The sequence below is a fragment of the Prolixibacter sp. SD074 genome, assembly GCF_009617895.1.
GTDB lineage: Bacteria > Bacteroidota > Bacteroidia > Bacteroidales > Prolixibacteraceae > Prolixibacter.
The window spans coordinates 1,672,131-1,902,816 of the sequence record NZ_BLAW01000001.1 but is presented as its reverse complement, the minus strand read 5'-3'; the positions used below and the strand labels follow the sequence as shown (position 1 = coordinate 1,902,816).

198 protein-coding genes, 1 tRNA gene, 4 pseudogenes and 1 CRISPR repeat array (1 of these 204 running past the window's edge) are annotated in these 230,686 nt (G+C 43.2%); of the genes and pseudogenes, 76 read left to right on the top strand and 127 right to left on the bottom strand.

The window, feature by feature from the left end:
• A CRISPR array of direct repeats spans nucleotides 1-11,388; the repeat unit is 30 nt; unit sequence CTCCCAATCGTACCAAAGTGGAATTGAAAT; it reaches 3,113 nt to the left of the window's first position.
• Between the two features lie 179 nt (nucleotides 11,389-11,567).
• The 18 genes from GJU82_RS08345 (at nucleotide 11,568) to GJU82_RS08265 (ending at nucleotide 27,861) form a co-directional block, all read left to right on the top strand.
• Nucleotides 11,568-12,017 (top strand): MarR family winged helix-turn-helix transcriptional regulator, encoded by a 450-nt coding sequence (locus tag GJU82_RS08345; RefSeq protein ID WP_153631725.1) that lies wholly within the window; start codon nucleotides 11,568-11,570, stop codon nucleotides 12,015-12,017.
• 147 nt (nucleotides 12,018-12,164) lie between these two features.
• Nucleotides 12,165-13,064 (top strand): IS1595 family transposase, encoded by a 900-nt coding sequence (locus tag GJU82_RS08340; RefSeq protein ID WP_153631109.1) that lies wholly within the window; start codon nucleotides 12,165-12,167, stop codon nucleotides 13,062-13,064.
• Between the two features lie 71 nt (nucleotides 13,065-13,135).
• Entirely contained in the window at nucleotides 13,136-14,392 is a 1,257-nt protein-coding gene (locus tag GJU82_RS08335) for a TolC family protein (RefSeq protein WP_153631724.1), read from the top strand.
• A 21-nt stretch (nucleotides 14,393-14,413) separates the two neighbouring features.
• The gene (locus GJU82_RS08330; RefSeq protein WP_194831007.1) at nucleotides 14,414-15,472 is read left to right on the top strand and encodes an HlyD family secretion protein; all 1,059 of its coding nucleotides are present in this window, start codon (nucleotides 14,414-14,416) and stop codon (nucleotides 15,470-15,472) included.
• A gap of 108 nt (nucleotides 15,473-15,580) precedes the next feature.
• Nucleotides 15,581-17,086 (top strand): hypothetical protein, encoded by a 1,506-nt coding sequence (locus GJU82_RS08325; RefSeq protein ID WP_153631722.1) that lies wholly within the window; start codon nucleotides 15,581-15,583, stop codon nucleotides 17,084-17,086.
• 417 nt (nucleotides 17,087-17,503) lie between these two features.
• Nucleotides 17,504-17,773 (top strand): hypothetical protein, encoded by a 270-nt coding sequence (locus GJU82_RS17460; protein ID WP_228488631.1) that lies wholly within the window; start codon nucleotides 17,504-17,506, stop codon nucleotides 17,771-17,773.
• An 11-nt stretch (nucleotides 17,774-17,784) separates the two neighbouring features.
• Entirely contained in the window at nucleotides 17,785-17,979 is a 195-nt protein-coding gene (locus GJU82_RS17455) for a hypothetical protein (protein WP_228488630.1), read from the top strand.
• A gap of 39 nt (nucleotides 17,980-18,018) precedes the next feature.
• Nucleotides 18,019-18,531, top strand: coding sequence for a ferritin-like domain-containing protein (locus tag GJU82_RS08315; protein ID WP_153631721.1), 513 nt, complete (start codon nucleotides 18,019-18,021; stop codon nucleotides 18,529-18,531).
• 24 nt (nucleotides 18,532-18,555) lie between these two features.
• Nucleotides 18,556-19,257 (top strand): peroxiredoxin, encoded by a 702-nt coding sequence (locus GJU82_RS08310; RefSeq protein WP_153631720.1) that lies wholly within the window; start codon nucleotides 18,556-18,558, stop codon nucleotides 19,255-19,257.
• Between the two features lie 188 nt (nucleotides 19,258-19,445).
• On the top strand, nucleotides 19,446-20,660 hold the full coding sequence (locus tag GJU82_RS08305) for an NAD(P)/FAD-dependent oxidoreductase (protein WP_153631719.1): 1,215 nt from the start codon (nucleotides 19,446-19,448) through the stop codon (nucleotides 20,658-20,660).
• A gap of 343 nt (nucleotides 20,661-21,003) precedes the next feature.
• The gene (locus GJU82_RS08300) at nucleotides 21,004-22,272 is read left to right on the top strand and encodes a site-specific integrase (RefSeq protein WP_153631718.1); all 1,269 of its coding nucleotides are present in this window, start codon (nucleotides 21,004-21,006) and stop codon (nucleotides 22,270-22,272) included.
• 11 nt (nucleotides 22,273-22,283) lie between these two features.
• Nucleotides 22,284-23,339, top strand: a complete 1,056-nt coding sequence (locus GJU82_RS08295) for a hypothetical protein (RefSeq protein ID WP_153631717.1) — start codon at nucleotides 22,284-22,286, stop codon at nucleotides 23,337-23,339.
• A gap of 109 nt (nucleotides 23,340-23,448) precedes the next feature.
• Complete coding sequence (locus GJU82_RS08290; protein ID WP_153631716.1) at nucleotides 23,449-23,787, top strand: helix-turn-helix domain-containing protein; 339 nt, start codon at nucleotides 23,449-23,451, stop codon at nucleotides 23,785-23,787.
• A gap of 244 nt (nucleotides 23,788-24,031) precedes the next feature.
• Nucleotides 24,032-25,219 carry a VapE domain-containing protein gene (locus tag GJU82_RS08285; protein WP_153631715.1) on the top strand — a complete coding sequence of 396 codons (1,188 nt, stop codon included), beginning with the start codon at nucleotides 24,032-24,034 and terminating at the stop codon, nucleotides 25,217-25,219.
• Between the two features lie 223 nt (nucleotides 25,220-25,442).
• A complete protein-coding gene (locus GJU82_RS08280) occupies nucleotides 25,443-26,330 on the top strand; it encodes a toprim domain-containing protein (protein ID WP_153631714.1) in 888 nt (295 codons plus the stop codon).
• Between the two features lie 105 nt (nucleotides 26,331-26,435).
• Nucleotides 26,436-26,729, top strand: coding sequence for a mobilization protein MbpA (gene mbpA, locus GJU82_RS08275; RefSeq protein WP_153631713.1), 294 nt, complete (start codon nucleotides 26,436-26,438; stop codon nucleotides 26,727-26,729).
• Nucleotides 26,726-27,499 (top strand): relaxase/mobilization nuclease domain-containing protein, encoded by a 774-nt coding sequence (locus tag GJU82_RS08270; protein ID WP_153631712.1) that lies wholly within the window; start codon nucleotides 26,726-26,728, stop codon nucleotides 27,497-27,499. The genes mbpA and GJU82_RS08270 overlap by 4 nt, the downstream gene beginning before the upstream one ends.
• Nucleotides 27,496-27,861, top strand: coding sequence for a hypothetical protein (locus GJU82_RS08265; RefSeq protein WP_153631711.1), 366 nt, complete (start codon nucleotides 27,496-27,498; stop codon nucleotides 27,859-27,861). The genes GJU82_RS08270 and GJU82_RS08265 overlap by 4 nt, the downstream gene beginning before the upstream one ends.
• A 551-nt stretch (nucleotides 27,862-28,412) precedes the next feature.
• On the opposite strand, the gene GJU82_RS08255 is transcribed toward GJU82_RS08265, so the two are convergent.
• Both GJU82_RS08255 and GJU82_RS08250 read right to left on the bottom strand, forming a co-directional pair.
• Nucleotides 28,413-29,210 carry a TIR domain-containing protein gene (locus tag GJU82_RS08255; RefSeq protein WP_228488629.1) on the bottom strand — a complete coding sequence of 266 codons (798 nt, stop codon included), beginning with the start codon at nucleotides 29,208-29,210 and terminating at the stop codon, nucleotides 28,413-28,415.
• Between the two features lie 21 nt (nucleotides 29,211-29,231).
• Nucleotides 29,232-29,873 (bottom strand): hypothetical protein, encoded by a 642-nt coding sequence (locus GJU82_RS08250; RefSeq protein ID WP_153631709.1) that lies wholly within the window; start codon nucleotides 29,871-29,873, stop codon nucleotides 29,232-29,234.
• A 228-nt stretch (nucleotides 29,874-30,101) separates the two neighbouring features.
• Here GJU82_RS08250 and GJU82_RS08245 point away from each other — a divergent pair, with 228 nt between their 5' ends.
• From GJU82_RS08245 to GJU82_RS08220, 6 genes are all read left to right on the top strand, one after another.
• The gene (locus GJU82_RS08245) at nucleotides 30,102-30,977 is read left to right on the top strand and encodes a site-specific integrase (RefSeq protein WP_228488756.1); all 876 of its coding nucleotides are present in this window, start codon (nucleotides 30,102-30,104) and stop codon (nucleotides 30,975-30,977) included.
• The gene (locus GJU82_RS08240; protein WP_153630610.1) at nucleotides 30,962-32,170 is read left to right on the top strand and encodes an IS91 family transposase; all 1,209 of its coding nucleotides are present in this window, start codon (nucleotides 30,962-30,964) and stop codon (nucleotides 32,168-32,170) included. Before GJU82_RS08245 ends, GJU82_RS08240 begins: the two co-directional genes overlap by 16 nt.
• Before the next feature lie 440 nt (nucleotides 32,171-32,610).
• Entirely contained in the window at nucleotides 32,611-33,486 is an 876-nt protein-coding gene (locus GJU82_RS08235; protein WP_228488755.1) for a site-specific integrase, read from the top strand.
• Nucleotides 33,471-34,679 (top strand): IS91 family transposase, encoded by a 1,209-nt coding sequence (locus GJU82_RS08230; protein WP_153630599.1) that lies wholly within the window; start codon nucleotides 33,471-33,473, stop codon nucleotides 34,677-34,679. The genes GJU82_RS08235 and GJU82_RS08230 overlap by 16 nt, the downstream gene beginning before the upstream one ends.
• Nucleotides 34,680-35,119: 440 nt before the next feature.
• A complete protein-coding gene (locus GJU82_RS08225) occupies nucleotides 35,120-35,995 on the top strand; it encodes a site-specific integrase (protein WP_228488754.1) in 876 nt (291 codons plus the stop codon).
• The gene (locus tag GJU82_RS08220) at nucleotides 35,980-37,188 is read left to right on the top strand and encodes an IS91 family transposase (protein WP_153630598.1); all 1,209 of its coding nucleotides are present in this window, start codon (nucleotides 35,980-35,982) and stop codon (nucleotides 37,186-37,188) included. The genes GJU82_RS08225 and GJU82_RS08220 overlap by 16 nt, the downstream gene beginning before the upstream one ends.
• 376 nt (nucleotides 37,189-37,564) lie before the next feature.
• Here the strand turns inward: GJU82_RS08220 and GJU82_RS08215 are convergent, their stop codons facing one another.
• From GJU82_RS08215 to GJU82_RS08185, 7 genes are all read right to left on the bottom strand, one after another.
• On the bottom strand, nucleotides 37,565-40,804 hold the full coding sequence (locus GJU82_RS08215; RefSeq protein WP_153631708.1) for a hypothetical protein: 3,240 nt from the start codon (nucleotides 40,802-40,804) through the stop codon (nucleotides 37,565-37,567).
• 116 nt (nucleotides 40,805-40,920) lie between these two features.
• Entirely contained in the window at nucleotides 40,921-41,604 is a 684-nt protein-coding gene (locus tag GJU82_RS08210) for an abortive infection system antitoxin AbiGi family protein (protein ID WP_153631707.1), read from the bottom strand.
• A gap of 346 nt (nucleotides 41,605-41,950) precedes the next feature.
• Nucleotides 41,951-43,264, bottom strand: a complete 1,314-nt coding sequence (locus GJU82_RS08205) for a type II toxin-antitoxin system HipA family toxin (protein ID WP_153631706.1) — start codon at nucleotides 43,262-43,264, stop codon at nucleotides 41,951-41,953.
• Nucleotides 43,261-43,584 carry a helix-turn-helix domain-containing protein gene (locus GJU82_RS08200; RefSeq protein WP_153631705.1) on the bottom strand — a complete coding sequence of 108 codons (324 nt, stop codon included), beginning with the start codon at nucleotides 43,582-43,584 and terminating at the stop codon, nucleotides 43,261-43,263. The genes GJU82_RS08205 and GJU82_RS08200 overlap by 4 nt, the downstream gene beginning before the upstream one ends.
• Before the next feature lie 203 nt (nucleotides 43,585-43,787).
• Nucleotides 43,788-44,141 carry a type II toxin-antitoxin system HigA family antitoxin gene (locus GJU82_RS08195; RefSeq protein ID WP_153631704.1) on the bottom strand — a complete coding sequence of 118 codons (354 nt, stop codon included), beginning with the start codon at nucleotides 44,139-44,141 and terminating at the stop codon, nucleotides 43,788-43,790.
• 946 nt (nucleotides 44,142-45,087) lie between these two features.
• Nucleotides 45,088-45,357 (bottom strand): hypothetical protein, encoded by a 270-nt coding sequence (locus GJU82_RS17945; protein ID WP_373921457.1) that lies wholly within the window; start codon nucleotides 45,355-45,357, stop codon nucleotides 45,088-45,090.
• A 112-nt stretch (nucleotides 45,358-45,469) separates the two neighbouring features.
• Nucleotides 45,470-49,081: a BamA/TamA family outer membrane protein gene (locus GJU82_RS08185; RefSeq protein WP_153631702.1), complete on the bottom strand. Its 3,612-nt coding sequence runs from the start codon at nucleotides 49,079-49,081 to the stop codon at nucleotides 45,470-45,472.
• Between the two features lie 54 nt (nucleotides 49,082-49,135).
• On the opposite strand from GJU82_RS08185, the gene GJU82_RS08180 reads away from it, so the two are divergent.
• Entirely contained in the window at nucleotides 49,136-50,290 is a 1,155-nt protein-coding gene (locus GJU82_RS08180; protein WP_153631701.1) for a Pycsar system effector family protein, read from the top strand.
• A 29-nt stretch (nucleotides 50,291-50,319) separates the two neighbouring features.
• Here the strand turns inward: GJU82_RS08180 and GJU82_RS17175 are convergent, their stop codons facing one another.
• The 3 genes from GJU82_RS17175 to GJU82_RS08165 form a co-directional block, all read right to left on the bottom strand.
• Nucleotides 50,320-50,862 carry an adenylate/guanylate cyclase domain-containing protein gene (locus tag GJU82_RS17175; RefSeq protein WP_194831006.1) on the bottom strand — a complete coding sequence of 181 codons (543 nt, stop codon included), beginning with the start codon at nucleotides 50,860-50,862 and terminating at the stop codon, nucleotides 50,320-50,322.
• 660 nt (nucleotides 50,863-51,522) lie between these two features.
• Entirely contained in the window at nucleotides 51,523-51,978 is a 456-nt protein-coding gene (locus GJU82_RS08170) for a DUF2141 domain-containing protein (RefSeq protein WP_153631699.1), read from the bottom strand.
• A 14-nt stretch (nucleotides 51,979-51,992) separates the two neighbouring features.
• The gene (locus GJU82_RS08165; protein WP_153631698.1) at nucleotides 51,993-52,577 is read right to left on the bottom strand and encodes a TetR/AcrR family transcriptional regulator; all 585 of its coding nucleotides are present in this window, start codon (nucleotides 52,575-52,577) and stop codon (nucleotides 51,993-51,995) included.
• Nucleotides 52,578-53,048: 471 nt separating this feature from the next.
• Here GJU82_RS08165 and GJU82_RS08160 point away from each other — a divergent pair, with 471 nt between their 5' ends.
• Nucleotides 53,049-54,743: a nucleoside-triphosphatase gene (locus GJU82_RS08160; protein WP_153631697.1), complete on the top strand. Its 1,695-nt coding sequence runs from the start codon at nucleotides 53,049-53,051 to the stop codon at nucleotides 54,741-54,743.
• 47 nt (nucleotides 54,744-54,790) lie between these two features.
• Here the strand turns inward: GJU82_RS08160 and narI are convergent, their stop codons facing one another.
• The 12 genes from narI to GJU82_RS08100 form a co-directional block, all read right to left on the bottom strand.
• A complete protein-coding gene (gene narI / locus GJU82_RS08155) occupies nucleotides 54,791-55,468 on the bottom strand; it encodes a respiratory nitrate reductase subunit gamma (protein ID WP_153631696.1) in 678 nt (225 codons plus the stop codon).
• Nucleotides 55,469-55,480: 12 nt separating this feature from the next.
• The gene (gene narJ, locus GJU82_RS08150) at nucleotides 55,481-56,110 is read right to left on the bottom strand and encodes a nitrate reductase molybdenum cofactor assembly chaperone (RefSeq protein WP_153631695.1); all 630 of its coding nucleotides are present in this window, start codon (nucleotides 56,108-56,110) and stop codon (nucleotides 55,481-55,483) included.
• 2 nt (nucleotides 56,111-56,112) lie between these two features.
• Nucleotides 56,113-57,591, bottom strand: coding sequence for a nitrate reductase subunit beta (narH, locus tag GJU82_RS08145; RefSeq protein WP_153631694.1), 1,479 nt, complete (start codon nucleotides 57,589-57,591; stop codon nucleotides 56,113-56,115).
• Nucleotides 57,592-57,615: 24 nt separating this feature from the next.
• The gene (locus GJU82_RS08140) at nucleotides 57,616-61,344 is read right to left on the bottom strand and encodes a nitrate reductase subunit alpha (protein ID WP_153631693.1); all 3,729 of its coding nucleotides are present in this window, start codon (nucleotides 61,342-61,344) and stop codon (nucleotides 57,616-57,618) included.
• A 35-nt stretch (nucleotides 61,345-61,379) separates the two neighbouring features.
• On the bottom strand, nucleotides 61,380-62,666 hold the full coding sequence (locus GJU82_RS08135; protein WP_153631692.1) for a nitrate/nitrite transporter: 1,287 nt from the start codon (nucleotides 62,664-62,666) through the stop codon (nucleotides 61,380-61,382).
• 622 nt (nucleotides 62,667-63,288) lie between these two features.
• Complete coding sequence (locus GJU82_RS08130; protein ID WP_153631691.1) at nucleotides 63,289-64,407, bottom strand: ABC transporter permease; 1,119 nt, start codon at nucleotides 64,405-64,407, stop codon at nucleotides 63,289-63,291.
• A gap of 60 nt (nucleotides 64,408-64,467) precedes the next feature.
• Entirely contained in the window at nucleotides 64,468-65,574 is a 1,107-nt protein-coding gene (locus tag GJU82_RS08125) for an ABC transporter permease (RefSeq protein WP_153631690.1), read from the bottom strand.
• Nucleotides 65,575-65,607: 33 nt separating this feature from the next.
• Complete coding sequence (locus tag GJU82_RS08120) at nucleotides 65,608-66,345, bottom strand: ABC transporter ATP-binding protein (protein ID WP_194831005.1); 738 nt, start codon at nucleotides 66,343-66,345, stop codon at nucleotides 65,608-65,610.
• Nucleotide 66,346: 1 nt separating this feature from the next.
• A complete protein-coding gene (locus GJU82_RS08115) occupies nucleotides 66,347-67,261 on the bottom strand; it encodes an ABC transporter ATP-binding protein (RefSeq protein WP_153631688.1) in 915 nt (304 codons plus the stop codon).
• A gap of 157 nt (nucleotides 67,262-67,418) precedes the next feature.
• On the bottom strand, nucleotides 67,419-68,324 hold the full coding sequence (locus GJU82_RS08110; protein ID WP_228488628.1) for an HlyD family secretion protein: 906 nt from the start codon (nucleotides 68,322-68,324) through the stop codon (nucleotides 67,419-67,421).
• A gap of 7 nt (nucleotides 68,325-68,331) precedes the next feature.
• Complete coding sequence (locus tag GJU82_RS08105) at nucleotides 68,332-69,597, bottom strand: TolC family protein (protein ID WP_194831004.1); 1,266 nt, start codon at nucleotides 69,595-69,597, stop codon at nucleotides 68,332-68,334.
• 495 nt (nucleotides 69,598-70,092) lie between these two features.
• Nucleotides 70,093-70,704 (bottom strand): TetR/AcrR family transcriptional regulator, encoded by a 612-nt coding sequence (locus tag GJU82_RS08100; RefSeq protein WP_153631686.1) that lies wholly within the window; start codon nucleotides 70,702-70,704, stop codon nucleotides 70,093-70,095.
• A 616-nt stretch (nucleotides 70,705-71,320) separates the two neighbouring features.
• Between GJU82_RS08100 and GJU82_RS08095 the strand changes: the two genes are divergently transcribed.
• The 6 genes from GJU82_RS08095 to GJU82_RS08070 all read left to right on the top strand — a co-directional run bounded on the left by GJU82_RS08095 (nucleotide 71,321) and on the right by GJU82_RS08070 (nucleotide 77,758).
• Nucleotides 71,321-71,737 (top strand): Rrf2 family transcriptional regulator, encoded by a 417-nt coding sequence (locus GJU82_RS08095; protein WP_153631685.1) that lies wholly within the window; start codon nucleotides 71,321-71,323, stop codon nucleotides 71,735-71,737.
• Nucleotides 71,738-71,798: 61 nt separating this feature from the next.
• Nucleotides 71,799-74,024 (top strand): cbb3-type cytochrome c oxidase subunit I, encoded by a 2,226-nt coding sequence (locus tag GJU82_RS08090; protein ID WP_153631684.1) that lies wholly within the window; start codon nucleotides 71,799-71,801, stop codon nucleotides 74,022-74,024.
• Between the two features lie 63 nt (nucleotides 74,025-74,087).
• Nucleotides 74,088-75,278, top strand: a complete 1,191-nt coding sequence (locus GJU82_RS08085; RefSeq protein ID WP_153631683.1) for a PAS domain-containing protein — start codon at nucleotides 74,088-74,090, stop codon at nucleotides 75,276-75,278.
• Between the two features lie 49 nt (nucleotides 75,279-75,327).
• Complete coding sequence (locus tag GJU82_RS08080; protein WP_153631682.1) at nucleotides 75,328-75,846, top strand: hemerythrin domain-containing protein; 519 nt, start codon at nucleotides 75,328-75,330, stop codon at nucleotides 75,844-75,846.
• Between the two features lie 30 nt (nucleotides 75,847-75,876).
• Nucleotides 75,877-77,403 (top strand): PepSY-associated TM helix domain-containing protein, encoded by a 1,527-nt coding sequence (locus GJU82_RS08075; RefSeq protein WP_153631681.1) that lies wholly within the window; start codon nucleotides 75,877-75,879, stop codon nucleotides 77,401-77,403.
• 7 nt (nucleotides 77,404-77,410) lie between these two features.
• Nucleotides 77,411-77,758 (top strand): cupin domain-containing protein, encoded by a 348-nt coding sequence (locus tag GJU82_RS08070; RefSeq protein ID WP_153631680.1) that lies wholly within the window; start codon nucleotides 77,411-77,413, stop codon nucleotides 77,756-77,758.
• Between the two features lie 209 nt (nucleotides 77,759-77,967).
• Here the strand turns inward: GJU82_RS08070 and GJU82_RS08065 are convergent, their stop codons facing one another.
• Nucleotides 77,968-78,729: a hypothetical protein gene (locus GJU82_RS08065; protein WP_153631679.1), complete on the bottom strand. Its 762-nt coding sequence runs from the start codon at nucleotides 78,727-78,729 to the stop codon at nucleotides 77,968-77,970.
• 234 nt (nucleotides 78,730-78,963) lie between these two features.
• On the opposite strand from GJU82_RS08065, the gene GJU82_RS08060 reads away from it, so the two are divergent.
• Both GJU82_RS08060 and GJU82_RS08055 read left to right on the top strand, forming a co-directional pair.
• A complete protein-coding gene (locus GJU82_RS08060; protein ID WP_153631678.1) occupies nucleotides 78,964-79,206 on the top strand; it encodes a hypothetical protein in 243 nt (80 codons plus the stop codon).
• A 108-nt stretch (nucleotides 79,207-79,314) separates the two neighbouring features.
• Nucleotides 79,315-79,953, top strand: coding sequence for a hypothetical protein (locus tag GJU82_RS08055; RefSeq protein WP_153631677.1), 639 nt, complete (start codon nucleotides 79,315-79,317; stop codon nucleotides 79,951-79,953).
• Between the two features lie 161 nt (nucleotides 79,954-80,114).
• Here GJU82_RS08055 and GJU82_RS08050 read toward each other — a convergent pair.
• Nucleotides 80,115-80,189: transfer RNA gene (locus tag GJU82_RS08050), tRNA-Pro, on the bottom strand.
• Between the two features lie 266 nt (nucleotides 80,190-80,455).
• Between GJU82_RS08050 and trxB the strand changes: the two genes are divergently transcribed.
• Nucleotides 80,456-81,454: a thioredoxin-disulfide reductase gene (gene trxB, locus GJU82_RS08045; RefSeq protein WP_228488627.1), complete on the top strand. Its 999-nt coding sequence runs from the start codon at nucleotides 80,456-80,458 to the stop codon at nucleotides 81,452-81,454.
• Nucleotides 81,455-81,533: 79 nt separating this feature from the next.
• On the opposite strand, the gene GJU82_RS08040 is transcribed toward trxB, so the two are convergent.
• The gene (locus GJU82_RS08040; protein ID WP_153631676.1) at nucleotides 81,534-82,778 is read right to left on the bottom strand and encodes an aminotransferase class I/II-fold pyridoxal phosphate-dependent enzyme; all 1,245 of its coding nucleotides are present in this window, start codon (nucleotides 82,776-82,778) and stop codon (nucleotides 81,534-81,536) included.
• Nucleotides 82,779-83,076: 298 nt separating this feature from the next.
• On the opposite strand from GJU82_RS08040, the gene GJU82_RS08035 reads away from it, so the two are divergent.
• The 7 genes from GJU82_RS08035 (at nucleotide 83,077) to GJU82_RS08010 (ending at nucleotide 89,120) form a co-directional block, all read left to right on the top strand.
• Complete coding sequence (locus tag GJU82_RS08035; RefSeq protein WP_228488626.1) at nucleotides 83,077-83,904, top strand: outer membrane protein assembly factor BamD; 828 nt, start codon at nucleotides 83,077-83,079, stop codon at nucleotides 83,902-83,904.
• A gap of 1 nt (nucleotide 83,905) precedes the next feature.
• Entirely contained in the window at nucleotides 83,906-84,232 is a 327-nt protein-coding gene (locus tag GJU82_RS08030; RefSeq protein WP_153631675.1) for a DNA-directed RNA polymerase subunit omega, read from the top strand.
• 54 nt (nucleotides 84,233-84,286) lie between these two features.
• Nucleotides 84,287-84,847, top strand: coding sequence for a flavoprotein (locus GJU82_RS17450; protein ID WP_228488625.1), 561 nt, complete (start codon nucleotides 84,287-84,289; stop codon nucleotides 84,845-84,847).
• Complete coding sequence (locus GJU82_RS17445) at nucleotides 84,841-85,494, top strand: phosphopantothenoylcysteine decarboxylase (protein WP_308788840.1); 654 nt, start codon at nucleotides 84,841-84,843, stop codon at nucleotides 85,492-85,494. The genes GJU82_RS17450 and GJU82_RS17445 overlap by 7 nt, the downstream gene beginning before the upstream one ends.
• A gap of 48 nt (nucleotides 85,495-85,542) precedes the next feature.
• Complete coding sequence (locus GJU82_RS08020) at nucleotides 85,543-86,448, top strand: DUF4835 family protein (RefSeq protein WP_153631674.1); 906 nt, start codon at nucleotides 85,543-85,545, stop codon at nucleotides 86,446-86,448.
• Between the two features lie 21 nt (nucleotides 86,449-86,469).
• A complete protein-coding gene (gene recN / locus GJU82_RS08015; protein WP_153631673.1) occupies nucleotides 86,470-88,122 on the top strand; it encodes a DNA repair protein RecN in 1,653 nt (550 codons plus the stop codon).
• 146 nt (nucleotides 88,123-88,268) lie between these two features.
• Nucleotides 88,269-89,120 carry an enoyl-ACP reductase gene (locus GJU82_RS08010; RefSeq protein WP_153631672.1) on the top strand — a complete coding sequence of 284 codons (852 nt, stop codon included), beginning with the start codon at nucleotides 88,269-88,271 and terminating at the stop codon, nucleotides 89,118-89,120.
• A gap of 105 nt (nucleotides 89,121-89,225) precedes the next feature.
• On the opposite strand, the gene GJU82_RS08005 is transcribed toward GJU82_RS08010, so the two are convergent.
• Nucleotides 89,226-89,927: a phosphoadenylyl-sulfate reductase gene (locus GJU82_RS08005; RefSeq protein WP_153631671.1), complete on the bottom strand. Its 702-nt coding sequence runs from the start codon at nucleotides 89,925-89,927 to the stop codon at nucleotides 89,226-89,228.
• A gap of 222 nt (nucleotides 89,928-90,149) precedes the next feature.
• Between GJU82_RS08005 and cysD the strand changes: the two genes are divergently transcribed.
• Nucleotides 90,150-91,055 carry a sulfate adenylyltransferase subunit CysD gene (cysD, locus tag GJU82_RS08000; RefSeq protein ID WP_153631670.1) on the top strand — a complete coding sequence of 302 codons (906 nt, stop codon included), beginning with the start codon at nucleotides 90,150-90,152 and terminating at the stop codon, nucleotides 91,053-91,055.
• Between the two features lie 74 nt (nucleotides 91,056-91,129).
• Nucleotides 91,130-92,401, top strand: coding sequence for a sulfate adenylyltransferase subunit 1 (locus tag GJU82_RS07995; RefSeq protein ID WP_153631669.1), 1,272 nt, complete (start codon nucleotides 91,130-91,132; stop codon nucleotides 92,399-92,401).
• A 288-nt stretch (nucleotides 92,402-92,689) separates the two neighbouring features.
• Here the strand turns inward: GJU82_RS07995 and GJU82_RS07990 are convergent, their stop codons facing one another.
• Entirely contained in the window at nucleotides 92,690-94,234 is a 1,545-nt protein-coding gene (locus GJU82_RS07990; protein ID WP_153631668.1) for an OmpP1/FadL family transporter, read from the bottom strand.
• Between the two features lie 56 nt (nucleotides 94,235-94,290).
• The gene (locus tag GJU82_RS07985) at nucleotides 94,291-95,826 is read right to left on the bottom strand and encodes a hypothetical protein (RefSeq protein WP_153631667.1); all 1,536 of its coding nucleotides are present in this window, start codon (nucleotides 95,824-95,826) and stop codon (nucleotides 94,291-94,293) included.
• Nucleotides 95,827-95,931: 105 nt separating this feature from the next.
• Between GJU82_RS07985 and proS the strand changes: the two genes are divergently transcribed.
• The 4 genes from proS to tilS all read left to right on the top strand — a co-directional run bounded on the left by proS (nucleotide 95,932) and on the right by tilS (nucleotide 101,350).
• Nucleotides 95,932-97,407, top strand: a complete 1,476-nt coding sequence (proS, locus tag GJU82_RS07980) for a proline--tRNA ligase (protein WP_153631666.1) — start codon at nucleotides 95,932-95,934, stop codon at nucleotides 97,405-97,407.
• Nucleotides 97,408-97,587: 180 nt separating this feature from the next.
• Nucleotides 97,588-98,832, top strand: a complete 1,245-nt coding sequence (pepT, locus tag GJU82_RS07975) for a peptidase T (RefSeq protein ID WP_228488624.1) — start codon at nucleotides 97,588-97,590, stop codon at nucleotides 98,830-98,832.
• Between the two features lie 93 nt (nucleotides 98,833-98,925).
• On the top strand, nucleotides 98,926-99,921 hold the full coding sequence (locus GJU82_RS07970; RefSeq protein WP_153631665.1) for a YhdH/YhfP family quinone oxidoreductase: 996 nt from the start codon (nucleotides 98,926-98,928) through the stop codon (nucleotides 99,919-99,921).
• Nucleotides 99,922-100,021: 100 nt separating this feature from the next.
• Entirely contained in the window at nucleotides 100,022-101,350 is a 1,329-nt protein-coding gene (tilS, locus tag GJU82_RS07965) for a tRNA lysidine(34) synthetase TilS (protein WP_153631664.1), read from the top strand.
• A gap of 199 nt (nucleotides 101,351-101,549) precedes the next feature.
• On the opposite strand, the gene trxA is transcribed toward tilS, so the two are convergent.
• On the bottom strand, nucleotides 101,550-101,984 hold the full coding sequence (gene trxA, locus GJU82_RS07960) for a thioredoxin (RefSeq protein WP_228488623.1): 435 nt from the start codon (nucleotides 101,982-101,984) through the stop codon (nucleotides 101,550-101,552).
• 470 nt (nucleotides 101,985-102,454) lie between these two features.
• Between trxA and GJU82_RS07955 the strand changes: the two genes are divergently transcribed.
• A complete protein-coding gene (locus GJU82_RS07955; RefSeq protein ID WP_153631663.1) occupies nucleotides 102,455-103,612 on the top strand; it encodes an MFS transporter in 1,158 nt (385 codons plus the stop codon).
• A gap of 57 nt (nucleotides 103,613-103,669) precedes the next feature.
• On the opposite strand, the gene GJU82_RS07950 is transcribed toward GJU82_RS07955, so the two are convergent.
• The 47 genes and pseudogenes from GJU82_RS07950 to GJU82_RS07720 all read right to left on the bottom strand — a co-directional run bounded on the left by GJU82_RS07950 (nucleotide 103,670) and on the right by GJU82_RS07720 (nucleotide 145,293).
• Nucleotides 103,670-105,640, bottom strand: a complete 1,971-nt coding sequence (locus GJU82_RS07950; protein ID WP_153631662.1) for a M1 family metallopeptidase — start codon at nucleotides 105,638-105,640, stop codon at nucleotides 103,670-103,672.
• Between the two features lie 1,020 nt (nucleotides 105,641-106,660).
• Nucleotides 106,661-107,110: an IS200/IS605 family transposase gene (gene tnpA / locus GJU82_RS07945; RefSeq protein ID WP_153631661.1), complete on the bottom strand. Its 450-nt coding sequence runs from the start codon at nucleotides 107,108-107,110 to the stop codon at nucleotides 106,661-106,663.
• 222 nt (nucleotides 107,111-107,332) lie between these two features.
• Entirely contained in the window at nucleotides 107,333-108,472 is a 1,140-nt protein-coding gene (locus tag GJU82_RS07940; protein ID WP_153631660.1) for a GDP-L-fucose synthase, read from the bottom strand.
• Between the two features lie 94 nt (nucleotides 108,473-108,566).
• Nucleotides 108,567-108,944, bottom strand: a complete 378-nt coding sequence (locus tag GJU82_RS07935) for a GxxExxY protein (protein WP_153631659.1) — start codon at nucleotides 108,942-108,944, stop codon at nucleotides 108,567-108,569.
• A 69-nt stretch (nucleotides 108,945-109,013) separates the two neighbouring features.
• On the bottom strand, nucleotides 109,014-110,210 hold the full coding sequence (gene gmd, locus GJU82_RS07930) for a GDP-mannose 4,6-dehydratase (RefSeq protein WP_153631658.1): 1,197 nt from the start codon (nucleotides 110,208-110,210) through the stop codon (nucleotides 109,014-109,016).
• A gap of 775 nt (nucleotides 110,211-110,985) precedes the next feature.
• Nucleotides 110,986-111,219, bottom strand: a complete 234-nt coding sequence (locus GJU82_RS07925) for a DUF2442 domain-containing protein (RefSeq protein WP_153631657.1) — start codon at nucleotides 111,217-111,219, stop codon at nucleotides 110,986-110,988.
• Nucleotides 111,200-111,577: a DUF4160 domain-containing protein gene (locus GJU82_RS17440; RefSeq protein WP_228488622.1), complete on the bottom strand. Its 378-nt coding sequence runs from the start codon at nucleotides 111,575-111,577 to the stop codon at nucleotides 111,200-111,202. Before GJU82_RS17440 ends, GJU82_RS07925 begins: the two co-directional genes overlap by 20 nt.
• Before the next feature lie 608 nt (nucleotides 111,578-112,185).
• On the bottom strand, nucleotides 112,186-112,836 hold the full coding sequence (locus tag GJU82_RS17170; RefSeq protein WP_194831003.1) for a hypothetical protein: 651 nt from the start codon (nucleotides 112,834-112,836) through the stop codon (nucleotides 112,186-112,188).
• A gap of 186 nt (nucleotides 112,837-113,022) precedes the next feature.
• Nucleotides 113,023-113,748, bottom strand: coding sequence for a fibrobacter succinogenes major paralogous domain-containing protein (locus GJU82_RS07910; protein ID WP_153631656.1), 726 nt, complete (start codon nucleotides 113,746-113,748; stop codon nucleotides 113,023-113,025).
• A 954-nt stretch (nucleotides 113,749-114,702) separates the two neighbouring features.
• A pseudogene (locus tag GJU82_RS17940) lies at nucleotides 114,703-114,986 on the bottom strand (type II toxin-antitoxin system YafQ family toxin).
• A 1-nt stretch (nucleotide 114,987) separates the two neighbouring features.
• Nucleotides 114,988-115,197: a hypothetical protein gene (locus tag GJU82_RS07900; protein ID WP_153631655.1), complete on the bottom strand. Its 210-nt coding sequence runs from the start codon at nucleotides 115,195-115,197 to the stop codon at nucleotides 114,988-114,990.
• Nucleotides 115,198-115,488: 291 nt separating this feature from the next.
• Nucleotides 115,489-115,749 carry a type II toxin-antitoxin system RelE/ParE family toxin gene (locus GJU82_RS07895; RefSeq protein WP_153631654.1) on the bottom strand — a complete coding sequence of 87 codons (261 nt, stop codon included), beginning with the start codon at nucleotides 115,747-115,749 and terminating at the stop codon, nucleotides 115,489-115,491.
• A gap of 12 nt (nucleotides 115,750-115,761) precedes the next feature.
• Nucleotides 115,762-115,971, bottom strand: coding sequence for a hypothetical protein (locus GJU82_RS07890; protein ID WP_153631653.1), 210 nt, complete (start codon nucleotides 115,969-115,971; stop codon nucleotides 115,762-115,764).
• 367 nt (nucleotides 115,972-116,338) lie between these two features.
• A complete protein-coding gene (gene rfbB, locus GJU82_RS07885; RefSeq protein ID WP_153631652.1) occupies nucleotides 116,339-117,355 on the bottom strand; it encodes a dTDP-glucose 4,6-dehydratase in 1,017 nt (338 codons plus the stop codon).
• A 317-nt stretch (nucleotides 117,356-117,672) separates the two neighbouring features.
• The gene (locus tag GJU82_RS07880; RefSeq protein WP_153631651.1) at nucleotides 117,673-117,966 is read right to left on the bottom strand and encodes a GIY-YIG nuclease family protein; all 294 of its coding nucleotides are present in this window, start codon (nucleotides 117,964-117,966) and stop codon (nucleotides 117,673-117,675) included.
• A 156-nt stretch (nucleotides 117,967-118,122) separates the two neighbouring features.
• Nucleotides 118,123-118,998, bottom strand: a complete 876-nt coding sequence (gene rfbA / locus GJU82_RS07875; protein ID WP_153631650.1) for a glucose-1-phosphate thymidylyltransferase RfbA — start codon at nucleotides 118,996-118,998, stop codon at nucleotides 118,123-118,125.
• Nucleotides 118,999-119,073: 75 nt separating this feature from the next.
• Nucleotides 119,074-119,748, bottom strand: a complete 675-nt coding sequence (locus tag GJU82_RS07870; RefSeq protein ID WP_153631649.1) for a sugar transferase — start codon at nucleotides 119,746-119,748, stop codon at nucleotides 119,074-119,076.
• Between the two features lie 24 nt (nucleotides 119,749-119,772).
• Entirely contained in the window at nucleotides 119,773-120,993 is a 1,221-nt protein-coding gene (locus GJU82_RS07865) for a polysaccharide biosynthesis protein (protein ID WP_153631648.1), read from the bottom strand.
• Nucleotides 120,994-121,069: 76 nt separating this feature from the next.
• On the bottom strand, nucleotides 121,070-122,305 hold the full coding sequence (locus GJU82_RS07860) for a glycosyltransferase family 4 protein (protein WP_153631647.1): 1,236 nt from the start codon (nucleotides 122,303-122,305) through the stop codon (nucleotides 121,070-121,072).
• Nucleotides 122,302-123,402 (bottom strand): glycosyltransferase, encoded by a 1,101-nt coding sequence (locus GJU82_RS07855; RefSeq protein ID WP_153631646.1) that lies wholly within the window; start codon nucleotides 123,400-123,402, stop codon nucleotides 122,302-122,304. The genes GJU82_RS07860 and GJU82_RS07855 overlap by 4 nt, the downstream gene beginning before the upstream one ends.
• A gap of 2 nt (nucleotides 123,403-123,404) precedes the next feature.
• A complete protein-coding gene (locus tag GJU82_RS07850) occupies nucleotides 123,405-124,616 on the bottom strand; it encodes a DUF6337 family protein (RefSeq protein WP_153631645.1) in 1,212 nt (403 codons plus the stop codon).
• The gene (locus tag GJU82_RS07845) at nucleotides 124,613-125,644 is read right to left on the bottom strand and encodes a glycosyltransferase (RefSeq protein WP_153631644.1); all 1,032 of its coding nucleotides are present in this window, start codon (nucleotides 125,642-125,644) and stop codon (nucleotides 124,613-124,615) included. Before GJU82_RS07845 ends, GJU82_RS07850 begins: the two co-directional genes overlap by 4 nt.
• A complete protein-coding gene (locus tag GJU82_RS07840) occupies nucleotides 125,611-126,903 on the bottom strand; it encodes an oligosaccharide flippase family protein (protein ID WP_194831002.1) in 1,293 nt (430 codons plus the stop codon). Before GJU82_RS07840 ends, GJU82_RS07845 begins: the two co-directional genes overlap by 34 nt.
• A gap of 111 nt (nucleotides 126,904-127,014) precedes the next feature.
• Nucleotides 127,015-127,980 carry a Gfo/Idh/MocA family protein gene (locus tag GJU82_RS07835; protein WP_153631642.1) on the bottom strand — a complete coding sequence of 322 codons (966 nt, stop codon included), beginning with the start codon at nucleotides 127,978-127,980 and terminating at the stop codon, nucleotides 127,015-127,017.
• 27 nt (nucleotides 127,981-128,007) lie between these two features.
• Nucleotides 128,008-128,586 (bottom strand): acyltransferase, encoded by a 579-nt coding sequence (locus GJU82_RS07830; protein WP_153631641.1) that lies wholly within the window; start codon nucleotides 128,584-128,586, stop codon nucleotides 128,008-128,010.
• A gap of 2 nt (nucleotides 128,587-128,588) precedes the next feature.
• Nucleotides 128,589-129,710 carry a DegT/DnrJ/EryC1/StrS aminotransferase family protein gene (locus GJU82_RS07825; RefSeq protein ID WP_153631640.1) on the bottom strand — a complete coding sequence of 374 codons (1,122 nt, stop codon included), beginning with the start codon at nucleotides 129,708-129,710 and terminating at the stop codon, nucleotides 128,589-128,591.
• 12 nt (nucleotides 129,711-129,722) lie between these two features.
• Nucleotides 129,723-131,033, bottom strand: coding sequence for a nucleotide sugar dehydrogenase (locus tag GJU82_RS07820; RefSeq protein ID WP_153631639.1), 1,311 nt, complete (start codon nucleotides 131,031-131,033; stop codon nucleotides 129,723-129,725).
• Between the two features lie 75 nt (nucleotides 131,034-131,108).
• Nucleotides 131,109-131,495 carry a UDP binding domain-containing protein gene (locus tag GJU82_RS07815; RefSeq protein WP_228488621.1) on the bottom strand — a complete coding sequence of 129 codons (387 nt, stop codon included), beginning with the start codon at nucleotides 131,493-131,495 and terminating at the stop codon, nucleotides 131,109-131,111.
• 317 nt (nucleotides 131,496-131,812) lie between these two features.
• The gene (locus GJU82_RS07810; protein ID WP_153631637.1) at nucleotides 131,813-132,052 is read right to left on the bottom strand and encodes a winged helix-turn-helix domain-containing protein; all 240 of its coding nucleotides are present in this window, start codon (nucleotides 132,050-132,052) and stop codon (nucleotides 131,813-131,815) included.
• A gap of 121 nt (nucleotides 132,053-132,173) precedes the next feature.
• Nucleotides 132,174-132,680: a transposase gene (locus tag GJU82_RS07805; RefSeq protein ID WP_228488775.1), complete on the bottom strand. Its 507-nt coding sequence runs from the start codon at nucleotides 132,678-132,680 to the stop codon at nucleotides 132,174-132,176.
• Between the two features lie 87 nt (nucleotides 132,681-132,767).
• On the bottom strand, nucleotides 132,768-133,115 hold the full coding sequence (locus GJU82_RS07800) for a DUF5615 family PIN-like protein (RefSeq protein WP_153631635.1): 348 nt from the start codon (nucleotides 133,113-133,115) through the stop codon (nucleotides 132,768-132,770).
• Nucleotides 133,112-133,348, bottom strand: a complete 237-nt coding sequence (locus GJU82_RS07795; RefSeq protein WP_153631634.1) for a DUF433 domain-containing protein — start codon at nucleotides 133,346-133,348, stop codon at nucleotides 133,112-133,114. Before GJU82_RS07795 ends, GJU82_RS07800 begins: the two co-directional genes overlap by 4 nt.
• Nucleotides 133,349-133,695: 347 nt before the next feature.
• Entirely contained in the window at nucleotides 133,696-133,857 is a 162-nt protein-coding gene (locus GJU82_RS17935; RefSeq protein WP_373921456.1) for a winged helix-turn-helix domain-containing protein, read from the bottom strand.
• A gap of 194 nt (nucleotides 133,858-134,051) precedes the next feature.
• Nucleotides 134,052-134,588, bottom strand: a complete 537-nt coding sequence (locus GJU82_RS07785) for a hypothetical protein (RefSeq protein ID WP_153631632.1) — start codon at nucleotides 134,586-134,588, stop codon at nucleotides 134,052-134,054.
• 1 nt (nucleotide 134,589) lies between these two features.
• Entirely contained in the window at nucleotides 134,590-134,964 is a 375-nt protein-coding gene (locus tag GJU82_RS07780; protein ID WP_153631631.1) for a hypothetical protein, read from the bottom strand.
• A 6-nt stretch (nucleotides 134,965-134,970) separates the two neighbouring features.
• Complete coding sequence (locus GJU82_RS07775) at nucleotides 134,971-135,693, bottom strand: TIGR04255 family protein (RefSeq protein ID WP_153631630.1); 723 nt, start codon at nucleotides 135,691-135,693, stop codon at nucleotides 134,971-134,973.
• A 178-nt stretch (nucleotides 135,694-135,871) separates the two neighbouring features.
• Nucleotides 135,872-135,985, bottom strand: a pseudogene (locus GJU82_RS17930) (DegT/DnrJ/EryC1/StrS family aminotransferase); the annotation flags it as partial.
• 217 nt (nucleotides 135,986-136,202) lie between these two features.
• Nucleotides 136,203-136,406, bottom strand: coding sequence for a type II toxin-antitoxin system HicA family toxin (locus GJU82_RS17925; protein WP_153631629.1), 204 nt, complete (start codon nucleotides 136,404-136,406; stop codon nucleotides 136,203-136,205).
• A complete protein-coding gene (locus tag GJU82_RS07760) occupies nucleotides 136,399-136,611 on the bottom strand; it encodes a type II toxin-antitoxin system HicB family antitoxin (RefSeq protein WP_153631628.1) in 213 nt (70 codons plus the stop codon). The genes GJU82_RS17925 and GJU82_RS07760 overlap by 8 nt, the downstream gene beginning before the upstream one ends.
• 460 nt (nucleotides 136,612-137,071) lie before the next feature.
• On the bottom strand, nucleotides 137,072-138,643 hold the full coding sequence (locus tag GJU82_RS07755; protein WP_228488620.1) for a UDP-glucose 6-dehydrogenase: 1,572 nt from the start codon (nucleotides 138,641-138,643) through the stop codon (nucleotides 137,072-137,074).
• A 183-nt stretch (nucleotides 138,644-138,826) separates the two neighbouring features.
• Entirely contained in the window at nucleotides 138,827-139,333 is a 507-nt protein-coding gene (locus tag GJU82_RS07750; RefSeq protein WP_228488619.1) for a hypothetical protein, read from the bottom strand.
• A gap of 162 nt (nucleotides 139,334-139,495) precedes the next feature.
• Nucleotides 139,496-139,699, bottom strand: a complete 204-nt coding sequence (locus tag GJU82_RS17675) for a GxxExxY protein (protein ID WP_153631626.1) — start codon at nucleotides 139,697-139,699, stop codon at nucleotides 139,496-139,498.
• Nucleotides 139,692-139,886 carry a GxxExxY protein gene (locus tag GJU82_RS17670; RefSeq protein WP_153631625.1) on the bottom strand — a complete coding sequence of 65 codons (195 nt, stop codon included), beginning with the start codon at nucleotides 139,884-139,886 and terminating at the stop codon, nucleotides 139,692-139,694. Before GJU82_RS17670 ends, GJU82_RS17675 begins: the two co-directional genes overlap by 8 nt.
• 42 nt (nucleotides 139,887-139,928) lie before the next feature.
• On the bottom strand, nucleotides 139,929-141,071 hold the full coding sequence (locus GJU82_RS07735; RefSeq protein WP_153631624.1) for a Wzz/FepE/Etk N-terminal domain-containing protein: 1,143 nt from the start codon (nucleotides 141,069-141,071) through the stop codon (nucleotides 139,929-139,931).
• A 228-nt stretch (nucleotides 141,072-141,299) separates the two neighbouring features.
• A complete protein-coding gene (locus tag GJU82_RS07730; RefSeq protein WP_153631623.1) occupies nucleotides 141,300-141,677 on the bottom strand; it encodes a four helix bundle protein in 378 nt (125 codons plus the stop codon).
• Nucleotides 141,678-141,743: 66 nt separating this feature from the next.
• On the bottom strand, nucleotides 141,744-144,170 hold the full coding sequence (locus tag GJU82_RS07725; RefSeq protein ID WP_153631622.1) for an SLBB domain-containing protein: 2,427 nt from the start codon (nucleotides 144,168-144,170) through the stop codon (nucleotides 141,744-141,746).
• 520 nt (nucleotides 144,171-144,690) lie between these two features.
• Nucleotides 144,691-145,293, bottom strand: a complete 603-nt coding sequence (locus tag GJU82_RS07720; protein ID WP_194831001.1) for a UpxY family transcription antiterminator — start codon at nucleotides 145,291-145,293, stop codon at nucleotides 144,691-144,693.
• Between the two features lie 488 nt (nucleotides 145,294-145,781).
• Here GJU82_RS07720 and GJU82_RS07715 point away from each other — a divergent pair, with 488 nt between their 5' ends.
• Both GJU82_RS07715 and GJU82_RS07710 read left to right on the top strand, forming a co-directional pair.
• Nucleotides 145,782-149,027, top strand: a complete 3,246-nt coding sequence (locus GJU82_RS07715) for a TonB-dependent receptor (RefSeq protein ID WP_194831000.1) — start codon at nucleotides 145,782-145,784, stop codon at nucleotides 149,025-149,027.
• Nucleotides 149,028-149,055: 28 nt separating this feature from the next.
• On the top strand, nucleotides 149,056-150,774 hold the full coding sequence (locus tag GJU82_RS07710) for a RagB/SusD family nutrient uptake outer membrane protein (protein WP_153631619.1): 1,719 nt from the start codon (nucleotides 149,056-149,058) through the stop codon (nucleotides 150,772-150,774).
• A 197-nt stretch (nucleotides 150,775-150,971) separates the two neighbouring features.
• On the opposite strand, the gene GJU82_RS07705 is transcribed toward GJU82_RS07710, so the two are convergent.
• Nucleotides 150,972-151,733: an outer membrane beta-barrel protein gene (locus GJU82_RS07705; RefSeq protein WP_194830999.1), complete on the bottom strand. Its 762-nt coding sequence runs from the start codon at nucleotides 151,731-151,733 to the stop codon at nucleotides 150,972-150,974.
• A gap of 533 nt (nucleotides 151,734-152,266) precedes the next feature.
• Here GJU82_RS07705 and GJU82_RS07700 point away from each other — a divergent pair.
• Nucleotides 152,267-153,499, top strand: coding sequence for a nucleoside recognition domain-containing protein (locus tag GJU82_RS07700; RefSeq protein ID WP_153631617.1), 1,233 nt, complete (start codon nucleotides 152,267-152,269; stop codon nucleotides 153,497-153,499).
• 162 nt (nucleotides 153,500-153,661) lie between these two features.
• Here GJU82_RS07700 and GJU82_RS07695 read toward each other — a convergent pair whose 3' ends face one another.
• The 3 genes from GJU82_RS07695 to GJU82_RS07685 are packed head-to-tail and all read right to left on the bottom strand — an operon-like array spanning nucleotide 153,662 to nucleotide 157,173.
• Nucleotides 153,662-154,945 (bottom strand): replication-associated recombination protein A, encoded by a 1,284-nt coding sequence (locus GJU82_RS07695; RefSeq protein WP_153631616.1) that lies wholly within the window; start codon nucleotides 154,943-154,945, stop codon nucleotides 153,662-153,664.
• Nucleotides 154,942-155,175, bottom strand: a complete 234-nt coding sequence (locus GJU82_RS07690; protein ID WP_153631615.1) for a hypothetical protein — start codon at nucleotides 155,173-155,175, stop codon at nucleotides 154,942-154,944. Before GJU82_RS07690 ends, GJU82_RS07695 begins: the two co-directional genes overlap by 4 nt.
• 3 nt (nucleotides 155,176-155,178) lie before the next feature.
• Entirely contained in the window at nucleotides 155,179-157,173 is a 1,995-nt protein-coding gene (locus GJU82_RS07685; protein ID WP_153631614.1) for a tetratricopeptide repeat protein, read from the bottom strand.
• Between the two features lie 99 nt (nucleotides 157,174-157,272).
• Between GJU82_RS07685 and GJU82_RS07680 the strand changes: the two genes are divergently transcribed.
• Entirely contained in the window at nucleotides 157,273-157,839 is a 567-nt protein-coding gene (locus GJU82_RS07680) for a DNA-3-methyladenine glycosylase I (protein WP_153631613.1), read from the top strand.
• A gap of 5 nt (nucleotides 157,840-157,844) precedes the next feature.
• Here the strand turns inward: GJU82_RS07680 and GJU82_RS07675 are convergent, their stop codons facing one another.
• Together GJU82_RS07675 and GJU82_RS07670 are read right to left on the bottom strand one after the other, a co-directional pair.
• Nucleotides 157,845-158,333, bottom strand: a complete 489-nt coding sequence (locus GJU82_RS07675) for a hypothetical protein (RefSeq protein ID WP_153631612.1) — start codon at nucleotides 158,331-158,333, stop codon at nucleotides 157,845-157,847.
• Between the two features lie 251 nt (nucleotides 158,334-158,584).
• A complete protein-coding gene (locus tag GJU82_RS07670) occupies nucleotides 158,585-159,238 on the bottom strand; it encodes a carotenoid biosynthesis protein (protein WP_153631611.1) in 654 nt (217 codons plus the stop codon).
• A 519-nt stretch (nucleotides 159,239-159,757) separates the two neighbouring features.
• Here GJU82_RS07670 and GJU82_RS07665 point away from each other — a divergent pair.
• A complete protein-coding gene (locus tag GJU82_RS07665; RefSeq protein ID WP_153631610.1) occupies nucleotides 159,758-160,969 on the top strand; it encodes an aminopeptidase C in 1,212 nt (403 codons plus the stop codon).
• A 208-nt stretch (nucleotides 160,970-161,177) separates the two neighbouring features.
• Here GJU82_RS07665 and GJU82_RS07660 read toward each other — a convergent pair whose 3' ends face one another.
• From GJU82_RS07660 to GJU82_RS07630, 7 genes are all read right to left on the bottom strand, one after another.
• A complete protein-coding gene (locus GJU82_RS07660) occupies nucleotides 161,178-162,242 on the bottom strand; it encodes a mechanosensitive ion channel domain-containing protein (RefSeq protein ID WP_153631609.1) in 1,065 nt (354 codons plus the stop codon).
• 174 nt (nucleotides 162,243-162,416) lie between these two features.
• Entirely contained in the window at nucleotides 162,417-162,875 is a 459-nt protein-coding gene (locus GJU82_RS07655) for a MarR family winged helix-turn-helix transcriptional regulator (RefSeq protein WP_153631608.1), read from the bottom strand.
• Nucleotides 162,876-162,877: 2 nt separating this feature from the next.
• Nucleotides 162,878-163,234 (bottom strand): DoxX family protein, encoded by a 357-nt coding sequence (locus GJU82_RS07650; protein WP_153631607.1) that lies wholly within the window; start codon nucleotides 163,232-163,234, stop codon nucleotides 162,878-162,880.
• 132 nt (nucleotides 163,235-163,366) lie between these two features.
• On the bottom strand, nucleotides 163,367-164,179 hold the full coding sequence (locus GJU82_RS07645; protein ID WP_228488618.1) for a class III extradiol ring-cleavage dioxygenase: 813 nt from the start codon (nucleotides 164,177-164,179) through the stop codon (nucleotides 163,367-163,369).
• Nucleotides 164,180-164,189: 10 nt separating this feature from the next.
• Nucleotides 164,190-164,753, bottom strand: a complete 564-nt coding sequence (locus GJU82_RS07640; protein WP_228488617.1) for an NADPH-dependent FMN reductase — start codon at nucleotides 164,751-164,753, stop codon at nucleotides 164,190-164,192.
• Between the two features lie 7 nt (nucleotides 164,754-164,760).
• Nucleotides 164,761-164,994 carry a hypothetical protein gene (locus GJU82_RS07635; protein ID WP_153631606.1) on the bottom strand — a complete coding sequence of 78 codons (234 nt, stop codon included), beginning with the start codon at nucleotides 164,992-164,994 and terminating at the stop codon, nucleotides 164,761-164,763.
• A gap of 11 nt (nucleotides 164,995-165,005) precedes the next feature.
• Nucleotides 165,006-165,254 carry a thioredoxin family protein gene (locus GJU82_RS07630; protein WP_228488773.1) on the bottom strand — a complete coding sequence of 83 codons (249 nt, stop codon included), beginning with the start codon at nucleotides 165,252-165,254 and terminating at the stop codon, nucleotides 165,006-165,008.
• Between the two features lie 398 nt (nucleotides 165,255-165,652).
• Here GJU82_RS07630 and GJU82_RS07625 point away from each other — a divergent pair, with 398 nt between their 5' ends.
• Entirely contained in the window at nucleotides 165,653-166,414 is a 762-nt protein-coding gene (locus GJU82_RS07625) for an SDR family NAD(P)-dependent oxidoreductase (RefSeq protein WP_153631604.1), read from the top strand.
• A gap of 10 nt (nucleotides 166,415-166,424) precedes the next feature.
• Here GJU82_RS07625 and GJU82_RS07620 read toward each other — a convergent pair whose 3' ends face one another.
• Nucleotides 166,425-167,360, bottom strand: a complete 936-nt coding sequence (locus GJU82_RS07620) for an IS1595 family transposase (RefSeq protein WP_153631603.1) — start codon at nucleotides 167,358-167,360, stop codon at nucleotides 166,425-166,427.
• 261 nt (nucleotides 167,361-167,621) lie between these two features.
• On the opposite strand from GJU82_RS07620, the gene GJU82_RS07615 reads away from it, so the two are divergent.
• The 4 genes and pseudogenes from GJU82_RS07615 to GJU82_RS07600 all read left to right on the top strand — a co-directional run.
• Nucleotides 167,622-168,716 carry an ISAs1 family transposase gene (locus GJU82_RS07615; RefSeq protein WP_153631308.1) on the top strand — a complete coding sequence of 365 codons (1,095 nt, stop codon included), beginning with the start codon at nucleotides 167,622-167,624 and terminating at the stop codon, nucleotides 168,714-168,716.
• Nucleotides 168,717-168,902: 186 nt separating this feature from the next.
• Complete coding sequence (locus GJU82_RS07610) at nucleotides 168,903-169,274, top strand: transposase (protein ID WP_153631442.1); 372 nt, start codon at nucleotides 168,903-168,905, stop codon at nucleotides 169,272-169,274.
• Between the two features lie 136 nt (nucleotides 169,275-169,410).
• Complete coding sequence (locus tag GJU82_RS07605; RefSeq protein WP_228488599.1) at nucleotides 169,411-170,229, top strand: transposase; 819 nt, start codon at nucleotides 169,411-169,413, stop codon at nucleotides 170,227-170,229.
• Between the two features lie 180 nt (nucleotides 170,230-170,409).
• Nucleotides 170,410-170,916 (top strand): annotated as a pseudogene (locus GJU82_RS07600) (IS1595 family transposase); the annotation flags it as partial.
• Nucleotides 170,917-170,941: 25 nt separating this feature from the next.
• Here GJU82_RS07600 and GJU82_RS07595 read toward each other — a convergent pair.
• From GJU82_RS07595 to GJU82_RS07560, 9 genes and pseudogenes are all read right to left on the bottom strand, one after another.
• Nucleotides 170,942-171,961 (bottom strand): aldo/keto reductase, encoded by a 1,020-nt coding sequence (locus tag GJU82_RS07595; RefSeq protein ID WP_228488616.1) that lies wholly within the window; start codon nucleotides 171,959-171,961, stop codon nucleotides 170,942-170,944.
• Nucleotides 171,962-172,169: 208 nt separating this feature from the next.
• A complete protein-coding gene (locus tag GJU82_RS07590) occupies nucleotides 172,170-172,661 on the bottom strand; it encodes a cupin domain-containing protein (protein WP_153631602.1) in 492 nt (163 codons plus the stop codon).
• Nucleotides 172,662-172,688: 27 nt separating this feature from the next.
• Nucleotides 172,689-173,429 (bottom strand): carboxymuconolactone decarboxylase family protein, encoded by a 741-nt coding sequence (locus GJU82_RS07585; RefSeq protein ID WP_153631601.1) that lies wholly within the window; start codon nucleotides 173,427-173,429, stop codon nucleotides 172,689-172,691.
• A gap of 121 nt (nucleotides 173,430-173,550) precedes the next feature.
• A complete protein-coding gene (locus GJU82_RS17430) occupies nucleotides 173,551-174,351 on the bottom strand; it encodes a carboxylesterase family protein (RefSeq protein ID WP_228488615.1) in 801 nt (266 codons plus the stop codon).
• A 60-nt stretch (nucleotides 174,352-174,411) separates the two neighbouring features.
• Nucleotides 174,412-174,593: pseudogene (locus GJU82_RS17920) on the bottom strand (carboxylesterase family protein); the annotation flags it as partial.
• Nucleotides 174,594-174,887: 294 nt separating this feature from the next.
• The gene (locus tag GJU82_RS07575) at nucleotides 174,888-175,388 is read right to left on the bottom strand and encodes a nuclear transport factor 2 family protein (protein ID WP_153631600.1); all 501 of its coding nucleotides are present in this window, start codon (nucleotides 175,386-175,388) and stop codon (nucleotides 174,888-174,890) included.
• Nucleotides 175,389-175,473: 85 nt separating this feature from the next.
• A complete protein-coding gene (locus tag GJU82_RS07570) occupies nucleotides 175,474-175,659 on the bottom strand; it encodes a hypothetical protein (protein WP_153631599.1) in 186 nt (61 codons plus the stop codon).
• A gap of 19 nt (nucleotides 175,660-175,678) precedes the next feature.
• Nucleotides 175,679-176,533 carry an aldo/keto reductase gene (locus GJU82_RS07565; protein ID WP_228488613.1) on the bottom strand — a complete coding sequence of 285 codons (855 nt, stop codon included), beginning with the start codon at nucleotides 176,531-176,533 and terminating at the stop codon, nucleotides 175,679-175,681.
• Between the two features lie 16 nt (nucleotides 176,534-176,549).
• On the bottom strand, nucleotides 176,550-177,680 hold the full coding sequence (locus GJU82_RS07560) for an alpha/beta fold hydrolase (protein WP_153631598.1): 1,131 nt from the start codon (nucleotides 177,678-177,680) through the stop codon (nucleotides 176,550-176,552).
• Nucleotides 177,681-177,837: 157 nt separating this feature from the next.
• Here GJU82_RS07560 and GJU82_RS07555 point away from each other — a divergent pair, with 157 nt between their 5' ends.
• Complete coding sequence (locus tag GJU82_RS07555) at nucleotides 177,838-178,752, top strand: AraC family transcriptional regulator (RefSeq protein WP_153631597.1); 915 nt, start codon at nucleotides 177,838-177,840, stop codon at nucleotides 178,750-178,752.
• A gap of 214 nt (nucleotides 178,753-178,966) precedes the next feature.
• On the opposite strand, the gene GJU82_RS07550 is transcribed toward GJU82_RS07555, so the two are convergent.
• The 6 genes from GJU82_RS07550 to GJU82_RS07525 all read right to left on the bottom strand — a co-directional run bounded on the left by GJU82_RS07550 (nucleotide 178,967) and on the right by GJU82_RS07525 (nucleotide 186,413).
• Nucleotides 178,967-179,908: an aldo/keto reductase gene (locus tag GJU82_RS07550; protein WP_194830998.1), complete on the bottom strand. Its 942-nt coding sequence runs from the start codon at nucleotides 179,906-179,908 to the stop codon at nucleotides 178,967-178,969.
• A gap of 102 nt (nucleotides 179,909-180,010) precedes the next feature.
• A complete protein-coding gene (locus tag GJU82_RS07545) occupies nucleotides 180,011-180,274 on the bottom strand; it encodes a GHKL domain-containing protein (RefSeq protein WP_153631596.1) in 264 nt (87 codons plus the stop codon).
• Nucleotides 180,275-180,523: 249 nt separating this feature from the next.
• Nucleotides 180,524-182,734: a xanthine dehydrogenase family protein molybdopterin-binding subunit gene (locus tag GJU82_RS07540; protein WP_228488612.1), complete on the bottom strand. Its 2,211-nt coding sequence runs from the start codon at nucleotides 182,732-182,734 to the stop codon at nucleotides 180,524-180,526.
• A gap of 4 nt (nucleotides 182,735-182,738) precedes the next feature.
• Nucleotides 182,739-183,722 carry a xanthine dehydrogenase family protein subunit M gene (locus GJU82_RS07535; RefSeq protein WP_153631595.1) on the bottom strand — a complete coding sequence of 328 codons (984 nt, stop codon included), beginning with the start codon at nucleotides 183,720-183,722 and terminating at the stop codon, nucleotides 182,739-182,741.
• 23 nt (nucleotides 183,723-183,745) lie between these two features.
• The gene (locus GJU82_RS07530; protein WP_153631594.1) at nucleotides 183,746-184,348 is read right to left on the bottom strand and encodes a (2Fe-2S)-binding protein; all 603 of its coding nucleotides are present in this window, start codon (nucleotides 184,346-184,348) and stop codon (nucleotides 183,746-183,748) included.
• A 658-nt stretch (nucleotides 184,349-185,006) separates the two neighbouring features.
• Nucleotides 185,007-186,413 (bottom strand): rRNA methyltransferase, encoded by a 1,407-nt coding sequence (locus tag GJU82_RS07525; protein ID WP_153631593.1) that lies wholly within the window; start codon nucleotides 186,411-186,413, stop codon nucleotides 185,007-185,009.
• Between the two features lie 175 nt (nucleotides 186,414-186,588).
• Here GJU82_RS07525 and GJU82_RS07520 point away from each other — a divergent pair, with 175 nt between their 5' ends.
• Nucleotides 186,589-188,361 carry a family 16 glycosylhydrolase gene (locus tag GJU82_RS07520; protein ID WP_153631592.1) on the top strand — a complete coding sequence of 591 codons (1,773 nt, stop codon included), beginning with the start codon at nucleotides 186,589-186,591 and terminating at the stop codon, nucleotides 188,359-188,361.
• Nucleotides 188,362-188,397: 36 nt separating this feature from the next.
• On the opposite strand, the gene GJU82_RS07515 is transcribed toward GJU82_RS07520, so the two are convergent.
• The 5 genes from GJU82_RS07515 to GJU82_RS07495 form a co-directional block, all read right to left on the bottom strand.
• On the bottom strand, nucleotides 188,398-189,324 hold the full coding sequence (locus tag GJU82_RS07515; RefSeq protein WP_153631591.1) for a YitT family protein: 927 nt from the start codon (nucleotides 189,322-189,324) through the stop codon (nucleotides 188,398-188,400).
• Between the two features lie 229 nt (nucleotides 189,325-189,553).
• On the bottom strand, nucleotides 189,554-189,904 hold the full coding sequence (gene rplS / locus GJU82_RS07510) for a 50S ribosomal protein L19 (protein WP_153631590.1): 351 nt from the start codon (nucleotides 189,902-189,904) through the stop codon (nucleotides 189,554-189,556).
• Nucleotides 189,905-190,045: 141 nt separating this feature from the next.
• Nucleotides 190,046-191,719: a dipeptidase gene (locus GJU82_RS07505; RefSeq protein ID WP_153631589.1), complete on the bottom strand. Its 1,674-nt coding sequence runs from the start codon at nucleotides 191,717-191,719 to the stop codon at nucleotides 190,046-190,048.
• Between the two features lie 116 nt (nucleotides 191,720-191,835).
• Entirely contained in the window at nucleotides 191,836-192,888 is a 1,053-nt protein-coding gene (locus GJU82_RS07500; RefSeq protein ID WP_153631588.1) for an anhydro-N-acetylmuramic acid kinase, read from the bottom strand.
• A gap of 135 nt (nucleotides 192,889-193,023) precedes the next feature.
• Complete coding sequence (locus GJU82_RS07495) at nucleotides 193,024-194,742, bottom strand: M23 family metallopeptidase (protein WP_153631587.1); 1,719 nt, start codon at nucleotides 194,740-194,742, stop codon at nucleotides 193,024-193,026.
• Between the two features lie 123 nt (nucleotides 194,743-194,865).
• Between GJU82_RS07495 and GJU82_RS07490 the strand changes: the two genes are divergently transcribed.
• From GJU82_RS07490 to rny, 3 genes are all read left to right on the top strand, one after another.
• A complete protein-coding gene (locus GJU82_RS07490; protein WP_153631586.1) occupies nucleotides 194,866-195,159 on the top strand; it encodes a hypothetical protein in 294 nt (97 codons plus the stop codon).
• Nucleotides 195,160-195,173: 14 nt separating this feature from the next.
• Nucleotides 195,174-195,467 (top strand): cell division protein ZapA, encoded by a 294-nt coding sequence (locus tag GJU82_RS07485; protein WP_153631585.1) that lies wholly within the window; start codon nucleotides 195,174-195,176, stop codon nucleotides 195,465-195,467.
• Between the two features lie 120 nt (nucleotides 195,468-195,587).
• Nucleotides 195,588-197,144 (top strand): ribonuclease Y, encoded by a 1,557-nt coding sequence (rny, locus tag GJU82_RS07480; RefSeq protein ID WP_153631584.1) that lies wholly within the window; start codon nucleotides 195,588-195,590, stop codon nucleotides 197,142-197,144.
• 48 nt (nucleotides 197,145-197,192) lie between these two features.
• Here rny and GJU82_RS07475 read toward each other — a convergent pair whose 3' ends face one another.
• Both GJU82_RS07475 and GJU82_RS07470 read right to left on the bottom strand, forming a co-directional pair.
• Nucleotides 197,193-198,053, bottom strand: coding sequence for a transglutaminase family protein (locus GJU82_RS07475; RefSeq protein ID WP_153631583.1), 861 nt, complete (start codon nucleotides 198,051-198,053; stop codon nucleotides 197,193-197,195).
• 9 nt (nucleotides 198,054-198,062) lie between these two features.
• Nucleotides 198,063-198,938 (bottom strand): nucleoside phosphorylase, encoded by an 876-nt coding sequence (locus GJU82_RS07470; protein WP_153631582.1) that lies wholly within the window; start codon nucleotides 198,936-198,938, stop codon nucleotides 198,063-198,065.
• A 149-nt stretch (nucleotides 198,939-199,087) separates the two neighbouring features.
• Between GJU82_RS07470 and GJU82_RS07465 the strand changes: the two genes are divergently transcribed.
• Together GJU82_RS07465 and GJU82_RS07460 are read left to right on the top strand one after the other, a co-directional pair.
• A complete protein-coding gene (locus tag GJU82_RS07465) occupies nucleotides 199,088-199,900 on the top strand; it encodes a prohibitin family protein (protein ID WP_153631581.1) in 813 nt (270 codons plus the stop codon).
• A gap of 61 nt (nucleotides 199,901-199,961) precedes the next feature.
• Nucleotides 199,962-200,426: a DUF4293 domain-containing protein gene (locus GJU82_RS07460; protein ID WP_153631580.1), complete on the top strand. Its 465-nt coding sequence runs from the start codon at nucleotides 199,962-199,964 to the stop codon at nucleotides 200,424-200,426.
• A 502-nt stretch (nucleotides 200,427-200,928) separates the two neighbouring features.
• On the opposite strand, the gene GJU82_RS07455 is transcribed toward GJU82_RS07460, so the two are convergent.
• From GJU82_RS07455 to GJU82_RS07420, 8 genes are all read right to left on the bottom strand, one after another.
• Entirely contained in the window at nucleotides 200,929-201,387 is a 459-nt protein-coding gene (locus GJU82_RS07455; RefSeq protein WP_153631579.1) for a GAF domain-containing protein, read from the bottom strand.
• A gap of 60 nt (nucleotides 201,388-201,447) precedes the next feature.
• Nucleotides 201,448-201,900: an aspartate carbamoyltransferase regulatory subunit gene (gene pyrI, locus GJU82_RS07450; protein WP_153631578.1), complete on the bottom strand. Its 453-nt coding sequence runs from the start codon at nucleotides 201,898-201,900 to the stop codon at nucleotides 201,448-201,450.
• A 26-nt stretch (nucleotides 201,901-201,926) separates the two neighbouring features.
• Nucleotides 201,927-202,838 carry an aspartate carbamoyltransferase gene (pyrB, locus tag GJU82_RS07445; protein WP_153631577.1) on the bottom strand — a complete coding sequence of 304 codons (912 nt, stop codon included), beginning with the start codon at nucleotides 202,836-202,838 and terminating at the stop codon, nucleotides 201,927-201,929.
• A 305-nt stretch (nucleotides 202,839-203,143) separates the two neighbouring features.
• Nucleotides 203,144-203,758 carry a YigZ family protein gene (locus tag GJU82_RS07440; protein ID WP_153631576.1) on the bottom strand — a complete coding sequence of 205 codons (615 nt, stop codon included), beginning with the start codon at nucleotides 203,756-203,758 and terminating at the stop codon, nucleotides 203,144-203,146.
• A gap of 3 nt (nucleotides 203,759-203,761) precedes the next feature.
• A complete protein-coding gene (locus GJU82_RS07435; RefSeq protein ID WP_153631575.1) occupies nucleotides 203,762-204,622 on the bottom strand; it encodes a DMT family transporter in 861 nt (286 codons plus the stop codon).
• A 78-nt stretch (nucleotides 204,623-204,700) separates the two neighbouring features.
• Complete coding sequence (dnaA, locus tag GJU82_RS07430; RefSeq protein ID WP_153631574.1) at nucleotides 204,701-206,131, bottom strand: chromosomal replication initiator protein DnaA; 1,431 nt, start codon at nucleotides 206,129-206,131, stop codon at nucleotides 204,701-204,703.
• Nucleotides 206,132-206,482: 351 nt separating this feature from the next.
• Nucleotides 206,483-207,742: an MlaD family protein gene (locus tag GJU82_RS07425; RefSeq protein ID WP_153631573.1), complete on the bottom strand. Its 1,260-nt coding sequence runs from the start codon at nucleotides 207,740-207,742 to the stop codon at nucleotides 206,483-206,485.
• 74 nt (nucleotides 207,743-207,816) lie between these two features.
• Nucleotides 207,817-209,010 (bottom strand): N-acetylmuramoyl-L-alanine amidase, encoded by a 1,194-nt coding sequence (locus GJU82_RS07420; protein ID WP_153631572.1) that lies wholly within the window; start codon nucleotides 209,008-209,010, stop codon nucleotides 207,817-207,819.
• A 151-nt stretch (nucleotides 209,011-209,161) separates the two neighbouring features.
• Between GJU82_RS07420 and GJU82_RS07415 the strand changes: the two genes are divergently transcribed.
• Entirely contained in the window at nucleotides 209,162-211,777 is a 2,616-nt protein-coding gene (locus tag GJU82_RS07415; RefSeq protein WP_194830997.1) for a putative LPS assembly protein LptD, read from the top strand.
• Nucleotides 211,778-211,966: 189 nt separating this feature from the next.
• Nucleotides 211,967-212,440, top strand: coding sequence for a superoxide dismutase [Ni] (locus GJU82_RS07410; protein ID WP_153631570.1), 474 nt, complete (start codon nucleotides 211,967-211,969; stop codon nucleotides 212,438-212,440).
• A gap of 69 nt (nucleotides 212,441-212,509) precedes the next feature.
• Here the strand turns inward: GJU82_RS07410 and GJU82_RS07405 are convergent, their stop codons facing one another.
• A complete protein-coding gene (locus GJU82_RS07405; protein WP_153631569.1) occupies nucleotides 212,510-213,049 on the bottom strand; it encodes an HD domain-containing protein in 540 nt (179 codons plus the stop codon).
• A 102-nt stretch (nucleotides 213,050-213,151) separates the two neighbouring features.
• Nucleotides 213,152-213,556: a hypothetical protein gene (locus GJU82_RS07400; RefSeq protein WP_153631568.1), complete on the bottom strand. Its 405-nt coding sequence runs from the start codon at nucleotides 213,554-213,556 to the stop codon at nucleotides 213,152-213,154.
• An 88-nt stretch (nucleotides 213,557-213,644) separates the two neighbouring features.
• Between GJU82_RS07400 and GJU82_RS07395 the strand changes: the two genes are divergently transcribed.
• Both GJU82_RS07395 and GJU82_RS07390 read left to right on the top strand, forming a co-directional pair.
• Nucleotides 213,645-216,215 (top strand): SEL1-like repeat protein, encoded by a 2,571-nt coding sequence (locus GJU82_RS07395; protein ID WP_153631567.1) that lies wholly within the window; start codon nucleotides 213,645-213,647, stop codon nucleotides 216,213-216,215.
• A gap of 44 nt (nucleotides 216,216-216,259) precedes the next feature.
• Complete coding sequence (locus tag GJU82_RS07390) at nucleotides 216,260-217,369, top strand: cellulase family glycosylhydrolase (protein WP_153631566.1); 1,110 nt, start codon at nucleotides 216,260-216,262, stop codon at nucleotides 217,367-217,369.
• A gap of 37 nt (nucleotides 217,370-217,406) precedes the next feature.
• On the opposite strand, the gene GJU82_RS07385 is transcribed toward GJU82_RS07390, so the two are convergent.
• Nucleotides 217,407-218,285 carry an AraC family transcriptional regulator gene (locus GJU82_RS07385; RefSeq protein WP_153631565.1) on the bottom strand — a complete coding sequence of 293 codons (879 nt, stop codon included), beginning with the start codon at nucleotides 218,283-218,285 and terminating at the stop codon, nucleotides 217,407-217,409.
• A gap of 188 nt (nucleotides 218,286-218,473) precedes the next feature.
• Here GJU82_RS07385 and GJU82_RS07380 point away from each other — a divergent pair, with 188 nt between their 5' ends.
• The 5 genes from GJU82_RS07380 to GJU82_RS07360 are packed head-to-tail and all read left to right on the top strand — an operon-like array spanning nucleotide 218,474 to nucleotide 226,876.
• The gene (locus GJU82_RS07380; protein WP_153631564.1) at nucleotides 218,474-221,077 is read left to right on the top strand and encodes a TonB-dependent receptor; all 2,604 of its coding nucleotides are present in this window, start codon (nucleotides 218,474-218,476) and stop codon (nucleotides 221,075-221,077) included.
• A 59-nt stretch (nucleotides 221,078-221,136) separates the two neighbouring features.
• On the top strand, nucleotides 221,137-222,426 hold the full coding sequence (locus GJU82_RS07375) for a trehalase family glycosidase (RefSeq protein WP_153631563.1): 1,290 nt from the start codon (nucleotides 221,137-221,139) through the stop codon (nucleotides 222,424-222,426).
• Entirely contained in the window at nucleotides 222,423-224,003 is a 1,581-nt protein-coding gene (locus GJU82_RS07370; RefSeq protein ID WP_153631562.1) for a sodium:solute symporter, read from the top strand. Before GJU82_RS07375 ends, GJU82_RS07370 begins: the two co-directional genes overlap by 4 nt.
• Before the next feature lie 3 nt (nucleotides 224,004-224,006).
• On the top strand, nucleotides 224,007-225,686 hold the full coding sequence (locus tag GJU82_RS07365) for an alpha-amylase family glycosyl hydrolase (RefSeq protein WP_153631561.1): 1,680 nt from the start codon (nucleotides 224,007-224,009) through the stop codon (nucleotides 225,684-225,686).
• Between the two features lie 59 nt (nucleotides 225,687-225,745).
• A complete protein-coding gene (locus GJU82_RS07360) occupies nucleotides 225,746-226,876 on the top strand; it encodes a glycerate kinase (protein ID WP_153631560.1) in 1,131 nt (376 codons plus the stop codon).
• Here the strand turns inward: GJU82_RS07360 and GJU82_RS07355 are convergent.
• The gene (locus GJU82_RS07355; RefSeq protein ID WP_153631559.1) at nucleotides 226,873-227,898 is read right to left on the bottom strand and encodes a zinc-dependent alcohol dehydrogenase family protein; all 1,026 of its coding nucleotides are present in this window, start codon (nucleotides 227,896-227,898) and stop codon (nucleotides 226,873-226,875) included. The genes GJU82_RS07360 and GJU82_RS07355 overlap by 4 nt on opposite strands.
• Before the next feature lie 138 nt (nucleotides 227,899-228,036).
• Here GJU82_RS07355 and GJU82_RS07350 point away from each other — a divergent pair, with 138 nt between their 5' ends.
• Nucleotides 228,037-228,789 carry a DUF72 domain-containing protein gene (locus tag GJU82_RS07350; protein WP_153631558.1) on the top strand — a complete coding sequence of 251 codons (753 nt, stop codon included), beginning with the start codon at nucleotides 228,037-228,039 and terminating at the stop codon, nucleotides 228,787-228,789.
• 81 nt (nucleotides 228,790-228,870) lie between these two features.
• On the opposite strand, the gene GJU82_RS07345 is transcribed toward GJU82_RS07350, so the two are convergent.
• Nucleotides 228,871-230,427: a glycosyltransferase family 39 protein gene (locus tag GJU82_RS07345; protein ID WP_153631557.1), complete on the bottom strand. Its 1,557-nt coding sequence runs from the start codon at nucleotides 230,425-230,427 to the stop codon at nucleotides 228,871-228,873.
• Nucleotides 230,428-230,686: the final 259 nt, after the last annotated feature.

Here is a 230,686-nt window from a genome sequence, read left to right as displayed (position 1 = left end):
GAGAAATACAAGCTGGCTAAAACAGACGATGCCTCCCAATCGTACCAAAGTGGAATTGAAATAAGACAGGGTGAAAGGCATCGCGAATACATACAGCCTCCCAATCGTACCAAAGTGGAATTGAAATGCAGTTAGCGGTAATTTAGCGCTAACCTTCGCCATTCTCCCAATCGTACCAAAGTGGAATTGAAATAAAAGAATACCAGCGCGGACAGATATTTAATGGTAACTCCCAATCGTACCAAAGTGGAATTGAAATTCGTAAACATGGCGCTGGGACTATATAATGAGCCAACTCCCAATCGTACCAAAGTGGAATTGAAATTTCAGTAACCAGGTTTGCCAGAAATCATAATCAAACTCCCAATCGTACCAAAGTGGAATTGAAATTTCAGTACTTCAGTATTGCTTAACAACTGCGCTAACTCCCAATCGTACCAAAGTGGAATTGAAATAAAGAAAGGTCAGGTTTACTATATGACCAGAGGCGGCCTCCCAATCGTACCAAAGTGGAATTGAAATACGGTTTTTTTATTGAATACCAGATTAACGGAGGGACTCCCAATCGTACCAAAGTGGAATTGAAATTTCAATTGAGTTTCAGCCTTCCACGCCCAGTTTTTTACTCCCAATCGTACCAAAGTGGAATTGAAATGCCTCATGGCCGGGCCTATTCGCAAATAACAAGGTTCCTCCCAATCGTACCAAAGTGGAATTGAAATCAAGTTTAAAGGGTCAGCACATTTAACCCCCAACTTCTCCCAATCGTACCAAAGTGGAATTGAAATTAAAAAAAGTTTGCAGAGTGGATACGAATACCATCTCCCAATCGTACCAAAGTGGAATTGAAATTAATAAAAACGTTTTATAACACGCAATCATAGTGCTCTCCCAATCGTACCAAAGTGGAATTGAAATTGGTTGCGATGCAGGTCGGTCTTTCTCCTTCGTTAACTCCCAATCGTACCAAAGTGGAATTGAAATTCATCCAGTTCGAGCCAATATGGTTCCGTAATTTTCTCCCAATCGTACCAAAGTGGAATTGAAATAAGGTATATCCCAATCATTTAAGGTAGTAATTTCACTCCCAATCGTACCAAAGTGGAATTGAAATGAGCGGACGATTTCAGTATGCAATTACAAAAAATACTCCCAATCGTACCAAAGTGGAATTGAAATTCGAGACAACAATTTGGAGGTGATCCGGCTGGATCTCCCAATCGTACCAAAGTGGAATTGAAATACAATAATGGAAAGATGATTTTTAATTGCTTTGACCTCCCAATCGTACCAAAGTGGAATTGAAATGCGTTTAATTTGTTCGCTGAAAATTCAAAATTCAGACTCCCAATCGTACCAAAGTGGAATTGAAATATTGTTGCTTTAGGGATGAACTGGTCAATCACAATGCTCCCAATCGTACCAAAGTGGAATTGAAATGACGTAAAAAGAAATTTAAACATATATGTAAGAGCTCCCAATCGTACCAAAGTGGAATTGAAATGGTTATAATGCGTTTGTTTCAACCAACATCAAAAGCCTCCCAATCGTACCAAAGTGGAATTGAAATATGTTCACCGCGGCGGACATTGTCTGGGCACCAACCTCCCAATCGTACCAAAGTGGAATTGAAATTAAGGTACTTGTGTGTGGTGCATCTCCAAATTTACTCCCAATCGTACCAAAGTGGAATTGAAATGCAAGTTCATCTTGTGTAAGCCCGAGCGACTTGCCTCCCAATCGTACCAAAGTGGAATTGAAATATTGGAATGGTATTTCAAAATATCAAAAACTACCAGACTCCCAATCGTACCAAAGTGGAATTGAAATTCGTCATGGGAGCTTACTTCCCGGGCCGAACCGCCTCCCAATCGTACCAAAGTGGAATTGAAATAATTAAGTGATTTGATTAAGGGATTACTACCAGCCTCCCAATCGTACCAAAGTGGAATTGAAATGCAAGTATTGCGTTACGTTTGAACTGGCCAACACACTCCCAATCGTACCAAAGTGGAATTGAAATACCTATTTTTCAATGATTATAAAAGATCGAAACGACTCCCAATCGTACCAAAGTGGAATTGAAATGTGTGATATGTGGCTTGTGAACAATGTCCCAGACAGGCTCCCAATCGTACCAAAGTGGAATTGAAATCTCCGAGCCATAAAGCAGCCCGGCTTCGCTCATCCTCCCAATCGTACCAAAGTGGAATTGAAATATTATTAAAGATTTCCATAAGTTCGGGATCTCCAATTCTCCCAATCGTACCAAAGTGGAATTGAAATTTTGTTGCATGTGTTCACTACGTACATGCTATCTGCTCCCAATCGTACCAAAGTGGAATTGAAATTGCCTTCCTCGGTAACATCGTAATCAATCGAGCAAACTCCCAATCGTACCAAAGTGGAATTGAAATAGAATTTCAGAACTTGAACGCAGGGTTAAATACTCTCTCCCAATCGTACCAAAGTGGAATTGAAATACGGCTGGCGTTATAGAGCATTTTTACTTGAATAATCTCCCAATCGTACCAAAGTGGAATTGAAATATTATTAAAGATTTCCATAAGTTCGGGATCTCCAATTCTCCCAATCGTACCAAAGTGGAATTGAAATGCGCAAAAACCTGTTCCGCTTCTGAAACGCCTTATTCTCCCAATCGTACCAAAGTGGAATTGAAATTCACAAGGGAACCAACATCGTAGATGAAATGTTGAACTCCCAATCGTACCAAAGTGGAATTGAAATAAAAGAAAAGACACGAAGAAGCCATACCAGAACTTACTCCCAATCGTACCAAAGTGGAATTGAAATGTTTTTCGAGATTGGCGAAGTGTTGGACAGGATAAACTCCCAATCGTACCAAAGTGGAATTGAAATGATTGTTGGGGGAACAGGGGGCATAAAGAGTGGAACTCCCAATCGTACCAAAGTGGAATTGAAATATAAAAGCACAAATTACAATTTTCACGCTCTGAAAACTCCCAATCGTACCAAAGTGGAATTGAAATTATTACGATAGCCGAGATGTTCAGAAACTATTTGATCTCCCAATCGTACCAAAGTGGAATTGAAATGTGTCACTATTTTGTTGTTATGTTCAAACATGAACCTCCCAATCGTACCAAAGTGGAATTGAAATAATAATATTTTGCTAATTTCAGTGCCTTACGGCTGCTCCCAATCGTACCAAAGTGGAATTGAAATCTGACACGTACAGTTGCTGGAAAAGCTTTGAGTTCACTCCCAATCGTACCAAAGTGGAATTGAAATTTGCGCTCGATGGCCTGCCGGCCAGCTTTGTCACCTCCCAATCGTACCAAAGTGGAATTGAAATACGCCTCGTTCCCTGCTCTTTATTTGAGAAAGTTTCTCCCAATCGTACCAAAGTGGAATTGAAATGCCTTCCACAATGTTTGTCGGTTGCAATTTTGGTAACTCCCAATCGTACCAAAGTGGAATTGAAATGTGATTAGTCTCGGACGGTAGCAATTCTTTAAATAAACTCCCAATCGTACCAAAGTGGAATTGAAATAACTACCCCTCTCAGTTATCAATTACAAAATCACTCTCCCAATCGTACCAAAGTGGAATTGAAATTATGGAATTGTGGTGCCGGCAAGGTCAGAGTGATTACTCCCAATCGTACCAAAGTGGAATTGAAATGGATGCGGATCTTATGTATTTGCATCAGCTAAGGTTTGCTCCCAATCGTACCAAAGTGGAATTGAAATAAGGAAAAAAAATATGAAAACAAGTAAGTATAACGGGCTCCCAATCGTACCAAAGTGGAATTGAAATAAGGATACTATGAAGAAACAGACGAAGAACATTACACCTCCCAATCGTACCAAAGTGGAATTGAAATACCTATCAACAGTTGATTGGGCAGCAAAGAACATTACACTCCCAATCGTACCAAAGTGGAATTGAAATGCTGATTGGAATTATATTAACACGGCGGAGGAAATGCTCCCAATCGTACCAAAGTGGAATTGAAATAGCACTACAACCGCTATTGCTGTTATACATTGTTGCTCCCAATCGTACCAAAGTGGAATTGAAATATTTCCTGTTTTCGGGTTAGAATGATTGGCGGCCCTCCCAATCGTACCAAAGTGGAATTGAAATTTTATCATACCGGTTACATGGCCGAACAACTATACCCTCCCAATCGTACCAAAGTGGAATTGAAATGCGTTACTTACTTCCGGTGAAGTAGTAACTCCTCCTCCCAATCGTACCAAAGTGGAATTGAAATGATATAAGCACTCGAACTTAATCGGGTCCTTTGATTCTCCCAATCGTACCAAAGTGGAATTGAAATTTTATTTACAGCGTGTGTAAAGATCTTGGGATTGAAACTCCCAATCGTACCAAAGTGGAATTGAAATATTATTTACAGCGTGTGTAAAGATCTTGGGATTGAAACTCCCAATCGTACCAAAGTGGAATTGAAATATTATCGCTATTTGGGCATTATTTCTACTTACCGTTCTCCCAATCGTACCAAAGTGGAATTGAAATAAAGATCTTGAACAAGGCAATATAACTGAAAATGACTCCCAATCGTACCAAAGTGGAATTGAAATGGAAAGCAAAAAGAAACAGCCGAAAGGGAATGGCTCCCAATCGTACCAAAGTGGAATTGAAATACGCAAAAACCTGTTCCGCTTCTGAAACGCCTTATTCTCCCAATCGTACCAAAGTGGAATTGAAATGGATATTTTGACGGATCACATGCCGCAAGAATGAACTCCCAATCGTACCAAAGTGGAATTGAAATTAGGATTGTCTCAAGACTACATCGATGGAGATGGAACTCCCAATCGTACCAAAGTGGAATTGAAATTAGGGTCTGTTACAGGTTCAATATGCAACACAGCACTCCCAATCGTACCAAAGTGGAATTGAAATGAAATATTAGTAAATGGAAATGCAGGATTTAATAATCTCCCAATCGTACCAAAGTGGAATTGAAATACTCGGAACCCACAGGTAGCTTCTGAATCCTTTATGCTCCCAATCGTACCAAAGTGGAATTGAAATTTTTGATAGGCTGTTTATTTTCGTCAAATGCCTGTCTCCCAATCGTACCAAAGTGGAATTGAAATAAAAGAAAAGACACGAAGAAGCCATACCAGAACTTACTCCCAATCGTACCAAAGTGGAATTGAAATATAAAAGCACAAATTACAATTTTCACGCTCTGAAAACTCCCAATCGTACCAAAGTGGAATTGAAATTATTACGATAGCCGAGATGTTCAGAAACTATTTGATCTCCCAATCGTACCAAAGTGGAATTGAAATACCAGACCGCTTGTAAAAACAATTTCATTATGTCGCTCCCAATCGTACCAAAGTGGAATTGAAATCCAAACGCGCTAGTCTTCTTCTTCGCCTGCTCAATGCCTCCCAATCGTACCAAAGTGGAATTGAAATGCGTATAATCAACCTTCAAATACGACTTGACTTCCTCCCAATCGTACCAAAGTGGAATTGAAATTAACGAACCCTGCTACAAAGAAATGAGGCATTGGCTCCCAATCGTACCAAAGTGGAATTGAAATTAGATGTGGTTTGGGTTTACACCGTCTGATCCGTCTCCCAATCGTACCAAAGTGGAATTGAAATAATTCTGGTAATTCCAGCAATCGATTTAATTTTTTCTCCCAATCGTACCAAAGTGGAATTGAAATTCCTTTTTTGTTTGATAATAATAAACATTGAATGGCTCCCAATCGTACCAAAGTGGAATTGAAATCGCATGAAACCTGCGTTCGAGAGTTCGTCTCCCTGCTCCCAATCGTACCAAAGTGGAATTGAAATCAAGTTGCTCAGCATGGGGCATTCACTTCTGTTGTTCTCCCAATCGTACCAAAGTGGAATTGAAATAAGAGTAGATGGGGTAATTTGATTTATCTCATTATCTCCCAATCGTACCAAAGTGGAATTGAAATCAAAAACGTCAGCCCGGTAGTCAGCTCATTGCTGCTCCCAATCGTACCAAAGTGGAATTGAAATGCTGGATGGATAAAGCGAACGAACTTATTGAAACGTCTCCCAATCGTACCAAAGTGGAATTGAAATGATTTCAAAAGTAGCCCACCAAGCAGCTTGCTGGTCTCCCAATCGTACCAAAGTGGAATTGAAATTATGAAAAGCACGTCAGATAAAATGCGCCGGTTCCCTCCCAATCGTACCAAAGTGGAATTGAAATTCGGGCAGTTTGGGTGTTCCGGATACGCAACAAAACACTCCCAATCGTACCAAAGTGGAATTGAAATAAAATGACTACCATCCGGGCAGAGCGGAAGCGCCCGCTCCCAATCGTACCAAAGTGGAATTGAAATTCATTGCCGAGCTCGACAACTACGTCGATTGATTGCTCCCAATCGTACCAAAGTGGAATTGAAATAAAGTGTGGATGGCGATAACGTGACGATGAAGGAGCTCCCAATCGTACCAAAGTGGAATTGAAATGGACTAATCAAAGCTATTGTTGCACTACAATTCCACTCCCAATCGTACCAAAGTGGAATTGAAATTAAATTGTACTGCTTGTTGTGGTCTGCCTACAAACTCCCAATCGTACCAAAGTGGAATTGAAATGAGTGTCCTTGGTCTTTAATTATCTTTTTTGCTGTCTCCCAATCGTACCAAAGTGGAATTGAAATACTTTGACCATACTTGTAAACTTGATTATCGTTCATTCTCCCAATCGTACCAAAGTGGAATTGAAATCATCATGTTTCCTATCTGCAACAAAAGCGGGAAAGCTCCCAATCGTACCAAAGTGGAATTGAAATCAGTGAGTTTTTGTTCTATACGGTTTAAGGTTAGTCTCCCAATCGTACCAAAGTGGAATTGAAATCAGAAAGACCTTGTCAGCCGCAGCGCCTTTATGGTCTCCCAATCGTACCAAAGTGGAATTGAAATGAGGTAATACTCAACGGTCGACTCCGGCAGTGGCTCTCCCAATCGTACCAAAGTGGAATTGAAATGTTTGTAATCTCCGTCTTCAAACAATTGATTGGACCCCAATCGTACCAAAGTGGAATTGAAATATGTTACTGGATTGGGACAATTGGCGCTACTAGACTCCCAATCGTACCAAAGTGGAATTGAAATAATTTAATGAAGTCCGGACGTGGGAAAGGTCAGGACTCCCAATCGTACCAAAGTGGAATTGAAATTAAGTCCACTAAATCAACAGAAAGTTATGAAGGTGCTCCCAATCGTACCAAAGTGGAATTGAAATTTTATTAAGTCGTTGGAGAGAAATCAAGGCATAAACTCCCAATCGTACCAAAGTGGAATTGAAATAAGGGAACAATCACGGTATGTGCAATCGGAAGTGGACTCCCAATCGTACCAAAGTGGAATTGAAATTCCTGACCAGCATCTTTTTAAACTGGCTTTCAAACTCCCAATCGTACCAAAGTGGAATTGAAATTATAATAAATGAGCATCAGAAAAATCATAATAGCTCTCCCAATCGTACCAAAGTGGAATTGAAATAAGGTGATTGGATTGGCTTCTGGCTTCACAGAGCGCTCCCAATCGTACCAAAGTGGAATTGAAATTTGCGCTCGATGGCCTGCCGGCCAGCTTTGTCACCTCCCAATCGTACCAAAGTGGAATTGAAATCTGTTAACCACAATTAAAAGTCTCAAAATCTGCAATTTCTCCCAATCGTACCAAAGTGGAATTGAAATATAAATGATGAATTTCTTCTTCATTTGAAGGTCGTCTCCCAATCGTACCAAAGTGGAATTGAAATGCTTTAGGTAAAATTGGATGCACTGCAGCATGAAGCTCCCAATCGTACCAAAGTGGAATTGAAATGAAGATGCAACAGACGAACAGATAGACGCAGCAACTCCCAATCGTACCAAAGTGGAATTGAAATACACGTAAGCATTGATATTCACGACTCCTCTTTGTTCTCCCAATCGTACCAAAGTGGAATTGAAATATCCTTCGCCTTCGACATTGACTCCGATTGCCATGCTCCCAATCGTACCAAAGTGGAATTGAAATAGATTCTATTCAAAGGAATGGATGACCCGGAAAAAACTCCCAATCGTACCAAAGTGGAATTGAAATATGATAGCCGATTATTTTTATGCTAATGGATACAACTCCCAATCGTACCAAAGTGGAATTGAAATTTCGATTCAGCAACTAAAAGGTTTGCGGCAACTTCTCCCAATCGTACCAAAGTGGAATTGAAATACTTTGACCATACTTGTAAACTTGATTATCGTTCATTCTCCCAATCGTACCAAAGTGGAATTGAAATAGCGGTAATTTAATGGTAAGTGATGCAGATTTCAGCTCCCAATCGTACCAAAGTGGAATTGAAATACGTTGAGCGAGTTCCAATAAAATAAAAGCTACCTGCCTCCCAATCGTACCAAAGTGGAATTGAAATCATCATGTTTCCTATCTGCAACAAAAGCGGGAAAGCTCCCAATCGTACCAAAGTGGAATTGAAATCAGTGAGTTTTTGTTCTATACGGTTTAAGGTTAGTCTCCCAATCGTACCAAAGTGGAATTGAAATCAGAAAGACCTTGTCAGCCGCAGCGCCTTTATGGTCTCCCAATCGTACCAAAGTGGAATTGAAATGTTTATTTCACCGGGATAGAAGGTGCCGGGATTATTAACTCCCAATCGTACCAAAGTGGAATTGAAATGACATAAAGAGTGCATTGAGCTGATGCGAACTGACACTCCCAATCGTACCAAAGTGGAATTGAAATTCAATAATTCGTGAAGTTCTTCCGGACCTAATCTCCCTCCCAATCGTACCAAAGTGGAATTGAAATAAAGTAGGTGGGGTAATTTGATTTATCTCATTATCTCCCAATCGTACCAAAGTGGAATTGAAATGTGCTTGGTTTCAGCTGGTAGCAATCCTTTAATTAAACTCCCAATCGTACCAAAGTGGAATTGAAATGTGCTTGGTTTCAGCTGGTAGCAATCCTTTAATCAAACTCCCAATCGTACCAAAGTGGAATTGAAATTTAATGAACCAATGTCGGGGGATAATCCTCAACCAGACTCCCAATCGTACCAAAGTGGAATTGAAATATGCTTGGTTTCAGCTGGTAGTAATCCTTTAATTAAACTCCCAATCGTACCAAAGTGGAATTGAAATAGCTTCCCCTCCTACTCAACTACAAATCGAATCATTCTCCCAATCGTACCAAAGTGGAATTGAAATTTGTAGGGACGAAGCTGTGTAGTGAGTTTATCAACTCCCAATCGTACCAAAGTGGAATTGAAATAGAAGGGCTACGCATAAGTGAGGTTATCAACATACGCTCCCAATCGTACCAAAGTGGAATTGAAATCTCGCTTCTGGCGACATTCTACACATTTGGCTGGCACTCCCAATCGTACCAAAGTGGAATTGAAATGTGTTATCTACTTGGCACGGGGATCTTGAATTGTTCTCCCAATCGTACCAAAGTGGAATTGAAATAGTATTGATCAATCCGGTGGAATACGGGCCACATTTCTCCCAATCGTACCAAAGTGGAATTGAAATTAAAAAGATCGCTCAGGCTAAAGAGACGATTTATCAGGCTCCCAATCGTACCAAAGTGGAATTGAAATGCTTTAGGTAAAATTGGATGCACTGCAGCATGAAGCTCCCAATCGTACCAAAGTGGAATTGAAATGAAGATGCAACAGACGAACAGATAGACGCAGCAACTCCCAATCGTACCAAAGTGGAATTGAAATACACGTAAGCATTGATATTCACGACTCCTCTTTGTTCTCCCAATCGTACCAAAGTGGAATTGAAATATCCTTCGCCTTCGACATTGACTCCGATTGCCATGCTCCCAATCGTACCAAAGTGGAATTGAAATAGATTCTATTCAAAGGAATGGATGACCCGGAAAAAACTCCCAATCGTACCAAAGTGGAATTGAAATATGATAGCCGATTATTTTTATGCTAATGGATACAACTCCCAATCGTACCAAAGTGGAATTGAAATTTCGATTCAGCAACTAAAAGGTTTGCGGCAACTTCTCCCAATCGTACCAAAGTGGAATTGAAATGACGTAACCGAGACGCTTCCCAAAGGGGTGTTTCCTCCCAATCGTACCAAAGTGGAATTGAAATTAAAAAGATCGCTCAGGCTAAAGAGACGATTTATCCTCCCAATCGTACCAAAGTGGAATTGAAATAAGCTAACCGCACGGGAAAAAGCATTCAACAATCAACTCCCAATCGTACCAAAGTGGAATTGAAATATCTCATTTACTAAAATAGACACTAAACCTATTAAGCTCCCAATCGTACCAAAGTGGAATTGAAATTACGATCCTATTAAACACCTACATAACATCAATTTGCTCCCAATCGTACCAAAGTGGAATTGAAATGCCGGAAAACCCTATCACTTTCCCGCTTTTGTTGCTCCCAATCGTACCAAAGTGGAATTGAAATTACACAGAATCGCTGAATATCGCATTTCCCTGATTCTCCCAATCGTACCAAAGTGGAATTGAAATTTCGATTCGGATTGGCTAAGATAGGTGCTCAAAGTACTCCCAATCGTACCAAAGTGGAATTGAAATGAGGTATTGGCAAATGGGAATGCAGGATTTAATAATGCTCCCAATCGTACCAAAGTGGAATTGAAATGTGATAATTGCCGCTGTCGGTACGATTATTTGCGCTCCCAATCGTACCAAAGTGGAATTGAAATCAAAAACGTCAGCCCGGTAGTCAGCTCATTGCTGCCTCCCAATCGTACCAAAGTGGAATTGAAATTTGTTCGTAACTGGGCACTTGGAGTTACAAACTTATCTCCCAATCGTACCAAAGTGGAATTGAAATTCTTTCCCTTTGAAATAATAAGAGAGGCCGGGTCTACCTCCCAATCGTACCAAAGTGGAATTGAAATAATGTTGATCACCTCACTGATACGGAGCCCCTCTTGCTCCCAATCGTACCAAAGTGGAATTGAAATGAATAAATTGCAATATATGCCCCGTCTTTTGCCGTCTCCCAATCGTACCAAAGTGGAATTGAAATTATTTTGAGCACGGCGCATTCCCCTCTGGCACCTCTCCCAATCGTACCAAAGTGGAATTGAAATATATCAGGGAAACCCGGCACCCCTGACAAAAACAATCTCCCAATCGTACCAAAGTGGAATTGAAATTCCAAAGAAGAAAAAGTTGCACTTTTCGATTACGCTCCCAATCGTACCAAAGTGGAATTGAAATTCAATCAGGAACTTCGTCATTCAAATTATGAACACTCCCAATCGTACCAAAGTGGAATTGAAATTGTACAGAGCATGTCGAAAGAACAGCGCGATAAGGGCTCCCAATCGTACCAAAGTGGAATTGAAATAGCGTTGAATCGTCTTTCTATTAGTCAAGTTCTGGGCAAGAAAAAAAATGAACCTCTTAATAAAACACAATTATGAATGGGGAAAAACTATGATTTATTAATTTCCTTGTAGATCACAGAGAAAAGAAAAACCCGTCTCAAAAACTTGTTTTGAGACGGCCGCTTGCTATATTTGCAAAATGGAAGATCAAGAATTAGTAAAAACTATTCACCTCTTTTTCAAAGCTATATTAAGGCTTCGACAAAATATGCGACAGCGAATTAATAAGAAATTAAAAGAGCATGGGTATAGTGATATTACCCTGGAGATGACACAAGTAATGTATTATTTGCGTTATAGGGCCTATGAAGGGCATGCCAGCCAGCAAGAGATTGCTGATCGAATTGGCAAAAACAAATCAAGCCTTACATCATTAATTAACAATCTTGTGAAACGTAATATGGTCGAGCGCCGACCCGATCTGACAAATAGGCGAAACAATGTTATATCTTTAAGCCCCAAAGGGAAAGAATTTATGTATAAACTGTATCCAACAGTGTACAAAACATACGACATTGCTAAGTTGTCGTTATCCTTAGATGATATTCAAAGAATGACAGAAACGATGAACCGCATTATAGAGAGCTAATTTTTTTGCAAATATAGTTTGAATTCAAACTGTTTGAGGTGCTACTATGAGATACAAAAACACATTGATATTATGTCTGCTACTTATTAGTTTTTAGGTATAGGCGTTTAGACCGCTCAATAAATTAATAATGGCTACTTTTGTAGCATGAATGAAAGAAATCAATTTAAAGGAGTGAACTCAATTAAATTCAATAAAACATTTTCGACAGATGAAGATTGTTATCGGTACTTGGCAGGGATCAAGTGGAACGAAACAGAATTCCATTGTAAAAAATGTGGCCATACAAAATACTGCAAAGGCGTTAAGCCATTTTCAAGACGATGTATGAAATGTAAATATGATGAAAGTCCAACAGCCGGGACTCAGTTTGATAAATGTAAATTCCCATTACTACTGGCTTTTCACATAGCATTCAAAATAAGTACAAAGAAGAAAGGAATGTCTTCGTTGGAATTATCTCGAGAGTTTGAACTTCGTCAGAAGACTTGTTGGGAATTCAAATGGAAAATCCAACAAGCTATGCAAAGCAGTAAATTGCATCCTATCAACGGGATAGTTCATGTAGATGAATTCTATATCGGCGGACCAGAAGAAGGAAAACCAGGCCGGAGTAAAGGGGATAAAAAGCTTGTCATTGTTGCCTTAGAAATAGTCAAAGGCGGGGTTGGACGTGCTTACGCCCAAGTTATCAGCGATGCTTCGAATACTTCGTTTAAACCATTTTTTGAAACATACATTAGCAAGGATGCAAAAATCGTCACTGATGTATGGAAAGGATATATTCCTCTAAAAAAAGATTACCCAAATATGGAACAAATGAAATCAGAGAAGGGCAAAAATTTTCCAGATCTCCATTTTCACATTATGAATATAAAGGGATGGCTAAGAGGAATTCACCAACATTGCAGTGAAGAACGACTTCAAGGATACCTTGATGAGTTTCATTTTAGGCACAATAGACGATCAAATATGGAGACAATCTTCGATGTACTCATAAGAAGGATGGTTTATTCTAAGCCTATTCGCTTACAATCAGTTGATTAACCTGGGATGTCTAAACGCCTATACCTATTAGTTTTTTTACAAAGCTAAGCGCTCAACAAAGACATATTTTATTGACATTGGATTCCCTTTGGCAGAAATCAGAAAACTATAACACGCAGCTTGAAGTATCACGGCAGAAAGTATATATCAGTAAAACCGAGACGGAAGCATTGAAACGAGACTTGTACACGCCGCAATTTGAAGTAACCGCAGGATTAGGCTATATTAGCGATGCCCATGTTTGGAACAATCGCTTTCAGGATGGGATGACCGTGGATATGCCCCACAAAACAATGGACTTTGCAATTAATGCCGGTTACTTATTGTATGGTGCCGGTAAGGTGAAAAACACTGTAGAACAGGCAACCATTAGGAATCAAATTGCTAAACTGAGCTATTCGAAGGATAAAGAGGATATTCAATTCCTGCTACTGGCCCAGTATCTTGATTTGTTTACTCTATACAACCAGCAACGGATTTATAAGCAAAATATTAAACTGACCCAACAACGCCTGAGAAATATCGAACAGCGGGTCGAAGAGGGAATGTTGACGCACAATGATATTGTACGTAGTAAGTTGCAATTGACCAACCAGCAGATACAGCTTAACCGTGTTAATAACAATATACTTGTTGTGAACCATGATTTGTGTGTTAAGCTTGGATTAAATGCCAACACCATTATCGATGTCGACACGCTGCTTTACCACCAGTTTTTTAATAGAACCAAGTCTCAAAACTACAATGACAGTAGTTATACAAATGCTCTCGACATTGCTCTATCTCGAAAGAATATCGAACTTGCAAAGCGACAGGTAAACATTGCCCATTCTCAGCAGTTCCCTACACTTTCTCTATATGTATCAGGGGCGTTAGACCGGCCCTCGCTGAATTCTAATCCTCCTGTAGATATTTACACGGACATTTTTCAGGTAGGGCTAAAGTTAAAGTATAACATTGGCTCGTTATATACTGCAAAAAAACATATTGAAAAATCAGAAATGGACTACAATATGGCACAAACCCAGCAACAATGGACTGAACAGTCGGTAGAAATGGCGAGCCATCAAGCTTATATTCGAATTCATGATGCGTGGGACAAGTATCATTCATTGGAAGAAAGTTTTGCCCTGGCACAGGATAACTACCAGGTAGTGGAGCAGAAATATTTAAATAAGTTTTCGACGATTACCGACGTACTTGATGCAGCAACAGCGCTGCTTTCGTCGGAACTGGATATGAATAATGCCAAAGTCGACATTATTTATCAGTGGTTTAGCTTTATGAAAATTACAGGGAATTGGGAAAATAGGGAATCAGAATTTTAAGACGGGGTCACAAATATGTCAATGAAAGAACACTTAAAACAGAAACAACAAGCCAAGGGCTTACGAATATTTTATAATACAGTTTCATTAGTTATTATACTGGTCGCTTTGGGATGGGGGGTAACTCGCTATTTTCATTTGTATGATAAAGAATACACCAATGACGCACAGGTTGAAGAATACATCAGTCCAATCAATACACGCATTTCGGGATATATAAAAGCTATTAACTTCGAAGAACATCAGCAAGTAAAAAAAGGGGATACGTTGGTAGTAATAGATGACCGCGAATACAAAATACGGCTGGAACAGGCACAGGCCCAATTGGAAGATGCTAAGGCAGGAAAAGAAATTGTGTTGTCTGACCGCAAGATTGCAGAGAATAGTACGGATATTTCCGTAGCCAACATGAATGCCTTGAAAGCCCAGTTGGATAATCAGGAAAACAATCTTCAGCGGTATAAAAACCTACTCAAAAAAGATGTTATCCCTCAATATCAATACGATGAGGAGCAAACAAAATATGAAGAATTGCAGGCCAAATACAACTCATTGCTGCACCAGCAAAAAGCAACAACCCTCAATACCAAATCGGTATCGGCAAAACTCCACTCGTCAGAGGCGCGCATACTTAATGCACAAGCACAGGTTGATATGGCAAGGCTCAACTTGTCGTATTGTTATATAACTGCCCCTTTCGATGGGATAGTGGGCCGGCGTAAAATTACCATCGGTCAATTACTTCAACCAGGGCAATTGCTCGTGAGTATCGTTCAGGCCAATAGCAAATGGGTAACAGCCAACTATACCGAATCTCAAATTGGGCATATCTATGTGGGTCAACTGATGCGTATATCGGTCGATGCCATCAAGGATGTTACTTTCGAAGGCAAGGTAGTTGCTATTTCGGGGGCAACTGGAAGTAAATATTCAGTTGTTCCGGTTGATAATTCAACAGGCAACTTTATTAAAGTACAACAACGTATTCCGGTCAAGATTGTTTTCACTGACAATAATAAACAGGAATACCTCAATAAAATAAAGGCAGGTATGAATGTCCAGCTTACAGCTCAACATTAGTTGCAACCGAGCACTTTATACATTAAAGATACTATGCGCGAAAGATTGTTTTATAATTGGGTAAGCCCCAGGCTTGACATATGGATTTTAATATTCATGGGAATATGTATGAGCTTTACCTCAGGTGCATCAATAGCCCTTAGCTACATGATTCCAGATTTAGCCATCGATCCCACGATCTCAACGATGATCATCTATTCCTACACTGCAGGAATTGCAATGTCTTATGCTGTTTTTTCAAAACTTAGAAGCTACCTCAATATCAAAGAGATGCTTATTGGAATTAGCATTCTATTAATCTGTTTCAACTATATTTTATCGAAAACGGATAGCCCTGCAGTCATCGTTTCAATGAGTTTTATTATAGGATGCGTCAGGCTGTTAGGCTCCATGATAATCATAATCAATCTGATGCCGATATTAATGCCTCAAGGGCAGCGATATCAACTATATGCAGTATATTATCCCATCAGTTTTGCAACGAGTCCCCTTTCTAATTATACGCAAACAATTCTTGCCAGTAAATTTGGGTGGCACCAATCATTACATATTGCCAATATTTTGCTTTTTCTCATTCTTTTCATCGTCATCCTGCTCATCCCCTATAAATCAAGACACCGACGTATTCCAATGTGGAAATTCGATTGGTTTGGTTTTTTAATGATGGCAGGATGGATGCTCTCTTTTGTATATGTGCTAACCTATGGAAAAACCCTGGCATGGTTTCACTCGCCACGCATAATAATAGCCCTCATCGCACTGGTTTTTTGTTTGTCTGCCTTAATGTTGCAACACATCATTTTGGATCCTAAAATAAGATTATTGAACTTCCCCATTCTCAAAGAGCGTAATGTCCGTGTTGGGCTAATCATTATTTTTGTTTTTGGTATTTTTTATTCGATGAGTACACCACTTAGCGCATGGGAGAATATTGCCTTTCAAAACAATCCGATAGAGCGTGCTCATGTGAATACTTATTCGATTTATGGTTACGTTATGGGGGCCCTTATTTGCTTCCTGTATTATCGAAAATATAATAATTTCAAGAATATGCTTATTTTGGCCATACTCTGCTATCTAAGTGCTGCCTATAGGTTTTATTCGATTATCGATCAGCAAACTTCTGTCTCAATGATGTTTGCACCTATGGTGCTGAGAGCAATAGCAATTATGGTGTCATACATAACGGTAGGTTTATATCTGGCAATGAGCCTGAAAGAACATTATAGAACCATTATCCTTATTTTTATTTTTGTGCGCAGTTTTTTTACCTCAGTGGTTTTTGGAAGCCTCTATTCCAATTGGATGTATTATCGTCCTACACAGTTAATGGCCCGCCTCGCTTCGTGGACAGATGGTAGTGACGCCTTGTTTATCTCGAACTTACGCGATGCCCACGTTTCGGGCAACGATACAATGGCTGCCTATAAATTGTTTAAAACACAGGCGACGCTTGCAGCAACAAAAGAATTGTTGGGCTTAATTTGCATAGCAGCTGTTATTGTGCTTATCGTCCTCTTGTATCTACCAATATATAAAAAACTCACCAGGCACATGTTTACCTGGAAGAATCATGATGGCGATGATGATGTGGCTGAAACTGTAGTGGTATAAAATTAAAGAATCCACCCTCAAAAAAGGTGGACTTTAAATAGGCCCCTATAAGCGGTTAAAGTTGAACCGCTATTGCTTTTCGAGACATTCTTGCTCGTCTTGATATTTCACTTGATTTCCACTCCAGTAACATTGGGGTGTCGTTCAGAAGCCATTCCCTGACCAGGCCTTCAAGAACGCGATATCTATATTTTGGTTTCGTTCAATACGCGGATATAAAACATTGGAGCGAAATGGTTATTCAAACATTCTACCACGTATCAAGTTCATTGTACCTTGATAGTAAAGTATCTCCGCAATCCCAAACGGTTTCATGCCGCCGGCCGTTAGCGTTCATGCTAAACAAAAATAAGACGACCGATTTCACAACAAAATGAAAGGTATTGGAAAACGAAATAATTGACTTATTCGAAGAGAATGATTATCTTAAGAGAGAATTTATTTATAGAAAATAATTCAGAAAAAGGAAAATGCCCTGTAATGCATGGGGCAAACACAGAATCAGAAAATTCTGTAATGAGTTGGTGGCCAAATGCGCTGAATTTAGACATTCTGCACCAACAGGTTACCAAAACCAATCATAGAGAAACAAAACACGGTGTTTTTACCGAAAGAGAAGGAGTTTTTAAGCAACGACTTTTTTGTAAATCTTACCGACATGAGTTACATCGGGGAACCTGTTTCTGAAAATCTATACAATGATGAGAGAAAAGAAAACCGGGAAAGTTAAATGGACAGCCACGGGAGTCGATTTAGTTTTTGGTCCTAATTCAATATTACGCGCTTATGCCGAAGTTTACGCACAAGACGACAACAAAGAAAAATTTGTGAAAGATTTTGTAAACACTTGGGTTAAAGTAAGGAATGCAGGCCGTTTTGATATAAACCAATAAATAAACTTAAGTAGAATTTAAATTAAAGGAGGAAAAATTATGGGAAAACAAGGAATTAAAATCTCGTCTGTTGATGTGGATGAACTTATTAAGATGCTGAACGCAGCACTTTCGGAAGAATGGCTTGCATATTACCAATATTGGATGGGTGCAAGGTTAATGGAAGGTCCAATGCGAAGCGAAGTAGAGCCGGAACTATTACTTCATGCAGATCAGGAATTAGGTCATGCTGTGTTAGTTGTTAACAGGATTATTCAATTAGGTGGTACACCTGTAATAAATCCTAACGAATGGACAAAACTAGCCCGTTGCTCTTATGATGAGCCGTCTGACCCGTACATCGAAGTGATTTTGGAACAAAACTTAAAAGGTGAAAGATGTGCAATTCAAAGGTATCAGGAAATTGCAGATTTCACAGAAGGTAAAGACCATTCAACGTATCAAATGGCTGTTCAGGTTCTTAACGAGGAGCTTGAACACGAAAATGACATCGAAGACTGGATTAACGACATTGCCCGAATGAAAGAAGAATGGAAAAAAATCAGAATGTAAATTTAAATTAAAGGAGGACAAATTATGGGATGTGCTAATGGCGTTAAACCAAGAAAAAAGGTTGTAGAAATCAATGAATTATTAAATCAAGCACAACAGGAGGGAAAAATTATGGGTTCAACAATGGTAAGGCAAGAAATGCCAAAATTTACAATGGATGCGTATGACGCAAAAACAGGTCATTTTAAAGAAGTTTCAAGTGACGATTATAAAGGGAAATGGGCGGTAATCTGTTTCTACCCTGCTGACTTTACATTTGTTTGCCCGACCGAAATTGCAGCAATGAATGCAAAATATGATGAGTTTCAGAAATTAAATACTGAAATACTTGCAGTTTCGGTTGATTCAAAATTTTCACACAAAAGATTTGCAGAAACCGAACCACTACTAAAAGGATTGAAATTAACAATGGGTGCTGATTCAAACCAAGAAGTAAGCCGCGCATTTGGAGTATTGGTTGAAGAAGAAGGCGTGGCATTAAGAGGTAGATTTCTTTTTAATCCTGACGGAATTTGTGTAGCTCAGGAAGTTCAGGCTGATTCAGTTGGAAGAAATGTAAATGAGTTTTTAAGACAAGTGCAAGCTTGGCAACATGCCTCTAAAACCGGAGAGGTTTGTCCCGCAGGCTGGAGACCTGGTAAAAAAACGCTTCCGGTTCAAACCGATGCAGAAAAAATGGCTGGTCATGTTGGCGATTATATTACAATTGAAGAAATTCTGAGTTAATCAGTGACAATAATTCCTGAGTGACATTTATAGCGCTCAGGAATTTTAAAGTAGTATTTAAAAACCAATTATTAAAGGTCTTGAATAATTGATGAAAACAAAGCACGAAACGCCAAACGTTTCATATACGTAGCCGTTGTAGCCAATAAAAATTAAAAAATAAGTAGCACACAAAAGGAAAACTTAAAATGAAAAAAAGAATTATCATTATCGGTGGTGGTTTTGGAGGAATTACCGCTATGCATGCGCTAAAAAAGCAGTTGGGTCACGAAGTTGAGGTAATTCTAATTGACTATCGGGCAAACACCTTAAACAAGCCACGACTTCCTGATGTGGCTATAAAAGGCGAATCGATAGAACATGCCCGGTTTTTAATGAAAAAAGCTGTTAAACAAGATGGTTATAATCTCATTCAGGAAACAGTAAAAAAAATTGATGCTAAAAATCAAAAAGTATTTTTGAGCGAAGGCGGAATTGAAGAATATGATTATTTGATTTTGGCGACTGGGGTTGAAAAGCATTATTCCGGCATTGAAGGATTTACTGAATTTGGTTACTCCGTATGCGATGATGTTCAAGCACCACGCTTGTACAGGCGGTTGCAAAAGTTTAAAGGCGGACCTGTTTTTATCGGCTCCATGCCCTACAAATCAGGGACCCGTATTGATGCTCCCAAATTATTAGCTCCTTGCGAAGGCCCGGTAGGCGAAGTAATGTTTATGCTACAGGAATTTTTGACGAAAAAAGGCTTAGTCGAATCTAGTCCGATAACCGCATTTAGCCCGGCAAAAATATTTTTTGAAGATGTAGGAGATGCCGTGCGAAATGATGTAGGGGCTATTATGAAAAAAGAAGGGATTGGTTTGATGACCGGGAAAATTGTTTCAAAAATTGATGAAAAACGTATCTATTTTGAAGACGGCACCAGCGAATTGTGCGCATTGCCAATCATCCTCCCTCAATACAAACCCTATGCATTTCTTGAAGAATCAGGTTTAACCGATGATGCTGGCTTTATCCCTACAGACAAACAAATGCGGCACCTGGATTTCAATAATATTTTTGCCGCAGGCGATGCCACTGCTTTGTCCGTCCCAAAGCTTGGCCATATAGCCGTTATCCAGGCAGAAATTGCTGCAAAAACCATAGCTGCTGATTTGGGAAAGAAAGTAGAAATACCTGCTTTTGATCCTGCTATATTATGTGTTATGGAACGCTCCAATTTGCAGGCTACGATGATTTATTCAAATGTATTGTACGGAGGGAAACGTGACGAAACCCTCAATGGCATGATAGCTTTTATGATGAAATGGGGTTTCGATTTTTACTACAATTTTACAAGGGGACATATGCCTCCTGAATTTGCTGAAAAACGGCTGGTACAATATTTATCAAAAAAATAACCTATCACATTTTACGCTATTTTGAATTGATATGACAAAAAACAAGAAAGCCTGATAACCATATGACTAACAGGCTTTTGATGGTGTTTGAACCTTGCATTGTCGGGGTGACAAGATTTGAACTTGCGACCCCTCGCCCCCCAGGTGTGTTCTTTTCATTTGTATCTGTCTGTAATCTCTTAATTTTGTTTATATTTGGATTTCTCTGTATATCCCGAAATAAATGCTTTTTTATATGCTTTTTTAATAAAAACGGCAGGAAAACGGCAGGCGTAAAAATGTCCTGAAAAGCGGCAGGATTGCTTAAAATTGGCGGCAGGGATTAAGATATGACAAAATTCAAATGAAAAAAAGCTATTCCATAAAATTGATTGGTGGCGAGAAAAGCAAGCTGAAAGATGGCTCTTCGCCAATCGGTCTTGTGATTCGTAAACAAGGAAAACGCAAGATCATGTTTTTGGGAATTTCGGCTCTTCCTGAGCAATGGAATAGTGATTTTCAACTTTATATTGTCGACTCCAGGAAGAAGAACCTGCATCCAGATCGCGAACAAAACAATAAGTGGCTTGCCGAAGTGAAGAAGCGGTCTGATAAGATCCTGGAAGAGTTTGAAGAGAATCGAATTGACTGGACCTTGAATCAATTCGAACAGCGCTTCTTGAATAAGTCTAAACACACTGGTGTTGAAGGTTATTTCCAGGATTACATTGATAAGTTGGATCGTTCCGGGAAGATTGGGAACAAGAAAGCTTACGAGAACACACTTGGCATACTGAAGCTTTTCGATTCTAAATTCAGTCGATTATCGTTCAATGATATTGATCTAAAATACATCAACAAATTTGATGAATTTTTAAGAGTGGAGCGGGGCCTCACTAACGCTACAATCCAATATTACATTAAGACTTTCAGAGCATTACTCAACAAGGCTATAAAGGAGGGTGAAGCATCATCTGTGAGTTATCCTTTTGGAAAGACAGGCTACAGTGTTTCAGCCTTAGAGCAAGAATCTGAGAAGCGTTACCTTCCAAATGACTACATAGAAAAACTTAAAACAGCAGAACTGAAAAGTTATACACTGCGATGGGTCCGAAATTTATTCCTGTTCTCCTATTATTGCCAGGGAATGAGTTTTGCTGATGTTGCAGCACTGAAAACTGATAATATTCTTGTTTTCGAAGGTGGCCGGTACATTGCGTACAGGCGGCAGAAGACTGAAGGAAAAGATTCAAAGATCATCCGAATCAAAATTTCGGACAATATTCAGCAGCTCCTAGACTGGTTTAAGAGCAATACTCAGCTTGTTGAGAACTACCTGACACCCTGTGTGTCGATTGCAGGATACGAAGGTGAGAAGCTTTATGATCACATTCGAGGACGGTACCGTAGATATAATAGACACTTGAAGACATTGGGTGAGGAATTGAATTTTGAAGGAATAAGGCTCTCTTCATACATGAGCCGGCATAGCTATGCTATGAGATTGAAGAACAGTGGCGTCCCGGAGGACGTCATTTCTGAAGCATTAGGACATAAGAATCTGGCTACAACTAAGGTTTATCTTGATTCATTTCAGAAAGATGAGATAGCTAAAGCAAATGAATTATTGTGAACGTTAGATACATGGAAGACATAGAAGCAGGCTTTAAATTCTACTTTTTCCCGACTACTGAGTCAATTTTTCAGAAACACATTGAAGGACTCAAAGCGATCGATGTTAATAATGCAGAAATAGAAGAAGTGGGTGGATACACTTGTTTCATCGATTCGAGTGGAATAACTAACCGTTGGAATAAGTTTATTGGTGAGGTTATTCAAATTCATGTGGATCAAATATCTATTAAGTATGGAGAATTGTGGATTCTTTATAATCAATTTAATGAAATTAAGGAAACTCTAGATCAAAAGATGCAGTCTAACAAGGGAGATTTTGTTAAATCTAGATTAGGATGGATTCCAAGTACAAATGAATTGATTTATCAGATTGTCACTTCATTTGATAATGAGAGGGATTATTCAAAGAACTTTCGCACGGTCTATGATTATGCCAATAAAGAGATTGATGATAAAAAGTATTTCGAGCTGTGCCAAAAAGCAGATGCTTGGATGACGGACATATGGAATGGCAATAGCGATGAGCATTTTATTCCAAATAATTTGATGCAGGAGTTTGTGAATATCTATCCGACAATAAAGGAATATGATGACAAGCTGAAAGAAGAGAGGGATTTATATAGCTCTTTGTATCTGGAAACAGCGAGTAGGATTACCGATGAAGGAGAAGGCTTGGTTTGTAGTGTGGAAGAAGAATATGAAGCTTCAAAAGACAATGGTCAAGTAGTTAAAAATCTATCCAGGCCTGTGTTTAATGAAGAAATAAGGGAGGACGTAATAAACAGTTTGGGTGAATACTTCACGCCAAGAAATGAATTTTCTAATCTTGTTAACGGTGCTCCAATAAATTGTAAAATTGATTTTAATGGTGCCCAAGCAAAATTGGCCGGCATTTTCATTCAATTAAGGCGTGATAGGGATATTGATACTGGGACTCATAAAGAAACTTATGAGTTTATTAAAAACACTTTTACGTATAAAGGGCAGGATATAGTTAGTAAGCAGATCTTTATCTATCTAAAAGACCCTGGTAAGATCAATGAGAAAAATATGCTAAGAATCTAGGCGCTTTAAAAATGGGGTGTAAAATGGGGATAACAATAGGTATCCCCATTTTTTATATGTTTTGTTGACGATAGTTTTGGTGCCGAAATCAAAACAAAACAAATTGATTATGGACAACGAAAATGTAAGAATTACCGATGACACCCCATTGTCATTTTTGACTGTAGGCCAGTTTAAGCGTCTGATGAGTTACCCCGCCAAGAAAGAGATTCCTAAGCAAGAAATCCCTGAAGTATTTGGAACGAAGCTGGCCGCAAAGATATCAGGGTATTCTGTAGCTACCATTTACTCAAAGACGTCAAAGAAGGAGATCCCATTTTTTAAAAGGGATAATCTTGTCCTATTCAGAAAGGATTTGTTTTTTGATTGGCTAACCGAAAACAGAGTAGAAACCTCGTACGAATACTCAAAGAGGATGGATCAACACCTGGTAGATAGAAAGCGCTAATTACTTGCAACTGGTGCCTGTTGTAAATTACTGCAGGGAGTGTCAAATTGATATAGTGGGAGTTTTTTCAGTAGAAAATTCAAACGCGTGTTGATAGACAACGATGCTGCGGAACCCAGAGTCCTCAAAGTTTACAAAAAGAAAAAAGCGTAAAGCCCCACTTTACGCCCAATTACCAATTTATTTTCTCACTTAGAAAATTATACTGCAAAGATATGATTTTCTGTTTAAATCATTTGCACAAATGAATACAAATGAAAAGGATTTGTACGTCGTTAAGAATCCGAAAAAGCAAACAGTTTATGACGATGTTGCAGAGTATTTATTCGAAAAATACGACATCCAATACAACGAAATATCCCATGATTTCCAGATCTCGTTGAAAGATGAAAGAAACTGGCGCAACCTAAATACAAGCTCTCTGCTCATAGAGCTAGCAAAGGTCGGAATAGACATTAGTCCAAGAAAACTAGAGATTTTTATCCAGTCAGGGTTCATTAAGAAATACAATCCAATTCAGGAATATTTCAGCTCCCTTCCCGAATGGGACGGAACTGACTATATAGCTAAATACTGCTCTTACGTACCGACATTCGAGGATGAAGCATTTCTGTATCATTTCAGGAAATGGCTTGTTCGAGCTGTCAAATGTGCTTTGGAGCCAGAATATTTTAACAAGCAGGCATTTATTATTAGCCATAAGGGCCAAAGTTCCGGAAAATCGACCTGGTGCCGGTTTCTTTGCCCTCCCAAGCTTTCTGCATACATAGCTGAGGATATTGGTAATGATAAGGATGCCCGGATTCAGCTTTCTCGCAATTTTCTGATGAATCTCGATGAGCTATCTGTTCTGTCCAAAAAAGACGTGAATGCCTTGAAAGCGTATTTCTCAAAGACATTTATCAACGAAAGGCTACCGTACGACCGAAAAAATACCAATCTACCCAGGACCTGTTCATTTATTGGCTCCACGAACATGAGTTCCTTTTTAAACGATGAAACCGGTTCAGTTAGATGGCTGTGTTTTGAACTTCGGGATAGAATAAACTTTGCCTATTCCAAAGAGACAAATATTGATAATCTCTGGGGGCAAGCATATTACTATGCCTATAAATCCGATGATTTTAATCCGGAACTGACAATGAAAGATATCAAAGAGAATGAAGACCGGAACTCCAAGTATACCCGCTTGACAACAGAACAGGAGTTAGTTGCCCAATATTACGAGAAATCGCAGAGTATGGATGATTTTATTACTGCTACTGAAGTAATAGCAGCCTTGAATTTTCTTAATCTCCGATTGAACCACATCAACATTGGCAGGGCTCTTTCCGGCTTCAATTTTCAACGCGTTAAACATCCGAAAAAGCAAGTTTGGGGCTACCTGGCAAAGTCCAATATTATCAATCAAGAAAGAAATCATACAAAATAGTGAATTTAACCTACCTACTTACCTAAGAGCAAAATTGAAATTGATAATCAGTGCTTTGCTTAGGTAAGATCAGTCGTATTTAAGTTGCCTGGAACCTACCTAAGTTACCTATTAGGTAAGATAGGTAAGATGAAAAATCGACTTACCTGTGGTTTATGTTTCTGATATTCAATGTTTAGGTAAGTAGGTAGGAGAAAAACAGAAAAATGAAAAAAAATAGCCGATGAAAAGAGAAATAAAACTACAGTGCGACACAGCTCGAAATTTATCAATATTTGACTTTTTACGTTCTGTTGGAATGACTCCCCGGAGGGAAAATTCGAGGGAAGCTTGGTATGCCAGTCCGTTTAGATCGGAAGCAATACCTTCTTTTAAAGTGTCGAAGGTGTTGAATCGTTGGTTTGACCATGGTGCCGGTATCGGTGGCAATATTATTGACCTGGTTATCGCTTTAAACAGCGATTGTTCCGTTCAGGATGCTTTGGCAATTTTGGAGAAGGGCACTTCTCTTTCTTTTCATGAGCAAATTGATTCGGACTCAATGCCGGAAAGAAACCGAATTGAAATACTTCGTGTTACTCCAATTCAGCACCCAGGACTGAAAAGATATTATTCCTCCAGTGCAATTCCCGATCTGGTGATATCCAGATATGCGTACGAGGTACATTATTCATTAAACGAAAATAGTTATTTCGCTATCGGAATGAAGAATGTATCCGGAGGTTGGGAATTGAGAAATCAGTATTACAAAAATTCGAGCTCGCCGAAAGACTATACTTTAATCCGAAATTCGAACTCGATACTTTCAATTACAGAAGGCATGTTCGATTTTTTCACGCTCGTCTCGGAAGAGCCGGAATTAGCAAAAACGTCTGATTTTGTAATTCTAAACTCCCTTTCTTTTTTGGATCGGGTGACTGCAATACTCCCGTTCTATAAACACGTCGATCTTTACCTGGATAACGATTCATCCGGGAAGCAGGCAGCAAAAAAGCTGTGTTCCTTATACAACGTTTGTAATGATTTATCGAGCCGGTATTCGGCATATAAGGATCTCAATGAGTGGGCAAATAGCGCAAATTTTGGATGTACGCGAAAAATGTCGCGATAGCTTATTTCAAGATGTGTCATTGTCATGACAATCTTGCTTTGTTCCCCGTGGTCACAAAGGGAGTTCACCATCGTTCCAATGGTTCACTAAAAACTAAAAAACAGTATGAAAAGAAGGAAAATAGAATTTCGTTGTAGTTCACTTGAAAAAGCGATCATTCAAAAGAAGGCAGAGAATGCCGGTTTAAAAATCAGTGAATTTTGCCGTGCAACTGCTCTGGGGCAGCGTGTCACTTTTCGAATGACGGATGAAGAGCTCTCCGTTTATAAGATGCTTGTAACCTACAGCAATAATTTCACACGGATCGGCAATCTTTTCAGAGACAAGGATAGCAAATTTGCCCAGGAGATTCGTCAAACTTCGGACGAAATAAAAAAGCATTTAAGGAGACTGCAATGATTGGCAAGGCAAAGAGTATAGCACATACAGCCAATGCTGTTGACTATGCCGTAAAAAAAAACGGTGCTGAAATAATTGACAAAAGGATGGTCGTTGGGGAAAGCGGTGTTGAGATTGCTGCTGAATTTAGGGTCTTTCAGGATTTAAATCATTCGACCAAAAATAAATCAATTAGTATGGTCTTGTCTCCGGAGCCTGAAGATGGTCGAAAGTTGGAAAATACGGAATTTCGGAATATTGCAAATGAGTTTTTGTCCGGGATGGGACTTGAGGAGCACCAGGCTATTGTAGTAAAACACACAGACCGGAATCACGCGCATTTGCATATCATATGTAATAGAATTGATTCTTCTGGAGGAACATACAAAGACAAATTTATTGGTAAGAAGGCACAAAGAATCGCTGATGTTGTCGCCGGCAGTCTCGGTTTGATTAGAGCGAGAGTAGTTCAGGATTTAAAAAAGAAAAGTTCTTTGCAGTTGAGAAATGAGATCTATCGGTTGCATAAAGAAGCCATGGACAGCATGCCGATGGACTTCACTCAGTATGTTGACCTGATGATTTCGAAAGGCGTAGAGATTGAACCCGCTGTAAATAAGAAAGGGAAACTTCAGGGTTTTCGTGTGAGATATCAGGACCAGAGCTTCAAAGCATCGGAAGTTAATCGGAATATGAGTTTGTCGAAACTGACTTTCACCCACAATACTAAAATTGGATCTACCCCAACCATTCGTAGAATGCCGGGAAGACAGAACGGATTATCGTTATGACTAATAAAAGACACAATATTGAAACCATTGCAGAGGTGTTGATTGATCGGCTTAATGCAATGGAAAAAACAGCGATGCGCATTGAAATTGCTGCAGCAAAAGAATTGAAGGTCGATACAACCGATTTGGATCGCAAAATCAAACATCTGACAGTTCTAACGGATGATTACATTCGGAAGATTGAGCAGAATAAGACGAGGAGGCTTTCGTTACCCAAATGGTTGGTCATCGGTTTTATTTGTTTGTGCATTCTTTTCTCTGGAAGTGTTACTTTAAATATTTATCAAAAGTTCGAGTATGACAAGGTGCATGAAGCAGCTGTTGTATGGTATAAAAAGGCACATAATGAGAACGATAATTAGAGTGAAAGAGTAAGCTCTATTTGCAGGGATTTGTAGATTTTGAGGCATAATGGTAAATTTTACCATTATGCCTCTATTGCTAATATTTTATTGGTATCAGGAAGTGTTAATACTGGATGAAGCAGTAGAAATGTTGTGCTCGATTATGTATTTTTAAGGTAAAAAATGATGATGAATGCAAGTATTGAAAAGAATAAAAATGTATTGACAGTCAGTCTCCCTGATGATGTTGACTTGTCTGATTTGTCAATGGTCGAAGTCGTCTCAAAGGATTCATCCGCTGTTTTTAAAAGGAATACTTCCAACTACGCTTTAAATGACCTTCTCGAAAAAATAACTCCAGACAATCTTCATCGCGAGATATTTTGATCTGGAGCTAGCAAGAGCATAACTGCTGTCAGAAACTATTGCAGTGAATTTTCATAACTGCAAATTTTGCAGTTATGCTTCTATATGTTGATAATTAGTATAGAAGAGGCTTTATTAATGATTTCATTTGGTATTTATCCGTTTCAGTTCGCATCGCTTATGAGCCTGTTTGGCTTAGTTTTTTATTCATATAGTTTGTTTGCATCAATCTTATATCCAAGAGATTTTAGTTCAAGGACTAATTGATTTTTCCATCCACTGTTATACGGTACATATACAACTCCATCAAAGTCTCCCGGATCCTCAATCTTTTCATTTTCAATTAGCGGGAAGACTTTTTCTATTCCCAATTTCGCAATAAAATAACCTAACTCAAATACTACATTTTGCCTTGGCCTTAATTTTTTATTACTCTCTCCATCTTTTTTGGAATATCCATAATCATCAGCAGAAATTATTACTATTGCAAAATCTACATTTGAATAGTCAGTAAACTTGTTGATTAAAGTCCTTCCTAAATTAGGTTTCTCATGCAGGATTATTGGTTCTAAATCTAATTTCTCCAATGTTCTGGCGACATCGAGTTTAATTTCATTGTTATGACCATGCACTATAAAAATTCTATTTAAATCAATGTCTGTAGTATGTAAAAGGTTTTCTTTTACACTTGAATCTATTTGATTGTCGATTTCAATATCTTTCAAAATCGTCTGAATTAATGAAACCATCTCCTGTTTGCCTTGATTGAAAATCCTTCTGTATGTTATTGAAGCATCTTCAAATCCTGGAACATTGTGAGCAACCATACTTGGAACAAATTTAATCTGAGCTATCTCAGATTTATATTTATCATTGCCCATAATTTTCTCAACAACCATTGTAACATGTCTTTTTATTACATCCGGTTTGTCTTGCTCTTGGTAATTACTTACGAAGTTTTTTAAACCTTCAAGTAATTCTATTTTATTGGAGTATTCCATATATTTCTTTAGGTTGTAAGATTAAGCACCGGTGAACAACTGATAAAGTAAACTTCCAATAGAACCAATTTGCGAACCATATTGCAATATTCCTTTCATGATTTTCTCAGGTAATTTTCCTGATTTATTAACTTCCATTTTTGCGTTTTGGAAATCGGAAATTGCATTTGCCTTTAATTCTTCGTCAATCGAATTGTCAGATTTTATCGTTTCAATTATTTTTTCAATTTTCTTTGAGAACTCAGGTCTGTTGTCGATTGTAACATTGTTTGATTCAATCACAAATGTATTGTTTGCTCCGCTTCCAGATACGTTGATATTGTATTTTCCTTTTTCCTGCATTTCGAGTTCCTCTTTTAAATATTTTGAACCTTTAAAAGTGATTTTTGCCTTGTATTCATTTTCTGGTATTTCTCTGTTTAGCTTATTAAATGGGCTTTCAGTTATTTTTGATTCTCCAGTCAAAATGTTTTGCTCGAAAATGTACGAGTCATATCGAGGTTCTCTCCCTGCCAATACGATGAAATTTTCATCCACGAGTTCTTTAAAAATGTTTCCTTTTTCACTTGTTGTCAAGTCAGGGAATAACTGTTCAATTGGATGCATTTTCCCGTCACCCTCAAACTGTTTTAAATGAAGAAGCAATTTCAAATAGTTATTCATAGTCGATTTTCTTTTAAACTTGGCGTTAAAGGTGTTGGTATCAGGTCGTGGCGGTCAGACGAAAGTCTGATTGTCCGACCGAAACTAAGGTTGGGACGAGATTCGACTTGTCGAATCCGCACAAACCCAGCCATGACTTATACCACGTGTTGAACTTAACCTCACTGGCGTTCGGTGGTTTTACAGGCCACCGAAAACCAGTATCTTTGAGGCATTTAATCATTTAAAATTAATTATTATGACAAATTTAAAAAAAGATTTGAACAGGAAGCGGTTTTACGCAATCTAAGTGAAAGGACCCGTAAAAGTTACTGGTGGCACATTGCCGATTACAGTAACTTTTGCAAAAAAGACCCGGAACACACGGGAGTAGAAGAACTCAGGGCCTATTTTCAAAGTATGCTCACCGATGGGAACCACAAACCGGGCAGTGTAAAAATGGGCTACTACGCCCTTCGGTTCCTCTTTACAAATATTTACCATAAGGAGTGGGCAAAAGAATACCTTCCAACGCCAAAGGTTGCCAAAACACTCCCGCTGGTTTTATCAAAAGACGAAGTGAGCGATGTACTCGGGGCTATTGACAACTTCAAGCACCGCGCTATCATCATGCTCATTTATTCCACCGGGGCCAGGGTATCAGAGAGTGTAAACATCAAACTTACCGACATTGACAGCCGACGGATGCAGGTAAACATCCAGGAAGGCAAAGGGCTGAAACAACGTAAAGTGCCGCTATCGCCGGTTTTACTTTCTGTTTTAAGGGATTATTACAAAAAGTACAAGCCGCAGCATTACCTTTTTGAAGGCGCGGGAGGAAAAGGTACCCACCTGGGCATTACAGCAGTACGGACTATTTGTATTAATGCACGGCACCGCACGCCACAGGTTAAAAAGCCTTACACGCCACACACTTTCCGGCATTGTTTTGCCACGCACCACCTCGAACAGGGCACCAACATTCTGGTTATACAGCGCCTGATGGGGCATTCCGATTTAAGCAACACGCTCAAATACCTCCACGTGCAGCAACTCAACACAAGCCAGGTGGTAAACCCGCTGGACACGCTGGAAGGACTGGAGGGGCTATGCAGGAACAAATAACTGTAGGAAGTTTACTGCGTGAATACGGGGGAAACTACATCAGCCAAAACAAGGTAACAAAAGGGCAGCAGAGCTTAATCCACCTGCTGTCGGCGTGCCGCACCGGGGGCCTTGGAAGCCATTTCGAGAAATGCGACCATTGCAGCTATACAGAGAAATCTTATAACTCCTGCCGCAACCGCCACTGCCCTGTGTGCCAGCAAAAAGAAAAACTGGAATGGCTGGACAAACGGATGAAAGAACTTCTCCCGGTGGGGTATTACCATTTGGTGTTCACCCTGCCGCATGAGTTAAACCCGCTATGCCTGCAAAACAGGAAAGTGATGTATGGCTTGTTGTTCAAAGCTGTTTCACAAACCCTGCTCGAACTTACCCGTGACGTAAAGCACCTGGGCGCTGATATTGGCCTGGTTACCGTACTCCATACCTGGGGGCAGAACATGAAGGAACACCCACACCTGCATTGCATCATGCCCGCAGGGGGCCTGGGCTTCGACCGCGAACACTGGGTGCATGTACCGGCCAAAAACAACTTTTTCATCGCAGGCAAGATATTGGCAAAAAAGTTCAGGGGAAAGTTTCTGTATTTGCTAAAACAAGCCAAAGAAAAAGGGGAACTCGATTTTCACGGCAAACTGGCAGGCATAAAAGGGCCTGTGCAGTTTAACCGCTTCCTCACGCCTTTATACAAAAAGGACTGGGTGGTGAATGTGCAGGCACCCATGGGCAATCCTGAAAAAATACTGGAATACCTTTCGCGTTACGTGTTTCGTATTGCCATTACCGACCGGCGGATTTTGGAAGTGAAGAATGGCAAAGTGCGATTTTCGTGGAAAGATTACCGTACAGGCAGGTTCCGGGAAATGAAACTGGATGTGGATGAGTTTATCCGCCGGTTTTTGTTGCACATTTTGCCAAAGGGCTTTTTTAAAGTGCGGTACTATGGAATTTTATCGAGCCGTTACCGTAAACAAAACATCCTGGCGGCAAAACAACTGCTGGCACAAGAGGTCGAAAACCGGAAAGAAGAGGCACTGGAAGATGGCGGCCAGGTTTGGGAAAAACAGGATACGGTGTGGACTGAAATCCTGGAATGTATCCAAAACTTCCGGCAGCCTAACTGCCCGGTATGTAAAAAAGGGAGGTTGCGTTTTGCCGGTTTGGTGAAAGATGTTCCGTGGGAACCCGGATAGTGCCTACCCTGCAAATCGTTCTTTGAAAAATTGCACAACCGGTTTACCGGCTAAAACTTTTGGTTTTTGGCTGAACGGGAAAAGTATGTCCGGTGTGGAAACGAAAAACGTGCCCAATATCCGGGTCCCGGCCCCAAAACAGGTAAAATAGCAAAACCGGCGGCAGAAAAACAACGGAAAGGATGCAGAAAAACCATTCAATCCCCATAGTGTATAGCTTTGAACAGCAACGGTTAAGCCCAACACGAATTAAAACACAATTGGGCGTGCATTTTGAGCGCAGTTACCCAAAAAAAAGGCAGTAAGTATGCAAACCTACTGCCTTTTTTCAGGGCCCAACTGTGCCTTAATTCCTAAAATGTTGAACTTAACCTCACTGGCGTTCGGTGGTTTTACAGGCCACCGAAAACCAGTATCTTTGAGGCATTTAATCATTTAAAATTAATTATTATGACAAATTTAAAAAAAGATTTGAACAGGAAGCGGTTTTACGGAATCTAAGTGAAAGGACCCGTAAAAGTTACTGGTGGCACATTGCCGATTACAGTAACTTTTGCAAAAAAGACCCGGAACACACGGGAGTAGAAGAACTCAGGGCCTATTTTCAAAGTATGCTCACCGATGGGAACCACAAACCGGGCAGTGTAAAAATGGGCTACTACGCCCTTCGGTTCCTCTTTACAAATATTTACCATAAGGAGTGGGCAAAAGAATACCTTCCAACGCCAAAGGTTGCCAAAACACTCCCGCTGGTTTTATCAAAAGACGAAGTGAGCGATGTACTCGGGGCTATTGACAACTTCAAGCACCGCGCTATCATCATGCTCATTTATTCCACCGGGGCCAGGGTATCAGAGAGTGTAAACATCAAACTTACCGACATTGACAGCCGACGGATGCAGGTAAACATCCAGGAAGGCAAAGGGCTGAAACAACGTAAAGTGCCGCTATCGCCGGTTTTACTTTCTGTTTTAAGGGATTATTACAAAAAGTACAAGCCGCAGCATTACCTTTTTGAAGGCGCGGGAGGAAAAGGTACCCACCTGGGCATTACAGCAGTACGGACTATTTGTATTAATGCACGGCACCGCACGCCACAGGTTAAAAAGCCTTACACGCCACACACTTTCCGGCATTGTTTTGCCACGCACCACCTCGAACAGGGCACCAACATTCTGGCCATACAGCGCCTGATGGGGCATTCCGATTTAAGCAACACGCTCAAATACCTCCACGTGCAGCAACTCAACACAAGCCAGGTGGTAAACCCGCTGGACACGCTGGAAGGACTGGAGGGGCTATGCAGGAACAAATAACTGTAGGAAGTTTACTGCGTGAATACGGGGGAAACTACATCAGCCAAAACAAGGTAACAAAAGGGCAGCAGAGCTTAATCCACCTGCTGTCGGCGTGCCGCACCGGGGGCCTTGGAAGCCATTTCGAGAAATGCGACCATTGCAGCTATACAGAGAAATCTTATAACTCCTGCCGCAACCGCCACTGCCCTGTGTGCCAGCAAAAAGAAAAACTGGAATGGCTGGACAAACGGATGAAAGAACTTCTCCCGGTGGGGTATTATCATTTGGTGTTCACCCTTCCGCATGAGTTAAACCCGCTATGCCTGCAAAATAAGAAGGCGATGTATGGTTTATTATTTAAAGCCGTTTCACAAACTATGCTTGAACTTACGCGCGATGTAAAGCACCTGGGTGCTGATATTGGCCTGGTTACCGTACTCCATACCTGGGGGCAGAACATGAAGGAACACCCACACCTGCATTGCATCATGCCCGCAGGGGGCCTGGGCTTCGACCGCGAACACTGGGTGCATGTACCGGCCAAAAACAACTTTTTCATCGCAGGCAAGATATTGGCAAAAAAGTTCAGGGGAAAGTTTCTGTATTTGCTAAAACAAGCCAAAGAAAAAGGGGAACTCGATTTTCACGGCAAACTGGCAGGCATAAAAGGGCCTGTGCAGTTTAACCGCTTCCTCACGCCTTTATACAAAAAGGACTGGGTGGTGAATGTGCAGGCACCCATGGGCAATCCTGAAAAAATACTGGAATACCTTTCGCGTTACGTGTTTCGTATTGCCATTACCGACCGGCGGATTTTGGAAGTGAAGAATGGCAAAGTGCGATTTTCGTGGAAAGATTACCGTACAGGCAGGTTCAGGGAAATGAAACTGGATGTGGATGAGTTTATCCGCCGGTTTTTGTTGCACATTTTGCCAAAGGGCTTTTTTAAAGTGCGGTACTATGGAATTTTATCGAGCCGTTACCGTAAACAAAACATCCTGGCGGCAAAACAACTGCTGGCACAAGAGGTCGAAAACCGGAAAGAAGAGGCACTGGAAGATGGCGGCCAGGTTTGGGAAAAACAGGATACGGTGTGGACTGAAATCCTGGAATGTATCCAAAACTTCCGGCAGCCTAACTGCCCGGTATGTAAAAAAGGGAGGTTGCGTTTTGCCGGTTTGGTGAAAGATGTTCCGTGGGAACCCGGATAGTGCCTACCCTGCAAATCGTTCTTTGAAAAATTGCACAACCGGTTTACCGGCTAAAACTTTTGGTTTTTGGCTGAACGGGAAAAGTATGTCCGGTGTGGAAACGAAAAACGTGCCCAATATCCGGGTCCCGGCCCCAAAACAGGTAAAATAGCAAAACCGGCGGCAGAAAAACAACGGAAAGGATGCAGAAAAACCATTCAATCCCCATAGTGTATAGCTTTGAACAGCAACGGTTAAGCCCAACACGAATTAAAACACAATTGGGCGTGCATTTTGAGCGCTGTTACCCTAAAAAAAGGCAGTAAGTATGCAAACCTACTGCCTTTTTTCAGGGCCCAACTGTGCCTTAATTCCTAAAATGTTGAACTTAACCTCACTGGCGTTCGGTGGTTTTACAGGCCACCGAAAACCAGTATCTTTGAGGCATTTAATCATTTAAAATTAATTATTATGACAAATTTAAAAAAAGCTTTGAACAGGAAGCGGTTTTACGCAATTTAAGTGAAAGGACCCGTAAAAGTTACTGGTGGCACATTGCCGATTACAGTAACTTTTGCAAAAAAGACCCGGAACACACGGGAGTAGAAGAACTCAGGGCCTATTTTCAAAGTATGCTCACCGATGGGAACCACAAACCGGGCAGTGTAAAAATGGGCTACTACGCCCTTCGGTTCCTCTTTACAAATATTTACCATAAGGAGTGGGCAAAAGAATACCTTCCAACGCCAAAGGTTGCCAAAACACTCCCGCTGGTTTTATCAAAAGACGAAGTGAGCGATGTACTTGGGGCTATTGACAACTTCAAGCACCGCGCTATCATCATGCTCATTTATTCCACCGGGGCCAGGGTATCAGAGAGTGTAAACATCAAACTTACCGACATTGACAGCCGGCGGATGCAGGTAAACATCCAGGAAGGCAAAGGGCTGAAACAACGTAAAGTGCCGCTATCGCCGGTTTTACTTTCTGTTTTAAGGGATTATTACAAAAAGTACAAGCCGCAGCATTACCTTTTTGAAGGCGCGGGAGGAAAAGGTACCCACCTGGGCATTACAGCAGTACGGACTATTTGTATTAATGCACGGCACCGCACGCCACAGGTTAAAAAGCCTTACACGCCACACACTTTCCGGCATTGTTTTGCCACGCACCACCTCGAACAGGGCACCAACATCCTGGCCATACAGCGCCTGATGGGGCATTCCGATTTAAGCAACACGCTCAAATACCTCCACGTGCAGCAACTCAACACAAGCCAGGTGGTAAACCCGCTGGACACGCTGGAAGGACTGGAGGGGCTATGCAGGAACAAATAACTGTAGGAAGTTTACTGCGTGAATACGGGGGAAACTACATCAGCCAAAACAAGGTAACAAAAGGGCAGCAGAGCTTAATCCACCTGCTGTCGGCGTGCCGCACCGGGGGCCTTGGAAGCCATTTCGAGAAATGCGACCATTGCAGCTATACAGAGAAATCTTATAACTCCTGCCGCAACCGCCACTGCCCTGTGTGCCAGCAAAAAGAAAAACTGGAATGGCTGGACAAACGGATGAAAGAACTTCTCCCGGTGGGGTATTACCATTTGGTGTTCACCCTGCCGCATGAGTTAAACCCGCTTTGCCTGCAAAATAAGAAGGCGATGTATGGTTTATTATTTAAAGCTGTTTCACAAACCCTGCTCGAACTTACCCGTGACGTAAAGCACCTGGGCGCTGATATTGGCCTGGTTACCGTACTCCATACCTGGGGGCAGAACATGAAGGAACACCCACACCTGCATTGTATTATGCCGGCGGGCGGCCTCAGCTTCGACCGCGAACACTGGGTGCATGTACCGGCCAAAAACAACTTTTTCATCGCAGGCAAGATATTGGCAAAAAAGTTCAGGGGAAAGTTTCTGTATTTGCTAAAACAAGCCAAAGAAAAAGGGGAACTCGATTTTCACGGCAAACTGGCAGGCATAAAAGGGCCTGTGCAGTTTAACCGCTTCCTCACGCCTTTATACAAAAAGGACTGGGTGGTGAATGTGCAGGCACCCATGGGCAATCCTGAAAAAATACTGGAATACCTTTCGCGTTACGTGTTTCGTATTGCCATTACCGACCGGCGTATTATTGAAGTGAAAGACGGGAAAGTGCGTTTTTCGTGGAAAGATTACCGTACAGGCAGGTTCAGGGAAATGAAACTGGATGTGGATGAGTTTATCCGCCGGTTTTTGTTGCACATTTTGCCAAAGGGCTTTTTTAAAGTGCGGTACTATGGAATTTTATCGAGCCGTTACCGTAAACAAAACATCCTGGCGGCAAAACAACTGCTGGCACAAGAGGTCGAAAACCGGAAAGAAGAGGCACTGGAAGATGGCGGCCAGGTTTGGGAAAGACAGGATACGGTGTGGACTGAAATCCTGGAATGTATCCAAAACTTCCGGCAGCCCAACTGCCCGGTATGTAAAAAAGGAAGGCTGCGTTTTGCCGGTTTGGTGAAAGATGTTCCGTGGGAACCCGGATAGTGATACTCTGCAAATCGTTCTTTGAAAAATTGCACAACCGGTTTACCGGCTAAAAATTCCCTGTTTTTGGCTGAACGGGAAAAGTATGTCCGGTGTGGAAACGAAAAACGTGCCCAATATCCGGGTCCCGGCCCCAAAACAGGTAAAATAGCAAAACCGGCGGCAGAAAAACAACGGAAAGGATGCAGAAAAACCATTCAATCCCCATAGTGTATAGCTTTGAACAGCAACGGTTAAGCCCAACACGAATTAAAACACAATTGGGCGTGCATTTTGAGCGCAGTTACCCAAAAAAAAGGCAGTAAGTATGCAAACCTACTGCCTTTTTTCAGGGCCCAACTGTGCCTTAATTCCTAAAATGTTACCATTTCGTGCTTTATTTATTTTTTCTCTTTTTTAAAATCTCTAACACAGGAGCATCATTCACTCCGCTAGGTATAATTGGATTATCGTCATTTAGTATGGCTACACCTGCTGGGTCATTTAATCCAAGTTCCCATGCATTTTTGATATCTATTTTTAATTTGACAATTCCCTTGTCAAAGAAAGGTTCAATATCTCTGCCGTCTGGGGTCATCTGGGCAGGGCAAAACAGAATCTTTTGTCCACTTTTAATTATTTGCTCAATTCTGTGCATGTTTTCCGGATTATTGGGTGTCATTAAATGAAAACGTGCTGTAACATTAAAAAACCTTTCTTTAGAATCTGAAGCAAGAGCTACCATATTTGCTGTAATATGGACTTTATACCAATAAGGATTTTCTTTATTTACTCCTTTGATAATAGTTACTTTAATAATATCCTTAGTGTCTTCTTTTCCAAATCGAGTTATCCAATTTTCGAATATAGATTTAGCAGGATTGCCATTTACAAATGATAGGAAAATTCCATAGCCAATACCAGGTGCATAAAATGGACCAAATCCGTTCCATTTTGCTTCGTCCCATAATTTATCTTGGATTATCGAAATAACCTTATTTTCGTCATGCCTAGTTGGATTATATCCCTGAAAACCTTCTTTAGGAACTTTTTTTTGTTTTTCTTTCTTTTTCTCTTTTATTTCAAAGTTTATAAGTTTGCCCTCTTTTTTCTTATAATCTTTTGCTCCTTTTGTCCATGCCTCGAAGAATAATTTTGGATTATCCCCTAAAATATTTGTTGTAAAATTTCTATGCTCATAAACAAAAGCTAATCTTTCGTTGAGTTCTTCGTTTTTATATAAATTTTCTAAATAACCTTTAATGTCATCAGTCATAAAATTATTTGCCAAAATCCTACTAGTTAATTCAACCATCTTTAATTGGACGTCATTGAAAGATTCTTTAGGAAAACTGAATTTGTCGATTTCAAAATCGAATTTGGAACCTGATTCATCAATTGTGAATTTGAATAATTTCAATTCCTTCTTTCTTCTCAATCGTATTTCAATCTCTTCTGTTTTAGCCGCTAATTTTGTTAAGGAAGTAGATAAATAGTTTTCGAAAAAAGCGGCAAGTGTTTCAGCGGCTAACAACAATTCTATGTCATTTTGCATTACATATTTAAATGTACAACCAAGAATTTTTGATTTAATTACCACCTCCTTTTCAGACAAAAAATCAGTGTCATAAATTAATTGATTACGTAAGGGTTGATTAGCTGTTAATTCGAAATAGCTTTGTAATTCTGATTCTGAGTTAATATTTAAGTTTTTGTATTCTTCAATAATTAAATCAGAGTGACCCAACCTAAAAAGTACAATATTTTGAGAGAGCCATAATGCCATTCTTTCTAATATGTCCGGCAATAATGAGAGACTATTATGCAAATCATTTGTATTTGCCAATCTTACAGACAAATAAGCATCAAGCATTTCTAAAATCGGAATTTCGTCTTTAGATTCATCAACATCTATTTGTCCTTTTATTACTTGTAATAATTCGTACCAAGTTAAAAAAGCAGGGATTCTCCCCAGTAATAGTTCGTTGGTTGCGAGTTGTTTGGTACATTCAAAAGTACGCTTATCTAATTTACTTTGCTGATACCATAACTTAAAAGCAATGAAGTTTGCTGATATAAAACAATTGTTTGATGCCCAATACAATCCTAATTCCCAAAATGCATGACCTAAACTGCGAAGAGCAAATCCTAACTCGTATTGAGTTTCATCTTTAGCTAGTTTAATTACAGCTTTTCCATAAAAAACTATACTCTCTTTGTAAAGTTTTTTAGTATGTTTTTGTACACCTCTTTGTAAGAATACTCTACCCGCTGCTAATTCAGAAGAACGTTTTTCTGAAATAGATGCAATCAAATCGATTAGTTTATCATATTCAACACTAGTGGGAAATAAGTCACCCATCTCTTCAAACATTTGATGGTAACTTTCAAAAGGGAACTCTATCATTCCGTCTGTTTTTTCCAAACTAGAATGAAGTTTAAGAATTATTGGGGCTGGATTTTCTCTTTTTGCAGGAGTATCCATTAATTGTTGAAAATAAAAATCAATTTCGGCTTTTAATGAAGTATATGGTCTAGTTTCATCTTTAGAGACTTCTTCTAAAAGAGAATAAATCGCTTTTTTTTCATTTTCTAAATTAATATTGAAATCCTCAAGATTGCAATTGAATGCACAAATCCCTCTTAAGGAATTAAATAAGTTTACATATAATTCTAGTTCATCAGCGGTTGAACTAGGTGAAATATATTGCTTAATTTGTTTGTATTCTTCTATAAATGCAGAATAGTCGTTATAATAATATAAATATGTCCATGCCTTTTGGTAATGTATTCTAATCCAAAGCCTATTAAAGTTTAGTTTTTTACAAAACCGAACAACCCTATCAAACTTTCCTTCTACTTCTTCTCTTGGTTTTTCCAGCTTTCTTGCTAAAATGGCTGCTTCTAGTGCGTCTTCAACTTTTTGAAAATCGTACTCAGAATAACGATTAGGATTTTGAATTTTCTCTTCTAGTTCTTCAAGTAATTTATTCCTTTCAACATCATTTGCCCCATGTAAAACTTTTGTGTATTTATATACACTTGATAGACTTAATGAATCTACCGTTATATCAATAAAATTATTTTTAAATACTTCTTCCAATAACCAAGTTCCATCTAAAATAACAACGTCAATCCCGTATTTTTCAATAAACTTATCTTGAGCATCTTTTCGTTTTTTACTTGAAATAGTCTGGTTAGATATAAAATAGATTCGTGTGTATTCTCTTTTAGTAGAAAGAATATTCTTGATGTCGCTTTCAGCTTTAGTTTTCCATTCTTTTTTCGCACTTATGGCAAAGGCCCATTTTTCATCTTTGTTCCAACCATTTTCAGGTATAAACCATCTATCAGATATTTCCTCTGAAACGGGATAGGTCTCTGCGTCAGTTTTTCCATCACCACCTCCAGTTGGTCCAGTTTGTGGTATCAAATTAGGTGCAATAACTTTTTCTACGAGTCGTCTACAAAAACCTTCAAATAAATCTTGCTTTTGATTAGTTGAAATCTTTTCAAGTTCTAATGCAAGAACCTCCTTTGTCAATACAACGTCAGAACTCACTTTCGAATCCGAAAAGTATTCTGGTCGTCTCATTCGATAATATTCGGAAGGTGTTTTTATTTCAAGATTTTTCATCTTACATGTGTAATTAGGTTTCTTCTCTTTTCAGCAGGAAAGTGGGCGTAAGGTCTGACTTGTCCGACCGCTAAAACCCCGGCCTGCCATATACTATTTGTTGTGTGTTCGCCTTTTTACTTTGTCTGCCAATTGCTTAATTTTACTTTTTGTTTATCAATCTGAAGCAATTTTATTATCTCACTCAACTGCTCATTCGATTCTACAAAAATCCATTCAATGTCTTTAATCCTGAATTTCAACGAATATGGCTCAAGTTTTTTGTTGTAATAATCCTGCTTGACTATATATTTACTTCTGTCTTGAGATATTAACCCTCCACCGATTTGCTTTTTGGTTGGAACATATCGCCACTCATTTTCCTTCCTAAAATCAAAATTTGGGCGATTAAAGTAACTGTTAAACCCTTTTGCATTTTTTGTAAAACATTTGATTGTCATTATTGATAATCTAACATGAGGTGCAAGTTGAGTTTTTGCATTTTTTCGTCTGGCTTTTAATAAGTCAGCAAGTGAGTTTGCTAAAATTGAGTTTTTATCAATGTAAAGCACAGGGTGAATTCTATGTTTTTCTACCCAAGATTGAGATAAGGCAATGCCAAATCTACCATAAGTTATTTTCTCATCGTTAATAGTTGAAATTTCATATTCGCTGAATGATATCATTGGATGAGCTGCGCTTGAAATTTTTTTATCTCCTAAATAAAACTCCTCTTTACAATAGTTAAGTTTAAGTGATTGACTGACTATTATACTTTTTAATTTCTCAAAGTCTGATGTAAAGTGAATAATCTGTTTCATTCCAAGTCTATATTTAGGCTGCTTAATTCAAGTTGACAAACAACTAGAGTGTATCAATATTATTGTTATTTCTCCAATGTCAGTTAAGGGCTGCTGTTATACACCCATATAGGGATGTATTGGGTAATTATTATGTTCCATCAAGAAATATTCTTTGTTGATTTGGTTTCATTGTCTGCTTTTATACAATTTATTCACCGGTTTGTCTCCATTGAAAGTAACGTTTTTTATTGTCAAACAAAAACTGGGGCATGGAAGTACATCTGCAACTATTGCGGTGAAGGGTGAATCTAAACAGACCTGTTCGGCTGCCCCCTCTTTCTCCAGGAGTTTACCGGATTTATTACTATGACAAGGAGACTAAATTTTTGTTTCCTGTGTTGTGCCCTTTTACAAAAAGCCTGTGCGTACTTTTAATTTGGTCAATCTGTTGGGGGAGGACATTAGCCTGTTTCGCAAATACTTCCCATTTACTTACAGCGTCAATAACCTGTTGAATTATTGCTTTTCTCGAACTAATGTTATTTTCCTCTCCAATTTTGAGCAGGTCATTGATTTCGAAATTATCCCTTTTCCCATTTATCGACAGCTGGTGTTGGCTGGTCCATATCCCCGCAGGGTTGTAACTATAGGACACATCATAAGCCGGGGAAAGGGCCCAATGACCGTTTTTGTGCATCAAAAAGGAGATATTTTTTGCGTGGTCGTCCTGGTTCCGGGCCACTACATTGAACACCATTCTCCGGAATTGCTCAACAAAATCGTTATGTAGTAACCGCATTTTTCTAAGGACAGTGAAAACCTGTTCATATGAATAAGAGCCTGGGAGTCTGTAATCAAAACCAGCCAGGCCACTTAAGGTTTGCATATGCACTTTTTCACCATCGGTGCGGTCAAAACGCCTGGTAATGAAATGAGCGCGGTTGCCTTCCGTTAACAGCTTCGACTCAGACATGTTTATACCAGCATCATTGGCCATTTTGTAGTAAGCATATTCGATACGTCCGTATCCTTCCGGGTCCCCATGTATATCATTTGTTACCCCGTCAAGTTTGATAAGCCAATCGGAATGGTCCGGCCCGTGTAGGATGTCCCCTGGTTTATATTCCTGGTTAATTTCATCGAGGGCCAGTATGGCTTTTGCCCTGGCTCCACCTGCAGAGGTTCCGGTTCTCAAGATTTTATCAAGTAAACTGTCTTCACGGTCCGAATAACTTTGCTGACCTTCTGAGGTGAACACTTTGCGGGTAATTTCAACAAGTTCAGAAATATCAATGTTGGTTGGTTTAAAATCCGCCCCAGCCAAAACAGGTTCATATTCGAGCGCTCCCATACCTCTTTTCCCGACGTAGCCGAGTCTTTCAAGCGGGGCGAGTTTTTCTATAGTCTTTCCCTGTTTGACCAGCCAGGCTTTCAGAATGTAATTTCCGAAGTCATCAGGTAAGGAGTCTGCAATCATAGGAGGGAGGCCCTTAAAGGTATCAAAAGGAAGAGTACGGAACTCATAACTTTCTCCTTCTATGAGAGGCATTAAAAGAGGTGCAAGCTCCGGACCGTTTTTAACAAAATTGGGGCTGTATTCAAAAACAGCAACTCTGCGCTTGTCATTCCAGGTTAACGCACCAACTAACTGGTCCCATATACGAACTTTAATATTCATCGTTTATTCTTTTTTGAAGCACGTCTACATTTTTTTTCCTCGATTTTCATTAGCTGAATAGGACTTATTCCGGGAGGTTCGAGAATTTTATCCAGGTATTCAAGTTTATTAAGGGCTCTCAAAATTCTCAAAAAGGTAATCATCGTGAAAGCTTTCCCGTTTTCTATCCTGGAGATTTCATCAGGTCCTTTTCCGACCATATCTCCAAGTTCCTGTTGTGTAATATTCTGGTTCAGGCGGAAACCTTTCAGCCGTTTTCCTATCTCAGCAATAATCTGCTTTTCGGACAATTCATACCAAGGGTGGAAATTGACACGCATAATTAAGGAATTAAATATGTGTAAATATACAAATTAAAACCAGTTAAGACCATTATATTGTATATATACACAATTACTGTGGACAGGCGCTCAGCTACAGCTGAGACATGGTAGAACTTTTGTCCTCACTTTCCCAGGCGAAAAAATAACCATCCAATCGGCCGGGTATATGAAAACGTGTATTAAGATGATCGAGAGATCAATTATTGAAGAATGATATCAGCATCGATATCAAGTTTTTTGTGAATCTTTTTTGCAACATCTAAAGTAATATCACTGCATCCATTCAGATATTGTGAAATTAGTGTGGCTGATACTTCAAGTAAATTTGCCAGGTCCTTCTGTTTTAGATTCATTTCGAACATGCGGAGTTTAATAACATCAACTAAAGAAGGTAACTCGATGGGGTAGTATTCTTTTTCGTATGCTTCAACAATGTCAGTATGAAATTCCAGCTGTACCTTTTCATCATCTGACAGAGAGTCAAGACTTCTCCCGACCAGCAATTGATCTACTACACGCAGTGATTTTTCGTACTTTTCTTTTGAGACAATCATAATCGAGTTTTAACAAATTTAATATAAAGCAATTTAATTTTAAAAATGTCGACAAAACAAATGCCTGAAAATCTTCAGCAGCTGACACCTGGTTCAACTTTTATCGACAAAAAGAGACCTACAGGAAATCGGAACCGGCGCCTGTAGAAAATCAAGATAAAATGTTGATTAAAAAACTACAGTTGTTTTAAGAATATAGTTATTTGCCGCGTAATCGAATCAGACCGTTTTATTAGTGTTTCAGAGCGAAAAATAGGACGCAATGAAGGTGAAAATAGTACACTTTAAATGTCAAGTAGTATAAGTTAGTATAGATTAAATGCCAAATAATATAAAATAGGACACGATGAAGACGAAAATAGGAAACTTTGAAGGTGTAAAATAGGACACATTGAAGGCGTGAAATGTAAAAACTTTGACAGCACTCCAATAGAACCGGGCATTACAGAATACATTTCATATAGAATTAAAAAAAATAGGACATATTGAAGGCGAAAATAGGACACTTTGAAGATGTAAAAACCTTATTGCAAAGTTATTCAATGTGTTACAGTATTTAAAAGAAATAATCAGGTGAATAAATAATTAGTATATTTGAATATGCTAACAAGAAGAAAATCAACTATATAAGTACTATGTCTCTGGTGGTTTTCAAATTATCTATCAATTACATGAACCAAGCGTAGACCTTCAAAGTGTCCTATTTAATTTCACTTCCTGACCTCAGTGGTGATTCGGTTGACAAATTCCATGTCAGTGAGTCCTTTAAACATTCCATTCAATTCCTTTTCTGTTGACACAAGTCTTTCCAGGCCATAGATCCGAAAAACACCATAAAGAATATTTTTGGTTTCATCTGTGAGCTTGTATTTCTTAGTCATTTCGGCAAGAAATACTTGCGCCTCAGAATGGTCAAAATCAGAAAGTTGTTGTGGTTCCCGGTCGTTCAGGGTATAGAATAGAACACGAAAGTGATTTTAACTGGCTTAATACCCCTTCCCTCGGGCTTTGCTTCGTTAAAACCTCTTTCTGTTCCGTTGGAATAATGAATTTTCCAGTTAAAAGACTTTTCGCTTAACTTATTCAATTCATCCCGGACCGGGTGAAGTATGCGTTTTTCAATCTTGGAAATATTGTAGTCCTTGGGAATTTCAAAATCTTCAATGAATTTGTCAAAAGACAAGGACGTGACTTTTTTGTCGAACCAGTGAGACACGAAAGAGTAAAACTGCGGAGAGAAAACGTTTGTGAAAACGAATACTGTTTCCGCCAGGTATTGATTCACATAAAGAAGAAAAGAATAATATAGTTACAAACAAAGTAGCCAATCAGAATTTAAAGTTGAAAGAAAATTGTAACATTTGGTCCTCCTTGCTCAAGTTATAGGTAGTTGTAAGAATTGTCTTTTCAAATGGCGATAACCAAAAGCCACCCCCATATCCCTTATGCCAACGGTCTGAATCTTCATTTTCGAGCCATACTCGTCCCGTATCGTAAAAAGCCAGGATCCCAAGTTCACCGTTTAAAAGATATGAGGCGAAATTAAATAACTTGAATCTGAACTCTGAATTCTGATAAATTGCCTGGTCCCCGTAGAAACGATCAGCCAAATACCCTCTCAGGTTAGTTTTTCCACCCAGTTTTGCAGCCTCTAAGAAAGTATAATCTCCAAATATCTTCGTTCCCCCCAACCGCAAAGCCAATACACTTCTAGGATCTTTTGTAAAACTAATATATGTGCGTAGGTCTGCAACAAGACGAAAGAAGTGAGTTGAGCTGTTATCTAGCTGAAAGAATTGATACCCTTCTCCTCTAAAAGCATATCCTCTTTTGGGGGTTATTTCATTGTCGAGATTGGAATATGTATACCTGCCAAAAAAACCCACAAAATTTTGTTTCTCCAAATCCTCAGGAGTTAAGCCATTATGGGCTAAATCAGAAATAAAATGACCAGGACTTTCTTCGACTTGCGAACGCCTTAAGAATCCTCCAATTCGCAGTTCACTTTCGTTAATTTTTCCGTTTGGAGATTTTCGAATTGCCGTTCTGCCCCATCTCTTCCCTGCAGCGTAACTCATCATTATTTGATTGACACGGAGACGGTAATAACGGTCATCAAACAAGTTATTACTTGTGCTCTCATTACCCATTCCGAAATAATTCATTGCATAATTGGGAGCCTTTAACTCAAAATCGACATGATGATCTATACCGATATTTGTGCTTTTTGAGTCGAAATTATACCTAAAGTTAAAAGCACCTGTTTTTATGGCATAATTTGCCATCAAGGTATGCACGTCAGAACGACGAAATCTATAAACATTGAAAATAGGTCCACCACCGATGAAAAGGCCATCATCCTGATTATATCCTCCAAATATTCCAGGACTTACTACATTGTAATGGAAAGCCATACGATCGTACTGGTTTATATCTTTGTTGTGCGACAAATGTTCTTTGGTATCTTTGTTTAAAAGCAATTTGGTATCATCTTTCAAATCATAGACGATAGTCTGCTTTCCCTGTGATTCTACCAGCGATTTATTTGTGATAGTATCCAGACCGGCTCCCCCGATGATTCGAATTTTAATGCCGTCCGAAACATCACCGATTAGATGAAAATAATCACCACCACCTAAGCCATACAGTCTTACTTCTTCAGTTTCATTGGTGAGAAAGACTCGGTGATAATAAGCTTGTTCCTGTTGCCCATCTTTTGGAAATCTATATACAGAAACTTCTGTCTGCAAATCATTTTTACGTTTTACCTCAAATAAATCCCTCAGATCGGTTCCGACCACATCAACATTTTTGGCGAGAATGAGGTAATGTTGACGAGCCATACTTAAGAGATTATCCCTTCTTTTTTCCAAAATCTCAATTGTTTCCTTAGCGCACAGAGGCTGTACCTCTCTTGGGAATGCATTTACCGCATTTTTTATTTGTTCATTAGTTAATCGGGCTTGAAGGGAATCAATGGTTAATTCCCATGTTCTCCAGTTTGGTTCCGAGAGAAAAGTTCGGTCAAAATATCGAGCATTAGATACCAACCCTTCCATGTTTGGTGTTCGTGGTGAAAAACCTTGTATTTTAGGCATTAACCATTTTCGGGCGGCAATCCAGGGAAGAATGCCTTCGTTTACGTAGAAAGCTTGGTCACGGTCTCTTGGAATCGGCCGATAAACTGTGCTTCCGTTTTCTTTAAAGGCAGCCCAACGCCATTGATCGTCATGACGATCCCAGTCATTAATGAAGGTGTCGAAAAGACGAGCTGTAAGCACTGCCTGCTGATCTATTTGACAATTTGATTTTTCTTTTATTTTATCAAGTAGATCGACGGTTCCTATGATTTCGTGTGATGAACCGAAAATTTCAGTATCAGACCAGTCTCCAGAAGGATGTTCCTCGTACAGAAATAGCTGATTGGCTACGTCTTCTTTATATTCATTCAAACGGTTGTCCTCTGGAACATAAACAATTTTTGGATTGGTATGCAAAATTCCTGCAACTTCTGATAACTTCGAAACGACTAAAGCAGCATAAGGATTCGATGCAGAAATATTATCCTGAACTACGTCAATTGCAAGTGTATTGTGAACCTCGTCAGGCAAAGCACCCTCAACGTATTTTTCCAAAGAGCGCAGAGAATATTGATGGTCAAGAGAATCTGCTAAACGGATAGAGTGAGTTTGCTGTCCTCCGCCACGTCTTAGGATTTTCAGTCCGCCATGTTCTTTCTGAATATCAAAGACTGGCACCTGAACAGGTTTGGCCCAAAGTTCTCGGTAGTTCTTTCCCATCCACTTCCACGTTCCGGAAGAAACAATATACTGTTCGCTTGCTGATTGGATAGCACTGTCAGGCAGTGACGTTCCCGGAAATCTTAAAGACGGCGGTGTGCCAGTAACCTTATAAGTATATAAGATAGTACTAAATAAATGCTTATTCGGACTGTCAAGAGGAAAGAACAGCAACTCTACGCGTCCATCCTGATGAAAATCAAGTCTGGTGTAACCGGCTTTTCTACTTCCGCATTCCAGGCTCTTTTCCTTGATATATTTTCCTCCGACTAAAGACCCTCCGATGATATAGTGCACATTTCTTCTTTTTATATATTGAAAATTTCTTTCATGAGAGGAAGCATAAATTACATTCGGGAATTCGTCAAAAATTGACTCAAGTTTCTTGCGGAAAGCCTTATAGTCAGGATGAGATAGATCCACCCGGGTGCCAAGTAGTTTTCGGTAGAGAGTAATAGGAAAGGCAAATATTCTTTTTGCAAGTGGAAAATATCCACCGTATTCGCCAAACGATATAATGGGATGATAACCGGCTACCACTACTTGTTTACCCTGGTTTCGGCGGAGGGCATCTCGCAAATTGGACCAGGCATTTGGTGTATCATCGAGGTCACATTTCCCCATGCGGGTGTCAAATGGATGTAGCCACCATTGCGTATCCAGCAACAAAATAGTCAGTGAATCGTTTATGTGTACCTCCACCGGTCCCGGACAGCCCCAGTCAGGCATATGGATCTCTTTATTATTTAGATACTCACGATACGTCTTATACTCCCATTTTACCATTTTTTTACCTGTTGGAGTACCATACGACCAATCGGCCCAACCAGGCACTAAGCAGATTGGTCCTACAAATTTGTTTAACGTATCCAGCTGTGAACCAATTGTTTTATTTTTACTATTTTCAGTCAACAGATCAGAGAGATTAGGAAACTGATTATTCCCTAATAAGAGAATACCTTTCTGGTTTTTGTTATAATTCAAAACTGATTCAGGCAGCCTTTTGTATTCCGGTACTGTTGCATTAAACTTCCCGGTATTACCGATCATGAACAAGCTAAAACTTATCGCATCGTTGGTTTGTGAATAGCAGGAGAAGACAAATAGAAAGTGTATGAAAATAAGAAGTAATTTTTTCATATTTTAATGAATTAAAAGTCAATTTACTATTTTCAATTAAGAAAAGCCTTCTATATGGATATTACAGAAAAAGCAAAGTCGTTTGTTATTGATTTTTTTGGGAGAGAAGTTAATCCCAAATTGTCCTTTCACAATCTCACACACACAATTGACGTAGTAAGGCAGTCGGAACTTATTGGCGAAGAAGAGCAATTAAGCAATGCTGAAATGAAGGCTGTATTGATAGCCGCATGGTTTCACGATGTGGGTTATATGACTCAACCCGATAATCACGAAGAAGCAAGCATTACTATCGTTTGTTCTTTTTTTGAAGATAATCCAGTCAATGTAGAAATACAGAATCTGACCCAAAGATGCATCGCGGCAACTAAAAGAGACGCAATGCCTGAAAGTTTGCCAGAAAAAGTCATTCGAGACGCTGATTCATCCCATATAGGCTCGGAACATTTTCTTTCTCTGTCAAAAAAGCTCCGAAAGGAACTTATCTCCTGTAACAATGTTGATATTTCAGCACTTGAATATTGGATGAAAACTCTTGATTTCCTGGAAAATCATCAATTTTATACGCGTTATGCAAAACGACAGTTTCAATCGATGAAAGAGATCAATATTGCGAAGGTACGAGAGCTGACTTCCAAACTTCGTCAGAAAGAGGTGAAAGAGGATACAATAAAAGAAAGAACGACCACGAAAGGTATTGAAACCATGTTCAGGATAACCGCCAATAACCAGATGCGTTTGACTGCAATTGCTGACAAAAAGGCCAATATCTTAATATCAATCAATTCCATATTGGTATCTGTCTCTGCCTTAGTTGCTTCCAAGCAGTCTTTCCTAGGTGGAGTATTAACCTTTCCTGTAATTATTCTTTTTATTTTCAGTTTACTATCAATGATTTTTGCCATCCTTTCATGCCGACCGAAACTAAGCTCGCCGAAGTACAACGAAACGAGCTTGAAGCAGAGGGAAGTAAATCTGCTTTTCTTCGGTAACTTTTCACAGCTCACTTTTGCCAGTTACGATAAGTCCGTGAAAGAGATGATGCATGATTATGACTACCTCTACTCTTCGATGATTAAAGATCAGTATTATCTTGGAAAATCTTTGTTTCGCAAGTACAAATTACTGCGCATCGCCTACAATGTTTTTATGTATGGTTTTATACTTGCGGCCATAACCTTTCTCATAGTTAATTTAACATTCAAATAAGATATTTCGATACACCTTCTATCTATCATTTATTTAGGTTCAATGGCATAAATCTCCACCGGGTTCTTTTTACCTATGAGCCTGTCGTTGGCAACCCATTCTATTCTATAATCCGATGCATCTGTTTTAAATGCCTCAACAAACGAACGAGTGACCAAAAGCTTTCTGTTGTAATTTTTACACTGCTTCTGAATTCTGGCTGCCGTATTCAAAATATCACCATGAAATGCAATTTCGCTCTTAATGGTTCCCACTTCTGCTACCATTATTTTACCGGAATTAATTGAAGCGCTAAATTGGGGAATGATTCCAAAATCCTGTGAAAAAAGAGCAGAGAGTTTGAGTAATTCAAATATAAACTCGTAATAAAAATCTACTGCATTCCGATAGTTCTTTAATTTATTTGCCGACCAACTCAACACCACTTCATCACCTACTATCTGGTACTGCATTGCTTGATATTTTATTTCTAACATACCCAGTAGACTAAAACATTTCTGCAAGAACGCACTATATTTACGGTGGCCGAGCATTTCGGCATATTTTGTAGATGAGATTAAATCAATAAACATAATAATTCGACTTTCCTCTCTTGGAGTCCGGTAGTACCCAGAAACGATTCGGAGAAATACCTTGTATCCCACATTTTGTCGGATAGTCTTTAACGTATTGATCATTGTTGAGATGAAGATACCGGTCGAGAATAGATAGATGGTTCCATTATTAAAAAAGTACGATTTAAATAAGTAAATATGGTCTACCGTATTGTTAGAAAGATTTATCTGATAATGAAAAACCGATATAGTAAGAAATATGAGTAACATTAATACAACTACTGAAACAATCCTTATAAGGAACAGTACCCCGAGGCTCAATTTAGAAAAGTATCTGTAAAACAGAACATCTTCGATTAACCATGTTCCAAAGGCTATAATCGACGCCATCCCTAACATCACAAGACTACTCTGATACATCAGTTGAAAGATTTTTGCCCCCTTGTTCAGAATACCTGGCGCCGCTAAAAAAGTCAAAAAAATAAATATACAGAAGAATAAGTTCCAAGCGACTAGATTCACTAATAGTTTGTTCAATAACCAAAACAGGTAAGGTCTTAGAAATCGTTTTTGGATATTGATTTCCTTCTGATTATTTTTCTTACTTATCATCGTGCTTAAAAGAAACTACAATAAATATTACTTTCAAAGTATATTCTATACAACTATAGTTCCAGCTTACTTCATATATATCATTTTTATATGAATGCAGGTATCTTTACTTATTCGGAAGGAAGCTCTGCTGAATTGCGGTCTATTCGTTAAACCTATTGATTGGTAATTTGAGAATCCGATTCCTTCTTTAGGCAACAGAAAACCTTTATTAAAACTCTGATCGTCATTTTCATCATGAACGACAGTTACCGCATAAACCCCTGGAGGAATATTGCTAAAAAAAGCGATGGCACTATCTTTCTTAATAACACCTGTTTCTTTTTTGAAACTATTTCTTAACTCTTTATCCGGGAATGAAGCTCCCTTCTTATATAGTAAGAAAATTACATCACCCTTATCGTTCCGTAAATTACTGACTTCTACTTTTAGTGAACTGTATGTTACTACTGGTACAGAGAACTCTGATAAACCAGTAAAAAAGAGAGTCAGAATAAAATAAGCGCTAATCATTCGTATCATCTCGTCAATGTATTTTATTGCTTAGTTGGATTTTCACCTTGTACTTTGTCTTCTTTCTCGTCATCTATTCGCATAGATTCCTTGGTCATTTTATTCATAAGTCTTTGTTCGTTCATTTGCAAACGAAAACCGCCCAAAATTATATTTACTAAGGATCGGTTCTTTCGTCTTGACTTGAATATGCTTCTTCTTTTCCCCTTTTCAATAATCTCTTGCAAATAATCTCTTGCAGACTTCTTAATGCGATGTAAAACATCTCGCGCACTAAAATTATCTTCTAATAATTCATCGGAAAAAATTATTGTTAAGTAGTATGGTTTCCGACTGAATAATTTGTTCAACTCCTTAAACAAATATTCAAGTTCAGCGTCCGGCGCATCATTTTGAAGTTTACTTCGAATGATTAATTGGTTTATATCAGATTCCAGTTTTAGGAATAATGAAAACAGAATATCATCATCATTCTTGAATAGTGAAGAAAGGGAGTCTTTCCCTACATTCAGTTTTCGAGCTAAGTTGTCGACCGACAAAGAATATATACCAGATTCATAGATGATTCTTCCCGCTGTATCAATAATATTGTTATTGTCGATTTCCATTTCCAGCGAATTTTGATTTTACAATTTAATATTACCAAAGATTTACTCAGATCCACTTATATAGTGCTATTTGCCATCATTACACCTAAGTATGTTCTGCTCGAACAAAGTTAGTGAATATTAACTAACAGGCAAAAGAATTGAAATTCAAAAAATCTTCATTCGCGAAATATTATTCCCAAAATAGTTTCTTGTAAAAAACTTAAGTGAATACGCCATGGCCATTGCAGAAGTTAAGTCTGATAGATGAGAAATATTTAAGAACGCTAAGGAAATTTTAGTTTTTAGTGAATCTAATATTATCTACCAAATAGTATATTCGGATTCCAGTTGCAAGATTGAAACTGTTAGAAAATTATGTTGTGAAGAATAAGGTATTGGTAAGTGATTTTTTATCTTAACGCCAACTATTCTCTGATGATTCTCTTCTATTTATATACCTGATGGCAAAACATTTAAACACATAAGAACTTGAGAAACCACGATAAATGGATAAAGGCCTCAGTGATTGGGACCATTTGGGCTTCGTTCGAGATTGTATTTGGTAGTTTTCTGCATAACCTGCGAATTCCTTTTAGTGGAACGCTACTTACCGGAATTGGATTGATTGTATTGATTTCGGTGAGCTATCTATGGAATGAAAAGGGTTTGTTTTGGCGGGCCGGTTTGATAACGGCCATTTTGAAGACTTTATCACCAAGTGCTGTTATTTTTGGGCCGATGATCGCCATTTTTGCCGAATCAGTACTACTTGAGTTTTCCACGTTGCTTTTGGGACGCACCATAGCCGGATATTTGGCCGGTGCGGTACTGGCTGTTTTATGGAATCTGATTCAGCGCATCATCAACCTCATCATCTTTTATGGTTTTCATATCGTTGAGCTTTACACTCATCTCGTCCAGATGGCTGAAAAAGAAATGCAGATCCATTTCCAAACGATTTGGATGCCTGTGTTAATTTTCTCTGGTGTATATATTCTTCTCGGAATATTTTATGGTTTTTTGGGAATAAAAATTGGACGGAAGCTACGGAATGAACAAGACTTGTACCGACCCGGAAGAAGCTCTTCTACGTTATCTTCCGGGCAAAACCAGCAACGAGGCAACTTTGATTATTCGCTCATCTGGCTGTTTGTAGATCTTATTCTCCTGGTTGGTTCCTTTCTTCTGCTCAGTTTTTCCCCTTGGCAAATATGGAGTATCGCAATTATTCTCATTGGAACGATCTGGTCCATTCGATATAAAAGGGCCTTCAGACAGATAGCCAGCCCCAAATTCTGGGTATATTTTGTTTTGATCACCATGCTTGTTGCATTAGTTTTTAACGGTGATTCCAGCATAGGTGAGAGACTGCTTATCGGCTTACAAATGAATTTCAGAGCGGTGGTCATCATCATGGGATTTTCGGTACTGGGAACGGAATTATATCATCCTAAAATTCGGGCGTTTTTCAAAAGAAGGTCTTTTGAGAAACTGTCGATGGCCCTGGAGCTTTCCTTTGAAAGTTTGCCTTCGGCGGTGGCTAATTTGCCCAATGTTCAGTCTTTCTTTCGTAAACCGATGACTTTTTTCGTTCAACTCCTTTCCGGGATTGAAGGCCGTTTAGCCGAAATGAAGAAGCAAAAGCTTGTTCATCCCCAAATATTCATTTTAAGTGGAGAACGGGGACAAGGAAAAACCGGATATGCCCGTGAAATCATTAACCTGCTTCGGCAGAAAGGAGTTTCTGTCAATGGTATCTATTCTGATAGAGTATTGAATGATGATGAAACGATTGGCTATGATATCGTAGACATCAAAAGCGGAGAACGTGAAATTTTTCTTCGATTAACCGGAGAACCTCAATTTGAACAAATTGGCCGGTATTACATTCATCCGAATGGACTACGTATGGGAACAAACAGTTTGCTAACAGACGGTTCTGAATGCGACCTTGTTGTTATTGATGAAGTTGGTCAATTGGAGCTGAAAGACAGCGGGTGGTCTGATAGCCTAAATCAATTGGTTCAAAAGAATCAGTGTCATCTTTTATTGACGACAAGAACGCGATATGCGGACGAATTTATCAGCAGGTTAAACGGAGCGGATATATCTGTTTATGACCTTTCGGCATACAGACCGGAAGCCATCGGGCATTCGATTTTAAGTCATATTCGTAACGAGTGAATCCACCGGAAGTTGTTTGTTTAACAACAGTTCTATTTACCCGTTTCTCATCTTCTTCGCACCAACTGGTATCCTGAACGAAAGAAGTAGGCTACAGGTAAAACCATTATGTGCATTAATTTAGTGTAAGGAAATATGATGAAGATGAATAGCCCGACTACAATGTGTAGTTTGTAAATTAAGCTATGGCCGGCAATGACCGCGCCGGCATCAGGCTGAAAGGTGATAATTTTTTGTGCCCATTCGCCCAGCGCCGCATAATTTTCCACCGAAGAGGTGGCAGTAGTAGCCATGGAAGCCAGGCCTAATCCCACTTCTACCAACAGCAGAAAAATAATAAAATAGTCTTGCGGGTTGCTGTTTAGCCGAATTCGTTCATTCCGAAACCGTCTGATGATTAGGATGATGATTCCAATGAAAGTAAGGGTTCCAAAAACAGCCCCTAGAGATACGGCCAAGACTCGCTTGGTAGCGGTCGTCATGACCAGATGGTACAACTTTTCGGGGGTGAAGAGGCCTGTAAAATGACCGATGAACACCAGGACAATGCCATAATGAAAAAGGTTGCTGCCCCATTTTAATCCATCTCCGGCCAGGAATTGGCTTGACTTAGCCTGAATAGTCCGGGATGTTTTCACAATGCGTGTGATGAGACCAAACCAGAAGACGGCCATTGCAATATGTGGCAGGTAAGTAAATAGAAAGTTATTGATGTAATTTTCCATGATCCAAATGTTTTAATGACAGGTTGAGCAACCATTATCTCCGCCAAAACGGATGGGGTCTTCACTGTATTCTTTATCCAAATCCATCGGCTTTTCCGCCTCTGTGAGGGAACTGATCTTGTCCATTTCCGGTTGTTTGGCGGAGAGTGAAATAATAGCGCTGAAAATATATTGATAAGTATTCTCCTTTTCCTGCAGTTTTTGGTAAACCTTGCCGATGATGGTGATCGGTTCAGAGAGAATTTCAGCGGCCACCTGTGTTGAAGAGGAAAGCGAAATGAATTCCAGGAATGCGGGCAGGTAATCGGGCAATTCGTTTGTTTTCCATTCCAGGCCTGCCTCCTCGTAAAAACGTATCAAATCCACCATCGCCTGTCCACGGTCTCTCGAGTCACCATGGACATGTTCAAAAAGATGCAGGGAAACCGACCGGGAATAATCGAAAAGCTGAACATAGTGTGCCTGCCATTTCGTTAATTCCTCGTTCGAAAAGACATCGATAAAATTCTGTATGCCTTTCATCTGTTCATCCCTCAATAATTCCTCCTGTCTGAGGAGCATCAGGCAATCCGGCAGGAAATTCTTCAACTCCTTTTGAGGATATGAGAGTAGCAGAGATAGTATTTTATAAGTTTTTATCATGGCTATATTCCTCCGAATAAGTTGGTTCGCGGACGGTTTGAATTATTTGCATCAAATCCTTTTTCGGCTTTCTCCCGGTAGGCATCTTCATTTGGTTTAACCATACGGGTTGGAAGAACATAACGGTCTTTATAGTCCGCTAGTGCCAGATAACGGTACATTTCACTGACTTGTGTTTCAGAGAGGCCAGCTACCGGCAGAATATCTGGGTTGGGAGAATCTTCCAATGATTTGGCCCGCATCCATGCTCTCATGGCCAACATCTTCTTCAGTACGGTGGTAACCGGTTTTTCTTTACCGCCTGTAAAAAGATTGGCCAGGTATTTAACCGGAATACGGAGGGACTCAACATCGGGTAAAATTCCGTTAATCCCCAGTTCTCCGCTGTCAACGGCTGTTTGAACGGGTGACAAAGGAGGTATATACCAGACCATGGGTAAGGTGCGGAATTCAGGGTGTAGAGGTAGCGCTATTTTCCAATCCATCACCATTTTATACACGGGCGATGCAGCAGCTGCTTTTAGATAGTTTTCTGTCATCCCCTGTTTCCTGGCCTCTTTGATAACTTCGGGGTCGTGTGGGTCAAGAAAGATTTTTAACTGGGCTTCATATAAATCTTCTGCATCAGGGGTGGAAGCCAGCGCTTTGATTTGGTCCTGATCGTAAAGCATAACGCCCAGATACCTTATTCTCCCGACACAGGATTCGGAACAGATTGTTGGTTCGCCATTTTCTATTTTTGGAAAGCAGAGTGTGCATTTTTCCGATTTCTTACTCTGCCAGTTGAAATAGACTTTCTTATATGGACAGGCACTGACACATTCGCGCCAACCACGACAGGCATCCTGGTCGATCAGAACTATCCCGTCCTCTTCCCGTTTGTATATAGCCCCTGATGGACAGGCAGCTACGCAGGTAGGATTCAGGCAGTGCTCACAAAGACGAGGAAGATAGAGCATGAATGCATTTTCAAATTCCCTGAGAATTTCTTTTTGTACCTGTTCGAAATTCCGGTCCTGGCTGCGTTTGGCAAAAGTTCCACCCAGGTTATCCTCCCAATTGGGGCCCTTCTCAATCTTATCCATCAACTTACCGGTTATCATCGAATATGGCCGAGCCGACGGAGGTGTTTTGAATTTGGCCTGTTTGTGCAGGACGGAGTAGTTAAACGTAAAAGGTTCGTAATAATCGTCAATTTGCGGCAGATGAGGATTAGCAAATATTCCTTTCATAATCCCTGCTTTGGTACCCATCCGGGGACGCAGCGCACCTTTATCCAGCTTCCATCCACCCTGGTAGTGATCCTGATTTTCCCAATCGGTCGGGTAGCCTGTTCCAGGTTTGGTTTCCACATTATTGAACCAGGCATATTCCATTCCCTGGCGAGTGGTCCATATGTTTTTGCAAGTAACGGAGCACGTGTGGCAACCGATACATTTGTCCAGGTTTAACACCATTCCTATCTGAGCACGAATTCTCATAATCAGTAATTTACTTTGTTATTATCAGCCGGTTTCCTCATCTTTCCATTCTACCTTCTCCAATTTACGTATTACCACAATTTCATCGCGGTTCGAACCGATGGTTCCGTAATAATTAAAACCATAAGCCAGTTGTGCATATCCGCCTATCATGTGGGTTGGCTTTAGGCTCAACCGTTCGAGGGAATTGTGTACACCACCGCGGTTGCCAGTTTCCTGACTGACCGGCATGTTGACGGTCCGCTCCTGGTTATGGTAATAGACCAGAGCCCCCTCCGGAATGCGTTGTGATACAATCACTCTCGTTACCGACGCACCATTCTGGTTGAAGATTTCCACCCAGTCGTTATCTACAAGCTTAATTTTTTCGGCGTCCTTCTCACTCATCCATACCACCGGACCACCTCTCCCCAAGGTAAGCATCAGGAGGTTATCAGACCATGAGGAGTGGATCGTCCATTTGTTGTGAGGGGTCATCATGTTAATGACCAGGTAATTTCCGTCTGATGGTAGTTTTTGAAGGATTCTTTCCACCGATTTCGTCTGAATGGGTGGTTTATAGCAAACCAGGTTTTCACCGTAGGCTCTCATCCACGGGTGGTCCTGATAAAGCGTTTGCCTACCTGTAAGGGTACGCCACGGAATCAGCTCATGGACATTGGTGTAGCCAGCATTGTAAGAAACCTCCTCCGAATCGATTCCGCTCCAAATTGGGGAAGTGATGATCTTCCGGGGTTGAGCCAGGATATCATGATACCTTATTTTTTCGTCGGCGCGGCTTGCAGCCAATGCGTGGTGATTTCGGCCAGTTACTTTTTCCAATGCTTTCCACGCTTTTACAGCAACGTTGCCATTGGTCTCCGGTGCCAGGCTCAGAATTACTTCTGCAGCCTGAATATCCGTCCTGATTTGTGGCAACCCTTGAGCACCCGTCTCCTCTGAAACAGTGTGATTCAATTGTTTCAAAAACTCAACTTCCTCTTCCGTATTCCAGCTAATACCTTTCGCCCCGTTTCCGGCACTCTTCATGAGTGGACCCAAAGAGGTAAAGCGATTGTATGTTTCCGGATAGTTGCGTTCTACGGTGATGATTTTGGGCATATTAAGCCCGGGTTTTGGCTCTTTCCCGTCATGTTTCCAATCGCTGGCGTCTGTCGTTTCGGACATTTCCATGGGAGAATCATGTTGCAACGGCAAGAGAACTACATCTTTTTCGTTACCCAAATGACCGATGGAAAGTTCGGAGAACTTTTTAGCCAGTCCCTTGTATATATCCCAATCTGAACGCGATTCCCATACCGGATCAACGGCCTGATGAAAAGGATGAATGAAAGGATGCATATCAGACGTACTCAGATCGTTCTTTTCGTACCAGGAGGCAGCTGACAGCAAAATATCGGAATGAAGAGCAGTTGTGGACATGCGGAAATCGGCTGTAACGAGCAAATCCAGTTTACCTTCGGGCGCCTGATCGTGCCAGTTTACTTCGGATGGTAACGGTTGCCCGGTGGCCTTCAGATCCTTTCCTAAAACACCGTTTTGGGCACCCAGCAGGTGTTTCATGAAATACTCCATTCCTTTGGCACTTGAGCCCAGCAGGTTGGAGCGCCAAACAAACAGGTTACGGGGAAAGTTAACCGGATTATCCGGGTCCTCCGAAGCAAAATGTATTTCACCACTTTTTAGTTTCTCCAGGGCATAATCTTCCGGCTTCTTCCCGGCTTTTTCCGCTTCACCAGCCAGTTTTACCGGATTAGCATTTAGCTGCGGTGAAGAAGGTAACCATCCCATTCGTTCGGCCTTCACGTTACAGTCTACCATGGTTAGGTTTTTCCAAAGCTTTTGGTCAGCCAGGGGAGAGAGTAATTCATCCAGCTGCACTTTTTCGTAACGCCACTGGTCGCTGTGAAGATAAAAATAGGAGGTTGTATTCATATGGCGGGGAGGCCGGTTCCAGTCGAGACCGAAAGCCAGCGGTAACCAACCGGTTTGCGGCCTTAACTTCTCTTGTCCAACATAGTGCGACCAACCACCACCAGATTGCCCCACACATCCACAGAAGACGAGCATATTGATAGCGCTCCGGTAGATCATATCGGTATGGAACCAGTGGTTGACACCTGCTCCGATGATGATCATCGACCGTCCTCTAGTTTTTGCTGCATTTTCGGCAAACTGGCGGGCGACAGTAATCACCTGTTCTTTGGGAACGCCGGTTATTTGCTCCTGCCATAATGGTGTATACGGAAGATTCTCGTCGTAGCTTTTCGCTGCATTGTGGTCATTCAATCCACGGTCGAGGCCATAATTGGCCACCATCAGATCGAAGACGGTGCAACACCAGGATTCTCCCTCATTGGTGTGGATTCTTTGTACCGGAATTTTGTGCGAAATAATATCGTCATGCTCCGATGCATTGAAGTGTTGATGTTTATAGGTTGGCCCGCCAAAGTATGGAAATGCCACATCAATTATTTCGTCATGTTTCTCTAATACAGAGAGGAGCGGCTGAATATCCTTCCCGGTGCGGGCATCCTTCATTTCCAGGTTCCATTTCTGGCTCTTATCCCATCGCGAACCGATGGTTCCATTCGGTACCGATAATTCACCGGAACTTTCATCCCGAAGTACCGGTTTCCATTCAGGAGATTTATCGACATTCAGCTTATCGGCAAAGTCGGAGGCCCGTAGCAATGCGCCGGCGACATAACCCTTTTCGTGCTTCTCCAGTTTTACCAGAAAGGGGAGGTCGGAATATTGTCGCACATACTCATCAAAATAGGCTGTTTTTTGCTCCAGAAAGAATTCCTTGAGTATTACATGCCCCATAGCCATTCCCAGGGCCGCATCCGTTCCCTGTTTTGGTTTCATCCACAGGTCGGAAAACTTGGCTGCGTCGTTGAAGTCAGGAGCAATCACCACCGTTTTGGTCCCTTTATAACGTACCTGGGTAAAAAACGGAGAATCGGGTGTCCGGGTCACGGGCACGTTGGAGCCCCAGAGCATGAGGAAAGATGAGTTGTACCAGTCGGCACTTTCCGGTACGTCGGTTTGTTCACCCCACGTTTGCGGTGATGCGGGGGGCAAATCGCAATAAAAGTCGTAGAAGCTCAAAACGGAACCACCGATAAGGCTCAGGTACCGGGTACCAGCAGCATAAGAAACCATCGACATGGCCGGGATGGGTGAGAATCCTGCTATCCTGTCGGGGCCAAATTTTTTGATGGTGTAAATATTAGCGGCAGCGATGATTTCATTGACCTCTTCCCAGCCTGCTCTGACAAATCCACCAAGGCCACGTTCGGCCTTGTATTTTTTCGAGATAACTGCGTCTTCCATTACGGTTTGCCAGGCTTCGACCGGGTCACTGCAGTTCTGTTTGGCTTTCCGGTAAGCATCGATTAGCGTCCCGCGCACCATAGGGTGTTTTACGCGGTTGGCACTGTAGAGGTACCATGAATAGCTGGCTCCCCGCGGGCAACCGCGCGGTTCGTGGTTCGGAAGGTCGGGACGGGTTTCGGGGTAATCGGTTTGCTGGATTTCCCAAGTCACCAAACCGTTCTTTACAAATACCTTCCATGAACAGGAGCCTGTGCAGTTCACTCCGTGAGTGGAACGGACAATCTTGTCGTACTGCCATCTGTTCCGGTAGAATTGTTCGCTGTCGCGGTTTCGTTCTGTTGTAACGATGTGTCGGTCCGTGGTTTTTTCTGCCACCCTGCTAAAATAGAAAAGCCGGTTTAATAAACTCATGCCAATGATTTTCAGGTTTGAAAATAGTCTTCATTCTAACTTTCCGCAACGGGTTTACTTTTTAGCAACCTGTAAATAATAAACATATTGATGGCAGCTAAAAGAACAAAAACAAAGAAACCGCGTGCATAACCAATTTTTCCATAGCTATCCGCTATAGCTCCCATGACCGGAGGAATTACAAATCCGCCAAAAGCGCCGAGGCCACCAACCCAACCGGCAGCACCCCCTACCGATTTAGGGACATAATGAGGAACCAGTTTAAAAACAGCAGCATTGTTGAAACCCATACCGGCAGCTAATACTATAGCTGCGAGTATTCCGATGACTGAACTTTGCGTGATTGAAAGTACGATAGCAGAGAGCAAAACCAGGACCATGGCCAGCAGGCTCATTCGTTCACCACCGGTCTTATCGGCAAATGAACCACCCGGTACCCTGAGCAGGGAAGCCAGCAACGAAAAAATAGCGGTAAACAGACCAGCTTTCACTCCACTGAATCCCTGAAACTGGTTCCAATACGTGGGAAACCAGGCCGTGAGGGCAATAAATCCGCCGAAGGTGGTAAAATAGAGCACGACTAGTGCCCAGGTATTTTTCACTTTTGCAGAATTAATCAAGCTGTCTTTGACTCCTCCGGAGGGAAAAATTTCCTGTCCGAGCTTTTTGGCTTCCTCCTTACTTTCGACAACACTCATTTTGGCATCACGAAACTGAAAATAATAGGCATTTACGCCCAGCTTAGCATAAATCAAAAGACCAATAAAAAGGAAAATAAACCAGGCAAAGTAAGCCGATATGAAACCATAGTGCGCAAGGTATAACGGCAGGATGAGCGAGAAAATACCAGGTGCCAGGTTTCCTAAACCGGCATAAGTGCCTAACGCTTTACCTTGTTTCTTCTGAGGATACCAATAGGAGGTTTGTCCAATTCCTACCGAAAAGGTGGCAATACCACAACCGCTAAGGAATCCAAAGAATAAAATCAGGCCATACATACCCTGCATATGGTTTGGATAGCTAAAGTGCAGCAACAGGGTGACTCCTCCCAAACCGATGACTGATAACAAGAGGAGGATAAAAAATGGCTTCTTTCCTCCTGTTGTATCAACCCACGCCCCGAAAGGAATGCGCAGTAACGAACCGGAAAGTGAAGGAATTGCTACCAGCAGTCCCAGGAGTGTGGAGCTGATTCCCATTGCTTCTTTAAAATTGACGGCGGTAGGACCATAGAGCGATACGGCTGCGAAGCCGAAGAAGAAACCCAGGGTGGTCCCGAGTAAGCCCCGTTTAGGCGTGCCTTTTACCTGAAAAGTATCCATAATCGTTAATTGATTTTGTTAACCAGAAACAGCTGTGAATTCCTTATTGTTTCATATGTGTGCTCATAACATAATGCAAGACTGTAATTTATATTTAGATTAACTAAATGAAAGGTAGAGTTATGTAGGTTATAAACTGAGCTTTGAGAACTACACCCAATGGGACTCCGTTAAAGAAAGCGGAGAATAAAGCTGCCTAAAACTAGTTCCTTAATTAATTAAACAACCACCTAATGATCTCCGCTTTCCTAATAAATTACAAGAACTTAACAGACTACCTAACAGTTACCGGTCACAAACTTAGGTACAATTCTTAATTTGAAAGCTTCGAGAAAAAAATGACAAAAAGAATATGTAACCTTATCGGCTTGAACAACGGTTTTCCATACTTTAACAATTGATTCAACTGAGATTTGGTTTAACTATTATAGTTATTTGATTTATGTATGTTGTTAAGAAAGTTAAGAATCTGATGTAATGTAGACAATTCGCGACAAGGTGAAATACTTTGTTTGCTAACTTTTCTTTGACTACTAAATCAAAAAAAACCTTCCGGGAACAAACCACTGAAGCAACTCATCCGCCGGAAGGCGTTCGAAACATATGAAGGTATAGTATTTATTTACACTGTTTTCCTGTACCGCATTACTGCCAGTGAAAACATCACTACGCCATAACCCAGCATGGAAAGAAATTCGTACTTCAAGTCAAAGAATCCAGAGCCTTTCAACACCACATTCCGGATAACTTTCATCATGTAATACATAGGATTCAGATGGTCCAGCCATTGCGCCCAATTTGGCATACTTTCCACTGGGGTAAATAATCCACTCATTAGAATGAAGATGAGGAGGAAGAAATAACTCACAAAAAACACCTGTTGCTGCGTCTCTGAAACTACTGAAATAAATAATCCTAATCCCAGTACGCCTAACAAAAATACCGTGGTGAATCCGTAAAGCACCAGTAAATTTCCCTCAAATGGCATGTTAAATACAATCTTAGCAATTAGCAGGCCAAACGAGAGGTCCAGCAATGCGATTGCTAAAAAAGGAATCATTTTGGCTGCAATGAATTGATATTTCCTGATGGGAGTCACATTGAGTTGTTCCATCGTTCCAATTTCCTTTTCCCGGACCAGATTAACTGCCGCCAGAAACATTCCAACTAGAGTAACAAGAATAACTAATACTCCGGGTGCCATAAAGAAGGAATAGACTAAACTCGGATTATACCAGTATCTCTGCGAAACTTCTATTTTCTGAGGCGGATCAAACCTGGAGATTCCCAACCACGACGTCCTTATTTGATTATTAAAGTCGACAATCACCGAGTTCATGTATGACCATGTCAATTCTGCGGCCAATCCATTTATAGCATCCACACGTAGCTGCAGTGATGCTCGATTATTACGTCTCAGGTCCTTTTCAAAATTCTGAGGAATATCAAGAACTACTCCCGCCTTTCCATTTAACAACTGTTGGTCGGCAGCATGGTCACTATTCGTCATTGACGTTATTTGGAAAAACGGATTTCCTTTCAGTTCGTCCACCAGCTGCCGCGAAGCGTCGCTCATATCCTGATCGACCACATACACATCCGACTTCTTTAATTCCAGCGTGGCTGCATTCACCAATATAACCATCTGAATAATCGGCATTAAAAAGATGATTGGCCACATCGTTTTATTTCGTATGATCTGAATGAATTCCTTTTGAAGAAGATATCTTAATATTTTCATACGTTTTGTGTTACAAATTTCATGTTTATTCTATCTTCCTTTCTCTTTAAATTCAGTTTCTTACTCCAGCCGTAGTTTGAATTTCTTCATGCTGATAACAAGAAAAACTGCTGTCATTCCTGTCATTATCAGCAACTGCTTCCATATATAGCCAGCTCCAACACCTTTCAGCATCACCGCCTTTACAGCCTCAATAAACCAACGAGCGGGCATGATATTTGAAAATACCTGTAGAGCGACTGGCATATTATCAATAGGATAAATAAACCCTGACAATAATATTGTAGGTAACATTAGTATCATTACTGAAACAAACATAGCCTTTACCTGACTGTCAGACATGGTAGATATTAGGATTCCCAAGGAAAGAGCTAAGAGAATATATATAATTACCACGAACATGAGTAAGACGAGACCTCCTCTTACCGGGACTCCGAAAATAAGGTAACCCATGCCGATAATAATTAGCGCATTTAATATGGATAGTACCAGATACGGCGCTACCTTACCTATTATGATATGGTGTGATTTTAATGGAGACACCAGCAGTATCTCCATTGTCCCCATTTCCTTTTCGCGCACGATGGTAATTGATGTCATCATGGCAGAAATTAGAATTAAAATCAGCGCCATCGTTCCAGGAACGTATGTAAAAGCACCCATCAAACTTTCGTTGAATAGCATCCGCACCTGAGACTTGACCTCATAAGGAATATGGTAATTAATAAACTTTTTTTGCAGATAGTCCTGCATAATGGCGTTGGTATAGTTGGAAAGCAACTGTGCCGTATTTGGATCCGATGCATCCGCAATCACTTGGACATCCGCCTGCCCGTCACGTTCGAGCTTTTTCCCGAAATTTTGCTCAAATACCACCACCTCCTTGATGTTTCCTTGTCGGAAGATATTATCAATCTGTCCTTCATTATCCAGCATCGCATCAAGCTTGAAGTAGCCTGACGACAGTAATTTGTGCGTGATTTCGCGAGTCACTTCATCGTTCGATTTATCCAGTATCGCAATTCGCGCATCTTTGATCTCGGTGGTAATTACATAACCGAACAACAGAAGCTGTACAATTGGGATACCAAATAAAATTAGCATTGTACGTGAATCGCGAAAAATATGATGGAACTCTTTTCGTATAAATCCGCGTAATTGTTTCATGTCTTTTGTGTCTTACAATTTATGAATCAAAATTTATTCATTCGAGCGGGCCAGTTTCAGGAATACACCGTCCATGTTAGTGGCATCCCATTCCTTTTTCAGCGCCTCCGGCGTATCGAGCGCAACGATTTTTCCAGCCGACATGATGGCTACCCGGTCGCAATATTCAGCTTCATCCATGTAGTGAGTCGTCACAAATACAGTGATCCCTTCGTGCGCTGCTTCGTAAATCAAATCCCAGAAGCGGCGGCGGGTCACCGGGTCAACACCTCCGGAAGGTTCATCTAGAAAGACAATGGATGGATCATGTATGATGGCTAACGAAAAAGCCAGTTTCTGCTTCCAGCCCAGTGGTAAATCACGCACCAGTTTCCTGCGTGCTGAGCCGAGTTCCAGCTTTTCCAGCAATTCTTCTGTTTTTTCCTTTCGGACACGGGTTGGAATGCCGTAAATTCCGGCAAACAGCCGGATATTTTCATTCACTGTCAAATCTTCGTACAGAGAAAACTTCTGGGACATGTAACCGATCCTGCGTTTAATTTCCTCTCGCTGCTTGAAACCATCCAAACCTGCGACGGTCAACTCTCCTGATGTAGGCTCTAACAGTCCGCACAACATTCGGATAGCCGTGGTTTTACCAGCACCGTTGGCTCCCAGAAAGCCAAAGATTTCGCCTTTGTAGACATCGAAACTCAGGTGATCATCAGCCACAAACTGTCCGAACTTTTTCACCAAATCGCGTACCCGAATGACTGTATTATTTTGTTCCATATCAGCTATCATGTTTTTGCATCAGGTCCATAAATACATCCTCGATACCTGGTTTTATCGGGTTAACAACAATATTTGTGTGACAGCGCTGTTCTAGATATTCTTCCAACGCAGTAGGAGAAATCGCCATATCTTTAAGTGTAACATGGAGGAACTCTCCAAATCCAAAAACCGATTTTATACCAGGATGCCTTTTCAGATCACGAATACATAAATACATATTGTTAGTACGGACCGCCCAAATAATGCTTTCATTATTCTGCGTTACTCTATCCGGTGTATCGATAGTCAGAATATTGCCGTCCTGTATCAGTGCTACCCGGTCGCATAAATTGGCTTCGTCCATGTAGGGCGTTGAAACCAGAATGGTGATGCCCATTTTCTGCAACCGTTTCAGCATTTCCCAGAACTCCTTCCGGGAAACTGCGTCTACTCCAGTCGTAGGTTCATCAAGTATCAACACCTTTGGGGCATGAATTAAAGCGCAGGATAGCGCCAGTTTCTGCTTCATTCCGCCGGACAACCTTCCCGCTAACCGATCCTTGAAGGGTTCGATTTGTTGGTAAATGTCCTTCACCAGGTGGTAGTTCTCCTCGATGGTTGTCCCAAAAACCGTTGCAAAAAAGGTCATGTTCTCCTCAACGGATAAATCGGGATACAGTGAGAAACGCCCCGGCATATAGCCGATCTCCTTTCTCAGTTTTCTGAAATCGTCCACCACATCGAGTTGATTTACCGTCGCACTTCCCGTATCGGGTTTCAGCAAAGTGACCAATATCCGTATCAGCGATGTTTTTCCGGCACCGTCCGGACCAATCAAGCCAAACAGCTCTCCTTCATTCACATCGAGAGAAACGCCATGTAGCGCTTTTACCTCACCGTAGCTCTTTTCGATGTTTTTGACTGATATCATCATTTTTTCAGTCTTTAATGATTTGTAACTCCCGGACAGCCTAGGTAACCTTTGCTTTTATTTGAGGGAAGTTGGTTGTCACCAACTTCCCTTTCTCATGGTTATTTTGAGAATATGATAAAGACCTGCAGGCTCGTGGATACTTCCGGTTTTTCTTTTTTTAGTTCGTCTGGTTGAATCGGACCTCGCCAGGCATACCGACCTTCAGACTGCCATCGTTCGGCACCTTCACTTTCACAGCATAGACCAGTTTTACCCGTTCTTCCTTGGTTTGAATAATTTTGGGAGTAAACTCGGCTTCCGATGAAATCCAGGTTATGATTCCGGTCAATTTTGTATCAGATGTTTTCGAATTGTCGATAAGCACGGTCACTTTTTGTCCCAACTTTATATGTGTCAACTGGGCTCCGCTGATATAAATTTTGAGATTCAGGTATGATAGATCAGCAATCTTGAAGAGCGATTGTCCGGGTGTTACCAGCTCACCCATCTCCTTATATTTCTCCAGTACAGTTCCAGAAATTGGTGCGGTGATATGACATTTACCCAATTGATCTTCTACTTGAGCAATCTGTGCATTCACCACATCAATTTCCTTACTCAAAGAAACTTTCTGTGTACGAACGTTAGTAATCTGCTTATCGAATACATCAATTTGTCCGTTGATATCATCCATCTGCTTTTGCGTCGCAGCGCTGTCAGCAAGCATTCTGGCTACCCGGTTCTTATCAACTTCTACATTGGCACGTTGTTGTTTAATGACGGCAATTTGAGTTTGAATGCTGGCCATCTTCGATTGAATGGAAGTTTTTTGTGCTTCAAGTTGCTCTTTTTTAAGATAGAGTTGGGTGGTGTCCACCAGACCAACCTGAACTCCGGTATTCAATTGATCGCCTTCGCTCAAATTGAACTGAAGCAGTTTTCCACTTACCTCGGATGAGACGATCACATCATCCACTTCAAAGTTTCCGTAGGCATCTGACATTTTGTTATTTCGGTTACATCCCATCAGCATCAGGCCGGCAGCAAAAGCAAAAAGATATTTTCGTTTCATTATACTTTTCATGACGTTATCAGTTATTTGAAAGATTTCCAGTTAATGTATTATAGTTGACAACTGCTTGTAGATATTGAACTTTTCGCGACTCCAGATTGATACGTGCCTGAATTTCAGCATTCAAATCGGTGACATAATCTGCAGAAGTAATCACTCCGTTTTCAAGCTGTGAGGCTGATTGGGCAGCTACTTTGTCGCGAATGCTGACCAATTGCTCATCGGTGCTAATCAATGACTCCAGTTTTTGAATATTTTGGGAAGACTGTACCAAAGCCATGTTAACATTTTGCTTAAAGGTTTCCCGGGAGGAATTAATCATCTGCTTTTGAATGTCCAGCACTTCGCGTTTCCGGCGACTCTGTTTCCAGTCAAAGACGTTCCACTTAACTCCCACACCAACGTAGTAGTAAGAATTGAATTCCGATTGAAGCATGTTTAATCCTGGCTTACCGTAACCCACCTGGCCAAAACCAAAAACTTTCGGATTCCGTGTTTTAGCAATCAAGTCGGCACTTTTATCAATGCCATTTTCCATTTGGTTATAGAGCTTCAGTTCTGGTCGTTGCCAGTCTTTATTTTCCTGTACAATGGCTGGAGCCTGGAATTTTGTATTACCATCAACTGGTAATCCGGTCAATACAGCCAATGATTTGACCGCAGCCACCCGGTTTGCATCGACTTCTTCAATTTGCTGGTCGGTAAGAATTTTTTCGGCGCGCAACGTTTCTACATTTCTTGCCTGTACAACACCGTTTTTAAATCCCGATTCGAGTACCCGTAGACGCTCGGTAATGCTATTTTTCTTCAATTCCAACACCTGATGACTTTTCTGCATCAGGATAATACCGAAATATAGTTGGTTCACCCGGTCATTCAGCGAGTACATTTCCACTTCCAGTTTTTGCTTATCGGTAGCCAGATTTGCCGCATCCACCTCTTTTTGGGCTTTGGTCAATCCTCCATCGTAGATATTCTGATGCAAGTCAATATATACCTTGTATTGGTCCTTCGAGGGAGCAGAAATGTTGACTCCCGGAATGGATACCGGTACGCTGGTCACATCACTTTGATAAGTAGCCTGACCATTCAGATTCACCGTCGGTAACCAGTTTGCATTCAGGTTTTTTACCTTTAGATGATTCATCTGCCGCTCCCTATCCAAATCACTCAGCTTCGGATAATTCTCACGAGCCTGCTTGTAGCACTCTTCAAGGGTAACCTGCCCGGTCTGGCCAAAAGCCATCTGAACCGGTAAAATGAGTAAGATTAATAATCGTTTCATATGATAATGTTTGTCCATTTATTGTCAACACACAACTATATTAGCTCCGAACCTTTTCAGATTCTTCCCTGCACTCCAATCTTTCAATCAGGATTCGTTATTCCCGGTATGGATTGCCTGCTCGCGGCATGAAAGGAAATGGCCGATTCCTTTTTTGCCATAGGCAAATCAAAAAGTATATTTGTCTCTCGGACTATTCATCTTCCACACCCACCGCCTCAGTAGTAACAATTTCCACTTCAACCACCACCGCCATTCAAACCAGCGGTCATGCTCATCGCACGTTTTCCCACACCGATGACAATATTCATCTTCGCTGGAACAAGCTTTGATAGGATCAAAATCGTGGCCGAACAAGGTACAAACCAGATGATTCCCTTTTTTCGAACTGGAATTTTGTTTTGCGTCTCTCATTTAAACATGTTTTTGATTTTTTCCTGTATCGTTTATGCTCGCTTAAGCGGAGTAATGAGGGCGACAGATTATGACAACTACTTATTTTGGGTTCTTGGTTAAAGCCTGCTTAATAAAAGAGGTGAGTGTTTTCCGTCTTTCTTCCAGATATACATCATATTGCTTGCTGTCACCATTGAAAAAAATCGTCTGAAACAGTGGACGCCCGGCAAAAGGCATGATGACCATACCAATCATATTGGGAAACAGATCTGCAGCTTTAATCGGATTGATATTTCCGGCTTCCACCTCTTTGTCAATCGTCTTCTGTAGCCATCTTGGATCGATTCCACTTTCTCTGATTATCTTCACAAATTTGTCCGGATCGCGATTGATTTCGCCAATTAAGAACTGAGGCAAAAAAGGATTGCCACCAATCACGGTAATATACCGGTCGACAATCCGATCAATCTTATCCAGCAAAGGGCCTTCTTCCTTGAATATCTTCATCAACTCCGGAATTAAAAGCCCAAATGCTTCTTGAAAAATGGCCTCAAACAACTTTTGTTTCGAACGAAAGTAATAATGAAGCAATGACTTATTAATCCCTGCTTCATCTGCTATTTCCTGCATTCTGGCGCCATCCATTCCCTTTCTAACGAAAACGTCCCGAGCAGCATCCAGTATTTTTTTTTCTGTTGATTCGCTTGTCATGATTCTTTACTATTTGATTTAACTGTATGGTCAAAAGTAGATTATTTTTTTTACATACCAAATACTTTGACTAAAAAAATAAACCATTTAATTAAATTTAGTAGTTGACAAGAAATAAAACACTACATAACAGAGTATCTTTTGATTCAAATAGTTGATAAGAAATTAGATAAGTCTACCAAAAATTTTGCAGTACAGAAGGAACACTCAAGTGTTTAACGGGATCCAATAAAAAAAACTCAGAGAATCTTGCTAATAAGTTTACACATCATCGGGTTCCACAAGTTCTCTTTATATAAATCCGTTCTTTTTAGAGTAAGTTCTGATGGATGGTTATTTAATAAAATGCTTTGAGGATCATTTTATTATAGAGATTAAGTATTGTCATTTACTTGACTGAATGCAAGGAAGCAAGGAGGTATCATATATATTTTAAAGTTTTCAGGTGGAGAATTAAGCTGTAGAATATTGTTGATAGGGTATGATATACGATGTATATTGACAACAAAACTTTGAAGTTTGAGATGCCAATTAATTAAAATACTACATACATGTAGTATTTGTCAGTAGAATATTTATATTTGTCCCATCGTGAAAATGATGAATTTTTATTTGTATGAATTTAACCAGCACATCACGTTATTCCATCCGCATTCTTAGTTACATGGCTTTACAGGATGAACGGTTGATTTCGGCCAAACACTTGGTTGAACAACTACACATCTCAGACAAGTATCTGCGGGGATTGATGACAAAGCTGGTCAAGCGGGGACTGGTGAAGTCGATTCAGGGGCGAGAAGGGGGTTATGAAATCGATAAACCATATAAAGATTTGTATCTGTTTGAAATAATTAGCGCTGTCGAAGATATCAGTAAGTACACCGGATGTGTGTTGGGGTTTGAAGAGTGTTCCAACGAAAACCCCTGTGCTTTACATGATAGGTGGAACGATATTAAAACGGATACAGTTCAATTTCTAAAGACAACCACCCTGGCGGATATCGTGAAAGATAAGCACATCATGAAGTTTTGATTTTTTTTAATTTAAAATACTATATGGAAGTAGTATTAAAATCTAACTTAATTTTCTCATAATGAAAGAAACACTACTGGACAAATTCATGAGTCGGAAAGGGCTGTACACTGCTTTCTGGATCATTGCCCTGGTTATGGTAACGATGTTGATTTACTTTACGGCCAACCTGCAAAAGGAGATTCCTCCGATTCCACAACAAGTGAAGTCAGAAAACGGAGAAGTACTTTACACGTATGATGATGTGGTAGCCGGAAAAGGTTACTTTCAGGAGTTTGACCTCACCGATTGGGGAACCTTACTGGGGATGGGAGCTTATATGGGGCCCGATTTCTCGACCGATTTTTTACATTTCCGCACCGAATTTCTCTACAATTATTATGCGCATGAGCTGTATGGAAAATCGAGTAAGGAACTAACTGCGATTGAAAAAGGAGCTGTTAAAGAGCGGGTGAAGCAGGATGTAAAGGGACAAACCCATTTACACAAAGACATCACGACCTACACCGATGCATCTGCCATGGCCTTTAAAGCCAATGTGAAGTATCTGACAACGCTGCTGGTGAAAGGAGACTCCAGCCGGGCATTTACCGGTGGTGTTATCAGGGAGGATGAAGCGGAAAAGATCGCCGATTTCGTTGACTGGACGCAGCTGGTCGCCAGCTCTCTTCGCCCGGGTACGGAACGAACCTGGTCGAATAACTGGCCACCGGAACCTTTGCTGGATCAGGATACAGATTTTAATTCACACAAAGTGTCTTTATGGGAATTTCTGATTCTTTGGTCGCTGACCATTGTTGTGATTTTCTTGTCCTATGAATATCTCTTCAAAAAAGATCACCCGGAAGATCTTCAGTCGGCGATTAAGATTAAGCACCTCTTTAAGTCACAACGAAAATTATTGAAATACATACCAATTGTGGCTGGTCTGTTTGTCATTCAGATGGTTATCGGCGGTTACCTGGCTCACCTGTATACCGAGCCAACAAAAGATTTTCTCATTCCGCAAAGCATATTGCCTTTTAATGTTTTACGCTCGATACATACCCAATTAGCAATCCTGTGGGTGGCGGTAGGATGGTTAGTCGGGGGTTTACTGATTGCACCCTGGGTGGCGAACAAGGATCATAAATATCCCTGGCTGGTTGATGTGCTTTGGGCAGCTTTGCTGATTGTCACAGTGGGGAGTGTGATTGGTTTGTACATGGGAGCAACCGGGCAGATGCGGGATAGCTGGTTCTGGCTCGGCAACGAAGGGCGGGAACTGATTAACCTGGCCCGTGTTTGGGATATTGGATTGGTGGTTGGTTTGGTTTTCTGGTTTTTGCTGATTGTCTCGTTGATCCGGAAAGCAGCTACCAATAACCCGATTGTCAGCACCATTATCTGGGCTTCATTTGCCATTGCCACCCTGTACATAGCCGGAATGATGCCGGTACATAAAATCATCCCCAACTATACGGTTGACGATTATTACCGTTGGTGGGTGATTCACCTGTGGGTGGAGTTAACCTTCGAACTTTTTGCTGCGGGAGTTATTGCCTTTTTCACGGTTTCGTTGGGCTTGATTGCGCAAAAGACAGCTGTGAAAGTGATGTTCTTCGAATTGTTCCTCATCAGTCTAAGCGGCACGCTGGGAGTAGGTCACCACTATTTTTGGCAGGGCCTTGACGAGTACTGGATCGCCATTGGTGGTATCTTCTCAGCGCTGGAGCCACTACCCCTGGCATTGATGATTGTAGAAGCGATGAAGAACTACCGGGAAAAGCGGTTGAGTGGAGAGAAGAATGATTTTTCAATCCCGTTCATGTGGATCGCTGGTTCGGCCATTCTGAACTGGATTGGTGCCGGATTCCTGGGGATGGTTATCAATACGCCCACGATTAGTTACTATTCACATGGAACCTATCTTATCATGCCTCACGCCCATGTGGCCCTGTTGGGGGCATTCGGATACATTTCCATTGCCTTCCTGTATATGACATCAAGGGCCAATTCACTGGCCAACGGGTTGGAATGGAATGAAAAAACGAGCCGGTACGGCTTTTGGATTTTGACCATTGGAGCGCTGCTCTTTGCACTACCAACCTATATTATCGGTATGGAGCAGACCCGTATCGCGCATGACCTGGGATATTTTTATACCCGTCTGCACAGCGCTGTCGAACCGCTGAAGGACTGGATGTGGTTCCGTACTTTACCCGATGGTTTAATGATATTAGGAGGCCTGATCATCTTTTATGATCTGGTACATAAAACCTACTTCGCTAAGAAATTGGCAGATTGAACAGGTAGTATTTAGAAACAACCCCCTGCCTTAGGCGGGGGCTGTTTTCAAAAATCAAAATGCATGTCAGAGTTTACAAAGAAATCGGAAAAGCGAATTAGTGCTTTAACAGCTTACCTGCTCGGGTTACTCGACAGGGAGAAAGGCAGGGACCTCGTAGAAAAGTATGAAATACTGACTACCCAATTTACACCTGCCGATATTCTAGTGGTATTCGACAGGGTATTTCAGCAGCAACCTGATATGGATAACTTGAAAATGGCTTCTAACAAGTTGTTCAATATTTTGTACAAAATGCTTTGCGAATACCCTGCCGTCACTCCGCAGCCTAATTCGTTTGTTGACTACCTGGTGCGAAATAACCAGGGTGTAAGCCGCTTGTTGCAAGAAACGAAACCATTGATCAAATTGGTCAACAGTGACGTTTCGACAAAGACTATTTCGGCTTTGCGAATCCGGTTCGAAGAACTTCAGCGGTTCATGACGCATTACGTTGTCAAGGAAAATGTCCTGTTTCCCTACATCGAGCAGAAATGGAGCCACCATGCCTGCCTGAAACTAATGTGGAGTTTTCATGATGATATCCGCAGAAACGTCAGGGAGGTCCTCGGATTATTGGGAGAGGAACCTTTTGACGTCATCCGTTTCAACAAGATCAGCAGTTTACTTTACTTCAACATCGGTACCATCATATTCCGGGAAGAGAAAATTCTGTATCCTCTTTTACTGGAGAAGACTGATACAGAAGATTTGAATGATATGCTGGCTCAGACCGCCGGGATTGGATTGTCTTTCGTTGAAATGGAAGTACCCTCACAGGCAAAGAAGCAAAGCAAGAAAAATGATCAGCCTATTCAGTTTAAAACCGGGAGACTGACGGTAGAGCAGACTGAGTTGATGCTGAATCACCTTCCGGTGGATATCACTTTTGTAGATGAAGCCGATACCGTTGCTTACTTCTCTTCTCCAAAACACCGGATCTTCCCGCGGGCGACCGGAATTATAGGTCGTAAGGTACAAAACTGTCATCCTGCTGAAAGCGTCGATGTGGTGAACCGTATTGTGGATTCTTTCCGAAACGGAGAAAAAGATGAAGCCTCTTTCTGGATTCATATGGGTGAAAAATACGTACTCATCCGGTACTATGCAGTGCGGGATGAGAAAGAAACTTTCAAAGGTACACTGGAGGTAACGCAGGAGATATCCGGAATTCAAAAAATTGAGGGAGACAGACGCTTGCTGGATTGGGACTGAGGTCAGCCTTGTTGGGGGAAGCTCTAAAAACCACTTAAATCATAAAGAGATGAAAAACGTAACAGAACAATTAACAGCGGAACATCGAAACATTTTACGGGTGATAGACGAGGTGCTGGAGGAGTGCCAGCGGCTGGAATGCGGAGGGACTCTGAATCCGGAGTTTATTGAACACACTATCGATTTTATCCGGAATTATGCCGATAGATACCATCATGCCAAGGAGGAAAAGATTCTCTTTGAAGCGATGCTGGAGAACCAGGATTGCCTGCATTGCAATCCGATCCCGGTGATGCTGCATGAACATGAGGAAAGCCGCAGTTTTGTGCGGAATATGGAGAAGGCCCTTCAAGAGAAGGATGTACCCGCCGTGATAGCCAATGCGCATAATTATTGCCGGTTATTGCAGGGACACATCTACAAGGAAGACCATATTCTTTATCCCATGGCAGAGGAGGCACTGGATGATAGCCAAAAAGAGACGGTACTGCAGCGTTACCGGGAAGCCGATTCCAAAACGTTGACCGTTGAGACGGTGAAAGGGTATGAAACGTTGTTCGCGAACTAAATGACCGGCTGGTAAGAAGGATTTGGAGTGATGGGAGCAGTCAGATCGCGTTGGAAGAAACTACACCGGTGGCCGGGAGTAATCGTGTCGTTTTTGTTACTGTACTATGGTATTACCGGCATATTTATGAATCATCGGCAGTTTTTTTCCGGTCTGGATGTAGATCGAAGTAATTTGCCGGACAACTTTCAATATCATCATTGGAACAACAGTGCTTTGAAGGGGAATTTAATTATCCACCCGGATAGCATCATGGTATACGGAAATATCGGCATCTGGGTGACCGATTCCACATTCGAAAACTATCGGTCGCTCAATGCCGGTTTTCCCTATGGTGCTGACAACCGGAAGATATTTGATCTCCACCGGACGGCTGACGGCCATCTTTATGCTGCCACCCAGTTTGGGTTATACGCTTTTAATACGGCCGAAAAGCAATGGGTGAAATTTCCACTCGATGTACAGATCAACCGGTTTGTTGCTGTTCAAAGTATCAACGATACCATTTATGCAATCAACCGTTCCTGGCTCTTTAAGGGAAAATCGGCTGGCATTCATACCCGGTTTAAAAAGATTGAACTGAATGGACCTATCGATTACCGAAAGACTGTTCCTTTGTTTTTAACCATTTGGCAGATTCATTCGGGGGAGATCTTTGGATTACCGGGCCAGCTTTTTGTCGACTTTCTGGGATTGGTGACGGTCTTTCTTTCAGTTACCGGCCTGATCTATTTCTTTTTCCCGGGATGGCTCAGGAGGAGGAAAAGGAGAAAGAAGAAAATAAAGTATCAGGTGAGCATGAGCCGATGGTCGCTCAAATGGCATAACAAAGTCGGGGCCTGGTTATTTATCTTTCTTTTCATCCTTTTCTTTACCGGGATGTTTCTCCGGCCCCCGGCTCTGATTGCAGTGGCAAAAGCGAAAATCGCTCCCTTAAAGTATTCGAAGATGGATCAGTCCAACCTCTGGTATGATAAGTTACGGGATCTCCATTTCGACGTGTGCGAAAACCGTTGGATGTTATCGACCTCTGAAGGAATGTTTTATATGAAGCCCGGGTCACTTACACCAGTGCCTTTCCATGTACAACCACCGGTAAGCGTCATGGGGATTAACGCACTGGAATGTAACGGTGACAGTGCTTTTCTGGTCGGATCTTTCACTGGGTTATTTCGTTGGCAACCAGGTCATCACGACATTTATGATTATACCAATGGGAAGCTCTACAAGGTAAATCCGTCGGGGCGTCCCATCGGGAACTACAAAGTGACAGGTATGATTACCAAACCCAATGGAGACCAGTATCTGGTTGATTATGACCGAGGCATGATTCCCCTGCACCATGCAGCACCGTTTCCTGATATGCCGAGTCAAATTATCAGGGAATCCCGTATGTCGCTGTGGAGTCTGTGCCTCGAAATCCATACCGGACGCTTCTTCCAATTTTTGCTGGGAGACTTTTATATCCTGCTGGTACCCCTTATCAGTTTAACATCTGCGATGATAGTGATAAGTGGTTACATGGTTTACCGTAAAAAATTCAAACACAAAAAATAACATGACAATGATTGCAAGAACTATTCATTCAACTCCTAAAAAGGAAAACCCACATGGCGTGGAAGTTCACAAAATGTATGATGATCCAACTGCACAGATCATGCACATGACACTTCAACCGGGAGAGGGACTAAAACCTCATACTACCCCGGTCGATGTTACCTTTTATGTACTGGAAGGAAGACCGACGGTGCTGATAGGTGAAGAAACAAAGCATTTTGAGGAGGATACGTTAATTGAAAGTCCGGCACATATTGTCCATTCACTACTGAATGAATCCGAACAGGTCGCTCGTGTTCTGGTCATCAAGGCACCCCGTCCGTCTGGCCCAGGAAAAATGGTGCCTTCAAAATAACGGTCGTACCGGGGAAAAAAAGTAAGTGTCATTCAATTACTCGAAAGATATCCTGTCTTTTTCCTGTTAATGATAGTTCATAAACCACGCATTTAAGGTGGCACTGTATCTGAAAATCATCATATTCACATTCAAACTGCCAAAATTTAGCAAGGTAGTACTGGCGGTTTGTTCCGTGCCACTAACGAAAATACTGCGGTTTGAGTCGGCTACTGTAACATTCCATTTTTTGTACTTATCTCAAGATGTTGGCCATCCTTAGGACTGGACGGAAGATATACGGTATAGGTTGGGCCCCCACTAAACGCTCCGGCACAGAATACTAGTTCATCCGACGAGGTTAATGTGGTTGTGGCAGTAACCTCTTTGATGGTCGGTCCCGATGAACCTCCCGAAGAGCTAATCACGTAGGGACTGGCGCTGGTACCGCTCCCGGTAACTGTTACATTACTGTCGGCATTAATCTTTGTTTCGGAGCCGTCTGTAGTGGATTTATTATTCAGGTCGTTGTAGCTTCCGCTGGAGGCAACTGTCGCCAAAGCCGGCTTGTTGCTTAAGTCGTTGTAATCGTTACTTGTTGCCACGGCAGCCAATGTCGGGGTACCGGTCAGGTCGGAATACTTACCAGTGGTAGCAACTGTCGCCAAGCTACTACTTTCCACCTTATTGTGCCAGCGGGTTGTATCGGCAGCTGTGATGTTGGCAGCGACTGATGCGCTGTAATTTGGGTCGGTTTCCGTTTTAATAAAATAGGGCCCATTGGCCCAGTCAATCGATGATAAGTCGTTATTGGTAACGCCTGTTCCTATAACCAGGGGCGCTAATCCGTTCGTATTGGTGGTGGGAGTTTGCAATTCGGAATAAACGATTTTACCGTCTATCGTACCCTGAATGATGCTAATCCGCATACCAACCTGTTGATTGCGTATAAGGTTGCCTTTGCTGTCACGGATAATTGCCTGGTAACTCATTTTCTCAGGACTTTGTGCCCATCCCGTGTTTGTTAAATGTGCTAAAGATTCAAGGAAACATATTGTACTGGTAACAAGAGATACTGACTTTGGCGCAAAATATGATAACGAATCGTTTTTAAATGATTGGCTTGCAAAGAGTTTAAAGAACGAATAAGCGCAAAAAGAAAGCTTCTACTTACCGACAGGCTAAGTGTTGCATTTAAAGCTGTTTAGATTCCCGTAACTCAGGAAATGATTGATGAAGAAGATGAGGTTATTAACTATTTTACTCCGGTCAAAGTCGCTGAATTACTCAGTCAAATTTCCAGTGGAAATGGTGTTCTTGATGAATTACACTCTTCTTCCTTTTTTAATACGCCTTTTAGCAGAAACAAAAAATCACCTGTAGGTACCGGATTCAGGTCAGATCCTAGTGGTGCTCTTAGAGAGGTTGCAAGAATAATAGGGCAATCTAAAAAAAGTAATGGGCAGTAAGCTAGTGCCTTTTGTCTTTGATATTTTAGTACCACCCTACTCCCTGAAATAGTCTTTTGGTTTTTCAGTAAAATAATTTCTTTTGTTAAACTGCTAAATTTTATTGGCATGTATCAGATATCACATGAAATTTTTGAAGAATTAAAGAATGATGTACTAAACAGTTGGGCGGTTTGGAATGAAGACGGGAATAACACACTTGATTTCTTTCAATCTAAGTTAGATATTTTGAATTCCAGGTTCGTGTTTCTGGGGTTGAATCGGTCAAATGGCGCCGAGAGAAATGAGCATACTCCATTCCGAAACTTTCATGCAGGTCGTCACGTTGGAGATAATCGATTAAAGAAAATTATTCAGGATGAGGTATTGGAGAATTTGATCGGTAGTTTTATGACTGACTTGACGATAGAGGTTCAAACGGATTCTACCAAGGTGAAAGTCAATGAAGAGACTACCGTTAATAAGCTTATCGAGAAACTTTCATTTATGCGTTGTCCGCAAAGATCCATTATTTGCTTTGGAGAAAAGGTATTTGAGTCTATTTGCAGCGGATTGAAAGTGGAAAGGGGTAAGATTATTGAGTTGCCTGAATTCCATCTAAAAAAAGCAACGGTTCACGTTGCAGGCGAACAATGGACTATTTACCGTGTCTGGCATTACAGCAATTATGGGAGATTTCTTCATAAATCGGAAGAAGAGTTGCCGAAGCAATTGCAGTACATCAATACACATGAAGCAAATGAATGATCTCCCTGCCATCACTTAGTCGGGGTAGCGATGGCAGGGAGTTGCAGCAGACTATATGCGTTTTTTTGCAAGTGTTTATTTTAAGAAAGCGGCAGGAAAACGGCAGGAAGCATAAAAAAAGAGTTATGAATTTATTTCATAACTCTTTGATTTTTAATCTGTCGGGGTGACAAGATTTGAACTTGCGACCCCTCGCCCCCCAGACGAGTACTCTAACCAAGCTGAGCTACACCCCGATTTGCTTATGCGGATGCAAATGTAGGTCCCTTTTTCAATTATACAAAATTTTCAACTCAAAAAATCCTGTCTATTGTAGTGTTTTCGCTTATAGTACTGGTTTTCACCCGTACGGAATTTCATGGAAGGAACAAGCGTGATGCCCTCATAGGTTTTGTTTATGTTCAGATAACAAGAATCAATTGATATTCTTCGGAACAAAACGCTTTGATGTGTAACTTTGTCACCAAATAAGAAAAGAATTAAAAACGAAAAAATTATAGAGATGTTTAAATCCATGAATCTGGGGGATAGTCAATCGAAAAAGACTGGACCTGCAGGAGAAGTTGAAAAAGTAAAATGCCTGATCATCGGCTCAGGACCTGCCGGATACACAGCAGCCATTTATGCCGCCCGTGCCAATCTGAGTCCGGTAATGTACGAAGGCTTGCAGCCCGGGGGACAGCTGACGACCACCACCGAAGTTGAAAATTTTCCCGGTTACCCGGAAGGAATTACCGGCCCGGTGATGATGGAAGACCTGAAAGCACAGGCTAAACGCTTTGGAACCGATGTCCGCTGGGGCCTGGCAACAAAAGCTGAAATGGATGGTCCCCCTCACCGCATTACCATCGACAATAAGAAGATAATTGAGGCCGATACAGTAATTATTGCTACCGGAGCAGAGGCCAAGTACCTTGGTCTGGAAGATGAGAAGAAATATGCTGGTTCGGGGGTTTCAGCTTGCGCTACCTGCGATGGTTTCTTCTACCGCGGTAAAGATGTAGCGGTTGTTGGAGGTGGTGATACCGCAGCAGAAGAAGCATTGTATTTGGCTGGATTATGTAGCAAAGTTTACTTGATTGTCCGTCGCGATGAGCTGCGTGCTTCGAAAGTAATGCAGGAGCGCGTATTCAAAACCAGGAATATTGAGATTCTTTGGAAACATCAGACCAAAGGTTTGTTTGGAGATGGGGTAGTAGAAGGAGCTACGCTATGGAAGAACAAAGGGGAAGCCAATGAGGAAGAGGTTCAGATTAAAATTGACGGATTCTTCCTGGCCATCGGTCATAAACCGAATTCCGACATCTTCAAAGATTACGTGAAAACAGATGATGTAGGATACATTCATACCATTGGCAATAGTTCCAGGACTGATGCCGAAGGTGTATTTGCCTGTGGCGACGTGATGGACAGTACCTATCGTCAGGCGGTTACTGCCGCCGGTTCGGGGTGTAAAGCAGCTATCGACGCTGAGCGTTACCTGTCGGAAAAGAATAGCTAATATTTACCTCTCATTGATTTTGACAAATAAAAAAGCCTTCCAAACGGGAGGCTTTTCTTTTGAACGCTTTATTATATCGTTACGATATTTGAGCCATTTTCGTCGTGGAGTATTTCCCTGATTCCAGTTTTTTCCTTACTTCCGAAAATGCTTTGATGGTATATTCCACATCTTCGATGGTGTGGCTGGCCGTCGGGATAAGACGTAACAGCAGCTGACCTTTCGGGATAACAGGATACACAACGATAGAGCAGAAAATGTTGTAATTCTCACGCAAATCCATTACCACGTTGGTTCCTTCGGCAACACTTCCCGACAGGTAAACGGGAGTAACCGGTGAGTTGGTGACACCCAAATCAAAGTTTTCCTCTTTTAAGCCATTCTGTAATGCGTTGACAATGGTCCATAGTTGTTCACGAAGTTCCGGTTGGGTGCGGAGCAGTTCAAGGCGCTTCAGCGCTCCAATCACCATTGGCATCGGCAACGATTTGGCAAAGGTTTGCGAACGCATATTGTAGCGCAGGTAATCGCAAACTTCTTCTGTACAGGCAATGAAGGCGCCAATTCCGGCCATCGATTTAGCGAAGGTCCCGAAATACATATCAATTTCATCCTGGACACCGAGCTCTTCACCGCTACCGGCACCAGTTTTACCCATGGTCCCGAAACCGTGTGCGTCATCTACCAGAAGACGGAAGCTGTGCTCTTTTTTCAGCGCAACAATATCATCGAGACGTCCCATATCACCCGACATCCCGAAAACACCTTCGGTGATAACCAGGATACCTCCACCTGTTTTTTGTGCCAGGCTGGTAGCATGTTCCAGTTGCTTACGCAAACTGTCCATATCGTTATGCAGGTATACAAAACGTTTACCCATATGGAGACGAACTCCGTCCAGAATGCAGGCATGTGACTCGGCGTCATAAACAACAACGTCATTTCTTCCGACAATGGCATCGATGGTGGAAACCATTCCCTGGTAACCATAGTTCAGCAGAAACGCATCAGGTTTACCGACAAAATCTGCCAGCTCTTTCTCAAGTTCTTCGTGCTTGCTGGTTTGTCCTGACATCATTCTGGCCCCCATAGGGTAAGCCATACCATATTGGGCTGCAGCTTCAGCATCAGCCTTACGTACTTCCGGATGGTTTGCCAATCCGATGTAATTGTTCAGGCTCCAGTTCAGTACCTCTTTCCCGCGAAATTTCATTTTCGGGCCGATCTCTCCTTCGAGTTTCGGAAAAGAAAAATAGCCATGAGCTTCTTTCTTGTACTGGCCGATATTCCCCTTGTTGGTTTTTATTTTCTCAAAAATATCCACGATTCATGCGGTTTTGATTAAAACAATGCAAAAGTAAACTTTTTTGATTTTATACCAAACACCCCCTACCTGCTGAACATGAGGTATAAACAGCGATAGAGTAGCATTGGTAAGGTTTGGGATTACTGCTGCAAGCCCCAATTTCTCAGGACTTTTTGCAACCTTTATTCCCCGTTTTTTATCTAAGTTAAATTAGGTTGTAAAACAGTTAAAAGTTTAAAAGGAAAGGTTTGAAGCACCTCCCTTTAATTCTGAGATTTTGATGTTTTGAATTGTTGAAAAAAATTATCTTTGCAAAATGATTCGCAAACTGAGGTTTATTTTCATGTTCGCCTTACTGGCAACTATTGCTGCATCGTGTAGCAACTATCAGAAAATTCTTAAAAGTACCGATTACGAATTTAAATTTAAGAAGGCCAAAGAGTATTATGACAATGGTGACTTCAGCCGTGCCACAACCCTTTACCAGGAGCTGGTAAATATTTACAGGGGAACAAGTCGCGCGGACCAGGTTTATTATTATTTGGCAAAGAGTTATTTCGGTCAGAAGGATTATTTGCTTGCCGGGCACTATTTCAGGCAACTGCTGAAAGAGTTTCCCCGGAGTGATTACTCTGAGGAAGCACAATACATGATCGGTTATTGTTATTACAAGAATTCACCGAATACACGGCTGGATCAGGAAATAACCCACAAGGGAATCGATGCATTGCAGCTTTACATTAATCTTTATCCGAATGGAAAAGATGTAAAGGAGGCAACCAAGTTGATTGATGAACTTCGCGAAAAGCTGGTTTACAAATCATATTTGAGTGGGCGTTTGTATTACGATTTGGGTGACTACAGGGCAGCTGTTGTTTCACTGTCAAACAGTCTGAAGGATTTCCCGGATTCCCAATATCGTGAAGAACTGATGTTTTTGTTACTGAAATCGAAGTATCTGTTAGCGGAAAACAGTATTCCGGAGAAAAAAGAAGATCGATTGAATGCGACCCTCGATGAATATTATACCTTTATAGATGATTACCCAAATAGTGATCATCGGAAAGAAGTTGACAAATACTTTAACAATACAAAGAAGTTGTTGAATATTACGGATGAAGATTTAAAAATCGATAGTAAATAGTATGGATTACAAGAAGACCAAAGCCCCTGGCTCAACAGTCCCGCGAGACTTGCATGAACTGGAAAAAGGCACAGGAAATATCTATGAGTCGATCATGATCCTGTCCAAACGCGCCAATCAGATTAGCGCTGAGTTGAAAGAGGAGCTGAATCAGAAATTGCAGGAATTTGCTTCGTACACCGATAATTTAGAAGAGGTTTTTGAAAACCGTGAGCAGATTGAAATCTCACGTTTTTATGAGCGTCTGCCGAAACCGACACTTATCGCTTACGAAGAGATGAAAGACGATCAGATTTATTTCCGCAATCCGGCTAAAGACCGGAAATAAGATTATTGCCGACGCTCGCTGAGTGGTTGGGTTGCGGTAGCAAATTAGGAATAGATGAAACTCCAGGGAAAAAAAATTATACTTGGCGTAACCGGAAGCATAGCAGCCTACAAGGCTGCTTATCTTTTAAGGGGGCTGGTGAAAGAAGGGGCCGAAGTACAGGTGGTGATGACCCCTTCGGCGAAGGAGTTTATTACTCCGCTGACTCTTTCGGCCCTGAGCGGAAAGCCGGTGGTAAGTGAGTTTTTTTCCAGTGAAGACGGAACGTGGCACAGTCATGTTGATATGGGAATATGGGCCGATCTGATGTTGGTCGCCCCGGCAACCGCTTCTACCATGGGGAAGATGGCCCATGGAATAGCCGATACCTTGCTGGTGACTACCTACATGTCGGCCAAGTGCCCGGTAATGCTCGCTCCGGCGATGGATCTGGACATGTTCCAACATCCATCGAATCAACAAAGCATCGGAATTATCAAATCTTACGGCAATATCGTTATCGATCCGGGGTCCGGCGAATTGGCCAGTGGTTTGGTTGGCAAGGGCCGGATGGAAGAACCGGAAGTCATTGTTGAAAAGGTTATTTCCTTCTTCAACGAAAAAAAAAACTGCTGAATAAAACCTTCCTCGTTACAGCAGGCCCCACACACGAAAAAATTGATCCGGTCCGGTTTATCGGAAATTACTCTTCCGGTAAAATGGGCTATGCCATTGCCACTTGTCTGGCCGATAGTGGGGCAGAGGTTATTCTGGTTTCCGGCCCAACTGCACTGGGCATTTCTCACCCCAACATTCGGAAAATTGATGTGACATCGGCTGACGAGATGTACCAGGCATCACTGTCTGCATTTCCTGCTTGCGACGGTGCAGTTATGTCGGCTGCCGTGTCCGACTATGCGCCGGTGAAAAAGGAACAGCAAAAGGTAAAGCGTGCTAAGGGCAACTACACCATCGAGTTGAAACCCAACCCGGATATTGCTGCCAGTTTGGGTGAAATAAAAAAAGAAGGACAGCTGTTGGTCGGGTTTGCGCTGGAGACCCACGACGAAGAAAATAACGCACGAATAAAACTGGAAAAGAAGAATCTCGATTTCATTGTATTGAATTCCCTTCAGGATAAAGGAGCGGGCTTTCAGCACGATACCAATCGGATTACCATCATCGAACGCAACGGAACAAAGCACAACTTTGGATTGAAGCCAAAAACAGAAGTGGCTGCCGATATTGTAAATGCGATGTTGGATATGATGGAAAGGAAGTAGGCTTTCTGTTCCTTTTTGCTAAATTTAGGCAGACAAACGGATAAAGGTATGCAGAAAACAATCCTCGTTATTTTATTGGTTTTCTTTTCGGTAGCTGGGTTTGGACAAGAGTTACGGTGTAATGTGAGTGTGTCCAGTTCACGGATCGAAGGGACCAATAAGCAGATTTTCCAGTCGATGCAAAAGGATATTTACGAGTTCGTGAATAACCGCAAATGGACCGACAACGTGTTTTCGCAGGACGAACGGATCGAATGCAATATTTTTATCCAGATAACCCAGCAGGTGGCGGCCGACGAATTCAAGGGAACGATTCAGGTACAATCGAGACGTCCGGTTTTCAACTCGTCGTATGAATCAACTCTTCTGAATATTAAGGACAATGATTTTCACGTTCGGTATGTGGAGTTTCAACCACTGGAGTTTGACGAAACTTCCAATACGGATGCACTGACGAACGTTTTGGCGTATTACGCGTACATGATAATTGGTTTCGACTATGATACTTTCTCGCCGCAAGGCGGAACTCCCTATTTCCAAAAAGCGCAGGACATTGTAAATCGGTCGCAGAACGCGAGAGAGAAGGGATGGAAAGCTTATGAGGGCGACTACAATCGCTATTGGTTGGCCGAGAACTTACTGAACCGGTCATACTCTTCTTTTCACGATTTGCTGTACCGCTATTACCGGAAGGGACTGGATGTCATGGCTGATAAACCCGATGCAGGCCGGGCCGAAATTGCCGGTGCATTATCGGATATGCAGCGAATTTACCGGACGAAACCGGATACCTATATCAACCGTATTTTCTTCGATGCCAAATCAGATGAGTTAGTTAATATTTTTGAAAAAGGCACACCGGATGAAAAGCGAAGGGTGATGATTGTGGTCTCGGAGTGCGACCCGTCTAACTCGGGGAAATACGAAAAAATTCAAAAATCAAACGGGATTTAAACGCCACTAACAAAGAATACTATGTTAAAACGGCTAAAGATTCGTAATTATGCGTTAATTCGGGAACTTGATGTGGAATTCCAACCTGGTTTTACCATTATTACCGGTGAAACCGGTGCTGGAAAGTCGATTCTTTTGGGCGCCTTATCCCTAATCCTGGGGCAACGTGCCGATACGACCGCATTGAAGGATACTGACAGGAAATGCGTGGTGGAAGGCGTTTTTAACGTCAATGCTTATGGATTGAAAGAGTTGTTCGGACAATATGATCTCGATTATGACGATCAAGCCATTTTTCGGCGGGAAATAAGCCCATCCGGAAAATCCAGGGCCTTTATTAACGATACGCCGGTGAACCTGAAAGCCATGCGCGATTTGGGACTGCGTTTGGTGGATATCCATTCGCAACACCAGAATCTCGAACTTAATAATCAGCATTTTCAGCTTACCGTAGTTGATTTGTATGCCGGTCACAACGATTTACTGGAAACCTACCGGGAAAAATTCCGGATCTACCGGAAAACGGTTCAGTCTCTAAATGTACTCCTTGAAAAAGCCGGGCAATCAAAAGCTGATTTGGATTACTTCCGGTTCCAGTTCGGGCAGCTCGAAAGCGCCTCTTTGGCCGATGGCGAGCAGGAAGAGATGGAAAAGGAGCTGGAAACACTCAACCATACCGAAGAAATTAAAGGAAACCTGACACAACTTTTCGAACTCCTAAATGGTGACGGACCTTCGGTTGTTCGCGGTAGCAAGGACGGCATAAGCCTGTTAAGCAAGGTGGAGGGTTTCTTCCCGGAAGGGGAAAGTTTACGGCAGCGCCTGGAGAGTACTTACCTCGAATTGAAAGATATTGCTGACGAGGCCGAACGGGCAGCCGAAAGTGTTGAGTACGACCCGGGACGTATTGAGTTTTTGAATGACCGTTTGGATCTGATATATACGTTACAGCAAAAGCACCGGGTGGAAACGGTGGCTGAACTGATTGCCATCCGGGATTCGCTCGATGCGAAAATTTCGGATATCGATTCGTATGACCTGGAAATTGAAAAACTGGAAAAACAAAGAGATGCTGCCGAAGCGGAAGTGAAAAAACTGGCTGAGCAGTTATCGGAGCAACGGAAAGAGGTCCTGCCGGCTATTGAAGAACGCGTAAACGGCCTTTTGTTGCAACTGGGCATGCCCAATTCCCGGTTCCGGGTTGACCTGAATTCTAACGGAACACCTGCCTCCAGTGGAACCGATGAGGTAAGTTTTATGTTTTCGGCCAATAAAAACACCGAATTATGCGAAATCTCCAAAGTGGCCTCCGGAGGAGAAATGTCTCGTTTAATGCTTTCGCTGAAATCATTAATTTCAAAATCGAAGGCATTGCCAACGATCATATTTGATGAAATTGATTCGGGTATTTCCGGTGAAATTGCCGGAAAGATGGGGAGTATCCTAAAAGATATGTCTGCCGGGATGCAAGTCATCAACATTACCCATCTTCCGCAGGTGGCAGCAAAGGGCGATTACCACTTCTGGGTATACAAACAGGACACTGAACACGAGACGGTTACCCATCTTAAGCTTCTTTCGGAGAAAGAGCGTGTGGAGGAGTTGGCCAAGATGTTGAGTGGCGAAAATATCTCCGATGCGGCATTACAGAATGCACAGGAACTGCTCCGGTAACGGAGCTTTTTTTGCTTCCCTGTGAACAATTTTAAGTATTATGGGTTGGAAAGGTGTTGTTTAATAATCTGGTGAAAAAGGTTTATTATAACTTTTATATTTTTGCCGCCTTTGGAAAAGAGATCAAGTTTTAAATATCTATGATTATGGCTTATAATTTACTAAAGGGTAAGCGGGGTATTATTTTTGGCGCTTTGGACAGCAATTCCATTGCCTGGAAGGTTGCCGAAAAAGCATACGAAGAAGGAGCTACCTTTACATTGACCAACGTACCGGTTGCACTCCGGATGGGAGAGACGCCGAAGTTGGCTGAAAAATGCAACACGGAAGTAATTCCTGCTGATGCAACAAATGTTGAGGATCTGGAAAAACTAATTGTCCGGTCGATGGAAGTTTTGGGTGGAAAGCTTGACTTTATTCTGCATTCCATCGGAATGTCACCCAATATCCGTAAAGGTAAACATTACAGTGACCTGGATTATGGTTTCCTTGACAAAACACTGGATGTGTCGGCACTCTCTTTTCACAAAGTGATGCAGACGGCCAAAAAACTGGACGCCATCAACGAGTGGGGCTCAGTACTCGCATTGTCTTATGTGGCTGCACAGCGTACCTTCTATGGTTACAACGACATGGCTGATGCCAAATCGTTGCTCGAATCCATTGCCCGTAGCTTTGGTTACATCTACGGACGTGAAAAAAATGTGAGGGTTAATACCATATCACAGTCGCCCACGCCCACAACCGCAGGAAGCGGCGTAAAAGGTTTCGACCGGTTGCTCGACTTCTCCGAGCGGATGTCTCCGCTGGGAAATGCGACAGCTGATGATTGTGCCGAATACTGTATTGTGATGTTCTCCGATTTGACCCGAAAGGTCACCATGCAGAACCTGTTCAACGACGGAGGTTTCTCTGCAATGGGCATGAGCTTGCAGGCGATGGAGCAATACAACAAGGGATTTCAGCTTAGCGATGATCCCAAACACAAGTACGATTAATATCGTTTCTGAAAATAGCGAACATAAAAAAAGCGCCCGGTTACCGGGCGCTTTTTCCTTTTTCCATAATTACGGGACCAGGTCCCAATTCCCAATTCAACTATTTTATCGTTTGTGAAGGCCACATTCTTTGGTGTCGGGGTTTTCCCACCACCAGCGCCCGGCACGAACATCTTCTCCTTCCATAATGGCCCGGGTACAAGGCTGACAGCCAATACTCGGAAAACCTTTATCATGTAACGGGTTATACGGAATCTTGTTTTCGTTAATGTAATCCCATACATCTTTTTCCGTCCAGTCGATAAGCGGATTGAGTTTAATCAGCCCGTTGGCTTCATCCCATTCCACCAGTTTCATGTCCCGACGCGTAACCGATTGCTCGCGGCGTAAACCACAAATCCATACATCCAATCCTTTAAAAGCCCGTTTCAAAGGCTCGATTTTCCGGATATGGCAACATTGCTTCCGGTTCTCAATACTTTCGTAGAAAAGGTTAATTCCCTTCTCATTCACCATTTCCTCTACCCGTGAAGCTTCCGGAAAGAAAACTTTGATTTTAATGCCATACCTGGTATTGGTACGGTGGATTAAGTCATAGGTTTCCGGGAAAAGCCGGCCGGTATCTAATGTGAAAATAGTCGCCCCTTTATCAATCCCGGTAACCATTTCGGTAAGCACTTGGTCCTCTGCCCCAAGGCTGCTCGATAGAGCTATCTTTCCCTTAAATTCTTTTAAGAACCAGGAAAGCACTTCGCCAACACTTGCCTCCTGAAATTTTTCATTCAGGTCATTAATTCTTTCTTTCATACCCGATAGGTTTGGGATTTATCAATACGTGAATGCAAAAATAACGGTATTTTTCAAATCCGAAAGAGTGAATACGGATTGAGTTGATTAATTGTTTGCTTAACAGGGCTGTTTTTTTTGTAGAATATATATTTTTGTGCCCTGTTCGGGTACTTGTCTGTAAACAGAGAATAATTATGTAATATCCGCACAACGGATCAGATTTAGGAAAATCAAACGTCTATGGGAAAATATACCATAAATCATTTACGGGAACTGGAAGCCGAATCAGTCTTCATTCTACGGGAAGTGGCTGCACAATTCGAAAATCCCGTTATGCTATTCTCGGGTGGAAAAGACTCCATCGTCATGTTTTACCTGGCGCGTAAGGCCTTTTTTCCGGCCAGGGTGCCGTTTCCTCTGATGCATATCGATACCGGGCATAACTTCGACGAAACCATCAAATTTCGCGATGAGTTGGCTGAATCGTCCGGAACACGGTTGATCGTTAAGTATGTCCAGGATTCAATCAATTCCGGACGGGCTGTGGAAGAGAAAGGGCCGAATGCCAGTCGTAATATGCTGCAAACGGTTACGCTGCTGGATGCCATCGAGGATGAAAAATTTGATTGCGCAATGGGCGGCGGACGCCGCGATGAGGAGAAGGCCCGTGCCAAGGAACGTTTCTTTTCACACCGCGATGAATTTGGCCAGTGGGATCCCAAAAATCAGCGCCCCGAGCTTTGGAACCTGTTCAACGGGAAAAAGAATGTAGGCGAGCACTTCAGGGTTTTCCCGATCAGTAACTGGACTGAAATGGATGTATGGCAATACATTCTTCTCGAAAATATTGAAATGCCTAACCTGTATTTTACGCACGAGCGCGAAGTTTTCCAACGCGATGGCGTATGGTTGGCGAAAGCACCTTTTATGGAATTGAAACCGGGTGAAAAAGTTGAAAAACGGAAAGTGCGTTGCCGGACTATCGGTGACATTACCTGTACCGGTTTAACACTGTCAACAGCAAATTCACTGGAAGACATTATCCAGGAAGTAGCCATCAGCCGGGTAACCGAAAGGGGAGGCCGTGCCGATGACAAACGCTCGGAGGCGGCCATGGAAGACCGTAAACGGGGAGGATACTTTTAACAGAACCTGCATAACGCAATTAGATAACCCGACAGGAACGCTTGCTGTTTCTGCATTTTAATTAAAACTGAAATATGTCTGGAAAAGAAAGCGGATATCTCGATATGGAGCTTTTACGTTTCACCACTGCCGGAAGCGTGGACGACGGAAAAAGTACGCTTATCGGACGACTATTATACGACAGTAAAGCCATTTTTGAGGATCAAATGGAGGCCATTGAGCGGGCCAGTTTTGGCAAGGGGGGCGAAGAAGTTAACCTTGCACTGTTGACCGATGGTTTGCGGGCCGAACGTGAGCAGGGAATTACCATCGATGTGGCTTACCGTTACTTTGCAACACCGAAGCGGAAATTCATCATTGCCGATACTCCCGGACACGTGCAGTATACACGGAATATGGTTACCGGCGCGTCGACAGCTAATGCAGCCGTTATCCTGGTCGATGCCCGGAACGGCGTTATTGAGCAAACCCGCCGTCATGCATACATCGCTGCGTTACTGAAAATTCCGCACGTAATTGTTTGTGTAAACAAAATGGATCTGGTTGATTTTAGCCGGGAACGCTTCGAAGAAATAAAAGCCGATTTCACTCAGGTGGCCGATCGGCTCGGAAATAAAGATGTTCATTATCTGCCCATCAGTGCCAAATTGGGTGACAATGTTGTAGACAGATCAACCAACACCGACTGGTACGATGGTCCCACTTTCATCGGATTATTGGAAAATATCCCGATTGAACACGATGAGGATTTGTCGGACCCCCGCTTCCCGGTGCAGTACGTTATTCGCCCGCAGGCAGATGAATACCACGATTATCGCGGTTATGCCGGACGTGTAGCCGGCGGCGTTTTTAAAGTGGGCCAGGAAGTGGCCGTTTTCCCTTCCGGGATGAAATCGAAAATTGCTGCTATCGACTTTGGTGGCGAGGAAAAACAGGAAGCTTTCCCCCCGCAAAGTGTTGTCATCAGGCTGGAAGACGATATCGATATTAGTCGTGGTTCCATGATTGCCGATGCTGAAAATCAACCCCGGCAAGGTCAGGAAATAGAATTAATGGTAAGCTGGCTGAGCGAAACGCCCATGGCACTTCGCAAAAAGTACACTTTACTTCATACATCAAACGAAGCACGCTGTATGGTAACCGAAGTGCACCACAAGGTAAATATCAATACACTGGAAGAGATTGTGGATGACAAAACCGTTGGATTGAATGATATCGCGCGCATCCGCATTAAAACGACCAGGCCGCTTTTCTTTGACTCCTATAAACGTAACCGGAATACCGGAAGCCTTATCCTGATTGATGAAGCAACCAACAACACGGTGGGCGCGGGAATGATAATCTGAGATTGGTAGTAATAGATACTCATACAATCAAACTAATCCCTGTCTCTCCTAGGTGAGGCGGGGATTTTTTTTTGTGGCGAATCTTCCGGTACCCCCGGTCAATACCAGCTGCGGCTCCGGGCATTCGCCCGAAGTTCAGGTTAATACCGTCAACTCGTTTAGACAATCATCCGGTGTGCTTTTTAATGTCCCCAGCCATTTAGGTAGTCATCCGGCATTCCGGAAGGCCGTGTTGGGGCACAAAAAAAGGAGGCCGGAGCCTCCTTCGTTTTTCGTTGGTAATTTATTTTAGAAACGGTATGCCATGGTAAACATTACATCGTGTACCAGGGTATGATACTTAATGGGTTTTACAATCTGATCACCTGTTGTGGCATCATAAACCTTAAACGGATAATTGTAGCGTGTCAAATCAGTTAAGCCGTAAGCGATGTCGAGATTGGCGTTGCCAAACCGGAAACCAAGGCCGCCATTATAAGTCACATGCTGGTAATTTGAATTGGGTTGCGAAACACCATCGACAGTTGATTTATAGGGGCTTCCGTAGTATTCATAACCGCCGCGCAAACTAACCGCCGGCGTTACCCTATATTCACCACCTACCCGGATATTCCCGATAGATTGGTAGTAATTGTTGATATCCTGATTTTCTGAATAGAAATCATATCCATCGCTACCGTGGCGCAGTTTGATGTTGTTGTAATTAACATACTCATAGTCGACCGAAAGCAAGCCTTTCTTTCCGAACTGGTAGGCAATGCTACCAATAGCACGGAGAGGCGTTTCCAAATCGTATTTGTAATCGCCGTAAGGTGTTTCTTCCCGGTGACTTCCGGCTCCGGCGCCCACATTGGCATCAAGATTGGAAGATATCCAGGAATGGTAATTTTCCTTCAGGTTGAAAAACGTTGGGGTATGGATGGCTGCACCCAATCGCAATTGAGGGATGGGGCGGTAAATCATACCGAACTTTAAATTGAACCCGACGCCGGTTGTTCTTAGGTAATTGTAGTAATCGAAATTGCCGAAACCGTTGGAACCGCCGTCTTCACCGTAGGTCGAACGTTCCCGATAATACAAATCATCAATACCAACCGTGGCTCCAATGTAAAATTTGTTACTGAAATTGGCCCCCAGCGAAAACACATATTCATTAATGTAGCCTTCTCGTTGAATGGCATAATGCTGATTAACGGTTTCGCCCTGGTACAGAATCGAATTGTACTGATTGTCTCCTGCACCGGGATTGGCTACATCAATCAGGTAGTTTTCCCAGGCCATTTTACTTTCCCACGGAATACCGTTATAATAGGGATCGTAACTGTCGGTTGTCACTAAGTCGTTGTAGTTAATACCGTTGGTATTCTGGGCGAAAGCATCCATCCGCGAATAAGGCGAATTCATAGCCTCTGACAGTGAATTCTGATGGAAGTTGCGCAACCGGTTAAATCCGAGCCCAAAATTGACAGATACCAATCCGCTTTCGGTATCGCCGGGATGATAGATCCCAACATATCCGATGTTGGCGATGTTAAAATTATATTTCGAGTCATCAGCCGTGATTCCCTGGTTGGTCGCCTCCGTTCTGTTGTAATGAAAAACATCGGGAGTAAATGAAAATTCGTTAGCGCGATAAACCGCTATTCCGGCCGGGTTAATACTGAGGGATGAAAAGTCACCTCCCAGCGCGCCAAAGGCGCTACCCATTGCTTTCGAACGGGCTGTAACTCCATAACTCTGTTGCGAGAGCACAAGCGCCTGGTCAACATACTGAGCTGAAGCATATAGTGTCAGCGCCAGCAGGGTGCTGATGGTCATTATTATTCTTTTCATTGTCAAAAGGAATTTAAGTTCTTCATTATTCTTTTGCTGGAACTCGTCACAACAATTTACCTTCTTCTACCGGAATAACTTCCGCCGCTACTACGGCTTCCTCCACCGGATGAAGGTGCGCTGTATGATCTTCCGCTACTGGAAGAGCTTCCGGATGAACGGTAGCTATTACCTGATGAACGGTAACTTCTCGTCGAGCTGCCCGAACGGTAGTTCGATGAACTGCTCGAACCACGACGGTATGAACTGCTGCTTGAACGAACTGCCGAACTGCGGGTTCCGGAGGTACTACTCGGCTTACTGTAACGACTGTAGCTCGATTTGGTAGACGTACTGCTGGGCCGTGTATATTGTCTGGTCGTTGACTTGTTATAAGTGGCCCGGGTATTCATTCTCGGTTTCGAGTAACTCGGCGTATATCTTCTGGTAGTCGTTGTTGTCTGCACAGAAGAACGGCTCCGGGTAGTTTGCTGAGTTTGAACTCTTGGACGGCTCATGACCGTACCTGAGCTTGAGCGAACGGATGAAGAAGTTCCCCGACGGAGACTGGTCTGCACCTGGTTATTTCTTCCCGGTGCGCCGGAATATGTTCCGGATTGACGGGTTGATGTAGCTGTACGCGTTGTTGTCGGTGTTCCCCGGTTAATCGTACCCGATTTGTTGGATGTAGTTCCGGGGCGTGTACCCTGAAGACGGGTTCCGGTAGCGCCGGCACCACCAATCGTTCTTCTTTCGGAGGATGTAGATGAAGAAGCATTTTTTACAGCGCCCGAAGCAGATGATCTGGAAGAACCAACCGGGACCGACCGGCCTAAAGCCTCACCATGATTGATACTACTGCCACCGTAATTGATGGCATTGGAACCTCCACGGCGACCGGTATAATTGCGTTTCCCGTGATAACGATCTACGGAATTTCCGACAACCGGATATCCGCCCCAACCGTAGTATGGGTAACCACCCCAGCCACCATAGTAGGAATTGTATGGGTAACCCCAACCACCGTAATACCAGGGACTGTAATAGCCACCCCAGCTGTAGTAGGAGTATGGATAACCCCAACCACCATAATACCATGGATTGCTCCATCCGAAGCCCCAGCTGATGCTCCATGACGGTCCGTAGTAATACGGGTCCCACATGTAACTATCCCAGTATGGATCATAGAAATAAGGATCCTGGAAACGGCGGATCCGTGAGCTGTAGCTTATGTTATCACTGGGTTCGTAGTAATTGTTGATTACATATTTAACCGAATCATCATCATTGTAATAGGTGGTATCGGCATAATCGGGCTGATCGTTATAGTAGTACTCGTCGATATTTCCATACGAATTTGAACTACCATCCTTCAGTACGTAGTTGTCAACGGTTTTTCCACCGGACGATTCCTTTATATTGGAAACAACCTGTTCCCGTTGAGGAGTGGTTTGTTTTGGTTGTGAAACACCGGCATGTGCCACAACGGGGGGCGGAGTATCGCCAGGCGAGTAATAAATGTCGTCGACATACCCGCTCGTTACCATTGAACCGGTGGAACATCCACCCAGGAAAAGTGCAATGACGGTAAGCAGTTTTAGTCTTGGTTTCATGATTATGTCCTCCCAAAAGTATTTAATATTCTTAGAGAATTTCTTTACTTTGTAAGCTTGAAAATTCACTATACATAAAGCAAATTCCATACCAAAAGATAGAAGATGGCGAAGGAACTAACATCAAAAGAAGAAAATTATTCACAATGGTACAATGATTTGGTTGTGAAGGCCGATTTAGCGGAGAACTCAGCTGTTCGTGGTTGCATGGTAATCAAGCCATACGGTTACGCTATCTGGGAAAAAATGCAGGCTGAACTGGATCGCATGTTTAAGGAAACCGGACACGAAAATGCCTATTTCCCGTTGTTCATTCCTAAATCATTCTTCTCGAAAGAGGCCGATCACGTTGAAGGGTTCGCCAAAGAGTGTGCCGTAGTAACTCATTACCGGTTAAAAAATGATCCGGATGGCAATGGCATAGTGGTCGACCCGGATGCGAAGCTGGAAGAAGAGCTGATTGTACGGCCTACTTCGGAGACCATTATCTGGAATACCTATAAAAACTGGATTCAATCATACCGCGATCTTCCGTTGTTGATAAACCAATGGGCAAACGTTGTGCGTTGGGAAATGCGTACCCGTATGTTCCTTCGTACCTCTGAATTCCTTTGGCAGGAAGGCCATACAGCTCATGCTACGAGGCAGGAGGCCATGGAAGAAACGGAACGCATGATTAATGTGTATGCTGACTTTGCCGAAAACTATATGGCGGTTCCGGTCATCAAGGGAGCAAAATCGGCTAATGAACGTTTTGCCGGAGCGTTGGAAACTTACACCATTGAAGCATTGATGCAGGATGGAAAGGCCCTTCAATCAGGAACGTCGCACTTCCTTGGCCAGAATTTCGCCAAGGCATTCGATGTGCAGTTCACCAATAAGGAAGGGAAACTGGATTATGTTTGGGCGACTTCGTGGGGCGTTTCTACTCGTTTGGTAGGTGCACTGATTATGGCCCATTCCGATAATAACGGCCTGGTGCTGCCTCCGCGCCTGGCGCCTTATGAGGTCGTGATTGTTCCGATTTACAAAAAGGCGGAACAACTGGCGGAAGTGTCAGCCAAAGTGAAGGAAATTATGGCCAAGCTTAGGAAAAGAGGCATTACGGTTAGATACGACGATCGTGACTCACAGCGCCCCGGATGGAAGTTTGCCGAGTATGAAATGAAAGGCGTACCTGTCCGTCTGGCTATGGGGCCACGTGACATGGAAAACGGAACCGTTGAGGTGGCTCGTCGTGACACGTTGGAAAAATCGGTTCAGTCACTCGAAAACATCGATCAGTATGTGGAAGATCTGCTGATTGAAATTCAAAATAACATCTACCGAAAGGCATGGAATTTTCGCAAGGAAAATACCGTGAAGGTGGATACCTATGATGAATTTAAAGAAGTGCTGAATACTAAGGGCGGATTTATTCTGGCCCACTGGGACGGTACTTCCGAAACAGAAACCCGCATCAAGGAGGAAACCAAGGCCACCATTCGCTGTATTCCTTTTGAGGGGGAGGAAGAGGAAGGGACTTGTATGGTAACTGGTAAACCGTCAAAGAGAAGAGTCATATTTGCGCTGGCTTATTAAGTTGGTTGCATTATCATAACTTAAAAAGGGAGTTGTTTCAGTGACTCCTTTTTTTGTACACGATTTTCCCATTCGATTGACAAATAATGAGATTCGTCAGTTTCACTACTTTACAGCGATTTTTTGTACTTCTCTCTCGGCTAAATTTGCTATATTCGGACTCTTAAATCTGCAAATTTGATGATAAAAATGGAAAACCAGGTTGTCGACCGTTTTATCGGTTATGTAAAGATAAACACCCAGTCCGACCCCAAAACGGGGCTTACGCCTAGTACACCGGGCCAGATTACTTTCGCACAAGGACTTACCGAAGAGTTGAAGCGCATCGGACTCGAAGATGTGGAGCTGGATGATAATGGCTATGTGATGGCGACGCTTCCGTCGAATATTGATAAGGAAGTTCCCACGGTTGGATTTATTGCTCACATGGATACCAGTCCGGATTTTTCGGGTAAGAACGTGAATCCGCAGTTCGTTGAGAACTATGACGGAGGCAATGTTGTCCTGAACCAGGAAGAGGGAATTGTATTATCCCCGGAAAAATTCCCTGATATAAAGAAATATACCGGTCAGCGATTAATCGTGACAAATGGTTTGACCTTGCTTGGCGCTGATGATAAAGCCGGATTGGCTGAAATTGTGACTTCCATGGAGTACCTGGCCAGTCATCCCGGGATCAAACATGGGAAGGTACGTGTTGGATTTACTCCTGATGAAGAGATTGGGCAGGGAGCCGATTATTTCAATGTGGAAAAATTTGGAGCTGACTTTGCTTATACCATGGACGGCGGCGAAATAGGTGAACTGCAGTACGAGAACTTCAATGCCGCTTTTGCCCGTGTGATTGTGCATGGAATTAGCGTACATCCCGGTTCGGCTAAGCACAAGATGAAAAACTCGATGCGCATTGCCAGCCAGTTTGTGAGCATGCTTCCGCGACACGAAACACCTGAGCATACCGACGGTTACGAAGGTTTCTACCACTTGCTATCGATTGACGGAAACGTCGAACGTACCGAGTTGGAGTATATCATTCGTGATTTCAGAAAGGACCGTTTTGAAGATCGCAAGACGGAAATGGAGCATATCGTACGCAAAGTAAATGCTGAATTCGGCGAAGGGACAGTAGAACTGGAAATGAAAGATCAGTATTACAACATGCGGGAGAAGGTAGAGCCAGCTCTTTATATCATTGACATGGCGGAAGAAGCAATGAAAGAAGTTGGAGTGGAACCGAAGATTGAACCGATTCGCGGTGGAACCGATGGAGCACGTCTTTCATTTATGGGGTTACCTTGCCCTAACATCTTTGGGGGCGGACATAACTTTCACGGTAAGTTCGAATTCATTCCGACCAAATCGATGGAAAAAGCATGCCACGTTATCCTGAAGATCGTCGAGAAAGTTTCGGCGATGGAAAAGTAAAATAACGTTGCAAATAAAATATATAAGCAGCCTCTGAACGGGCTGCTTTCTTTTTTGTTAGCATGATAGAGAGAATAAAGAAAGGACGTTAAAATGACAGGTACGACATTCAGGGCTTATCGGGTATTTGAAGTGGACGGAACGTTTGTCCGTAAGCTGGTGAAGCGTTCCGTCAGCGAATTACCGGAAGGCGAAGTGCTTATTCGGGTAAAATACGCCGGATTGAATTATAAGGATGCACTTTCGGCCTCGGGCAACCGCGGAGTAACGAGAAATTATCCGCATACGCCGGGAATTGATGCCGCGGGAATCGTGGAAGATAGCTCATCGCCTTTATTCAATCCGGGCGATGAGGTAGCTGTAACGTCATACGATTTGGGCATGAATACCGATGGCGCTTTCGCGGAATACATTCGTGTACCGGCCAACTGGATTGTTCCGTTGCCAAAAGGGCTAACACTTGCCGAAAGTATGGTGCTGGGAACTTCCGGGTTAACGGCGGCCCTTTCAGTGAAAAGGCTGTTGGATGCCGGGCAGAAACCATCGCAGGGACCGGTTGTTGTAACCGGAGCTGCCGGCGGAGTGGGTAGCCTGGCCGTAAAAATCCTGCTAAAAGAAGGCTTTGAAGTAATTGCTGCCACCTCCAATCTCGACGACAGCCGGGAGGTGATTGAGAAGCTCGGAGCTCATCTGCACATCGATAAATCGGAAACCGATGACCAGTCGGGACGGCCGTTGATTCGTCCGAAATGGGCCGGTGCCGTTGATGTGGTGGGAGGTAACACACTGGCTACGTTGCTTAAGGCCTGCAAATACGGTGGAAATGTAACCACTTGTGGAAATATTGGTTCCGGCGAATTGAATACCACTGTTTATCCGTTCATTCTGAATAACATTTCGCTTTTGGGTGTCGATTCACAGAAAACGCCGCTGGAGGAGCGAAAAGCGGTTTGGGAAAAACTGGCCGGTGCCTGGAAACCTGATGGACTTGATGATTTGGCAACATTTATTTCGCTTGACGAACTGGAGACTTATATTCAGCGACTGCTGAATAAGAAGAACCGGGGACAGGTAGTTTTAGAGTTGTAATTGAATTTCCCAAAATCATATCAACCGGAGAATGGCTGAAATCGTTCCCCGGTTTTCTTTTGGTTAGCCGGATTATCGTATTTTTGAATAAAACGAAGTGATGATAAACGAACTGGTCAGCTATATTCAACGTCACAACCTGTTTACTTCGGGTGATACGATCCTGGTCGCCGTGAGTGGCGGAATGGATTCGGTCGTATTGCTCGATCTATTGGAAAAGGCAGGTTATGCATTGGGCATCGCGCACTGCAATTTTCATCTGCGCGGCGAAGAGTCGGATGGTGACGAAGCACTGGTAGCCAGGCTGGCCGAGAAATATGGCCGGCGTTACTATCATCAGTCGTTCGATACAGGGCAATATGCCGATGAGCACGGCTATTCCATCGAGATGGCTGCACGCGAGTTACGTTATGACTGGTTCGAGAAAATCCGGGCCGAAAATCACTATGATGTGATTGCCGTAGCCCATCACCGCGACGACTTGCTGGAGACCTTTTTCCTGAATCTTTCCCGGGGAACCGGGTTGAAAGGAATGACGGGTATTAAACCGAAAAATGGTCGGCTGGTCCGTCCGCTGTTGTTTGCCACACGCACAGAGATTGCCGATTGGTGTATTGAGCATGAGCTGGAATACCGCGATGATTCATCCAATGCCACCCTCGATTACCAGCGGAATAAAATCCGGCATCAACTATTGCCTTTAATGGAAGAACTCAATCCCTCTTTCCGCGAAAGCTTGCAGAAAACCATTCATTACCTGAAGGATGTTTCGACGATTTACTTCCAGGAAATTCAGCAATGCTGGGAACGGGTTGCCATCAGGAAGGGGAGGGAGTACCATATCTCCATTAGTGAATTGAAGTTACTGGAACCGCTCAATACTTACCTGTTTGAGTTTTTGAAGCCATTTCATTTCAATAGCGAAGTGGTTGCCCGGATTGAGGAAACACTGGATGGAGAACCAGGAAAACAATTTTTTTCTCCGACCCATCGCGTCGTTCGGGACAGGGAATATCTCATCATTACCCGGCTTCCCGATAAGGAAAAACCGGTGTATTACATCGATGAAGGCCTGAAAGATTTAACCCAACCACTGCCGTTACAAATACGGAAGGTGGAACGAGACCAGCATTTTCGGATTCCACGCTCAGCCAAAGTGGGTTGTATCGATTTGGATAAAATTCAGTTTCCATTGAAAATCCGGAAATGGGAGCCCGGCGATTATTTTCGTCCGTTGGGAATGACCGGTTTTAAAAAACTGAGCGATTTCTTTATCGATGAGAAGATGAGCCTTCCCGAGAAGGAAAATACCTGGCTGGTAACCAATGGCGAACAGGTTGTATGGATTATCGGTAAACGGATTGACGACCGCTACAAAATTACTGATGAAACGGCCCGGGTGCTGGAAATGGTGATGGGTGGGAAATAAAATCCCCCTGCCTTGACGGCAGAGGGACACAATGAACTTATATTGTTCCTGTTTACTTTTCCAGGCAAATTGTAAGTCTCAATTTTGTAAAATGTTTTTGGAATTTACTACGGACTGTCTGAAAAAAGCGGGAAGGAAGGCCGGCGGCCGGGTGGCCACCGATCCTTTTTCCCTAACCAAACCTAAATCATAACCAATATCAGCTGTTCTGTTGAATAATTGATTTCAACTGGTCGGCTTGCATTACGCCGACACCCTGCCATTTGATTTGTCCGTTGCGAAACAGGAGCATGGTAGGTATATTTCGTATGCCATATTGCATGGCTGCTTTTCTGTTGTTGTCCACATTAACTTTTATCACCCTGACCGCACCCTGCATCTCTTTTGAGAGTTGCCCGAGTATTGGCGCCATCATTTTGCATGGGGCACACCAATCAGCGTAAAAATCAACGAGTACGGGAGTATCCCCGTTTATTATTTCAGTGAACTTGCTCATATCCTTCACGATCACCAAATTCTTCTCATTACCTTTGTCTGCCATTTTTGACTGGTTGCCATTTCCTGCCTGCTTGCACGAAACCAACAGGGAAAGGAAGATGGCCATCAGTACGGATATCTGGCCAGTTTGTAGCATTCGTTTCGTTCTGTTTTTTCATTCTGAAGGAATCGCCGAGCAACCAGCCAGGCAAAATACCGTAACCACTGCCCGAATACCGGTTCGCAGTAATCGGACAAGTGCCGGGGGCACATCCGATTTGGGACCAGCAAAGGTACCCGGCAATTCCTCCCAGAATGATAAAGAGAATTCTTAATCGACAGCTTTAAAAAAAACTATCATGTATGTAACCTTGAATGACGCTACAAAGAAAGGTTTGTGAATGCCTTCCTTCAGTAACTTTAGTCACACAACATAAAAATTTTAAAAGGTCAATAGATTCTGGTAGTGTAGTTGTAAAAATACCAGTGAGTTATAACTGTTTTTTTTGACCAGGTCAGACCGATTTTAAGTAAGTCTTATGGAGTCTTTTTTAGTGTTGATATAAAATCAACCTGACAGGAACCTCATTTTATTACTTTTGTCGTCTTAATCTAACTGAGAAAGGAATGAATACATACCGAACGTACCGTGAAAACCCGATGTATCGCTACCTCCTTTTGCTGGTGGTTGCATCGGCCATTGGCTTTCAGGGATGGAGAACGCTGTTCAATAATTATGCGGTCGATGTGGTTGGTGTGAATGGTTTTCAGATTGGCGTTATTCAATCTGTTCGGGAAATCCCGGGTTTTCTGACCTTCTTCGTCATTTATCTGTTGTTGGTCATCAAAGAGCATCGGTTTGCAGCACTTTCCATTGTCATGCTTGGAGGAGGTGTTTTCATGGCAGGTATTTTTCCGTCGTTTGGCGGACTAATTTTTACCACAGTAGTGATGTCGGTTGGATTTCATTTCTTCGAAACGACCAATCAGTCGCTCAGTCTTCAGTATTTCGATCACACGCGCATACCCCGGGTGCTGGCCAGCTTTAAGAGTTACGGAGCGCTCACCAACATTACGGTAGGAGCGGTCATTTGGGTGATTAGCCGTTACCTTCCAATGCAGGATCTGTTTTTCCTTTTTGGCGGGATTCTCGTATTGGTCGGTTTGTTTGCCCTTACGCGCGATCCCGTCGATAAGGCCAAGCCTCCGCAGCAGCGCAAACTGGTTCTCCGGAGAAAGTACTGGTTATTTTATACCCTGAATTTTTTGGCGGGTGCCCGTCGGCAAATATTTGTGGTATTTGCCATCTTCCTATTGGTGGAGAAGTATGGGTTTTCGGTCCGACATATCACCATTTTATTTGTTTTGAACAACATCATGACTTTCTTTCTCAGTCCGCAGGTGGCTAAAGCCATTCACCGCTTTGGTGAACGAACCATGCTGACCGTTGAATATGCCAGCCTGTTTCTGGTATTTCTGGGATATGGATTGATTGAAGATAAGAATGTGGCAACAGCCATGTATTTGGTCGATAACTTGTTTTTCAGTTTCTCTATTGCCATTAATACCTATTTCCAGAAGAAGGCCGATCCGAAAGACATTGCACCCTCTATGGCCGTTGGGTTTACCATCAATCATATCATGGCGGTGATTATTCCTGTATTTGGCGGATTGCTATGGATGTATAACTGGCGGATTCCGTTCATTGCCGGAGCTGGTATAGCCTTAACATCGCTGATATTTGCACAATTTGTCCGTACACCGAAGCCGCATCTGATAGCGTAGACCTCTTGTTTTAGTGGGGAAAAGAACTTTCGGATGTTTGTGATACTATTTCTTTGACTAGTTGCTTTCGTTTGCCCAGGTATTGTTGGATGGTTTGACATCGGGCAATTCCTTGTCCGGATCAACAACCACCGAGTCGATGGGTGAGGTGGAGGCATACTTCATCAGGTAGGTGCCGCCCCTCTGCCATATTTCTACCGGGAGTTTTACTTCGCCGGTTTTTCCGTTGCTTTCTACCACTTTTACCGTTGTCGGCATGACCATCTGGTTGTTGTTGACGAGGGTTATCAGTGAACCTTTTTCCGGCCGTCCGTTGGCATAGTGTACTCCGGTTACCGCCTGGTCCAATGTCCAGGTTTGATAGAACCACTCATTCCAGAACCATCCCAAATCTTCACCGGCCGCATCGTCGATGGTCCGGAAGAAATCTTTGGGGGTGGGATGCTTGTAAGCCCACCGGTCGATATAGGTCCGGAAAGCATAATCGAAACGGTTGTGCCCCAGAATGTACTCACGGAGTATTACCAACCCTAACGAGGTTTTGTAGTAATTCAGCATGTGGCTGTTTTTCTGCAGCATCACATCCGAATAGTTCATAATCGCTTCGGTATTCTGTCCGGTCATGAACGGAACAATATCCCTCGCCGGATTTTTCCCTTCCGGATCAAATTCCCCGTCACGTTTGGGGCCGAACTCGCCATGATTGAACTTCTCGTGTGCGTAAACATCGATGAAGGTATTCAGGCCTTCGTCCATGAAACCAAAACGGCGTTCATCCGAACCCACCAGCATGGGGAACCAGTTGTGACCTATTTCGTGAGCGGTTACAAAGTACATTACCTTCGGTTTGTCGATGCTCCAGTGGCAAAAAATAATTCCGGGGTATTCCATGCCACCTACCGGACCGCCCACATTGGTCGCTACGGTGTAAGGATACGGGTACCAGTCGGCCGAGAATGACTCGATGCTGTGCTTCAGGTATTCGGTGGAACGGCCCCAGGCGTTTTCGCCCATACTTTCTTCCGGGTAGACTGACATGGTCAGCGCCGTTTTGCCTTCCGGCAGGTTCGCTTTGGCGGCGTCCCAAATAAAAGCTTTTGAAGCGGCCCACGATACGTCGCGGCTGGTGTCCATCTTGAAATGCCAGGTTAACATGCCCTTTTGTTTCGGGCGCGTTTCGGGTTTTCCCACTTCGTCCGGCTTGATAATGTAGGTTGTTTCGTCATTCTGACGGGCTTTGTTGAGTCGTTTGATTTCCGTTTTCGTTAATACTTCTTCCGGGTTTTGCAGTACGCCGGCGCCGGCAACAATCATGTTCGCCGGAACGGTTACTTTATAATCGAAATCGCCGTACTCACAATAAAACTCGCCGGCTCCCTGGTAGGGAAGGGTATTCCAGCCCCGCACATCGTCGTACACGCACATGCGCGGATACCATTGGCCGACATCATAAATGGACCCGTTTCTCGAATCCATCATCGCCAGGCGGAACTGGTTCTTCGTGATGTGAAATGCATATTTGACGGTTACTGTTATCTTCCCGCCATCGGGTTTCACCGGCTGATGTAAACGGACTTGCATCCGGGTGTCGGTAATCACATGATTGGCAGCGTAGCTTTTTCCATCCTGTGTGACCTCTACCGATTGGATATCGATACCGCCAGCTGTTGTGGGGACATTACCGGAAAAACTCCCCCGCGAACCTTCCCTGAAAAGGTTTAGTCCTACTTGCAACCAAAGGTAATGCAGGGCGTCGGGACTGTTGTTGGTATAATGAATTTCCGAGGTTCCGGTAATCAGGTGTTGCGCGGTATCCAGCGTAGCGTCGAGGTTGTAGTCGGCCCGGTTTTGCCAGTATAATGGCCCGGGAGCGCCGCTGCCGCTGCGGAAAGCCGTCCCCGGTTGGCTCATAAACGTGGGGCCGAATGCTTTGTGCTGGTCATAATTCGATGTTGGCTGTGCCTGCGCCTGACCGGCCAGGACAAGGAATAAAAACATCCCTTTCATGACAGATTGTAGTCGATTCATCGCTATTCGTTAGAGAAAGGTTATTGTTACTGACTAATTCACGAAAAACGTTTTCCAAGATGCAATATTTTTTTCGGATTGCCTAAATCAACCCCTGTTTTGGTGGGGCAGGTAATGGAGAATTAAAGAAAATGAAGATCAGGGTAGGTGCCAGCCCTACAGGCTGGGTGTGCTATTCGTAGGTTTGTTCTCTTGGGGCGATGCCCCAAGTTATGGAATGTGAGCCCTTCAGGCTCTTTGGTGGGGAGCAGTCTGCGAGGCCCTTGCATCGATTGATTTTTCTTACCTTTCAGGTTTCTACTCATATTCGATGTTATTCAACTGTATATCATCGTTCCAGCCCTACAGGCTGGGTGTGCTATTCGTAGGTTTGTTCTCTTGGGGCGATGCCCCAAGTTCTGGAATGTGAGCCCTTCAGGCTCTTTGGTCCGAATCTGTTTGCAGGGGCTTTATATTGATTGATTTTTCGTCCCCTTTCAGGCTTCCACTCATATTCGATGTTATTCAACTGTATATCATCGTGCCAGCCCTACAGGCTGGGTGTTCCATCGATACGTTATTTCTTGGGGCGATGCCCCAAGTTCTGGAATGTGAGCCTTTCAGGCTCTTTGGTGTAAATCTGTTTGCAAGGGCTTCACATGGATTGATTTTTCGTCCCTTTCAGGCTTTCCACTCATATTCGATGTTATTCAACTGTATATCATCGTGCCAGCCCTTCAGGCTGGGTGTTCCATTCATAGGTCTGTTCCCTTGGGGCGTTGCCCCAAGTTATGGAATGTGAGCCTTTCAGGCTCTTTGGTCCGAATCTGTTTGCAGGGGCTTCACATGGATTGATTTTTCGTCCCCTTTCAGGCTTTGGTATTTCTGAATTGGGCCTGTATTGAATTTCCCATGTTTTCCGCCGAAATAGTGTATATCCCAAACAGGCTGAAAGCCTGAGATTCTAAAACTAGGGGCAACGCCCCTAGACAAAGAACGGTAAGAGGCGAATGAAGCCTGAAGGGCTTCCACTTCCACCGTTCACGCCCAAAAATAACTCCCGTCATATTCCGAAATCCGGTAATGCCCCATGAATGTCTCGATCTCCTCCTGGAAACTGATTCTTCGGTGGTGCTCCTGTTGATTTTGGATATACCTTTTCACGGAATCTAATTTCGAACTACTAACTGAAAATGCCGCGTACCCGATTTGCCACACGAATTTCCGGACTCCTTTTTCTTTCATCCATTTAGATGAACTTTTCTTGACTTCCTCTACTATTTTCGCCAGGGCATGGTTTTTAGAAAGACGGAACAGGATGTGAACATGGTCAGGATTGGCATAAACAATAATCGTCGGGCTGTTTAGATTCTTAAATATACCTGTGATATATGCTTCGAATGCGGGTTTTATCTCTGTTGAAACGAACGGGTAACGCTCTTTGGTTCCAAAGATAAGGTGAACATACAATTGTGCGAGTGATTGGCCCATAAATAGAGTTTTTGCAGGTTAATATGGATTCGTTTGCTTTTTCAGGTTTGTTCCAGCCCTACAGGCTGGGTGTTCCATCGATACGTTATTTCTTGGGGCGATGCCCCAAGTTATGGAATTGGGGCCTTTCAGGCTCTTTGGTGTAAATCTGTTTGCAAGGTTTTTGCATTGATTGATTTTTCGACCCCTTTCAGGCATTCGACGTGTAACTTTCGCACCCTCTCACCTTCTCTGATTCACTTCCCCAAGGTACCAGCGGTACATTTGCCCGATGCCGTCTTCGATTTCCACGTTGTGTTGCCAGCCCAGCTGGTGGAGTTTGGAGGGGTCGGTAAGTTTGCGCAGTGTGCCGTCGGGTTTTTCGGTGTTGAAGACCAAATTGCCTTTGAACCCGACTTTCTCTTTGATAAGCTCTGCCAGCTCTTTGATGGATACCTCTTTGCCCGTGCCAATGTTGATGTGGGTGTTTCGAACTTCGTTCGCACGCGAATTATCACGAATGGAAGACGAATTGACACGGATTAGGTCCTCAAAGTCGGTTTGTTCCATAAGGTATACACATGCATCGGCCATATCTTCCGACCAGAGGAATTCACGCATGGGCTTACCGGAACCCCAAATCTCGATCGACACGGAATTCACGGATTTAGACGGATTAACACGGATTCCGTATTTGGCGAGGATATCGAGAATGGCTTCTTCGGTTGCCTGTCCATTGACTCCTTCTACCGGGTTTTTATCCAGATCGGCGCGGAGGGCAGCCCAGTTGCGTTCTTCCAGGCATTTTCCGAGGTGGGTTTTGCGGAGCAGCGCAGGGAGCACGTGCGATTTCTCCAGGTCGAAGTTGTCGTTGGGACCGTAGAGGTTGGTGGGCATCACCGAGATGTAGTTGGTGCCGTATTGCAGGTTGTAACTCTCACACAGCTTGATGCCGGCAATCTTGGCGATGGCATATGGCTCGTTGGTGTATTCCAGCGGAGAGGTGAGGAGCGAGCCCTCGGGCATGGGCTGTGGCGCTTCCCGCGGATAGATACAGGTACTGCCCAGGAACATCAGCTTTTTGACGTTGTTCCGGTAAGCGGCATCAATGACATTGTTCTGGATCATCAGGTTCTCGTAGATGAACTGTCCGCGGTAGGTGTTGTTGGCCACAATGCCGCCCACTTTGGCTGCCGCCAGGAAGACGTATTCGGGTTTCTCAGTAGCGAAAAAATCGTTAACGGCTTGCTGACTGGTTAAATCCAGCTCGCTGTGTGTGCGTAACACGAAATTGGTGTAGCCTTTCTCTTTCAGATTTTTCAGAATAGCCGAGCCAACAAGTCCGCGGTGGCCGGCGATGTATATTTTGCTGTTCTTTTCCATCACTTTTTCTCGCAAAAAACGCAAAAGACGTTAACCTTTTGCAGATTTTACATCAACTTTTATCGTTCTATTGTTATTTAATACGCAAAAAGCGCTAAAGATTATTCACTAAGCGGTGAATACCTTCCTTGAAGTACTTTGTATTGAAGTTAATGAGCAGTCCTAATTTCAAGTCTGATAATTTCAAATAGGTTAACGTTTGCGCAAAATGCACCGGTGCAAGCGAATCGACCGACTTTATTTCCACAATAACTTTATTCTCGACCAAAAGGTCCAGACGATAACCAACATCCAATTTTACGTCTTTATATATGAAAGGCATTGGATGTTGTTGCAAAACGTTTAGACCTTTTTCCTGCAGATCGAAAGCCAGCGCATTTTCATAAGCTGATTCCAATAACCCCGGACCAATATGCTTATGAATGGCATGAGCCGTGTCGACAATGATTTTTGCTACCTCGTTTTCGTGCATGTCTTTTTGATTTTGCGTGTTTTGCGAATGCACTTTGCGCTTTTTGCGTGAAACTTTTGGTAGAATAATCTACTCAAAGTAATTCATCACTCGGTATCCTCCTTCTTTCAGCCAGGCATCTTTTTGCATGAGCTTGATGTCGGATTGCATCATGTCTTTGATGAGGCCGTCGAGGTCGTATTTGGGCGTCCAACCTAATACGGTATTTGATTTGGTCGGGTCGCCAATGAGTAGGTCCACTTCCGTTGGACGGAAATAAGCCGGGTCAACCGCCACGAGTGGGGAAGATGGGTCCCGGTGGTTGTCGGGAGTGGGAGCGTGAGAAGGTGAGATGCGTGCTTTGATGCCTTCGAGGTATTGCTCTCCGACTTTCTCAACGAAAACTTTCTCGTCTACAGCTGTCAAATAACCTTTTTCATCGACGCCTTCGCCCTGGAAGGTGATTTCCATTCCCGCTTCGGTTGCTGCTTTTTTGATGAAATCGCGGATGGTAGTGGTGATACCGGTGGCAATCACGTAATCGTCCGGTTTATCCTGTTGCAGGATGAGGTACATGGCACGGACATAATCCTTGGCATGGCCCCAGTCGCGTTTGCTGGAGAGGTTTCCCATGAAGACCTTGTCCTGCATGCCCAGCGCGATACGGCTCAATGCACGGGTTACTTTCCGGGTGACGAAGGTTTCGCCGCGAATGGGTGATTCGTGATTGAACAGGATTCCGTTACTGGCGTGCATCTTGTAGGCTTCACGGTAGTTGACCGTAATCCAGTAGGCGTACAGTTTGGCTACGGCATAGGGAGAGCGTGGGTAGAATGGTGTTTTCTCGCTTTGCGGCACTTCCTGTACCATGCCGTACAGCTCTGAAGTGGATGCCTGGTAGATGCGGGTTTTTTCGGTGAGCCCTAAGAGACGAACCGCTTCGAGGATACGCAGGGTTCCCAGTCCGTCGGCATTGCCCACATATTCGGGTGTTTCGAAACTCACGGCTACGTGGCTCATGGCTGCCAGGTTATATATCTCGTCGGGTTGTACTTCCTGGATGATGCGGGTGAGGTTCATCGAGTCGGTGAGGTCGCCGTAGTGGAGGATGAAGTTGCGGTGCTCCACGTGCGGGTCCTGGTACAGGTGATCGATGCGGTCGGTATTGAACAATGAGGAACGGCGCTTGAGGCCATGTACGATGTATCCTTTTTTCAGCAGGTACTCACTGAGGTAGGCGCCGTCCTGGCCGGTGATACCGGTAATTAAAGCTACTTTTTGTGACATGTTATTAAGGTAATTTTATTGTTGATTTATATTTTGAAAGTCAAAAGTGCAAATATTTATAACGATAACAAAGATTACACGAATTGAAGCGAATTATGCTAATAAATCTTAGCTCTTAACAATTTTTTTTAAAACGTTCCACGCAGAGGGCGCAAAGGTATTCGCGGAGGGCGCAGAGGATTTGAAACTTTGGAAAAGGTGATAAAGTTAAGAAAGGCCCGGGCACAGGCGAAGGAGAATGGGGGAATTTTGTTCTGCTTAACACTTTTTTTAAACGTTCCACGCAGAGGGCGCAAAGGTATTCGCGGAGGGCGCAGAGGATTTGAAACTTTGGAAAAGGTGATAAAGTTAAGAAAGGCCCGGGCACAGGCGAAGGAGAATGGGAGGTGGGGGGATTTGAAATGTTGAATGTTGAATGTTGAATTGAAAGGGGCGTACGGATTATGTGAGATGGGGGGAGTGGGGGAATTTTGTTCCACTTAACACTTAACTCTTTTTTTAAAACGTTCCACGCAGAGGGCGCAGAGGTATTCGCGGAGGGCGCAAAGGATTTGAAACTTTGGAAAAGGTGATAAAGTTAAGAAAGGCCCGGGCACAGGCGAAGGAGAATGGGAGGTGGGGGGATTTGAAATGTTGAATGTTGAATTGAAAGGGGCGTACGGATTATGTGAGATGGGGGGAGTGGGGGGATTTTGTTCTGCTTAACTCTTTTTTTAAAACGTTCCACGCAGAGGGCGCAAAGGTATTCCGGGACCATTTATTTGAGAGTTGTTTGTTATAAAAGGCCTTCTACTAAAATATCTTCATCCAAATCATTCCAGTGAATGCCTTCACCGTCACCAATAAACCTCCAGTTATTTCTTTGCCCAGGTGTTGCATCACGGAGTGAGGGGAACCAGTTTATTGGAACTGAGAGTTCCCTCCCGTCATCTAAAACGAGGTACATTTTTATTTCGTCGAACCAAATATTTACTGCATTTGTTGATTTACTAATTTGTAAAATGCTCATCCCATTGTGTTTTAAAAAGTTCGATATTTTCCAGAATAATCTTTCTAATTTCGCTTATTTCACTTGCGTTAAACCTTTTTGACTTACCCAGTTCTGCATTTTTTAACAGGAACTTTGCGGTACTTCTTTCTTTTTCAACATGTATATGCGGAGGGTGATGGCCGTTTATATAAAAGAAAAACCGATATCCTCTTGTTCGCAAAATTGTTGGCATATTTTTTATCCAAAGGTAATGAATTTTTCTTTGAGGGATAGGCTGCCTGAAACACGCTGACGTGGTGTAACCCGTCCATGAAAGCCCTTTTGGATTACATATTTTGACTAATTTGGTTGCCTGGCCCGGTGTTAATTTTCCCATCGTATATCAACGTGATGCCTCTGTATTCTTAACTCTTTTTTTTAAAACGTTCCACGCAGAGGGCGCAGAGGTATTCGCAGAGGGCGCAAAGGATTTGAAACTTTGGAAAAGGTGATAAAGTTAAGAAAGGCCCGGGCACAGGCGAAGGAGAATGGGAGATGGGGGGATTTGAAATGTTGAATTTTGAATGTTGAATTGAAAGGGGCGTACGGATTATGTGAGATGGGGGGAGTGGGGGAATTTTGTTCTGCTTAAAACTTTTTTTAAAACGTTCCACGCAGAGGGCGCAGAGGTATTCGCGGAGGGCGCAAAGGATTTGAAACTTTGGAAAAGGTGATAAAGTTAAGAAAGGCCCGGGCACAGGCGAAGGAGAATGGGAGGTGGGGGGATTTGAAATGTTGAATGTTGAATGTTGAATTGAAAGGGGCGTACGGATTATGTGAGATGGGGGGAATGGGAGAATTTTGTTCCACTTAACACTTAACTCTTTTTTTAAAACGTTCCACGCAGAGGGCGCAGAGGTATTCGCTGAGGGCGCAGAGGATTTGAAATGTTGAATTATGGAGAAAACCTTTTCCAAAGTTTGAAACTTTGGAAAAGGTGAATAATTATGAACGGACGAGGATGCCGAGTTTCTCGAGGAGCTGGGCATCGTCTTCGAATTCGATTTTGGATAGTTCGGTGAGCTGGTTGCACCATTTTTTGAGCTGGCTGTGGAGTTTCCACTTGGTTTGCGTGGACTGCTGTGCTTCACCCATCTCGCGTTGCTGTGCCTGCTGCAGCGATTTCAAACTATCTACTTCCTGCTGTTGGGCTGTAAGTTTTTCATTGGTGTAGCTGTAAGTTTGCATGGTTTCGGCCCACTGGGTGTTGCCGAGCAGGTTGGCGTAAAATTTTTCGGCATCGTTCAGCCAGTCTTCGAACCGGTAGATGTTGAGTTCATCAAGGTTAAGGGCGTTGAATGCTTCTTTGTTGCCATCGAATGCCACGCGGGCTATTTTTTTTGCGCGTTTTAAATCATCTTCGGCTTTTTCGCGGGTTTCGTTTAAGGAGTTGGTGGCGGTGGTTTGTTCGTTTAGCTCTTTTGACTGTTGTTTGCCTGCCTGGTCGGTTTGTTGCCAAAGGGCTTTGCCCTGGTCGAATTTTTCGGGGGTGTAGCCGTAGTTTTCGAGGCGCGATTGAATTTCGGCGTCATCGGCAGCGTTCCAGATGAGGATGCGCCAGGATTCCATTTGTTCGTTAAATGTTTTGTAGCTCATAGTTTGTACGTTTAAATTATCAAAATAATTTTGCACCACTCCCGACAAAAAGTGCCTTTTATAGGCTGCTTCGGAAATGAGCGGTTTGAAAACCTTTACATTGCCGAATCTCCTTTTTTCGAGATATCTTTTACTTTCAAGATTTTTAAAGGAGGTATGCTCTCTCTTTTGTAAATAACCAAATAATCAATTATCCCGGAGACAGCGGACGGAGTACCCGTACTTCTTATTGGAGGGGGAGCGGGCCACACTCCCGAATTCATAACTCATGGACCTGGTCCAAGCATACGTCGCATCGGTCTCGGTACTACTCCACCAGTCGCCGAGGTTACCCACATCGAAGAAGGTACCGTCGAAGGTACCAACGAAGTAGAGGCGGTAGCCACCCGGAAGGGCAGAGAAGCCGTACTCATCGTTTGCAGCGATGTTTGGGCTTTCCCAGCGGGGGTGGGCATCGGGTGCCGTGCGGGTGCTTTTAAGCTCGCCACCGGCAGCGATTTTTCCACCTGCATAATCTATTAGTGTTTCCCACTCCGCATTTGTGGGTACGTGCCAGCCTGTGGGACAGAGTTTACCCGTGTTTACAGCGTACCAGTTGTACAATGCGCCGTACGCATTTTTGTACGTAGCCTCATCATTTTCGTACCAGGCGTATGCACCTGTTGTAAGGCTGGCCCAATCGGTGTCACTTAGAACATTAGGTATGGGTGTGCCGTCGTTGTACCTGGTGGTTTTTAGGTTCTCGGCGAACCATTTCTGATCACCGATAACTACGGTTGAATAAACATTGCCATCAGCATCAACAGCACCTGTAACTTCTTCATCATCGCCTTTTTCGAAGCTGCTAAAAAGCATAAACGTTGCTCCAGCAAGGGCAAATGCATAGTACAAAAATTTCTTGGATGTGGTCATAATCAATTGTTTTTGTGTTAGTAAAATTGTTGAGTCCGCTCCGAAAAGTCAAAAACCCCTATTCTGAAGTATCGGAACCCTGAAGGGGACCTTGAAGAGTTCATTGATTTTCAACTTCTTTACCCCTGACCCCTAAAGGTGAACTCGCTGAAAATCAATAAACTCTGACTTTTCGGAGCAGGCTCATTGTTTGAATTTATTCATATATTTGATGAATTTTTGTTTGCTATTTTGTTTCGCTGGTTTGTTATTTCTGCGTAATGGTTTATGATTTCTAACTGCTGGTCTGTCATTTCTGCGCTGTGAAACATGATTTTAACCTGCCGGTTTGTCATTTCTGCGAATTAAAAACTGGTTTTAACTTGTTGGTTTATCATTTTTGTAGGGCCGAAACTCATTTTTGATGTTTTGAATGCCGTTTTTGTTTCCCGGTTTAGGGTTTTTGAACGGGTAGGTTATTCATTTTGTTAAAGAACTTATGAAAAGCAAGATAAAACTATTGGACGAATTATACAATTAATTCTTTACCTGCTGGTTTAATCAACCACCTGCTCAATTGTGCTTTGGCCAATCTGCTTGTTTGTTGAGCTGGTGACTTGGGTGAAACCCAAAAAGCCGTTGGGGGGTTGTGGAGCAAGGCGATACAATCGGGTAGCAGCGGGGTTTATTTAAACCTTGAAGGTTTTGAAAACGCTTCAAGGTTTGTGTGTACTTTATAGTTGGGTGTCATTGAAGCGCCGCAATTACCAGCGTTGATTTAGTTACCCGTTATTCCGATTCGAAGGTGATGCCATCTTTTTGTTTTTTTGAGGGGCAACGCGATACCCTGTGGGGATCGCGTTGCGGAAATCGTGTAGCAGCGGGGAATAGTGGGGCAAGGGAACCGGTCTGTGAGGAAAAGACCGGTTCCTTCGGTATTACCAGGATTTATTTGATTCACCACCAGTACCAATCTTATCTAAATAAGTCAGAATGTGTCCCTGTTCTCACTAAAATGATGGTCTTTTCTGTGTCATTTTGTAACCAAACTATCAACAAATCATTTAGAACATGACATTCCAATGCCTTGAATGCTTTCCGGTCAATTTATGTGGTTTATGTTTTTGATCAATTCCCTGATGCCCGGTTTTTTGAAGTTCCTTAATAAAGCTACGCAAAATCTCAAAGTTCAATGTTGAACGTTTCCTGAGTGTTTTTAAATCTTTTTTGAAACTACCCGAAAATCCTATTTTATACATATCAAATTGAATTGAACAGTTCATCAACACTGTCAACCATTGTCACCTGACCAGCTTCCGCTTCTTTCATGGCCTTTAAAGTTTCGGAATTAGGTTCATTCTCAGTCTCAATAAGTATATCCTTATCTGATTTGGCCAACTCCTTTAACAAGGCAAGAAGATGTTTCCCTTTGCCTGTTCTTTCGTTTATGGTAAGCTTTATTGTTGTCATGTTATTTTTTTTAATATAAAACCTGATTGCCGACCCATTTTTTTCAAAGGTATCAAAAGAATTTGCTTACTCAAAATGATTGAACAGCGCTTACTTGAAACTTGAATTTTGTAGTTAGTTTTTTCTCCTGATTTACCCCTGCTCTAAGGGGTGAGAGAAGCCCCCTCCGGGTTCCCCGAAGGGGAGAGAAGAAGCCTCCTCTAATTCTTCGCCAGCTGGCAGAGGAGGCCTGGGATACAATCGGGTAGCAGCGGGGTATCACTATGTGACATTCTGGCGCCAGCGGGGATATTATGGAAAATATTTATAAATATCAGAATGATGGTCGAATGCTGCCAGTATCACTTTTTTATCCTGCACAGCAATTCCAATTCGATAATCTCCAACTCTTATACGAAAGAAGTTTTTATGCCCTTTCAATTTTTTCAGATTTTTGATTTCGGTGAGTTTTTGGGCACTCTGAATATTAATATATAGTCTTTGACAGATTGCTGCGTATGGTTTTATCGCGGCATTTGTCAACCTGCTTGCCAAACTTTTTAGTAAACTCAATTTGCATGGTTTTTACTCATCTTCAAGTGATGAAATAAACCTGTTTTTTTCTTCTTCAACCATCAGGCCTGAATCCAAACCTTCTTTGATGGAATAAAACAAACCAATTTCTTCGGCTTCTTCTGCAGAGATTTTTTTTGCTGAGAAATTTAATTTCCTGGCAAGTTCCTGAAGCAGTTTAGCATTCGATTTTGAATTTCCTCTTAATATAATCGTTTCCATTTTTTATTTTCAATAATACACTTTTATGACATTGAATCAAAAAGCCATTGAAAATTATTCCGATTCGAAGGTGATGCCGTCTTTTTGTTTTTTCGGTTGTTCCAAAAGAGGCACGGGATACAATCTCGCGCCAGCGGGGGCTGCTTATTGAGCGCAAACCTTTTCCAAAGTTCCAAACTTTGGAAAAAGGTGATTCTACCGGCCACTGACAGGGTGGGAAAGGCATAAAAAAGCCGGCTGAGTTGGTTATTCAGCCGGCGATATTATTGTGTGTTTTTTTGCCCCCTCCCCGATGTGCATCGCGGTCCCCACCCGGGGGACTTTTGGGCCGGAGTCTTTATTACAGGACACTCAGTCTTTCATCGGGCTACTTGTTGTATTTTTCCAGGTACCAATCGACCGTTTTGATGATGCCTGATTCGAAGTTTTCGTCGGCTTGCCAGCCGAGTTGGGTTTCGAGCTTGGTGGCATCGATGGCATAGCGGCGGTCGTGGCCAGCACGGTCGGTGACGAAAGTGATGAGGTCAGCATACTTTTTCCCGTCTTTACGCGGCGCCCGTTCATCGAGTAACTGGCAAATATGGTTCACGATAAACAGGTTGTCGCGTTCGTTGCGGCCACCAATGTTATAGGTTTCACCGGATTTTCCTTTCTGTTCCACCAGATCGATTCCCTTACAATGATCAAGTACATATAACCAGTCGCGGATATTTTTACCGTCCCCGTAGATGGGAATGGGCTGTTCCGAAAATGCTTTCCGGATGATGGTTGGAATGAGCTTCTCATCATGTTGCTTGGGACCATAGTTATTGGAGCAATTGCTGGTGGTCACATTCATTCCGTAGGTATGGAAATAAGCCCGGACAATCAGATCGGAACTGGCCTTGGACGCCGAATAGGGACTGTTGGGCGCATAGGGAGTGGTTTCTTCGAATAGGCCCTCGGCACCCAGCGTTCCGTACACCTCATCGGTAGATATGTGGTGGAAACGGCAAGCTTCGTAACCCGGTTTCACCGTGAAGGGCTTTTCCATCCACTGTTTGTAAGCTACATCCAGCAGATTGAAGGTTCCGTTTACATTGGTGCGGATGAAGACTTCCGGTCCGGTGATGGAGTTGTCGACGTGCGACTCGGCGGCAAAATGGAAAACGCTCCGGATATCGTATTTGGCAAACAGGTATTCCACCAGTTCGCGGTTGCCAATATCGCCTTTGACCAGTTCGTAGCGATCGTGGTTCTCCAGTTCGGAGAGGTTGTTCAGGTCTCCTGCATAGGTCAGTTTGTCGAGGTTGATGATGAAAGCGTCCGGATGGGCTTCCAGGTAATAAGGGATGAAGTTGGCGCCGATAAAGCCGGCACCGCCGGTAACGAGGATGTGTTTCATTGTCTATTGCTTTGTTTTGTTTGTGGGTTTATCGGGGGATTGCTTCGGCTCGTGCCTCGCCTCGCAATGACGGGGTTTATCGGGGGATTGCTTCGTCACTCCTTCGTCGTTCCTCGCAATGACACAACATAGGAACTGTCATTGCGAGGAGGAACGACGAAGCAATCTGTTGCTTCAAAGCATTCATTGTCCCTTTGTTCAGGTTTTTCTTGCGGAGCGTTCATCGGGAGATTGCTTCGGCTCGTGCCTCGCCTCGCAATGACAGGGTTTATCGGGGGATTGCTTCGTCACTCCTTCGTCGTTCCTCGCAATGACAGTTATAGCTTCTCGTATAAGTCTTTCCATTCCGGATTCATTGCATTGATTAAGTCCATTTTCTTTTGCCTGCTCCCAGCCTTGAGCTGTTTTTCCCGTGCAATGGCTTCTCCTATGTCGAAGAATTGTTCGAACCAGACCAAGATGTCTACGTTGTAACGGGCAGTGAAGGATTTTGGGTAGGCTTTTCGTTTGTGTTGTTCTACCCGTTGCTTCAGGTTGGACGTTACTCCTGTGTACAGAACCGTGTGATGTTTGTTGGTCAGGATGTAGGTTTGGTAGGTGCGGTATTGCATGGTTGTCCTTTATTGTGCTGTCATTGCGAGGAGGAACGACGAAGCAATCTGTTGGGCTCAAAGCATTCATTGTTCCTTTGTTCAGATTTTTCTTGCGGAGCATTTATCGGGGGATTGCTTCGGTCGCTCCTTTGTCGCTCCCTCGCAATGACGGGGTTATTCAGCTACCAGCCTTAACAGGTACTGTCCGTAACCGTTTTTCTTCAGTGGTTCGGCGAGTTTGCGGACCTGGGTGGCATTGATGTAGCCCATTGTATAGGCGATTTCTTCGATGCAGGCGATCTTGAGGCCCTGGCGGGTTTCGACGGTCTGGATGAACTGGCTGGCATCGAGGAACGATTCGTGTGTGCCGGTATCGAGCCAGGCGTAGCCACGTCCCATGAGTTCTACTTTCAGGCGGCCTTCGTCCAGGTAGTGCTGGTTGACGGTGGTAATTTCGTATTCTCCTCGGGCGGAGGGCTGAATGTTTTTGGCAACCTCCACCACATCGTTGGTGTAGAAATAGAGCCCTACTACGGCATAGTTGGAAGCAGGTTTCTCCGGTTTCTCTTCGATGGAGGTGACGTTACCCTCCTTATCGAATGTGGCCACACCGTAACGCTCCGGGTCGTTCACGTAATAACCAAAAACGGTGGGTTTGCCCTCTTCTTCCACGTTACGACGAGCCTGTTTCAGCAAATCAACGAGGCCGTGGCCGTAAAAGATGTTATCGCCCAACACCATGCAGACGCTGTCGTTTCCGATGAATTCTTCCCCGAGGGTGAATGCCTGGGCCAAACCGTCCGGACTGGGCTGTTCTTTGTAACTAAATTGCATACCCAGATCTTCACCGCTTCCCAGCAGTTTTTCAAATCCGGGCAGATCTTCCGGCGTGGAAATGATGAGTACTTCCCGGATGCCTGCAAGCATAAGTACCGACAACGGGTAATAAATCATAGGCTTGTCAAAGATTGGTAGCAATTGCTTGGAAATCCCTTTGGTGATGGGATAGAGGCGTGTGCCGGAGCCGCCAGCAAGGATAATACCTTTCATGATATTTAGCTATTATATTTTCAGATGAAGAAATTTTTGACGGATAAAGGTCAAAACGAATTCATGGCCTAGGAGCTATTTTAGTTCTTCTGGCCTTTCCGGCAATCCTTTAAAAATCTTAAATGGTAGCTCGCTTTTCGTAAAAATAATTACCCAAGCTGTGCAAAATACCAGTTTTACATCTGTAATAAAACTAAGGTTTTTTTGATACCAAAGTTCCAGCTCTCCTTTGTAGGGGGAAATGTGTTTTGCATAAAATTCTTTCGGTTCCATTTTTGTTTCTGAAAGAAGTCTTTCTTCATCGCGAAAAATAATAGAACCTATTCCCGTTAAACCAGGTTTTACGTTGTAAATATTATCCTGAACGTGTTGTGGATAAGGAGTGAATGTTTTATCAACTAATGGACGCGGCCCGATTATACTCATATCTCCTTTGAAGATATTAATAAGTTGGGGCAGTTCATTTATTTTTGTTTTTCTTAAGAATGCTCCAAATGGCAATACTCTTGGGTCGTTGCGTGTAGTATGGAAACCGCCTTTCATATTTTCGCTATTTTTCAACATGGTAGCATGTTTCCATATATAGAACGGTTTATTCTTAAAACCAATTCGTTCCTGAAAATAAAAGACTTCATGCTCGCCTGTTAATAAAAGGATAACGCAAATTGGAATCCAAATGGGTAAAAGGATTATGATTGCTGTAAGCGACAAAATAATGTCGATTAGTCGTTTGAAAAAATGCCGATACATAGGATAGTTTTTTAAGGCTGGAAATTACATTTTTGAATCGAGACCTTTTCCTGTTTCGATATGAGCAAAGTTGGGCAGATATGATTTGAGAATATCTACTATTTTGCTTTTTGTCACTTCTTTATTTTCGAATAAGTCGTTGAGCTTATCAAAAATGGAATCGATCTCTTTAATATCTCTTTTTACTGAATTTTTGATCACTCCGAGATTGATGAAGGATTCTGTGTCCAATTCTTCTTTTTCGGTATAGAATTCCTCAAATGTTTTTTCACCAGAAGTATCAGACCCAAAAAAGTAAATGGGATAGGTTGTTGAGTTTTCATCAAGCATTAATGCTTTTCGTCGTGCTTCTTCTTCTGTTTTACAAATATCAGGTTTTAAACCCAGGTTATTCAAAAGGTCAATTGCAATTTGGTCGAAAGGGATCATGTCTTTTTCTTCATCCAACTTCGGATAGAATATATCACCGGATTCACCCATGATAGAAGCCATGAGACATAATTCTCCGGATTCCTGCGGTGATACAAAAAAGCGACGGATTCCAAGCGGACAAGCCCAGGGTTGTTGTTTGTTAAGCCTATCTAAGAATCCTAAAGGCAAACTACCATTTGAAAAAGCAACATTGGCAAACCTTGCAGTTTTTATCGGTAATCTGTCAGAATATGCCATTATCAATTCTTCCATCAATTTTTTACTGGCCCCCATTATATTTACGGGATTCGCTGCTTTATCAGTGGAAACACAGAAGAAATGCTCCGGTGGAAATTCCAGTAATAGATCCAATAATTTACGGGCACGCAGGACATTATTCTCCACCATTGCTTCAATAGAGAAGATGTCTTTTTCACTGCGAACATGCTTGTGAGCAGCGAAATTTGCGACAATATCGAATGGCCCATGAAAGCGAAATAGTTTTTCAAAAACGCGGTCACCAAAATTGACAGGATAGGTGATGAAGTTATCCGGAATATTGTATCCTGTTGAACTTCTAAGGTCACGCACCAATTCAGTTAATCCGTTTTCGTTGATATCAACAACCACCAGTTTGGTGATCTTGAATTTCAGAATGGCTTTGATGTATGATGAGCCGATGGTGCCGGCACCACCAATGACTAATACTTTTTTATTATTGATCCGATTGTTGAGCTCTGATTGATATTTTTGAAAGTCGGATTTCAATAAGCTTTCATCTCGTTGCGTAACATATGTTTGGATGAATTGATTGAGGTTGAAATTTGTTTGCATAACTGTTTTAACTGTTGGAACGTTTTTCGTTTAATGTGAACTTAATAATTTATGTAATTCGAATTTGTGAGATAATTCAACAATTAGTTAGAGCTGTTATAAATTGGTTTGCCAAAGAGGAATAAGTCAATTTATTAATTGCGTATTCATGTCCCTTTTTTCCCATCTCCTCTCGTTCTTTTTCGGGCATTTCTATCAGTAGTTTAATGGTTTCTGTTAGTTCGCTATTATTTTCAGCAGAAATCTGAAAGCCACAACCGACCTTCTCAACCAGGCTATTTGGTTCATCTACAGCAAATATAATAGGCTTTCCTGCCAGCATGTAATCTGTGATTTTGTTAAAGGACGTGCCGTAGCTATGTAGAATACTACTTACGCCACCTGCATATAAAATATCGAACTTATCTAATAAGTTAGGAATCGAAGTTTTATTTATGGCAGGAAGGAAAAACACATTTTTTTGCTCATTTTTATTCGCTAATTCAACTATTGCTTCCTTCTGTGGACCATTGCCAACTAGAAGAAATGCTACTTTATCTGACGTTGAAAAAGATTTTATGGCTTGTACATAGCTTAACAATGCGTTCGAAGGAGCGTGTCCACCAGCATAACCAACAATGGTATACTTCTCTTTTCTCAATCTACTAATTAGTTGTTCATGCTCTTTAGGTATTGATGTAGAATTATTTTTATACTCTTCTAAGTCATATCCGTTGGGGATATGAACGAAATTTTCTTCTTTTAATCCGTGTTCGACTAAATAGTCTTTTGCATTTCCTAATAAGGATATGTATAAATCACTTTTTTTACAGGCGAAATTTTCAGCAAGTTGCATCGCTATTATAAATGGATGAAATTTGGAATATCCCCCAATTACCATAGGAGATAATGGCCACATGTCGTGTAATTCAAAAACCAGTTTTGCTTTATTTTTTCTTGCAATATAATACGCAGGATAGATATCTAATGGATAGGTGGAAGATGCAATAACTACATCCGGATTCGTTTGTTTATAAATTCTACTACGATACTTTAATAACTTCAAAACGAAGGTTACAATATTAAATATTCGTCTTATTCCAGACGATGAATATCTGGGAGTTTTGATCCACAGGTAATTAATATCCTCAATTTTTTCTGTTGTCAGATCCTTTTGGATGTTTGGTTGAATATTTCGCAGGTGTGAATTGTCCGCACCGACGATAGTAACTTCATGTCCTAATTTTACCCATTCCTTTGCTAAGTAATAAGGCCTAAAAGCCATACCATAGTTAGGCGAACCTGCATAGTGATTAATGTAGAGAATTTTCATTTTTTTAATAAAAGTGTTTTTTTGTATATATTGATCATATTATCTACATTCTCCTCCCAATTATATAATTGAAGCACTCTCTCTCTTCCCTTTTTTCCCATTCTTGCTCTAAGAGTTGAGTCATCAAGTAATTTCTGTATTGCGTCTGCAGTAGCTTCTATATCCTTCTTTGGAGCAATATACCCCGTTTCAGTATCTTTAACAACTTCAGAAAACCCGTCAGCATCTGAAACTACCACAGGACATTCGCATGCCATAGCCTCGATTGCTACTACACCAAAACTTTCTGAAATAGATGGAGAAACTGTTAATGCGAATTTGTTATAATAGAGAGGGAGCTCTGAATTGTCAATTTTTCCCAGGAAATCGACATATTCTTCAATATTCAGTGAACGCGCTAAGGTTTGTAAGTTTTCTTTTTCGGGACCCTCTCCGATAATTTGTAATCTTAAATTTTGAGTAGGATTTTTTTTCAAAATTTGATTGAATGATCTAATAAGGATATCAATACCATAGATGGGAGCCAATGATTTGACATTCCCAATAATTAACTCATCTCTTTCAACATTAGGTAATTTCTTGAACCTATTGACATCTACCCCAAATGGTGTAATCTCAATGTCTTTATTTATATATTTTTTTGTTTCATTAGCCATCGAATGGCTGGTTGAGAGGATTACTTTTGCATTATTTAAGTTGAACTTTAAAAGTTTGCGATGAAGTATCGAGATTTTTGGAAATATATACACATCACTTCCCCATACAGAAGTTATTAACGGCTGAAATCCGGTTAAAGCTCCTAGTAATCCGTAGCTTGAAGCATAGTGCGCGTGAACTATATCTGGCTTAAAAGACTTGATTGTTCTTTTTAGTTTGGGTAGATATGATATAATTCTCAACTTGGATGTTTGCCCTGGTCCCTTTTTGCTATTCTTATAATTATTATCGACTATTTGTATGTTATTGTGTTTGTATTGTTCTTTGTCAGAGTTTTTTTCGAACGAAAACAATAAAATTTCTACGTCTTTTTCAGCTAAAGACGTTACCCATCGCTTCGTATGTATTGAGTTGGCATCCGCTAAGAAGAGTATCTTCATTGTTAGATTTTTAATTTAGAAAGGAAATGGAGAAAAATTGCAATAAATGGAACCTCATAGAATTGTAAGTGAATTATGTAGCAATCAAACCATCCCATAAATAGCAGTCCCATCATAAATGAATATAAAGTCACTATTAGTGGTGCAATATTTATTTTAATAGAATAGATAAATATTAATAGGTATATATAAAAAATAAAACCTAAAGTAAATGATGTTATTACGTACTTAATACCGCTATATACATAAAGAGTACCAAAAAATGTTTTTACGTTGGTGCTAAAATCAGTAGGAATATAGACAACATAACTGGAAATTACATCAATAGGTGGCTTTCCAAATATAAAATTAAAAATATTAATAATTGGGGTAAAAGCATAAGATGGATTTGTTCCGATAGGAAGGTTTTGGTTGAGGTGTTCTGAAAAACCAATAGGTCCAGCAATCAGGTAATCTGACATGTGTTTTATAATGAACTTGTTGCTGTCAGGATTCATCCCAAGGGATATCTGGTAAATCAACCAAAATAAAATCAATGGTATGATTAAAAATAGCAAATGTTTTAATTTGGGTTTTGTTTTATTCGTTATTAATCTACCAATGAAACCCGATACAAGAAGTATGATAACCCATGATTTGACTCCATAAAGAATAGAGAACACTAAGGTTATAAGTATAACTATGATTTGATGGAGCTTGTATTTGTTCTGATTGAAAAATATTAATAATGTTATGCTTATTACAGTAAGTATTAGGATTGAATGTCCTAAAATACCAGCACCTAGATTTTTTTGAAAATTTTCATCAGCTAAGTTATATCGAGAGAGTAGTAGTTTAATTTTGTATCCAACTAAAAGTATTAACGGGTATGCTACATATATGAGAGCCTTTAAACTGGATGTTTTTAACTGAATACTATTTGCAATTGCGTAGTCTTTTTGTGTGTAAAGTCTCATTTTTCTGAATACTGCTTTCAATACCAGTCCTGCCAACCAAAAAGATATGGCACCTCCAGTCCAGATTGGTATGACACGATCATTAAGCTCAAAATGAGATAATTCAAATTTTAGAAAAATATAGCTTGCAGTTAATAAAAATAAAAATGGCCAGAGTAAGATTGTCACTGGGGTGTAATAGGTGCCCCATAAAATTTTATCAATCCTCGTAATAACGATTGCCAGAACAAAAAATATAAATAATTGAGATATTATCATTTATTTTTTAGTATTCTGTTGAATTCATTCGCGTCGACTTTATTATGTTTATTAACATATTTATTAATCGACATAATTAGAGCGAAAGCTTTCGAAGGATTAATATTATTCTTAATGAGAAGTACCGGCAAATATAAATAAGCAAATATTTTTGTTATGTGCCAGCGGGGGCTGGAATAATAATTCCGAACATCAATAAGCCTATTAATGTAATACAAGTAGGTTGAATTGAGGGTGTTGTTGTTTTTCTTGATTGTCGATCCTACTTTATGATAGATTATTGAGCCATAAAGACAAGTCATTTTTAGATTCTTCATTTTTAACCGAAGAGAGAATTCATAGTCTTCTTCACCAAAAAAGAAATCCTCAGTTAATACCCCAGTTTCCTTATATCTAAAAAGTAAAGCACAACCTGTGACAAAGGTTATGTCTGAAGCATTTTTTGCTGATGGTATTGACGTATAGTGTTCTCCTGCATAGTAGTACTTTCGACTACCAAAGTAAGTCAATTCTCCACCACAGTTCCATATTTTTTCTTTGTCATGAAAAAACCTTATTTGTGGCGTAACAGCATAGATATTCTCGTTGTTATTGATATGACTTTCTAATTTGTCTAGGGCATCTGGCTCTACTTCTGTGTCATTATTCAATAACATCACCCAGTTAGAGTTTAAATGTTTTGCAATCTCTATCCCAATATTGTTCCCCTTAGCAAAGCCGAGGTTCTCATTGTTTTCGATGAATATTAGTAAGTCATTTTGTTTTTCAACGTTTTTTATAATTTCACTCTTTGAATTATTAATTGCATCTCTAGGTATGTATAATATATTGCGATATAGTTGATTGCATTCGTTTTTTAGAGTTGCTAAAGATTCAATTTTTGAACCATTATCAACAATTACTGGAATAAAAGATTCTGTTTTTGTTTGTTTTATAGAGCGAAGGCAACTTATTGTATCTTTTTCTCCGTTCCAGTTTAGGATTATTATTGGTATTAAACCTCGATTCTCGTCTTTTTCTTTATCCATGGACTTATTTTTCTGAAAATTAAAGAGAGTAATATTAACTCGCTAATACTCATCGTTATTGCGGCGCCAGCTGCACCGATGCTACTTGAAAGCAAATAACATAACGTAACACTTAATATTCCCGTAATAAATACAGCTTTTGTGAAATATTTATTCAATCCTAAATTTATCAATCCAATAATGCCAAAATAGTAGTTTAGTCCACCAAATAAAACCACAGGAATCATGATTTGAAATAAGACGATTGCAGATTCAAAAGATTTACCCAGGTACCAAATAAGAAGTTTAGGTCCGAATAAATAAAGTAGAGAGAGTATTATTACGAGTATTAATGTGAAGATTTTTCCAAACTTCACATATGATGAATTAGATTCATTTGGTTCGTTTAGTTTTCTGCCAAAGAATGGGAACAATGCTTTTGATAATGGATCCATAAAGGATTGTATTGCCTTAATAATCTTTTCTATTGCTGCATATTGACCTACTATTTCATAGTTTGTTGTGATTCCTAATATGATAACATTTGCTTCCCTGTAGAAGCTCATAGACAGTGTAGATAGGAATATTTGCCAAGAGTCTGCTATGTAAAATGAGATATTTCGAAGGGTTGGTTTTACTATTTTTAATTTCAAATGTTTCACTATGAGAATTACACTAGCTATACCACTTGATAGATAACCAATAGATTGGAACAAGTTTACCAAATAAAAATCAGAGGGTTTATGTATGAAAATAAAAATTAATAGAGTGGAGATGATTCTTGTTATTAAATTTATTATCGTAATGTACCCCATCTTTTCAATGCCTTGGAAGAGCCATAAAGGCGTGATGGCTTGTCCCAATAAAATACCGAACCCATATATATATAGTAGATTGTTGTCTGTTAAGGTTGGCATTAAAGATATTACAAGATATATTGCTGAGCTCGATATTATTGCGAATAATAATCTTGCCACGGTAACATTCGTAACTATTTGGGCTATCTTTGTTTTGTTATCTCTATTTAACGAGATAAGCTTTGTAGCTGAGTAGTCGAATCCAAAATTTACAAGTAACAGACCATACTGAAAGATGCTAAAAGATAATACATACTGTCCATAATGCCTCAAACCTAGGTTGGAGGTTAAATAAGGAATTAGAATTAGTGGAAAAATGAATTTTAAAACATTAAAGGTTGAAAGAGACAGAAAATTCTTTACGACAGTTTTAATTTCTTTATCACCGAGTTTTTTGCGTAAAATTAATAAGAGCCTGTTCAACTGGCGAATTTTATTAGTGAATACTGATTTTTTTAGAGACGGTCAATAGCTTAGAGAATCATGAAAATGGGTTATAATTCATGACTCTCTGCGGTTTTTTATATTTTGCAACTACTTAGCAAATGGATGTTTTAGTAAAGGCAGCTTTGCTAAGGGGTGAAATTCTCCCTTCAAACCGACTGGATTTGTATGTCTGATTGTATAAACCGTATTTATCGCTTTAGTTGTTTCTCCAATCCTGAAACCATTTCCATTCAATATATGCTCATAGCTTTTTGTATGCAATTCGGTGAATCCACCACTGAATTCAAATTCTTCTCCGTTTACTGTGATGGACCGGAACGTCCTCATACCTTTTGCCTTTATCTCATCAGGTATTGTATCATAATTGATACTTAAGAACCATCGCACTCTTGCTTTTTCCAGTTGCAAAAAACCTGCAGCCCTATCATGTTCATGGAGGTGTACAATGTTCTCCTTTATATCTCCAAAAATCCAGGTGAGCATATCAAAGAAATGTACGCCAATGTTCGTTGCTACTCCACCTGATTTGTGTACATCTCCCTTCCAGCTTGTATAATACCAGTGACCCCGTGATGTGATGTAGCTCAGATCGACATCATAAATTTTGTTTGGGTCTCCATTATCTACTTTATTCTTGAGTTCTATTACACTTGGATGGAGGCGTAATTGTAAAATGTTATAAATATTTTTACCGGTCTCCTTTTCTATTTCCTTTAGGGCTTCCACGTTCCATGGATTCAACACAATCGGTTTTTCACAGATAACGTCGGAGCCATTACGTAATCCGAAACGAATGTGTGAATCGTGTAGAAAATTTGGCGAGCAAATGCTTACGTAATCTACGTTGGTTCCTTTGCGTTTGAGTTTATCGATGTGGCGGTCGAATCGTTCAAATTCGGTGAAGAAGTCTGCGTCAGGGAAATGACTATCCATAATGCCCACGCCATCATAAGGGTCTAAGGCTGCTACCAGATTATTTCCAGTATCTTTAATCGCTTTCATGTGGCGAGGTGCAATATAACCTGCAGCGCCTATAAGGATAAAGTTTTTCATTCGTTCAAATTCTTGTAATTAAGTTATTTATTTCTTTTCAACCTGGTTGTCTACTAACATATATATCTCTTTGCTTTCCGGGCAAACAGCTGTATTTTCGTCGTTGAACTTTAATCTGTGTCCATATTCACTAACCCAGCCGCTTTGACGTGCGGGATTACCTATAACCAACGCATAAGCCGGAACATCTTTGGTTACAACGGCGCCTGCTCCAATTAGTGCATATTGCCCGATGTTGTTACCACATACAATTGTTGCGTTGGCTCCAATTGAAGCACCTTTTCCTACATGGGTTTTAGCATATTGGTTTTTTCGATTAATGGCTGAACGTGGATTTATGACATTGGTAAAAACCATTGAAGGTCCCAGGAAGACATCGTCTTCACAAGTAACTCCTGTATATATCGATACATTGTTTTGCACCTTCACGTTTTCACCCAGCACAACTTCCGGTGAAATCACCACGTTTTGTCCGATATTGCAGTTTTTCCCAATGATACAGTTCGTCATGATATGACTGAAATGCCAAATCTTGCTTCCCGTTCCAATTTGGCTGCCTTCGTCGATAATCGCTGTTTCGTGGGCAAAATATTCTTTAGTTGCCATTCTCAATTAAAATTTCTAATTGATTCAATTACTTTATCTTGTATTTCCTCTGTTAGTTCCGTATGCATAGGAATTGAAAGAACCGACTTGCAAAGTATTTCTGTATTTTCAAGTTGGAAGCCATTCGGGCTGAATTGCTTAAAGGCTGGTTGTGCGTACAAAGGGAAAGGATAATAAATGATGGATGGTATGCCTTGTTCTTTTAGAAAAGCCTGGAGTTTGTCTCTGTTATTATTTTGAACCTTTAACGTGAATTGGTTGAAGGTATGGTTGGCATAAGCTGCTTTGTTTGGCAGTACGAGCCCTTCCAACCCATCCAGATTTTGGAAATAATATTCGGCTGACTTCTTTCTGGCGAAAATGTATTCATCCAGGTATTTCAACTTAACATTTAAGATGCCTGCCTGGATCGTATCTAACCTTGAATTGCACCCTATAGTTTCATGATAGTACTTCTTCTGTTGACCGTGACTGGCAATCATTTGACAGCGTTTGGCGAGTTCCGAATCGTTGGTCGATAGTGCGCCACCGTCACCAAAACAACCCAGATTTTTGGTTGGGAAAAATGAATAGCAACCAATGTGTCCGATGGTCCCAGTTTTCTTTTTTGTGCCGTTTGAGAAGATATATTCAGCGCCAAGCGACTGGGCATTGTCTTCAATGACAAATATGCCGTATTTATCAGCCAGCATCATAATTGATTCCATATCGGCACTTTGGCCGTAGAGGTGAACCGGAACAATTGCCTTGGTTTTTGGCGTGATTGCTTTTTCTAAACTGTCAATTGAAATATTGAACGTATCGCTATCGACATCGACCATGACCGGTTTTAGTTTCAATAAGGCAATGGCTTCAGCAGTTGCCACATAGGTGAACGCCGGAACAATCACCTCATCTTCCGGTTTCAAATCCAAAGCCATTAGTGCGATTTGAAGTGCATCAGTCCCATTACCACACGAAATGACATGATCGGTGTTTAGATACTTTGCCAGGCCATCTTCAAATTGTTTGACTTCATTACCTTTTATGTAATTCGCAGATTCAGCGCAGGAGAGTAATGCTGTATCAATCTCCGGTTTTATTTTCTGATATTGACCTTTGAGGTCAACCATTTGAATACTCATCGTTTACTATCGTTATAGTTTGTAAACTTTGTCATTTCCTTCTTTCACCATGTTTCGCATATCGACAATTAGCTGAGCATTCTTTTGGATAAGATCCATGTCAAATGCATCATGATTGGTTGTCAAAACAACACAGTCGGCTTGCTGCAATGTTTCTTTTGTCAATTCTACCGATTCAAATATATGCCCCTCATTTGTCTTTACTTTAGAAATAAAAGGATCATGGTAGGTTACTTCACCTCCTTTGTGTTTTGCGATGTCCATAATTTCCAACGCCGGAGATTCTCGTTCATCGTCAATATTGGGCTTATAGGCAACTCCCAGAAACAGAATCTTACTACCATTGATTGCTTTTTTATGACGATTCAGCGCTGTAGCAATTTTGATATTCATGTAATGAGGCATGCGCATGTTGATGTGCCCGGCGGTATGTATCATGCTGAGGTCGAAATCGAACTTCTTGGCAATATGCTCGAGGTAGAAGGGGTCCAGCGGGATGCAATGACCACCAATTCCCGGACCAGGATAGAACGCCTGGAAACCGAAAGGTTTGGTTTTGGCCGCTTCAATTACTTCCCAAATATTGATATCCATTTTACCCGACAACAATGCCAATTCATTGATCAGGCTGATGTTGATTAGTCGATAGGTGTTTTCCAGTATTTTGACCATCTCAGCCACGCGGGGAGAACTAACCGAATGAACATGATCGATGGCCTTTTTATAAATTGCCTGCCCTATTTTCAACCCATCAGATGTCATCGCTCCCAGTACTTTGGGGGTGTTTCGGGTATGGAAGCTTTTGTTTCCCGGATCGACTCTTTCGGGACTATACGCCAGCCAAAAGTCTTCTCCGTGTTTCATTCCACTTTCGTTTTCAATGATGGGGAGCATAAAATCTTCTGTGGTAGTGGGGTAGGTGGTGCTCTCGAGGCTGATAAATGTGCCGGACTTCATATATCGACCAATTTCGGTACACGCACTTTCGATGTAGCTCATATCGGGTTTTTTGAACCGATCGAGCGGTGTAGGAACAGCAATAATCAGTGCATCACATTCTGCCATCCGGGTGAAATCTGTTGTCGCCGAAAGGGTAACTTTATCAACGACTTCTCTTAGTACTGCATCGCGAATGTCTTTGATATAGTTGCTTCCACTGTTGATTTTATCCACTTTTTCCTGGTTCTTGTCGAAGCCGATGACTTTTATACCTGCTTCTGCAAAATTAACCGCCAGGGGTAATCCAACATAGCCGAGTCCGACGACTCCAATAATTTCCTTATTTGAATGAATCTTTTCCAGAATTTGTTGAGTGTTGTTCATGATAATATTGTTGATGATTGAGTTGATTACTCGTAATTAATAAGTGAATAGTGTATTGTTTGGACGTTTTGATTTTTATCCTTTCCCAATTCCTTTTAACTCAAATCCAATCCTTTTCAATTCTTCGCGGTCCAGGATATTCCTTCCATCGAAGACAAAAGCCGGTTTTCGCATGGCTTCGTAGATGTTGCGCCAGTCGTAGGAGCGGAATTCGTCCCATTCAGTTAAGATCGCGACGGCATGGGCGTTCTCCATGGCAGCGTAAGGTGTTTTGTGAACATGGACCAGTTGCCGAATCTCATCGGAACGGAGGGCTGTTGGAGCGTCAGATTGCTTCGCTCCGCTTGCCATGACAGCTTGCGGGCGACGGTGTGCTTGCAGGTACTCTAAATCGGCAAAAATTCTTTCTTCTGTCACCTTGGGGTCGTAGAAGTGGATTTCGGCGTGGTCCTGAAGGAACATAAGCGGGGGCGTATTTCTATTTTGTTTATTGCCCCCCCTATTCCGAAGTCCCGGAACCCCAAACGGGGGAGGACCCGGCCAGTGGTTGTCTTTATGGGTTTGGTGCATGGTGTTTGACGTATTTGTTTGTTGCCGGCCAGGCTCCTGAGAGTGGGGGGCTGTTGGAGCGTCAGATTGCTTCGCTCCGCTCGCAATGACAGCTTGCGGGCGACGATGCGACTGCAGGTATCGGGATCGGCGTAAATGCGTTCGGCGTGGTCCCGGAGGAGCATAAGCGGGGGCGTATTTCTTGTTTCATGGTGTGCCTGGGGCTTTATTCACGATTGGTTGATAATTTCCCAATGGCCGCCTTTAGGGGGGCCAACGCGTTGGATGATTCCAGATTTTTTTAACTTATTCATGTTGTTTTCAATGGCAGTCTGGCTGATTCCTATTTCTTTGCTAAGTTGAGACAAACTAATTTCCGGATTATCCATAATCGCTTTTAATAACCGTTTTTGATTATCACCCAACTTATCACCCAACTTATTCGGTGAACCGGAATATACGGTTACCATAAATCCGTCAGAAATATTCTTAAACTCCGGTGCCGGCAGATGGGATTCATTAAAGGAATTGATTACCCCACCCTGGGCGTAGTTTGCAACCCCACCCTGGGCGTAGTTTGCAACTACGCCCTCATATTAAATCAATTTCAATTAACGATTCCATTTCAGCATAATTTCTTGCACTGCTGTATAAATAATCTTCAGCTTCTGCAACAATACCTGCCCTGACAGGATTTTCATGTATGTAATTCAGCCGCGTTTCGATTAAACTGTTAGTGCTTAATTCTACGGCATGGTTCTCATGTGTCCAAAACTGTTCTTCACCGGATCGCTTATTATATTTTGCATGATAACGAAAAATCATTTCCAGCCATTCTTTCCGGCTTTCCTTTGGATTTATTTTTATTTCATTTAATATTTGCTTTGACGTGAATTTCTTTATATCCCTTACTAAACCCGACAGCTCCCCTTTTTTACTTCTCATGATCGCATGAACATGATTTGTCATTATCACGTAAGCAAACAACTCAAGGCCTTTGTTTTTTCTGCTATACTCAAAGCTTTCCAGTATGATGTCCTTGTATAGCTGACGACTAAATACATCTGCCCAGCCAGAGATATTCGGGTGTAGTTGCAAACTACACCCAGACAATGGTCATCTTTGTTACGGAGAGTTTTTTTTGCCAGTTGTGTCATTGTAATTTGATTATTTTCCTGAATCAATCTAATCCATAATCCTTATCCTGGTTTTTTCGAGTATCACAAAGGAGTGGTTTTCCATTATTGCTATAATTTTGTTGCCGTTCTTTTGAAAATAATTTTTCAAATCCGACAATCTCATATTACCGAACTTAACCAAAACCAATTTATAAGGTTCCCGGCTGGCAATGTATGAATAATAAAAATCGGTGTCTTTTGTTATAACTATTCTTTTTTCTTTGATGGAAAGCTTATTAATAAACGAATCTTTTGTAAGATTTCCTTTTTCAGGTTGTTTTGTATGAATACAGTCACAACCTTTGAAACACTCACAAATTGAATCCGGTAAATGAGCATCAATTAATAGCTTCATGCTGCAGGGAATTCAATATCCTTAAAATGGATCGATTTTGCAGCAAATGCAAGACAAGCAAGGATATCTTCTTTTTCCAGTTCAGTAAATTCGTTCAAAATATCGTCAGTAGAGTCACCTCCTGCCAAATATTCCAAAATCCCTTCTACCAAATGCCTGGTATTCCGGATGGTGGGTTTTCCATGGCATATTTCCGGGTTGATGGTTATTCTTTTCAATAAATTATTTTCCATGATATTTCAACTTATTATTCCAAGTATGTACAAAAATACAAAATTTATCTTTGCCAGAGTGAATTTGAAGGAGCCTGCCCCCGTTGGCGCAGATTTGCCGCCATTGCTGAATTTGTATTTTCGGCTCATTGCTTTACTTTTTAGCCCTGCGGCTATGGCACGGATTACAAATCCGCACCAACGTGGGGTTGCCAGTTGGCCAGATTGCTTCGCTCCGCTGGCAATGACAGCTTGCGGGCGACGATGCGACTGCAGGCATCGGGCTCGGCGTAAATGCGTTCGGCGTGGTCCCGGAGGAGCATAAGCGGGGGCGTATTTCTTGTTTCATGGTGTGCCTGGGGCTTTATTCACGATTGGTTGATAATTTCCCAATGGCCGCCTTTAGGGGGGCCAACGCGTTGGATTAGGCCCAATTCTCTAAGCTTGCCTATATTCGTTTCGGTTTTTCGCCTTGAAATTCCTAATTTTTCTGCTAATGAAGTTGCTGAAATGTAAGGATCCGTTTTCATCCATTTTACTATTATTTTCTGATTTTCTGTCAATTTTTCACCGACCTTTTCACCGACCTTGTCGGAGATGTCAGCGGCATCTTTTGTGACATCTGCTTTTTCTTTGAATAGAACAACGCGAAAGCCATTAAAGACTTCTTCGAATTTAGGTTGTTTAACGCCATGATTTTAGTCGTCATTTAATAGTCATTTGCTTAGTAGCCTTCTATGGCGATGTCTTGCGGGAGGCCTACACGCATAAAGTAGCGGGCAAATGCCTGGGAGAGGTGTTCGCGGTATGGCGGCAGCAGGCGTATTCTTTTATCCATGTTTTTTATAATTTCTTCTAAAGTTGTCCGATGTATCCCATAAACATTTTTAAAATCAACTATTAGGTAATCCTCGAAAATTCCTTCTTGCTTGTTTAATAAATGATAAGAAACCAGATGCCCTTTTTTCAAATTGGCTACAAGGCTTTTTCTTCTTTTGGCATTTAAAGTTTCATTTTTCTGTATTTCGTTAAAAAAATCGGTTAAACTAAAATAACGGCAAACCAATATATTGTCGATGTTTTTACTCACCAAATCGCATGATTGGGTTAAAATAACAGCATCCATTTTTTTTACATCAACATCTGGGATGTCATCTATACTTAAAGCAGCAGGTGGAATAATTACCGGGCAGTTGATTATAAAATCGCCTTGTTGTATATCATTTTCTTGTTCTACTAATGAGTACCAGGGATAATCCATATTAAAATAGTTGATCTAATTCATCAGTATCGATAAAAACTTTAGGCTGAAGCCTGGAAATACTTTTGATTTTTACTTTTACCTTAAAAGTTTCCTTAAAAGGAACTTTTGCAACAATGTCGTAATCGTCGTTGAAGTATCCGATTTCAGAATCATCGTCTTCGGTTTCGGGTAGTGCAATGGGGTTGTTTGTATAAATAGTTGTACCAATCACTTCTTTTTTAATAAAAGGTGAATCTTGCAAAACATCCAAGTCCCACATTAAATATTTTAATGGTGTGTGATAAAAAACCGAAGAAATCTGAACTTCTTGCTCAGGCCATTGGGTTTGTATTTGGCTTGCCGTATTTTTTTCTTCAATAAAAAGTGTTTCCATCGTTTTTTATTTAAATGATTCGTACAACTCGCCTTCAGTTAACTGTTTAAAAAGATTACTTGAGAGCGAGTGTGCTTCTTTTAGCCAGTTGTTAATAATTTCGATATTAGGCTTATCCGGGTTGCCGTTTATTCGGGTTTGTAATAAAATTCCTTCGGTGCCGTTGTTTTTACCTTTCTGAAAGTTCACGCGCAAGTCACCCACATCCATGTTGTAAGCAAACCCCATGTTGAAATCAGCAGGCAATTTTTTGGTTTTGAGAAACGACTGGCCGAAAGTAATATTGAATTTCCGGTTTATGAACTCGTGCACGTTATTTTCATGAAAATCAAACGGGAAAAAATCGATATATAAGAGGGCCGGTGTAATTTTATTTTTTACCGGATGAACATTAAAAAAAGTCTGAATTAATTCTTTGGCATCTTCAAAAAAAGTTTCCCAGTAATATTTATCATCAATGGTGTTCAGCGTAATAATTCCAGGTCCGACTTGCAAAAGGGGATATCCTCCTCCCTTTTCGGCCCTGAAACGGTGAACAGGTCTATTTATTGTCATTTCTATTGGCACCTCAACCGGAAGAATACTTTCGCGAAAGGGGTATTTTTGTTTCAACTCGTTATACAAGTCGCCGTAAAGGTATTGCACACCGGCTAATTCTTCTTTGCTGGTTATTTCCCATCTTAACTCAGTAACCACTTCTACCAGAGGTGCTTTTGGTAATTTGCTCATTTTATTCAACCGGTTTATTCATTCGAAATTAAGCCTTTTAACAGATGTAAACAATAACGATTGAGGAAGTTTTAGAAATTTTAACCGTAAATTTTTTCAGATGTCATTTGCTTCGCGTCATTTAATAGTCATTGAGCCTACGACTGTCATTTGTTATCAATTGCGTTAAAGCGCGTCATTAGTTGTCATAAAAGTTGTTGATGCAATTTATCACAAATTTTTGTTCTTCATTGGTTAGTGTTGGGTACATGGGTAAACTGATGTACCGGCTGTAATATTGTTCTGCTACCGGAAAGCCCCCTCTAACTCCCCCAAACGGGGGAGGACTTTTGGCCGGTGGCTGTTTTTATGGGTTTGGTGCATGGTGATTGACGTATTTGTTTGTTGCCGGCGTGGCTCCTGAGGAGTGGGGCTATCACAGTGGACTGGACGCACCCGCATTGGGTGAATGGTTGTCGTTGTTGCTCAGGGGTACGGGATTCTCAGCGACCGAAAGAATCAAGAAAATATTATTTAAAATCATCCTGATTAAGTCCTGATTGCCTGATTATTGAACGGAACGTACCCATCGGAATTTCTTTCTTTGGGGAGGGAACAATTACAATTTTATTCCCCTTTTTAAATTTTACATGGCTACCTCTTTGGGAAACAAAAACAAAACCATTCTTTTTGAGAGCCTTAATTATTTGTTTAGATGAAGACAGCTTAGACATTAACCGAGGTTTCTCCTAAAAGGGTTTCGTTAATAATAGGTAAATCAGTATCTGAACCTGGTTCCTCAAAATAAAGTGTAAGCGCTTCATTCAAGTTGTCGATGGCTTCCTGAATGGTATTCCCAAAACTTGAAACATCGACATTCAAACATTGTGAAACGTAATATCTGTCTTCTTTGTAAACGATATATTTTAACGTCTTCATTTTCTTCTTTTTAAAAATTGCATTACTCAGGACAAAGGTAGTTTTTACTCACTTAATTTTAAAATAGCCTCTGCTACCGCACGATTGATTGCCGGATAGTGATCGTCTTCGCTGCCGCACTTGCATGGTGTTTGACGTTGTTGTTTGTTGCCAGCGTGGCTCCTGAGGAGTGGGGCTATTAATGACCGTCGCATTATCGTATCAGCGTGTGATCTATTGGGTTGAATGATTAACGTAACGTTTGTTGTTTTTAGTTGTCCCTTTGTTGGCGCAGATTTGCAATCTGAGCCATTGCTGAATTTGTATTTTCGGCTCATTGCTTTACTTTTTAGCCCTGCGGCTATGGCACGGATTACAAATCCGCACCAACGTGGGGTTGCCAGTGGGCCAGATTGCTTCGCTCCGCTGGCAATGACAGCTTGCGGGCTATAAGGCACGGGAACCAATGCGTTCCAGTTCTTTATTTCCCTATGGCATGTAGTTTAAACCCGATACTTTCCAATAATTCCCGGTCCAGGATATTCCTTCCATCAAACACGAAAGCCGGTTTGTACATGTTGTCATAGACTTTTTGCCAGTTGTAGGTGCGGAATTCGTCCCATTCAGTTAATACAGCGATCGCGTGAGCCTGTTCCATAGCAGCGTAGGGTGTTTTGTGCACGTGGACGAGTCGCCGAACCTCTTCTGAACTGAGTGTTTCCGGCGGGTCAGATTGCTTCGCTCCGCTCGCAATGACAGCTTGCGGGCGACGATGCTGCTGTAAGTATTCCAGGTCGGCGTAAATGCGTTCGGTCGGCACTTTGGGGTCGTATATGTGGATTTCGGCCCGATCCTGGAGGAGTTCGTCGGCCACGTAGATGGCGGCGGACTCGCGGGTATCGTTGGTATCCTTTTTGAACGCCCAGCCCAGGAAGGCGATTTTTTTCCCGGAAACGGTATTGAAGAGGGTATCGATGATTTGCTTGGCAAAGCGGTGTTTCTGGTAATCGTTGAGCTTTACTACCTGCTCCCAGTAGTCGGCCACTTCGGGCAGATTAAAGTGGCGGCAGAGGTACACCAGGTTGAGGATGTCCTTTTGGAAGCAACTTCCGCCATATCCTACCGAGGCTTTCAGGAACTTCGGACCAATACGGGAATCTGTCCCGATGGCGCGGGCTACCTCGTCCACGTCGGCGCCTGTTTTTTCGCATAGGGCGGACAGGGCGTTGATGGAGGAGATGCGCTGTGCCAGGAAGGCATTGGCCGTGAGTTTTGATAGTTCGGACGACCAGATGCGGGTGGTGAGGATGCGTTCGCGGGGCACCCAGTTGGCATACACCGCTGCCAGGGCTTCCATGGCGCGTTGTCCGTCCTCGTCTTCTTCACCTCCGATGAGCACGCGGTCGGGATTGTGCAAATCCTTCACGGCAGTGCCTTCGGCGAGGAATTCAGGATTGGATAATACCGAAAATTTCGGTGAATGGGCGAGAGGGCGATCCGGCGACGCATCCAATATGGTGCGGATAGCCTGGGCGGTGCGGACGGGCAGGGTAGATTTTTCGACAACGATTTTGTCCTCGGTGGCAACTTCGGCAATTTGCCGGGCACAGAGCTCCACGTATTTCAGGTCGGCGGCCATGCCTTTGCCCACGCCGTAGGTTTTGGTGGGGGTGTTGACGGAGATGAAGATCATCTGCGCTTCCCGGATGGCCCCTTCCACATCGGTGGAGAAAAAGAGGTTGCGGTCGCGGGCTTCGGCTACCACCTTGTCGAGGCCGGGTTCGTACACCGGCAGCTTCGAGAGGTCGGCGCCGTTCCAGTCGGCGATACGTTGTTCGTTAATATCTACTACGGTGACTTTGATGTGGGGGCACTTCTGCGCGATGACGGCCATGGTGGGCCCTCCCACGTATCCGGCGCCTATGCAGGCGATATTTCTAATGTTGTTCGGGATCATATTTTCGTTGTTGTTGCGGGTTGTATATTGATTAATTAATTGAATTTCACGAATTAGGGGAGAGGCTGGGAGAGGGGTAATAGCAGCAGCCTTCATATAACGTTTGCGTGTGCGGCACAGGGAAATTTCCGTTTCAAATGTGGTTGAAATGTGCGCCTCTTTTCCCTGTGGGGCGTTCTACCCGGGGCGATAAGCATATCGCCCCTAGCTTTCCCATAACCTCGAAGCGCAATTCAACATTCAACATTCAACATTTTTCGCTCCCATTCTCAACTTCTTCTACTCTCCGCTTCTCTCTTCATCTGCTTCCCAGAGGAGCAGGGCGTTTTTTTCGCTTTTCAGGTATTCCGGTTCTTCTTCCGGCGTGATGCAGAGGGTACGTATTTTGCGATCAGTTACTTTTTCGGCGCTGGCGGTGAGGCGTCCGAGGTAGTTGCGGTCGATGTTTTTGCCTATCAGGATGATGTCGATGATGTGGCTGTCGCGGCCGGCGGCCATCTCGCCGGTGAGCCAGGCGCGGGACAGATGCCCCAGCTTACTTATCAAATCGTTGATCACCCGGTCGATCCCCACGTGTTTCATGAGGATGTTGTGGATATCACGGAACAGTGGATGAGCCGTGTTCGCCGTGAACATTTTCTTGTTGCCGTCGAAGCTTGATGTGAGCAGGCCGGCCTGTTCAAAACGGTTCAACTCCACCCGGATGGCATTGGACGACTCGTTGAACTCATCGGCCAGTCCACGCAGGTAGGAAGAGGTACTGCTGTTGAGGAAGAACTTCAGCAACAGTTTAATTCTTGTTTGAGATGTAATGAGGGATTCCAGCACGATTGATCCTATGATTGGTTATTTGGTTTTTAATGTTATTTGGTGGGTGTTGTTATTGTCTTTCTTCTAAAGGCAGTTGGATTTCACGAATTATGGCGAATTACGCTAATTGAACTTTGTTCAGCTGATTGCTTTTGAATTGGCAAACCGTTTCCACCGGAGGCTTTTTTCACCGAAATTGACCAGAAGTCCGACAGGAAGATCGGCCGCTTTTATGTAGTTGATGGTCTGCTGTTCGTCAATTTTTAGTAAAAACGTTTTACTCTTGATTTCCAGGATGATTTTGTCGAAGCAAAGAAAGTCGGCCTTGAAGAATTTATTCATCGGCTTTCCTTCGTATTGTTACCTCCAGTTTGGTTTCACGACGATATGGAATGTTACTGGTCGTTAATTCTTTCTCTAATGCTTCGGCATAAACACTTTCGAGGAATTCCGGGCCTAATGTTCTGTGAACTTTCATGCAGGCTCCAATGATCGAGAATACTTCGTCTTTGAGTAAAAGCTCTGACATCAATTCGCGGAATTAGCTATAATTAGCGTAATTAGTTCGTTCTTAGCTTTCAGTTGATAAACCATCCACCTTCTCCTCAGCGTTCCAACGTTCGCGGAACTGTTGCAGGTATTCTCTTCCAAAGACCATCCCGGTGCCGATGATGCCACCGAGGAAGATCCAGATGATGAGGATCATCGCCCGTTTGGGTTTCGATTTTTCCAGTGGGACGGATACCGGTTCGATGATGGTGAAGACCGGCGTATCTTCTTTTACCTGGATTTTGGCTTGTTCGAGCTGTTTGGCCAACTCCGTATAGACCCCGTAAATGAGGTTGTAATTGCTGCTGAGGCGATCGAGCTCGGTTTGCGCCATGGCGGTAGACACGTTTTTATTCCGGTCGCGGAAGCGGGCCAGTCCGTTCTGCGCCTTTTCAAATTGCTTTTTTGTTTCGTCGTAGCGTTGCTGTACAAATTCGAGGCTGGCTTTGGCTTTTTTTACCTTGAAATCGGTGATGTATTGCTGCAGCATTTTCTGCGTGTGCTGTGCCAATTGTGCGGCGGGCAGTGCTTCCGGCATGTTACAGGTGAGGGTGACATAGCCGTCCTTGTCGTTGTAGTCGATGGAGACCAAATCGGCCAGTTTCTTTTGTACTTCTTTCTGATCTTCGGACAACCGGATGGGGCCTTTGTAGCCGGTCGAAGCTCCTTCTTCCGGTTTTCCCCTGATGGCTTTCAGGATGACGCCCGGCAACCCGATGGTAAATTTTTTTATGTAACCGAATACCGTTGGTTTGCTGTATTCGGTGTAATAATCGAAAAGCGATACCGGATGGCCGATGCCTTTGAAGGTAAGCTTCGTATTCATCAACTCCAGTTGAAAGGGCACGCTGGAGATGATTTGCGGATACACCGCCGGGGTGATGTCGGAAGCTCCGCCTAGATTGAGGTTGAAGCTCGCCATGGCGGCCAGGCCCGAAAGGCTTCCCAGTTTAGACTGGCCGTCGGCGCCCTGCGGCACCATGGTGGTGGCAGCGGTGTACTGCTTAGCGCTGAAGAGGGCCACCAGTAAACCCAGTACGGCAAAGATGGCTACCGTTTTGATGATGGTTTTCCGTCCTTCCCAGAAGGTTTTCGCTAACTGGATGAGGTCGATTTCGTCGTCAGCGACTTCGGGAGATGGAGTATGTTGTGATTCTGTTGTCATTGCAATAATTTATTTAAGTCAAAAGGGAAAAGTCAAAAGTCAAAAAGCAGAAGTCAAAAGTCAAAAGGGAAAAGTCAAAAGTCAAAAAGCAGAAGTCAAAAGGCAAAAGGCAAAAGGCAAAAGTCAAAAAGCAGAAGTCAAAAGGCAAAAGGCAAAAGGCAGAAGTCAAAAGGCAAAAGGCAAAAGTCAAAAAGCAGAAGTCAAAAGTCAAAAGGAAAAAGTAAGAAGTTAGCTCTTGCGGTTGCTTTTTGCTTTTATGATGATACTCGCTAAAATCAATTTTAATTCCGTTGATTCATTTAACAAAGTCTTTAGCTCATTGGCAAATTCCTCGTCGCGACGGTTGGTTGTTGCCTGAATGATTCTTAACCAATAATTGCTTTCGCGCATTTCCCGATAGGCAATTTCAACTTTATATATAAAGTCAGCAGTCGATGAAGCAGCTTGAGCCTCTTCATAATTGGCACCTGATGAGGTGGATGATTTTGACAGTTGGTATCGAATAACCTTGAATTCTGTCGATTCGGGCAATTTCCGAAGAAACTTTATGGCTTTTACCGCAAAGTTGAATAGTCTGTCAGACAGTTCGTTTTCTTTACTTTTCACTTCTTCCTTTTGCTTTTTGCCTTAAAAACTGTTAGACCTTACACCTTAAATCCAAATACCTGATTTTTACAGTCTCTGTACCAGTGTGACGATGGTCAACGACAGGGCGCTGAGGGCGCTGGAGATGCTAATCCACTGACCGGCGGACATGCCTTCTTTGTCCGGGCGGGCCGGGACGATGATCTCGCTGCCGGGCGTCACCTTTGGGTAGTTCCGGGCGAAGAAGAGGAACGAATGGGTGGTGGCCGTTGTACCGTTGGGGTAGATGACATACACCTTGCCGCGCCGTGCACGCGGGACAAAACCTCCGGCCTTGTTGATGTAACTTCTCAGTGATTTCCGCTGTTCGTAGGTTTGTGCTACCGGGTTCATTACACCGCCGGATACCTTGATGGTTTGCATCTCTTTCGGGATGTGGATCTCATCGCCGGGTATCAGCATCAGGTCGATATCACTGCCGGGGTTGGCCATGATTTTTTGCAGATCAATTCCGACCAGTTGTTTGGGCGTGATGTCCAGCTTCAGCGTGGTATCTTTTTCCATTAAGGCTTTGCGGGCATCGATTTCTTCCTGGGTTAAACCGGTACTGCGGATCAGGGTAGCGCCTTTGAGGTATGCATCCTGTGTAAATCCGCCGGACCGGTTGATGATATCGGAAATGCGCTCGTTCTTGTGGGCAATGCTGTAACTACCGGCATAGACCACTTCGCCGGTAACCGATACACTTCCCTGGTCGCGGTAACCAGGAGCCCTGCGAACATATACCTGGTCGAAAGGCTGCAGGAGGAAGCCGGCATCTTTCGGATTCAGCTTCAGGTTCCGGGGTACCTGGAAGGTGAAAATGTGCGACAGCTGGTTGGTGGTTTCTGATGCTTCGGAATGGCTGAGGCGGCGCGCCACTTCGATGAAGGCCACATCGGCATTTTCCTTGAAGCCACCGGCCCGGAAGATCAGATCTTCCAGCGTCATTTTGTCGTTGTAAGGAAATTTGCCGGGATTGAGCACTTCACCCGTAATGTCCACCATTTGGTTTTCGCGCATCTCGAAGATGGAGCGAATGGTGATTACATCGTTGGGCCGAAGGTCCATGTCGAACGCACCTTTCTCGACATCGCCGAGGTTGAAGGCCTGATTTTCCCATTCCCAGTTGGCTTTGCGGCGGGAGAGGATGGCGCGGTTACGGAAAGCTTCTTCGCGGGGACCATCGGCTTTTTTCAGCAGGCCGGAGAGTTTCATGCCCTCTTTCCACTCATAGGAGCCGGGGCGGAAAACCGCTCCGTTGATGGTAACCCGGTTGGTGTAGCGGTCGAGCAAGGTGTCTGCTTTTACCATATCGCCGTTTTGCATGGCAAATTGGCCGAACTGTGCATGGTCGACATCCTGGATGCTCTTTTCCCGTTTGGTATTCCGGGTAACCGAAAGATTTTGTGTATAAGCGTTTTCGGCAAAACCACCGGCATATTTAATCAGGTTGGCCAGTGTTTCCCCTTTTTTCACTTCGAAGAGGCCGTTGCGTTTGAACGCGCCCCCCACTTCGACGCGGTTTTCGTAGGTCGGCACCAATAAAATATCCTGATCGCGCAACTGCACATTGGCTTTGGGGTTGCCGTTGACCAGAAAATCGTAAACGTCGATGGTGTTTACTACTTTGCCTCCCCGAATCACCTGTATATCACGGAAGGAACCATTTTCGGTAGGGCCGCCCGATAGATACAGGGCGTTGAATGCCGATGCGGTAGCCGGCAGGGTATAGGTTCCCGGTGCGTTTACGTCGCCAATTACATTGACCTTGATACTTCGCACCGTGCCCATGCTGACTTCGGCGTAGGTATTGGGATTGGCGCCTGAAAGTCCGCTGTAGATACTGATGAGCCGTTTTTGAATCTGCTTGCCGGCCTCTTCGAACGTACGGCCTGCGACATATACCGGACCGATATCGGGGATGTTAACGGCTCCGTTTTGGTCGATGGTCAGCTGGTAGGTAGCTTGCGAAGCGCCCCATATGGTGATGACTATTTCGTCGCCGATTCCCAGCACATAGCTTTTGGGGGTTGGGATATTGACCGACGGTTCGAAGGTGAGATTCTTCGAATTGAATAATTTGAAACCGAAAACCTTTTCATTCTCTGGCGTAGGTAATATGGGTGGCTTTACGGATAAGGAGTCGGTTTGTTCCGGCGGCATCTTTGTTGAAGTGTCTCCCTGAGCGGGTTGTTCTAATCCTGTGCCATTTTGCAATTCCTGAATTCGGGTCATTAACTGGTCAACCTGGGCCTGCGATGCACCCCGTGCTTTGGCCAGTGCAATGGCTTGTTCCTGCGTTAAACCGCGGTCCTGTATCTCCTTCATGATTTTCCGGACCTGGGCGTCGCTCAGTTTGCTTACGTCCACCTGCGACGGATTGATATTGCTTTGGGCCTGCGCCATCCCCTGCGATACCGCCAGGGTCAGCGACAGAACTAACAGGGTGAAAATGGTTTTCAACTTCAACATATTCAGATTATATGGTTATTTGTAGATATTGAACAAATCAAGTAAAAAGTAAAAAGTAAAAAGTAAGAAGGCAAAAGGCAAAAGGTAAAAAGTAAGAAGGCAAAAGGCAAAAGGTAAAAAGTAAGAAGGCAAAAGGCACCCTTTATAATTAGTAATTAGTAATGAACAGTGAAAAGTCGAAAGTTTTGCTTCTGGTGCCTGTCTTCTTTCTTTTCACAGCTTCGCCTCCTCAGTCCCACAAAGTAAGGGTGAGCCGGGTGAATATTTGGCGCACGGTTAAAACCGAACTATAAATCTTGTTCGTTATTAACCATCAATGTGCCAGCGATTCATCTATTTTAGTCTTTGTTCTTTTGCTGTAATCCTGCCGGGGCACGATTAGACGGTCAAATATAATGAATAAAAATACTACTCAAAATCGGAAACGTAAGGAAATTGTTAAAATTGTGGTGAATGGTCAAAAATCGATGCCGAACGTATCAAATGATGTGGCGGGCGCGCAAAAATTTTTGATGAACAGTTATCGGATAATGGCCAATTCAGAGATGGGGACTTCGACCATGACAGTATATCCAACTGGTTGAATGCGGATGCCTACTTTGTTTTTCCCCTTGATCTGGATCAGTTCGCCTTTCATCCCCACTAACGGGCCGGAGAGAATCTCGACCTGTTCGCCCGGAGCCAGGTCTTCGCGTGTCAGTTCCACCTTCACCTTATCCTGCCGGAGCATGTGTTTCAACGATTCGATGTCTTCGTCACGAACCGGTGCGGCTTTGCCTCCGAAGGTAATGTAACAAACGACATGGTCGGTTTGCAGCACCCGATCATAATCCTTCCAGGTAATGTGAACGAAGACGTAGCCGGGCATCAGGGGCATTTCCACCAGTTTTTTCCGGTCGCTCCACTGGCGAAGTTTTTTATAAATGGGAAGGTAGGCATCGATACCTTTTTCGGTGAGTGTTTGCAGGACCTTTTTTTCAGAGCGGCTTTTCACATAAATAGCATACCAACGTGCCGAAAGTTCTTTTGAGGCTTCCATCCCGGGGAAATTAAGTTGGGTTTTGTTTTTTGATTTCAGAACTGCCCGAATGTTTTCATCTGATGGTTCTTTTTCATGATGCATTACCATGAATTTATATACAGTTGTCGACTATTTTATCGTTCAGGTTCATTTTGTATGCAAAACTAAAAAATCCATTGAAAGAGCAGGGGGATTACGAGCGAATTTTTCGCGGTGGTCAAAACGGAAAGTAGAGATTTTGATTGCTGTAGTGTTTTATCCTGGTCTTGCGTTGGGGATCCACTGAAGGGGAAGTTTTTTTGGAATAAATTAAATTTTGTGAAAAAATGTTTAAATTGCCACTGCTAAAAAACTAACGAAGCTAACTGAACCAAATATTATGAAGTACAATGAAACGCTGCAAAGACGTGGCCCATTGTGGTTACGCACATTGGAACTAACTGTAACTTACCCTGATCCGTTCCGGGATCGCTTCTTCAGTTTGAAATTTGAAATGAACTAGTCGTTGTTGAATGGCTTTGTGCTGTTCGATGAAACTGACAGATACACGCAACAAGTATCCATTTTTTACTAATCTAAATCTATTATCTATGAAAAAATGTAATCTGAGTTCTGTTCCGGATGGAAATTGGACAAGGAAACTCCTTACCATGCTCCTTCTGTTTGTTTTTATGGCAGGATCAGTCTTTGCACAAACAAAGACCTTAAGAGGTACAGTAACCGGTGAGGACGGAGCACCCATCCCGGGTGTCACTGTCATGGTAAAAGGAACAGCAGTCGGTACCGTTACCGATCCCGACGGTAAATACAACCTGACGGGTATCCCCGCTGATGCACAAACATTAGTGGTTTCCTACATTGGTATGAAAACGCAGGAAATCGAAATAGGGAACCAGACTGTCATTAATGCCACATTGGCCCCTGATGTTGTGGGAGTAGATGAAGTGGTGGTTGTGGGTTATGGTACCCAACAGAAAAAATCGTTAACCGGTTCGGTAGCTTCCGTTTCGGCGGATGAGCTTCGTGCTGTTCCTGTTGCGAACGCTGCTTCCCGTCTGCAAGGACGTGTTGCCGGTGTAACCATTACCAACGACAACTCTCCTGGAGGTGATGCTACCGTGCGTATTCGTGGTTACGGTACCATTAACAACAACGATCCGTTGTTTGTAATTGACGGAGTACCTACTACCGGTGGTTTGAGCCGCATTAACCCGAACGATATTGAGTCGATGACTGTATTGAAAGATGCTTCTTCGGCTGCTATTTACGGGGTACGCGCTGCAAATGGTGTTGTCATTATCACGACCAAACGTGGTAAAGCCGGTAAGCCGAAAGTAAGTTTCGATGCCCGTTATGGTGTGCAGCGTACGACCAATAAACTCGACCTGTTGAATACACAGGAATATGGTGATTTGGTTTGGCAGGTGGCTGCCAACGACAGTTATCTCACAGGCGCTACTGTAGTACCCAACCATCCACAGTATGGAACCGGTGTTTCTCCGCAAATTCCGGATTACATCATCCCTACCTTTTCATTCGAAGGTGATCCGAACACAGACCCGTCCACTTACAATAATGATGATACAGCCGGGCTGCTCAATTTGATTACCCGGGCGAACAAGCAGGGAACTGACTGGTACGATGAAATTTTCGATCCGGCTCCTATCCAGGAGTATAACCTGGGTATATCGGGTGGAACAGATAAAGCTACCTATGCCATTAGTATGGGCTATCTGAACCAGAAGGGTGTTGTTATTCACACGGGTTTTGAGCGTTATTCCATGCGTTCGAATGTGGATGCTCAAATGACCGATTGGTTGAAGATTGGTCAGAGCCTGGGGGTTAGTTACACCAAACGTACGGGTTCATATGGGGCCAACAACGATGAAGGTAACGCCGTATCGCAAGCATACCGCATGCAGCCGATTGTTCCTGTTTATGACATCATGGGGAATTTTGCCGGTACCAAAGCAAACGGAACCGGTAACGGCGCCAACCCGGTTGCTAACCTGACCCGTGACAAGGATGACTGGGGAACTGATTTACGTATTCTGGCCAATGCCTATATGGAAGTGAAATTGATGAAGGACTTAACTTTCAAGACACTGGGTGGTGTAGACCTGAACAATGGCCGTAGCAAAGATTACACGATTCGTAACATTGAATTTGCTGAAGCGATTGCTACCAACAGCTTGTCTGAATATCATGGGTACACGCTGCAATGGAACTGGGCCAACACCCTGAATTACAACAAAACCATCAATAATACGCATTACATCAATGTACTGGTAGGTTCTGAGTCCGTTTCCAATAAGTATGAAGAGTTCACTGCAGGACGTAGTCAATTCTTCTCCAATGACGTGGATTACCGTTACCTGAATGCAGGTGAAACTAACCAGGTTAACAGTGGATATGCTACTGACTGGAAAACGTTCTCTTACTTTGGTCGTTTGAATTACGACTACATGCACAAGTACCTGCTGGAAGCGGTTGTTCGCCGTGATGGATCATCGCGTTTCGGCGCTGCTAACCGTTGGGGTACTTTCCCGGCATTCTCTGCCGGATGGCGGATTTCGGAAGAAAGCTTTATGGGTGACGTTCCCTGGCTGGATGACCTGAAACTGCGTGCTGGTTGGGGGCAAAGTGGTAATGACCAGATTGGTAACTACGATACTTACGCCATATATAGCGCCACAAATTGGATGTCCTTTTATTCAATTTCAGGAGATAATACATCGTCAGCAGCTGGTTTTAACAACACTTCACTGGCCAACGCGGATGTGAAATGGGAAACGACTGCCACTACGGACATTGGTTTGGATATGACCGTTTTGGACAACCGGTTGGAGATCAATCTTGACTGGTATCATAAGAAAACCACTGACATGCTCTATCCGGTACAGTTGCCTGCTACTTATGGTAATGCAACCCGTCCTTCTGTGAACATCGGCGACATGAAGAACACCGGTTATGATGTGATGCTTACCTATCACGGAAAAGTTGGCAAAGACTTCCTGTTTAATGTCAGGGCCAATGCATCACATTATAAGAACGAGGTTATTAAGTTGAATGACAATACAGGTGAGGTTCTTTGGGGGGCCAATTTGCGTCAACGTACCTATACCCGTTCAGAGGCCGGGCATCCGATTTCTTCTTTCTACGGTTATGAGGTTGTTGGAATTTTCAACAGTTGGGATGAGGCCAATGCCTGGCCAGCCTTCGGTGATTACAACAAGCCCGGTCGCTTTAAGTACAAAGATCAGAATGGTGACGGTGTCATTGACGCGGATCATGACCGTACTTATATTGGAAGCCCGCACCCCGACCTGACTTATGGTTTGAATCTCGATTTGACATACAAGAACTGGGATATGACCATGTTCTTCCAGGGATCACTTGGAAACGACGTTATCAATTACGTAAACCGCTGGATTGACTTTAACAACTTTGCCGGTAACCGTAGTAAAAAACGTTTGTATGAATCATGGACTGTCGAGCGTTATGCCAATGGTGAAAAGATTTCGTTGCCGATTGCTGAATCAAATGACGAAGCCAGTCAGGATCCGAACAGTTTCTTTGTTGAGAACGGTTCTTACTTCCGTATGAAGGATCTTCAGGTAGGCTATACGCTGCCTAAACGCCTTTCCAATCGCTGGGGAATCGATCGCCTGCGTGTTTATTTCCAGGCTACCAATCTATTTACGATAACTGACTATAGCGGATTGGATCCGGAAATCCGGGATACTGCTGGCAATGCAGATCAACGTCTGGGTGTTGATGAAGGTGTTTATCCGACAGCACAAACTTTCATGTTTGGTGTGAACCTGAACTTGTAATAAAAAGGAACTTAAAAAGAAATTGATTATGAAAAAGATAATTTTCCTAACCTTATTGGCTGTTGTCGGAACGTTTTACTCTTGCTCCGACAGCTGGTTTGAATTGAAACCAAAAGGTTCAGCATCGGTTTCCCAATTCTACAATGAAAAGGGGATTAACGCTCTGTTGATTGGAGCATATGCGGCGCTTGATGGCGAGGGTACTGATGCCGGATGGGCTGGGACCTATGCCTGGGCTGGTTCGGTATCGAACTGGGTTTGGGGTTCAGTTGCTTCTGATGATGCTTACAAAGGTTCAGAAGCAGGTGACCAGTCAACCATTAACCCGATTGAGCGTTTTGAAGTTACCTCAACCAATGGTTATGTATCTGATAAATGGCATGCCTTGTATGATGGAATCGCTCGTTGTAACGAGGTGTTGAGGGCTATCGCTGCAACTCCGGATGACGTGTTAGCGGCAGACAAAAAAGCCTGGTATGCTGCCCAGGCCCGTTTCCTGCGTGCACATTTTTATTTTGATATGACCCGCACTTACAAGCAGGTACCTTATATCGATGAGAATACCGAAGCGCCTGAATCAGTCCCGAACGACCATATGTTATGGCCGGAGATTGAAGCGGACTTCCAGTATGCCGTACAAAACCTGAACGAAACAGAGGCCAATGTAGGTTTTGCGACCAAGTGGGCTGCTGAAACGGCCTTGGCACGGGTATATATGTTTGAGGCAAAATACACCGAAGCAAAACCCTTGCTGGATGATGTCATCAACAATGGTCCGTTTGTTTTGATGGACGATTTTAAGCAGAACTACCTGATAGCGTATAACAACAACGCAGAGTCGATTTTTGAGGTTCAGTATTCGGTGAATGATGGTGCTCCTGAATCCTTCAACGGAGGTTATGGTGATGCACTGAACTTCCCTTATGCCCCTGATATTGGTGTATGTTGCGGATTCCACCAGCCCACGCAGAACCTTGTGAATGCATATAAGGTTGATGCCAATGGTCTTCCATTGTTTGACACCTTTAACGATTCGGATATCCCAAGTCTCGATGCCAATGGAGATCCGATTGGCGATACCTATACTGGTACCGTTGATCCACGTCTGGATTTCACTGTTGGCCGTCCCGGCCTACCTTATCTTGACTGGGGTGTTCAAGGCGGAAAAACATGGGTTCGCGATGTTGGTAATGGCGGTCCCTACCTGTATAAGAAAAATATGTTCCTGAAATCCGAAAGAGGAACGTTGTCGACAACTTCTGGTTGGGCAACCGGTGTGAATGCCAACAACTACCGTATGTACCGTTTGGCTCATGTTATTCTGTGGCGTGCTGAAGTAGCTGCCCAGGAGAACGATCTGCCTACTGCTTTGAAGCTGGTAAATGAGATTCGTAACCGTGCAAAGAGTAGCGCTGTTATTACGTTTGATGATGGTACACCTGCTGCCAACTATGATGTTGAGCCGTATACTTCATTTCCTGATAAGGACTACGCATTGCGTGCCGTACAGTGGGAAATGCGTCTTGAATTTGCCATGGAAGGAATGCGTTTCTTTGACCTGGTACGATGGGGGATTGCTTCTGATGTAATGAATGCTTATCTGACGGAAGAGGCTACTAAGCGTACTCACCTGGCCGGTACTAGTTTTGCGGCCGGTAAGAACGAATATTTCCCGATTCCTCAGACGCAGATGGACCTATCAGTGGTTGATGGCCAAAGTGTATTAACTCAAAATCCCGGATATTAACAGAACTGGGAATACATAAATAAAAGAGGGATGGTTTTGCCACCCCTCTTTTATTTGCTTAAAAATATGATTTGTTCTTGTTGGATAAAGCTTAATGAAATTGAATCAGTGTTACATCGAACTCGTTTCAGGTTTGTTTTTGCATGTGTTACAGAAACGAAGGGCGATTCTGTTAATACAAAACTGACTCATAATAACTATTCAAGATAATAAACAAAACCAATGGTTGCATTCAGTGTCGAAAGGGTGTAGTGATTGTCTTCATTTCCAATAAAAGTTCTCGTTGAATTTGTAATCGTCCCTTTTTCTACCTCTTTTTCTTCACGTGAGATTTTGGCCGAAGACTGAAAGTAACTAAGGCCAAGCTGTAAATTTGTTCGTGGCGATACGGCAAAGCGCAAAGCTGTCCCGGCTTTCCAGGCAAACGCCAGGTTATTCCGGTTGGTGGCATGATTGATATAATACCAGTCGTTGTTGGGGTTATCGTATGTGAGTTGCTGATTAGGCAGAAAATTGACATTCACGCCCCCCAACACCTGAAAATCCCAGCTGAAGGTGTTAAAATTGATGCTGTATCGCGGCCCTGCCAGAATGCTTCCCCACAGCCATGAATTCGCGTTCAGTTTCAGGTTATCGCGCTCGATTGGAGTGATGCTGTAATTTTCGTTGAACATATTTTCCAGCCTGGTGCCGACACCATCCCGGTTGACCGGGTTATTGCCAAAATTAAGCATGCCGGTAAGCGACAGGTTATCCTCCTGTAACGCATAGTTTGATTCAAGTGCCATGTTAAAGCCTTGCTTGGCATGAGCGGCTTTTATATTGTCGGGGTTATTGTCATTGAACGAGCTTAATGGCCACGCCGCGCCCATCGATAGCGAAAATGACCAGTTTTCAGTTTGTGCTGAAGCGCTTAAACCAACGAATAAAAACAGCAAAAGGACTGATAAATATTTCATGCGTTTGTTATTTGTTTTTAATTGCCGCATAGATCGCGCAATCATATTTCTCTGTGTGTCAGAAGTTTTTGTCTTCGCTCGCTTCATGTGTCTGTAATTTATTTTTTCTGTTGTCCTGATATCAATGCAGTGATTAAGCTTTTGTTTGCTGTTGTGGCTATTGGGTTCATTATGACAAAGTATATTTTTTATTTGTATTAATCAGAGTGAATATTGAATTTCTTCTGAACACGATACATCTAACTTGACGGGAGAAAATCACATAACGTTTCGTTGCTGATGCTTAACAAAAGACAACTTTCTTTAAATTGCCTGGATACCAGTGTTTTTTGCTCCGAAGAGATTTGTAGCCCTTCTTTCTGCTTTTGTCATATTTTTCAATACGGACCATATATCCGGAATTAAATATGAAACCGACCGGGTTACGGTAAAGATATGCTCCCGGATTTTTTTAAATTTACGCCTGGTTCGCCCTCGGTAGTGACAATTTGTTATCTTCTCCGGGCCCATCCTGAAATTATAAAGCGCTTTTTATGGCATTGAATTACATTTGGATTTTCTTCTTTTTTACAGCATTTGTTTTTGGCCTGGTTAAGCTCATTTTCTTCGGCGACACCTCGGTTTTTACTGAAATGGTGGCCTCAACTTTCGATATGGCAAAAACAGGATTCCAAATTTCACTGGGACTGACCGGCGTTTTAACTTTGTGGATGGGTATTATGCGCATAGGCGAAAAAGGGGGGGTCGTGAGGATTTTTTCCCGCCTGATAGGGCCTTTTTTCAATAAGTTGTTTCCCGATCTGGGGAAAGATCACCCGGCTTATGGTTCAATCATGATGAACCTGGCAGCCAACATGCTTGGGCTTGATAATGCTGCTACACCGATGGGGTTGCAAGCGATGAAGGAGATGCAGGAGACGAACCCATCAAAAAAGACGGCATCGAATCCGCAAATCATGTTCCTGGTATTGAATACATCGGGATTAACCATTATCCCCATCTCGGTGATGGTGTACCGGGCGCAGATGGGGGCGGCCGATCCGGCAGATATTTTTATTCCCATATTGCTGGCAACTTTCTTTTCTACGCTGGTAGGCGTCATTAGCGTTTCCATTTACCAAAAAATAAAGCTTTTCGATAAAGTTATTCTGGCTTATCTGGGAGGTTTGTCCCTTTTCATTATCGGTATTATTGCCTGGATGTCTACCTTGTCGAAGGATCAGGTTACACTTTATTCACAGGTTGCCAGTAATTTGATTCTCTTTTCTACCATTATATCTTTCATAGCGCTCGGTGTTATCAGGAAGATTAACGTGTATCAGACGTTTATTGAAGGGGCAAAAGACGGCTTTTCTACCGCCATCAAGATCATTCCGTACCTGGTGGCTATTTTGGTTGCGATTGGCGTTTTCCGGGCTTCGGGCGCTTTAGACTTTCTTACCGATGGAATTGCCTGGGTTTTTCGTTCGCTGGGGGTGAACACCGATTTTGTCGATGCATTGCCAACGGCTTTGATGAAACCACTTAGTGGTAGCGGTGCGCGGGGTATGATGGTGGATGCGATGAAGAATTACGGTCCCGACTCGTTTGTTGGTCATGTGGCTTCAACTGTCCAGGGGGCGACCGACACGACTTTCTATATCCTGGCCGTGTATTTTGGTTCCGTTGGTATCCGGAATACCAAGTACGCGGTAACTTGCGGACTAATTGCCGATTTTACGGGTATCGTTGCTGCTATTTTGCTTTCCTACATGTTCTTCCATTAAACGAAAAAGCAGGGAAGGGAATTCCGTTATAAACACCGTTTTTACTACCCCGGAGTCAGACATTTGTATGCCTGGAAACGAGACTGCAATGGTAGTGAAAAGCCGTTGAGTTTTTTTGAATTCCGGCTGTTTTCATAAAGGGAATACATACCTGTTGGTGAGTTATTTGGTAAAACGTTGTTTCCACCACAGTTTCAACCGTTCCAGAATTTTCTGTTCTGTCGGATTGTTTTGTGGGTGATAGAAGCGTTTCGAATGCAGTTTTTCCGGGAGGAAATCCTGTTCGGTAAAATTACCATCGTATGAGTGAGCGTATTTGTAACCTTGTTGGTAGCCCAGGTCTTTCATTAGTTTGGTCGGTGCATTCCTTAAGTGGAGCGGTACGGGCTGATGTCCGGAGTTTCGCACTTCGGCGAGGGCACTGTCGATGGCCTCGTACGCCGAATTACTTTTGGGCGAAGTGGCCAGGTAAATGGTGCATTCAGAAAGAATTATCCGGGCCTCGGGCATTCCAACTTTGTGCACAGCGTCGAATGTGCTTTGGCTCAAGAGCAATGCATTGGGATTAGCCAGTCCGATATCTTCAGCTGCCAGGATAACTAATCTCCGGGCAATGAATTTAACGTCTTCGCCACCTTCCAGCATACGGGCAAGATAGTAAACGGCGGCATCGGGGTCGCTGCCACGAACGGATTTGATGAAAGCTGAAATCACATCGTAGTGCATTTCACCTTTCTTATCGTACATGGCCAGGTTTTCCTGTAGCCGGTTGGTGACTTTTTCGTTGTTCAAAACGATTTCTTCACTTTCTTCTTCCGAATTAAGAACCACTTCCAGGATATTCAGCAGTTTCCGTGCATCGCCGCCGGAATACCGCAATAGCGATTCATTTTCTTCTACCGTGATTTTCTTTTTCGATAGTTCCGAATCTTTCGTCAAAGCCCGGTTGAGGAGTTCTAGTAAATCATCTGTTTCCAGTGACTTTAAGACATACACCTGGCAACGGCTAAGGAGCGGGGAGATGACCTCGAACGAAGGATTTTCCGTGGTAGCGCCAATCAACGTGACAATTCCCTGTTCGACCGCTCCCAGCAACGAATCCTGTTGCGCTTTACTGAATCGGTGAATTTCATCGATAAAGAGAATCGGGTTGGGAGAGGAAAAGAACTGTTGCTTCTGCGCTTTATCAATCACCTCACGCACATCTTTCACTCCCGAGTTAATGGCGCTCAGTATATAAAATGGCCGATGTAGCGTGTTGGCAATGATTTTTGCCAGTGTGGTTTTTCCCACACCGGGAGGTCCCCACAAAATGATGGAGGAGATGTTGCCCGATTCGATCATTTTGCGCAGGACAGCATTTTCGCCTACCAGGTGTTTCTGCCCGATATAATCATGCAAGGTTTTCGGGCGCAGACGTTCAGCAAGGGGTTGGTTGCTGCTCATAATTCTCCTTTTCTTCTTCGGTATTCTTTGTAATATTTGTTCGAACGCAGGACAAAAGGCGTTAGCGGAAAGACCAGCGCAATTAGCAGGACACTGCTTCGACCGGTTGCCAACAGAAATACCTGAAGTGCCAGGATTAAGCCAACTGCTGACCAAATGAGTACACGCAGTTGATTTATTCGTCGCTTTAGTTCACTATTTGAAAGGTTTCTTAGCCGATAATCATCCATACATCAATTGCAATATTGTTTGATAATGCTGTACGCTTCATCAATTCCCAGTTCGCCTGCCTTACTCAAATCCAACGCGCCTCCATCGATATCGTCCAGGTAAATTCGGGTTAAGCCCCGGTTAAAATATGCTTCCGCAAAATCGGGTTCCAGTTCAATGGCTTTTGAATAATCATCCAATGCACCGTAATAATCCCGTTCTTTCACTTTGGTATTGCCCATGTTGAACCACGCAAAAATGAATTTCGGATTCATGTAAATAACCGTTTCATAATCCTTGATTACCTTTTCGTAGTCGAGTACCTGTGCGTGCGTTTTCTGCGTATCGTCCTGACCGGCCTTTTTACCGCCGATGTTAATGGTTTCCGGCTCTGGCAACGTGTTCAGCGATTGTATGTAATCAGTCATTAGCAAGCGGGCTGTCGCCCTTCCGAAATAAGCCAGCAGGTTGTGCGGATCAAGAGAAATGACCTGGTCATAGTCCTGGATCGACTCATTGAACTTGTTATCGAGGGCATAATAAATCGCCCGGTTCAGGTAGGCTCGTTCGTCTTTTGGATCGGTTTTTAAGATGGCCGTTTCTACAGCTATCCGGTCACGGTACTGTTGCATCCGCCAGCTATTGTCCCTCGCCGGTTTATTGGTGATGACCAGGAACGGATCGTTGTGATTCTTCTGGTTCAATGCGTCGATGACCATGCTGTAATATTGCAACTTGTCGTAATCAACCGAGTCTTTGTGGAACATGGAAATGGAAAAGTCCGGCTCCAATTTGATGATGACGTTCCGGTTCTGTATCCGGCCATCGGTTACTTCTGTCTCTTTCACCTGTCCTTCTTCGTCCACTACGATGAGACGGCGACGGCGTTTCCGTGTATAAGGTCCGGCTGTTTTCGATTTGTTGCTGGTCGAGTCAGCTGCCGCGATGGCGTTTCCGGCATGCGCCGAAGTTTTCGTAACTGTAGAATCAGTTTTAGCCGTTGTTTTTTGAGGTTGAGCGGCTCCTGACTGCTGCCCCTTTTGCTGACTTCCTTTTTGCGGGGTGGAGGCGCCGGCCGAAGCATAATATTGCTGTTGCTGACGACGCTGTTCCTCCTGGTATCTCTTTTCCTGTTCAGCAAAACGCGGATCAAGCTGTTTCGCCATTTCGTAATCCTGCCTGGCTCCCGGTCTTTCCAGTGTTTCCCGGGCAATTCCACGGTTTAGCCAGGCTACCGCGATATTCGGATTCAGCTTGATGGCCATGTCGTAATCGATAATCGCTCCTTCGGCATCGCCCAACTTGTGTTTGACGATTCCCCGGTTGACAAATGCCTGGGCCATTTTGGAATCGAGCCGAATACAGATGTCGTAATCTTTCAATGCACCCGCATAGTCTTCCTTCTCGAATTTTGCAATTCCACGCATCAGGTAGGCGCTGGCAAAGTGGGGGCGTAGATGTATAGCTTTGTTACAGTCGGCTATGGCACCGTCCAAATCGTCTTTCATCTGTTTTGCCGAGCTCCGGTTCAGGTATGCGTTGGCCATGGTCGGATCGAGCTCAATGGCTTTGGTATAATCAGCTATACCCGAATCAATGCTGTCCATCGTTACCCTGGCAATTCCGCGGTTGTTGTAAATGGCTGCATTGTCATTATCGAGCTGAATGGCTTTATCGTAATCGGCAACGGCGGCTTTTAAATCGCCCAGTTCGTGATTGGCCATCCCCCGTTCCATGTAGGCTTCCGGATAGAAAGGTTTAATGGAAATGGCTTTGTCCAAATCTTCTTTGGCCCCGCGAAAATCTTCGAGGTAATATTTGGCAACAGCCCGGTAGAAATAGGGCTCCGGCAAATAGGGTTTCAGCTTAATAACAATATTGAAATTTTCGATAGCGCCTGCGTAATTGCCAAAATAGATTCGGCTCTTGCCGACATAAAAATAGTGGTCGGTGTTGAGCTGGGCCATGGCCGGCAACACGCTCATAACAAGAAATAATAGTGAAATCAGTCTTTTCATCGGCAAGATTCCGGGATTATGTAATGAACAAAAATAACATTTTATAGGTGTTTCGTACCTGATGGTTTTTTAATTTTACCCTGTAACAAAAAATGAGCCATGATGCAACGATGTTCCTGGAGTACTAACGAGGATATTTATATCCGTTACCACGATGAAGAATGGGGCGTTCCTGTCCATGATGACCGAAAGCTGTTTGAATTCCTGATTTTGGAAGGCGCGCAGGCTGGTTTAAGCTGGATAACCATTCTGAAGCGACGTGAAGCCTACCGGGATGCGTTCGACCAGTTCGACCCCGGGGAAGTAGCTCGTTACGACGAAGCCAAAATCGGGGAACTGCTGCAACGGTCCGATTTAATCCGGAATAAATTGAAAATTCGCTCAGCAGTTACCAATGCACAGGCTTTTATGAAAGTGCAGGATGAATTCGGCTCGTTCGACCAATACATCTGGAGCTTTGTTGACGGCAAGCCGATTCAGAACAGATGGGAAAAACTGAGTGAAATACCTGCCCAAACCCCGCTTTCGTTAAAGATTTCCAAGGATTTGAGAAAGCGTGGATTTAACTTTGTGGGGCCAACCATCGTTTATGCGCATATGCAAGCGACCGGCATGGTGAATGATCACCTGGTTGATTGCTTCCGGCACAGCGAAGTCGCAGAGTAATTTTTTCACAAATAGCGTTTTTTCAGAAAGTTGGCCCGCGAAGCGTCAAATAACCGGTAGTGCGGATGATAAAGTGTTTCGTACTCCCGGCTATGATGGCCAACATAATTCCCTTTTTGCAGTTGCTCTTCTATCGCTTTTTCATCTTCAGCAAAACCGGTCAGTGCCGGTGTTATTTCCCGTATGACTTCAAGAATGTTGTCCCACTCAGCTCTCCATTTGCTAATTTCAGGTGGATTGACCGACTGGGCACTTTCCAGGAAAAGCGGAAAGAATATCTCTATCGGTATAATTTCTTCTTTTAGCAATCTCAGGTTTATCCTGAAGAATTGTTGGTGGTAACCCAATGGAAGTAAATCGGGAACATCGAAATGTTCCACCTCTTTGACTTCCTTTTCAAGATAGTTGTATGCGCGGTCTGTATTTTCGACGAGGTGTCCTGGGCCATACCGGTCCTGAAAGAAGTTTTTATATAAGTGTGTTAATGCTGCCAACTACAATGGATGATAATACAGGTTGATCCAAACAGGATGCCTGCTGTGTAAGGAGATGACTATCCGTAATAAAATAACCCGACCAACGGCAAAGGAAGAAGACAGATCAAAATTTGGTTCATTAGCGGATGGGTAGGTTTTTCACCAGTTGAATACATGATTTGCCATGGAAGTCCGGACATATAACAGAGAATAAAGAAGATGAGCAGCCCAGAAAAAGATGATAATGATGGCCAGCAAAGTTCCCGTTGTTACAACAAAATTCCGAGAAAAAGAAAAAAGATCAGCTGTATCGCCATCAGTGGCAGGGCCATGTGATTCTTCGTTTTCAAACGAAACAGGTGGAACAGGTCAAGCATCACAATCGATGAGATAAACCAGGCCAGGTAATTTTGGAACGGAACGTCACCATTGCTCCAGTTCCACATACCGGTTTTAACGGCAGCCGGTTCCAGTATCAAATCGAATACAACCAATACCACGGCTCCAATTAGCGCTTTCAGCCAAAGTGGAAACGAAAATGGCTCAAAAATGGTGTAAACACAGTAGATTTGTATAAGCCATAAAATCCCAATGGTCAGTGGCGTTTCAAAAAGCCTGGGGCCCAGTGTTGCGCCATATTCGTACACTCCGAAAACGTGTCCGGTTTTTACGCCCATTACTTCAACGAAGAAACCGATGGCAAAAACCAGGAACGATGCAATCCATAAGCCGGGAGTAGGGTTCTCCTCGAAAAGATAAAGCAAAATGACGGTGCCAATCAAAAAGATGGGCGTGATGGCCTGGAAAAATGGTCGTGAATGAGGAAAAACCAATCCGATGAGGCCAACGGCGTAAAATAGCATCAACACTCTGCGTAAGGTAACCTGAGAAACGTTTTGTAATGATTTTCGAAGGTTTTTCATGGTTGTTATTTTTTGGTGTCATGTTGGAAACAATTTTTGCCGAAGCCAGGCAAAGAGGAGTGCCCCCGCCCGGATACACACTTCCCCCGGTAAAACACAGTCCTTTCAGTTGTTTAGTGAAATTAGGATGCCGCATGAAAGCGGAGAAAATATTGTTGGAGCTGAATCCGTACAAGGGCCCGGCGCCAGGGCTGGTACGGCGCTCGATATCTCTTTGGGTTAAACGTTTTTCAACTACAATATGTTTTTCGATCTCCATGTAGGGTGGCTACTCCGGTTTGGCAATAATATGCCGGCGGGTCCGCTTGCCGGGGTTGTCCCGGTTTTGTCTGTTGTCAGCCGGTGGATTCACCATAACAAACCCGTTTTCCTTTCCGGGAGGTGTGTCGCTTGTTAATTTCCCGTTAAGCAATTGTGATCATAATCGTTTGTTACCGTGAATTATTTTTATATTTTCGTTGCCTGTGAGTTAATTGTGATTAACATATAAATTAAAAATTAATAAATTAAATATCTCTAATGAATCGTTTTAAGTTTTTTATACTCCTGGCTGGATTACTTGCATTTACATGGAATGTATCGGCGCAGGACAAGGAGAAAAGTAGCAAGGAAGAAGGTTATCATTTTACTGCCGTTAAAGAATTACCTCATACTTCGGTTAAAAATCAATATCGTTCGGGAACTTGTTGGGCGTTTAGCGGCCTCTCTTTTCTCGAGTCGGAAATGCTGCGAATGGACAAACCGGAGGTCGATCTTTCTGAAATGTTTGTTGTCTATCAATGCTATATCGATAAGGCCATCAAAACCGTTCGTTTACACGGAAATTTGAATTTCGGTCCCGGTGGTGCGTTCCACGATGTGACCTACGTGCTGAAAAACTACGGTATTGTTCCGGATTCAGTATATACGGGACTCAATTATGGAGAAACGAAACATGTTCACGGTGAAATGGATGACGTGTTGAAGGGCATCGTAGATGCAGTTGTTGAGAACAAAAATAAAAAGCTTTCAACTGCGTGGGAAGAATCAGTGACCGGGACACTGGATGCTTATCTTGGAGAGTTGCCGGCTAAATTTGATTACAAAGGGAAAACTTATTCTCCCAAAACCTTTGCTACCGATTATTGCAGATTGAATCCTGATGATTATGTAGAAATTACTTCCTTTACGCATCATCCTTTCTACTCTAAGTTTAAGCTCGAGGTGCCCGATAACTGGGAGTGGGGCGAAGTGTACAATGTTCCGCTGGACGAGATGATGAAAATTATCGACAATTCATTGAACAGTGGATATACCGTTGCCTGGGCTGCCGATGTGAGCGAGAAAGGATTTTCTACCTCGAAAAAAGGTGTGGCAGTTGTTCCGGATGCAGACGTGAAGGAAATGACAGGCTCGGAGCTTTCTAAGTGGGAGAAACTGACTGCAAAGGAGAAAAACGAGCAACTCTTCAAACTGGATAAACCCGGAAAAGAGAAGCATATTACCCAGGAAATGCGGCAGGAAGCATTCGACGATTGGCAAACAACCGACGATCACGGAATGCACATTATCGGTTTGGCCAAAGATCAGAATGGTACCATGTACTACAAAGTGAAAAATTCGTGGGGTGATTATAATGCATGGGACGGATATTTCTATGCATCAAAACCCTATGTTCGCTACAAAACCACTTGTATCATGGTAAATAAACATGCTATTCCAAAAGCAATTAGGGAAAAGCTAGGATTTTAAGAAGAAGCCCTGAAAAATATATTGGCGAGGTTGCGGGTTTTATGTCTGCAACCTCTTCTATTTGTGCGCCCGGGATGGGTGATAATTATAGGGTGCAAGTCCCGGGCGCACCATTGTTTTTATCCAATAAGCTAAACGAACTGTTCCCTGCAAAACTTTAGCAATTTTAATCCAAACTTAAAAGAGGCCCATGCCCGAAGGGAAACGGTTATTTTGCAGAATCTTTATCCTTTTCAATTTGTTCTTTAATACTTTTCTCAATCCGCTCTTTCATTTCATTATTTCGATTAATTGTAGATTTTATTTTTTCAATCTCTTTATCATCCTTCAAATCCTTAAGCTTTTCTTTTAAAGCCACTTGTTTTTTATCAATCTCTTTAAGATAATCTTTTTTTGTCTCAAGTTTTTCTGATTTGATTGCTTCATCAAATATTAAATCCTCCGGTGATTTTTCATCAACTGGTTCTGTTTTTCTAACTACTTGTTTTGGGATAAATTCTTTTTCATCGACACGTCGTTGGTTCATGAACGTTGGTGATACAATTTCTATTTTCTCAGCATGAAGTTTATCCATGACTTTAGCATTAAGCAGTGAGCTAGTACTGAAATATTTACCACTCTCCTCTAAAAATCCATGAATTTTGTAAACTACTGAGAAATCACCCAGGCTTGTTATATACACATAAGGGTCAGATAATCCAGTTTCATTGGCTGCTTCTCTTAAAGCTTCCTCTATTTTTTCACGAGATATGTCATATCCTAATGAAACTGAAGTGGAAATGACGGTATTCGTCTTGCGTGTCAATTTAACGGGGTTATTAGCTATGTAGAGATTTGGAATTGTAACAAAATTGCTGTCTTCCAGTTGGATTTCTGTGTGAAAAATACTTTTTCTAATTACCCTTCCGTGAAAGTCCTTAATCTTTATCAGGTCTCCATTTCTAAAACGGTTCATGGAATTATTCATAATACCTGCTATCATGTTACCTAGAACAGTGGTTGAACTTAAAGCAATCCCTGCACTAATAATAATTGCAAGAAAGCTTAATATTTGTCCTTTTAGCGCTTTATCAATTGGTAAAACTAAAATAAATGCCAATACACCAATAAGAACAATAAAAAACGAAATCGCTCCTTTGGTAATATTCCCATTTGATGTTGTTGATTTAATTTTCTTAAAAATCCACGAATTTAAAATCAGTAGGATTATCAAAAAAAATAATACAACTGCAGGTTCAATTAATGTTTCGAATATTTTGTATACGCTTTCCATCGTTTACAATGCTTTAGTAGAGTAGATCCTGACTCCCGCCCAATAATTATTACTCGTAAATGTACAAATTACGAGGTGACTGTCAGCGCCCCTGCATCAGTTCTCCGAAACGGGTGTAAAAACCATCCAAAGAAAGGGTCGGCACTACCGGCTGACCCCATCATTTATGCCGTATTATTCTTTCTTCTCTCTTATTTTATCAATCAAGTAGTTCAATTGTTTAACTTCGTCCATCGATAAATTTTTCAATAAAGTATCTACTTTCTGTTCACAAATGAACATCTTATCCAATAATTCCAGGCCCTTTGTTGTAATTTTGACAGATTTTTGACGCCTGTCGTCCGGATTTTCCTTCCGGCTAAGCAAACCTTTTTCAAAAAGTCTGTCAATAATTCGGCTTACATCGGAATTTTTATCCAGCATTCGCTGTTTTATAAAACTAATAGAAAGAGGTGCCCGGGAACGAAAACCACGAAGGATCCTTAAAACGTTGTACTGCTGTTCGGTAAGTCCATGTGCTTTAAGGAATTTATGAAACTCATAACTTAACAATTTGACCGTATAGGTCAAATTGATAAAACCTTTGTGGTATTCATTCCGAAACCTCCCCTTAATTTCTTCATCGATAGACATTTTTATTTTAGCTTAAAAAATTCAGGATTTCTTAAATAGAAACCTACCCATACAAGAAGAAGAACAACCACGGGCAGTGCAAGGCTTATACCACCTGTCATGTGAAGGATAATAGCGCCTCCCATGAAAGAACTCAATAGCAAAGTTCCAAATTTATTTGTCTTTGGAAACAAGTACAATAAGGCAGATACAATTTCACCAAGGGCAATAATAATTCGCCAGTCGGCTAAGTGCATTTGTTCCATTTGTTCGGGATGAAGGAATAATTTTCCACTTGCACTATATAAATATAGCGCTGTTAATAAGCCTGCAATTACCCATGCGGCTATCTTTCTTGTTTTTGAAATTTCTGTTGTCATTGTGTTAAAATTTAAAGATTATTATTTGAAATTTAATTAGGCATTATTTTCGGCATCAAAGAAATTATTCGGATAATCCGCTTTTTCAACCAAAATCAGTTTGTGCATATCTTTTATTCCACATTTCCTTCGTCATGTTCCAAATTTATATCCTGATATATTTACCCCCATTAATTTTCCCGAAAAGTCGTGGCTTCCTTTATCTTTTCCGGCTGCTCCGGCTATTACAAAAAGCGGCACCAAATGTTCGCTGCGAGGGTGACTATCTAAAGCACCCGGTGCAGCCCTCCAATCTATTAATAATTGATTTCTTTTTTCAGCATCTGCTGTCGATATTGTGGTTGAAAGCCAATTATCAAATTGCATAGAAATTTTTGAGGCCTCTCCACTTCCCGACATGAAACCACGCATATTATGATAGCTCATTCCCGAACCAATAATCAGTACATCCTGTTCGCGTAATGGTTCGAGCGCTTTACCCATTGCCAAATGTGTTGCCGGGTCAAGCGAATGAACCAAAGATAGTTGTACAATAGGAATTTTGGCTTCCGGAAAGGCAATCATTAATGGAACAAAGGTTCCATGGTCAAAACCACGATGGTGTTCGCGCTTTGTTTTAAATCCGGAATTATTCAAAAGAGTTTCCACTTTTTCTGCCAATTGCGGATGCCCCGGTGCATTCCATTTCAATTGGTAGGTAAACTCCGGGAAGCCGTAATAATCATAATACATCGGAGGATTTTGTCCGAAATGTATGGTGGGCACATTTTCTTCCCAGTGCGCTGAAATAACAAGTATGGCTTTAATTTTCGGACGATACTTCTGCCCCAATTCCGTAAGATACGTTCTTAAATATCCATATCCCACCGGGTCACCCATAGCATGATCCATCACATGCCATGGGCCACCACCGTGAGAAATAAAATATACAGGCAATTTTTTCACTAATTTGTAGTTATTTTCTTAGTGTTTTCAAAGCATTTCCCCAGCTAATCAACTGGTCTAACATTGCATTTAAGTTGTCAGAATGTAATGGTGCAGGTTTAAAAACACTAAAGTTTTCGAAATCGGTAAACAACGACAGCAATACCTGAGTGCGAACATGAGCTACTTGTAATTCACTCAAAACCAGCCGAAGGTGCTCCACAGCCCTTGCACCACCTGCAGAACCATAGCTGACAAAGCTGGCCGCTTTATTGTTCCATTCGGCATACAAATAGTCCAATGCATTTTTTAAGGCACCGGGTATCGAGTGGTTATATTCTCCGTTTACAAATATAAAAGCATCGAGCGATTTAATTTTTTCTGCCCAGGCTTTTGTATGTTCATTCGAATATTGGCCAAAGGAAGCCGGATAAGCTTCATCAAGCAAAGGTAAATTGTAATCTTTAAGGTCAACTAATTCATATTCTGCATCGTTTCGTTTTGATGCAAAATCATATACCCATTTAGCAACTTGTTCAGCGTTGCGTCCCGGTCGGGTACTACCAATGATAATTCCAATTTTTAGCATAGTCATATCTCCTTTATTTATTTGTTTTTAAGTTATTTTCTAATTCATCCAATCGGTCGTTGGCCATGTGAACCATCATCGTTACCCGCACAAATGGCAGTGCTAGCAATAAGAGCGCAAAGGAGGTTATTAACTCAAACCAATTGAAGTCTATAATATTAACAACTACTCCAATTAAGCCAATCAAGGCAGCAATGATTCCACCCGGGATACCAAGCGGACATCTTAGTTTTTTCTTTTCTTCCATATTTCCATAATTTAATGATTTATTAAACTATTTAAGGTATTAATTAATTCTTCCTTTTTGGGGACACTTCGAAAAGTTATTTTATTATCAATGAGAAGGGTCGGAACTGAATGGATTCCTAATTTCATTGTTCTAACCATTCCCCTGGGCGAATTGGCAAGGCTTCTTTTTAATTGAAACTTGTCACCATATTGGGGCAGTACTTCATCCAACATTCTTTTCAATATTTTGCAATTTGGACAAGTCAGCGTATAAAACATTTCTATAGTAACAGTGCTTTTATCATTCATACACATTCAATTTATAATTCCGTACAAATATATGTTGGATCATTTAACGTGGCAACACATATATGTTAAAATTTTCAAAAAAGTTCAAATCAACGGATTGTCATAACCTAAAATTAACGAAAAAACACTCACTTAATTTGCTGTTTGTGCAATTCAGATGGTGCTGTAGTTTGCATAGGCCGAACTAAAGGGTGACTTCGCGCTGCATAAAATGGTCAAATGAATATTGATTACTTCATTCTTTTGATTTTCACGCCAATAAATATCCGTTTTTTTTGTGATGAACCTAAAAAAGGGCATTTGAATTAAACAAAAAAAAATAAATAGTTGTTTAGCAGTGTATAAAAATAAACTAAAATTAATGTAATATGAACAGATTGGAAAATAAAGTAGTATTAATTACGGGTGGTTCTGGTAATATTGGAGCTACTGCAGCAAAAATGTTCGTAAACGAAGGTGCCAAAGTAATGCTTGTTGACATTAACGAAGATGCACTAAAAGAAACGGTCAAGGATATCGGTAAAGAAACATCAGCCTATGTAGTTGCTGATGTTTCCGATGAGCAACAAGCAAAAAAATACGTTGATGAAACCATTAAAAAATTTGGCACCATTGATGTTTTTCTGGACAATGCAGGTATTGAGGGAAAAGTATCTCCGTTGGATGAATATCCACTGGATGAATTTAACAGGGTTATTGATATAAATGTAAAGGGAATCTATTATGGCCTACGCCATGTTTTTCCACACATGAAGAAGAATGGTGGTAGCATTGTCATTACTTCATCGGTAGCCGGACTTCAAGGAACTCCTAATATATTACCTTATGTAACCAGCAAACATGCGGTTATCGGCATGATGAAATCTGCGGCATTAGAAGGAGCTCCTCACAAAATCCGGGTTAACACAATTAACCCTTCGCCGGTAGATAACCGAATGATGCGTTCATTAGAGGAAGGTTTTGCTCCGGGAAAAGCTAATAATGCGAAAACAAGTTTCGAGCAATCCATTCCGCTTGGCCGCTATGCCACCAACGAAGAAGTAGCTAAATTAATGCTGTTTCTGGCCGGTGATGATAGTGAGTTTATAACCGGAACCGTTAATCCAATTGATGGAGGAATGACTGTTTAAAAAAATATGATTATCCGTATTTGCACCTAAACTCATTTTTATAACTCACGCATGCTACAAGCAATCTGTTAAACAGGGCTTCCCCGTAATATCGCCGGTTAAATTTATAGCAGAACTCATCGAGGTAGTTTTGCAGGAATTCGGGCTTGATGTCATGGAATGTGTTTATCAATTGCCTCTTGGCGTTGCTTATCGCTATATGTACCCATGGCAATACTTCACCCACTTTTTCTTTTGGTATGACTTGGGAATTGTGCCTGGGGATATACCGTTTCAAATTCACATAAGATGTTGAGCCGTCGGTGTCAACTTCTTCTGCACCGGAAGCCATGCCTTTGACAATTTCATCGATTGTTTCGCTTTTGAGATCTTCGATGGCCCTCATTTTCAAATAACCTATCCGGCGTGGTTTCTGGCCTTTCTTTGGCGATTCCACCATTGTGCTTTCTGCCATTACGAGCACTTTCGATTTTTTCTGGCTGCCCCTGCCACGTTTTAGCAGTCGGTTTTTTTCCTCTTCAGGCACTTCCGTGGAAAAATACCCCTCATCCAATTCGATCCTGCCTGCCAGGACATACTCCCCATCCCGTTTTCCCATTGAGCTGCGGAGCTTGTGCACCATGTGCCAAATTGGGTGATAGCGCTTATGCCCAAGTTGCCGTTGTATCTCTTTTGCCGAAAAACTCTTTTTTGTAGAGGTTAGAAGGTGCATCGCTATGAACCAGTAACGGAATGGGAGTTTCGATTTATGCATGACCGTCCCACTTTTTAGCGTGATCCTTGTTTTGCAATTCTTGCACTCGTACTGTTCTTTGTCCCTCTTCCAGTAGTGGTCTTTGCCCTTGCACCTGGGACAAACAACACCTACTTGATCGCGGTATTCCTTGAACTTTTGCTTGCAGCTTGCTTCGCCCGGGAACTGTTCGATGAAATTGATTAACGACATGGCAATTAATCTTTCTCAAAGATAATCAAATTAGGTAAATATGCGGGTATCCATACAGGGCCAACGCATGACTTTTTGAAAAAGCCAGGTTTTGAATGGGTTTGTTCACGGGTTATCAACATGGGCCCGGGCTTAAATCCTGAAACTTGAATCTTTTTGAATGATTGTTGATATGTTCATCTTTGAATGTCAATAACTTGTACTGGCCGTGGTACAGCATTCAGCCGGGAGTTTCCCAGTTTTGGTTGAAAACAAGGCACTATGGAAACCTCATTGCACAAACACTTTTCAGGATTGAACGATCCAAGGATCAAACGGAACAAGAAGCACCTGTTGTTGGATATTGTTATCCTGGCCATCATTGCAGTCCTATGTGGGGCGGAGTCGTGGAACTCGATCGAGCTGTTCGGGAAAACCAAGATTGGTTTCCTAAAAAGCTTCCTGAAACTGCCCAACGGCATCCCCTCGCACGATACGATCAACCGGGTCTTTTCGATGCTCAATCCCGGAAAATTCGAAAAGCTGTTTGCCCAATGGGCCGCTTCGCTGAAGGATAAAGATATTGACCTGGAGTTGATTGCCATTGACGGGAAAACGGCAAGGGGATCAAAAGACACTTTTCATGACCGGTCCCCGATCCACCTGGTCAATGCCTGGGCCGGCCACAACGGACTGGTGCTTGGGCAATGCAGGTCGGAGGGAAAATCCAACGAAATCACCACCATCCCCTTATTGCTGGAGATTCTGGATATCGAAGGCTGCATTGTAACCATTGACGCCATGGGCACCCAAACCAAAATAGCTGAAGCCATTGTGAAGGGAGAAGGTGACTACGTGCTGGCCTTAAAAGGGAACCAAAAAGAATTAAGGGAGGAAACCGAAAGCATTTTCCGGGTGCAGCAACCTGCCTCAACCCACGAAGTGACCGAAAAAGGGCACGGACGGATAGAAACACGCAAGTGCGAAGTGATCAACGACCTGGGGTTTTTGCACGGGAAGGAAAAATGGGAAGGGCTGTCAAGTATTGTAAGAATCACCACCGAACGGGTTGTCCGTGACAAAACGGAACATGAGGCCCGTTACTACATCAGTAGTTTGGACACCTCGGCTGACCGGTTCAACCAATATATCAGGATGCACTGGGGCGTGGAAAACTCACTGCACTGGACACTGGACATGACTTTTGGGGAGGACGGCCAAAGAAAGAGGAACGGGATGGCAGCCCAAAACTTTGCCCTTGTCAACAAAATTGCCCTTAATATATTGAAAAAGGACAGTTCCAAGGGAAGCCTCAAGTCCAAAAGGCTCAGGGCCGGCTGGGACAACAAGTTCCTGCTGAAATTAATCACAAATTAAATGCGTTGGCCCTGGGTATCCATAAAAACCTTTTACTTTGTGCTGCTATAGGTGCAATCCCCACAGCAACTACAGGCAGCTTGTTCACGAATTTCGAGAACAAGTTGAATTATTCGACGAGTTGCGTATCATTAAACGGCTCACTTCAATATTAGGGTGGGCAACAAAAAATTCTACTTTTATGTCATGGAAATAGAAAGCTTACTACGTTACTTATTGCCCCAGGAAATATTTGAATACTTTGATTTGATTGATTTCAAGGAAGTAGAAGGTGGACAATTAGAGCTACATTTAAATGAAAAGTCAATTAAGCCCTTGGAGCACGCTGATAAAGAGCTGGTTTCAAATGGATTCGACGAGCCTGTCCGTATCCAAGATTTTCCGTTAAGGGACAAGACAGTCTATTTTGTCGTCAGGCGACGAAAATGGAAGGACAAGCACACAGGAAAGATCTATAGTTCCCGATGGGATTTAATAGCCAAAGGCACCAGCTACACCAAAGAGTTTGCTGCTTTTTTAAAAGGGTTACTTGGACAAATACCCGATAAGTTCGAATAGCTTAGAGAAACATTATTATATCAACGGAGATTATTTTGGGCAACAATACAAGGATCATTTGAGCGATTTTCATGAATGGGAACAGAAGTCCCATTCAAAGGATTGGATCCTTTTTCCAGGGAATATAGGGACACGATTGAGTATCGATGAAACAGCACTTACCAATGGAGAACTTTACACCGTGGTGACCAATAAGGCAGGGAAAGGGAAAAAGGGCTCTTTAGTGGCCATGATAGAAGGGACAGAGGCAGGGAAAGTTATTGAAGTTTTAGATAAGATATCAGAAGAAGAAAGAAATGCAGTTGAAGAGGTAACACTGGATATGGCCAGTTCCATGCGAAAAATAGTAAAAAGTTGTTTTCCAAAAGCCAGCCGGGTTATTGACCGCTTTCATGTCCAGAAACTGGCCTATGATGCATTGCAGGAGATACGTATCAAACACCGTTGGGATGCCATTAATGAAGAAACCAATGCAATTGAAAATGCAAAAGCTGATGGCGTAAAATATATCCCTGAAGTTTTAAGCAATGGAGACACTAAAAAACAACTTCTGGCCCGTAGCCGGTATTTATTGTTTAAATCAGGGGATAAATGGACTGACAAGCAAAAGAAAAGAGCTGCTGTATTGTTTGAGCTTTATCCCGACATTAAAGAAGCATATTCCCTGACACATTCATTAAGAATGATATTTTTGAAAAACACGGACAAGAAAGTAGCTTATACTAAAATGGCCAGGTGGTTCAACGATGTTACTGAATCCGGTTTTAAATCTTTCAATACCATATCTGCTACATTCTATGCGCATTATCCTGAAATATTAAACTTCTTTGACAACCGAAGCACTAATGCTTCTGCTGAATCATTTAATGCCAAACTTAAAGCTTTCCGTGCAACTCAAAGAGGAGTTGTCGATATTGAATTTTTCCTTTTCAGAGTGGCTAAGATTTATGCGTAATCTAAAAAATCCACCCCAATTATGAATTGATCCCATTAAACTCGACGAATGGGGAGGGATACCGATGGAGCAACAGGGAACCTGCGAATCATATCTGATGGAAAATCTGATTCGGCCCTTGAATATTCCTGAAGCCCGATACATCAGCTTTTACAGTAATCCCCAAGATGGCGATGGACGGGCTATTTCACCATTGAGTCTTCTGAAGTGGAAAAGGTCAAAGGGAAACGTGGCCGTGGTGCGGCCGGGAAGTCGAATGTGGCGATCATGGCGGAATCGGCCCAGCTTCAAGACATAAAGACAGGGAATAAAACCAGCCAGTGCAGGTATTTTAAGGCAAAAGTGTTGGGTTCGCACCATGCCGGGGCGATAAACGCAACGGTAAAGGAACCCTTTGAGGAAAAGAGCATTGTCCTTACCGACGACAGTACTTCCTATGTAGACATTTCCGACGATGTTGAGCTGCATATTTCTGAGAAATCCAGTGACCGGCTCACCAAAGAAATGCTGCGCTGGGTATATATCACCATCGGCAATGCAACGCGGGACCTGTTGGGCAATTACCACAAGGTCAAAGGCAAATACCTCCAATTGTATTTGAATGCGTTCGTTTACAAACTAAACCGAAGATACTTTTGGGAGAAACTTTTTGACAGGCCCATTATAGCCAATATTACTGGATTATGATACTTTGCGGAATTAACCAGTGGCATTACCTGTCAATCAGTTTTTGAGCACCTTCAGCGTACCTGCCCCCCTGTGTTTTTATTTTGGAAGCTTCGACCTGGATTTCGTTGAGTTCATCCGGGGTGAATTCGATGGAAGCAGCACCAATGTTTTCTTCTAACCGATGCAGTTTGGTTGTGCCCGGGATGGGGACAATCCAGGGTTTTTGAGCCAGTAACCACGCCAGTACTATTTGTGCCGGGGTAGCGTTTTTCTTTTCAGCGATTTGACGGATAAAATCAACAAAAGCGAGATTGGCCTTGATATTCTCCGGCGATAGGCGGGGAACCGAACTACGGAAGTCTTTGTCGCCAAAGGTGGTGTTCTCGTCTATCTTTCCCGTCAGGAAACCTTTTCCCAGCGGACTGTAGGGAACGAGGCCGATGCCCAGTTCTTCCAGCGTGGGAATGATTTCGTCTTCCGGCTCTCTCCACCAAAGCGAATATTCGCTTTGTAAAGCCGTCACCGGTTGTACTGCGTGGGCACGGCGGATGTTTTTGACACTGGCTTCGGACAAACCAAAGTGTTTCACTTTCCCTTCCTTAATTAAATCACCCACCGTTCCGGCCACATCTTCGATGGGGACATTCGGGTCAACGCGGTGCTGGTAGAACAAATCAATAGCTTCTACTTTCAGGCGTTTCAGCGAAGCTTCCGCCACCTGGCGAATGTTCCCGGGGCGGCTGTTGAGGGGGGGTAAATCTTTGGCTTCTTTTGAACTGTTTTGTTGCGGGATATTGAAACCAAACTTGGTGGCAATAACTACTTTGTCACGATACGGTTCCAGCGCTTTACCCACCAGCTCCTCATTGATAAAAGGTCCGTACACTTCGGCGGTATCGAAGAAGGTGACGCCTTTTTCGACCGCAACATGTATCAGTTTAATCATTTCCTTTTCATTAGCAACCATCCCGTATCCAAAGCTCATACCCATGCAGCCAAGTCCAATGGCTGATACTTCCATGTTACTGTTTCCCAGTTTCCGTTTTTGCATTTTTGTTTTCATTATCTGTTGTATTTAATTATTGTGATAAAGGTCGCCACATCTGAGCGGAATAACTAACGGAATCGTACAATGCATTTTACACTTCCGCGAAGTAGCACGCTCGTTTGTGTACTTGTTTCTGTTGTTAAAGAGTTACAGGTTTTAGGTTGACAAATTGACCACATCTGAATAATATTGACCTAGTTTGCTGCTTATGCAGGGTATTGCCTTATTGCATTATACTGCTATCATATTCTTCATCGGTAACAGGTCCCAGCCAAACCGCACCTCCCTCATCGGCATTCAGGCTGATGGCAATGTGTGCAAATTCACTGTCGGGTGCTGCTCCATGCCAGTGTACCACGTTTCGTGGGATTTCCACAACATCGCCTTTGTGTAATAATCGGGCAGGCTGGCCTTTTGCCTGGTAATATCCTTTGCCTTCTGTAATGAAGAGGATTTGCCCGCCCGGATGTGAATGCCAGTTTGTACTTGCTTTTGGTGCAAAAGTTACATTGCCAAACCGGGCATGCAAAGTACTATCCCTGGCCCCCATCATGTACAGCCACACCGTTCCGGTGAAGTTCTTGCTGTTAAGTTCTTCTCCTTTTGGAAAAAGTGTTTCCGCTTGGCGGATTGATTCGTCTGTTTTTTTCTTCGTGTTGCAAGCGGCAACCAGAAGTATCAGAAAGAGTAAGCTGTATGTAAGATGGTATTTCATCGTTCGGTCTTTTTCATTTGTTTATCGTTATTGCGATTGCCGGTTTTTGAGCACCTCATTCAGAACCGCCTGAGCAGCTTTGGCTTTCTTTTTACCAACAGTTGATTTTATGATTCCGGTAAATTCAGTTAGCTGTCCGGGAGTGAAGCCCACATTCAGACAAATTGATAAATGGGAACGCAGCATCGGTTCGACACCGCTTATAGAGCTGAGTACTGAAATGGTCACCAGTTCCCTTTCTGCAAACGTTAAAATGTCCCGATCAAAAATATCAGCGAACAGATGTTCCTTCAGGAATATTTCTAAGACCGGAGCAAAAGCGGCATAACCTCTTTGCGGTCCGGTTAATGGCATCCCTATCAGTTTTTCCAGATTCGCTTTTCCGCGTTCATATTTGCTGCGTCCGTCATTTACCGGTGATGCTTCGGGCCCCATTTCGTCGCTGATTCCCTTCGCTTTTCTTTCATCGAGTACTTCCATGAACGTCTGCAATCCGCGGATGCTGCGTGGAAATCCGCAATAGGCATACAGATGTACCAAAGCCTCTTTTATTTCATTGATGGTTAACCCGGCATCCAAGCCCTCGTTCAGTGCCGGTTTCAGATGCTGAAGGTCTCCTATCGCCGTATAGGCTGCAATGGGGACAATAGTTTGTTGCTTTACTGTTAATGAATTTTCCGGTTCAGTCATGTTTTGCGCTTGAAGGGCTACGATTGGGCAGAAAATAATAGTCAATCCAATGAAGATTCTCACTCTCAACTTTTTCATCTGGTTATTTTTTAATTATCAGTTGCCTGCTCACAAATCTTTGGTGTGGTGCTACCGGTTTTATTTTAACGATTAAATTCCTCCCCGTAATTGAATACGATCCCTAAACCTGAAAGCCTTTTTAATCACATCCAGTCTTGCTTTCCCGGGGGCCGGGCTTTCCAACTATATTGCCATCGGGCTGGATATCGAGAATCTCTTCATTTTTCGTGTTATAAACAGGCCATTTGGGCAGTCCCGGGCCATTGGGATTGCCGGTTTTGGCGAAGTTTGCCCAGTAGGTGTTCAACATTTGTGCTATCTTTTGATCTTCAGGCGTTGTCTCGGGTGCTCCCCAGCGGGCATTCAGGTTGTCAAATACGTAGGCAACTTCCGATCCGTGCCCGGCACCATAGCGCATTCTTTCCTTCATTGGAGCAGGGACGTATCCGAACAGGTACATATAGGCAGGTTCTCCATTAGCCACAAAAACCCTTGCTACAAACCGGGCGGGTTCAGCCCATACCCAGTCGGTATTAAACTTTGTTTGTACCTCTGCGAATTCTTTATTTCCATCAGGATCATAGGCCGCTTTTGCTTCCCCCTCCAGTGTGCCGAAAAGTGAAAACAGTTCGTCCTTTGACTTGCTGGCATTCACAAAGCCTCCGCCTATCTCTGCACTGCAATTCCCGATGATGAGCGGAACTTTTGCCTGCCTGCCTGCTTTGTATGCACTCTCAGCCGTTTCAACCACCAGTTTACCATCGAGAATCGGGCCTGAATAGATTCGTGGACCTCCCTGGCCATCCGTTTCCTGGCCACCGTCAACAATCTCCTCTACACCCAGGGCGCGCAACCTGGCCAATGCGGTTGCATCCGTTCCTTCAATGCCATGTTTGTGGGCAAAATTTACTCCGATCGTTTCGGCTGAAACGGGGTACAAAGCATCGGCAGGTTTCCACAAATTAAGGTAGAGGCAATCTTCTGATGAACCTTCCTGAATTGTTCCGGGAGCGGCTCCCCATCCGCCTTGCGCACAATTAGGGCCAAACTCTTTTGCCTCACGAATCCCCTCCCATGGGTTACGGGTTGTGGCGGGCGCCAGCGATATCCGCCAACCGGCGGTGCAGCAAAGGGAATCCCCTTAAAGATGGAAGCATCTCCTTCTGTTACACCTTGCACCATTCCGGATGCCGTACGAATAGTTGGTGGCGTGTTTCGCTCAGTATTTTCTACTGTGTGTTGAGCATTTACGGAAAATGCGACAATGCATAATATCAATCCGGATAATAGCTTTTTCATGTGTCAGGTTTTGAATTTTCCATTTTACAGCGTATTTCAATGAAGGACCTTACCGATCGCCAGGGGCCATCAATCGTGTAAACGAAAGAGAACTTGTTGTCGTAACCATGGCTATCAGAATAAGGCTTCTGGGTTTACTTTTCATTTTTAGTTGTTACTGACAGCTAATTCAGCAAACTAGTGTGACTCCTCGTTTGGGGCTGTGCCAGGGGCGGGAGGTGTAAGCAGATGTGAGAAGGATAAGGAGCCCATCTTCCAACTGCCGTTCTGTTTAATGTAAACTTCGGTGACCATAAAAGGATTGCTGACTTCACGGCTGCCCACCTCAGCTAACAACGTAATCCTGTTTAACAGAATAGCTGTATTGCCAAAAATATTAACCGTTAGATCATGGATATCTGCTTTCTTGTACCAAATAAAACCGTTTTTAATCACATTGAGTTCCTGTTCTTTGCCCCAGGAACCTCCCATGTGCACGAACATTGCTTTTGGTTCAAAGAGCGAATCTAATTTGTCCACATTCTTATCTGCCATCCACTGCCATTTTTCTTTGGAGAGTTTAATAACCTCTTGTTCTTCAGCTGTAAATGCCCTGTTGGTTGGATTTAGTCCATGTTGTGCAAAGGACCATTGCGCACATATGATGATGAGAAACAGTCCGAGAATTGATTTTTTCATGGTGTTGTTTTTTATGTAGTTTGTCATTGGAATATTTTTTACAAGAATTTGCCAAAGAATTCGTTGAGTTTGTTCATAGCCTGGTTCACATATACAGGCCATGCAGTTTGGAGGTTACCGGATGAATATTCACCTTGCCAGCTACATTTTCTGTAATGGCATTCCTGTAAACCAGGCCAAAAGGATTATTTGGCTTGGTTTGAGCGGAAGAGATTGTGCTGGTTGGCACAAGCATCGCTACTAAAAAAAGGTATCTTATTCTTCTTTTCATGTTTCGTTTCCTCCAAAAATTATAAATCGAGCTTGCGACTTCCCATCCATTTTACAATTTCCGGGTCACGGTGATCGAAAAAGCTACTGACTTTCCTGTCAAGCGTTGCAATGGCTTCCATATCTTCCGTATTCAGTTCAAAATCGAAAATGTTGAAGTTTTCCTTCATTCTTTCCTTTTTGACCGTTTTGGGAATTACCACAACGCCTCGTTGCGTCAGCCAGCGAAGCACAACCTGTGCAACCGATTTATTGTATTTACCTCCGATAGCCGTTAGGACTTCGTTTTGAAAAAGATTATTCCGGCCTTCGGTCAAAGGTCCCCACGATTCAATCTGTACGTTATTTTCGGTTAAGAATTTTTGGGCCTCTGTTTGTTGCTGAAAAGGGTGTGTTTCGATCTGGTTGACCGTGGGAATAACTTCGTTAAAGGCAATGATATCCATTACCCGGTCGGGTTGGAAATTACTTATACCAATGGCCTTCACCTTTCCGGCTTTGTATAACTCTTCCATCGCTCTCCATGCTCCATGCACATCGCCATACGGCTGATGAATCAGGTACAAATCCAGGTAATCAAGTTGCAGTTTGTTTAATGATTTTTCAAAAGCCTTTTTCGTGTTTTCGTAGCCTGTATCCTGCACCCATAATTTTGTTGTGATAAACAAATCTTCTCTAGCTACACCACTTTTTGTAAGGGCATTCCCAACCGCTGTTTCATTCTGGTACGATGCTGCCGTATCAATCAATCGGTAACCTGCTTCAATGGCATCAATTACACTATTCTCACATTCACTTTGATCTGTTATCTGAAAAACTCCAAACCCCAGAATCGGCATTTCAATGCCATTGTTCAATTTTACTGTTTGCATCATGTTCTTACTGTGTATTTTATTTGTCCAGTCCTTTTTCCTTCAACCATTCCGACATTAAGTCGGCTATTTGTATATTATTCAAATCGGAAAACGGAAAATGCGTGTTGCCTTTGATACCGATTTCGGGGAGATGTACGACTGTTACATCACCTCTATGCCGGTTGACGGCATCTCTCCACAACCGGGCCATTTCAAGTCGTACCCGCCAACCATCCTGACCCGGATTGACATTTGGCTTATCGGGAATATTATCGCCATAGTAGATTACGATGGGAATTTTGGTGAGCTGCATAAAATCCTGCATGGGAATTCCAACAGCTTCGAGTGTACCGCCCGAGCTCGACATGGGCGCAGGTACTTCACCTTCCGGGAAAAGAAAACCGCTTCCCGGCTCATATGAAACGATAGCTTTAACGTTCCGGTTACGGACAGCGGTAAGCCAACCCATTCCACCGGAGTGTGAATGTGTAACCAGGACTGCCGGGCCTGTTTTATCGAACAGGGCAGAAACTGCTGCTGCATTTACATGTACATTGACTGTCCCGATGCTGGGCGTCATCTGACGAAAGTATTGATCCAGTGTGGCTGAATCACGCGCAAACTGAACACCATCGAAATAGTTGGGCCATATGCCAATCCGAAACGTGTCGAACCACTGCTGTTCATCAGGTGTTGGTTCTATGTTCGCGGCAACGGTACTGCGACCGGCATCACCTCTGCGCGGCTGGTCAATCAAATAAACCGGGAAGCGCCGGCGTAAAAAGATGTTCTGAAATCCCTCCCGGCCGTCGGGTGTGGTTTCCCAGGTTTTGGAAAACTGCCCAAAGCCATGCCACATTACTAAGGGGTATTTTCGGGCTTTCACCGGAACCTGGTAGAAAACGTAGGCATGGTCGCCACGAAACGTTTGTCCTGCCGGGGTGGGGTGATACGGGTCGAAGGTCCCGGGATTGGTTATTACGGTGCCGCCAACGGCAAAACTACCTTGCTCGCGAACCATCAATGGCTTCTTTCGTGTTTGGGCATGAGCCGACAGGCTGATGACCGTCAAAAACAACAAGAGGGCAAGCATCAGGCTACGCCTTGTACTACCGCCTGAAGCACCATTGAACGTTACAGGCTTTCCATTTTTATTTTCACTTCTCATGGTACGATATTTTTTCACCTTCTAAAGGTAGGGAGATGTCGAAAAGATATTGGTATACAGACTACTGTATTGTCTACCATTTTTACTGATTGGACCGATGGAGTACTTACTGCTTTACAGGAATGCGTACATTTGTTTTATATCAAACCGTACTGAGATGAGCCTGATATTCAAATTTGACACCGTACACGAATATAATACCCTGAATAATCACGAAACACTGCACCCTTTGGTTAGCGTTATCGATTTTTCAAGAGCGAATCCAAGATCATGGGACGGAGAAAAGACTGTGCGCATCAATTATGGTATGTATTGTATTTTTCTGAAAGATGTAAAATGCGGCGATTTACGATATGGTCGTAATTACTATGACTACCAGGAAGGGACCATGGTTTTCGTTGCTCCGGGACAGGTAATGGAAATTGAAACCGACGGTAAAGTGTATCAACCCAAGGGATATGCTGTGGTTTTTCATCCCGACCTGCTCCATGGTACTTCACTTGCCAAAAGCATCAGTAGTGACTATAGCTTTTTCAGTTACAAGGCAAACGAAGCCTTGCATTTATCGGAACGCGAGCGGGAGATTGTGATGGATTGCTTTTCCAAAATAGATGCTGAACTTCAACAGCCTGTCGATAAGCACAGTAAGAAACTGATTGTTTCGAAACTTGACTTGTTGCTGAATCATTGCGAACGTTTTTACGATCGTCAGTTTATTACAAGAGATAGCGTTAACAGGGGAATCCTGGAAAAGTTTGAGGAACTACTAAATAGCTATTTTTCGTCGGATAAGCCTCAGAACATCGGCTTACCATCGGTTGCTTATTTTGCTGAAGAACTTCATCTATCGGCCAACTATTTTGGCGATTTGATAAAAAAGGAAACAGGAAAATCGGCCAAGGAATATATCCAGAACAAGATTATAGATGTGGCCAAGCAGAAGACATTTGATGCGGATAAAACGGTGAATGAAATTGCCTCTGAATTGGGTTTTAAATATCCCCAACACTTCACCCGGTTGTTTAAAAACGTAACGGGGTATACGCCTAACGAGTACCGCACGTTGAATTAGTCAATGCTCACCACTTGCCCGGCTTGTACCTGTTACACATGATTTTTTGCCGGGCACAGTTCAACCGATTACTGTGGCTTTTTTGGGGAGGTAAGTTCATGTGCTTTTTTCAGCTTATTATTTCGTTGAAAACCCGTTGTGTGAAACTCAAGGCCTTCATGATTTTTCTTGATTAAGAGTCGTTTCACACAACGGTTTATCGAATTCTATTTTTTTAGCTCCACTCCGGGAATTGCGTTTTGTTCAGGTCGAGTGCGGCAATGGTCCGCATATCGGATTCCGTCAACTCAAAATCGAAAATGTTGAGGTTTTCTATCCTGTGTGCATTCTGCGACGAGCGCGGAATGGCGATGATGCCCCGTTGGTAATGCCAACGTAAACTTATCTGCGCATTGCTTTTGTTGTACTTTTTGCCAATAGCCGCCAGTGTTTCATTGGTGAAGAGTCCGTTGCGGCCTTCGGCCAGAGGAGCCCAGGCTTCCATTTGTATCTTGTGTGGTTTCATATAGGCATGGGCTTTGTTCTGCTGGAAGAAGGCATGCGATTCGATTTGATTAACCGCCGGCGTGACGTCGAAACTGGCCATCAAATCATCCAGTTGTTGCGGTTCGAAATTACTCACCCCGATGGCCCTGATTTTGCCTTCCTTATACAGCTCTTCCATTGCCTTCCACGAACCTTTTACATCGCCCCGTGGCCGGTGAATGAGATAGAGATCCAAATAGTCGGTTCCCAGTTTTTCGAGCGAGGTTTCAAAGGCTAATTTCGCCTTTTCATAACCCGAATCATCGACCCACACTTTGGAGGTAATGAACAGTTCTTCCCGTTTAATGCCGCTTTGTTTGATGCCGGCGCCCACGAACTCTTCGTTCCGGTAAACGGTTGCTGTATCGAGCAAACGGTAGCCGAGCGAAATCGCATCGGCAACGGATTGTTGGCACACCTCACCATTTAATCCGTAGGTTCCAAATCCGAGAATGGGCATTTTCACACCATTGTTCAGCGTGACATTTTCAATGGAGGTTCCTGTCGGGCCGCTTGCGCCGAATAATTTTGATGTTCCCATTCCCATGAACATGGCTGTTCCGGCAAACGCAGCGCTGGTCTTCAAAAAGTCGCGGCGTTTGATTCCTTTGTTGTGATTCTTCTGGTTCATCTTCGTCTTGTTAGTTTGATTTTGGCTCAAATTAGCAATTTTTTCATTAAAAACTGAAGGACGGAGTTCAGGTGGGACGCGCTTATTTCCCACTCAGCCTTTTCAGTAAGTCGTCTTTGTAGTTGGCTCTACCGGGATGAGCTGGTCGGTAATTTTCACCTGATGGTTACCGGGATAGGTCATTTCGAGCCGTTTCCGCACATTGGCCAGTCCAATTCCTTTGTATTCCTTTTTCTCCACATCGTCGGTAATGCCCTTGTTATTCTCAACGGTTAAAGTTACGAACTCATCAGTCATTTGTAGCTTGATGAAAATAAACGATTGGCTGGTGGCACCTTTGATGCCGTGTTTAAATACTGTTTTCAATCAACGGGAAAAAAAGTAACGGGGCTATCCGGATGTTTTCCGGGTCACCGGTTATTTTAAAGGTAATGGTTGCCCGGAATCGGCCCTCCAGGCTGTTGTTTTGTTTGCGTAATGTTCCATTCTTTGTGCTCCTTGTGGTAAATCTTCTCAGTAGCGCATTCTTCATTATTATCTCAATGGTATTTTAACTGACTTTCAAAGAAAAAGGCCGACAATTCCTGGCCGGCCTCTTTATCAGTTCAAATCTAGTTATGCATTGAAAAACCGCTCGACCGTGATGGGTAAATCGCGTACCCGTTTCCCGGTGGCGTTGAAAACGGCGTTGGCAATCGCCGGTGCGGCCCCGATGATACCTACTTCGCCCAGGCCTTTCGCTCCGGATGGATTGATGTTTGGGTCGGGCTTGCCGATAAACGAAACTTCGATGAGCGGCACATCGGCATTGACGGCAAAGTGATAACCCGCCAAATCGTTACCAATTAACCGCCCGGTTTTGAAATCAATTAGTTGTTCTTCCAGCAATCCCATGCCAATGCCTCCGGCTCCGGCACCAATGACCTGGTTAGCGGCTGCCTTCGGATTGATGATCCGTCCGGCATCAACAACAATCACCATCCGGTCGACTTTGATTTTACCAGTTCTCTCGTGCACTTTCACTTTATAGAAATGCGCGGCAGAAGAGCAGAAGCCGTACTTTTTGCGCTCTTCACCCGGCCCGGCAAATTCCTCTACCTTGAGGTCATTGAGATTGTTCTTGCCAAAAATATCGGCATAAGAAACAAAAGTATCCTGGTTGCCCTGATAGATAATGCCATTGTCGGATAGTGAGATATTATCCACATTCAAGGCGTTGGCATCTTTCTCGGGCCAGGCGTAACCGGCCAGTTTTCGTTTCAGGGCCAGACTAGCGGCATAAACTGCACTACTGACCGAAGCCATACCCCGGCTGCCGCCCTGACTGGGAGCTTTGGGAAAGTCGGAGTTTCCCAGTTCGATTTTGATTTTATTTTTGGGAATACCGGTAACCGTATGGGCAACGTTTTGCATACCGGTTCCTGTTCCTGTCCCGATGTCGGTCATCGCTGTGCGGACCGTAATTACTCCGTCTTTTTTCATGTCGATGGAGGCTCCGGTGTAGGAACGGCCCGAGCTCCACATCCCCACGGCAACGCCGTAGCCGATTTTGTAGCCGCCTTCTTTCAGTGAACCGGGAACAGGGTTGCGGTTTTTCCAGCCAATCAGCTCTGCGCCTTTTTCCAGGCACTCATTCAGGTAATTGGTCGACCATGGCAAGCCGGTTTCCATTTCATAGGGAGCGATATTTTTCAGGCGAACCTCCACCGGGTCCAGTTTGAGCTCGTGGCACAATTCATCGATGGCGCTTTCCACACCAAAACAGCCGGTCGTATCACCAGGACCGCGGTTCCATGTTGGCATGGGGACGTTGAGGCCGACGATGGCTTCCTCTGTTTTGACATTTTTAAACCCGTAGATTTTGCGGGTAACGCGTGTAATGCCATCGGAGAAACCCTGGATTTTAGAGCTGTCGTTTTTTGCCTGGTGGATGATTCCCTTAAAATTACCGTCTTTATCGGCTCCCAGTTTCACCCGTTGCCACGATTCAGGCCGGTAGCCTACCATGGTAAACATCTGCGGACGCGTGAGCACCACTTTCACCGGACGCTTGACCTGTTGGGCTGCCATTACTGCAGCGATGGTATGCGGCCATACCCGTAAGCCGCTGCCAAAGCCGCCTCCGACAAATTCGCTGATCACATGAATGTTGTCTGTCGGAATGTCGAACAAACTGCTGATGACCGATTGCACCCGGTTCACGCCCTGGTTTTTGTCGTACAATAGCAGTTTATCGTTCGATTTCCACTGCGCAATGGTGGCGTGCATTTCCATTGGATTGTGAACTTCCATCGCAATGGTATATTCCTGATCTACCTGGTGCGGTGCATCTTCCCATGCTCCAACACTGCCCCGGTCATTTTCAGTCTCTTTTAGCGGAACCTCCCTGGTTTTCTTTGCAAAATCTGTTTCCGGTATTGCTTCCTCGTATTCAGCTTTGACCAACGGCGCTGCAAACATGGCATCCTCGATTGTTTCTGCTACTACCATCGCAATGGGCTGGTCGTTGTAATAAATCTTGTCGGTATAAAATATGGGTAATCCGAAGCGATTGTCCGGCATCTCTTTCATACCGGAGAAACCGGATACATAAGGTTTATTTTCGTGCGAAAGAATATCAATGACGCCGGGGGCCTTCATCGCTTCTTCAACCTGCATCTTCAGGATTCTTCCGGAGGCAATGGTACTTCCGACCACCACTCCGTAAGCCACGTTGGAAATTTCATATTCTGCTGAATATTTTGCCTTGCCGGTTACCTTCGCTATCCCTTCCACACGGCCTTTCGGCATTTGTTCCGTGTTCTTCGAGTCAAAAAAGTAGCTCATAACCTTATGCTTTATTTGTGAGACAAGTGAGTAATGCGGTTTCTATCGCGCCTTTCAGTAACGGAACTTTGAAGGCATTATCCGATAGTGGAGAGGTATCTTCGGCAGCAATTTTTGCTGCTTCGGCAAAGTTTTCGGACGTTGCCTGTTTTCCCTTTAGGAAGTTTTCTGCTTTGGTCCAGCGCCAGGGTTTATGCGCTACGCCGCCGGAAGCTAACCGGGCTTCCCTGATTTGATTCCCGTCCAAATCCAACGCTGCTGCTACCGAAACCAAGGCAAAAGCATATGATTCGCGGTCACGCAGTTTCAGGTATTCGAAGTGTTTACTGAAATTATTTTTTGGGACGAAAATGGATGTAATCAAAGCATTTTCCGGAAGGTTGTTATCCTTCTCTGGATTATTTCCGGGCAACCGGTGAAAATCCAGGAAGTTCATTGTATCTTCTGAACCATCAGCTTTCCGGATATTGACTTTGGCATCCAGCGCGGCGAGTGCCACACACATGTCCGACGGGTACACGGCTACACAGGCATCGGAATAGCCAATGATGGCGCCCATCCGGTTGTTACCTTTTATGGCACCGCAGCCGGAGCCATTCTTTCGCTTGTTGCACGGAAGTGTCAGGTCGTAAAAGTACGGACAGCGGGTGCGTTGTAACAGGTTTCCTCCTGCCGAGGCCATGTTGCGAATCTGGGGAGAGGCTCCCTTCAAAATGGCTTTGGAGAGTAACGGCCAGCTTTCCATGATGGCTTTGTTTACAGCGATGGCTGTATTTCGTACCATTGCCCCGATGACAACTCCGTTGTCTTTTACTTCGATGGTGTTGGGCAAGGTGTCAGTAATGTCGAGCAACTTATCCGGCTCATCGATTTGTTTCTTCATTAGGTCCACCAGGTTCGTACCGCCAGCAATGTATTGCGAATGACTGTTTGCCGATGATAAAGCTTCCCGGACTGTTTTGGGTTTCGTATATTCGAAAGGTTTCATCTGGTTATTTTTTCATGGACGTTTCATTTGGCTACTTGCCGGATGGCTTCTGTGATGCCGTTGTAAGCGCCACACCGGCAGAGGTTACCGCTCATGTATTCTTTGATTTCCTCTACGGACCTGGTGTGTCCTTCGTTGACACAGGCTACCGCTGACATGATTTGCCCGGAGGTGCAATAGCCACACTGGAAGCCATCTTGTTCAATAAAAGCTTCCTGCATTGGGTGCAGCTGATCTCCGTCGGCCAGTCCTTCGATGGTGGTGATTGCTTTCCCCCGGGCCATGACAGCCAGGGTCAAACAACTCAGGGCGCGTTCACCATTCAGATGAACGGTACAGGCACCACATTGACCGTGGTCGCAGCCTTTTTTGCTGCCGGTCAGATTCAGTTCTTCCCTCAGTACATCCAGTAGTGTTGCCCGGCTGTCAACGGTCAGCGAATACTGCTCCTGGTTGATTTCCAGCTTGATGGGAATCATCTGCTTTTTGACAAAAAGCTTCTCTTTGAGGTCCTCGTAAAAAGCTTTTAAGCTGTTGGGAATAAATGATAATGCCGCCAATACTGAAGTGGATTGCAAAAAGAACCGGCGGCTCATGGAGGTGGCATTAGAATGAGAATGTTTCATCGTTAGCAATTTATTTGGTTAACGCCTTAGCAGGTCTCTCAATCAAATTTATGAAATTTAAATCAGTACGGCGGCATTGATTTTTGAAATATTACCCCGATGAATCTGGTTGACTATCTTATGTTTAAAAAGGTTCTGAAATTGAAACATGACAGATTAAGGAAAGGAAATTAAACCTGGTTTTTACATTTTCCTAACCTGAATAGCTGATAGATGTGACGTGAATACTAGATAAATAACAGGACAATCGCAATTACCACTCCAGAACCAGCGACTATCATTCCTCTCTTGAAACTTTTGCTTTGGGTTTGAACATCCAAAATGAGGAGACGGCTAAGAAGAGCAGCAATATTCCAAAAAATGTGGCAAACAGGTGCAATGAGTTTTGACTCGCTGACTTATGGAGTGAGTTCGTTTTCGCGATGAAAGTGGGTAGTGCTTTGACCGTATAACTGGCTGTCCCGGTAGCCATATTGTACGTTCCGTTAGCAAATAGACCATTTTACCATCTGTTTTGAGGATTTTGAACCCTCTAATACGGAGTTCATTTCCCAATGTTGTCTCATCGAGGTTGGCAGGTAATATTCTTTCGACGGTGGTTTTCCTTGTCATAAAATCAGCATCCCGGTGCTATTGTCTGGCGTCTTGTTTTTATTGTCTACCCTAACGGAAATTTTGCTTTTTCCGCTTCCAGCTTGCCGGCCAGGTATTCTGTAATGTCCATCCGGATACGCCACTCTTTGGGATAGGCACTGTTGAACCGGTTGCCGAGGTTTTTGACCCATCCTATCGGCACATCCCGGTAGGTGAGCAGGTGCCAGCCACGTTCTTTAGCTTTGGGACGGATATCGTCGCGGTGGAGGAAACGGACGGATTCTTCCAGTGATAGTCCGATTTCCGGGAACTTGCCCCGGTTGATGATGGGAGAGAGCGCCAGTTCATGCGCTGGTATCACTTCTTTTTGTTTCAATTCACCGGTTTTAATACCGGCATGCACAATGCGCAAACTTTGTTGCAGCCAGGTTAATTCGGCGGTATACCTACCGGGAAAGGAGAGCAGCGTCCCGTTCAGGTTGAGGAGTTCAAGGTCATCGTTGGCTAGCCAACCTTCAATCAGCGCCTTCTCGTTGCGCGAAGCAGTAGTAAAAGCTGCACCCTTTATTTTCTTGGGCATACGTGCGGTTTCTCCGTCAAGTTTACGGACAACCGCCATGAAAAAACCCTCGCCTTTGGTTTTGTGCGGATAGAAGCGGTATCCCGACAGGCGGGCGGCCTCGGTTTGGGTAATGCCCCATTCCTCTTTCACCGGTAGGGAAATGTTTTCCACTTCGGCAAATTCGTTGAGCCATTTCAGGTTTTCCTCATTCTCTCCCGGATTATAGGTGCAGGTACTGTAAATGAGCACCCCTCCGGGCTTCAATGCCGGCCAAACGTTGGCCAGGATGCGTTGTTGACGTTGGGCACAAAGTTGTGTGTTCTCGGGCGACCATTCGGCAATGGCATTTTCATCGCGCCGGAAGAGGCCTTCGCCGGAACAAGGCGCATCCACCACCAGCACATCGAAAAGGCCTTTAAAGGCTGCAAAATCCTTCGGGTCATTATTGGTGACTACCACATTCGGGTTTCCCCATTTCTTCAGATTTTCCGAAAGAATAACTGCCCGGCTGCGAATGACTTCGTTGGATACCAACAAACTATTTTCCGGCAGGAGAGAGGCGATGTGCGTGGATTTACCTCCGGGCGAGCCACACAAATCGAGCACCTTTATTGGTTCATTTGGCATCTGGCGAAAAGCCTGTTCGAGAAACATGGAACTGGCTTCCTGCACGTAATAAACGCCGGCATGCAGAAACGGGTCGAGTGTATAGGACGGCCGCTTGTCGAGGTAGAAACCGGTTTTGCACCAAGTGACCTGATTCCCGTTAAAGGAACCAGAAAACTTAGTTGCGTTAACCCGAACCGAACTAACGGCTGCTTCCGAAAGCGATTGTTGAAATGCTTCGAATTCGTTCCCCAACTGTGCTTGCATACGTTGGGTGAAATTTTCGGGAAGAAGTGTTGCCATGGCTGTTCGGTTTCCTTTTAAAATTAAGCAAAATTAGCTTTTTAAATCAGAGGGAAGTTCTAAATTGTGGCCCCGAAACGAAATATTTGGATTGTTTTCCCGTTAGCTATTTGACAACATAAACGAATTTAGGATGCCGGATTTTCCGGTTACACGCTCGAAATCAGTATAAAATATGTCAGGTTTTAGTTTGAAATATCAGCTGGGACTTATTCCTGGGACAGCAAAAATTGATGCAAAGTGGAATAAGTTGCTGGGCATGCGCGATGAGCTGCAGGAATTGGAGCAATCGGACGAACTGGCCCGTTATCGGGAGTTGGACGCTGAACTGAAATCTGCCGAGTTCAGGGCCCGGAAAAAGGAGCTGGCCCAACTGAAGTTTGAAGGGAGTTATGAGCAGAAGATGCTCAGTGAGATGGAACACCTGAACCGTTCCAAATCGATGAAACAGTATTTCAAAACATTGAGTTCTGAAAAACTGGCCCGTTTCAGGAATATTGGAAAAGGAGACAAGCTTGCCCGGCTTAATGAACTCGACAAAATTGTGACAACGCCTGAGTTCGCGAAACGCAGGAAGGACATGGAGAAACTTCATTACAATGGATCTCCTGAAGCTGTGAAACGGAAAGAATTTGAGTCGCTAAAGAACGATAAACGGCTGAAACGGTATTATAATACGCTTGCTTCTGACAATTATCGTTTGCACATGAAAGTGGAGGAGAGCGGGGAGGAACCGTCGGGTAAGGATGAATTGAAGCGCTACGAAAAGTTCCTTCAGTCGAAAGGTTACAGTAACCTGAAAGTGGTTGAAAAACAGAACCTGACCAAGCGATTCGAAGAGCTGCGCGGTGAAGTTCAGTCGGATGAATTCCTGGAAAGAGAGAAATTTTTGAAAAACAGAAAACGTTACCAGACTACCGATGACTATCGTTTGGTGGCTGAATATGATAAGCTGAGTAAAGATCCGGATATCAGGTTTTTCCATAAATTCAGTAAATCGGACGAATACCTCAATTACCAACGGGTACACGATTCGAAAGAGCTGGAGCGGTTGAATGAGCTGGAAGATTTGGTGAAGGACGAAGGATTCCGGGAGCGTGTTGCTTTTCTGAAGGATAAAAAACGCTACGAAAAATCGGAAGACTTTAAGTTGGAGCAAGAGTTTAGTAAACTGGAGAATAGTACAGCCATTAAGAAGTATTTTGAGTTGCATACAGCCAAAGAGCTTAATTTCTTCGATAAATGGAAAGTTGCCTTTGATGACGAGTTTGCCCGTGACGGGATCAATTACGAGCGCTGGAATTCTGGTATTTTTCCTGGTAAAGATGTTTTCGGGAACAACTATTCTCAGGCTAACGAGTTGCAATGCCTGAATGGCGAAGAGAACCTGCAGGTCCACGGTGGCATTTTGTCGATTGTGACCCGAAAGGAACCGACTGAAGGGATGAGATGGAATCCGCTACTTGGCTTGATTCCTGCTAAATTTGATTATACTTCGTCGATGTTGAATACCGGAAATAGCTTCCGGATGGCACAAGGCATCATTGAGGCGAAGATACGCGTGAACCCGTGTGCTGAGATTGTCTCGGCTTTTTCTTTAAAAGGAAACGGAGCCTTACCGCAGATTGATATTTTGCGCAGCGGCAAAAATGAGGTAAGCATGGGGGTCATTCGCGAACTGAAAGGGGAACCGGTTTGGCAACATCAAACCATCACCGGACTGAACTTTAAGAAATTTCATGTGTATCGACTCGAGTGGGACGGGCAGGCGCTGACCTGGAAAATCAATGGTACAGTGGTTCATCATACCCGCGTGGATGCTTCGTTCGATGACATGTTTTTGAACTTGCTTTCGAGTGTGCACGAAGAAGTGCACCACCAGAATCTGCCACATTACTTTGAGGTGGATTGGGTACGGTGCCTGGTTCCACAGGCCGGCAATAATTAAAACACCGGTCTGGCACCTGTTGTTACACTGAAGATATTACTTGTCGCTCATTTTCGTGCGCAGGGAACGGAAACCTTCTCCGAGGATTTCACTGGCATCCATAATTGTAATGAAGGCATCCGGATCCATCATGTTGATGTGCTCTTCGAGGATGGCTACTTCACGACGGCTTACCACTGTGAAGATGATGTTTTTCTCGTCGTTGGTGTACATGCCAACACCCTTAAGATATGTCCCGCCACGTTCCAGATTGACCAATATTTTATCTTTTATCTCGTCATGTTTATCGGAAACGATGATAAGCGCCTTATTGTAATTGGCGCCTGCCATGGTCTGGTCGATGGCTTTACCGGTTATGTAAATCACCAGCCAGCTGTAAAGCGGAATCTGCCAGTCTTTAAAAGCAAGCAACGCCATCAGGACAATGGTCGAGTCGACATAAATCATCAGTTGCCCGAGTGGCATGTTGGTGTACTTGGCGATGATCATGGCAATGATATCGGATCCGCCTGAGGTGGCTTTTGACTTAAAAATCAAGCCCAATCCAAATCCGATGAGTACCCCGCCAAAAATACAGGAGAGTAACACATCGTGAACCAACGGGGCATCGCCATCGACACGGAGGTAGGTGATACCATCCATGAAAACGGATGACAGGATAAATCCCACAATTGTTTTTACGCCAAAACGAGGGCCCAGTATTCTTATCCCGGCATAGGTAAGCGGTATATTCAGGATTAATCCGAAAAGACCTATCGGGATTCCTTCAGGCCAGAATGAGAAAATCCCGTGTGTGAGGTAGTGCACAATAATGGCGATACCATACACTCCGCCCGGCACAATCTTGTGGGGAGAGATGAAATAGACAAAACCAACGGCCAAAATAAAAGAGCCGACAATGATGTACATGTAGTCGATAAACCAGCGCAGCGAAAAGACCTGCTCTTTCGGTAGGAATGCCATAAGTCTCTATGTTAATTTTGGGAGTAAAAGTAGATATTTTAACCAGTATTTAACACGATAAAATCTGATCCTTTTCTTAAACATTTTAGCCGCTATGAGCTGATGGAATCTTGTTTATATAAGACTTTTATAAAAGTTGGCCATTGGCTTAACAATCGTAATTCAATAAATTATTTCTGTAAAAAAAAGGCTTCCCGAAAGAGAAGCCTTTTTAATAACACCAGTAATCTTAGAATCTTTTCTCTTTGATCCGGGCTTTTTTACCAGTCCGGCTACGCAGGTAAAACAAGCGGGCACGACGTACACTACCTCTCCTGTTGACATCAATCCGGTCGATGAAAGGAGAGTTAGCCGGGAAAATTCTTTCCACGCCTACGTTACCCGACATTTTGCGAACAGTAAAGGTTTTGGTCAAACCAGAACCGTTGATCTGAAGAACCGTACCACGGTAGTTCTGAACTCTCTCTTTGTTACCCTCACGGATTTTGTAGTGAACCGTGATGGTATCGCCGGGCCCGAACTTAGGAAGTTCTTTCTGTTCTCCTAAAAATGCGTTTTCTGCTACTTTAATGAGATCCATCGTATTTATTTTAAGTATTTGACGAACGCAATATTAACAGGTCGTCTGCCAGAGATTACGTACGGAAATTTCGCGGCAAAAGTATGGATTTTTTTCTGAATCAGAAAATAATAACTCATAAAATCTACTCTTGCAGTTTGTTTATTTTTCTTTTAAATGGTCGCCCGTTTGTTTGGCCACATTGCGGTACCACCATTCCGGGTAACCGGGCTGATCGGGCATGGCCGGAAGTTTACCGCTCTCGTTGCGTTCGAACTTACCGTCTTTTTCCTTCATGATATTGCCATCCTTGTACTTGATAATGAGGTAATGTTCCAGTTGTTTCCAACGGTTTACCGTGAGGTTAACCTGTTTGTCGGAATATTCTGTCAGGAATTTACGGGCCATATTGTGCTGGCCTTTGTTCCATAAATCCATGGCAGCTTCATCAACAGCTGGTGTAAACTCAACGAATTTGGTTTCAAGCTCACTCTGTACCTTTTGGATGTCTTCAATCATGTAGTCGTAGCGCAGGTAAGCAAGGTTCGATACGGTGTTGAATATCCAAAAGGCAGAGTTGTCTGACCAGGTGAGCATATCGCCGTTGCCAACACGAATCGGTTCCGGTACTTTCTGAATACCGCAGTAGACCGGCATATAGCAGGTCGAATAGGTATCATCTACGCCAAACCACATAATTCCACCAATTGGATCGGGGTAGTCGGAGCGCATTTGAGCGATGAAGGAGAAACCGGTTTGTTGGGTGGAGATAGCACGCTCGTTGACGTAAGTCGTCGAGTCAGCTTTCCAGGTTAGCGGACGCCAGCGATAAGGGAGTTTAAACGGACCGGCACCTGGATCTTTGGTCATGTCCAGGGCAGTTCCTTCGAAGTGGTCGCGCATCATGCCCATCACATCTTTAACACTTAACAGTGTATCGGGTTTTACCCAAAGCGGAATCCGGTTGGTTGCATAGCCATTGGCTCCTTTTTTGATTTTACCGATGGCATAGTCCTGATACTGGTCCATGTTACTGGTTACCTTACGGAAACCTGCCCAAACGCGTGCATCGCAGAAACGGGCGCCTTCGAAATTGACCGGAGCGTAAGTTCCTGCAAAGCTAAAGTCTTTATTTTTTCCATCGAACCATCCTTTTTCACGGGCGAATGAGATAACATCGCTTGAATAGAGGCAATTGTCCGGTTCGTTTAACGGGAAGGTAGTAATACGGGCCTGGTTGGCATGTCCTGAAATGTAACCGTCAGGAATGCGGCGGGCTACCCAAACGGCACCTTTTCCCGCTTCGCCTTTACCAATCATTTCCAGAATCCATACTTCATCCGGATCGGCAATCGAGAATGATTCACCTTCGCTGGCATACCCGTATTTAGCAACCAGGTCGGTCATTACCTTAATGGCTTCGCGCGCAGTTTTGGCGCGTTGGAGGGCCAGGTAAATCAGACTGCCATAATCGACAATGGCGCCGGGTTGGCGCTGTAACTCTTCACGGCCTCCAAAAGTGGTTTCTCCAATGGCTACCTGGTGTTCGTTCATGTTTCCGGTTACCTGGTAGGTGTGCGGAATCTGTGGAATTGTACCCAGAAATTTGCCAGTGTCCCATTCCGTGACATCGACCATTTCACCCGGCTTATGATCGGCTGCCGGCCAGAAATACATTTCTCCGTATAGCGTATGTGAATCAGCTGCATAGGTAATCATGGTTGAGCCGTCAACAGTTGCACCTTTGGTGATTAAAAAGTTGGTGCAGGCATCAGCTACGCGAACCTGCAGGGCCAGCCAAAGAAGGCCGGTCAGTAAGAGCGTTTTCTTCAACATAGTAAAAAGGAATTTTTTCGTTTCTCACAAAAATAGGAAAATAAATGAATGCTATACTGTTGCAAATACCTACAACATAACCTTTTTATATGATATTTGTTAGGTTTCTGTCTGGTTTATGATAAGTGGATGGTCCCGCCGGTATTGTCCCGCGATGCTCCGGTTACAGCAGCAAGGCAGTTGATTTGGCGTTGGTTGGCCAACACACCCAGAAATGCAAATATGAGCGCTTCCTTAAAGTCTATGATCTTATTTTCGGGAATGATGACTTCTGCTTTAGAACATGCCGTAATACGTTCCATCAGCAATGGATTGTGAGCTCCTCCGCCGGTCACCAACATTGTGCCTGAATTGTGGATGACTTCACCTATCTGGATGGCAATGTGCTCGTAAAGCGTCCTCATTTGGTCCGGGAGTGGGAGGGAACTCTTCTTCAGCATCGGAACCAATTCACTGTCAAGCCACTCTTTCCCTAACGATTTGGGCGGTTTTTCGTTGTAAAAGGGCAAATCGTTCAACTCTTTCAGCAAGGTATCATCCACCTTTCCGCTTTGCGCGATAAGGCTGTCACGGTCGTATTCTTTGCCAACCTGTTGAGCCAGATAATTGAGGACAATGTTGGCCGGATCAACATCGAAAGCAATACGCTGCCCGTCTTCCTCGTAAGAGATATTCGAAAAGCCGCCCAGGTTGAGGCAGTAGTCATATTTACTGAATAGCAGTCGATCGCCTATTGGCACCAATGGAGCACCCTGGCCACCCAGCGCTACATCCATGTTCCGAAAGTCGGCAATGGTTTTAATGCCGGTTTCAGCCGCGATGAAGGTTCCGTTTCCCAACTGAAACGTAAAGTGTTTCTGCGGTTGGTGGAAAATGGTGTGTCCGTGCGAGGCAATAAGCCCGGGTTTTGTTTTACCGTTCAGAAAGCGATTGATAACTTCTCCGGTATACCGCGCATATTCGTTGTGAAGTAACAAGATATCCCGGGCCGAACTGTTTTCCGCTTCGCGTAGTTTTCTTTTCCATTCGGCAGAGTAAGGAACGGTTTCGGAGGCTTCAATCCTAAACGACCAGCCCGATTTTTTATTGTTGAAGCTGCACAAAGCCAAATCAATGCCATCGAGCGATGTGCCAGACATCAGGCCTAATGCGGTAATGCTTTTTTTCATACGTTCTAAAATTTATAATTAGGATCCATAATTTAATTCTAAATTTGAGAACGTATGGAACCGCTTCGCTCTCACATAAACTTTTTTTAATCATTGCCTTTGGCGAACTTTTGATTAAAAAAGTTCATGTTCGTTTCATTTGTAAAAGGTTGCTGTGTATACCGATTGATTGCCTTTAGCGTCAGTAATTGTCAGCTTCAATTGATGTATTTTCCCGAGTTCCAATCGCGAAGGATCAAGGGTATAGGTTAGTAAGTCATATTTTGGGTCGTAGACAAACAGCGCCCATTTTCCATCGATTTCGCCACGGTATTTGTCAATTCCCGATAGGTTGTCTTTTATTTTGAACCGTATATGCTTCGGGTTCATCAAATGCTTGTGTTCATTGATGCTGAGGGAATGAATCGTAGGAGGAACGGTATCGACGGCTACACTGAAATCTCCGAAATAGCGTGGATAACCAACGACCCAACCATCTTTATATTCACCTCCGGCACTCCATTTTTGCCCATCCGGGCCGACCATAACGAGCAGGGCCTTATTTTGAAGTGAGCCGGGAAGACTGTCCGGCCTGATGGCAACTCGCATGGCCTTTTGCAGTGGCGTATATTTATCCTGAATTTTTTGCAACGGCGCATAGCATCCTTCCGGCGTTTCTTCTTCCTCGAAATGAAATGGTAGATCATCATAGAGCGCGCCGGCCGGAACTCTCAGCTTCAGGTTGTCGGCCTGGAAATAATTGTCTTTTTGGTATGAAAATATCCGCGCACCGTTATCGTGTCGTTGAGTACTGTCGGGTGGTGTACTTTTTACCTGAAACTCAAGGGTGGATTGGTTACCGTAAGCGTCGGCTGTAGTCACCTTAACATGGTGTGTTTTATTGTCGGTAAAATTGATGACACCATTGTTTTTATCGGCAGTATAGATATCGAGTTTGTTTCCCGGTTGGCGAAAAAGCCGGTGAACCCAACGGCCATATCGTTCGCGCTCGGCATAATCGGCCAGACTGTTTACGTAGCGTGTTTCGGCAAATGAAATATCGCTTATCCGGAATCCAAAAATAGTGTCCTGATCGACAATCAACTGTGCACTGTAGATACCGCATTTGCTCCAGCTGGCGTTGAGGTAATCGACTGCCTGGATGCCGAAAGCTGTGGGGCCGCTAACTTTCAATACCGGATTGCCTTTGAGGTGGTAAGCTGACGAGTAGTACACGGTAGGGTACCGCTTATGTTCGTAGACACCGGTTGAAGGGAATGTATACGCATAAAGCGAAATCATTTTGGGCGGTATGTTATCGGTAATCGGGAAGTGCCACTTTAAAACGTTCTGTGGACGTTGGGCCTGTGTGTCACGGATTTCGAAATGCAGATGCGGGCCACCTGAACTCCCGGCATTTCCCGACCAGGCAATGACATCTCCTTGTTTTACTAAAAACGAATCGCGGGGAATTGTCAGGTTTACCGCAAATTGCTCCCGGTGATATTGAATTCGCCTTACGTATCTTTCCAATCGTGGCATCAGCCGTTTCAGATGGCCATAAACAGTCGTGATTCCATTCGGGTGATTAATGTAAACAGCACGTCCATAACCTGTGGGGGAGATGGAAACGCGTGTGACATAACCCTCTGCGACAGCATGAACGGGAAGGCCTGTATGGCCTCCTGTTCGCATATCCAGTCCCGAATGAAAGTGATTGGGGCGTAGTTCTCCAAAATTACCTGCCAGGGAAATAGGCGGATCGATGGGGGGAATTAGTTTTCGGGGTTTGTCGGGTGGTGGAGGGGCTTGTTGACCGTAAACCTGAAATGACCATATCCAAAGCAGCACAAAAAGCGGGGTAAATAGCTTCATTCTTTTTCCCTTTAGGTTTATCTCACGAAAATAAAAACTTTAAAGCGACCATACCAGCATTATGTGTGACGAAATTTTTTCGATTTGATTTAAATATTAACTTTGTGCAGGAAATCCTGAAGTATGACAGAGCGTGAAACTGTTTTATTAGGAGAGTTTAAGGAAAAAATCGATAAGCTTATTCGGCGTTGTGAAACGTTGAAAAGTGAAAATTATCGTCTTCTTGAAGAACAGGTTCAGCTACAGGATCAAATTAGGTTGTTGAGCAGCCGTAACGAAGAGCTGCTGGAAAAAAACGAACAACTGAAATTTGCCAAATCATTACTGGCATCGGATGGTCAATCGCACGATGCCCGTATTAAGATTAACAGAATAGTGCGGGAAATAGATAAGTGTATTGCGATGTTAAATAAGTAATACCACCTGCTGAAATGGAAGATAAACTTTCAATCAATATTAATATAGCCGACCGGCGGTATCCGTTGCGCATCGATCGCAACGATGAGGAGAAGATACGGAAGGCGGCGAAAATTATTAACGACAAGGTTCTGCAGTACAAGCAGCGCTATGCCAATAAGGATAGCCAGGATTGTCTGTCGATGGCCACGTTGCAGTTTGTTATTCAGATGCTTGACGTTGAAAAGCGAAATGATATTTCGCCGTTGGTTGAAGAACTGGAAGAACTAAACGATTTTTTAGCAGAATATCTGGAAAAGGAAAGTTAATTAAGTCAGTTTAATTAATGATATTTGCCCGCATTTTGTCTTCTTTCAATTAGGGAAACTTGATTGGGAGAAGTTGAAATTGCGGGTTTTTGTTAAAATTGAATTATAAATAATTGTGACATGACAATGATAATCATAGCAGGTGTCGTTGGCTTAATCTTAGGAGGGGTGATTTCCTACTTTGTTTGGGACAAGGCGCTGAAGAAGAAGAAAGACAAACTCATCGGCGAGGCAGAAGCCAGGGCCGAGATGCTGAAGGAGAAAAAAATACTCCAGGCAAAAGAAAAATTCATCCAGCTGAAATCGGAACACGAGAAGTATATCAACGAAAAGAATCAGCGGATTACAAGCAATGAGAATAAACTCAAACAGCGCGAAACAAACTTCCTGCAACGAAAAGAAGAGTTGCAGCATAAGGTAAGGGAATTTGAAACGACCCGGAAGGAAGTTGAAGTGATTCGGGAAAATCTTACGGCGCAGCTGGAAGTGGTTGAACAGAAGAGCGAAGAACTGGACAAAATGCACAAGCTGCAGGTGGAACAACTGGAATCAATCTCTGGTTTGTCGGCTAACGAGGCGAAAGCCCAGTTGACTGATTCACTGAAAAATGAAGCGAAAACCGAGGCGATGTCGTACATCCAGGAAATTATGGATGAAGCCAAAATGACCGCTAACAAGGAGGCCAAAAAGATTGTTATCAAATCGATTCAGCGAGTTGCTACCGAAACCGCTGTGGAGAACTCTGTTACTATCTTCCACATTGAGAACGACGAAATAAAAGGCCGCATTATCGGTCGTGAAGGACGTAACATTCGTGCACTTGAAGCTGCTACCGGAGTCGAGATTATTGTCGACGATACGCCCGAAGCCATCGTTCTTTCAGCATTCGATCCGGTACGTCGTGAAATTGCCCGTTTGGCATTGCACCAACTGGTAACCGACGGACGTATCCACCCGGCCCGTATTGAAGAGGTGGTGAACAAGGTCAAGAAACAGATTGAAGAAGAGATCATCGAAACCGGTAAACGGACCTGTATCGATCTCGGAATTCACGGAATGCATCCAGAACTGATTCGTTTGATTGGTAAAATGAAATACCGTTCTTCTTACGGACAGAACCTGTTGCAACATTCGCGCGAAACAGCTAATCTTTGTGCTATCATGGCTTCCGAATTGGGTTTGAACCCGAAACAGGCCAAACGTGCCGGACTGTTGCACGATATCGGTAAGGTGCCGGATGACGAGCCGGAATTGCCACACGCAATCCTGGGTATGAAGCTGGCTGAAAAATACAAAGAGAAGCCGGTTGTAACCAATGCGGTTGGAGCGCACCACGATGAGATTGAAATGACCAGCTTGCTGGCGCCTATCGTTCAGGTTTGTGACGCTATTTCAGGCGCCCGTCCGGGTGCCCGTCGCGAAGCAGTTGAATCATACATCAAGCGACTGAAAGATTTGGAGGCAATGGCGCTTTCTTATCCAGGTGTTATGAAGACCTATGCTATTCAGGCAGGTCGCGAATTGCGCGTGATTGTGGGAAGTGATAGGCTGACCGATAAGGAGGCGGAAGAACTTTCGTACGATATCGCCAAGAAAATTCAGGATGAGATGACTTATCCCGGGCAGGTGAAAATTACAGTTATTCGGGAAACCCGGGCGGTTAATTATGCCAAATAGGTAGTAGGATACCTGCAAAAAGAGCTTCGAAATTTTCGAAGCTCTTTTTTAGGTGGTAATTATTTCTTTCAGTACATCCAGTTGCTCCACCTTTTCCGTTTCCCCTGTCGCCCGATAGGCATCCTGCATAATTTCGATGAGGCCCTTCAAACAAAACCGATCGTCCATAATAATGTCCGAGCCCATTTCGATTTGTTGGCGGCTTAGGTAATAGTCCATCTCCTTGTGACCAATGATGGCTCCTTTGTTTGCCGGATTGATGTAAAAGAGGATGGGAGACGATGTTGTGCCGAATGCTTCCTTCGACATCTCTGGATCATAATAAGCCAAAAACAGTACCCGCTTCAGGTTTAGGTGGTAAATGGGCAGGTTCAGCTTCCTGGCTACCAGGCAATAGAGTAGCGTTAGGGTTGAAGGATTTCCCTTCCGGGATGAAAGGATATCGTTGATAAAGCAGTTTTGCAGCGCTCCAAAATTTGCCACGTTCAGGTCAAAATGATACAATTCGAAAAGAATGTGATTCAGGATGGTGGTTTTTTCAAGTGATGTCAACGATTCATTCATTTCCAGCCACGCATCTGTTACAATTTGCTGTATCTGTATCTCAACATCTTTCGGCTCCAGGTCAGGGTACTGAATTTGACTCAAAATGATCCATCCGTCGAGGAAGGAGGGAAGTTCCGGTTCATTCCAGCTTTTTAACCGGTCGGCCACCTTGCGGAACCGGAGGTGCGAAATCACTTTCTCCAGGCGATTTTGTTGCAGCAGGGTATCAGCATTCTCCCACGCTGCTTCCAATTTAGGAATCAGGGAAGGATCGGCATCCATTAATTCCTGCTGTACTGCTTCGTAAACCCTTTTTTCCGGGTCTTCGAGCAACGAAATCATGGCTTGTAACTGTTTATCCATTGCTCAGGTTTACATAACAATTCGTTCAAGTACGGTCTGAACCAGATTTGTAATTGCTGGTTTATAGTTTTCATTGGCTTCGCGGGTTACGCGGTTGGCAATGATGGCACAAATTGTCAGGGCATGGTGGCCCAATAGATGGCTCAAGCCATAAATAGCAGAGCACTCCATTTCGTAATTGGTTATTTTCATCCCGTTAAAACGGAAGGTTTCAATTTTATCGTTCAAACTGGGATCAGCCGTTGGTAAACGAAGTTCGCGACCTTGCGGGCCATAAAAGCCCGGGGCCGAAATGGTGACGCCTGAAACCATATCGTTACCTACAATCTTATTAAAGAGTGCAGGATCACTTTCCACGACATATGGTGAAGTCAACAAAGGATTCCATCCGGTATGCTCTTTGAACGATTTTTCGAAATCGACATCGGCAAATTTTTCGCGGCCAGCGTAAAAGTTCAATAAACCATCAAAACCAATGGCCCGTTTCGAAGCAACGTAACTGTTTACCGGAATATCGGCCTGAAGTGCCCCGGAAGTACCAATGCGGACAATATTCAGCGCTGTATGCTCTTCCTTAATCGTGCGGGTTTCCAAATCGATGTTGACCAGTGCATCCAGTTCGTTCACGACAATATCGATATTGTCGGTTCCAATACCGGTGGATAATGCGGTAATCCGCTTGCCGCGAAAGGTACCGGTTGCCGAAACAAACTCCCGGTTTTCGGAAGTGGTTTCGATATTGTCGAAAAAAGAAGAAACCAGTTGCACACGTCCCGGATCTCCGACCAGAATTATGTTTTTTGCAAGATTTTCAGGTTTGAGATGCAAATGGAAAATGGTGCCATCCGGATTGATAATAAGCTCAGATGCTTTTATTTTTTTCATAGATTTGTCTGAAGTTGTTGTATATTCAAAACTATCGAAAAATAATCATAATTTCAAAACTACGGATTACCTGCTTTTTCAGTATTTTCGAAGTACAGGGCTTTTATTTCTGCGATAGAATTTTTGAACTAATCAATTAAAATAATCTTATGAATTTTAAACGATCCTACATTGTCCTTGCCGTTATTGCCATTATTGTTTTGGTGGTATTTAGCAGCAGTATTTTTTTCACTATTCAGCCGGGCGAACGTGCCGTTATCTTCCGGCAATTTACCAACGGCCTGGATAAAGAACATGTCTATCTTCCCGGTTTTCACATGATTGCTCCATGGAATAAATTGTATGTTTACGATGTGAAGGAGAAAAAACGTGAAGAGACCATGGACGTGCTTGATAAAAGTGGATTGTCCATCAAAATGGATGTATCTATTCGTTTCAATCCGGTTCATAATCGAATTGGCTATCTGCACGAAACCTTCGGGAAAGATTATATCGACCAGCTGATTATCCCCGAAATTCGTTCAACGGTCAGACGAGTAGCGGGGCGCTATACGGCGGAGGAAATTTACTCAACCAAACGGTCGGAAGTGGAGGCGGCGATTATTGACGAAGCCCGCAAGGTGATGGAGCAGAATAACATTGATTTACGTGCGCTACTGATTCGTTCGATCAATCTGCCTAATGAAATTAAAATGGCCATCGAAAGTAAGTTGAAACAGGAACAGGAAGCGTTGGCTTACCAATTCCGGCTGGATAAAGAGAAGAGTGAAGCCGAGCGGAAACGGATCCAGGCTGAAGGAATTGCTGCTTATAACGACATTATCAATAAATCGTTGACGGATAAAATTTTGAAACAGCGGGGAATTGAAGCGACGCTGGAACTGGCTAATTCCCAGAATTCGAAAGTGATTGTGATTGGTGCCGGGGATAATGGCCTGCCATTGATTTTGAACAATAACTAATTGGCATATTTCTGTTGATGCTTACCGGCGAAAGTTTAATTTTGCAGGAAAAAGAACAACGATGTTACAACGAATACAATCCATTTATCTGTTGGGCGCGCTGCTGTTGATAGCAGCCCTGTTTTTCGTTCCCTTTGCTGAGATAATCGGCGGTGACGGCGCTATTTATGTTTTCGACAGAGCGGGCGTTTACCTGCAGGAAGCCAGGAACCCGGAAATCATCTATAGTGGACTTCCCATTCAGATCTTACTGGGAATTATTGTGCTGGTGAACCTGGTCACAATTTTTTCGTTCAAGAAGAGGATTCGTCAGATCCGATTGTCTGTTTTCAATATCTTGCTGATGATTGGCCTGTCGGGCGTTATCTTTTATTTTACCTCGCGCAGCGCCAGTTTACTGAATGGTAAGTACAGCTTTGAACCCAGTTTGGTGATGCCATTAATTGCGGTGGTTTTAACTTATCTGGCCATCCGGAATATCGGCCGTGACGAAGCGCTGGTTCGTTCCATTGATCGCATCCGGTAACCGGAAATTCAGTTTTCCGGACGACCAGAACGGCTGTTTCAATTTCCGAACGGATTGAGGCAGCCGTTTTTGTTGCGAAAATGCGGACCGGAATCGTTCAAACAGAGCCGGGAAATGCCGGGCGAACGTGTTTTGCTTTTCGCCTAACCAGGCGAATGGCGGTGCGAACGTGTTTTGCTCTTCGCCTAACCAGGCGAATGGCGGGCGAACGTGTTTTGTTCTTCGCCTAACCAGGCGAATGGCGGGCGAACGTGTTTTGCTCTTCGCCTAACCAGGCGAATGCCGGGCGAACGTGTTTTGCTCTTCGCCTAACCAAGCGAATGGCTTTGCGGATTTGTTCGGTATGAATTTAGTTCCCGTTTCAGCTTTGCCCTTGCGTGAGGGGTGTTTTGCGTTTTTGCCTTCCGGCGAAAGAGAATTGAGTTTTCAGTACAAAAAAAGGAGGCAACAGCCTCCTTTGATATAACAGGAATATTCTTTTCGGGTTGAAACCCGGAGCATGTCAGAACCGTCCGGCCACCATTTCGCAAATGGCCCCGAGAAACTGCTCGTCTTCTTCGGTAAACGGTCCGGCCGAGTGCGAATCGATATCGATTTCGGCTACAAATTTTCCGTTTTTCATTACCGGCACCACAATTTCGCTCTGCACATCGATGCTACAAGCGATGTAGTTATTTTCTTCACTGACATCCTGAACAACTTTGGTCAGGCCACTTTCGGCAACTTGTCCGCAAACGCCTTTTCCTACCGGGATATGCGTATGTTCGGTTGGTTTTCCAACAGAGGGGCCCAATACCAGTTGGTTGGTGCTTTCATCAAGCAGATAAAAACCGATCCAGTCGTAATGGTAAACCTTTTCTTTCAATGTTGCACAAATGCCGGCCAGCAGCTGTTCGCGGCTCTTACCGTCATCAAACAACGGTTTTATGCCGTTCAGGATATTTTGAAAATCAGTTTGCATGATATCTGAGAATTAGCATTTCTGTTTCCGGGTTGGACCGGAAGCCCAAATATGATAATTCTATTTGATTTCCATCTGATCCTGATGCGTGATTTTTTCACAGTAACGACATTTCAGCGCCACCGGCGATTTCGAAATCACCTCAAAATAGGTGTCAATGTTTTCGTGGTTGGTGATGCATTTGGGATTGAAGCAACGCGCGATATCCTGTATTTCATCCGGAATTTCCACTACGTATTTTCCAACCACTTCATAATCTTTGATGGTGTTGAGCTTGGCGTGTGGTGCCACCAGCGCAATTTTGTTAATCTCTTTGTCCTTAAAGAACCGGTTTTCCACTTTGATGATGGCTTTCCCATCCATCACCTTGCTGTCGAGGTTATTTCCAAAAGTCACCATGTCCTTGCAGTGGTCAAGTTTCAGTATGGAAATGACTTTAAAAAGAGCAGTGGAGGGGATATGATCGATAACGGTACCTTGCTTAATGGCACTTACGTTTAATTGTTTTTTCATTGTTTTGCTTGTTTTGAGATTCGGAATTATTTCAGGTTCAACAGATGGGCGATGATAGCCATACGGGTATAAACACCGTTTCGGGCCTGATCGAAATAGTAAGCTTTAGGGTTGCTGTCCACATCGGTGTGGATTTCATTAACCCGTGGGAGTGGGTGCAGAATCCGCATGTTGTCCTTGGTGTGCTTCAACATCTTGTTGCGCAGAATATAAACGTTTTTTACCTTCTCGTAATCGACCGGGTCGGGGAAGCGCTCTTTCTGAACCCGTGTCATGTAAATAATGTCTGCCTCGTTGATGATATCAGTAAACTCGGTGTGTTCGAAATAGCGCATGCCTTTCGACCGGAGGTACAGCTTGTATTCGTTGGGCATGGCCAGTTCAGGCGGTGCGATAAAGTTGAAAATTGGATTTTCGAAATGCGACATGGCCATGAGCAAACTGTGAACGGTCCGGCCGTACTTCAGGTCTCCTACCATGAAAAGGTTAATGTCGTTGAGGCTACCCTGTGTTTTTACGATAGAATACAGGTCCAGGAGCGTTTGCGTTGGATGCTGATTGGCGCCGTCGCCGGCATTTATCACCGGCACATTCGATACTTCGGATGCATAACGGGCACTCCCTTCGAGCGGATGCCGCATGACGATCAGGTCGGCGTAGTTGCTCACCATTTTGATGGTATCATGCAGTGTTTCCCCTTTGGTTACACTGGAGGAAGACGAATCGGTAAAACCAATGATTTCTCCACCCAAACGGTTAATGGCCGTTTCGAAACTCAGGCGTGTGCGGGTGGATGGTTCAAAGAAAAGGGTGGCTACCACTTTTCCGTCAAGAAGACGCTGATCGGGATTGGCTTCAAAATCGGCGGCCAAATCCATGATGCGCAGGTATTCTTCTTTCGAAAAGTCAGTAATTGAAATCAGATTTTTTGCGTTCATTGGAGCTGCTTTTACAAGTTATTGAATGGTATTTTAAAATTGCGGACAAAAAAAAACCAACAGTTCCAATTGAAAATGGCCCTGTTGGTTGCTTTTGAAAGAAATATTTTTAGTCGAAACGATCGATGCATGAACTGGTGGAGGGAATGCCCCGCCCATCGCCTGAATTTATTTCGAAAGCGAAAAGATCCGTACAACCGAATGTTTTCAATCGCTAATGGCTGTTCATTCTTCATTAGCGACAAAGATAAGCAAAGTGGTTTTGAAATATTTCAATTTCAATTCAAAATTTATTCACAATTTGCTTATCGGATGCCAACGCGTTCGACTTTAGTTTGCTCCAGTGATGACAACTTTTCGGTGATGGTTTCAGTTACCGACTGACGGATGGCCAGCACGATCCGGCACGAAAGTTCAAATTGAGTTTCGAGTTGCTCCAGGTTATCGTCCTTGATAATTTTCATGACATTGTTCATGGCCGGGTATTCAAATTTCACTTCGACCAAATCTTCGATGATCCTTTTGGTGATTTGTGCTTGCCCCAGTGCATCGGCGGCAGCTGTTCCGTAAGCTTTAATGAGGCCACTCACGCCTAATAGTGTTCCGCCAAAATACCGGACGACCACAATGAGAATATTGGTCAGCCCCTTCGAGCGAATTTGCCCGAGGATTGGCCGGCCGGCAGTTCCCGAAGGTTCACCGTCGTCATTGGCCCGATAGCGCTCCATATCGGCTCCCAATCGCCAGGCATAGCAATGGTGCCGTGCATTGTGGTGATTCTTCTTAATCTCGCTCAGAATTTCCTTGATTTCGTCTTCTGTGAAAACGGGATAAGCATAAGCGATGAATTTACTACCCTTATCCTTGTAGAGTCCTTCGGATGGGTCGGCAATGGTCAGGTATGTATCGGTTGCTTCCATAAATCAGATGTAAACGAGGATAAAGATACTGATGAATGAGAGAATAATCCCGGTCCAGTTAACGGTACTCAGCTTTTCGCGGAAGAAGAGCATGCCGAGGATGGTGGAGAAGGCGACGATGCACATATTGTTCAGGCCGAAAACTACCGAGCTTGCCAGTCCACTATATGAAAGGGCGTGCATCATGAAATAGAGCGAACCAAAGTTGGCGGCCCCCAGGAAAATTCCTCCGGCAATAACCGGCACTCGGAAAAATTCTTTCCATCGGGGGCGCTTGAACAGCATCACCAGTAATCCGATAATTCCTGCAGTGGCAAACAACACGGTTGTGAAAACAGCTGTGGTAGTTCCTCGCACGTATACTTGTTGTACATATTTTACCATCGAGTCAACCGCTCCGGTACCCAGAAAAATGATGACCGGAAGTAAGATGGCACTCCGGCTGGTTTTGCCGTTTCGTTTATAAATTGCCAAGAGTACGGCAAGAATGGCTGTGGCAATTCCCAGTATCCGGAAGATAGTTACCCGTTCGCCAAAGAACAGAATGGAGTAGAGTATGGGCGCCACCATTGAAAGTTTGGCCGCCAATGCTGTGATGGTAATACCCGCTTTTTGTGAAGACCGGGCAATAAGGAAAAAGATGGCAATGAATAAAATGCCGATGAGCAGCGCGTATGGCAACCAGCCGGCTTTTATTATCTTAGTTAGCGTTGGTAGGTGAGGGACCAACTGGAAACCGAGTATCGACGCGGTAATGTAATTTAGCAGGATAACCAGGAACAGATCGGCTTTGTACTTTTCCAGAAATTTGAATATGAAAAAGATAAGCGTCGACGACAGGATACTTAACAGCAGGTAGTGCATGGATTTGCGATGTTTTACGGACACGAAAATATAAAAAAGCAGGCCTGGAGGCCTGCTTTTTCGTCACTTAACGAAGCATTACATCTTCAGCTTGCGTTCAATTTCGTCGATGTATACCCTGAAATTTTTGTCCGTATCTTTCAGGTTACTAACCGTTTTACAGGCGTGTAATACGGTTGCATGGTCTTTCCCGCCAATTTGCGAACCGATAGATGCCAGCGACGATTTGGTCATGTTCTTTGAAAAGAACATGGCAATCTGCCGGGCTTGTACAACTTCACGTTTCCGCGTTTTTTCCTGTAAGTTTTCGGCCGGCATTCCAAAGTAATCGCAGACTACCTTTGTAATAAAGTCGATGGAGATTTCGCGCCGGGTGTTTTTTACCAGCTTGTTGACCATCTTGATGGCGAGGTCGAGTGTAATCTCCTTTTTGTTCAGGGTTGCCTGGGCGAGGAGCGAAATTAGTGCTCCCTCCAGTTCACGGACATTGGTATTGATATGCGAAGCGACGTATTCGAGCACCTCTTCGGGTATTTCAATACCGTCCTTATAGATTTTCTTCCGCAAGATATTCATGCGGGTCTCAAAATCGGGGATTTGTAAATCAGCAGTTAATCCCCATTTGAAGCGCGACAAAAGACGCTGTTCCAGTCCTTTCAGTTCAATCGGTGGCTTATCCGATGTTAGAATAAGCTGTTTCCCGGTTTGATGCAGATGGTTAAAGATGTGGAAAAATGTTTCCTGTGTCTTTTCCTTGCCGGCGAATTCCTGCACGTCATCAATAATCAATACGTCAATCATTTGATAAAAGTGCAGGAAATCGTTACGGTTATTGTTCCGGGTCGCTTCGGCGAACTGTGTCTGGAATTTGTTGGCATTTACATATAATACGATCTTTTCAGGATAATGCTCTTTTACTTCAATCCCGATAGCTTGCGCCAAATGGGTTTTCCCTAGTCCCGAGTTTCCGTAAATCATCAGGGGATTGAAGGCTGTTCCTCCCGGATTTTGTGCGACCGCAAAACCGGCGCTTCTTGCCAGTCGGTTGCATTCTCCTTCCACGAAATTTTCAAAGGTATTATCCATTTTAAGTTGCGGATCGATGTGCAACTTCTGGATACCAGGAATCACAAACGGATTTTTGATTGATTTTTCTTCCTGAGTGAGGGGAGCTGAAAGTGGCCGGTTCTTAATGCTTTTGTTATTGTTAGTCGGTAACTTAACAGTGTAGGGTTTGCTGTCAACAGTGTTGTTGTTATCAACCACAACGCTGTATTCCAGTTTTGCACCCGGCCCTAATTCTTTTCGCAGTGTCTTACGTAAAATGTCAATGTATTGTTCTTCCAGGTACTCGTAAAAAAACGGACTCGGTACCTGAATCGTCAATACATTCTCTTCCAGTTTAACCGGAACAATAGGTTCAAACCATGTCCGAAAACTAATGGCAGGAACGTTGTCCTTTACAATCCTGAGGCAATTTTCCCAGGCTTTTTCATGGTCGTTGTTCATTTAGGCAGCAGGCTTAAAAGAAGTTCAACTTTGTTATTATTTCCATTTCCCAAGACAAAGGTTGTAAAAAATTATCCTGAAAAAAATTTCAATGACGCTTGCATTTTAGTATCGGTTTAGGCATCAGTTTATTAAAAATGTAAAAAAAATAAAATTAATTAACAGGCTGGCAGCCAAGTAGTTGTGTTTTAGCGTGAGACACAAAATCTTGTAATGTAGATTTTTGTATACTCGGTCGCTAAGCTGTTTTCTGGAATCTTCCCGGTATTGATGCGGCAGGCTCGGTTACCAGGGGGCATTTCCGATTATATTCAGCTATCGAATTTAAGAAAAATGAAATTGGAATGAAATTTATTTGTTAACCTTTTTTAACGCTCTCTCTAATCTGATTTTTTTCCCGTTTTTGAATGCTACGATCGAAGCGTCGGGAAAGACATTTTGTGCTTTATTTAGAATGCTTCTAATTTTTTCAATAGACGAATCGTTTCCGGTAAAGTACGTAAAATACTTACCTGATTTCACTTCTTCTACATCTTTAAATGGCTTAAACAGAGATGATTCTAGTGGGATTGCTGAAGTGCTGCTCACTAAGAGAACCCTAAATTTCACATCCTCATTGGGTTGCGAAGTATGCTTTGGGGTAAGATAAATTTCCTTACCCAAATCGAAGGCCGAAAAGTGAATAAAGCGTTTCGGATTTTGACGCAAATCGATTAATAAGCGATTCAGGTTTTGACTAATCCGGTTCAAGTTATTGTAAAGTAGAGGATCATTTACCAAAAGTCCCAAACTGCCTTCCCGGTTGTTCACTTTGGCCATAATTGAGTCGAGGTTGGTTAACATATCATTGAAACGGTTTAAAGATGCCTGTAGCTGCAAGGCTGAAAGTGTGTCGCTAACATTTGACAGGTTCTTCATGATATTATCAATGTTATCGGCGTTGTTATTCAAGGTCTCACTTATTTTCCGTATGTTGGCTATGATAGCCGATATATTTTCCTTTTGTTCGGCCACCAACATATTCAGGTTTTTCGATGTTTGTTCGAGGTTGAGAATCGTATTATTGGTGTGTGCAAAACTTTCCCTGAGATTTTCGCGTGTGCGTTCATTAAACACATAGGTAACTACGGTAATGGCTGAGTCGAGTGATGCCAGCAGGTTTTCGGCTTTCGCCTTTATGGGAGCCAACTCGTCACTTACCTGTTGTTTTAAATCGGCTTCAACCGATGTGCGCAGGGTATCGTATGACTGATAATATTCGTTGCTTTTTCCCAGGGTTAATTGTACTGATCGTGAGCCTAAAATGTCTGTGCTGACGATCTCCGCAACTGTTCCTTTGGGAATTTCAAAGTGCTTGTTGATGGCCAGTTTGACCATTAGGTTACCTGAGTGGTCTTCCTTGAAATAGATGTCTCTTACATATCCCACTTTAAATCCATTCAGGCGTACATCTGAAGACGCTTCGAGGCCGCCAACATTGCGGTATTGGGCATAGAATATGGTTTCGGATTTGAAGATATCTCGCCCTTTCAGGAAGTTGACCCCCCAGATGAGTATGGCAAGGCTTCCCAACGTGAGTAAGCCGATTTTTGCGGTCTTATTAATTTTCATGTATGGTTAAGATTGATATAGAGTCTAAACAAAAGTAATGAGGAAAATCCTGATATAAAAAGCACTATTCTACTTTAGTGTTTCGCCGCGGCTTTTTTGCGGGCTTTTTGTATTGAGACAGGATGGCCATTTTCATAAGCTACTACATAGGCATCGGGGAACTTCTTTTGAACCTCTTTTAGTTCATCCTGAACCTCATCTTCTTTTTCCGAGGCGCAGGTGAGGTATCTGTAAATATCGTCCGTCTTAATTCGATAGAGGTCGTTGACTCCCTTGAAATTATTAGATTCTGGTTTTAGTTCCCGTTTCGAAGCAGCAATCTGAATGGCAAATACTAATCCTTTATATAAATCAAGGGTATCACGAGTTGAAACAACAACCGGGTCAATGGTTGGCTTCAGCCCCTCTTTTTTGTTTTCTGCAACCTGTGTGTGATAGTTGCTGCGGGCCTCGATGGTTTTTCGGTAATTTCGGAATGCACGGAATATTGCTGATGCTATCAGGGCCCTTCCATTGTCGCTTTCCAGGTAATTCAGCTCCTTTTTGTTGCTCATATAACCCGTCTCAATCAAAACACTGGGCATCGAGGTTTCCCGAAGCACAAGAAATCCTGCCTGACGGACTCCCCTGTCATGTCTGGCAGCTCTTGTTCTGAACTGATTCTGTACATCGGAAGCAAACATCAGGCTTTGATCCAGAAATTCATTTTGAACCAATTCGAACATAATATATGATTCGGAGGAATTAGGGTCAAAACCTTCGTACCGTGTCGTATGATCCTTCTCCAGCAAGATAACGCTGTTCTCTTTCTTGGCTACCTCCAGGTTGTCCTCCGTTCGGTGTAGTCCCAGTGCATAACTTTCGGTACCGTGGATGGACGGACTGCCACAAATATTAACATGCACAGAAATGAATAAGTCCGCCTTTATTTTATTGGCAATTTCTGCCCGTTTATATAATGGGACAAAGTAATCGCTATCGCGTGTGTACACCACCTTCACATTGGGTAGGTATTCCTTTATATAATGTCCAAGTTTTAATACAATGTCGAGCGCGATGTCCTTTTCCATTAATTTTCCTACCATGGCACCGGGGTCGCGCCCACCGTGCCCCGCATCCAATACAACCGTCTTTAGTTTATATGCAGGCTCGTTTTCTGGTTGTGAATACGCCGGACAGGAAAAAAGAATAACCATTCCCAATAACCGAGAAATGGTTCTCAGCGGCCTTCGTGTTTTTCGAAAGTGGAAGAGATTTATAATGTACATTTCGTCACTTGCTTTATCATAACTACTACAAAAATAGAAAGATTAAATAATTTTTAGCGAGACCCTAATTCTAAAGGAGGTTTTTTTACTTTTGCACTACATCATTTTATCGCATATTCGGTAGGTTAAACGTATTTGAATAGACACGATTTTGGGTAAAAATCATCGATTATATCTTCTCTTTGTCATCCTGTTGTTTAATTCTTTGATGGCTTATGCTCAGGAACCAGTTGAACGGAAAATACCTCAGTTGCGGCCAGTAACTGAAATCCCTTCAATGCCCGATTCATTGAGTAATAATGCACAGAAAGAGCAGAAACCTTCTCAACAAGTACAATCAATTGATGCAGAAATTACCTACACGGCTTCCGATTCGCTGGACTTTTCCATTACCGGGAAGAAAGTATACATGTATGGCGATGCTCAGGTCGATTATAAAGATATTGAATTAAAAGCTGATTACATTGAATTAAATCTCGATAGTAGTGAAGTATACGCTGTCGGGCTGCCCGATTCAACAGGAACAATTCAGGGGAAACCAAACTTCAAGCAAGGTTCGGAAGAATTTCAGGCAGATAAAATCCGGTATAATTTCAAAACCAAAAAGGGAATTGTATTTGGTGTAACTACCGAACAACAGGGAGGATATGTACAAGCAGAAAGAACCAAGTTGGTCAACGATTCGACTTACTGTTTGAAAAACGGGAAATACACGACCTGTGATGCCGAACATCCACACTTCTACCTGGAGATGACCAAAGCTAAGGTGATTTCCAATAAGAAGATTATCACCGGCCCGGCTTACCTGGTTGTCGAAGATTTGCCACTGTATTTCGCCATTATTCCCTTCGGATTTTTCCCGAATTCGCCCAAATACTCTTCTGGTTTTCTGATACCTTCCTATGGTGAAGAGAAAAACCGTGGTTTTTTCCTGCGCGATTTTGGTTATTACTGGGCGGCCAGCGATTACTTTGATGTGGCACTTCGGGGCGATATCTATTCGAAAGGCTCACGGGGATTAAAATTTCACACCAACTATAAACTTCGCTACAAATTCAGCGGGAGCTTTGACATGAAATATTACAAGAACGTATTTGGTGACAAAGGCCTTCCTGGTTATTATACACAAAATGATTTCGCGATGACCTGGAGTCACCGGATGGACCCGAAAGCAAGCCCCAACCAGACGTTTAGCGCCAGTGTCAATTTCTCGACCAGCTCGTATGACCAAAATAATTCTTATTCGACACAGAATTACCTGACCAATACGAAACAATCGAGTATTTCTTACACGAAGCGTTGGGAAAATTCGCCATTCTCCATGTCGGTCAACCTGCGGCATTCGCAGAACAGTCGCGATACAACGATTAACTTAACGCTGCCGCAGATGACGGTAAATATGAACCGAATTTATCCTTTCAAATCAAAGCAGAGCATCGGGAAGCAGAAGTGGTACGAAAAGATTGGTATTACTTATACAGCCGATATTCAGAATAAAACCAAGTCCGGAATGAAAGAGTACGATTTGCTTAATTCATCATTTGTCTCCGACTGGGAAAACGGAGTTAAGCAGACCATTCCTGTCAGTACTTCGTTCAAAGCATTGAAATTCTTAACGATCAGTCCTTCGTTTAATTATACCGAACGATGGTATACTAAGCAGATACGGAAAGATTATAACTACGATACCAATCAGTTGCAGGTGACCGATACGATTTACGGATTTACCCGCGATTACGATTATTCATTCAGCGTGGGGGCGTCTACCAAATTGTACGGTATGTATGTTCCCCGGAATCCTAATAGCAAAATCAAAGGTATCCGCCACGTGATGACGCCCAGTATCAGCTTCAGCACGCGACCTGATTTCAGTGACCCGCGTTATGGTATGTACGGAACAGTCGCTGTTTACGACTCCCTCGGAAGACCGGAATATATTCGGTATCCATATCATCAGAACGCCCTTTATGGTACAGCAGGGCAGGGACGTTCGGGTTCTATCGGCTTTAGCCTGAACAACACCCTGGAAATGAAAAAGCTGAAGTCGGAGAAAGACACAACCAGCAAGGATGCTTACAAGAAAATAAAACTCCTCGACCAGCTTTCGCTGAGTGGTTCGTATAATCTGGCGGCCGATTCGCTGAACCTTTCGAATATTAGTCTGCGGGGACGAACCAAAGTTGGCGGTACCAACATTAACTTTGGCGCTATTTTCGATCCGTACGCTATGGTTGATGGACGACGGATCAATACCTTTGAGGTTAACCAAACAGGTAAGCTGGCTCGCCTGACCTCGGCAAACCTTTCTTTTGGCTTGTCATTTAAGTCGAAGAAAAACGATGATAAGAACGGAAAAACACCGGGAGAGGAAGCTGTGGATGATGGGCAGGGAAAGCTATTACCCGGTGAGTATCCCGAATACGAAGATTTCAATTTGCCGTGGGATGTTCGCCTCGATTACAGCTTCCGTTACAGTAAACCGAGGCCGGATTTGAGTGCTAATATTACTTCCACGGTTGATTTCTCGGGTAATGTGAACCTGACGAAGAAGTGGAAAATTGGTTTTTCATCGGGCTATGATATTGGTAATAGCCAGGTAACCTTTACCCAGTTTAATGTATTCCGTGATTTGCATTGCTGGCAAATGTCATTGAATCTCATCCCGTTTGGTTATCGGCAAAGCTACAGCTTTACCATCCGTGCGACTTCAGCACTGCTAAAGGACTTGAAACTAGACAAACGTCAAAGTTTCTACGACAACAATTAGGACTTTCATTAGAACTTAATGCCTGATGTTTGGAAGAAGATATCAAGTAATTGATAAAGTTCGGGAATATTGATGCGGTGGAGAACCAAGTTCACCCTGCCGTACTACAATGATTCTTTCTTGTTGAACATTGAGCGGTTTACTGTGTTAATAATACGCAAATTAACTAATGATTAAAAACCTGATATTATGAAAAAATTGGTATTTATTACACTTTTTGTACTCCTGGCTATGCTTTCAGGTGAAGCCAAAGCTCATTGCGAGATCCCCTGTGGAATTTATGGCGATTCACTTCGTATTCAACTATTAAAAGAAGATATCCACACAGTGGAAAAAAGTATGCAGATGGTAACCCAGTTATCGGGTGAAACGCCTGTTAATTATAACCAGTTGGTCCGGTGGGTGACCAATAAAGATGCGCATGCTACGAAGATTCAGGATGTTGCTACGCAATATTTTATGTTTCAACGTATCAAGTTGAGTGACGATCCGGAGCAACAAAAGAAAAACGCCAAAATGCTGGGCTTATTGCACGAATTATGCGTGTACGCCATGAAAGCGAAACAAACAACCGATTTGAAATACATTGGACTGATGAATGATGTAGTAGATAAATTTGCCGCTCTATACTTCGGAGAGTCAGAGCATAATCATAGTCACTGATGAAAAGTTTAGGTAAGGAAGAAAGGCGTGGATTTTCCCGCCTTTTATTTTGTTGTCGTCTTTTGGGTTTTACAGAAATAGTTTGCACCACTCATCGAAACGGGTAATGTTTTTTTGACCAAACCGCCCTATCGAGTTCCGTATTTCAGTTAGCGATTTTTCTTTTTTCAGGTTCTTACTTTTGGAATAAAACTTATCGGCAAAACAAATAATTTGCTCTTCAACTGATTCCGGAACGAAATCACGCTCGGGCAGAGGGAGTTTATTCCTAATCACATCTTCAGCGGTTATTCCAACACCGGTGTGACGTTCGCATACCAATGCGTGCTCATTTAGTCCTTCGGTCTCCAGCATTTCGCGCCCCAAATAGCCATGACACAAATATGGCAACTCGCCAAAGCACCCCAGGTCGGGAGCGTGTGTTTTTATAATGCCAATATCATGCAACATGCCGGCTTCTTCAATAAACTCCGGATCGGGATTCAATTCGGGGTGGCGTTGTGCGATCCACAATGCTTTGTCAGTTACCAACTGGCTGTGGGTAACGAGAATATTGTACGCTTTTGAGTCCCTTTTGTAATAGCGGTGTATAATTTCCAGTGGTTTCATGGTCCCGGTGTTTGAGGTAAAATTAGTCGGTTGTTTGAAATATTTGCAATACTGCGGCCAATATCTTTTGTCATCCGGACGGTTTTCCACACCACATAGCGGTCAAGCTATTTTAGGGGAGGTCACCCCACCACTCAGCGGAGTCTGCCCACCATATAGCGAACGATCCCCACCACTCAGCGGACAGTGCCCACCAGTTAGCGGAGTCTGCCCACCACTCAGCGGACAGTGCCCACCAGTTAGCGGAGTCTGCCCACCACTCAGCGGACAGTGCCCACCAGTTAGCGGAGTCTGCCCACCTCTTAGCGGACGATCCCCACCGGTGGTTACACCCGGGTGTGGGCCGGCCACCAACGCCATGGTACCGGTTGGTGTTGTGAAAGTATGGTTCATTGTTGTAAGCTGTATTGGATTGATGGGATTGGGATACTGGCAACGAATCTTCCAATGATCCGGCAGGAAAACAAACTTAAATTGCCGGAACGATGGTGAACGAAGAGGCAGCATATCAAAAAAATATTACAGAATTTCAGTTGAACAGTTTCATTCTGTTAACTGGTTAAGCTATTTTTAGAGTCTGTTAAATTGATAAGCAATGACTGAAAATATATTCCCTGAAAACAAGCTATTTCTGAAAGGTCTGGAACTGCTGAAGAAAGAAAAAGTAGAAAAAGGCCTCAAACGGATTCAAAAAGCTTTTGATTCTGGTTATAAGCCTGCCATGATATTCCTGGATTTTTATGAACAGGAGCGTTCGTGGGATAAAGCGAACAAAGCCTTTGAAGAGGTGATGGCTGAAGGGTTCGAAGAGGCTGCTTTGACTATCGGGAAATGGTATTATACCGGTGAAAACCGGCAGAAAGATGCAAGCAAGTCGGTGCGCTGGTTCCTTGAATCTGCCCGGGCCGGAGGAGTGGAGAGCTGCAACTACATCGGTGAGATGCGGGAAACGGGTATTGGACTGGAGGAAAACGATGAAAAAGCCTTCGAGTGGTACGGGCGTGGAGCCGAAAGAGGTGATATAGTAGCCAAATACAACTTTGGACGTTTGGTCCGTGTTGGTAAAGGTGGTCGCCGCGATTTGGAAGAAGCGGTTGATAACTGGTACGAATCGGCGAAAGCCGGTTACGCCCCGGCCATGTATAAAATAGGTGAAGTATTTGAAGAGGGATTGTCGGTGCCGGTTAAGCTTTCCAAAGCGTTCGATTGGTATCTGAAAGCAGCTGAGCTTAATTACCCGGAAGCTTATGTCAAAGTTGGCCGGTTTTATTATGAAGGACGCGGAACGGAGCAGGATTACTCACAGGCTTATCACTGGTTTTCGAAAATAGGCGGACCGCACCCGGCCAATATTGCCATGAAAATGGGCAAAATGCTTTTTGAAGGCCTGGGTGTTGAGAAGGATATTGAACTGGCAAAGAACTATCTGCAACAGGCTGCCGATGCTAATTTTATGGAGGCCATGTTCCTGCTCGGACGCTTATTGGACGAATTGGGAGAATCGCACGAATGGTATCAGCTAGCTGCAGACAAAGGTTATGCACCGGCACAGGAAATTATTGCCAATCAATACCTTGAAAAAGCGGAATCGGAAGGGGCCGAATGGCTCGAGAAGGCCGCGTTGGGAGGCAATGCGGAGGCGATGCTCCGCTTATCTTACCTGTACGAGACCGGTGAAAATGTTGAGCAAAATATAAAGAAGGCGGTTGATTATGCCAAACGAGCTGCCGACAAAGGCGTCGTTGAAGCACAATACCGCTACGCGAGTCTTTGCCTGGCAGGCGAAATTACCGATAAAGATGAGCATGCTGCTGCCGATTATTTCAGTCGTGCTGCCGAGGCCGGCCACCCGCGTGCTGCTTACCTGGTTGGCATCATGCACGAAAAAGGGCTGAGTTATTGGTCCGATAAAGAAAAGTCGTTTCAGTGGTTCATGGATGCGGCAGAGAAAGGTGTTCCTGGCGGGATGTTCCGGGTTGGCGTTTACTACGAGAATGGTATAACGGTAGAAAAGAACCCGGGAAAGGCATTTACCTGGTACCGGAAGGCGGCCGACGAAGGATACGCCCGTGCGCTTTTTAATTTGGGCGTAATGTATGAAGCCGGACGGGGAACAGAATTCAATATTGAGAAGGCTGTGGAGATGTATCGCCTTGCGGCAGGAAAAGGTGTTCCGGAAGCGATGAATAACCTGGGAAACGCTTATCACAAGGGAAAAGGCATCGAAGCGAATCTTGAAGAAGCAGCCAAATGGTATCGGAAAGCTGCTGAGTGTGGTTTTGCCTTGGGCGAATACAACCTTGGCGTGCTTTATTATCTGGGAGAAGGCCTGGAAAAAGATTATTCAAGGGCATTTGAATTATTCGAGAAGGCTGCTGAGAAAGGTTCGGCGGAAGCAAAATACAACCTGGCGGGAATGTACTTTTACGGCGAAGGCATTCCGAAAGAGCGGGAAAAGGCTTTTGCGCTTTACCGCGAAGCAGCTGAAAATGGTTTCTCCGAAGCATGGCGAACGCTTGGAGAGCTGTATCTTGAAGGAGACGGAATTGAAGCCGATCCGGCAAAGGCAGCCGAGTGTTTTGCAAAAGGCGGCTACGGCGGCGATAACGAGTCGCGCTTTATGCTGGGACGGCTCTACTCCGGGGAAGATGAGAAGGCCGATTACCCGAAGGCGGTTTCATTTTTGGAGCCTGCTGCCAAAGACGGGTTTTTGCCAGCGGCTAATCTGTTGGCCATATTATTGATTTCACCTGAATTGGAAAAACGCAATCCGGCGGAAGCCTTGAAATGGCTTAACCAGGCTGCTGGAGGTGGATTGCGTGCAGCCAAATTGAATAAAGCCACTTTCATGAAAAGAGGAGAATTGAACGGGCCAGATTTTAAAACTTGTATGGAACAGTTGACAGAACTGGCTGACGGCGGTGATGAAATGGCCCGGTTTAACCAGGCTTTGCTATATCTCGCCGGTTTGGGCGTTCGTAAGGATCTGGAGAAAGCTAAGGAACTGCTTGAAGATGCTTCGGCAGGCGGTTGGCTTACAGCGGCTGAGCTGTTGCACATGGATAAACTTCCCGAAGGTCCTGCTGCGTTGGAATATTGGATGCCTTATCTCGTAACCGATGCCGAGGGGAATATTTTGAAAGGAAATCTGAGTCAGGCTAAATAAAAGAAGATTTCCGGATAAGCTGAACGAACAAACCTAACCATACGATGGAAAGACGTGACTTTTTGAAACGAACCGGTCTGGCGGCAGCCGGAACATTGCTCACCTCAGGAGGTGTGCTGGCTTTGGATAAAGCAAAGGAAATTCGGCCGGGGAACATTCCCCGCTGGTATGGGTTTAATTTGTTGGCCAAGTTTTCGGGAAATCAGCCCAACCGTAAATACGATGAGGAAGATTTTGCACTGATGCAGGAATTGGGATTCAATTTTGTCCGGCTGCCCATGTCGTACTGGAATTGGTCGAAACCGGATGTAAAAAAGTGGATGGATATCGATGAGAAGGTATTCCTTGATGTCGATCAGGCAGTTAATTTTGGACATCAGTACAATGTGCACATTAACATGAACCTTCACCGGATTCCAGGCTATTGCATTAACGGTCGGGGCCTGGAACCCATCGATTTGTTTTACGGGCCCGGGAAGGACAAGGCTCTTGAGGCGGCCATTTATCACTGGCGGTATATAGCGCGTCGTTACAAAGGCATTCCGAACGGGCGGCTGAGTTTCGACCTGCTCAATGAACCTCCTGTCATACCCAATGAAAGCTACGCCCGTGTGGTTAGAGCGCTGGTGGAAGCTATCCGGGAAGAAGATCCGAAACGACTGATTTTTGCTGACGGCATTAACGTGGGACGCGATCCGGTCCCGGAAATTGCGGATTTAGGCCTGGTACAGAGTTGTCGCGGTTACGACCCGATGCAGGTTTCACACTACCGGGCGAGTTGGGTCCCGGGATATACTCCCGATAGCTGGCCGAAACCTTCCTGGCCTTTTACTGATAAAAACGGAAAAACATGGAACAAGGAGGTGCTCCGAAAAGAGAAAATCGATCCCTGGCGCCCGCTGATGATGAAAGGTGTGAATGTGCATGTGGGCGAATGGGGATGTTATAAATATACGCCACACGAAATTTGCCTGAGCTGGATGGAGGATTTTCTTTCGCTGTGGCGTGAAATGGGCTGGGGCTGGAGCCTCTGGAACCTGAAAGGAGATTTTGGTATCTTCAATTCAGGCCGGAAGGATGTGAATTACGAAAATTTCCGTGGTAACCAGCTCGACCGAAAAATGCTGGAGCTGTTGCAGAAGTACCGGACGTAATAGTGGATTGCTTGTTATTAAAAATTCTGCAGTAATTTTAGTCCTCTTTCTTCGAACTCCGGTAAATATTTCGATACTCTTTGGGAGTTATATTCATGATTTTTTTGAAAGAGCGATTGAAATTGGACAGGTTGTTAAAGCCACAGGCAAAGCAAATCTCCGAAATGTACATGTCGCTCACTGCTAGTAGTTTGCAGGCTTCGCTGATCCGCGTTTCAATTACAATTTCTGAGAAAGTCTTCTTGGTTACCTTTTTCACAAATTTGCACACCGAGCTTTTATTCATGTTCAATTTCCGGCTCAGTTCTGTAAATGAAATGGTATTGTTTTGGTAATTCTCTAAGATGTATGAGTAGATACGCTCAATGCGGTTCGAGGCTTTTAAGCTGTCTTTTACCTCGTGATGATAAGAAGTAATTTCCTCCTGGTTTTTTGCGTTGGCCAACAGATCAAGCAGTTTGAAAAAATGCAGAAGCCGATTGAACCCACTCTCACGTTCAATTGAAAACAACAACGGTAGCGCCTGCGATGAGATTTGCGGATTGAAGTAAATGCCTTGCTGACTCTTTTCTAACAGCTCCTCAATTTTCTTCATCTCGGGTGCATCCCAAAACGAATCACCAAACATATCTTTCTTAAAATTGACGACAATCTGTTCGGTGTATTGATTCGTAATCCATGAGTGGGGAAGGTTTGTGCCAATCAAAACAAAATCGCTTTCGGTATAATCCGAAATGTTGTACCCGACAAAACGCTTTCCTGAACTTTTCAGTGTGTAGGTAATTTCGAAATCGGGATGATAATGCCATACACCTTCGTTGCGGATGTCGGGACGTTTGGCCCTTACAATCCTTCGGCAAAGGATGGATTGTCCCGGATCCTCAGTTAGCATCTCAATGGTTGGTCTTCCAGTCATCTATTTAGAACAATTCTAACTTTATGTTATTAAAATGGCAGTGTATTGACGATAAAGTTAGTCATTAAATAAAGAAAGGCAAATAAAGTATCATGAATGGAAAATAAGAGTCAGGAGTCCGGAATTTATAGTTCATAGTTTTACCATTAGAAAATTCAATCCAAGTCCTATTAAAAAATAGTAAACCTATGAAAACTAACATTTTTTTAGTTCATTTTCTTGCCCTGATGATGTTGTCATTGACGTCAATGGCGCAGGGAACAGGTGCCTTGTCAGGAAAGGTTACCGAAAGTGATAATGGTAATCCGTTACCTGGGGCACAGGTATATGTCGACGGAACAACCAATGGTACTATTACCGATGGAAATGGGCGCTATTCACTGAGCCTTCCTGCCGGAACGTACACGGTGAGTGTTTCTTTTGTTGGTTATACAAAGCAAACTGCAAAAGTGACCATTCAGGAAGGCAAAACACTTAACAAGGATTTTGCCCTTTCTGCCGACTTGTTTAACCTGAACGATGTGGTTGTGACTGCAACGTTTAGTAAACGGACGCAATTCGATTCTCCGTTGTCGATGACGGCGATGGACAGCAAAGAGCTGGATAAGCTGACATCTAACAGCCAGGCTGATATTCTTCGGGTAGTTCCGGGTATAACAGCCGAAGGTGGAGGTGGCGAGGTCGCTTCCAACATTTTTGTCAGGGGATTGCCATCGGGTGGGCAATATCAGTTTACACCGATTCAGATTGATGGTATTCCTGTATTGAGCGCATTTGGTTTGAACTCTTCAGCACATGACGTGTATTTCCGTAACGATTTGGGTTTCCGGAATATGGAATTCGTGAAAGGTGGAGTTTCAACTTTGTTTGGCGCTGGTTCGGTTGCCGGTATTATCAACTATTCCAGTATTACAGGCTCAGCTATTCCGGAAAACAAAATTCAGCTCGAATGGGCTGATGGCGGTCGTGCAAGGGCTGATGTCCTCTCTTCAGGACAGATTAATAAAACGACTTTCTATGCCTTTTCTGGTTTCCTCCGGTATGACGAAGGGCCACTGAAAACAGGTCTGAAAACGGTTGGTGGACAGTTCCGTGGGAATATCAAAAAGATGTTGAATGACGGTAAAGGTGCTTTTACCCTTTATGGACAGTACATTGATGACAAAGTAGTATTCTATTTGCCCTATCCCTTGAAAAACGACAACGGAAACTATTCCCGCCCGAAAGGGAATGACGGGAAAACGGTTTATACGACACTGACAGGTGAAGCAACTGATTTCTCATTCGATACGCCTTATGGAGTGCACAAATCGCAAATCAGCAACGGTGCGATGACCAAAGGTGGTTACCTGATGGCTGATTTCAACTACAATTTTGATAATGACTGGGTGTTGAAGGTTAAAACAAAATATGCCAGCTATCAGCACCAGTTCAACCTGTTTTTAGATGGTGACGGCGTACATAATGTTCCGGAACTGCAGTCTGATTATCTTGCTGCAAGGGGTTTACCTGCCAATGCTACGTTCACGTATGTTTCTACAGGACAGCCTCTAAAGTCAACGGATTTGCTTTTTCAGAACCGTATTTTGGATCGCAATCGCCCAATGCAGGAACTGGTTGGTGAGTTTAACCTCTCGAAGAATTTCGATTGGGGAAGCGGTAACCACAACATTACCATTGGAACATTCAATTCCTATACCACAGCCCGTGACGATGAATATATCTACAGCTACCTGGGCGATTTCCGGGACCAACCTAAAATGGTGGATGTAACTTACCAGGAAAATGGAAGTACGGTGAATTATACTGAAGGCGGTTACATTGTCGGGTCCGGTTCGCAGACGTCTAATAAAGTGAATGCGATGCAGAAATCGGCCGGTTATCTGGCTGACGAAATTAAGTGGGCACGATTCAACCTGGATGTGGGAGTCCGTTACGAGCATGCCAAAGGATTTATTACCAGTGAAACCGGGATTGGCTCCAATACTTTCGATAAAGGAACCGTACAAACCAATGGTTTTGCACTGGCGGTGGCGGGCCTGTATAAATTGTCGCATCAAGCCAATTTGTATGCAAACTTCTCGAAAGGTTATTTCTTCCCCGAAATTCGTTCGGTGAAATTTATCAGTCCCGGTGTGACACAGTCATATAAACCTGAAAAGATTTATCAGGCGGAAGCCGGCGCTAAATTTGGATTCAAGAATTTTGTAGCCAATCTTGGTACTTACTATGTGACATTAGGCGACCGCCGCTCAGTTGACTTTGTGAATGATGGTGCCGGCGGAGTTACCGAACAGGTAAGCGTGCAAAGTACACGGACCATTGGTTTGGAGGCGTATGCAAGTTATTACCTGACCAAGAAGCTGAATTTCTACGGTAACTTAACTTATCAGAATCACGAGTATACCAAAGTAGAAGGAAATCCGGAGCAGGTAGGGAACTGGCTGAGGAGGCAACCCCGCGTGATGGGAATGTTGGGCGTTTCTTATGATGATGGTGTTTTTGATGCCGGTTTGTCCAATAACTTCATCGGTAAACGTTTTGCGAACGATGCTAACACAGTTAAATTGGATGCTTATAGCATTATGCGTCTGGATGCAGGTTATACTACCATGTTGGGTAAGGCACAATCTTTGCGCTTAGGCGTTTCGGTTTTCAATCTGGCTGATTCACATGGTATTACCGAAGGTTCTCCCCGTCAGGGAAATTCTCAAATTAGCGGTGGCGACTTTTTCGTCGGCCGTCCTATTCTGCCGCGAAGAGTATATGTGAGAGCAACCTTTAGTTTCTAATCAAATTTTCAGTAAGTCGGTTATTCTAATTATGGAATAACCGGCTTTTTCTTCTTAATATGGGACTTGCTGAACAGTGTATAGAGGTATTGGATAAAAACTGGAAAGGTCGATTTACCATTCCGTCGCCCCGTTTGTATCCATTTCAATGGAACTGGGATTCGGGATTCATTGTGCTGGGAAACCTGCACCACAAACCTGAAAGGGCGCTTACCGAGATGGAGGCGCTTTTTTCCGGCCAATGGAAAAATGGATTTTTGCCGCATATTATTTTTCATGAAGCGGAGAAATACTCTTCCTATTTTCCTTCTGCCGATTACTGGAATTCCGGGGTGTCTGAAGATGCACCTGCTGATTTGAAAACATCGGGAATTACTCAGCCGCCTGTTCACGGTTTTATCCTTGAAGAACTCTATAAGGCCGGGCTGGATATTGGGCGTATTAGTGAACTGTTTGATAAAATCAGTGCCTATCACCAATGGCTCTATCGGTACCGGGAGTACAAATCTACCGGGTTGGTGGCCATCTGGCACAATTGGGAGTCCGGTATGGATAACTCACCGTGGTGGGATATTCCGCTGGAGCGGATTACCCTGGATAAACTCGAATACATTCAGCTCGAACGCAAAGATGTTCACGAGGTGAAAGAGAGCGGATCAACCCGTCCGAAGGATATTGATTACAAAAGATATCTTTATCTGGTTGATACGCTTAGAGAACACAAATATTCAGAAATTCCTGATGATTTTCCATTCCATGTACTCGATCCGGTTTTTAACAGCATTCTGCTCGAATCGACCAGGAGTCTTATTCGTCTTGGAAAAGTATTGAATAAAGAGACTGACTGGCTTTTGCAGAAATTGAATCAGGGATTTGAAAGCTTCGATGTCTACTTTCTGGATGATGGGCAGGACCTCTATTTTCCTTACGACCTGGTTGGAAGAGAACAACTAAAGCAACCTTGTTCAGGTTCTTATATTCCCATATTTGCCGGGATTCCTTCATCAGCCCGTGTTCAAAGGATGTTGAAGCCTTACAAAAAACAATCGCAAATTCGCCCGGTTCCGTCATGTCATCCGAAGGGAAGCGGGTTTGAGCCAAAAAACTATTGGCGCGGACCGGTCTGGGTAAATATGAACTGGTTGATTTGGAAAGGTTTGCTAAATTATCATCTTCCCGACGAAGCTGAGTTGGTTAAGAATCAAACCCTTGAAATGGTGAAGAAATACGGGATTTATGAATATTTTAATCCCTTTACCGATAACCAGTCGGGAACGGGCTACGGAGGATTCGATTTTTCCTGGACAGCTGCACTGGTGTTGGACATGATTAAAAAAGCGACAACATGAATTGGATAGACTATATCATCGTGGTAGTTTATGCCGGTGGATTTTTGATGCTGGGAAAACTATTCAGCAAGAAAAGCGCACGGCAGGACTACTACCTCGGAGGAAAATCATTTGGCTGGTTCCCATTGAGCCTGTCGGTGATGGCTACGCAGCTTTCGGCCATTAGCTTCATCTCAGCACCTGCTTTCGTGGGGATTCGCCATGGAGGTGGATTGCAGTGGCTCAGCTACGAATTCGGTTTGCCACTGGCCATGATATTCCTCGGAGTATTTTTGGTTCCTAAGTTATATAAAGCCGGCATTGTCAGTATTTACGAGTATCTCGAGAACCGGTTCAACCGCTCGACGCGCGTTCTGATTAGCATTGTTTTTCAGATAAGCCGTGCCTTTGGAACAGGAGTCATGGTTTATGCCGTTGCGCTTATCCTGATGAGTGTGTTGGGTATTCCGTTTTATCAAACCATTTTGGTCATTGGCGTCATTACACTTATCTATTCCTATCAGGGGGGAATGAGCGCAGTTGTGTATGGAGATATGATTCAGATGATTATTCTGGTCGGTGGAATTGTAGTTTCATTATTTGTTGGCCTTGATTACCTGGGTGGGGTCCATAATTTTCTGGCCCACTTGGATACCTCACGTTTAAACGCGGTTAATTTTAAAGATTTTGGAATCGGCGAGGGAAGCGGAAGCGCTTTTGGATTTTTACCGATGGTCGTTGGCGGGTTTTTTCTGTATGCATCCTATTACGGAACAGACCAATCGCAAATGCAGCGTTTATTGTCGGCAAAAAACATTAAAACGGCCCGAAACACGTTGTTGGTAAACGGTTTGCTGCGATTCCCGATTACGTTGCTGTATAGCATTATGGGGCTGGTGGTTGGGACGTTTGCGTTAATGACCCCGGCTTTCTCCAGCCTGGTTCCGGCTGACAAGCCCGACCTGTTAATCCCGGTTTTTATCCGTGATTATTTGCCGCACGGGCTAGTGGGGCTGTTAATTGTGGCTATTCTTTCAGCAGCCATGTCATCGCTTAGCTCGACCATCAATTCGTTAAGTGCGGTTACCACTGAAGATTTGCTGGTTGCGGGTAAAAAAGTTTCTGATAAAACATACTTCAAATATTCAAAGTTTACCTCAGTTTTCTGGGGAGTTGTCACGATTATTCTTGCTTTTTTTACCGGGAATATTGCCGAGACGGTTATCGAAGCGATAAACAAAGTCGGGTCTGTTTTTTACGGTCCAATCCTGGCCACATTTATGGTAGCCAGTATGGTCCGCTGGGTACATTCGAGGGCAATGAATATCGGATTGGTTACCGGCGTTTTGGTCAATGTGTTTCTTTGGCTGGTCGTAGGTGATTATCTTTTCTGGTTCTGGTGGAACTTCATTGGTGCAGTGGTTACCTTCGCGGTAGCATTATTCATTCAGAAGTTGGCACAAAAGGAAAAAGTGTTAGCTGAAAAACAAGCCGTGGATGAGGAACACTATCATTTCTGGTCAAGGAATACTGTTATTTTAATTGTACAGTTTGTTGTAATTGTACTGATAAGTCTTTCACTGAAATATCTATTGTAATTTATGGAATATATTAAGGAACTCCTGTCAGGTATTTACATGCCTGAAGAGGTTACTTTACTCTTGGATGGAATTGATAAACTTTGGAGCAAGTACCATTTTCTTGCGGAAGCAGAAAATAAAGTGCTTACGCAGAAAGATGTCGTTTTAATTACTTATGGCGACCAGGTTTATCAGGAAGGGGAAGATAACCTGGTGACACTTAGCCGGTTTATGAATCGTTATTTGAGCCGTCAGGTTTCTGTAGTACATATTCTTCCTTTTTATCCTTATACGTCTGACGATGGTTTTTCGGTAACCGATTATTATTCTGTTAATCCTAAATTGGGAAATTGGGAGGAAGTGGAGAAGCTATCGGGAAGTTTTAAGTTATTGTTCGATGCTGTCATTAATCATAACTCCACTCAATCCGGGTGGTTTAAAGGTTACCTGGATGGTGATGGGCGATATCGGGATTTTTATATTGACCTCGAAAATACCGATGGTTGCGAGAAAGTCATTCGGCCGCGAACTTCTCCGTTGGTGCATACTTTTAAGGGGAAAGATCGCGAGTATCAAATCTGGACCACCTTTAGCCGCGATCAGGTCGATCTGAATTTCGCCAATCCGAAGTTGCTGCTCGAAGTGCTTGATCTGTTGCTGTTCTATGTGTCGAAAGGTGCTTCGATTATTCGCCTGGATGCCGTTGGTTTTATTTGGAAGGAAAAACATACGACCTGTATGCATCTTCCACAGGCGCATAAACTGGTTAAGCTGATGCGGTGCGTTATTGAGCATTTGAATCCTTCAGTAATGCTGTTGACCGAGACCAATGTGCCGCACCCGGACAATATCGCTTATTTCGGCGATGGCGACGAAGCGCACATGGTGTACAATTTTACGCTACCGCCTTTGCTGGCTTTTAGCCTGTTAAATGAAACAACGGAGCGTTTTAGTGACTGGGTTTCGAATCTGGTGGTTCCGCACAAAAGCGTTTGTTATTTCAATTTCCTGTCAAGTCACGACGGCATTGGTGTTATGCCGGTGGATGATATTCTTAACCGCGAGGAATTGAATGTGCTCATCGGTGCAGCGCAGGCTAACGGTGGTAAAGTATCGTATAAGTCCAAGGGAAACGGAGTTGAGGTTCCCTACGAGATAAACTGTAACTACCTTAGTTTATTATATGGGCCGGACCGGGATGAGGAGTTAGGGGTGAAACGTAGTTTGCTGGCTCATGCGGTACTGCTCACCATGCCCGGATTGCCAGCCATCTATTTTCATTCAATGGTTGGTTCGGTGAACGATGTGAAAGGAATGAAGGAGAGCGGACAGAACCGTCGAATAAACCGCCAGAAGTTCGAATACAAATACCTGGAGGGGCTGCTCGATAATCCGGATACCCGCCAGTCGGTCATCTTAAACGGATTGAAAAAGTTGATTGATGTTCGGAAAAATGAGACGGCTTTCGATCCGTACGGCGAATTTGAGGTTATCAGTTCGGTTAATGGTGTGTTCTCCTTGTGCCGAAAAGGAAATTCTGAGGAACAATCGGTATATGCCCATTTTAACCTGACACAACAAACGCAGAAAGTCAAGCTTGACGGAAATTGCGGTTGGACTGATATCATAACCAATCGTAGTTTTGATGGGGAAATACAACTTCAACCGCTTGATTTCGCATGGTTGAAGAAAAGGCCGTAATCACATTGGGTGTTATAACTTTTTCGTTACTTCATCTTCTGAATAGATAAATAAAACGAATGAAAATTCTGGTTGCCACCGATAAATTCAAAGGTTCCCTGACTGCCGTAGAAGCATGTAATGCGGTAAAAGAAGGAGTTATTAATGTTTTACCTTCCGCTGAAGTCGATATGTTGCCTTTGGCTGACGGTGGCGATGGAACGTTGGAAACTATTGAATCAAAGCTGCATTTTAACAGAGTTTATCTGGAAGTAACCGGCCCGTTGTTCAAGAAAGTTGAGGCTTGGTATGGCTTGCAATCCGATACGGCCTACATCGAAATGGCGGCGGCTTCGGGTTTGCTGTTGTTGAAAGAAGAGGAGCAACATGCCGCTTCCACTACGACGCTGGGAACCGGCGAAATGATCGTTGATGCACTGGAGCGCGGCGCCCGGAAAATTTACCTCTTTGTTGGAGGCAGTGCGACCAATGATTGTGGTTTGGGAGTAGCGCAAGCCTTGGGTTATCGTTTCCTCGATGAAAATAACAACGAACTGCAGCCTGTTGGAGCCTCATTGAAAAAGATTGTTTCCATTAGTGGAAAAGCCCATGACGGTATTGCAGATACAGAATTTGTATTGGTTACCGATGTGGAAAATCCGCTGTATGGCCCGAATGGGGCGGCGAATGTTTTTGCAAGGCAGAAAGGAGCTAATCCGGAAGAGATCGAAATGCTGGACAGAGGGCTGGAGCATTTCAGCAAACTGATAAAACAGGAGTGGAAGTTTGATGTGGCTAACATTCCCGGAGCCGGTGCTGCGGGTGGCCTTGGTGCAGGAGCGATGATTTTTCTGAAGGCGAAACCGCAGAAGGGGATAACAACCATCATGGAAATCCTGCATTTCGATGAGCTGCTTCAGAAAGCAGATATGATTATTTCCGGTGAGGGGAAGTTTGATAAGCAAACACTGGAAGGGAAAGTCGTAAAGGGAGCAATGGAGCGTGCCCGCGAATTTCACAAACCTTTTGGTGTGGTGTGCGGTATCACAGAACTGACGTCCGATGAAATCAAAGGTTTACCCATCATTGCTGTTGAGGCGATTAAAAACGAGGGGACCATGTTCGAAGATGCGATGCAAAATGCTTATTCACTTCTGATAACGCGGACAGAAAGGCTTGTGGGGAAGATGCTGAAGTCCTGGCAGTATTAGATTTCCAAAACTTTTGCCCCCCTGATTTTTCGCTGCTTGATATCGATCAATGCCTGATTGGCTTTTTCAAACGGATAAATCGTAACATCTGGCTTGAACGGCATCTCTGCTGCAGCGGAAATCAAAGCTTTTACATCGTGGCTGGTGACATTGGCCACACTTTTAATCTCCTTTTCCATCCAGAGATGTCGGTCGTAATTCATGCGGTATAGCTCTTCCTGATCGATATTTTCTTTCCTGATAGCGTTGATGACCAGTCGTCCGCCCGGTTTGAGGCATTCTAATGCTTGTATCACCGGTTTCCACGCCGGCGTGGTATCAATGATGCTATCTAACAGGTGAGGTGGTTTGTCGGTTGTATCGCCGGCCCAGGTAGCGCCTAACTCCAGTGCAAATTTTCGTTCGTTGGGATTTCGCGCAAACACATATACTTTCGATTTTGGGAAGCGAAAGCGCAGCAGCTTAATAACCAAATGGGCGGAGGCTCCGAAACCCGTGAGTCCGAACCGCTGACCGTCCATCGGGTTACAAATCGCAGCCGATCGGTAACCGATGGCACCGGCGCACAACAAAGGAGCGGCTTCGGCATCGCTGAACAAATCCGGGATTTTGTAGGCAAAGCCTTCGGGTACGGTCAAATATTCAGCGTATCCGCCGTTAACGTCTCTTCCTGTTGCCAGGAAATCCGGGCACAGGTTTTCTCTTCCCGAAAGGCAATATTCACATTTTCCGCAAGCCGAAAAAATCCAGGCAACTCCTACGCGGTTTCCTATTTTTATTACGGAATTGTCGCCCCGGTTTTCTTCCACTACACCAACTACCTGATGACCGGGAATGACCGGAAACTTAGGAGGTGGTGTACGGCCTTCTATTTCGTCTAGTTCGGTGTGACAGACCCCGCAAGTTTTTACTTTTATCAACAATTCTCCATATTTGGGAATTGGTTTTGGAAGCTCAACCAATTTTAGTGGTTCATGATTTTCGTCCAGATCGCTGATTTTGTCGATTACCCAAGCTTTCATGACGATGATTTTTAACTGGTTCAACCATAAAGTTAGTATCTGTCGAGCAGGATTACAAAACGTACCGTTGGCGAATTACAGATTCCCCTCCCTATTTCATAACTTTACCGGTAGCGGTGAAAAAAAAAGATTCGTGAGATGGATTTCAATAACTTACATATCGGCACTTCGGGATGGAGCTACAAGCACTGGAATGGTGTATTCTATCCTCCTGAAGTAAAGCCCGTCCAATACCTTGAACATTATGTGACGCAATTTGATTGCGTAGAGCTAAACTCCAGCTTTTATCATCTGCCGAAAAAGATAACTGCCGAAGGTTGGATGAAACGAACTCCGGAAAACTTCCGGTTCTGCCCCAAAATGAGTCGTTTTATTACCCACCAGCGACGTTTGTTATATGCTGAGGGGGCTGTGCAGAATTTTTTCGATGTGTTTGACATAATGGCGACGCGGCTGGGGCCGGTGCTGGTTCAACTTCCGCCGGGCTTGCATTATGATTTGCCCAGGCTAACTGATTTTCTGAATTACCTGAGTGAACGGTTTGGCAACTATCTGTTTGCCATTGAGGTAAGACATAATTCCTGGTTGCGCGACGAGTTTTTCGATTTATTGAGGGGGAAAAATATGGCTTTTGTTATCGCCGGTTCCGGGGAACGTTATCCGTCAGCCGAAGTGGTTACTGCAGACTTTGTTTACCTGCGTTTTCATGGTAATGTGAAGTTGTATGCTACCGATTACCGCATGGAAGAGTTGCAGGAATATGCAACGAAAATGAAGAGCTGGGTTGAAGAAGGAAGAGAGGTGTGGGCTTTCTTCAATAACGATTTTGAAGGATATGCTGTGAAGAATGCAATGGAACTAAGGGATTTGATGATGGCCTATCAAAATTAGTTTGGCACGATGAACGATTTGATACCGGTTAAAGTTGAGTGTTACTCTGGTTACAAAGCCGACGAATATCCTATTAGCTTTTTAATGTTCCCATTGGTAAACCTGCGTGGTTTTGTTCTCAAATAGATCCTTCTGGTGAACAATCTCTTTCAGCGGAAGCGATTTCAAATCATCCTGCACTCTCGTGATCGAAATAAGGTAACCGTTCGGGTGCTCCTGGAAGAAGGAGCTGACTTCTTCCGGCGTTTTCATTTCGGGAATGTGCTTTTTCAGTGCAAAGGCAAAGGCGGGGTTGAATCGTCCGTAATAGGCAACGGGGCGACTGATGTCCATCACGGTTAGTGCTTTTTGTACCGGATTTTGCCGGTTCACTGCCGGGAAGGCAACCAGGAAAAAGAGAAGTCCGGCCATGATCCACCCGGCGGAGAGCGCTGTGAAAATTCGCTGTTGACTTCGCTGTTTATAAAAGTTGTATAATGCCCAGGCAGAGCCGGCCGGAATAACCAGGAACAACCAGGCCATATTGGCTACCGGAACCAGGCTGTTATCCAGTTTCATGGCGATAAAAGCGCCAATGGGAATTAACAGGCCAATCATAAGGCTTATCCACAGGGGGTTTTTCATTTTTAAGTTGGCATGGCTAAGATAGGAACCAATCAGCACAGCAACGAACGGATAGGCCGGCATGGGGTAATTAGGCAACTGCGTGGAGGATATGGAGAAGAAAACGATGATGACCAACGATACTATCATCGAAAATAACATCAAATCGTTGTTTTTACGCTGGCGAAAAGCTTCCCGGTAGGACTGAAAAAGAAAAACGGTGTACGGGAGGAATGCCAACAGCACGAAAATGGCTGTCAACAGGAAGAAACCGCCGTGTCCCTCCATTTCGCTGGAAAAGCGGTCGAGGTTATGCTTGAAAAAGAACTGGCGGGTCCATTCGCCGTTGGTCGCCAGCCCAACTTTTACGTACCACGGAATCGCTATGATACCAGTTATGAGGACTCCCAAAAGCAACCGGAACTGTTTGATGGTTTTCCATCGAAAATCGCGTTTCAGGATTAAAAACAGCAAGCCGTTAAGCCCGGCAAAGCCAAGAGCAACCGGTCCCTTGGCAAGAATCGCCAGCCCCAATGCCGCGTACATGGTAATGAGCCAGGGCCATCGTCGCGACTGGTAGAACTCAAAAAATGCCCAATGCGTTAATGTCATGAAAAAGATAAGATAGGGATCGGGGACTGCCAAATGAAACTCAATGGAAAAATTGAGCGATGTGATAAGGATAAGCCAGGTGAGTAGTGCCATTTTTTCTCCGGCATATTTTCGTGTAAACAGGAATGTGATAAGTAGCGTAAGTGCACCCATAATGGCTGAAAAGAACCGGGCGGCGAATTCATTCACCCCGAAAACCTTGAAAGAGGCCATCATAAAGTAATAATGCAATGGCGGTTTATCGGTCCGTAAACGGTCATTAAACGTGGGGACAACTAAATCGTTGCGGGTAAGCATTTCCCGGGCACATTCCACATTTTTCGATTCATCGAGAATGTATATCGGATTGTATCGAATACCAGCGGTATAAAGGAAAAAAGCAGCAAAAAATAGAAATATAGGAAGATATTTACCTGTTTTCATTACGGTTTCTAATCTTAATTCAGGGGCAAAAATACATGCTTACCGGTTGTAATCATGGTTTTTAACTTATTTTTCTTTTTTCTTTTTTTCTACTCGTTGAATTTCAGGTGGTTAAAAATAGAATTATGATTATCTTTAAATTCCTTGAAACTTATTATGTAATATTTTTAAACCTTTTACTACCAATAGTATCAAAGAAATTAATCTTTCTAAAACGTTCCTTTCCTGTGAAAATGCAAGCTCCTGACTAATAGCTTAT

Excerpts from the sequence above, each read along its gene's own strand:
- GJU82_RS07475 (WP_153631583.1), bottom strand. The coding sequence starts at position 198,053 with ATGGATAAACAGTTACAAGCCATGATTTCGTTGCTCGAAGACCCGGAA.
- GJU82_RS08300 (WP_153631718.1), top strand. The coding sequence starts at position 21,004 with ATGAAAAAAAGCTATTCCATAAAATTGATTGGTGGCGAGAAAAGCAAG.
- GJU82_RS08270 (WP_153631712.1), top strand. The coding sequence starts at position 26,726 with ATGATTGGCAAGGCAAAGAGTATAGCACATACAGCCAATGCTGTTGAC.
- GJU82_RS07760 (WP_153631628.1), bottom strand. The coding sequence starts at position 136,611 with ATGAAGACGTTAAAATATATCGTTTACAAAGAAGACAGATATTACGTT.
- GJU82_RS07795 (WP_153631634.1), bottom strand. The coding sequence starts at position 133,348 with ATGGAAAATAATTTATTGAAAAGAATAACCATCAACCCGGAAATATGC.
- GJU82_RS07565 (WP_228488613.1), bottom strand. The coding sequence starts at position 176,533 with ATGATGCAAACAGTAAAATTGAACAATGGCATTGAAATGCCGATTCTG.
- GJU82_RS08055 (WP_153631677.1), top strand. The coding sequence starts at position 79,315 with ATGTATCAGATATCACATGAAATTTTTGAAGAATTAAAGAATGATGTA.
- GJU82_RS07525 (WP_153631593.1), bottom strand. The coding sequence starts at position 186,413 with ATGGCAACACTTCTTCCCGAAAATTTCACCCAACGTATGCAAGCACAG.
- GJU82_RS07575 (WP_153631600.1), bottom strand. The coding sequence starts at position 175,388 with ATGAAAAAATCAATTCTCGGACTGTTTCTCATCATCATATGTGCGCAA.
- GJU82_RS08065 (WP_153631679.1), bottom strand. The coding sequence starts at position 78,729 with ATGAGTTACCAGGCAATTATCCGTGACAGCAAAGGCAACCTTATACGC.
- GJU82_RS07685 (WP_153631614.1), bottom strand. The coding sequence starts at position 157,173 with ATGAAAAGACTGATTTCACTATTATTTCTTGTTATGAGCGTGTTGCCG.
- recN (WP_153631673.1), top strand. The coding sequence starts at position 86,470 with ATGTTAAAACGGCTAAAGATTCGTAATTATGCGTTAATTCGGGAACTT.
- GJU82_RS07375 (WP_153631563.1), top strand. The coding sequence starts at position 221,137 with ATGGGACTTGCTGAACAGTGTATAGAGGTATTGGATAAAAACTGGAAA.
- GJU82_RS07850 (WP_153631645.1), bottom strand. The coding sequence starts at position 124,616 with ATGATAATATCTCAATTATTTATATTTTTTGTTCTGGCAATCGTTATT.
- GJU82_RS07540 (WP_228488612.1), bottom strand. The coding sequence starts at position 182,734 with ATGAGCTACTTTTTTGACTCGAAGAACACGGAACAAATGCCGAAAGGC.
- GJU82_RS08125 (WP_153631690.1), bottom strand. The coding sequence starts at position 65,574 with ATGAAACAATTACGCGGATTTATACGAAAAGAGTTCCATCATATTTTT.
- pepT (WP_228488624.1), top strand. The coding sequence starts at position 97,588 with ATGATAAAAATGGAAAACCAGGTTGTCGACCGTTTTATCGGTTATGTA.
- GJU82_RS07420 (WP_153631572.1), bottom strand. The coding sequence starts at position 209,010 with ATGTACATTATAAATCTCTTCCACTTTCGAAAAACACGAAGGCCGCTG.
- GJU82_RS07425 (WP_153631573.1), bottom strand. The coding sequence starts at position 207,742 with ATGAAAATTAATAAGACCGCAAAAATCGGCTTACTCACGTTGGGAAGC.
- GJU82_RS07550 (WP_194830998.1), bottom strand. The coding sequence starts at position 179,908 with ATGAACCAGAAGAATCACAACAAAGGAATCAAACGCCGCGACTTTTTG.
- GJU82_RS07970 (WP_153631665.1), top strand. The coding sequence starts at position 98,926 with ATGACAGGTACGACATTCAGGGCTTATCGGGTATTTGAAGTGGACGGA.
- GJU82_RS07470 (WP_153631582.1), bottom strand. The coding sequence starts at position 198,938 with ATGAAAAAAATAAAAGCATCTGAGCTTATTATCAATCCGGATGGCACC.
- rfbA (WP_153631650.1), bottom strand. The coding sequence starts at position 118,998 with ATGAAAGGTATTATCCTTGCTGGCGGCTCCGGCACACGCCTCTATCCC.
- GJU82_RS08340 (WP_153631109.1), top strand. The coding sequence starts at position 12,165 with ATGAATGAAAGAAATCAATTTAAAGGAGTGAACTCAATTAAATTCAAT.
- GJU82_RS08135 (WP_153631692.1), bottom strand. The coding sequence starts at position 62,666 with ATGGATACTTTTCAGGTAAAAGGCACGCCTAAACGGGGCTTACTCGGG.
- pyrB (WP_153631577.1), bottom strand. The coding sequence starts at position 202,838 with ATGAACGCAAAAAATCTGATTTCAATTACTGACTTTTCGAAAGAAGAA.
- GJU82_RS07995 (WP_153631669.1), top strand. The coding sequence starts at position 91,130 with ATGTCTGGAAAAGAAAGCGGATATCTCGATATGGAGCTTTTACGTTTC.
- GJU82_RS07455 (WP_153631579.1), bottom strand. The coding sequence starts at position 201,387 with ATGCAAACTGATTTTCAAAATATCCTGAACGGCATAAAACCGTTGTTT.
- GJU82_RS07355 (WP_153631559.1), bottom strand. The coding sequence starts at position 227,898 with ATGAAAGCTTGGGTAATCGACAAAATCAGCGATCTGGACGAAAATCAT.
- GJU82_RS07535 (WP_153631595.1), bottom strand. The coding sequence starts at position 183,722 with ATGAAACCTTTCGAATATACGAAACCCAAAACAGTCCGGGAAGCTTTA.
- GJU82_RS07835 (WP_153631642.1), bottom strand. The coding sequence starts at position 127,980 with ATGAAAAACTTTATCCTTATAGGCGCTGCAGGTTATATTGCACCTCGC.
- GJU82_RS08210 (WP_153631707.1), bottom strand. The coding sequence starts at position 41,604 with ATGAAACAGATTATTCACTTTACATCAGACTTTGAGAAATTAAAAAGT.
- GJU82_RS07625 (WP_153631604.1), top strand. The coding sequence starts at position 165,653 with ATGAACAGATTGGAAAATAAAGTAGTATTAATTACGGGTGGTTCTGGT.
- GJU82_RS07810 (WP_153631637.1), bottom strand. The coding sequence starts at position 132,052 with ATGGTAACCGTATATTCCGGTTCACCGAATAAGTTGGGTGATAAGTTG.
- GJU82_RS07880 (WP_153631651.1), bottom strand. The coding sequence starts at position 117,966 with ATGCAATACCGCACCTACCAAACCTACATCCTGACCAACAAACATCAC.
- GJU82_RS08010 (WP_153631672.1), top strand. The coding sequence starts at position 88,269 with ATGGCTTATAATTTACTAAAGGGTAAGCGGGGTATTATTTTTGGCGCT.
- GJU82_RS07410 (WP_153631570.1), top strand. The coding sequence starts at position 211,967 with ATGAAAAAATTGGTATTTATTACACTTTTTGTACTCCTGGCTATGCTT.
- GJU82_RS07400 (WP_153631568.1), bottom strand. The coding sequence starts at position 213,556 with ATGCTGCCTCTTCGTTCACCATCGTTCCGGCAATTTAAGTTTGTTTTC.
- GJU82_RS07405 (WP_153631569.1), bottom strand. The coding sequence starts at position 213,049 with ATGAAACCACTGGAAATTATACACCGCTATTACAAAAGGGACTCAAAA.
- GJU82_RS08170 (WP_153631699.1), bottom strand. The coding sequence starts at position 51,978 with ATGATACGAATGATTAGCGCTTATTTTATTCTGACTCTCTTTTTTACT.
- GJU82_RS08310 (WP_153631720.1), top strand. The coding sequence starts at position 18,556 with ATGGGATGTGCTAATGGCGTTAAACCAAGAAAAAAGGTTGTAGAAATC.
- GJU82_RS07620 (WP_153631603.1), bottom strand. The coding sequence starts at position 167,360 with ATGTCGTTAATCAATTTCATCGAACAGTTCCCGGGCGAAGCAAGCTGC.
- GJU82_RS07530 (WP_153631594.1), bottom strand. The coding sequence starts at position 184,348 with ATGAAACATTCTCATTCTAATGCCACCTCCATGAGCCGCCGGTTCTTT.
- GJU82_RS08105 (WP_194831004.1), bottom strand. The coding sequence starts at position 69,597 with ATGAAACGATTATTAATCTTACTCATTTTACCGGTTCAGATGGCTTTT.
- GJU82_RS07350 (WP_153631558.1), top strand. The coding sequence starts at position 228,037 with ATGGATTTCAATAACTTACATATCGGCACTTCGGGATGGAGCTACAAG.
- GJU82_RS17175 (WP_194831006.1), bottom strand. The coding sequence starts at position 50,862 with ATGTTTATTGATTTAATCTCATCTACAAAATATGCCGAAATGCTCGGC.
- GJU82_RS08080 (WP_153631682.1), top strand. The coding sequence starts at position 75,328 with ATGAAAAACGTAACAGAACAATTAACAGCGGAACATCGAAACATTTTA.
- GJU82_RS08230 (WP_153630599.1), top strand. The coding sequence starts at position 33,471 with ATGCAGGAACAAATAACTGTAGGAAGTTTACTGCGTGAATACGGGGGA.
- GJU82_RS07460 (WP_153631580.1), top strand. The coding sequence starts at position 199,962 with ATGTTACAACGAATACAATCCATTTATCTGTTGGGCGCGCTGCTGTTG.
- GJU82_RS07635 (WP_153631606.1), bottom strand. The coding sequence starts at position 164,994 with ATGGAAGAAAAGAAAAAACTAAGATGTCCGCTTGGTATCCCGGGTGGA.
- GJU82_RS07640 (WP_228488617.1), bottom strand. The coding sequence starts at position 164,753 with ATGACTATGCTAAAAATTGGAATTATCATTGGTAGTACCCGACCGGGA.
- GJU82_RS08305 (WP_153631719.1), top strand. The coding sequence starts at position 19,446 with ATGAAAAAAAGAATTATCATTATCGGTGGTGGTTTTGGAGGAATTACC.
- GJU82_RS07500 (WP_153631588.1), bottom strand. The coding sequence starts at position 192,888 with ATGAAAAAAAGCATTACCGCATTAGGCCTGATGTCTGGCACATCGCTC.
- GJU82_RS08020 (WP_153631674.1), top strand. The coding sequence starts at position 85,543 with ATGCAGAAAACAATCCTCGTTATTTTATTGGTTTTCTTTTCGGTAGCT.
- GJU82_RS08180 (WP_153631701.1), top strand. The coding sequence starts at position 49,136 with ATGGATATTACAGAAAAAGCAAAGTCGTTTGTTATTGATTTTTTTGGG.
- GJU82_RS17450 (WP_228488625.1), top strand. The coding sequence starts at position 84,287 with ATGAAACTCCAGGGAAAAAAAATTATACTTGGCGTAACCGGAAGCATA.
- GJU82_RS08250 (WP_153631709.1), bottom strand. The coding sequence starts at position 29,873 with ATGAATAACTATTTGAAATTGCTTCTTCATTTAAAACAGTTTGAGGGT.
- GJU82_RS07505 (WP_153631589.1), bottom strand. The coding sequence starts at position 191,719 with ATGTTGAAGAAAACGCTCTTACTGACCGGCCTTCTTTGGCTGGCCCTG.
- GJU82_RS08330 (WP_194831007.1), top strand. The coding sequence starts at position 14,414 with ATGAAAGAACACTTAAAACAGAAACAACAAGCCAAGGGCTTACGAATA.
- GJU82_RS17925 (WP_153631629.1), bottom strand. The coding sequence starts at position 136,406 with ATGTCTAAGCTGTCTTCATCTAAACAAATAATTAAGGCTCTCAAAAAG.
- GJU82_RS08060 (WP_153631678.1), top strand. The coding sequence starts at position 78,964 with ATGATTGATGAAGAAGATGAGGTTATTAACTATTTTACTCCGGTCAAA.
- GJU82_RS07950 (WP_153631662.1), bottom strand. The coding sequence starts at position 105,640 with ATGAATCGACTACAATCTGTCATGAAAGGGATGTTTTTATTCCTTGTC.
- GJU82_RS17170 (WP_194831003.1), bottom strand. The coding sequence starts at position 112,836 with ATGAGCTACAAAACATTTAACGAACAAATGGAATCCTGGCGCATCCTC.
- pyrI (WP_153631578.1), bottom strand. The coding sequence starts at position 201,900 with ATGAAAAAACAATTAAACGTAAGTGCCATTAAGCAAGGTACCGTTATC.
- GJU82_RS07855 (WP_153631646.1), bottom strand. The coding sequence starts at position 123,402 with ATGAAGATACTCTTCTTAGCGGATGCCAACTCAATACATACGAAGCGA.
- GJU82_RS07710 (WP_153631619.1), top strand. The coding sequence starts at position 149,056 with ATGAAAAAGATAATTTTCCTAACCTTATTGGCTGTTGTCGGAACGTTT.
- GJU82_RS08165 (WP_153631698.1), bottom strand. The coding sequence starts at position 52,577 with ATGGAAATCGACAATAACAATATTATTGATACAGCGGGAAGAATCATC.
- GJU82_RS07860 (WP_153631647.1), bottom strand. The coding sequence starts at position 122,305 with ATGAAAATTCTCTACATTAATCACTATGCAGGTTCGCCTAACTATGGT.
- GJU82_RS08005 (WP_153631671.1), bottom strand. The coding sequence starts at position 89,927 with ATGAAAGAAAGAATTAATGACCTGAATGAAAAATTTCAGGAGGCAAGT.
- GJU82_RS17935 (WP_373921456.1), bottom strand. The coding sequence starts at position 133,857 with ATGAAAACGGATCCTTACATTTCAGCAACTTCATTAGCAGAAAAATTA.
- GJU82_RS07495 (WP_153631587.1), bottom strand. The coding sequence starts at position 194,742 with ATGAAGCTATTTACCCCGCTTTTTGTGCTGCTTTGGATATGGTCATTT.
- GJU82_RS08185 (WP_153631702.1), bottom strand. The coding sequence starts at position 49,081 with ATGAAAAAATTACTTCTTATTTTCATACACTTTCTATTTGTCTTCTCC.
- trxB (WP_228488627.1), top strand. The coding sequence starts at position 80,456 with ATGTTTAAATCCATGAATCTGGGGGATAGTCAATCGAAAAAGACTGGA.
- GJU82_RS07780 (WP_153631631.1), bottom strand. The coding sequence starts at position 134,964 with ATGGAAACACTTTTTATTGAAGAAAAAAATACGGCAAGCCAAATACAA.
- GJU82_RS08030 (WP_153631675.1), top strand. The coding sequence starts at position 83,906 with ATGGATTACAAGAAGACCAAAGCCCCTGGCTCAACAGTCCCGCGAGAC.
- dnaA (WP_153631574.1), bottom strand. The coding sequence starts at position 206,131 with ATGAACAACGACCATGAAAAAGCCTGGGAAAATTGCCTCAGGATTGTA.
- GJU82_RS07725 (WP_153631622.1), bottom strand. The coding sequence starts at position 144,170 with ATGTTGAAGTTGAAAACCATTTTCACCCTGTTAGTTCTGTCGCTGACC.
- GJU82_RS08265 (WP_153631711.1), top strand. The coding sequence starts at position 27,496 with ATGACTAATAAAAGACACAATATTGAAACCATTGCAGAGGTGTTGATT.
- GJU82_RS08240 (WP_153630610.1), top strand. The coding sequence starts at position 30,962 with ATGCAGGAACAAATAACTGTAGGAAGTTTACTGCGTGAATACGGGGGA.
- GJU82_RS07865 (WP_153631648.1), bottom strand. The coding sequence starts at position 120,993 with ATGCAAACAAATTTCAACCTCAATCAATTCATCCAAACATATGTTACG.
- GJU82_RS07825 (WP_153631640.1), bottom strand. The coding sequence starts at position 129,710 with ATGAGTATTCAAATGGTTGACCTCAAAGGTCAATATCAGAAAATAAAA.
- GJU82_RS07370 (WP_153631562.1), top strand. The coding sequence starts at position 222,423 with ATGAATTGGATAGACTATATCATCGTGGTAGTTTATGCCGGTGGATTT.
- GJU82_RS07935 (WP_153631659.1), bottom strand. The coding sequence starts at position 108,944 with ATGCACGAAAACGAGGTAGCAAAAATCATTGTCGACACGGCTCATGCC.
- GJU82_RS08315 (WP_153631721.1), top strand. The coding sequence starts at position 18,019 with ATGGGAAAACAAGGAATTAAAATCTCGTCTGTTGATGTGGATGAACTT.
- GJU82_RS08345 (WP_153631725.1), top strand. The coding sequence starts at position 11,568 with ATGGAAGATCAAGAATTAGTAAAAACTATTCACCTCTTTTTCAAAGCT.
- GJU82_RS07900 (WP_153631655.1), bottom strand. The coding sequence starts at position 115,197 with ATGACAACAATAAAGCTTACCATAAACGAAAGAACAGGCAAAGGGAAA.
- GJU82_RS07820 (WP_153631639.1), bottom strand. The coding sequence starts at position 131,033 with ATGAACAACACTCAACAAATTCTGGAAAAGATTCATTCAAATAAGGAA.
- GJU82_RS07595 (WP_228488616.1), bottom strand. The coding sequence starts at position 171,961 with ATGAAAACAAAAATGCAAAAACGGAAACTGGGAAACAGTAACATGGAA.
- GJU82_RS08215 (WP_153631708.1), bottom strand. The coding sequence starts at position 40,804 with ATGAAAAATCTTGAAATAAAAACACCTTCCGAATATTATCGAATGAGA.
- rplS (WP_153631590.1), bottom strand. The coding sequence starts at position 189,904 with ATGGATCTCATTAAAGTAGCAGAAAACGCATTTTTAGGAGAACAGAAA.
- GJU82_RS07690 (WP_153631615.1), bottom strand. The coding sequence starts at position 155,175 with ATGGATGATTATCGGCTAAGAAACCTTTCAAATAGTGAACTAAAGCGA.
- GJU82_RS08085 (WP_153631683.1), top strand. The coding sequence starts at position 74,088 with ATGTCAGAGTTTACAAAGAAATCGGAAAAGCGAATTAGTGCTTTAACA.
- GJU82_RS08115 (WP_153631688.1), bottom strand. The coding sequence starts at position 67,261 with ATGATGATATCAGTCAAAAACATCGAAAAGAGCTACGGTGAGGTAAAA.
- GJU82_RS07365 (WP_153631561.1), top strand. The coding sequence starts at position 224,007 with ATGGAATATATTAAGGAACTCCTGTCAGGTATTTACATGCCTGAAGAG.
- GJU82_RS07985 (WP_153631667.1), bottom strand. The coding sequence starts at position 95,826 with ATGAAACCAAGACTAAAACTGCTTACCGTCATTGCACTTTTCCTGGGT.
- mbpA (WP_153631713.1), top strand. The coding sequence starts at position 26,436 with ATGAAAAGAAGGAAAATAGAATTTCGTTGTAGTTCACTTGAAAAAGCG.
- GJU82_RS08120 (WP_194831005.1), bottom strand. The coding sequence starts at position 66,345 with ATGGAACAAAATAATACAGTCATTCGGGTACGCGATTTGGTGAAAAAG.
- GJU82_RS08035 (WP_228488626.1), top strand. The coding sequence starts at position 83,077 with ATGATTCGCAAACTGAGGTTTATTTTCATGTTCGCCTTACTGGCAACT.
- GJU82_RS07555 (WP_153631597.1), top strand. The coding sequence starts at position 177,838 with ATGAGCCTGATATTCAAATTTGACACCGTACACGAATATAATACCCTG.
- GJU82_RS07815 (WP_228488621.1), bottom strand. The coding sequence starts at position 131,495 with ATGTTCCTTCAGGACCACGCCGAAATCCACTTCTACGACCCCAAGGTG.
- GJU82_RS07695 (WP_153631616.1), bottom strand. The coding sequence starts at position 154,945 with ATGAGCAGCAACCAACCCCTTGCTGAACGTCTGCGCCCGAAAACCTTG.
- GJU82_RS07485 (WP_153631585.1), top strand. The coding sequence starts at position 195,174 with ATGGAAGATAAACTTTCAATCAATATTAATATAGCCGACCGGCGGTAT.
- GJU82_RS07490 (WP_153631586.1), top strand. The coding sequence starts at position 194,866 with ATGACAGAGCGTGAAACTGTTTTATTAGGAGAGTTTAAGGAAAAAATC.
- GJU82_RS08130 (WP_153631691.1), bottom strand. The coding sequence starts at position 64,407 with ATGAAAATATTAAGATATCTTCTTCAAAAGGAATTCATTCAGATCATA.
- GJU82_RS07360 (WP_153631560.1), top strand. The coding sequence starts at position 225,746 with ATGAAAATTCTGGTTGCCACCGATAAATTCAAAGGTTCCCTGACTGCC.
- GJU82_RS07615 (WP_153631308.1), top strand. The coding sequence starts at position 167,622 with ATGGAAACCTCATTGCACAAACACTTTTCAGGATTGAACGATCCAAGG.
- tnpA (WP_153631661.1), bottom strand. The coding sequence starts at position 107,110 with ATGGGCCAATCACTCGCACAATTGTATGTTCACCTTATCTTTGGAACC.
- GJU82_RS07670 (WP_153631611.1), bottom strand. The coding sequence starts at position 159,238 with ATGAAAAACCTTCGAAAATCATTACAAAACGTTTCTCAGGTTACCTTA.
- GJU82_RS07665 (WP_153631610.1), top strand. The coding sequence starts at position 159,758 with ATGAATCGTTTTAAGTTTTTTATACTCCTGGCTGGATTACTTGCATTT.
- GJU82_RS07520 (WP_153631592.1), top strand. The coding sequence starts at position 186,589 with ATGTCAGGTTTTAGTTTGAAATATCAGCTGGGACTTATTCCTGGGACA.
- GJU82_RS07715 (WP_194831000.1), top strand. The coding sequence starts at position 145,782 with ATGAAAAAATGTAATCTGAGTTCTGTTCCGGATGGAAATTGGACAAGG.
- rny (WP_153631584.1), top strand. The coding sequence starts at position 195,588 with ATGACAATGATAATCATAGCAGGTGTCGTTGGCTTAATCTTAGGAGGG.
- tilS (WP_153631664.1), top strand. The coding sequence starts at position 100,022 with ATGATAAACGAACTGGTCAGCTATATTCAACGTCACAACCTGTTTACT.
- GJU82_RS17455 (WP_228488630.1), top strand. The coding sequence starts at position 17,785 with ATGATGAGAGAAAAGAAAACCGGGAAAGTTAAATGGACAGCCACGGGA.
- GJU82_RS17670 (WP_153631625.1), bottom strand. The coding sequence starts at position 139,886 with ATGTCAGAGCTTTTACTCAAAGACGAAGTATTCTCGATCATTGGAGCC.
- GJU82_RS07800 (WP_153631635.1), bottom strand. The coding sequence starts at position 133,115 with ATGAAGCTATTAATTGATGCTCATTTACCGGATTCAATTTGTGAGTGT.
- rfbB (WP_153631652.1), bottom strand. The coding sequence starts at position 117,355 with ATGAAACACATCCTCGTTACCGGCGGTGCCGGCTTTATCGGCGCCAAC.
- GJU82_RS08100 (WP_153631686.1), bottom strand. The coding sequence starts at position 70,704 with ATGACAAGCGAATCAACAGAAAAAAAAATACTGGATGCTGCTCGGGAC.
- GJU82_RS07435 (WP_153631575.1), bottom strand. The coding sequence starts at position 204,622 with ATGCACTACCTGCTGTTAAGTATCCTGTCGTCGACGCTTATCTTTTTC.
- GJU82_RS08205 (WP_153631706.1), bottom strand. The coding sequence starts at position 43,264 with ATGAATATTAAAGTTCGTATATGGGACCAGTTAGTTGGTGCGTTAACC.
- GJU82_RS07845 (WP_153631644.1), bottom strand. The coding sequence starts at position 125,644 with ATGGATAAAGAAAAAGACGAGAATCGAGGTTTAATACCAATAATAATC.
- GJU82_RS07940 (WP_153631660.1), bottom strand. The coding sequence starts at position 108,472 with ATGGAAAAGAACAGCAAAATATACATCGCCGGCCACCGCGGACTTGTT.
- GJU82_RS08110 (WP_228488628.1), bottom strand. The coding sequence starts at position 68,324 with ATGAAAAGTATAATGAAACGAAAATATCTTTTTGCTTTTGCTGCCGGC.
- GJU82_RS07590 (WP_153631602.1), bottom strand. The coding sequence starts at position 172,661 with ATGAAATACCATCTTACATACAGCTTACTCTTTCTGATACTTCTGGTT.
- GJU82_RS07345 (WP_153631557.1), bottom strand. The coding sequence starts at position 230,427 with ATGAAAACAGGTAAATATCTTCCTATATTTCTATTTTTTGCTGCTTTT.
- GJU82_RS07720 (WP_194831001.1), bottom strand. The coding sequence starts at position 145,293 with ATGCATCATGAAAAAGAACCATCAGATGAAAACATTCGGGCAGTTCTG.
- GJU82_RS08070 (WP_153631680.1), top strand. The coding sequence starts at position 77,411 with ATGATTGCAAGAACTATTCATTCAACTCCTAAAAAGGAAAACCCACAT.
- GJU82_RS07570 (WP_153631599.1), bottom strand. The coding sequence starts at position 175,659 with ATGAAAAGAAGAATAAGATACCTTTTTTTAGTAGCGATGCTTGTGCCA.
- GJU82_RS07515 (WP_153631591.1), bottom strand. The coding sequence starts at position 189,324 with ATGGCATTCCTACCGAAAGAGCAGGTCTTTTCGCTGCGCTGGTTTATC.
- narI (WP_153631696.1), bottom strand. The coding sequence starts at position 55,468 with ATGGAAAATTACATCAATAACTTTCTATTTACTTACCTGCCACATATT.
- GJU82_RS08285 (WP_153631715.1), top strand. The coding sequence starts at position 24,032 with ATGAATACAAATGAAAAGGATTTGTACGTCGTTAAGAATCCGAAAAAG.
- GJU82_RS07660 (WP_153631609.1), bottom strand. The coding sequence starts at position 162,242 with ATGGAAAGCGTATACAAAATATTCGAAACATTAATTGAACCTGCAGTT.
- GJU82_RS07870 (WP_153631649.1), bottom strand. The coding sequence starts at position 119,748 with ATGTATCGGCATTTTTTCAAACGACTAATCGACATTATTTTGTCGCTT.
- GJU82_RS07700 (WP_153631617.1), top strand. The coding sequence starts at position 152,267 with ATGGCATTGAATTACATTTGGATTTTCTTCTTTTTTACAGCATTTGTT.
- GJU82_RS08255 (WP_228488629.1), bottom strand. The coding sequence starts at position 29,210 with ATGGAATACTCCAATAAAATAGAATTACTTGAAGGTTTAAAAAACTTC.
- GJU82_RS08195 (WP_153631704.1), bottom strand. The coding sequence starts at position 44,141 with ATGATTGTCTCAAAAGAAAAGTACGAAAAATCACTGCGTGTAGTAGAT.
- GJU82_RS08220 (WP_153630598.1), top strand. The coding sequence starts at position 35,980 with ATGCAGGAACAAATAACTGTAGGAAGTTTACTGCGTGAATACGGGGGA.
- GJU82_RS07630 (WP_228488773.1), bottom strand. The coding sequence starts at position 165,254 with ATGTTTTATACGCTGACTTGTCCAAATTGCAAAATATTGAAAAGAATG.
- GJU82_RS17460 (WP_228488631.1), top strand. The coding sequence starts at position 17,504 with ATGATTATCTTAAGAGAGAATTTATTTATAGAAAATAATTCAGAAAAA.
- GJU82_RS07775 (WP_153631630.1), bottom strand. The coding sequence starts at position 135,693 with ATGAGCAAATTACCAAAAGCACCTCTGGTAGAAGTGGTTACTGAGTTA.
- GJU82_RS07735 (WP_153631624.1), bottom strand. The coding sequence starts at position 141,071 with ATGACAACAGAATCACAACATACTCCATCTCCCGAAGTCGCTGACGAC.
- GJU82_RS07990 (WP_153631668.1), bottom strand. The coding sequence starts at position 94,234 with ATGAAAAGAATAATAATGACCATCAGCACCCTGCTGGCGCTGACACTA.
- GJU82_RS08200 (WP_153631705.1), bottom strand. The coding sequence starts at position 43,584 with ATGCGTGTCAATTTCCACCCTTGGTATGAATTGTCCGAAAAGCAGATT.
- GJU82_RS07705 (WP_194830999.1), bottom strand. The coding sequence starts at position 151,733 with ATGAAATATTTATCAGTCCTTTTGCTGTTTTTATTCGTTGGTTTAAGC.
- GJU82_RS07390 (WP_153631566.1), top strand. The coding sequence starts at position 216,260 with ATGGAAAGACGTGACTTTTTGAAACGAACCGGTCTGGCGGCAGCCGGA.
- narJ (WP_153631695.1), bottom strand. The coding sequence starts at position 56,110 with ATGATAAAAACTTATAAAATACTATCTCTGCTACTCTCATATCCTCAA.
- GJU82_RS07925 (WP_153631657.1), bottom strand. The coding sequence starts at position 111,219 with ATGAGCATTTTACAAATTAGTAAATCAACAAATGCAGTAAATATTTGG.
- trxA (WP_228488623.1), bottom strand. The coding sequence starts at position 101,984 with ATGCTACAAACTGGCCAGATATCCGTACTGATGGCCATCTTCCTTTCC.
- GJU82_RS07465 (WP_153631581.1), top strand. The coding sequence starts at position 199,088 with ATGAATTTTAAACGATCCTACATTGTCCTTGCCGTTATTGCCATTATT.
- GJU82_RS07395 (WP_153631567.1), top strand. The coding sequence starts at position 213,645 with ATGACTGAAAATATATTCCCTGAAAACAAGCTATTTCTGAAAGGTCTG.
- proS (WP_153631666.1), top strand. The coding sequence starts at position 95,932 with ATGGCGAAGGAACTAACATCAAAAGAAGAAAATTATTCACAATGGTAC.
- GJU82_RS08290 (WP_153631716.1), top strand. The coding sequence starts at position 23,449 with ATGGACAACGAAAATGTAAGAATTACCGATGACACCCCATTGTCATTT.
- GJU82_RS07910 (WP_153631656.1), bottom strand. The coding sequence starts at position 113,748 with ATGACCACATCCAAGAAATTTTTGTACTATGCATTTGCCCTTGCTGGA.
- GJU82_RS07655 (WP_153631608.1), bottom strand. The coding sequence starts at position 162,875 with ATGTCTATCGATGAAGAAATTAAGGGGAGGTTTCGGAATGAATACCAC.
- GJU82_RS17675 (WP_153631626.1), bottom strand. The coding sequence starts at position 139,699 with ATGAATAAATTCTTCAAGGCCGACTTTCTTTGCTTCGACAAAATCATC.
- gmd (WP_153631658.1), bottom strand. The coding sequence starts at position 110,210 with ATGTCACAAAAAGTAGCTTTAATTACCGGTATCACCGGCCAGGACGGC.
- GJU82_RS07955 (WP_153631663.1), top strand. The coding sequence starts at position 102,455 with ATGAATACATACCGAACGTACCGTGAAAACCCGATGTATCGCTACCTC.
- GJU82_RS07650 (WP_153631607.1), bottom strand. The coding sequence starts at position 163,234 with ATGACAACAGAAATTTCAAAAACAAGAAAGATAGCCGCATGGGTAATT.
- GJU82_RS08325 (WP_153631722.1), top strand. The coding sequence starts at position 15,581 with ATGAGCTTTACCTCAGGTGCATCAATAGCCCTTAGCTACATGATTCCA.
- GJU82_RS08095 (WP_153631685.1), top strand. The coding sequence starts at position 71,321 with ATGAATTTAACCAGCACATCACGTTATTCCATCCGCATTCTTAGTTAC.
- GJU82_RS08295 (WP_153631717.1), top strand. The coding sequence starts at position 22,284 with ATGGAAGACATAGAAGCAGGCTTTAAATTCTACTTTTTCCCGACTACT.
- GJU82_RS07680 (WP_153631613.1), top strand. The coding sequence starts at position 157,273 with ATGATGCAACGATGTTCCTGGAGTACTAACGAGGATATTTATATCCGT.
- GJU82_RS08140 (WP_153631693.1), bottom strand. The coding sequence starts at position 61,344 with ATGAGTTTATTAAACCGGCTTTTCTATTTTAGCAGGGTGGCAGAAAAA.
- narH (WP_153631694.1), bottom strand. The coding sequence starts at position 57,591 with ATGAGAATTCGTGCTCAGATAGGAATGGTGTTAAACCTGGACAAATGT.
- GJU82_RS07585 (WP_153631601.1), bottom strand. The coding sequence starts at position 173,429 with ATGAAAAAGTTGAGAGTGAGAATCTTCATTGGATTGACTATTATTTTC.
- GJU82_RS08090 (WP_153631684.1), top strand. The coding sequence starts at position 71,799 with ATGAAAGAAACACTACTGGACAAATTCATGAGTCGGAAAGGGCTGTAC.
- cysD (WP_153631670.1), top strand. The coding sequence starts at position 90,150 with ATGGGAAAATATACCATAAATCATTTACGGGAACTGGAAGCCGAATCA.
- GJU82_RS07440 (WP_153631576.1), bottom strand. The coding sequence starts at position 203,758 with ATGGAAGCAACCGATACATACCTGACCATTGCCGACCCATCCGAAGGA.
- GJU82_RS07785 (WP_153631632.1), bottom strand. The coding sequence starts at position 134,588 with ATGGATTATCCCTGGTACTCATTAGTAGAACAAGAAAATGATATACAA.
- GJU82_RS07385 (WP_153631565.1), bottom strand. The coding sequence starts at position 218,285 with ATGACTGGAAGACCAACCATTGAGATGCTAACTGAGGATCCGGGACAA.
- GJU82_RS08075 (WP_153631681.1), top strand. The coding sequence starts at position 75,877 with ATGGGAGCAGTCAGATCGCGTTGGAAGAAACTACACCGGTGGCCGGGA.
- GJU82_RS07380 (WP_153631564.1), top strand. The coding sequence starts at position 218,474 with ATGAAAACTAACATTTTTTTAGTTCATTTTCTTGCCCTGATGATGTTG.
- GJU82_RS08280 (WP_153631714.1), top strand. The coding sequence starts at position 25,443 with ATGAAAAGAGAAATAAAACTACAGTGCGACACAGCTCGAAATTTATCA.
- GJU82_RS07560 (WP_153631598.1), bottom strand. The coding sequence starts at position 177,680 with ATGAGAAGTGAAAATAAAAATGGAAAGCCTGTAACGTTCAATGGTGCT.
- GJU82_RS07610 (WP_153631442.1), top strand. The coding sequence starts at position 168,903 with ATGGAAATAGAAAGCTTACTACGTTACTTATTGCCCCAGGAAATATTT.
- GJU82_RS07755 (WP_228488620.1), bottom strand. The coding sequence starts at position 138,643 with ATGAAGGCTGCTGCTATTACCCCTCTCCCAGCCTCTCCCCTAATTCGT.
- GJU82_RS17440 (WP_228488622.1), bottom strand. The coding sequence starts at position 111,577 with ATGGGAAAATTAACACCGGGCCAGGCAACCAAATTAGTCAAAATATGT.
- GJU82_RS07830 (WP_153631641.1), bottom strand. The coding sequence starts at position 128,586 with ATGGCAACTAAAGAATATTTTGCCCACGAAACAGCGATTATCGACGAA.
- GJU82_RS07890 (WP_153631653.1), bottom strand. The coding sequence starts at position 115,971 with ATGGAAACGATTATATTAAGAGGAAATTCAAAATCGAATGCTAAACTG.